The organism is uncultured Roseovarius sp. (assembly GCF_947489715.1).
Taxonomy (GTDB): Bacteria; Pseudomonadota; Alphaproteobacteria; order Rhodobacterales; family Rhodobacteraceae; genus Roseovarius.
Window position 1 is genome coordinate 114,824 of the sequence record NZ_CANLER010000006.1, and the last position, 190,597, is coordinate 305,420.

Annotated in this window: 175 protein-coding genes, 1 tRNA gene and 1 riboswitch (1 of these 177 only partly in view); of the genes, 83 read left to right on the forward strand and 93 right to left on the reverse strand. The window is 58.2% G+C overall.

What is annotated here, in order from left to right; translation table 11 throughout:
• Together Q1B27_RS15645 and Q1B27_RS15650 are read right to left on the reverse strand one after the other, a co-directional pair.
• Positions 1 to 437, reverse strand: the beginning of a protein-coding gene (locus Q1B27_RS15645) for a dipeptidase (protein ID WP_299848763.1). It extends 622 nt beyond the left edge of the window; only the first 437 of its 1,059 coding nucleotides appear in the window; its start codon is at positions 435 to 437; the stop codon falls past the left edge of the window.
• Positions 438 to 654: 217 nt separating this feature from the next.
• Positions 655 to 1,428, reverse strand: a complete 774-nt coding sequence (locus Q1B27_RS15650) for an SDR family oxidoreductase (protein WP_299848764.1) — start codon at positions 1,426 to 1,428, stop codon at positions 655 to 657.
• A 371-nt stretch (positions 1,429 to 1,799) separates the two neighbouring features.
• Between Q1B27_RS15650 and Q1B27_RS15655 the strand changes: the two genes are divergently transcribed.
• The 10 genes from Q1B27_RS15655 to Q1B27_RS15700 all read left to right on the forward strand — a co-directional run bounded on the left by Q1B27_RS15655 (position 1,800) and on the right by Q1B27_RS15700 (position 14,697).
• Positions 1,800 to 3,767 (forward strand): DEAD/DEAH box helicase, encoded by a 1,968-nt coding sequence (locus Q1B27_RS15655; protein ID WP_299848765.1) that lies wholly within the window; start codon positions 1,800 to 1,802, stop codon positions 3,765 to 3,767.
• Between the two features lie 262 nt (positions 3,768 to 4,029).
• A riboswitch (TPP riboswitch) is annotated at positions 4,030 to 4,150 on the forward strand.
• 107 nt (positions 4,151 to 4,257) lie between these two features.
• On the forward strand, positions 4,258 to 6,057 hold the full coding sequence (gene thiC, locus Q1B27_RS15660; protein ID WP_299848766.1) for a phosphomethylpyrimidine synthase ThiC: 1,800 nt from the start codon (positions 4,258 to 4,260) through the stop codon (positions 6,055 to 6,057).
• Positions 6,054 to 7,022, forward strand: a complete 969-nt coding sequence (locus Q1B27_RS15665; RefSeq protein ID WP_299848767.1) for an FAD-dependent oxidoreductase — start codon at positions 6,054 to 6,056, stop codon at positions 7,020 to 7,022. Before thiC ends, Q1B27_RS15665 begins: the two co-directional genes overlap by 4 nt.
• Positions 7,003 to 7,188 carry a sulfur carrier protein ThiS gene (gene thiS, locus Q1B27_RS15670; protein WP_367181355.1) on the forward strand — a complete coding sequence of 62 codons (186 nt, stop codon included), beginning with the start codon at positions 7,003 to 7,005 and terminating at the stop codon, positions 7,186 to 7,188. Before Q1B27_RS15665 ends, thiS begins: the two co-directional genes overlap by 20 nt.
• A 1-nt stretch (position 7,189) precedes the next feature.
• Positions 7,190 to 7,957: a thiazole synthase gene (locus tag Q1B27_RS15675; protein WP_299848769.1), complete on the forward strand. Its 768-nt coding sequence runs from the start codon at positions 7,190 to 7,192 to the stop codon at positions 7,955 to 7,957.
• Positions 7,957 to 8,550, forward strand: a complete 594-nt coding sequence (locus Q1B27_RS15680; protein ID WP_299848770.1) for a thiamine phosphate synthase — start codon at positions 7,957 to 7,959, stop codon at positions 8,548 to 8,550. The genes Q1B27_RS15675 and Q1B27_RS15680 overlap by 1 nt, the downstream gene beginning before the upstream one ends.
• Positions 8,547 to 9,515: a HesA/MoeB/ThiF family protein gene (locus Q1B27_RS15685; RefSeq protein WP_299848771.1), complete on the forward strand. Its 969-nt coding sequence runs from the start codon at positions 8,547 to 8,549 to the stop codon at positions 9,513 to 9,515. The genes Q1B27_RS15680 and Q1B27_RS15685 overlap by 4 nt, the downstream gene beginning before the upstream one ends.
• Complete coding sequence (locus tag Q1B27_RS15690) at positions 9,512 to 10,231, forward strand: hydroxymethylpyrimidine/phosphomethylpyrimidine kinase (RefSeq protein ID WP_299848772.1); 720 nt, start codon at positions 9,512 to 9,514, stop codon at positions 10,229 to 10,231. Before Q1B27_RS15685 ends, Q1B27_RS15690 begins: the two co-directional genes overlap by 4 nt.
• A gap of 199 nt (positions 10,232 to 10,430) precedes the next feature.
• Positions 10,431 to 11,558 (forward strand): efflux RND transporter periplasmic adaptor subunit, encoded by a 1,128-nt coding sequence (locus Q1B27_RS15695; RefSeq protein WP_299848773.1) that lies wholly within the window; start codon positions 10,431 to 10,433, stop codon positions 11,556 to 11,558.
• A 1-nt stretch (position 11,559) separates the two neighbouring features.
• On the forward strand, positions 11,560 to 14,697 hold the full coding sequence (locus Q1B27_RS15700) for an efflux RND transporter permease subunit (RefSeq protein ID WP_299848774.1): 3,138 nt from the start codon (positions 11,560 to 11,562) through the stop codon (positions 14,695 to 14,697).
• A 58-nt stretch (positions 14,698 to 14,755) separates the two neighbouring features.
• Here Q1B27_RS15700 and Q1B27_RS15705 read toward each other — a convergent pair whose 3' ends face one another.
• Positions 14,756 to 16,402: an amidohydrolase gene (locus Q1B27_RS15705; protein ID WP_299848775.1), complete on the reverse strand. Its 1,647-nt coding sequence runs from the start codon at positions 16,400 to 16,402 to the stop codon at positions 14,756 to 14,758.
• Positions 16,395 to 16,691: a hypothetical protein gene (locus Q1B27_RS15710; protein WP_299848776.1), complete on the reverse strand. Its 297-nt coding sequence runs from the start codon at positions 16,689 to 16,691 to the stop codon at positions 16,395 to 16,397. The genes Q1B27_RS15705 and Q1B27_RS15710 overlap by 8 nt, the downstream gene beginning before the upstream one ends.
• 196 nt (positions 16,692 to 16,887) lie before the next feature.
• Here Q1B27_RS15710 and Q1B27_RS15715 point away from each other — a divergent pair, with 196 nt between their 5' ends.
• From Q1B27_RS15715 to Q1B27_RS15735, 5 genes are all read left to right on the forward strand, one after another.
• Positions 16,888 to 17,259, forward strand: a complete 372-nt coding sequence (locus Q1B27_RS15715) for a group 1 truncated hemoglobin (protein ID WP_299848777.1) — start codon at positions 16,888 to 16,890, stop codon at positions 17,257 to 17,259.
• On the forward strand, positions 17,249 to 18,295 hold the full coding sequence (locus tag Q1B27_RS15720; RefSeq protein WP_299848778.1) for an adenylate/guanylate cyclase domain-containing protein: 1,047 nt from the start codon (positions 17,249 to 17,251) through the stop codon (positions 18,293 to 18,295). The genes Q1B27_RS15715 and Q1B27_RS15720 overlap by 11 nt, the downstream gene beginning before the upstream one ends.
• Before the next feature lie 7 nt (positions 18,296 to 18,302).
• Positions 18,303 to 19,760 (forward strand): PAS domain-containing sensor histidine kinase, encoded by a 1,458-nt coding sequence (locus Q1B27_RS15725; protein WP_299848779.1) that lies wholly within the window; start codon positions 18,303 to 18,305, stop codon positions 19,758 to 19,760.
• 159 nt (positions 19,761 to 19,919) lie between these two features.
• Positions 19,920 to 20,810 carry a glycosyltransferase gene (locus tag Q1B27_RS15730; RefSeq protein WP_299848780.1) on the forward strand — a complete coding sequence of 297 codons (891 nt, stop codon included), beginning with the start codon at positions 19,920 to 19,922 and terminating at the stop codon, positions 20,808 to 20,810.
• A gap of 72 nt (positions 20,811 to 20,882) precedes the next feature.
• A complete protein-coding gene (locus Q1B27_RS15735; RefSeq protein ID WP_299848781.1) occupies positions 20,883 to 21,857 on the forward strand; it encodes a sulfotransferase in 975 nt (324 codons plus the stop codon).
• Here the strand turns inward: Q1B27_RS15735 and Q1B27_RS15740 are convergent.
• Together Q1B27_RS15740 and Q1B27_RS15745 are read right to left on the reverse strand one after the other, a co-directional pair.
• The gene (locus Q1B27_RS15740) at positions 21,847 to 22,881 is read right to left on the reverse strand and encodes a DegT/DnrJ/EryC1/StrS family aminotransferase (protein WP_299848782.1); all 1,035 of its coding nucleotides are present in this window, start codon (positions 22,879 to 22,881) and stop codon (positions 21,847 to 21,849) included. The two genes, Q1B27_RS15735 and Q1B27_RS15740, sit on opposite strands and share 11 nt — an antisense overlap.
• A gap of 90 nt (positions 22,882 to 22,971) precedes the next feature.
• A complete protein-coding gene (locus Q1B27_RS15745; RefSeq protein ID WP_299848783.1) occupies positions 22,972 to 23,655 on the reverse strand; it encodes a WbqC family protein in 684 nt (227 codons plus the stop codon).
• A 129-nt stretch (positions 23,656 to 23,784) separates the two neighbouring features.
• On the opposite strand from Q1B27_RS15745, the gene Q1B27_RS15750 reads away from it, so the two are divergent.
• The 3 genes from Q1B27_RS15750 (at position 23,785) to Q1B27_RS15760 (ending at position 26,681) form a co-directional block, all read left to right on the forward strand.
• Positions 23,785 to 24,804, forward strand: coding sequence for a sulfotransferase (locus Q1B27_RS15750; protein ID WP_299848784.1), 1,020 nt, complete (start codon positions 23,785 to 23,787; stop codon positions 24,802 to 24,804).
• A gap of 99 nt (positions 24,805 to 24,903) precedes the next feature.
• Complete coding sequence (locus Q1B27_RS15755) at positions 24,904 to 25,611, forward strand: sulfotransferase (protein WP_299848785.1); 708 nt, start codon at positions 24,904 to 24,906, stop codon at positions 25,609 to 25,611.
• A gap of 80 nt (positions 25,612 to 25,691) precedes the next feature.
• On the forward strand, positions 25,692 to 26,681 hold the full coding sequence (locus Q1B27_RS15760) for a glycosyltransferase (RefSeq protein ID WP_299848786.1): 990 nt from the start codon (positions 25,692 to 25,694) through the stop codon (positions 26,679 to 26,681).
• A gap of 41 nt (positions 26,682 to 26,722) precedes the next feature.
• Here the strand turns inward: Q1B27_RS15760 and Q1B27_RS15765 are convergent, their stop codons facing one another.
• A complete protein-coding gene (locus Q1B27_RS15765) occupies positions 26,723 to 27,673 on the reverse strand; it encodes a glycosyltransferase (protein WP_299848787.1) in 951 nt (316 codons plus the stop codon).
• A 270-nt stretch (positions 27,674 to 27,943) separates the two neighbouring features.
• On the opposite strand from Q1B27_RS15765, the gene lptE reads away from it, so the two are divergent.
• Entirely contained in the window at positions 27,944 to 28,411 is a 468-nt protein-coding gene (lptE, locus tag Q1B27_RS15770) for an LPS assembly lipoprotein LptE (RefSeq protein WP_299848788.1), read from the forward strand.
• Between the two features lie 129 nt (positions 28,412 to 28,540).
• On the opposite strand, the gene Q1B27_RS15775 is transcribed toward lptE, so the two are convergent.
• Together Q1B27_RS15775 and Q1B27_RS15780 are read right to left on the reverse strand one after the other, a co-directional pair.
• The gene (locus Q1B27_RS15775; RefSeq protein WP_299848789.1) at positions 28,541 to 29,713 is read right to left on the reverse strand and encodes an NAD(P)/FAD-dependent oxidoreductase; all 1,173 of its coding nucleotides are present in this window, start codon (positions 29,711 to 29,713) and stop codon (positions 28,541 to 28,543) included.
• A 72-nt stretch (positions 29,714 to 29,785) separates the two neighbouring features.
• Positions 29,786 to 30,241, reverse strand: coding sequence for an Lrp/AsnC family transcriptional regulator (locus tag Q1B27_RS15780; RefSeq protein ID WP_299848790.1), 456 nt, complete (start codon positions 30,239 to 30,241; stop codon positions 29,786 to 29,788).
• Between the two features lie 119 nt (positions 30,242 to 30,360).
• On the opposite strand from Q1B27_RS15780, the gene Q1B27_RS15785 reads away from it, so the two are divergent.
• Together Q1B27_RS15785 and Q1B27_RS15790 are read left to right on the forward strand one after the other, a co-directional pair.
• Complete coding sequence (locus Q1B27_RS15785) at positions 30,361 to 31,407, forward strand: Glu/Leu/Phe/Val dehydrogenase dimerization domain-containing protein (RefSeq protein ID WP_299848791.1); 1,047 nt, start codon at positions 30,361 to 30,363, stop codon at positions 31,405 to 31,407.
• A gap of 169 nt (positions 31,408 to 31,576) precedes the next feature.
• Positions 31,577 to 31,930, forward strand: a complete 354-nt coding sequence (locus Q1B27_RS15790) for a hypothetical protein (RefSeq protein WP_299848792.1) — start codon at positions 31,577 to 31,579, stop codon at positions 31,928 to 31,930.
• A 255-nt stretch (positions 31,931 to 32,185) separates the two neighbouring features.
• Here Q1B27_RS15790 and Q1B27_RS15795 read toward each other — a convergent pair whose 3' ends face one another.
• Both Q1B27_RS15795 and Q1B27_RS15800 read right to left on the reverse strand, forming a co-directional pair.
• Positions 32,186 to 32,875, reverse strand: a complete 690-nt coding sequence (locus Q1B27_RS15795) for an amino acid racemase (protein ID WP_299848793.1) — start codon at positions 32,873 to 32,875, stop codon at positions 32,186 to 32,188.
• Positions 32,872 to 33,876 (reverse strand): D-cysteine desulfhydrase, encoded by a 1,005-nt coding sequence (locus tag Q1B27_RS15800; RefSeq protein ID WP_299848794.1) that lies wholly within the window; start codon positions 33,874 to 33,876, stop codon positions 32,872 to 32,874. Before Q1B27_RS15800 ends, Q1B27_RS15795 begins: the two co-directional genes overlap by 4 nt.
• Positions 33,877 to 33,984: 108 nt before the next feature.
• Between Q1B27_RS15800 and Q1B27_RS15805 the strand changes: the two genes are divergently transcribed.
• The gene (locus tag Q1B27_RS15805) at positions 33,985 to 34,923 is read left to right on the forward strand and encodes a LysR family transcriptional regulator (protein WP_299848795.1); all 939 of its coding nucleotides are present in this window, start codon (positions 33,985 to 33,987) and stop codon (positions 34,921 to 34,923) included.
• Here the strand turns inward: Q1B27_RS15805 and Q1B27_RS15810 are convergent.
• The gene (locus Q1B27_RS15810) at positions 34,917 to 35,960 is read right to left on the reverse strand and encodes an aldo/keto reductase (RefSeq protein WP_299848796.1); all 1,044 of its coding nucleotides are present in this window, start codon (positions 35,958 to 35,960) and stop codon (positions 34,917 to 34,919) included. The genes Q1B27_RS15805 and Q1B27_RS15810 overlap by 7 nt on opposite strands.
• 239 nt (positions 35,961 to 36,199) lie before the next feature.
• On the opposite strand from Q1B27_RS15810, the gene Q1B27_RS15815 reads away from it, so the two are divergent.
• From Q1B27_RS15815 to Q1B27_RS15835, 5 genes are all read left to right on the forward strand, one after another.
• Positions 36,200 to 36,736 carry a DnaJ domain-containing protein gene (locus Q1B27_RS15815; protein ID WP_299848797.1) on the forward strand — a complete coding sequence of 179 codons (537 nt, stop codon included), beginning with the start codon at positions 36,200 to 36,202 and terminating at the stop codon, positions 36,734 to 36,736.
• A gap of 436 nt (positions 36,737 to 37,172) precedes the next feature.
• Positions 37,173 to 37,730, forward strand: coding sequence for a YceI family protein (locus tag Q1B27_RS15820; RefSeq protein ID WP_299848798.1), 558 nt, complete (start codon positions 37,173 to 37,175; stop codon positions 37,728 to 37,730).
• 72 nt (positions 37,731 to 37,802) lie between these two features.
• The gene (locus tag Q1B27_RS15825) at positions 37,803 to 39,026 is read left to right on the forward strand and encodes an MFS transporter (protein WP_299848799.1); all 1,224 of its coding nucleotides are present in this window, start codon (positions 37,803 to 37,805) and stop codon (positions 39,024 to 39,026) included.
• A gap of 57 nt (positions 39,027 to 39,083) precedes the next feature.
• Positions 39,084 to 40,796, forward strand: a complete 1,713-nt coding sequence (metG, locus tag Q1B27_RS15830; RefSeq protein ID WP_299848800.1) for a methionine--tRNA ligase — start codon at positions 39,084 to 39,086, stop codon at positions 40,794 to 40,796.
• A gap of 186 nt (positions 40,797 to 40,982) precedes the next feature.
• Positions 40,983 to 41,960 carry a 2OG-Fe(II) oxygenase family protein gene (locus Q1B27_RS15835; RefSeq protein WP_299848801.1) on the forward strand — a complete coding sequence of 326 codons (978 nt, stop codon included), beginning with the start codon at positions 40,983 to 40,985 and terminating at the stop codon, positions 41,958 to 41,960.
• Between the two features lie 88 nt (positions 41,961 to 42,048).
• Here the strand turns inward: Q1B27_RS15835 and hisD are convergent, their stop codons facing one another.
• Entirely contained in the window at positions 42,049 to 43,353 is a 1,305-nt protein-coding gene (hisD, locus tag Q1B27_RS15840; protein ID WP_299848802.1) for a histidinol dehydrogenase, read from the reverse strand.
• A gap of 122 nt (positions 43,354 to 43,475) precedes the next feature.
• Positions 43,476 to 43,913 (reverse strand): low molecular weight protein-tyrosine-phosphatase, encoded by a 438-nt coding sequence (locus Q1B27_RS15845; RefSeq protein ID WP_299848803.1) that lies wholly within the window; start codon positions 43,911 to 43,913, stop codon positions 43,476 to 43,478.
• A gap of 41 nt (positions 43,914 to 43,954) precedes the next feature.
• Here Q1B27_RS15845 and Q1B27_RS15850 point away from each other — a divergent pair, with 41 nt between their 5' ends.
• Complete coding sequence (locus Q1B27_RS15850) at positions 43,955 to 44,647, forward strand: NAD-dependent deacylase (RefSeq protein ID WP_299848804.1); 693 nt, start codon at positions 43,955 to 43,957, stop codon at positions 44,645 to 44,647.
• 62 nt (positions 44,648 to 44,709) lie between these two features.
• On the opposite strand, the gene rpmB is transcribed toward Q1B27_RS15850, so the two are convergent.
• The 4 genes from rpmB to Q1B27_RS15870 form a co-directional block, all read right to left on the reverse strand.
• On the reverse strand, positions 44,710 to 45,000 hold the full coding sequence (gene rpmB, locus Q1B27_RS15855; RefSeq protein ID WP_299848935.1) for a 50S ribosomal protein L28: 291 nt from the start codon (positions 44,998 to 45,000) through the stop codon (positions 44,710 to 44,712).
• A gap of 284 nt (positions 45,001 to 45,284) precedes the next feature.
• Positions 45,285 to 46,685: an NADP-dependent phosphogluconate dehydrogenase gene (gene gndA / locus Q1B27_RS15860; protein ID WP_299848805.1), complete on the reverse strand. Its 1,401-nt coding sequence runs from the start codon at positions 46,683 to 46,685 to the stop codon at positions 45,285 to 45,287.
• 186 nt (positions 46,686 to 46,871) lie between these two features.
• Positions 46,872 to 47,798 carry an ornithine carbamoyltransferase gene (gene argF / locus Q1B27_RS15865; RefSeq protein ID WP_299848806.1) on the reverse strand — a complete coding sequence of 309 codons (927 nt, stop codon included), beginning with the start codon at positions 47,796 to 47,798 and terminating at the stop codon, positions 46,872 to 46,874.
• An 89-nt stretch (positions 47,799 to 47,887) separates the two neighbouring features.
• A complete protein-coding gene (locus Q1B27_RS15870; RefSeq protein WP_299848807.1) occupies positions 47,888 to 49,081 on the reverse strand; it encodes an aspartate aminotransferase family protein in 1,194 nt (397 codons plus the stop codon).
• A gap of 357 nt (positions 49,082 to 49,438) precedes the next feature.
• On the opposite strand from Q1B27_RS15870, the gene Q1B27_RS15875 reads away from it, so the two are divergent.
• Entirely contained in the window at positions 49,439 to 50,116 is a 678-nt protein-coding gene (locus Q1B27_RS15875) for a hypothetical protein (protein WP_299848808.1), read from the forward strand.
• 67 nt (positions 50,117 to 50,183) lie between these two features.
• A complete protein-coding gene (locus tag Q1B27_RS15880; RefSeq protein ID WP_299848809.1) occupies positions 50,184 to 51,071 on the forward strand; it encodes a DMT family transporter in 888 nt (295 codons plus the stop codon).
• Here the strand turns inward: Q1B27_RS15880 and Q1B27_RS15885 are convergent.
• Positions 51,068 to 51,871 (reverse strand): ABC transporter permease, encoded by an 804-nt coding sequence (locus Q1B27_RS15885; protein ID WP_299848810.1) that lies wholly within the window; start codon positions 51,869 to 51,871, stop codon positions 51,068 to 51,070. The genes Q1B27_RS15880 and Q1B27_RS15885 overlap by 4 nt on opposite strands.
• Positions 51,872 to 52,000: 129 nt before the next feature.
• On the opposite strand from Q1B27_RS15885, the gene Q1B27_RS15890 reads away from it, so the two are divergent.
• Together Q1B27_RS15890 and Q1B27_RS15895 are read left to right on the forward strand one after the other, a co-directional pair.
• Positions 52,001 to 52,573, forward strand: coding sequence for a GcrA family cell cycle regulator (locus Q1B27_RS15890; RefSeq protein ID WP_299848811.1), 573 nt, complete (start codon positions 52,001 to 52,003; stop codon positions 52,571 to 52,573).
• Between the two features lie 24 nt (positions 52,574 to 52,597).
• On the forward strand, positions 52,598 to 53,443 hold the full coding sequence (locus tag Q1B27_RS15895) for a PhzF family phenazine biosynthesis protein (RefSeq protein ID WP_299848812.1): 846 nt from the start codon (positions 52,598 to 52,600) through the stop codon (positions 53,441 to 53,443).
• On the opposite strand, the gene Q1B27_RS15900 is transcribed toward Q1B27_RS15895, so the two are convergent.
• Entirely contained in the window at positions 53,434 to 54,213 is a 780-nt protein-coding gene (locus Q1B27_RS15900; protein WP_299848813.1) for an isocitrate lyase/phosphoenolpyruvate mutase family protein, read from the reverse strand. The genes Q1B27_RS15895 and Q1B27_RS15900 overlap by 10 nt on opposite strands.
• 464 nt (positions 54,214 to 54,677) lie before the next feature.
• Here Q1B27_RS15900 and Q1B27_RS15905 point away from each other — a divergent pair, with 464 nt between their 5' ends.
• Positions 54,678 to 55,199 (forward strand): hypothetical protein, encoded by a 522-nt coding sequence (locus Q1B27_RS15905; RefSeq protein ID WP_299848814.1) that lies wholly within the window; start codon positions 54,678 to 54,680, stop codon positions 55,197 to 55,199.
• 281 nt (positions 55,200 to 55,480) lie between these two features.
• On the opposite strand, the gene Q1B27_RS15910 is transcribed toward Q1B27_RS15905, so the two are convergent.
• Positions 55,481 to 57,466, reverse strand: a complete 1,986-nt coding sequence (locus tag Q1B27_RS15910) for an AsmA family protein (RefSeq protein ID WP_299848815.1) — start codon at positions 57,464 to 57,466, stop codon at positions 55,481 to 55,483.
• 105 nt (positions 57,467 to 57,571) lie between these two features.
• Here Q1B27_RS15910 and rimO point away from each other — a divergent pair, with 105 nt between their 5' ends.
• Together rimO and Q1B27_RS15920 are read left to right on the forward strand one after the other, a co-directional pair.
• Positions 57,572 to 58,945: a 30S ribosomal protein S12 methylthiotransferase RimO gene (rimO, locus tag Q1B27_RS15915; protein ID WP_299848816.1), complete on the forward strand. Its 1,374-nt coding sequence runs from the start codon at positions 57,572 to 57,574 to the stop codon at positions 58,943 to 58,945.
• Positions 58,946 to 59,188: 243 nt separating this feature from the next.
• Positions 59,189 to 59,830: a hemolysin III family protein gene (locus Q1B27_RS15920; RefSeq protein ID WP_299848817.1), complete on the forward strand. Its 642-nt coding sequence runs from the start codon at positions 59,189 to 59,191 to the stop codon at positions 59,828 to 59,830.
• Positions 59,831 to 59,984: 154 nt separating this feature from the next.
• On the opposite strand, the gene Q1B27_RS15925 is transcribed toward Q1B27_RS15920, so the two are convergent.
• From Q1B27_RS15925 to Q1B27_RS15935, 3 genes are all read right to left on the reverse strand, one after another.
• Positions 59,985 to 60,251 (reverse strand): DUF6455 family protein, encoded by a 267-nt coding sequence (locus tag Q1B27_RS15925; RefSeq protein ID WP_299848818.1) that lies wholly within the window; start codon positions 60,249 to 60,251, stop codon positions 59,985 to 59,987.
• Positions 60,252 to 60,342: 91 nt separating this feature from the next.
• Positions 60,343 to 60,699 carry a YigZ family protein gene (locus Q1B27_RS15930; RefSeq protein WP_299848819.1) on the reverse strand — a complete coding sequence of 119 codons (357 nt, stop codon included), beginning with the start codon at positions 60,697 to 60,699 and terminating at the stop codon, positions 60,343 to 60,345.
• Complete coding sequence (locus tag Q1B27_RS15935) at positions 60,699 to 61,409, reverse strand: M48 family metallopeptidase (RefSeq protein WP_299848820.1); 711 nt, start codon at positions 61,407 to 61,409, stop codon at positions 60,699 to 60,701. Before Q1B27_RS15935 ends, Q1B27_RS15930 begins: the two co-directional genes overlap by 1 nt.
• Positions 61,410 to 61,528: 119 nt before the next feature.
• Between Q1B27_RS15935 and Q1B27_RS15940 the strand changes: the two genes are divergently transcribed.
• The 6 genes from Q1B27_RS15940 (at position 61,529) to aguB (ending at position 66,717) form a co-directional block, all read left to right on the forward strand.
• Positions 61,529 to 61,768, forward strand: a complete 240-nt coding sequence (locus Q1B27_RS15940) for a hypothetical protein (protein WP_299848821.1) — start codon at positions 61,529 to 61,531, stop codon at positions 61,766 to 61,768.
• A gap of 209 nt (positions 61,769 to 61,977) precedes the next feature.
• Positions 61,978 to 62,994, forward strand: coding sequence for an ABC transporter ATP-binding protein (locus tag Q1B27_RS15945; RefSeq protein ID WP_299848936.1), 1,017 nt, complete (start codon positions 61,978 to 61,980; stop codon positions 62,992 to 62,994).
• On the forward strand, positions 62,991 to 63,884 hold the full coding sequence (locus Q1B27_RS15950) for an ABC transporter permease (RefSeq protein WP_299848822.1): 894 nt from the start codon (positions 62,991 to 62,993) through the stop codon (positions 63,882 to 63,884). Before Q1B27_RS15945 ends, Q1B27_RS15950 begins: the two co-directional genes overlap by 4 nt.
• Positions 63,884 to 64,687 (forward strand): ABC transporter permease, encoded by an 804-nt coding sequence (locus Q1B27_RS15955; protein ID WP_299848823.1) that lies wholly within the window; start codon positions 63,884 to 63,886, stop codon positions 64,685 to 64,687. The genes Q1B27_RS15950 and Q1B27_RS15955 overlap by 1 nt, the downstream gene beginning before the upstream one ends.
• An 18-nt stretch (positions 64,688 to 64,705) precedes the next feature.
• Positions 64,706 to 65,743 carry an extracellular solute-binding protein gene (locus tag Q1B27_RS15960; protein ID WP_299848824.1) on the forward strand — a complete coding sequence of 346 codons (1,038 nt, stop codon included), beginning with the start codon at positions 64,706 to 64,708 and terminating at the stop codon, positions 65,741 to 65,743.
• A gap of 92 nt (positions 65,744 to 65,835) precedes the next feature.
• Positions 65,836 to 66,717 (forward strand): N-carbamoylputrescine amidase, encoded by an 882-nt coding sequence (gene aguB / locus Q1B27_RS15965; RefSeq protein ID WP_299848825.1) that lies wholly within the window; start codon positions 65,836 to 65,838, stop codon positions 66,715 to 66,717.
• A 64-nt stretch (positions 66,718 to 66,781) separates the two neighbouring features.
• Here the strand turns inward: aguB and Q1B27_RS15970 are convergent, their stop codons facing one another.
• Genes Q1B27_RS15970 through Q1B27_RS15980 form a run of 3 tightly spaced genes read right to left on the reverse strand, consistent with a single transcriptional unit; the run spans position 66,782 to position 69,830 of the window.
• Positions 66,782 to 67,879 carry an agmatine/peptidylarginine deiminase gene (locus Q1B27_RS15970; RefSeq protein WP_299848826.1) on the reverse strand — a complete coding sequence of 366 codons (1,098 nt, stop codon included), beginning with the start codon at positions 67,877 to 67,879 and terminating at the stop codon, positions 66,782 to 66,784.
• A 17-nt stretch (positions 67,880 to 67,896) separates the two neighbouring features.
• The gene (locus Q1B27_RS15975; RefSeq protein ID WP_299848827.1) at positions 67,897 to 68,811 is read right to left on the reverse strand and encodes a helix-turn-helix transcriptional regulator; all 915 of its coding nucleotides are present in this window, start codon (positions 68,809 to 68,811) and stop codon (positions 67,897 to 67,899) included.
• Positions 68,811 to 69,830 carry an agmatine/peptidylarginine deiminase gene (locus tag Q1B27_RS15980; protein WP_299848828.1) on the reverse strand — a complete coding sequence of 340 codons (1,020 nt, stop codon included), beginning with the start codon at positions 69,828 to 69,830 and terminating at the stop codon, positions 68,811 to 68,813. The genes Q1B27_RS15975 and Q1B27_RS15980 overlap by 1 nt, the downstream gene beginning before the upstream one ends.
• A 96-nt stretch (positions 69,831 to 69,926) precedes the next feature.
• Between Q1B27_RS15980 and Q1B27_RS15985 the strand changes: the two genes are divergently transcribed.
• Positions 69,927 to 70,823 (forward strand): LysR family transcriptional regulator, encoded by an 897-nt coding sequence (locus Q1B27_RS15985; protein WP_299848829.1) that lies wholly within the window; start codon positions 69,927 to 69,929, stop codon positions 70,821 to 70,823.
• A 3-nt stretch (positions 70,824 to 70,826) separates the two neighbouring features.
• On the opposite strand, the gene Q1B27_RS15990 is transcribed toward Q1B27_RS15985, so the two are convergent.
• Positions 70,827 to 71,588, reverse strand: a complete 762-nt coding sequence (locus Q1B27_RS15990; RefSeq protein ID WP_299848830.1) for an IclR family transcriptional regulator — start codon at positions 71,586 to 71,588, stop codon at positions 70,827 to 70,829.
• A 267-nt stretch (positions 71,589 to 71,855) separates the two neighbouring features.
• On the opposite strand from Q1B27_RS15990, the gene Q1B27_RS15995 reads away from it, so the two are divergent.
• The 5 genes from Q1B27_RS15995 to Q1B27_RS16015 all read left to right on the forward strand — a co-directional run bounded on the left by Q1B27_RS15995 (position 71,856) and on the right by Q1B27_RS16015 (position 77,711).
• The gene (locus tag Q1B27_RS15995; protein WP_299848831.1) at positions 71,856 to 73,019 is read left to right on the forward strand and encodes an iron-containing alcohol dehydrogenase; all 1,164 of its coding nucleotides are present in this window, start codon (positions 71,856 to 71,858) and stop codon (positions 73,017 to 73,019) included.
• 77 nt (positions 73,020 to 73,096) lie between these two features.
• A complete protein-coding gene (locus Q1B27_RS16000; protein ID WP_299848832.1) occupies positions 73,097 to 74,188 on the forward strand; it encodes a TRAP transporter substrate-binding protein in 1,092 nt (363 codons plus the stop codon).
• Between the two features lie 91 nt (positions 74,189 to 74,279).
• Positions 74,280 to 74,882 carry a TRAP transporter small permease subunit gene (locus Q1B27_RS16005; protein ID WP_299848833.1) on the forward strand — a complete coding sequence of 201 codons (603 nt, stop codon included), beginning with the start codon at positions 74,280 to 74,282 and terminating at the stop codon, positions 74,880 to 74,882.
• A gap of 1 nt (position 74,883) precedes the next feature.
• Positions 74,884 to 76,245 (forward strand): TRAP transporter large permease subunit, encoded by a 1,362-nt coding sequence (locus Q1B27_RS16010; RefSeq protein ID WP_299848834.1) that lies wholly within the window; start codon positions 74,884 to 74,886, stop codon positions 76,243 to 76,245.
• A 233-nt stretch (positions 76,246 to 76,478) separates the two neighbouring features.
• Positions 76,479 to 77,711, forward strand: a complete 1,233-nt coding sequence (locus Q1B27_RS16015; protein ID WP_299848835.1) for a mandelate racemase/muconate lactonizing enzyme family protein — start codon at positions 76,479 to 76,481, stop codon at positions 77,709 to 77,711.
• Here Q1B27_RS16015 and Q1B27_RS16020 read toward each other — a convergent pair.
• The 7 genes from Q1B27_RS16020 to Q1B27_RS16050 are packed head-to-tail and all read right to left on the reverse strand — an operon-like array spanning position 77,708 to position 84,095.
• Positions 77,708 to 78,637, reverse strand: a complete 930-nt coding sequence (locus Q1B27_RS16020) for an AEC family transporter (protein ID WP_299848836.1) — start codon at positions 78,635 to 78,637, stop codon at positions 77,708 to 77,710. The genes Q1B27_RS16015 and Q1B27_RS16020 overlap by 4 nt on opposite strands.
• Before the next feature lie 6 nt (positions 78,638 to 78,643).
• On the reverse strand, positions 78,644 to 79,441 hold the full coding sequence (locus tag Q1B27_RS16025; protein ID WP_299848837.1) for an MBL fold metallo-hydrolase: 798 nt from the start codon (positions 79,439 to 79,441) through the stop codon (positions 78,644 to 78,646).
• Positions 79,441 to 80,247: a TatD family hydrolase gene (locus tag Q1B27_RS16030; protein WP_299848838.1), complete on the reverse strand. Its 807-nt coding sequence runs from the start codon at positions 80,245 to 80,247 to the stop codon at positions 79,441 to 79,443. The genes Q1B27_RS16025 and Q1B27_RS16030 overlap by 1 nt, the downstream gene beginning before the upstream one ends.
• Before the next feature lie 19 nt (positions 80,248 to 80,266).
• Positions 80,267 to 81,391, reverse strand: coding sequence for a DNA polymerase III subunit delta' (locus Q1B27_RS16035; protein WP_299848839.1), 1,125 nt, complete (start codon positions 81,389 to 81,391; stop codon positions 80,267 to 80,269).
• A complete protein-coding gene (gene tmk / locus Q1B27_RS16040; RefSeq protein ID WP_299848840.1) occupies positions 81,391 to 82,014 on the reverse strand; it encodes a dTMP kinase in 624 nt (207 codons plus the stop codon). The genes Q1B27_RS16035 and tmk overlap by 1 nt, the downstream gene beginning before the upstream one ends.
• A complete protein-coding gene (locus Q1B27_RS16045) occupies positions 82,011 to 83,135 on the reverse strand; it encodes a D-alanyl-D-alanine carboxypeptidase family protein (protein WP_299848937.1) in 1,125 nt (374 codons plus the stop codon). Before Q1B27_RS16045 ends, tmk begins: the two co-directional genes overlap by 4 nt.
• Before the next feature lie 54 nt (positions 83,136 to 83,189).
• Positions 83,190 to 84,095 (reverse strand): SPOR domain-containing protein, encoded by a 906-nt coding sequence (locus Q1B27_RS16050; protein ID WP_299848841.1) that lies wholly within the window; start codon positions 84,093 to 84,095, stop codon positions 83,190 to 83,192.
• A gap of 208 nt (positions 84,096 to 84,303) precedes the next feature.
• Between Q1B27_RS16050 and Q1B27_RS16055 the strand changes: the two genes are divergently transcribed.
• Positions 84,304 to 84,393: transfer RNA gene (locus Q1B27_RS16055), tRNA-Ser, on the forward strand.
• A 243-nt stretch (positions 84,394 to 84,636) separates the two neighbouring features.
• Here Q1B27_RS16055 and Q1B27_RS16060 read toward each other — a convergent pair.
• From Q1B27_RS16060 to Q1B27_RS16075, 4 genes are all read right to left on the reverse strand, one after another.
• Positions 84,637 to 88,251, reverse strand: a complete 3,615-nt coding sequence (locus tag Q1B27_RS16060; protein ID WP_299848842.1) for a hypothetical protein — start codon at positions 88,249 to 88,251, stop codon at positions 84,637 to 84,639.
• A 435-nt stretch (positions 88,252 to 88,686) separates the two neighbouring features.
• A complete protein-coding gene (locus tag Q1B27_RS16065) occupies positions 88,687 to 89,250 on the reverse strand; it encodes a hypothetical protein (RefSeq protein ID WP_299848843.1) in 564 nt (187 codons plus the stop codon).
• Entirely contained in the window at positions 89,247 to 91,805 is a 2,559-nt protein-coding gene (locus tag Q1B27_RS16070; RefSeq protein ID WP_299848844.1) for an HWE histidine kinase domain-containing protein, read from the reverse strand. The genes Q1B27_RS16065 and Q1B27_RS16070 overlap by 4 nt, the downstream gene beginning before the upstream one ends.
• A gap of 417 nt (positions 91,806 to 92,222) precedes the next feature.
• Entirely contained in the window at positions 92,223 to 94,718 is a 2,496-nt protein-coding gene (locus Q1B27_RS16075; RefSeq protein ID WP_299848845.1) for a chemotaxis protein CheB, read from the reverse strand.
• Between the two features lie 246 nt (positions 94,719 to 94,964).
• On the opposite strand from Q1B27_RS16075, the gene Q1B27_RS16080 reads away from it, so the two are divergent.
• Positions 94,965 to 95,645, forward strand: a complete 681-nt coding sequence (locus tag Q1B27_RS16080; protein WP_299848846.1) for a hypothetical protein — start codon at positions 94,965 to 94,967, stop codon at positions 95,643 to 95,645.
• A gap of 51 nt (positions 95,646 to 95,696) precedes the next feature.
• Here Q1B27_RS16080 and Q1B27_RS16085 read toward each other — a convergent pair whose 3' ends face one another.
• From Q1B27_RS16085 to fabD, 10 genes are all read right to left on the reverse strand, one after another.
• Positions 95,697 to 96,137 (reverse strand): response regulator, encoded by a 441-nt coding sequence (locus Q1B27_RS16085; protein WP_299848847.1) that lies wholly within the window; start codon positions 96,135 to 96,137, stop codon positions 95,697 to 95,699.
• 105 nt (positions 96,138 to 96,242) lie between these two features.
• Positions 96,243 to 98,546 (reverse strand): ATP-binding protein, encoded by a 2,304-nt coding sequence (locus Q1B27_RS16090; RefSeq protein WP_299848848.1) that lies wholly within the window; start codon positions 98,544 to 98,546, stop codon positions 96,243 to 96,245.
• Positions 98,547 to 98,555: 9 nt separating this feature from the next.
• Complete coding sequence (locus Q1B27_RS16095; RefSeq protein ID WP_299848849.1) at positions 98,556 to 99,305, reverse strand: ABC transporter substrate-binding protein; 750 nt, start codon at positions 99,303 to 99,305, stop codon at positions 98,556 to 98,558.
• 658 nt (positions 99,306 to 99,963) lie between these two features.
• On the reverse strand, positions 99,964 to 100,896 hold the full coding sequence (locus Q1B27_RS16100) for an EamA family transporter (protein WP_299848850.1): 933 nt from the start codon (positions 100,894 to 100,896) through the stop codon (positions 99,964 to 99,966).
• A 513-nt stretch (positions 100,897 to 101,409) separates the two neighbouring features.
• Entirely contained in the window at positions 101,410 to 102,564 is a 1,155-nt protein-coding gene (gene mltG, locus Q1B27_RS16105) for an endolytic transglycosylase MltG (RefSeq protein WP_299848851.1), read from the reverse strand.
• On the reverse strand, positions 102,564 to 103,823 hold the full coding sequence (gene fabF, locus Q1B27_RS16110; RefSeq protein WP_299848852.1) for a beta-ketoacyl-ACP synthase II: 1,260 nt from the start codon (positions 103,821 to 103,823) through the stop codon (positions 102,564 to 102,566). Before fabF ends, mltG begins: the two co-directional genes overlap by 1 nt.
• 124 nt (positions 103,824 to 103,947) lie before the next feature.
• Positions 103,948 to 104,691 carry a 1-(5-phosphoribosyl)-5-[(5-phosphoribosylamino)methylideneamino] imidazole-4-carboxamide isomerase gene (locus tag Q1B27_RS16115; RefSeq protein WP_299848853.1) on the reverse strand — a complete coding sequence of 248 codons (744 nt, stop codon included), beginning with the start codon at positions 104,689 to 104,691 and terminating at the stop codon, positions 103,948 to 103,950.
• 564 nt (positions 104,692 to 105,255) lie between these two features.
• Positions 105,256 to 105,489 (reverse strand): acyl carrier protein, encoded by a 234-nt coding sequence (locus tag Q1B27_RS16120; RefSeq protein ID WP_085800856.1) that lies wholly within the window; start codon positions 105,487 to 105,489, stop codon positions 105,256 to 105,258.
• Between the two features lie 423 nt (positions 105,490 to 105,912).
• Positions 105,913 to 106,650, reverse strand: a complete 738-nt coding sequence (gene fabG / locus Q1B27_RS16125; RefSeq protein ID WP_299848854.1) for a 3-oxoacyl-[acyl-carrier-protein] reductase — start codon at positions 106,648 to 106,650, stop codon at positions 105,913 to 105,915.
• A 67-nt stretch (positions 106,651 to 106,717) separates the two neighbouring features.
• Positions 106,718 to 107,662: an ACP S-malonyltransferase gene (gene fabD / locus Q1B27_RS16130; protein ID WP_299848855.1), complete on the reverse strand. Its 945-nt coding sequence runs from the start codon at positions 107,660 to 107,662 to the stop codon at positions 106,718 to 106,720.
• Between the two features lie 183 nt (positions 107,663 to 107,845).
• Here fabD and Q1B27_RS16135 point away from each other — a divergent pair, with 183 nt between their 5' ends.
• The 5 genes from Q1B27_RS16135 to Q1B27_RS16155 all read left to right on the forward strand — a co-directional run bounded on the left by Q1B27_RS16135 (position 107,846) and on the right by Q1B27_RS16155 (position 112,200).
• Complete coding sequence (locus Q1B27_RS16135; RefSeq protein WP_299848856.1) at positions 107,846 to 109,081, forward strand: cytochrome b/b6 domain-containing protein; 1,236 nt, start codon at positions 107,846 to 107,848, stop codon at positions 109,079 to 109,081.
• A 322-nt stretch (positions 109,082 to 109,403) separates the two neighbouring features.
• Positions 109,404 to 109,799, forward strand: coding sequence for a 30S ribosome-binding factor RbfA (gene rbfA, locus Q1B27_RS16140; RefSeq protein ID WP_299848857.1), 396 nt, complete (start codon positions 109,404 to 109,406; stop codon positions 109,797 to 109,799).
• Positions 109,799 to 110,536 carry a phosphodiester glycosidase family protein gene (locus Q1B27_RS16145; protein WP_299848858.1) on the forward strand — a complete coding sequence of 246 codons (738 nt, stop codon included), beginning with the start codon at positions 109,799 to 109,801 and terminating at the stop codon, positions 110,534 to 110,536. Before rbfA ends, Q1B27_RS16145 begins: the two co-directional genes overlap by 1 nt.
• A 58-nt stretch (positions 110,537 to 110,594) precedes the next feature.
• Entirely contained in the window at positions 110,595 to 111,500 is a 906-nt protein-coding gene (gene truB, locus Q1B27_RS16150; protein WP_299848938.1) for a tRNA pseudouridine(55) synthase TruB, read from the forward strand.
• Between the two features lie 118 nt (positions 111,501 to 111,618).
• A complete protein-coding gene (locus tag Q1B27_RS16155; RefSeq protein WP_299848859.1) occupies positions 111,619 to 112,200 on the forward strand; it encodes a DUF1643 domain-containing protein in 582 nt (193 codons plus the stop codon).
• Between the two features lie 94 nt (positions 112,201 to 112,294).
• Here Q1B27_RS16155 and Q1B27_RS16160 read toward each other — a convergent pair whose 3' ends face one another.
• Positions 112,295 to 112,618 carry a helix-turn-helix domain-containing protein gene (locus Q1B27_RS16160; RefSeq protein ID WP_299848860.1) on the reverse strand — a complete coding sequence of 108 codons (324 nt, stop codon included), beginning with the start codon at positions 112,616 to 112,618 and terminating at the stop codon, positions 112,295 to 112,297.
• 86 nt (positions 112,619 to 112,704) lie between these two features.
• Here Q1B27_RS16160 and Q1B27_RS16165 point away from each other — a divergent pair, with 86 nt between their 5' ends.
• Complete coding sequence (locus Q1B27_RS16165; protein WP_299848861.1) at positions 112,705 to 113,439, forward strand: hypothetical protein; 735 nt, start codon at positions 112,705 to 112,707, stop codon at positions 113,437 to 113,439.
• 120 nt (positions 113,440 to 113,559) lie between these two features.
• Here the strand turns inward: Q1B27_RS16165 and Q1B27_RS16170 are convergent, their stop codons facing one another.
• The 3 genes from Q1B27_RS16170 to Q1B27_RS16180 all read right to left on the reverse strand — a co-directional run bounded on the left by Q1B27_RS16170 (position 113,560) and on the right by Q1B27_RS16180 (position 118,384).
• Positions 113,560 to 114,783, reverse strand: coding sequence for a matrixin family metalloprotease (locus Q1B27_RS16170; RefSeq protein WP_299848862.1), 1,224 nt, complete (start codon positions 114,781 to 114,783; stop codon positions 113,560 to 113,562).
• Positions 114,784 to 115,144: 361 nt separating this feature from the next.
• Complete coding sequence (locus tag Q1B27_RS16175) at positions 115,145 to 116,746, reverse strand: matrixin family metalloprotease (RefSeq protein ID WP_299848863.1); 1,602 nt, start codon at positions 116,744 to 116,746, stop codon at positions 115,145 to 115,147.
• 129 nt (positions 116,747 to 116,875) lie between these two features.
• Positions 116,876 to 118,384: a matrixin family metalloprotease gene (locus Q1B27_RS16180; RefSeq protein WP_299848864.1), complete on the reverse strand. Its 1,509-nt coding sequence runs from the start codon at positions 118,382 to 118,384 to the stop codon at positions 116,876 to 116,878.
• A 159-nt stretch (positions 118,385 to 118,543) separates the two neighbouring features.
• On the opposite strand from Q1B27_RS16180, the gene gatB reads away from it, so the two are divergent.
• Positions 118,544 to 120,055: an Asp-tRNA(Asn)/Glu-tRNA(Gln) amidotransferase subunit GatB gene (gatB, locus tag Q1B27_RS16185; protein ID WP_299848865.1), complete on the forward strand. Its 1,512-nt coding sequence runs from the start codon at positions 118,544 to 118,546 to the stop codon at positions 120,053 to 120,055.
• A gap of 57 nt (positions 120,056 to 120,112) precedes the next feature.
• Here gatB and Q1B27_RS16190 read toward each other — a convergent pair whose 3' ends face one another.
• Both Q1B27_RS16190 and ppk2 read right to left on the reverse strand, forming a co-directional pair.
• On the reverse strand, positions 120,113 to 121,465 hold the full coding sequence (locus Q1B27_RS16190; protein WP_299848866.1) for an MATE family efflux transporter: 1,353 nt from the start codon (positions 121,463 to 121,465) through the stop codon (positions 120,113 to 120,115).
• 98 nt (positions 121,466 to 121,563) lie between these two features.
• Positions 121,564 to 122,502, reverse strand: coding sequence for a polyphosphate kinase 2 (gene ppk2, locus Q1B27_RS16195; RefSeq protein WP_299848867.1), 939 nt, complete (start codon positions 122,500 to 122,502; stop codon positions 121,564 to 121,566).
• Between the two features lie 196 nt (positions 122,503 to 122,698).
• On the opposite strand from ppk2, the gene Q1B27_RS16200 reads away from it, so the two are divergent.
• Positions 122,699 to 123,466 carry a VOC family protein gene (locus Q1B27_RS16200; RefSeq protein ID WP_299848868.1) on the forward strand — a complete coding sequence of 256 codons (768 nt, stop codon included), beginning with the start codon at positions 122,699 to 122,701 and terminating at the stop codon, positions 123,464 to 123,466.
• Positions 123,467 to 123,496: 30 nt separating this feature from the next.
• Here Q1B27_RS16200 and Q1B27_RS16205 read toward each other — a convergent pair whose 3' ends face one another.
• Together Q1B27_RS16205 and Q1B27_RS16210 are read right to left on the reverse strand one after the other, a co-directional pair.
• Positions 123,497 to 123,808 carry an ETC complex I subunit gene (locus tag Q1B27_RS16205; RefSeq protein WP_299848869.1) on the reverse strand — a complete coding sequence of 104 codons (312 nt, stop codon included), beginning with the start codon at positions 123,806 to 123,808 and terminating at the stop codon, positions 123,497 to 123,499.
• A 90-nt stretch (positions 123,809 to 123,898) separates the two neighbouring features.
• A complete protein-coding gene (locus tag Q1B27_RS16210; protein WP_299848870.1) occupies positions 123,899 to 125,047 on the reverse strand; it encodes a hypothetical protein in 1,149 nt (382 codons plus the stop codon).
• Positions 125,048 to 125,288: 241 nt separating this feature from the next.
• Here Q1B27_RS16210 and uvrB point away from each other — a divergent pair, with 241 nt between their 5' ends.
• The 6 genes from uvrB (at position 125,289) to Q1B27_RS16240 (ending at position 133,169) form a co-directional block, all read left to right on the forward strand.
• Complete coding sequence (gene uvrB, locus Q1B27_RS16215; protein WP_299848871.1) at positions 125,289 to 127,490, forward strand: excinuclease ABC subunit UvrB; 2,202 nt, start codon at positions 125,289 to 125,291, stop codon at positions 127,488 to 127,490.
• A gap of 318 nt (positions 127,491 to 127,808) precedes the next feature.
• Positions 127,809 to 128,492 (forward strand): VPLPA-CTERM sorting domain-containing protein, encoded by a 684-nt coding sequence (locus tag Q1B27_RS16220; protein ID WP_299848872.1) that lies wholly within the window; start codon positions 127,809 to 127,811, stop codon positions 128,490 to 128,492.
• A gap of 384 nt (positions 128,493 to 128,876) precedes the next feature.
• The gene (locus Q1B27_RS16225) at positions 128,877 to 130,358 is read left to right on the forward strand and encodes an aldehyde dehydrogenase (protein ID WP_299848873.1); all 1,482 of its coding nucleotides are present in this window, start codon (positions 128,877 to 128,879) and stop codon (positions 130,356 to 130,358) included.
• 12 nt (positions 130,359 to 130,370) lie between these two features.
• Complete coding sequence (locus Q1B27_RS16230; protein WP_299848874.1) at positions 130,371 to 131,402, forward strand: LLM class flavin-dependent oxidoreductase; 1,032 nt, start codon at positions 130,371 to 130,373, stop codon at positions 131,400 to 131,402.
• Between the two features lie 15 nt (positions 131,403 to 131,417).
• Entirely contained in the window at positions 131,418 to 132,224 is an 807-nt protein-coding gene (locus Q1B27_RS16235) for a carnitinyl-CoA dehydratase (protein WP_299848875.1), read from the forward strand.
• A 3-nt stretch (positions 132,225 to 132,227) separates the two neighbouring features.
• Positions 132,228 to 133,169, forward strand: coding sequence for a 3-hydroxyacyl-CoA dehydrogenase NAD-binding domain-containing protein (locus Q1B27_RS16240; protein WP_299848876.1), 942 nt, complete (start codon positions 132,228 to 132,230; stop codon positions 133,167 to 133,169).
• A 191-nt stretch (positions 133,170 to 133,360) separates the two neighbouring features.
• Here Q1B27_RS16240 and Q1B27_RS16245 read toward each other — a convergent pair whose 3' ends face one another.
• Positions 133,361 to 134,419, reverse strand: coding sequence for a GlxA family transcriptional regulator (locus Q1B27_RS16245; protein ID WP_299848877.1), 1,059 nt, complete (start codon positions 134,417 to 134,419; stop codon positions 133,361 to 133,363).
• 129 nt (positions 134,420 to 134,548) lie between these two features.
• Here Q1B27_RS16245 and Q1B27_RS16250 point away from each other — a divergent pair, with 129 nt between their 5' ends.
• Genes Q1B27_RS16250 through Q1B27_RS16260 form a run of 3 tightly spaced genes read left to right on the forward strand, consistent with a single transcriptional unit; the run spans position 134,549 to position 138,697 of the window.
• On the forward strand, positions 134,549 to 135,439 hold the full coding sequence (locus tag Q1B27_RS16250) for a 3-keto-5-aminohexanoate cleavage protein (protein WP_299848878.1): 891 nt from the start codon (positions 134,549 to 134,551) through the stop codon (positions 135,437 to 135,439).
• Positions 135,440 to 135,451: 12 nt separating this feature from the next.
• On the forward strand, positions 135,452 to 136,612 hold the full coding sequence (locus Q1B27_RS16255; RefSeq protein WP_299848879.1) for an acyl-CoA dehydrogenase family protein: 1,161 nt from the start codon (positions 135,452 to 135,454) through the stop codon (positions 136,610 to 136,612).
• 3 nt (positions 136,613 to 136,615) lie between these two features.
• Positions 136,616 to 138,697: an acetate--CoA ligase family protein gene (locus Q1B27_RS16260; RefSeq protein ID WP_299848880.1), complete on the forward strand. Its 2,082-nt coding sequence runs from the start codon at positions 136,616 to 136,618 to the stop codon at positions 138,695 to 138,697.
• Positions 138,698 to 139,011: 314 nt separating this feature from the next.
• Here Q1B27_RS16260 and phnE read toward each other — a convergent pair whose 3' ends face one another.
• Genes phnE through Q1B27_RS16280 form a run of 4 tightly spaced genes read right to left on the reverse strand, consistent with a single transcriptional unit; the run spans position 139,012 to position 143,322 of the window.
• Positions 139,012 to 139,770, reverse strand: a complete 759-nt coding sequence (phnE, locus tag Q1B27_RS16265; protein WP_299848881.1) for a phosphonate ABC transporter, permease protein PhnE — start codon at positions 139,768 to 139,770, stop codon at positions 139,012 to 139,014.
• The gene (locus tag Q1B27_RS16270) at positions 139,770 to 140,573 is read right to left on the reverse strand and encodes a phosphonate ABC transporter ATP-binding protein (RefSeq protein ID WP_299848882.1); all 804 of its coding nucleotides are present in this window, start codon (positions 140,571 to 140,573) and stop codon (positions 139,770 to 139,772) included. The genes phnE and Q1B27_RS16270 overlap by 1 nt, the downstream gene beginning before the upstream one ends.
• On the reverse strand, positions 140,570 to 141,436 hold the full coding sequence (locus tag Q1B27_RS16275) for a phosphate/phosphite/phosphonate ABC transporter substrate-binding protein (protein WP_299848883.1): 867 nt from the start codon (positions 141,434 to 141,436) through the stop codon (positions 140,570 to 140,572). The genes Q1B27_RS16270 and Q1B27_RS16275 overlap by 4 nt, the downstream gene beginning before the upstream one ends.
• Entirely contained in the window at positions 141,436 to 143,322 is a 1,887-nt protein-coding gene (locus tag Q1B27_RS16280) for a cytochrome c peroxidase (RefSeq protein WP_299848884.1), read from the reverse strand. Before Q1B27_RS16280 ends, Q1B27_RS16275 begins: the two co-directional genes overlap by 1 nt.
• Before the next feature lie 93 nt (positions 143,323 to 143,415).
• Between Q1B27_RS16280 and mntR the strand changes: the two genes are divergently transcribed.
• Together mntR and Q1B27_RS16290 are read left to right on the forward strand one after the other, a co-directional pair.
• The gene (gene mntR, locus Q1B27_RS16285) at positions 143,416 to 143,886 is read left to right on the forward strand and encodes a manganese-binding transcriptional regulator MntR (protein WP_299848885.1); all 471 of its coding nucleotides are present in this window, start codon (positions 143,416 to 143,418) and stop codon (positions 143,884 to 143,886) included.
• A gap of 270 nt (positions 143,887 to 144,156) precedes the next feature.
• A complete protein-coding gene (locus Q1B27_RS16290) occupies positions 144,157 to 145,044 on the forward strand; it encodes a hypothetical protein (RefSeq protein WP_299848886.1) in 888 nt (295 codons plus the stop codon).
• Between the two features lie 120 nt (positions 145,045 to 145,164).
• On the opposite strand, the gene Q1B27_RS16295 is transcribed toward Q1B27_RS16290, so the two are convergent.
• Entirely contained in the window at positions 145,165 to 146,385 is a 1,221-nt protein-coding gene (locus Q1B27_RS16295; RefSeq protein WP_299848887.1) for an FAD-binding oxidoreductase, read from the reverse strand.
• Between the two features lie 504 nt (positions 146,386 to 146,889).
• Between Q1B27_RS16295 and Q1B27_RS16300 the strand changes: the two genes are divergently transcribed.
• Entirely contained in the window at positions 146,890 to 147,927 is a 1,038-nt protein-coding gene (locus Q1B27_RS16300) for a matrixin family metalloprotease (RefSeq protein ID WP_299848888.1), read from the forward strand.
• Positions 147,928 to 148,040: 113 nt separating this feature from the next.
• On the opposite strand, the gene Q1B27_RS16305 is transcribed toward Q1B27_RS16300, so the two are convergent.
• From Q1B27_RS16305 to Q1B27_RS16320, 4 genes are all read right to left on the reverse strand, one after another.
• On the reverse strand, positions 148,041 to 148,526 hold the full coding sequence (locus Q1B27_RS16305; RefSeq protein ID WP_299848889.1) for a universal stress protein: 486 nt from the start codon (positions 148,524 to 148,526) through the stop codon (positions 148,041 to 148,043).
• Between the two features lie 25 nt (positions 148,527 to 148,551).
• Positions 148,552 to 149,892 (reverse strand): TRAP transporter large permease, encoded by a 1,341-nt coding sequence (locus Q1B27_RS16310; RefSeq protein ID WP_299848890.1) that lies wholly within the window; start codon positions 149,890 to 149,892, stop codon positions 148,552 to 148,554.
• The gene (locus tag Q1B27_RS16315) at positions 149,892 to 150,494 is read right to left on the reverse strand and encodes a TRAP transporter small permease (RefSeq protein WP_299848891.1); all 603 of its coding nucleotides are present in this window, start codon (positions 150,492 to 150,494) and stop codon (positions 149,892 to 149,894) included. Before Q1B27_RS16315 ends, Q1B27_RS16310 begins: the two co-directional genes overlap by 1 nt.
• A gap of 62 nt (positions 150,495 to 150,556) precedes the next feature.
• Positions 150,557 to 151,573: a TRAP transporter substrate-binding protein gene (locus tag Q1B27_RS16320; RefSeq protein ID WP_299848892.1), complete on the reverse strand. Its 1,017-nt coding sequence runs from the start codon at positions 151,571 to 151,573 to the stop codon at positions 150,557 to 150,559.
• A 156-nt stretch (positions 151,574 to 151,729) separates the two neighbouring features.
• On the opposite strand from Q1B27_RS16320, the gene Q1B27_RS16325 reads away from it, so the two are divergent.
• The 3 genes from Q1B27_RS16325 to Q1B27_RS16335 all read left to right on the forward strand — a co-directional run bounded on the left by Q1B27_RS16325 (position 151,730) and on the right by Q1B27_RS16335 (position 154,053).
• Positions 151,730 to 152,647 carry a LysR family transcriptional regulator gene (locus Q1B27_RS16325; protein WP_299848893.1) on the forward strand — a complete coding sequence of 306 codons (918 nt, stop codon included), beginning with the start codon at positions 151,730 to 151,732 and terminating at the stop codon, positions 152,645 to 152,647.
• An 89-nt stretch (positions 152,648 to 152,736) separates the two neighbouring features.
• Positions 152,737 to 153,627, forward strand: a complete 891-nt coding sequence (locus Q1B27_RS16330; protein ID WP_299848894.1) for an FAD:protein FMN transferase — start codon at positions 152,737 to 152,739, stop codon at positions 153,625 to 153,627.
• Between the two features lie 45 nt (positions 153,628 to 153,672).
• Complete coding sequence (locus Q1B27_RS16335) at positions 153,673 to 154,053, forward strand: cytochrome c family protein (protein WP_299848895.1); 381 nt, start codon at positions 153,673 to 153,675, stop codon at positions 154,051 to 154,053.
• A 55-nt stretch (positions 154,054 to 154,108) separates the two neighbouring features.
• Here Q1B27_RS16335 and Q1B27_RS16340 read toward each other — a convergent pair whose 3' ends face one another.
• From Q1B27_RS16340 to Q1B27_RS16390, 11 genes are all read right to left on the reverse strand, one after another.
• Positions 154,109 to 154,363: a hypothetical protein gene (locus Q1B27_RS16340; RefSeq protein WP_299848896.1), complete on the reverse strand. Its 255-nt coding sequence runs from the start codon at positions 154,361 to 154,363 to the stop codon at positions 154,109 to 154,111.
• A complete protein-coding gene (locus Q1B27_RS16345) occupies positions 154,360 to 155,109 on the reverse strand; it encodes a CbiX/SirB N-terminal domain-containing protein (RefSeq protein ID WP_299848897.1) in 750 nt (249 codons plus the stop codon). The genes Q1B27_RS16340 and Q1B27_RS16345 overlap by 4 nt, the downstream gene beginning before the upstream one ends.
• Positions 155,066 to 156,610, reverse strand: a complete 1,545-nt coding sequence (locus tag Q1B27_RS16350; protein ID WP_299848898.1) for a nitrite reductase — start codon at positions 156,608 to 156,610, stop codon at positions 155,066 to 155,068. Before Q1B27_RS16350 ends, Q1B27_RS16345 begins: the two co-directional genes overlap by 44 nt.
• On the reverse strand, positions 156,585 to 157,805 hold the full coding sequence (nirJ, locus tag Q1B27_RS16355) for a heme d1 biosynthesis radical SAM protein NirJ (protein ID WP_299848899.1): 1,221 nt from the start codon (positions 157,803 to 157,805) through the stop codon (positions 156,585 to 156,587). The genes Q1B27_RS16350 and nirJ overlap by 26 nt, the downstream gene beginning before the upstream one ends.
• Positions 157,806 to 157,809: 4 nt before the next feature.
• Positions 157,810 to 158,298, reverse strand: coding sequence for an Lrp/AsnC family transcriptional regulator (locus Q1B27_RS16360; RefSeq protein WP_299848900.1), 489 nt, complete (start codon positions 158,296 to 158,298; stop codon positions 157,810 to 157,812).
• Entirely contained in the window at positions 158,295 to 158,744 is a 450-nt protein-coding gene (locus Q1B27_RS16365; RefSeq protein ID WP_299848901.1) for an Lrp/AsnC family transcriptional regulator, read from the reverse strand. Before Q1B27_RS16365 ends, Q1B27_RS16360 begins: the two co-directional genes overlap by 4 nt.
• A complete protein-coding gene (locus Q1B27_RS16370) occupies positions 158,741 to 159,733 on the reverse strand; it encodes an Lrp/AsnC family transcriptional regulator (protein ID WP_299848902.1) in 993 nt (330 codons plus the stop codon). Before Q1B27_RS16370 ends, Q1B27_RS16365 begins: the two co-directional genes overlap by 4 nt.
• 4 nt (positions 159,734 to 159,737) lie before the next feature.
• The gene (locus tag Q1B27_RS16375; RefSeq protein WP_299848903.1) at positions 159,738 to 160,880 is read right to left on the reverse strand and encodes a cytochrome D1 domain-containing protein; all 1,143 of its coding nucleotides are present in this window, start codon (positions 160,878 to 160,880) and stop codon (positions 159,738 to 159,740) included.
• Positions 160,877 to 161,185, reverse strand: coding sequence for a cytochrome c (locus Q1B27_RS16380; protein ID WP_299848904.1), 309 nt, complete (start codon positions 161,183 to 161,185; stop codon positions 160,877 to 160,879). The genes Q1B27_RS16375 and Q1B27_RS16380 overlap by 4 nt, the downstream gene beginning before the upstream one ends.
• Positions 161,178 to 161,972 (reverse strand): uroporphyrinogen-III C-methyltransferase, encoded by a 795-nt coding sequence (cobA, locus tag Q1B27_RS16385; protein WP_299848905.1) that lies wholly within the window; start codon positions 161,970 to 161,972, stop codon positions 161,178 to 161,180. The genes Q1B27_RS16380 and cobA overlap by 8 nt, the downstream gene beginning before the upstream one ends.
• A gap of 75 nt (positions 161,973 to 162,047) precedes the next feature.
• Positions 162,048 to 163,802 (reverse strand): nitrite reductase, encoded by a 1,755-nt coding sequence (locus tag Q1B27_RS16390; protein WP_299848906.1) that lies wholly within the window; start codon positions 163,800 to 163,802, stop codon positions 162,048 to 162,050.
• 154 nt (positions 163,803 to 163,956) lie between these two features.
• Between Q1B27_RS16390 and Q1B27_RS16395 the strand changes: the two genes are divergently transcribed.
• From Q1B27_RS16395 to Q1B27_RS16425, 7 genes are all read left to right on the forward strand, one after another.
• Entirely contained in the window at positions 163,957 to 165,987 is a 2,031-nt protein-coding gene (locus Q1B27_RS16395; RefSeq protein ID WP_367181357.1) for a 4Fe-4S binding protein, read from the forward strand.
• 144 nt (positions 165,988 to 166,131) lie between these two features.
• Entirely contained in the window at positions 166,132 to 166,584 is a 453-nt protein-coding gene (locus Q1B27_RS16400; protein ID WP_299848908.1) for a cytochrome c, read from the forward strand.
• A 15-nt stretch (positions 166,585 to 166,599) separates the two neighbouring features.
• Entirely contained in the window at positions 166,600 to 167,964 is a 1,365-nt protein-coding gene (locus Q1B27_RS16405; protein ID WP_299848909.1) for a cbb3-type cytochrome c oxidase subunit I, read from the forward strand.
• Positions 167,965 to 167,969: 5 nt separating this feature from the next.
• Positions 167,970 to 168,779 carry a CbbQ/NirQ/NorQ/GpvN family protein gene (locus Q1B27_RS16410; protein ID WP_299848910.1) on the forward strand — a complete coding sequence of 270 codons (810 nt, stop codon included), beginning with the start codon at positions 167,970 to 167,972 and terminating at the stop codon, positions 168,777 to 168,779.
• Positions 168,780 to 168,788: 9 nt separating this feature from the next.
• Positions 168,789 to 170,711, forward strand: coding sequence for a nitric oxide reductase D protein (locus Q1B27_RS16415; protein WP_299848911.1), 1,923 nt, complete (start codon positions 168,789 to 168,791; stop codon positions 170,709 to 170,711).
• A complete protein-coding gene (locus Q1B27_RS16420) occupies positions 170,708 to 171,256 on the forward strand; it encodes a cytochrome c oxidase subunit 3 (RefSeq protein WP_299848912.1) in 549 nt (182 codons plus the stop codon). The genes Q1B27_RS16415 and Q1B27_RS16420 overlap by 4 nt, the downstream gene beginning before the upstream one ends.
• Positions 171,257 to 171,297: 41 nt before the next feature.
• Positions 171,298 to 171,522 carry a nitric oxide reductase F protein gene (locus Q1B27_RS16425; RefSeq protein WP_299848913.1) on the forward strand — a complete coding sequence of 75 codons (225 nt, stop codon included), beginning with the start codon at positions 171,298 to 171,300 and terminating at the stop codon, positions 171,520 to 171,522.
• On the opposite strand, the gene Q1B27_RS16430 is transcribed toward Q1B27_RS16425, so the two are convergent.
• The 12 genes from Q1B27_RS16430 to Q1B27_RS16485 all read right to left on the reverse strand — a co-directional run bounded on the left by Q1B27_RS16430 (position 171,512) and on the right by Q1B27_RS16485 (position 182,768).
• Entirely contained in the window at positions 171,512 to 172,072 is a 561-nt protein-coding gene (locus tag Q1B27_RS16430) for a DUF4202 domain-containing protein (RefSeq protein ID WP_299848914.1), read from the reverse strand. The two genes, Q1B27_RS16425 and Q1B27_RS16430, sit on opposite strands and share 11 nt — an antisense overlap.
• A complete protein-coding gene (locus Q1B27_RS16435) occupies positions 172,069 to 172,776 on the reverse strand; it encodes a Crp/Fnr family transcriptional regulator (RefSeq protein WP_299848915.1) in 708 nt (235 codons plus the stop codon). The genes Q1B27_RS16430 and Q1B27_RS16435 overlap by 4 nt, the downstream gene beginning before the upstream one ends.
• A gap of 205 nt (positions 172,777 to 172,981) precedes the next feature.
• Positions 172,982 to 173,629 carry a DUF1523 family protein gene (locus Q1B27_RS16440; RefSeq protein ID WP_299848916.1) on the reverse strand — a complete coding sequence of 216 codons (648 nt, stop codon included), beginning with the start codon at positions 173,627 to 173,629 and terminating at the stop codon, positions 172,982 to 172,984.
• Positions 173,630 to 173,641: 12 nt separating this feature from the next.
• Positions 173,642 to 173,908, reverse strand: coding sequence for a hypothetical protein (locus tag Q1B27_RS16445; RefSeq protein WP_299848917.1), 267 nt, complete (start codon positions 173,906 to 173,908; stop codon positions 173,642 to 173,644).
• A gap of 3 nt (positions 173,909 to 173,911) precedes the next feature.
• Positions 173,912 to 175,237: a DUF6638 family protein gene (locus Q1B27_RS16450; RefSeq protein ID WP_299848918.1), complete on the reverse strand. Its 1,326-nt coding sequence runs from the start codon at positions 175,235 to 175,237 to the stop codon at positions 173,912 to 173,914.
• 97 nt (positions 175,238 to 175,334) lie between these two features.
• Positions 175,335 to 176,294 carry a DUF255 domain-containing protein gene (locus Q1B27_RS16455; protein ID WP_299848919.1) on the reverse strand — a complete coding sequence of 320 codons (960 nt, stop codon included), beginning with the start codon at positions 176,292 to 176,294 and terminating at the stop codon, positions 175,335 to 175,337.
• A gap of 1 nt (position 176,295) precedes the next feature.
• Entirely contained in the window at positions 176,296 to 177,225 is a 930-nt protein-coding gene (locus Q1B27_RS16460; protein ID WP_299848920.1) for a restriction endonuclease, read from the reverse strand.
• Positions 177,222 to 179,156 carry an ATP-binding protein gene (locus Q1B27_RS16465; RefSeq protein WP_299848921.1) on the reverse strand — a complete coding sequence of 645 codons (1,935 nt, stop codon included), beginning with the start codon at positions 179,154 to 179,156 and terminating at the stop codon, positions 177,222 to 177,224. Before Q1B27_RS16465 ends, Q1B27_RS16460 begins: the two co-directional genes overlap by 4 nt.
• A 75-nt stretch (positions 179,157 to 179,231) precedes the next feature.
• Positions 179,232 to 180,362: a hypothetical protein gene (locus Q1B27_RS16470; RefSeq protein WP_299848922.1), complete on the reverse strand. Its 1,131-nt coding sequence runs from the start codon at positions 180,360 to 180,362 to the stop codon at positions 179,232 to 179,234.
• A complete protein-coding gene (locus tag Q1B27_RS16475) occupies positions 180,352 to 180,612 on the reverse strand; it encodes a hypothetical protein (protein ID WP_299848923.1) in 261 nt (86 codons plus the stop codon). Before Q1B27_RS16475 ends, Q1B27_RS16470 begins: the two co-directional genes overlap by 11 nt.
• Positions 180,612 to 181,688: a hypothetical protein gene (locus Q1B27_RS16480; protein WP_299848924.1), complete on the reverse strand. Its 1,077-nt coding sequence runs from the start codon at positions 181,686 to 181,688 to the stop codon at positions 180,612 to 180,614. The genes Q1B27_RS16475 and Q1B27_RS16480 overlap by 1 nt, the downstream gene beginning before the upstream one ends.
• Before the next feature lie 159 nt (positions 181,689 to 181,847).
• Positions 181,848 to 182,768: a LysR family transcriptional regulator gene (locus Q1B27_RS16485; protein ID WP_299848925.1), complete on the reverse strand. Its 921-nt coding sequence runs from the start codon at positions 182,766 to 182,768 to the stop codon at positions 181,848 to 181,850.
• A 127-nt stretch (positions 182,769 to 182,895) separates the two neighbouring features.
• Here Q1B27_RS16485 and Q1B27_RS16490 point away from each other — a divergent pair, with 127 nt between their 5' ends.
• From Q1B27_RS16490 to Q1B27_RS16505, 4 genes are all read left to right on the forward strand, one after another.
• Entirely contained in the window at positions 182,896 to 183,738 is an 843-nt protein-coding gene (locus Q1B27_RS16490) for an alpha/beta hydrolase (RefSeq protein WP_299848926.1), read from the forward strand.
• A gap of 46 nt (positions 183,739 to 183,784) precedes the next feature.
• A complete protein-coding gene (locus Q1B27_RS16495; protein WP_299848941.1) occupies positions 183,785 to 184,729 on the forward strand; it encodes a glycine betaine ABC transporter substrate-binding protein in 945 nt (314 codons plus the stop codon).
• 64 nt (positions 184,730 to 184,793) lie between these two features.
• Positions 184,794 to 185,852 (forward strand): glycine betaine/L-proline ABC transporter ATP-binding protein, encoded by a 1,059-nt coding sequence (locus tag Q1B27_RS16500; protein ID WP_299848927.1) that lies wholly within the window; start codon positions 184,794 to 184,796, stop codon positions 185,850 to 185,852.
• A 3-nt stretch (positions 185,853 to 185,855) separates the two neighbouring features.
• Entirely contained in the window at positions 185,856 to 187,340 is a 1,485-nt protein-coding gene (locus Q1B27_RS16505) for a proline/glycine betaine ABC transporter permease (protein WP_299848928.1), read from the forward strand.
• A 2-nt stretch (positions 187,341 to 187,342) separates the two neighbouring features.
• Here Q1B27_RS16505 and Q1B27_RS16510 read toward each other — a convergent pair whose 3' ends face one another.
• The 3 genes from Q1B27_RS16510 to Q1B27_RS16520 all read right to left on the reverse strand — a co-directional run.
• Entirely contained in the window at positions 187,343 to 188,179 is an 837-nt protein-coding gene (locus Q1B27_RS16510; RefSeq protein WP_299848929.1) for a DMT family transporter, read from the reverse strand.
• Positions 188,180 to 188,209: 30 nt separating this feature from the next.
• Complete coding sequence (locus tag Q1B27_RS16515; RefSeq protein ID WP_299848930.1) at positions 188,210 to 189,220, reverse strand: 2-hydroxyacid dehydrogenase; 1,011 nt, start codon at positions 189,218 to 189,220, stop codon at positions 188,210 to 188,212.
• 3 nt (positions 189,221 to 189,223) lie between these two features.
• A partial coding sequence (locus tag Q1B27_RS16520) for an aspartate aminotransferase family protein (protein WP_299848931.1) occupies positions 189,224 to 190,597 on the reverse strand: 1,374 nt, incomplete at its 5' end.

The window sequence follows — 190,597 nt, forward strand, 5'->3', positions numbered from 1 at the left end:
AGCGCATGCAGATCGGGGTCAATCGCCTCGCCCCCCTCGATGTGAAAAATCGCGGCGATCTTGCCCATGTCGATTGCCTTGCGGATATCAGCCACGGTGCGACAGATGGTCAAAGCGCCAAGCCGCTCAAGCTCATACAGAATCGCGGATTGGGCAAGCGCGACTAGCAGAGCCTCTTTAAGTTCGATGGGCGCGGGCAAAGGCAGGTCATAGGATGCCTTTGTCATCTCTTCATATTTGTCGTCCAGATCAGTCGGCGACGGGACATAAACGGCAAAGAAACCGCCTGCAAAACCACCCTTTTGCGCCTTGGGCAGATCGATGGCACCATCGCGGCCCTCGATGAAACTGCGCGCCTGGCCTACGCCACCCGCACGAAAAAGCTTGGACAAAACATCGTTGTGACCGTCAAAGATGACAGGCTCGACGCACGCCATATAGCGGCCCCTCGACAATTCAAGAACAGGTGTGACGATAGCACTATGCCCGCGCAAGCCAAGTCGAAAAGTAAACGGGAAGATGTTGGAGTTGCCGGACTTTCAACTCCAGGCATCACAGGCACCCAGAAATCCCTGCTACTTACCAGCCAACATAACGTCTGAACAAAGCTGCGCGACCGATGAAATTGCCTGATCGACATCATTGCAACGGGTTTCAGTAATGAGAGACATATCCGCCATCGACAGCCAGTACCTGGCCCGTGACATAGGATGCCGCAGGAGAGGCAAGGAAGAGCACGGCCGGCGCCAACTCTGCCGGTTCACCCCAACGCCCCAGCGACGTACTCAGCGCCAGCCGGTCTGCAATCGCGGGATCTGACGCGGCCTTCCGGTTCGGTTCTGTCTTGAAAAAACCAGGCGCCACGGCATTCACGTTGATGCCCATTGGTCCAAGCTCGGCCGCCAAGGCGCGCGTAAGCCCGACAAGACCGGCCTTGGCTGTCGTGTAAGCCGCGTCGCCCGATTGCGCGATCAGGCCAGCGATGGATGCGATATTGACGATACGACCCTTAGAATTTTTAGAAATCATTGTCCCTGAAGCGCGCTGCGCCAAAAGAAATGGCGCGACAAGATCTACGTCCAGAAGGTTCCGCACATCCTCACGGTTGAAATCAACAAATGCGCGACGGTCGCGCTGGCCCACGTTATTGACCAATATATCTAACCCGCCACCGGTCGCCTCGATCTTATTGAATGCTGCCTCAATCTCATTTTCATTGGCGACGTCAAAGGCTAATGCCCTCGCCTCGCCCCCCTCTTCTGCAATGCGTTCAACCGTGGCCTGCACAGTGTCGAAAGTTCTCCCATTCACCCAAACCGTTGCCCCTGCCTCGGCAAAAAGGCGTGCAATCTCAAACCCCAGACCGCTGGTGCTGCCCGTCACCAACGCATGCTGTCCTGCTAGGGAAAATGGTCCGAAATTCTGCATGATGTAACTCCCGAGAGGAACGGTGTGTTCGATTGTCAACTCGCATCGTATGACATCGCAATCTGCGCCGATTTCGTAAAGCAGGAGCGGTTTTCCCGACAACCCAAGCGCTGCCTTACCACACGATCGCCTAGGTCGATGCTTGTACGGTTCGTTATATCTGCACAACCGAAAGTACAAAGCAAACAAGGGAAACCGCAATTCCAAAACTGAAAACAATCGTCTTACCCGCATTCAGAAACTATACATTCACAATAGCATGATCTATGGAGCGCGCTTGTGCTTGCCAGATGCCTTTGCGCCACCGCATGCGGACGCAGGGTTTGGTGTTAGATCAACAAGCCGCACCTGAATAGAAAAGAACCATCATCGTGAAAAAAGCTCTCCAAGACGCTCTAGAAGAGCGCGGCTACGCAGCCCTTACGCCTGTGCAGCAAGCTGTATTGGATCCCGATATGGAAGGGCTCGACTTGCTGGTTTCTGCCCAGACGGGCTCGGGCAAAACACTTGGATTCGGATTAGCGATTGCGCCGACCTTGCTGGGTGACGATGAAATGTTCCAATCGGCAGACGCACCCCTTGCACTGGTGATCGCACCAACCAGAGAATTGGCATTGCAGGTAAAGCGCGAGCTAAGCTGGCTTTATGCTAAGGCCGGTTCTATTGTGACATCCTGCGTCGGAGGCATGGATATGCGTGACGAGCGTCGCGCCCTAGGGCGCGGTGCGCATATCGTCGTTGCCACACCTGGGCGATTGCGCGACCACATCATGCGCGGGTCGATCAACCTAAGCAACCTGCGCGCCGTGGTTCTGGATGAAGCGGACGAGATGCTTGATCTCGGGTTTCGCGAAGATCTTGAATTTATCCTTGGCGAAGCACCGCAAGATCGTCAGACACTACTATTTTCGGCGACGGTTCCTAAAGCGATTACAGGGCTTGCGAAAAACTACCAAAAGGATGCCATCCGCATTGTCGCCAAATCCGAGCAGATGCAACATGCGGATATCACCTATCAGGCAATGATGGTGTCGGAACGTGATACCGAAAACGCTGTGATCAACACTTTGCGGTTTTTTGAGGCACCAAATGCCATTGTGTTCGGAAATACGCGCGCGATGGTCAATCGACTAACAACCCGACTTTCCAATCGCGGATTTCAGGTTGTTGCGCTATCCGGAGAGTTGTCACAATCCGAACGCACGAATGCATTGCAGTCGATGCGTGATGGGCGAGCACGGGTTTGCGTCGCTACAGATGTCGCCGCCCGCGGCATTGATCTGCCAAACTTGGATCTGGTGATCCATGCAGAACTGCCATCGAACCACGAAACGCTGCTGCATCGATCTGGGCGCACGGGGCGCGCCGGGCGCAAAGGTGTCAGCGCCTTGGTCGTAACAAAGAAGTCGCGCAAAAAAGCAGAACGTATTCTGAATATGGCCAAGCTGAAGGCGGATTGGACCAACGCGCCCTCTGCCGAAGCGGTAAAGGCTCGCGACGAAGATCGTATGTTGGCGGATTCGAACTGGCAGGCCATGACAACCGAGACCGAAATCGAAACCGTCGATAAGCTGGTGTCGAATTTCACGCCGCAACAGCTCGCTACCGCCTATTTACGTCTCTATCGTGCGGGCCATTCATCGCCAGAGGAATTGTCGGATGTTGACGCACAACCAACTCCGCGTGCCGAATTTGGCCCCAGCACATGGTTCTCTATATCTGGTGGGCGAGACGCTGGCGCTGAGCCTCGACGCCTATTACCCTTGCTGTGCAAGGCCGGCGATCTGACCAAAGACGATATCGGCGCAATTCGAATTCAGCAGGAACAGTCGTTCGTCCAAATATTGAAAACACGCCTTCCATCCTTCTTGGCTGCGGTCGGCCCGGAAATGACGCTTGAGGCTGGTACGACACTGAAACAGCTGTCCGAACCACCCGTTTTGGAACGTTCAAATCGTGGCGCCAAGACGCTACATCGCAAGGCTAATTCGAAGAAAACTTATCCGGCCAATGCGGCATCAACTCAGCCTATTGATTGGAATGACGAACCGGCCCCTCGCACTAAAAAACCCAAACCGCTGACAAAATCAGAAAAGTCGAAAACCCGGAAAAACCCATCGGCCATTGAAAAACACAAGCAGGGTGGGAAAAAACCTGTCCAACCATTGAACGACGACGAAAGGCCCGTGCGCGCCGGAAAACCTCGTCATAAAGGCCCACCACCACCGGTTGGAAAACAATCAAGCAAAAAGAACAAAGCAAGGGCACTTGCGGCTTCGAAGAACACCGGGTCGGGAAAGCGAACCAAAAATACACGCCGCAAGCCTACAGAAAACTGACCACAATCACAGGTTGCAGTTCGAGTTGGCGCTATCAATGATTTCCACCGGAATGGGCGCTGATCGAACTCCCTGACGAAGCTTTTTGTAGAAAATTCAAAAAATCTGTACGGATCAAGATCAAAATTTATAGACACTTTTTATATAATATATCAAATACTTAAAATTGATCACATTCCAGACTACGTTCATTCAACAGCCTCACTCCACCAAGTATGTCGGAATTTCCCGCTTGACCACCTGTCGCGACTTGATCTACCCGAAGTTTACGCAGGGGGGTCCCGCTTAGGGGACTGAGAGGCTGACAGGGCAATTGCCCGGTGACGCGACCCTTTGAACCTGACCCAGTTGATACTGGCGTAGGAAGCTAGGGCGCGAATGCGGGTTAATGACATCCGTTTTTGGTCCGCTGAAGGGGTTGTCCTTCGATGTTTCCCAAGCCGAGACTCATCTGGTGTCTTTTTGAGTAATTCGCTTGAGGAGCACCATCATGAACGTCCCAAATCTCAAGATAACCACAGGTAATTTGCCCGGATCGCGGAAAATCTATGTAAACGGCACTCGACACCCGGATATTCGCGTCCCGATGCGCGAAATCTCTGTGCATCCCACGGCTGGAGAACTGCCATTGCCCGTCTATGACAGCTCTGGTCCCTATACCGATCCCGAAATTGCTACAGATATTCGCCAAGGTCTCCCCCCGATGCGGCGCAACTGGATCGAAGCCCGTGACGATGTCGAAGAATATCAGGGACGTGACATAAAGCCCGAAGACAATGGATTTGTCAGCGAGCAACGACTGACGCCGGAATTCCCGATGAAACGCCTCCCATTGCGCGCCAAGGGGCCTGAGGCAGTGACCCAACTGGCCTATGCCCGTTCAGGCATCATTACACCCGAAATGGAGTTCATTGCGATCCGCGAAAACCAGATGCGAGAGGCCATCACGGAAACACGCAGTGGCAATGATTGGGGGGCAAATATTCCGGATTACGTGACACCAGAATTCGTGCGCGACGAAGTTGCCGCAGGCCGTGCCATTATCCCGGCAAACATCAATCATCCCGAAATTGAACCGATGATCATTGGTCGCAATTTCCTCGTCAAGATCAACGCGAACATGGGGACGTCGGCGGTAACCTCGTCGATGGAGGAAGAAGTCGACAAATTGATCTGGGCGACCCGTTGGGGCGCGGATACCGTGATGGATCTTTCCACGGGACGCAATATCCACAACACCCGCGAATGGATCATTCGCAACGCGTCGGTGCCTATCGGAACGGTGCCAATCTACCAGGCGTTGGAAAAAGTAAATGGCATCGCCGAAGACCTGAATTGGGAGGTTTTCCGGGATACGTTGATCGAACAGGCGGAACAGGGCGTCGATTATTTCACGATTCATGCGGGCGTGCGCCTGCACATGGTGCCGATGACCGTTAACCGGGTGACCGGGATCGTTTCGCGAGGCGGCTCGATCATGGCGAAATGGTGCTTGCATCACCATAAGGAAAGCTTCCTCTACGAGCATTTCAGTGAAATCTGCGACATCTGCCGGGCCTATGATGTCAGCTTTTCGCTGGGCGATGGATTGCGGCCAGGCTCTATCGCCGATGCCAATGACGAAGCGCAGTTCGCTGAACTGGAAACCTTGGGTGAACTAACAAAAATTGCATGGTCCAGGGATTGCCAGGTGATGATCGAAGGACCCGGGCACGTTGCCATGCACAAGATCAAGGAAAACATGGATAAACAGCTGGAGTGCTGTCACGAGGCGCCTTTCTATACGCTGGGGCCGCTTACGACGGACATCGCACCGGGGTACGACCACATCACCTCGGGCATCGGGGCGGCGATGATCGGTTGGTTTGGCTGCGCAATGCTTTGTTATGTGACGCCCAAAGAACATCTTGGCCTGCCTGATCGTGACGACGTAAAAACCGGCGTGATCACCTACAAGATTGCCGCGCATGCGGCTGACCTTGCCAAGGGTCTGCCAGGGGCACAGCGGCGGGACGATGCCCTTTCGCGCGCCCGGTTCGAGTTCCGCTGGGAAGATCAGTTCAACCTTTCGCTTGATCCCGATACGGCACGAGACTTCCACGACCAGACGTTGCCGAAAGAGGCTCATAAAGTCGCGCATTTCTGTTCGATGTGCGGGCCAAAATTCTGCTCCATGCGGATCAGCCACGACATCCGCGCCGAAGCCCAGAAAGAAGGGATGGAAGCAATGGCTGAGAAATTCCGCGAAGGGGGTGAACTCTATCTGCCCGTGGAGGAGCCAGGCGAATGATCGCCATTGCCGGGGCTGGCTTGGCTGGCCTCGCCTGCGCCCTTGAGCTGTTGCAGCGCGGGGCAAAGGTAACCTTGTTCGAGCGCAGTGAAAAAATAGGCGCGAATAGCGTCGCGCGCTTCGCTGGTGGGATGCTAGCACCTTGGTGCGAACGCGAAAGCGCAGAGGAAACCGTTATCACATTGGGGGCCAATGCAGCCGATTGGTGGGCGCGTGTTACTAAGGTCAACCGCACCGGCACGCTTGTACTTGCCCCACCGCGCGACCGAAGTGAATTAGCCCGTTTCGCGCGACGCACACGCGGCTACACACAAGTTTTGGATGCAGGAATCACAGAGCTTGAATCTGATTTGTCCGGAAGATTTCCCAAGGGGCTTTTCTTTGCCGAAGAATCCCACCTGAATCCGCGTCAGGCGCTGGCCAATCTTGCGGATGCGATAGGTGAACTCGGCGGGGAAATTCGCCTTGGCACCCCCGCCCCGGCTCAGGTTGATCTGGACTGCACCGGGATGGCCGCCCCTCTGACAGGGCTGCGCGCCGTTCGTGGTGAAATGGCGATTTTGCACTGTCCCGCAGTTTCGTTGACCAGAACAGTACGCCTGTTGCACCCCCGCATACCGCTTTACCTCGTGCCGCGCGGCGACAGTATTTATATGCTTGGCGCGACGATGGTCGAAAGTGATTCCACTCGCCCACCAACAGCGCGTGCACTCATGGAATTGCTTGGGGCAGCATATGCCCTGCACCCCGCATTTGCCGAAGCATCCGTGGTCGAAACGGGCGCTGGACTACGCCCCGCTTTCGATAACAACCTGCCACGCCTTATCCAGCAAAATGGAACGCTTCACCTCAATGGCCTCTATCGCCACGGCTTTCTGCTTGCGCCTGCTTTGGCGCGCGAGGCTGCCAATCAACTCCTTCCGGAGACGCCAAATGAAAATCCTCATGAATGCCAAACCGTTTGAAGTCGCGCACGAAAAACTTGACGAAGTTCTAAGGGAGCTCGGGGTCACCAGCCCGTCGATTGCAACCGCGATCAACGGCACCTTCGTCGCCCGCAGCCAGCGCAATGCAGTCGTTCTGAAAGAAGGTGATCGGCTTGAAGTGCTGTCACCGATGCAAGGAGGCTGAGATGCAGATTTACGGACAAGACATTGGCTCTGCGTTATTGCTCGGAACAGCACAGTATCCTTCACCCGCGATCCTCAAAGCGGCGATCAAAGCCAGCGGCAGTGAGATTATCACCGTCAGCCTGCGCCGGGAAACCGCTGACGGATCCGGTGCTGGATTTTGGGATACTTTGCGCGACACGCCCTGTCACATTCTGCCCAATACCGCGGGTTGCCATTCAGTTCAGGAAGCCGTGACAACGGCCATGATGGCACGTGACCTCTTCGATACAAACTGGATAAAACTCGAAGTCATCGGTCATGCCGACACGTTGCAACCCGACGTTTTCGGGTTGGTCGAAGCCGCGCGCATACTAAGCGCAAATGGCTTCAGCGTATTCCCTTATACAACGGATGACCTGATCGTTGGTGAAAGGCTTCTTGAAGCGGGATGCGAAGTGTTGATGCCCTGGGGCGCACCAATTGGCTCAGGTCAAGGCCTGCGCAACCCGGACGCCTTGCGTTCGATGCGGGCGCATTTCCCGGATGTGCCGCTCATTGTCGACGCTGGCATCGGCTGCCCCTCTGATGCGACACGGGCAATGGAGCTGGGCATAGATGCCGTATTGACGAACACCGCCGTGGCCAAGGCCGGTGATCCGGTCAGCATGGCGCGAGCCATGTCACTTGCCATCAAGGCCGGCAAGCTCGCGCATGACGCCGATCCGATGGAGAGGCGAGATATGGCCGTTCCTTCAACACCAATGCTAGGCATGGCGGAGTTGATCTGATGGAGAGGTTCTATCTGATCGTTAGCCATGTCGGGCAACTGGAACTGCTCGTGCCGCAAGGGGTGCGGTTGGTTCAACTCAGGATCAAGGGTCAGCCTACAGCAGAGGTCCGCCGTCAGATCGCTCGTGCCCGTGATTTCTGTGCGGTCCACGGTGCACAATTGGTGGTCAATGACTTCTGGCAAACGGCGCTGGATTTAAAATGCAATTTTGTCCACCTCGGGCAAGAGGATATGGATAGCGCGGATTTTGCTGCGCTGCGCCGTGCCGATATTCGCCTTGGATTTTCCACCCATGACGAAGCAGAGCTTGAACGCGCATTGTCCCACGATCCCGATTATGTGGCCTTGGGTTCGATCTATCCGACGCGCCTTAAAGAAATGAAATGGAAGCCACAGGGACTTGAAAAACTGACGAACTGGAAAAGAAAGATCGGCAAAATACCTCTGGTTGCCATTGGCGGTCTGACGGTCGAGCGATTGCCCAGAATCTTCGCCGCAGGCGCTGACAGCGCGGCTGTCGTAACCGACATACAAGCCGCCGCTAACCCCGAGGCGCGTACACGTGAATGGATCAAGGCTTGCAAGACATGAAACGTTATGCACGCCAGATGATCCTGCCGGGGATTGGGATTAAAGGACAATCCAGGCTGAATGAAGCGCATATTTTGGTGGTGGGCGCAGGCGGGCTTGGGTGCGCGGTTCTCAGTTATCTCGCTTCCGCCGGTGTCGGTCAGATTACGCTCTTCGATCCGGATATTGTTGAGGAAACCAATCTGCACCGTCAGGTGCTATATCGTATGGCAGATTTGGGCCGACCCAAGGCGATTGCCGCCCGCACACACTTGTTGGCCACAAATCCGGATTTGGTTCTGCATGCCCATGTTCAATCTATTGACCCGGCAAACGCACCCGACGTGATCAGAAGCGCCGATCTGGTGATCGATGCGGCAGATAGTTTCGCAGCGTCTTACACGCTTTCTGATATTTGTCTGAGAGAGGCCAAGCCGTTGATTTCCGCCAGCGTCGTGGGTCAAGCAGGATATGTTGGCGGATATTGTGGCTCTGCACCTTCCCTCCGCGCGGTCTTCCCAGATCTTCCTCCAAGCGAAATCAGTTGTGCAAGCAATGGTGTTATGGGTCCGGTTGTCGGCTTAATTGGCACGGTCCAGGCACAGATGGCGCTACAGGTTTTGATCGGGCATGATCCATCCCCACTGGGCCGTGTCGTGACGGTCGACGCCGCAACCTGGCAATCAAGCAGCTTTACATTCCACAGCGCGCCAGAACCAGAAAGTTACTTTCCTTTTCTCGCCCATAAGGACCTGACGCCACAGGATCAGATCTTCGATCTCAGAAGCACTGCTGAAACGCCTGTCTTGATCACCCCCAACGCCATCCGTAAATCACAGCAGGATCTCATCAGTTTTGATCCTGAAAGCGATGGTCGAGTGGTTCTTTGCTGTTCAAGTGGTCTTCGCGCCTGGCGCGCAGCATTGCAGCTACATTCCCGCGGCTTTCGGGATATGGCACTTCTTGCGGACCGCAACCACAGATGACCTGTCTTCTTGTCATCGCGGGAACCGATAGCAGTGGTGGCGCAGGTTTGACGCGCGATACTGCTGTAGCGCAGGATTTGGGTCTGTGGATCAAACCGATCATCACGTCTGTTACCGCACAATCTGACTGCGCTTTACATGAAATTTACCCCATACCGCCTGCGACAATCACGGCTCAGATCGCTGCGGCATTTCAAACCAACAGCCCCAATGCCGTGAAAATCGGCATGCTTGGCTCGTCTGTCGCCGCCGAAGCAGTGACCAAGGTGCTTGCCCAGTACGATATCCCGATTGTTGTTGATCCGGTTCTGAAAACCAGCTCTGGCAGTGCTCTCTTTTCGGGTCCATTTCCCAACAAACTGTTCAGAAAGACAGATGTGTTGACACCGAACTTGCACGAAGCTTCCATATTGACCAATACGCCTGTCGCCCAGTGCCTCAATAGCGTTGTCGAACAAGCAAAGCTCTGTCGTCAGATAACCGGTGCGCAGTCGGTGTTGATAAAAGGTGGCCACTCTGACCATTCCCAATGCACAGACATACTATGCGACAGCGACGGCATCCACCAATTCTCATCCCTACGCATCCAGATCGAGAAGCGCGGCACGGGATGCACTCTTGCCACGGCAATCGCGTGTTTTCGTGCAAAGGGATTTACCGCGCACGACGCGTGTCACGAGGCAAAAAAATATGTGACCAACTGGATCAATTCCTAGGCTTCCAGAGGGCCCAATTCGCTTTGCAATAATAGTAATTGCCCAAAAAACAACCACACCCTTGAGCATGCTTCGCGGCGTGTCAGAGTGGTGTTGCCATTCGCAGTCTAACGCGCATAGAGTTTGTTAAGCGTCACCGCGTCCGCCTCACTTTGCGCACGGACAGCGGTCGGAACCAAACAACTTACAGGATAGCCGCATGAAAAACCTCCAACTCTTAGGCTTTGTCCTGATTCTATCCGTCTTCAGCGTGCCAGCACAGGCGCAGCAAGGCCCACCTCCGGTCACCGTCGCAAAGCCGGTAGTGAAAGAAATCATCGAAAATGACGAATTCGTCGGACGATTCGAAGCCAAATCAGAAATCGAATTGCGCGCGCGGGTCTCTGGCTATCTGAGTGAGGTGCATTTCGTCGATGGTCGGCTTGTTGAGCGCGGTGATCTGCTTTTCACGATTGAACAGCGCACATTCGAAACCGCCATGCGTCAGGCTTTGGCGCAAATTAATGTGGCGCAATCCACCTTTGACTTCGCCAAGGAACAGTTGGAACGTGCCGAAGCTTTGGTGACCAACGGCAACATCTCGCAAAGTGCCGTCGATCAGCGGCGCGATGCTTTTTTGGCGGCCAGCGGCGCGCTTGAACAGGCTCGCGCCACCGAAGAATTGGCGAAGATCGAACTGGAATTCACTGAAATCCGTGCCCCGATTTCTGGCCGCATCGACCGAAGGCTTGTCAATCCAGGCAATCTGGTAACAGCCAATGAAACCGTGTTGACGTCGATTGTGTCCAGTGACCCAGTCTACTTCTATTTCGACATTGATGAACGTTATTTTCTTTCCTACGCGCGCGATGCCCGGGCCCGTGGTGTGCCCTTGCAGGAGGGTGGCGGCGGACTGGAAGTGACCGTCAAGCTCTCTGATGAAAGCATTCCACCACAGGTTGGCATACTCGACTTCTCCGAAAACAGAATTGATCGGGAAACCGGTACAATGCGAGTGCGGGCTGTGCTTGAGAACCCGGATGACATTCTGACACCAGGCCTTTTTGGTCGGATCAACGTGCCTGGATCACTCCCCTACGAAGGCATTCTGGTGCCCGATCAGGCAATCTTGGCTGACCAGAACCGCCGTCTGGTGATGACGGTGGATGGCGAAGGTAACGTGATCCCGCGCGAGGTCGATATCGGACCCAAGGTTGATGGCTACCGGGTCATCCGCTCAGGGCTGGACGGCTCGGAAACCATCGTTGTCGAAGGCATGGTACGCGCCCGACCCGGCGGCATGGTGACACCAGAGCTGACAGAGCTTCCGCCGGTCGCGGAGAACTAGGATGGGGCGCTTTTTCGTCAACCGCCCGATTTTCGCGGCGATCGTGTCGATTGTCATGACCATCATCGGGTTGGTCGCCTACACCTTACTTCCGATCGAGCAATATCCCCAAATCGCCCCACCTTCGATCGTGGTTAGTGCCGCATATCCCGGCGCTGACGCCGAAACCATTGCCGCAACGGTGGCAACCCCGCTGGAGCAGGAAGTCAACGGCGTCGAAGGCATGCTGTACCTGTCATCCTATGCCACCGCCGATGGCTCCATGAGCCTGACTGTGACGTTCAAGTTGGGCACTGATCTGGATGTGGCGCAGGTCCTGGTGCAAAACCGTGTCGCCGCCGCTGAACCGCGCTTGCCTCAAGAAGTTCGAAACCTTGGGGTGACGACGACCAAATCATCGCCCGACCTGATGATGGTCGTGCATATGTTGTCGCCGGACGAAACTTTCGACCAGCTTTATGTGTCCAACTATGCCCGCGCCAGGGTGCGCGATCGTTTGGTTCGGCTGGATGGTGTTGGCAACCTGTTGCTGTTCGGAGAACGCGAGTTTTCTGCACGGGTCTGGCTCGATCCGGACAGATTGTCTTCGCTTAGCTTGACCGCAGGCGATGTTGTCTCTGCCTTGCGAGAACAGAACGTGCAGGTGTCAGGCGGTTCTCTTGGGGCACCGCCCAACCGCACTGGCAGTGCCTTCCAGATTTCGGTCACAACCGCCGGCCGGCTTCAAACACCGGAAGAATTTGGCCAGGTCATCGTCAATTCAACCGAAGACGGTCGGATTGTCCGCGTGCGAGACGTCGCACGGGTTGAAATCGGCGCAAGATCCTATGGCACCAATTCGTATCTCAACAATAAACCAGCGGTCGCAATGGGTATTTTCCAGCGGCCCGGGTCAAACGCGCTGGCGACCGCAGACGAAATCATCGCGGTGATGGATGAACTGGCCGAGGATTTTCCACCCGGTCTTGAATATCAGGTGGTCTATAACCCAACCTCCTTCATCGCTGCGTCGATCGAGGCCGTGTACACGACCATCCTCGAAGCCGTGGTTCTGGTGGTCATCGTGATCCTGGTCTTCCTTCAAAGCTGGCGCATGGCTGTCATTCCGCTGGTTGCCATTCCAATTTCATTGATCGGTACATTCGCGGTCATGCTGGCACTTGGTTTCACCCTGAACCTGCTGACACTCTTCGGGCTGATCCTGGCGATCGGTATTGTTGTGGATGACGCCATCGTCGTTGTCGAAAATGTCGAGCGAAATATCAAGGATGGCCAATCTCCGCGAGAAGCATCGCTGCGCACGATGGATGAAGTTTCCAGCGCCATTGTCGGCATGACGCTTGTGCTGATCGTGGTCTTTATCCCCTCAGCCTTCGTGCCGGGCATCACCGGGCAATTCTACATGCAGTTCGCGGTTACGATCTCGGTCGCGACGATCATTTCGGCACTGATTTCGCTCAGCCTGTCACCCGCACTCGCGGCGGCGCTGCTCAAACCTGAAAATGGCGAGCCCTCCGGCAATCCAATCACACGGATTTTTGATGCGCTTAGCCACGGGTTCAACAAGGGTTTTGACCTCATGGCTGCTGGATATGCCCGGCTCGTGGCCTTTCTCGTGCGATCTTGGGCGACACTTGGTCTTTCGCTGATCGTCTATTTCGGCCTGCTTGGCACCACGGTCTGGACCATTCAGACGGTGCCCACCGGCTTTATCCCCGACACCGATCAGGGATATGCCATCGTCGTGGTGCAGCTTCCTGATGGCGCATCACTGGAACGGACAGACGAAGTGATGAAACGTGCCACCGAAATCGCGCTGGAAACACCCGGCGTCAAAGATGCTGTGGCCTTTGCTGGTTTCTCCGGTGCAACCTTTACCAACGCCTCGAACCAGGGTGTGATTTTCACCACTTTTGAGAGTTTTGAGGATCGCGGCAAGAGCGGGCTGAACGCGGATGCGATCGTAGGATCGCTCTATGGTCGGATGCAGGTGATACGCGAGGCGTTCATCATCGCCATCGCGCCCCCATCGGTGCGCGGCGTCGGAACTGGCGGCGGGTTCAAGCTGCAACTGCAGGAAAAGGAAAGCGCGGATATGAACCGTGTCCTTGGTGCGGCCTATGCGATCATGGGGGCAGCGCAACAGTCGGACAAAGTTACCGGCGTCTTCACCACATTCTCGGCCAGCAGCCCACAGGTGTTTCTGGATATCGACCGGGTGCGCGCCCAGATCCTGAATGTGCCAATCGGCGCGATATTCGAGACGCTGGCGATCAATCTCGGCTCGGCCTATGTGAACGATTTTAACGCTTTTGGCCGCCTGTTTCAGGTCCGGGCACAAGCGGATGAACGTTTCCGGCTTGAAAACGCAGATATCGCCAATCTCAAAGTTCGCTCCGCAACCGGCGCGCTTATTCCGCTTGGCACGCTTGTCGCGATCCGTGACACCGCTGGCCCGGTACTTGTGCAACGCTACAATCAGCTTGTATCGGTGCCGGTTCAGGGCTCGGCAGCCGCAGGCATTTCCACTGGCGAGGCACTGATCGCGATGGAACAACTGGCGGATGCCGTCCTGCCACCTGGCATAGACTATGAATGGACCGAACTTGCCTTGCAAGAACGTTCCCAAGGCAATACCGCCGCCTATATCTTTGGCCTGTCGGTGCTGCTGGCCTTCCTGTTCCTGGCCGCGCTTTACGAAAGCCTGACCTTGCCCTTCGCGATTATACTGATTGTGCCCCTGTCGATCCTGGCGGCGCTGTCCGGCGTCACCTTCCGGGGCATGGACAACAACATCCTGACCCAAGTGGGGTTGATCGTTCTGGTCGGTCTGGCGGCGAAAAACGCGATCCTGATCGTTGAGTTTGCCAAACAGGCGCGCGAAGACCGTGGCATGGGCATCGTCGAGGCCGCGATCGAGGCCAGCCGGTTGCGCCTGCGCCCCATTCTCATGACCGCCTTTGCCTTCATCCTCGGCGTGGTTCCTCTGATGATCGCAACGGGGCCTGGCGCCGAGATGCGTCAGGCATTGGGCACAGCAGTGTTCTTCGGGATGCTGGGTGTCACAATTCTCGGGCTGTTCTTCACGCCAGTCTTTTATGTCGCGATCATGCGGTTGTTCTCTCGCAAGAAAGGCTGACAAACGGTCCCACTGAACAAGGCCCCTCAGTCACACAGATGCGCCTGATGGCGCATCTTCAAGCCTGATAGGTGATCCGCCCGCCGCAAATCGTTACCGCTGCGCGGGTTTTCGCAAGCTCGGTTGCTGGAACGCTTTCAAGATCGTTGTCCATAACCACGATATCCGCCATCATTCCGGCCGCCAATTTGCCCTTGCGGTTTTCGTTGAACTCAACCCAGGCATTGTCGCAGGTGTAGGATTTCAGCGTTTCCTGAAGTCCCTGACGCTGATCGGGCCAGATATCAGGCAGTTCCACCCCGGCAACAGCGCCCTGAACCGTCAACATCACATCCACGGGCACCACCGGCCAATCTGTCGAAAAGATAACCGGTGCACCGGTCTGCCGGATGGTCTGCCAAGCAAAGGTATGTTCGATCTGCCAGGCATGAATCACATCATCCGCCTCATAGGGTGTAAAATATCCACCGCGCGGCGAATGAAGCGGCTGGATCGACGCAACCGCCCCAAGCGATGCAATCCGATCTATGTCGTCGGGGTGAATGGTTTCGATATGCTCGATACGGTGACGGCTGTCGCGGACACCATTGGCATTGCGCGCTGCCTCAAACCCATCCAGGGTTTGGCGCACCGCGGCATCGCCAATGGCATGTACCGCGATCTGCAACCCCATCGCGTCCGCGCGTATGCTGGCTTCCTTGAAATGGGCATCTGAAAAAAGCGGCGCACTGCAACTATCGGTGCCCGGATAGGGCTGCAACATGTAGGCGGTTTTGCTGTCAATGACTCCATCCATGAACATCTTGACCCGCCCACACCAGACGTTGTCGCCTGAATAAGCCCGGCGCATCTCTGCCGCTTCTGTCAGGCGGTCAACGCTATCAGTGTGCTTGAGGTGCATGGGAACCTCGGTTCGGCACAATAGCCTGCCATCGGCCTCCAGTTCCGACAGCAGTTCAAGCTGATAGAAGTTTCCATCCATATTGTGCAGGCTGGTGATCCCGTGCGAGGCACAATGCTCAAGCCCTTTTGCGATCACCGATTTGTCGATGGCGCGTTCCTGGGCCGAAGGTGTCGGCACCGGGTTCGCTCCCGTCACCATGCCCAGTAATTCGCGTCCCCCCAGCTTGGTGCAAGCCATTACCGGTCCAAATGCAGCCGCTTCTAGCAACTCACCGGTTGCGGTGCCATCCGTGCCCATCACCACTTCCGAGCCTTCGTCGACTTCTTTACCATAAAGAAGGTCCGCCATCTCAAGCGCCTTGGTATTGGCATAGACTGAATGATGATCTGACGTCATTGCGGCAAAGGCTCGGTCCGGGCAGGCCGCGTCCAGATCATGCCGCGTGATCGAACGGTCGCCCAATGCCTGATAGTCGATCGCGCAACCAAACAGCAGCTTGTCATCCGGATGCGCCGCCGCATAGGCACGCACGGCATCTGCGATGCCCTCAACCCCCGAAACCCCGTAAAGATCAAGGTAATCCAGTTCGGCAGATCCCTGAAAAAGATGTACATGACTGTCAATAAAGCCGGGCAAGACTGTTGCGCCCTGTGCGTCGATGACCCTTGCGTTGCCTGCAATTTCGCGAATTTCAGCGGTTGTCCCGACCGCAGTGATCACCCCATCCTTAATTGCCAGCGCCTCGGCATCCGAACCATTGAAAGTAATCAGCTTACCGTTGAGGATCACCAAATCAGCCATAGAATTCCCCTGAATAGAATGCGGTGCACGCCCATGATGCCCCGACGATTTTGATTACTTCTGAAACGCGGTCAAGCACGCAGCAGTCGGTGAACGCGCGCCAAAACACGGCCCCCCTGTTTTTGGCACTGCTTCCAACAGTCAAATGATAAAAACCCAACCCCAAACGCCAAGGCGCCGGATTGAAACAATTGATACCTGATCCGGCGGTTTCGGAAAAAGACATGAAACATCCAAACCATACACGTTTGCCAGATAACACGCTCAAAATCGCATCAGGATATTTCATGATCAGCCAGTCAGGGCCGCCACATCCAATTAATCTTGCGGATCGTCACCGCGTCGCTAACCCATCCGGCCAAACCAACAGCCGGTGGTTTTCGCAGCAAAGTTGACCAGATGCAGCGGCCTTGCAACAATCGCGATGCAGAGGCTGCATAGACCCAAACAACTGTTTCGAGTAGCTTTTGCATACCGAGGGACACATGGAAAAATCACTTTTTGATAAATATGGCGGCTTTTCAGCCGTAAGCAAAATCGTTCTGTCGCTCTATGACAGACTTCTGGATGATGACGATGTCGGGCCGTTTTTCGATGATGTCGACATGCCAAAGCTGATCGACCACCAAACCAAATTCGTTTCGTCATTGATGGGTGGCCCGGCCTCTTTCACAGATGACCATATCGCGCGCGCACATCGCGGCATGACCATCGAAGACCACCACTTTGACCGCCTCAAAGTGATGGTAGCAGAAACCCTATCCGACTTTGATCTGACCCAGGATGATATCACAACCATCCTGGACGGGTTTGAAAAACGGCGCCCTCTGCTGACCGAGAACCCCGATGTCAATTGAAGCCATCAACGAACAACTGCTGCGCGCGATTGGCGTCGGGGTCGCCCTGATCTCACTCGACAAACTCACGGTCGACTATCGCAATGACACATTCAACGAATGGTTTGGCGATAATGAAAGCGCCTCGAAGCTGACCGACTTTTTCCCCTCGCTCGACCTGGACCAACTAAGCACGGCGATGAAGGAGGGTGGGCAACTGACCACAGAGACCTCGTTCAAACTGCGTCGTCGCAAAATGACCGTGGCGATGGAGTTCAACCGAACGACCGATGTCAATGAAAACATCGCTGTGCTGGTCTGTCAGAACATCACCCGCATCAAGGAACTGGAATCGATGATCGATTCCTATTCAATGATGGTCGAACGCAACACGCACGAGATTAAGCGCGAGAAAGAGCAGGTCGAAAAGCTGCTGCTGAACATGATGCCCCGCGCCGCTTACGAGGAATACAAAACATTCGGCGTCGTCTCGCCGCGTGTTTTTGATCCGGTGTCCGTGCTGTCACTGGATTTCGTTGGGTTCGACACGCTTCTGGCGCGCAATGAACCGGGTGTCGTGGTCAGCGAATTGAACGACATCTACAGTGCCTTCGACCGGATTGGCGCGCAGTTCGGCTGCCAACGTATCCGCACCAACGGCGACAGCTATGTTGCGGTATCAGGTGTACCGGACCCGAACGATGATCACGCCCTGGCTGTCGCCAATTCAGCGCTGCGGTTCCTGCGCTATCTTGAACGTCGCAATGCCACGCACCCGATCCAGTGGCACGCCCGGATCGGTCTCGCCGCGGGGTCGGTCATTGGTTCTGTGGTAGGCGCGCAAAACTACATCTATGACGTCTTCGGCTCAACCGTTTCCGAGGCGCTGCATTATCGCTCGGTTGCTCAGCCGATGACTGTTGCCGCGAGCGAGACATTCACTCAGAGATTTGAAGGTAAATTCCAGGCCTCTGCGGTCTCCGAAGACGTCAGTGGTCAATCTGCCCGCCAATATATGCTGGTTCAGGAAGCATCCGACCAAGAGCGCAAGGGCTGACGCAACCATGCAATCAGTGCCAGAGACTCAGAACCCCGTTGATATGTCGCTCGCTGAAATTTGTGAGTATATGAGCGAAGGCATCGCGATATTCGACGCCGAGGCCACGTTACGCCTGGCAAATAGCAGCTTTCATCAGAAGCACCCCAACTTATCGGATGTGCTGAAGCCCGGTATTCCCTGGTCGATCTTCCTGCGCGAAGCCGTCAATCGCGGCACCATGCCTCTGCCCGTCAGTCAGCGGCTTGACGCGCTGGAGGCTGAATTGGCCACCGCTGGCACCCGGTCTGACGCCGTTCAGATGCCCGGCGTCCAAGGACGCACTGCTACCTTGCGGTTGGGCCAGACATCCGATGGTGGTTTTGTCCTGACGCATACTGAAAACCCGCCCCCCGCTGACGACGCAGATGCCGTGCGCGACGCCGAAATCCTATTACGCAAGGTGCTTGAAGCGTGCCCGCGCAGCCTGATCATGTCGCGGGTGACCGATGGGCGGATCATCTATCGCTCACCGGCGGCAACGGACCTTCTGGGTAGTGCCAAAAGCAGTTTCTCACATTTCACCCATCGCGAAGAACGTGCTGATTTCATCACCCTGTTGCTGCCCGATGCCATTGTGGACAACATGCGCGTCACCTTTCGGCGCGCAGACCAGACCGAATTTCCTGCTGAAATCTCGGCCCGGCTGATCGATTACCGCGGCGAAGACGTGATCGTGGCCACGGTCGAGGATCTCACGCAGGAACTGGCCATCAAGGCTGAAATGGATAGGCAGAAAGAACAGCTGTTCCAGTCCGAAAAACTGTCGGCTTTGGGCGAATTGCTGGCGGCCGTCGCGCATGAGCTCAACAACCCGCTTTCGATTATCGTCGGCAACGCTGAAATCCTGCACGAAGAGATTGCCGATGATGGCCTCAAGCGGCGCGTCGGCAAGCTGAGCCAGGCCGCGCACCGATGCGTCCGTATCATCCGGTCATTCCTGTCACTTGCCCGACAGGAACCGTTGGACCTCCGACCAACCGAGTTGTCAAAACTGATCGAAAACGCACTCGAGGCGGCCTCAAACGATACCGAGGCTGCCAAGATCAAGATGCACACGGCCCCATATACCAACGAACCACTGGTCATCGCGGATGAAGTGCAACTGACCCAGGTGATCATCAACCTGCTCAGCAACGCCATTCAGGCAATGCGCGACGCCGGTATCGGTGACCAGATCACCATCGAGCGGAGCTGGAATGATCGCTCCCTCACGATCCGGGTGACTGATAACGGACCAGGCATCAGCGACGACATCAAAACCCGCATCTTTGATCCACTATTCACGACCAAGGACGCGGGCAAAGGCACCGGTGTCGGCCTGGCCTATTGCCACCGGATCATTGCGGCCCACAAGGGCCAGATCAGGCTGGAACATACCGCCCGGCGCGGCGCGACTTTTTCTGTTGAACTGCCGCTGGCCTGATCAAACTGATTGGCACGCAAATGCAACCTTGCGGGTGGAACCAGGACAGAAATGCCTAAATATATTGCCATCGGGGGTGTTCCCAATTCGCCTGGCAGCGTTTAGGCAGTATCGCAGTCGATCGCTGAATTGTTGAAGAAGTCATAAACGAGAGCTGAAATGCTGAAAGTACAGGTGGTTGTTCCCACTTTTAATCATGCTGAATTCATTGCGAAGACGCTTGATAGCATCCTGATGCAGCGGACGACGCATCGTTTCGAGATACTTGTGCACGACGACGCATCGACCGATGGTACGCAAGATATCATCAAGGAATACGCCGCCCGGCATCGCAATAAATTCAAATGTATTTTTCAGAAAGAGAACCAGTTTCAGCAGGGAAAGCGGATCGCAAGCCTGGTCTGGCCGCATTACAAGGCCAAATATATCGCCTATCTGGATGGCGACGACCTCTGGACTAACCCGGACAAGCTACAAACCCAGGTCGATTTCATGGACGCGCATCCCCGCTGCATGATCAGCCAGACCTATTCGGAATTCTTTGACAGCAAGACCGGCGAAACAATCGAGAAATTTCCACCGCCCAACCGTCGCGATGAATGCACTTTCTTCGAAGACCTCGCCCCCGGTAATTATCTGCTGTCATCGGCGGTGATGCACCGGCGCTCGGCCCTGCCCAAGCTGCCACCCGATTTCAATGAGAACGGGTTCGGTGACTATGCCAAATTCGCGCTGATTGCCCGCACGGGATGGATCGGCCTGATTCCGATTGAAGCGACTAGGTACCGCGTGCATGAAAATAACATGTGGTTTCGAAAACCGTTTGAGGAACGGCTTAAAAAGACCCAGATGGTTCAGAAATATGTGGCGAAAAACGCGCCCAGACCGTTTGATGAACTTTGGAACCTGGCCAGCACAAACTCTCACATTCCTCATGCCTTGCGGCTTGCCTGCGGCGCCGAACGCATGCGCCGCATCGAAATTGACGAGGCACTGGACAACGTGCAAATCCCCCTCTCTCAACTTGGTCAGAAATTTGGCATTCTGTAACGCGCCACCCTGCCGGATACCGAACCGGTTTTCGGCACGACACAGCCCTTCGCAACGCGGGAGATCGCTTTGATGACCTCGGACAGGACGTCGACCTTTCAAAGGAACCTCAAGCTTGAGGCACTGCTGAAGACACTGAACGCGTCGATCGCCGAAACGCGGATGACCGAAACGGCCGCCGTCCCCCTGCCGCCGCTTTTCATTCTGGGAACCCCGCGCAGTGGCACCACCTATTGCATGCAGTGGCTTGCGGCAACGGGTGCTTTTTCCTACCCGTCCAACCTGATTTCACGCTTCTGGAAAGCGCCTTATATCGGCGCAATCTGTCAGGAAATGTTCACAAACCCCGAGTTCGACTTCCGCGGTGAATTCGCCGATCTCAGCTTTCATGACCCGGAACAACGCTCGGAACTGGGCAAGACACAGGGCCTGCTGTCCCCGAATGAATTCTGGTATTTCTGGCGCGCGATTTTCCCCGGCGACGACGATATCGGGATTGATCTGTCAAGCGCGACCGACAGCCAGTTCACCGAGTTCACGCAGAAACTGCATGACTTCGCCAGCGTGCGGGAAAAGCCGGTCGCCACAAAGGGCATGATCGTCAATCACCAGTTGGGCCCCTTTGCAAAGGGCGTGCCGGGCGCACTTTTCCTGCATCTCGATCGCGATCCCCATGCCTCGGCCTGGTCACTTCTGCGCGCCCGTGAACGCATGCACGGCGATCAAAACACCTGGTATTCTTTCAAGACGCCGAACCGGCATGACCTGACATCCCTGCCCGCACCACAACAGGTCATGGGACAGATCGAAACCATCCGCAATGACCTGCGCCAGCAACTCAACGACCTGCCACAAGACAGATGGCTGTCGCTGGATTACGCCGAGCTTTGCGGCGACCCGGAAGGAAGTTTTGAGAAGCTTCGCGCCCTCTATGCAGCGCGGGGCACGTCGCTTGACGGGGCAAACGCACTGGCACCGGCCAAGGTGTCACGGCCCGACATTCCGGATGACATCACCCGGGCGTTCAACGGCTATCTCAGCCGCTAACGCCCGTCATCAACACTTTCAGATCCGCGATAATCTGATCACGGGTCGCCTGCGCCATATCGGGATGGGTGGGGATATTAAGGATATGGGCATAGACCTCTTGCGTCATGGATAACTGCGCCAAGGGTTTGTAATATTTCGCAAAATTTATGTTCTGAGTTTGCCTTAACCGTTCCAGCGGGATCGGTGTATCACACAGAAAGGCACAGCTTGTCTTGGGCGTGGGCCCACAGACGGGTAGCAGCGGGCGCAGCCCCATTTCCTGTGCAATCCCGGCGATGCGTGCCTCTTGTTCATAATATTGCGGCGTCCAGTCATCCACCAATTCAAGACGGCTGATATGAAACGCACAGGCAATGTCGGAAATCTTGCCGTTATTCATCCAAAGACCGGCAGGTTCAGGCGGCGCGTCATAATTCAACAGCGTGTAGAATTCTTCGGCCCGGTCGGCGGGCGTGATCGCCAGTCCACCCTCACCCACACCATAGGGTTTCGTCTGATGCAGGCTGAAGCTCTGCCAGGGCCAGTCGGGAATGCCAGCGCGCACGCCAGCGGCATTGTCAAACAACATCGCCTTGCCGCTTTCTCGCGCAAAACTGATATAGGCCGAAAAATCCTGCACCATGCCCAATGTATTGACCACGACGAACCCATCGTAGCTTTCAGGGTCAAGGGCACGCAGCGCCGCGATGTCCAGCATACCGCTTGCGTCGCAATCGACAAAGGTCACATCGGCGAAATAGCCCCGCCCCATGTTCTGAAAGGTAAAGCTTGAGGAAACCCACCGTAGCGGTCTACCAGCATCCTGCTCATGCAGCCGCGCCATCGCCTCAAGGGCCACGCCGCCATTGGCGCAAGGCGTCACCGTAGCCCCCGATGGTACCTGAAGATGGTCGCCAAAAACATCCGCCATCGTGTGATAAAGCGGCCCGCGATTGGCCCAGGTGTTTTCCTGTGCGCATGCTTCCAGCAGGGTCGCGACACGGTCCATCGCGGGGGTCTTGTTTTCGACGAATTTAATCACAAGCTGATCCTCTGAAATTGATGAAACGGCACGCGCCATACATTAAATTCTGGCTATCAGCCCCCATCTGAAGGCGCAAGCGCGTGCTCGTCAGTCCAGCGTGTAGCGCCCCAGCAGGTCGCGGATCTCTTCGGGGTCGTTGAACATCATGACGTCCAGTATCGACAGCGACGGCACGAACGTGTTTTCGAACTGCGGATAGGTGATGTCCCCGGTCTGAATGAATTTCAGCTCGATCCCCCGCGACTTGAAGTCATCTATGTCATAAAGCTCACGCCCACCTGGCGCGTTCACATAAATGTCGGCACCGCGCGCACGCGCGATCGCCTGAATGCGCTGCGCAGCGCGCAGCCCCTCTTGATGCTCAATCTGGCTGGAGCGCGAAAGCCGCGTCTCAATGCCCAGGTAATCACGCGTCTTCTCCAGTGAAAAGCACAGAAAATCAGCCAGGTTGGTGTGACCTGATCCAAATATGTCATCAACCAGCGCCATGACACGCGAAAAATGTGGTGCCCGGGAATAGGCGTGGCTAAACCTTTCCGTCAGACTGCGGTTGGCATTTTCCCAGGCGTCGGTCAGGTAACGCTCGTCTATGTTTGCCCGGTTACTACCCTTCCGAAGCGGAAGCGTGAACATGTCGGCGTCACCGTTCCAAAGCATCCGGTTGCGGTTGATCCATCCGCGCGTGAACTGCACATCGTCATAGATCACAAACTCATCCACAGCCTGCATCATCTGCCAGTATCCGATATAGGGCAGAAAATAGGGCTGCATGATGGCCACGGACTTTGCGTCAACGGCCGGTGTTATGTCGGGGTTTCGTGCCAGCGTATCGCTCTTCAATCAGGTTGTGGGGGATGTGCGTAATCGGCTAATACACCGCGCAGGCTAGGGGGTTTTGACATGCACTACAAGCGACTCGTGGATCCGGTGTTTTTGATGTGTTCCGAACGCTCTGGCAGCAATCTGATCGCGCGCTTTTTCGGTGCCCATCCGGATTTTTTTGCACCCAGCCCGGCGCATCTGTTTCGCATCTTCTCGCAGCTTGATCACACCAAGGACCTCCGCCAGGACCTGCTGCGCATGTTCGCCGCCAAGCTTGGCATCTGGAAGGTTGATGCCTTGCCGCAGGCCGAACAGATGGCGCTGTTTGACGGTTGCGACACAACCGCCCAGATGATCGCAGCCCTGCTCAACAAGGAAGGCGCGCTGCGCAATCGCCCGCGACTGTTTCTCAAGGAAAATTCTGCCCATGCTTTCCTGCCCTTTATGGAGGAGGTATCGGACAATCCGAAATACGTTTTTATGGTCCGCGATCCCCGCGACATGGCAGCATCCTGGGTCACGGCGCCAACCTTGCGGGGCGGCGTTCTACGCTCGGCCCGGCGCTGGAAATCGGATGTGGAAGGTGCACTAAAGGTAAGAGCCGAAGGGCGGAACGTCGTGCAACTGACCTATGAAGCGCTGGTCAGCAAGCCCGAAGAAACGCTGCGCCGCGTCTGCGAAGCCCTTGATCTTGAATTCTCCGAAAGCATGCTTGAGCACGCCAAACACGATGACAGCATCAAGCAGGATGCCACGCGCTCCGCACTTTGGCAAAACGTCTCACGCGACATCATGAAAGATAATTTCAACAAGTTCTCAACCAAGCTTGATGACGATCAGATAGCCTATATCGAGGCCCTGTGCGGCCCGCTCATGGCTCAGTTCGGCTATCAAAAATCCCGCCCGGACACCGCCGCGCCTTTCGGTCAGCATGAAAGTTTCGCCGCGTTGGAGGCCGCGTTGGACATGCGTGAACCCTGGGAAAAACCGGCCTATAAGGATCTGCCGCAGGACGAACAGGACCGGCTGCAAACCTGGTCTTCGTTGAAACAGGAACTTGACGGGCGATACGGTGCGCAGAATCCCACATTGCCCTGACGATCATCTTGGCGGGCGCTGATTTTCGATAGAAAGATGCGGCATTAGGCGATACCAACGCGGCGACGCCCCGAAACCGCGCAAGACAAGATTTACCACATGAAGATTCCCCAGCTCTTCCGATCGGACAAAAAGACCGAAACCCCCGACCCGGTTCAGGTTGAAAAGCTGTTCTGCATCTCTTTCCAGCGCACCGGCACGACCAGCGTCGGGCAGTTTCTGAAAGGGCTGGGCTATCCCGTTGCAGACTGGGCCGTATCACGCCGCAACAGCTGGGGTCGCAAATGGGTCGAAGGCCAGTTCGATGAAATTGTCGAAAGCGATGATTTCCGCGCCCATCAGGGGTTCGAGGACGGCCCCTGGTTCGCGCCGGAATTCTATCGCTTCCTCTATCACCGGTTCCCACGCTCACGGTTCATCCTGTTTGAACGCGATGCGGATGCCTGGTTTGCCTCAATGCTCTCGCATTCGGGCGGGCGATCGCTGGGTGTCACCGCCGTGCACGCCAAGATTTATCGCCGCGAAAAAGAATATCTCGATCTGTGTGAAAAAACCGGCGATCCCGCCCTGGTCGATGAAAACGGCCTTGGGCTTGAGGGCCACAAAGACCACTATATCGACACCTACCGCGTCCGGAACCGCGAAACCCGCCAGTTCTTTCACGAACGCGACCCCGCCCGTCTCTATTTCAGCCGACTGGAAGACCCTGACAAATGGAAAGGTCTGGCATCCTTCCTCGGCCACGACCCCGACAAGGTGCAGGAGGTTCACATGAATAAATCCCCCCAGCCCACGGGGAAAAACTGACCTCTGGCGGGCTTCTCAATCTTCACCGCACGGATTAGATTTCCCTGACATAAGAGATGTTTTTCGCTACTGGAAGGGTCATGGCCGCAGATCTCCCCGATACCTCAACGCCACCTGACACCAGCGCCCCTTCCGACACGGGGCTGCGCTACAGCCTCATCGTGCTGAGCTACAATCAGGAAGCCTTTGTTGCCGATGCCGTGCGTGCCGTACTGGCGCAGGACTGTTTCCCGATCGAGATCGTGATTTCGGATGACTGCTCCTCCGATGGCACATTCGCAGCGATCCAGGCAGCAACCCGTGGCTACAAAGGACCGCACCGCCTGCATATCCGCCGGAACGAGCGGAATTTGGGGCTGGTGGCCCATATCAATCAGATCATCGACATGACGACCGGCGATGTGATCATCCCGGCCTATGGCGATGATATCTCCGCACCCTCGCGGGTCACGGAAATCTCCCGGCGGTTTGAAACCGGTAAACCCTTGCTGGTGCATTCTGATGCCGTTGCGATTGACGAAAACGGCAACGAAACCCGCTCAAACTATCGCAAGGCGGATTTCTACCGCACGACCGACGCCCTTGAGACGGCGACGTCTATGGCGCTCTATCTCGGTGCCGCGGGGGCCTGGCACCGCACGCTCTTCGGCAAATACGGGCCGCTGAATTACCCCAATGTCTATGATGATCACATTCTGGGGTTCCGCGCCGCCCTGGAAAACCGCGTGGCCTTCATTGAAAAGCCATTGCTGAAATACCGCGAAGGTATCGGCCTGTCGCATCAACTGAACCGCGACCGAAACCAGACCGATACCGCTGCCACGCGGCGCAAGAAAATCCTCGACATGATGATCGCCACCTTCAGCCAACGCCTTGAAGATGCGGCGACATTCGGCCTGCCCAAGGATCATGCGATCATTAAAAAACTGCACCGCGCCCGGCAAAAGGCCGAAATGCGGCGCGCCTGCTATGACGGGATGGGCCAGATGCTGACCCGCAATCTGGCGCACCCGTTTGCAGCGCTCGCCGCCGCGGGCGCCGAAGGGCTCAGGATCATCCGGCGACGTTAAAAACCAACCGCCGGTAACGCGCGGTTGCGCCTGCACGGGCGTTACTTGCGTTTAACGATATAGTTCAGTTCGGACAGGGTAATCCGAAGCGCCGGTCGGCCATATTTCATGAAATACCGCCACCAGGGCATCGCATAGAAATCCCCGCGCAAATGAACTTTCCGCACCTGGGATTCCAGCGCTCTGATGATCTCATGATCTTCGGGCAACCCATAGGTCCGGGCATCTTTCAGCCGCTGATTAAACAGCGCCGCACGCGGTCCGAACAGCTTCTGACGGCGTTCCCGCGATTCGGCCATCGTTGCCAACTTGTAGCGCGTGCTGGAACTGTTGACATTCGAGATGCCCACATCCTGCCGGTAACAGACAAGTTTCTCATCAATATAGCTGATGCGCCCCTCAAGCGCGGCCCGAAATCCGGTGATCAGATCCTCGAACGCCTTGCTATAGCTCGGCAAGGGTCCGTATTTTTGCCAAAGCTCGCGCCGATAGGCAGATGTCGCGCCCAAAAACAGCGAATCTGACAGGGCGGCTTCAACCGGGTCCGTGGTCCTGTAGAAAAGCGCCAGCTTGTGCCAGCCTTTGGCCGGGTTGCCCTCTCCATCAATGGTCGAGGCATCCGAATGCACCAGCATCGCATCATCGCGTTCCATCACCTCAAGCAGACGCGACACCCGGTTCGGCATTGACGTGTCATCCGCGGGAAACGGCACACAGATATCCGAGCCCGCAGTTTCGACCAAGTAGTTGATATGATTGTTAACTCCAAGATTCTTGCGATTCTTGTTCAGCTTGATCGTGTGAGGCCCATCATAGGCTTCGGCCATTTCGCACATGATTTCAAAGGTCGAATCCTTCGAACAATCATCCGACATGATGATCTCAAGGCCTTCGGCATCCTGCGCGAAAGCACATTCCACCGCCTCGCGGATGAAATTTTCCTGATTGTAAGCAAGTAGCAGAACACTTGCGCGAAATTTGGATGCGGCCATGACAGTCTTGAGGTACGGTTTTTCGACTCCACCCGCTACAAGGGCTTGAAACGAAGATCAACCGGTATTGAAAAGAAGCGCCGTTTCTTTGATCTTTGAGCATCATCTGCGCTTATTGCGGCACTTACTCGGCAAAAAAGGGCGCGAAACAACAAATCAATGAACGAATTCTGCGGGGATGGATTTCTGGCGTTCACCCGACAGGCGTCTTCCACTATGACTGGTGAGACAAGATACCACAGAGCGATGAACAGGCGAAAGACGATGCCCATGAACCGGACTTTTTTGCGCCTTGCAGCGTTGTTGGTGACACTGGTCGTTGCCGCCTGTGGTTTCACGCCGGTCTACGCCCCGGGCAGCGACACTGCCCAGGTCCTGTCGCAGATCGAAATCGCCGAACCCAGGAACCAGAACAGCTATCTTTTCGTACGCGCGATGGAAGAACGTCTTGGTCGCCCCACGGATGCCGACAAGATTCTGAAACACAAGGTCTCCGTCGTGGGCGAAGGTGTCGAAAGTGATACCGACCGCCGTCGCGTCGTCGGTGCTGTGTCCTACCAATTGACCGATAAAAAGACCAAAAAGCTTCTGGCCTCGGGCAATGTCGATACCTTTGCGGGTTATTCGGTCTCGGACGGCCTGTTCGCCGGCGCTCAGCAGGACGCGATCGAGCGCCTAATCATCATCATGGCCGATCAACTGACGCGCGAGCTGATGATCAAGCTGGCTAAACCCTGAACCAGCGCACCTGCGAAATGGGCCATTCTTGCCCTGCCCGCCCGCGTTCTGCATCATTTTTCCCAACGCTTACCACGCGCGGCCCGAGGAGGACGCGGGACGCGGACGACGAGAGATCAAGCGTGCGCGTCAGCGCACTCCTTTTGACTGAACCGCCAGACGAATAATCCGCGGGCTGCGGCACAGGCAGGCCATCAGGATTCTGCCATATTCAACCTCTCCCGCCAGCAAATCCATATATTGCCGCCTGACAGTATCCGAATGGCGGAACGCTTGTTCAAACGCTCCTTGAAGACCGGGCCGGAAAATCAAATTCCGCAGGACATTCGCTGTCCTGAGGGACCGGTGAATGGGCTTCAGCAATCGCCGGTAGGTGTCAGAAGTCGTGTCCGGGCGATCTGCGCCAAGCGCGGTCATCGCGGCCTGCGCGGCCAGCTGCCCGCTTTTGATCGCATAGGCGATGCCTTCGCCGGTGATCGGATCAACCAGCCCTGCCGCATCACCAACCAAAACGACGGCGTCGCGTCCCGGCCGTTTCCGAAAATCGCCAAAAGGCAGGAACTGGCCCTTGTAGGCCCGCAGGTCACCCTCGATCCCGAGCGACGAAAGATAGCGCGCCATCGCCGCTTTCATATCGCCGTTTTCAGACAGTAACCCGCCCACGCCGATGGTGGTGCTGCACCCTTTTGGAAAACACCAGCCATAGCCCCACCGGGCCGCAGCAATATCCACACCAATGGGGGCAGCGGGCTGCACATGCGTCCCCGTGGCCTCGATCTCCAACCCAAATCCGATCCGGGCGCGATCAAAGCTCCGACCAAAAAGTCGGCGTGCCACGGCGCTGTTGACACCGTCGGCCCCGACCAGCACACCATACCCGATCCGCCGCCCATCTTTCATCACGACTTGCCGGGCCGTGGTGTCGATCGCATCTACACTCTGCCCCGTCATGTCCTTCGCACCCGCCTTCAGCGCTTTCCTGCAAAGATGGTGATCAAGATCCCACCGCATCGACAGGTAAAGCGGCGGCGCATCGTCAATCACCCCAAGCGGACGCCCCTGAAACCGAAACTCGATCGCGTCTTTCCGCTCCAGCGGCTGAACCGACAGTTCTTCGCCAAAAACCTCACGGAAATACCGCAGTGACCGGCCCGTGATCAGCCCGCCACAAAGCTTGTTGCGGGGAAATGTCTTGTGATCGATCAGGGCCGCGCAAAGTCCGGCCCGCGCCGCCGTATAGGCCGCGGCACCCCCCGCGGGTCCCGCCCCGATCACAACGACATCATAACTCTCGGTCTGCATGCTGCCCTTTGGTCCGTTCGCGCCCATAGCGATAGCAGCAATCCCGCCGCAACGGAACGGCAGCGTCAAACATCACTGGGCGGGTAAGGAGTTTCGCCGGATCATCGTGCGCAGCGCAAAGCTTGACCGCATCGAACGGATGCCGCCGATCTGCATCAACCCGTCTTCCAGGAAGCTGTCAAATGCCGACAGATCCGCAGCCACGACCCGGATCAAGACATCCCGCGTCCCGGTCATCAGATAGCACTCCATCACTTCATCAAACCGCAAAAGCGCTGTCTCGAACGATGTGATGGCATCGCGCGATTGCGTGTCAAGCTCGACAAAGATGAACACGTTCAGCGGCAGGCCCAACCGTTCCTGATCGACCCGCGCGGAATAGCCCGTGATGATGCCCTCAGCCTCCAGCCGGGCAATCCGTCGGGCACAGGGGGTCGGCGACAACCCCACACCCTCGGACAGGTCTGCCATCTTCTGGCGACCGTCACGTTGCAGAGCGGCTATTATCTGCCGGTCAATTTGGTCCATTTCCCTAAAATTCCCGTCATTATTAGTGAAAAACCGCGCCACTAGCCCCAGCTTTATAAAAATACGCTGTTTTTTCGCGCGATGCACCCTTTATTCCTGCGCATAGGAGGAACTTTGCCATGCTCAACAAAATCGCATCCACAACCCATGAAGCCGTCTATCAGGTCTCTGACGCTGAATCCGGGTTGGAGGGGTTCATCGCCCTGCACTCGACCCGGCTTGGCCCGGCAGCGGGCGGCCTCAGGATGCGGGAATACGCAAGCGCCCAGGCGGCGCTGGAAGACGTGTTGAACCTGTCGCGCGGCATGACCTACAAGAACGCCGCCGCGGGCCTGCCCCTGGGGGGCGGCAAGGCGGTGATCATCGGCAATCCGCACAGCGACAAGACGCCCCGGTTGCTGCGCGCCATGGGTCGCGCCGTCGAGGCGCTTGAAGGGCGCTACTGGACCGCCGAGGATATGGGCATGAGCCCCGAGGATATGGCGGAACTGGCTCATGAAACCAGATTTGTGGCCGGTCTGGACAGCGGCAGCCACGCCAGCGGCGATCCCTCGCCGGTCACCGCCGAGGGCGTGTTCAACGCGATGAAGGTCGGTGCCGAACACCGCTTCGGCAGTGCCGATCTGGCCGGTAAACGCGTGGCCGTCCAGGGGCTGGGCCATGTGGGCTGGCACCTGTGCCGAATGCTGCACGGGGCGGGCGCCAGTCTGATCGTGGCCGATATGGATGCCGCGCGCGTCGCCGGAACGGTCAAGGAATTCGGTGCTTCACTGGCAGAACCAGGCGATATTCACCGGGTCGAGGCCGATATTTTCGCGCCCTGCGCCATTGGCGGCATTCTGAACGCGCAATCCATCCCCGAATTGCGGGCAAAGCTTATCTGCGGCGCGGCCAATAACCAACTGTCCTCTGCCTCGGATGCGGATGCGATCGCCGCACGCGAGATCCTCTATCTGCCCGACTACGTTGCCAATGGCGGCGGGATCATCAACGTCGCGGCAGAAATCCTGAAGATCGAAGACCGCGACCCCTGGGTGGCTGAAAAACTTGAGACGCTGCGCCAGACAATGGCACGCATCTTGTCCAAAGCGCGCGCTGAACGCGCCATTCCTGCCCATCTGGCAGATCGCACCGTGGATGAGCTGATCCTGCGGGAAGCCGTCTGAAACCAGGCCTCCGGCATCACACCCCACGCCCGCCGCGCCCATTTCACGGAGGCGGCGGGCGTTTTTCGTGATGCAACATTCCAATCTTGGGAATTGAAAATCCGGTAAAGATGCGGCATTGATCCTGACAGGCAGCAAAAAGCGCAAAAATGCGGGCGGAACACGGGCAATGAAAAACTATCTGATCCTCGGATTGGTGGCGACGCTACTGGCGGGCTGCGGCAGTAGCAACAGTTCCAAACCCCGGCGCACGACCCATCAGGCCCCGATGCCCTTTGCCTCCGGCCCGCTTGGTGATGCCTGCATCGCATCCGATCGCACCGCACGGTCGCACAGGCTTTGCGGTTGCATTCAAGCCGTTGCCAATCAAACCCTCACCGGCAGCGAACAGCGCCGTGCGGTTCTGTTCTACAACAATCCGCAACAGGCCCAGGACATCCGTCAATCCGAACGCTACAGCGACGAACAGTTCTGGAAGGCTTACAGGGCTTACGGTGAACGCGCTGAACGGACTTGCCGCTGATCCACCCTGACGCACTGTTATCAGATTGATTGCGCTGTCGCGCACGCTGGGTCTCTCGTCGTCCGCCTCCGGCCTCCTCCTCGGGCCGCCCGTGGCCGATGTGTCACCCTGCAAATTCCGGCAGCATGGCTTTGCAACGGTGCGGATCCGGATCAGGCTTCACCTTGGCAGAAATACTCCGGGGTCTGGGGTGGAACCCCGGGGCCTGCATGACCTGAATGCAATACTCAAATGGGTGAGCGGTAGCGAACGCCGCTAGGGAACAGCCGTCTTCGCGAAATCTACAATCGCCGTTGTCAGGCAATCAAGGCTGTCAAACCAAGGAGCGCTCTTCGGAAGATATGCCGTCAGTAAAGACAGTTCCGTACACGCGATCAGCAGATGATCTGCTCCACATTCCAACAGATGCTGCGCCTGCGCCGCCATTTCAGGACCGGTGTCATCCTGCCCTTTCCCGGCCTTGACCGCCCGGATCATCGCCAGCATGGCATCTTCGTCCTGCGTCCAGACCGGTTGCAGCCCGTGTTCTGCAAAGCTCTCGTCGAACACGCCGACCAGGCGCGTTGCGGGTGACGCCAGCATGCCAATTCGCCGGGCGCCTGACGCGACAAGCGCCGTTGCCGTCAGGTCGATCATATTGAGAAACGGCAGCCCGGTAGCCCCTTTGACAGCGGGCGCATAGTGATGGGCCGTGTTGCACGGCATCGCCAGTGCTTGCGCGCCAGCCGCGTTCAGGTCACGCGCCATACCAGCCAGGACCGGACCCGGATCGGTTCCACCACCGTCGATCAGCGCGGCAATGCGCGAGGGCACCTGCGGGTTCTGATGCACGATCAACGGCACGTGTTCTGAATCGTCACGCGCCGGGACCGCCTTCAGCACCTTCTGCATCAGCAGGATGGTGGCCTCTGGCCCCATCCCGCCCAGGATGCCGACTGGCTTCATTTCGGGACGTCGAAGCAATGCGTATACCCGGTCAGGCCGATCGCGCCACCGGTGTGCAGGAACACGATCCGCTCGCCCTTCTTGAAATGACCCTTGCGGATCAGGTCAATAAGGCCGGCACCCCCCTTGGCCGAATAGACCGGATCCAGCAGGATCGCCTCGGTCCGGGCGAAGATATCAATCGCCTCAAGCGTGTCGTCGCCGGGCATGCCGTAGCCGGGCCCGACATAATCGGTATTGGCCATCACATCCTCGCGCGCGACCACGCCGGGGCAGCCCAGCTTCTCGGCGGTTTTCACGGCCAGGTTATAGACATTCTCTTCCTGTTTGGGTTTCGGCGCACGTACCCCGATCCCCAGAAGCGGAATGCCAGCATTCATCGCCTTGAGGCCGGTGATCAGACCCGCCTGCGTGCCAGCAGACCCGGTGGCATGCACGATGTGATCGACGTTCAGACCCATGGTCACGAACTGGTTCATCATCTCGAAGGCACAGTTGACATAGCCCAACGCGCCGGTCGCGTTCGACCCGCCCCCGGGGATGGTATAGACATTACGACCCTCGGCGCGGAACTTGTCGGCCACCGCTTCCATTTCCGCGTTCATGTCCAGATCGGGACCGCGATGCTCCATCGTCGCGCCATGCAGGTGATCCAGCAAAACGTTGCCGCTGTATTTGTAATTCTCGTGGTTATAGCCGGTGCGATCCTCCAGCAGGATATGGCAATCCATGCCCAGCTTGGCGGCGGCGGCAGCAGTCTGACGCGCGTGGTTCGATTGCGTCGCGCCTTGGGTCATCACCATATCCGCGCCTTGCGCCTGTGCCTCGGCCATCAGGAATTCCAGCTTGCGGGTCTTGTTGCCGCCGGTGGAAAGCCCGGTGCAATCGTCACGCTTGATCCAGATTTCCGGCCCGCCCAGATGCTCGGTCAGGCGCGGCATCAGTTCAAGCGGGGTGGCCAGATGGGCCAGACGGACCCGGGGGAATTTGGCGAGGTTCATGGGGTTTCTCCATATTTGACGTTTATCGACATTAACCACATCTCCAACCCCCATACAATTTCGAAATCCGGACTTCTTTTTGCAATTCTTGCAACTTATACTGCCCAGATGAGGCTTGAATGGATCGAAGATATTCTGGCGGTGCTCGACACCGGCTCGTTCAGCGCGGCGGCGGAACGGCGCTTCCTGACGCCCTCGGCCTTCACCCGCCGCATCCGCGGGATCGAGGATGCGCTTGGCTGCGCCCTCTTTGACCGCGACCGCAAACCGGTAACATTGCTGCCACATGTCCGCGCGATGGAGGCAGAACTGCGCGAATCTGCCCGCCGGTTCCGTGAATTAAAGGCCGGGCTGTCGGATCGCGACGGGCTCAACCGGAAACGACTTTCGCTGGGCTGTCAGCACGCGCTGACCACGATGGTCTCGCCGTTGCTGACCCGCAGCCTGACCGAAGAGCGCGACATCGAACTGCGCATCCGTTCGGGCACCCGCAGCGAATGCCAGCTGATGCTGCTCCGCCGGGAAATCGACTTTGCGCTGATCTACCAGACCGATGGCGAAGCGACCGCCTTTGACCGGCAGCTCTTTGAACAGATCGCGGTCGGGGCCGACCACCTGATCCCCGTTGCTAACCTGCGCGACATGCCGATGATGCGCCAGGCGCTGGACCGGATGGAGCTGCCGCTGATCACCTACCCGGCCGATATCTACCTGGGCGAAATCCAGCGCCTGCACCTGCTGCCCGCCCTGCCGCGCGACGCGATCACGCGCAATGTCGCCGAAACCGGCCTGACACCTGCCGTGCTGCAATTCATCCGTCAGGGGCTGGGCATCGGCTGGCTGCCACGCTCCGTCGCGCATGAGGCGCTGGCGCGGGGCGAACTGACCGACCTGTCAGACCGCCTGCCCGCAAGGCGGCTCAACATCCGGCTCTTGCGCACCTTGTCCGGCGGCAACACGCTGACCGATGCGGCCTGGATGCGGCTCAAAACGCAGGCCGCCGACATCCAACTGGATGGCATCGACACCGAAAGCCAGGGTCAATAGGGCATCGCGTGCGCCCTGTGCGCAAGATCAATATCGCGCAGCACATCATCCGACAGCGTCACCTCGGCAGCCCCCAACGCTAGATCAAGCTGATCCATGCTGGTCGATCCGAAGATGGCCGAACACATGAAAGGCCGTGTCAGACACCAGGCCAGCGCCATCTGCACCGGGTCCAGCCCGTGCTTGCGCGCCACACCCAGATAGGCATCCACCGCGGCAAAGGCCCGGTCAGTCTTGCGCCCGCCCAGATTGGCAACATAGGACATGCGCGACCCTTCGGGCACCGCCCCACCCTGATACTTGCCCGTCAGCATCCCCGCCGCCAAAGGCGAAAATGCCAGCAGGCCCACGTCTTCGTTGACGCTCAGCTCGGCCAGATCGGTATCGTAAAGCCGGCACATCAGCGAATATTCGTTCTGGATCGACGCGACCCGGGGCAGCCCGCGATCCTCGGCGATCCGCAACCACTGCGCCGTGCCCCAGGCGCTTTCATTGGACAGGCCAAAGGCGCGGATCGTGCCCTTGTCGACCTCGCGCTGCAACGCGTCCAGCGTCTCTTCCATATGGGCGATGGTTTCGGCGCGGTCCTGACCGGACGGATCATAACGCCAGTTCTGCCGGAACATATAGCTGCCGCGATTGGGCCAATGAAACTGGTAAAGGTCGATGTAATCGGTCTGTAACCGCTTTAGCGAACCCTCGATGGCACCGGGGATCGACTTGGCCGAAATCTCGGCCCCGTCGCGGATATAGCGCATCCCCGCGCCGGAATGCTTGGTTGCCAGGATCACCTGATCCCGCTTGCCCGAACGGACATTCCACTGGCCGATGATGTCCTCGGTGCGCCCGGCGGTCTCGGCGCTGATCGGGTTCACCGGATACATCTCGGCGGTATCGATGAAATTCACCCCCCGCTCCAGCGCGCGATCAATCTGCGCGTGGCCTTCGGCGGTGGTATTCTGCGTCCCCCATGTCATCGACCCCAGGCACAGCTCGCTCACCTTCAGACCGGTACGGCCCAGCTCATTCATCTTCATCGCACGTCCCTTCCTTGTCTCGCCCCGCGCAACCTAGCGCGGTCACCGCCAGTCGCAATGCGATAACGCCCGCTGACAGCACCATAGGCCTGCCCCGTCAGGACGCGCCGGGGCCGCCAATCACCCATCCGTCAGGGCCGCTGCGGTTAACCAAGAACAAATGTCAGCGTATTCGTTTCAAATTTTCTGGAATATAAAGAGAAAACTTTAATCTTACTCTTTCGATTCCCGGAGTGAACATGGCCGCAACACCAGAACATGCCGCCCGCGTCTTGGGCCTTGATGACGAAGCGACGCTTGCGGACGTCAAGCGCGTGCGTCGCGAGATGGCATTGAAATATCATCCGGATTGCTCTGCCGACCGGGAACGCGCGACGCGGCACATGGCCCGCATCAACGCTGCGGCGGACAGGTTGATTGCGCATCTGAAAGATCAGGCCAGCGCAAAACCAACGCGCGCGCAAACGGCCTATGATGATTTTGCCGCCCGGAAAAAGCGAGAGCAGGCCTCTGCCCGTGCCGAAGCATCGCAGCAGAAATCTGAACCAAAGAAACACAGAACGGCCTCGCCCAAGCGCGCGGCCCGCCCGCGCCCGCAAACCCGTGCAGCGCAATCGGTCAATCGCCCGGATCGCGCCAAGACGGCGTCCAAGGCCGACCTCGCGCTTGCCCGTTTTGCCGCGGCATCCTATCGCAAGGTGCTGGACCGGATCAGCAACATCGAAACCGGCCCGAAAATAGATGTCACTGTGCTAAGCTTGCAAGGCGCGCACTGATCTACAAAGCATGACATCGCGCTAATAACAGGCATCCTCCGAAACACGGCGGATGCCCTTTTTTCGGACAGCACATGTCACGATTTGGCCAACCGGACGGCCAAAGACTGAAAGCCGAACAAGGCCAGCAGCACAAGAGCTCCGACAATCTCATTTGCCCGGGTGAGCACCGGCCGCCAACGACCCCGGCACATCGCCCGCCCTGTTAATCCAGCAAAACACCGCTTTTCGCACCGACGTTATACCGACAAAATACCGACGTTATACCGACATGGGATTTTCAATGATTTCAGCGTGTTAACCCGATTCTCTCTGGTTTGGCGCAGCGTGGAGTATTTAACCGCCCCGTCGCCCCCATTCGAAAGCCGCGTCAGCGTTGACGTAATCGTGACCACCCAAAGGCGGCGGCGATGGGGATCCGGCCTATCTCAGCTTCATGCTACGCATTTTGATCACCGTACTCGCCCTCATTCCGTCGCTGGCCCTGGCGGGCCCCGAAAGCTATCGCCTGGACGCGGGCGGCTCCTCGGTCAACTTCAGCTATGTCTTTGACGGGGCACAGAAATCCGGGAAGATGCCGGTCAAGTCCGCCGACCTTCTGATTGATCTGGATAATGTTCCGGCCAGCCGGGTGCTGGTCACGTTGAACGCCGGTGCTGCCCGCGCCGGTTTCATCTTCGCAACCGAAGCGATGAAAAGCCGCTCGGTCCTCGACACTGACCGCTTCCCCGAAATCCACTTCCGCTCCACCCGCATTCGCGGCGATCTGCGCGAGGCCGCAGTGACGGGCGACCTGACCATTCGTGGCGTCACACGCCCCGTCACCCTCACCGCCCGCCTCTTCCGCCAGCGCGGCACCGACCTGAGAGATCGCAATAATCTGCTGATCGAACTGAACGGCACGGTTCGCCGTTCGGAGTTCGGCGCCAACGGATTTCCAAAGCTCGTCGGTGATGAGATCGGCCTCAGGATCATCGCTCAGATTTCAAAGTAACATCCTAAAACGACACGCTTTTGTCGAAAAACTGTTCGCATCCGCCAGCAGCGATGACATGGTGGGCTTACCATGCGCATGCTGATCTCTTTCGCCGCTCTGTTTCTGTCCGTAATCCTGTTGCAGCTCTCCACAGGCGGCGTCGGACCACTGGACGCAATCTCGGGCCTGGCGCTCAGTTTCAGCACCGCCGAAATCGGCCTTCTGGGGTCGGCGCATTTCTTCGGGTTTTTCATCGGCTGTTGGTGGGCACCCCGCTTGATGGGCAGCGTTGGACATGCCCGCGCCTTTGCTGCCTTCACCTCGGCCGGGGCCATCGGGCTTCTGGCACATATGCTGTGGATCGACGCCTATGCCTGGGCGGTGATGCGGATCGCGTCGGGCATGTGCGTGGCAGGCTGTTATACGGTGATCGAGGCTTGGCTTCACGCCAAGGTCACCAACAAGACCCGAGGCCGCGCAATGGGCGCCTACAGGGTCGCGGATATGGGTGCCTCGTTGATGGCGCAACTGCTGATTTCTGTATTGGAACCAGCCTCTTACGTCTCTTACAACTTGCTTGCCATCGTCTGTTGTGCGTCACTTCTGCCACTGACCTTGACCAAGGCCACACAACCTCAAACACCCGCAGCACCTCGCCTGCGCCCGCGCCTGCTGATCGATTGCTCTCCGCTTGCGGCGGCGGGTGTTTTGGTCGCAGCCCTGTCCAGCGCCTCGTTCCGCATGGTCGGACCGATTTATGGCCAACAGGTCGGGCTTGAGGTTGAACAGATCGCCTGGTTCCTGGCCGCCTTCGTGCTGGGTGGTGCCCTGGCACAATATCCGGTGGGTTGGCTGGCCGATCGGTTTGATCGTCGCCACGTATTGATTGGCCTTTCCATCGCTGCCGTCTTTAGCTGCGCACTCACCGCGTTTTCCCATATATTCGGCCCCGATGGCGTGATGATCACAGCGTTCTTTTTCGGCCTGACAACCTTTCCGATATTCTCGATATCGGCAGCCCATGCCAATGATTTCGCGGACAATTCCCAGCGCGTCGAGCTTTCGGCCGCGCTGATGTTCTTCTACGCTCTGGGGGCCATTGCAGCGCCTTTACTGGCCTCAAAACTGATCGACGTGTTTGGCCCCCCGGCGATGTTCATGATGATCGCTGCCGGACATATCTTGCTGGTGATATTCGGCGCGGCCCGAATGCGCGTACGAAAAACCCGGAGCGAGCGGACCCCCTATATCTGGAGCCCGCGCACCAGCTTCACCCTGGGCCGCCTCACAAGCCGTTTGCGCGACAAGCGCTAGTACTGCCTGACAACCTGCGCTAAACGGGGCCAAACGCGACTTGAAGGCAGGCATTAAATGGCACGGCATCTCATTACCTCGGCCATCCCTTATATCAACGGGATCAAACATCTGGGCAATCTGGTAGGCTCGCAACTGCCCGCAGATCTCTATGCGCGCTACCTGCGTGGGCGCGGCCACGAGGTGCTGTTTCTCTGCGCCACCGATGAACATGGAACGCCCGCCGAACTGGCCGCCGCCAAGGCCGGCAAACCCGTCGCCGACTACTGCGCCGAGATGTGGGAGGTGCAGGATCGTCTGGGCAAGGGTTTTCGGCTCAGCTTCGATCACTTCGGACGGTCTTCCAGTGCGCAGAACCGCACCCTGACTCAGCATTTCGCGGGTCGTCTGCACGATGCGGGCCTGATCCGCGAAGTCAGTGAAAAACAGATCTATTCCCACGCCGACAAACGGTTTCTGCCGGATCGCTATATCGAGGGCACCTGCCCCAATTGCGGCTATGACAAGGCCCGAGGCGACCAATGCGAAAACTGCACCAAACAGCTTGACCCGACCGACCTGATCAAGCCGCGCAGCGCAGTCTCGGGGTCGACCGATCTTGAAGTGCGCGAGACCAAGCATCTCTACCTCTGCCAGAGCAATCTGCGCGACGATCTGAACGCCTGGATCGACAGCAAGAAGGACTGGCCGATCCTGACCACCTCTATCGCCAGGAAATGGCTGAATGACGGCGATGGGCTCAAGGATCGCGGCATCACCCGCGATCTGGACTGGGGCGTGCCGGTCAAACGCGGCGATCAGGATTGGCCGGGGATGGAAGGTAAGGTGTTCTACGTGTGGTTCGACGCACCAATCGAATACATCGCCTGCGCGCAGGAATGGCAGGACGCGGGCAAGGGCGCAGATTGGGAACGCTGGTGGCGCACCGACAAGGGTGCCGATGACGTGACCTATACCCAGTTCATGGGCAAGGATAACGTGCCCTTCCACACGCTCAGCTTCCCGGCGACCATTCTGGGCTCAGACGAGCCGTGGAAGCTGGTCGATTACATCAAGTCTTTCAACTATTTGAACTACGATGGCGGGCAGTTCAGCACCAGCCAGGGCCGCGGCGTCTTCATGGATCAGGCGCTGGAGCTTCTGCCGGCGGATTACTGGCGCTGGTGGCTGTTGTCCCACGCGCCCGAAAGCAGCGACAGCGAGTTCACATGGGAGAATTTCCAGGCATCGGTAAACAAGGATCTCGCCGACGTTCTGGGAAATTTCGTCAGCCGGGTGACCAAGTTCTGCCGCTCTAAATTTGGCGAAGAAGTGCCCTCGGGCGGCGCATATGGCACCCAGGAAGAGGCGTTGATTGCCGAACTGACCACCCGCATCCGTGCCTATGAAGGCCATATGGAGGCGATGGAAGTACGCAAATCCGCGACCGAGCTGCGCGCAATCTGGGTCGCGGGCAACGAATACCTGCAATCCGCCGCCCCCTGGGCCGCCTTCAAGGAAGATCCCGAACGGGCAGCGATGCAGATCCGCCTGGCGCTGAACCTGATCCGGCTTTACGCGGTGCTGTCGGCCCCATTTATCCCCGATGCCGCTGCGTCGATGCTGGCGGCGATGCAGACCAAAGACGACGGCTGGCCCGATGACGTTACTACCGCATTGGAAAGCCTGAAACCCGGCCACACCTTCACAGTCCCCGACGTGCTTTTTGCCAAGATCAGCGATGAGCAAAGAGAGGATTGGCAGGCCCGGTTCTCAGGCGTGCGGAACTGACTTGGCAAAACCGCGTGTGGCGAAGGATAGGGTGTTGAGCTGCGCTTCTGGCTCCCCTAACCTGCAATTATGAAGCAGTTTTCCGTCATCATGGAGCGTCACGCGCACCACCGTCGCAAAGCTTTTGAAGGATAGCGAGCGCAGATTTTCGCGCTCTTTCCTTAACGACTGCAAGGCTTTCGAAATATGACTGAATTCACGGAAATCCCCGTCATTGACGTTAACGCGATCCATGGCGATGACGAGCAGGCCAAGCGTTGTCTGGCGACAAGGTTCGCCGACACCTATGGCACAACCGGCTTTGGCTACATCAAGAACCACGGCGTTCCCAAAGACTTGATAGATAGGGTCTTTCAGGCCTCTGCCCGTTTTCACGCTTTACCCGCCCGGGCCAAGATGGCGGTTGAGCTGAATGGCCAACACCGCGGTTTCATTCCCATCAACACATCAACGGATATTAATTCCAAACTGGCCGATGTGAGAAAGCCCAACCAGTCCGAAAGCTTTATGATCATGCGCGAGGACGGGCCAGATTCTCCGGACGTTCAGGCGGGTGCCTATCTTGCGGGACCAAATCAATGGCCGGACCTTGAGGGTTTCAAGGCCGACGTCATGGCCTATCACGATGCGATGGCTGGCCTGGGGCGACGGTTGATGGATATTGCGGCGCGCGCTATCGGGGTAGACCCTGACGAAGTTGCCCCCGCATTTGAAAGGCCGACAACCTGGTTGCGCCTGCTGTATTACCCGCCCGCCAACCCGATGGACGACGATGATGTCTTTGGATCGGCCCCGCATACGGATTTCGGATGCCTCACGATCCTGGCGCAGGACGATATCGGAGGCCTTCAGGTGCAAACACCAGCAGGAAAATGGATCGACGCCCCGCGCATCCCAGGCACATTTGTCGTCAATGTCGGCGACATGTTGCACCGCTGGTCAAACGGCCGATTGCTGTCGACACCGCACCGTGTCATCAACCTTTCGGGCAAATCGCGATATTCATGCCCCTTCTTTTTTGACCCGAATGTCGCAACAACCATCGTCCCCTTCGCGTCTTGCGTAAGCGAAGAGAACCCAAGCCGGTTCGAACCGACCGTGTTTGGCGAATTTCTGAAACAAGAGCTTGAAGCAGGCTATGACAAGCATAAAAAAGCGCCCTGAACGGACGCTTTCTAAAATCCCTGCAATGCGCCAATTGAATTGGTCACCACAACTGCAATCCGGTCTCAAGCAGACATTCGACGCCTTTTTATTGGCCGTTCGCCGCGCGTTTGGGTTGCGCTGCAAATCGTGCCAACCGGATGTCGGCGGAACGGGCATGTCCCTCCATCCGTTCAGCGCGGCTGAGGCTGGCCGTCACCCGCGCCAGGTCGGGCAAGGTACGTTCATCCACCTTTTGCCATGTCACGGTCTTGAGAAACTTATGCACCGAAAGTCCACCGGTATAGCGCGCCGCACCCGAGGTCGGCAGTACATGGTTCGGCCCCGCCGCCTTGTCGCCAAAAGCTACGGTGGTTTCTTCACCCAGAAAGAGCGAACCATAGGCGTTCAGACGGTCACGCCACCACGACAAATCCGCCGCTTGAACATGCAGATGCTCTGGCGCTTTTTCGTCTGCATACTGGGCCATTTCCTCGGCCGTGCCGCATAGTACGACTTCGCCCAGATCGGCCCAGGCGGTGGTCGCTGCACTCCGGTTTGGCTCAGGCAGTTCGGCGATCATCGACGGAATACGCGCCATCACCTGTTCCGCCAGAGGTTTGTGAGTGGTGGCGAGCCAAACCGGAGAGTTCGCGCCGTGTTCCGCCTGCCCAACCAGGTCAATAGCGACGGTTTCGACATCCGCCGTGTGATCTGCCAGCACAAGACTGTCAGTGGGCCCGGCAAACATATCAATCCCGATAGGCCCGAATAATTGCCGTTTCGCTTCAGCCACATAGGCATTGCCTGGGCCAACCAGAATATCCGCCGCGGGTGCGCCGAACATGCCAAAGGCCATTGCTGCGACACCCTGCACACCACCGATGGTCAGGATGCGTGTCGCCCCAGCTAGATCCATCGCATAAAGCATCGCGCGCGGGATACCTTCTGCCCCGTTGGGGGGTGAACAGGCGGTGATGTCTGCCACTCCGGCCTCGCGCGCCGTACCAATGGACATCAGCGCCGATGCGATATGGGTATAGCGCCCGCCCGGCACGTAACAGCCCGCCGCATTCAGCGGTATCTGACGCTGCCCGGCAATCAGGCCAGGGCGCAGCTCGATCTCCATATCCTGCGCTGTGGCACGCTGGGCAGCGGCGAATTTGGAAATATTGTCATGCGCCCAGCGGATGTCATCCTTGAGCGATTGCGGCACCAACGCGACGGCCGCGTCGATCTGATCACGGCTCACCGTGACCTCACCCTGCCATCCATCCAACTGACGCGCATATTCCAACGCAACCTGAGCACCGCCGGTACGAAGACGGGCCAGCATCATTTGCACGGTATCAGCAATATCTGCCGCGGTTTGCGGGGGTTGACCGGGCGCGATTTTGAGGTCGGTGATGGGCATGGCAAATCTCCTTCATCCATGAGATGCGCGCAATCCGAGCGTCGGGCAAGAAATTCCCGCAAGAGTGGCATGTGTTTTTTCCGGCGCTTAAACGCGGCTTCGGGAAATGCGAAAAGATACCGCTAGAGCGTCGCAACCAGACCTTTTGCCGCCACTTCTATCAAATCAAGCGCACCATCGAAATCACGCGTATAATAGGGATCTGGCACATGCGTCATGTCCGTCTCAGACGCATAATCGGTAAAGAGCCTGACCGGAATTGCCGAACCTTCCGGACGTAGCTGTTCAATATCGCGTATATTGGCGTCATCCATCGCGATGATCAGATCAAACTGGTCGAAATCAGCGCCAACAAACTGCCGCGCCCGCATATCTGAAAGGTCATAGCCCCGCGCCGTTGCCGCCCTTTGCATAGGCTCATAAGGTGGCTTTCCAACATGCCAGCCTGCCGTCCCGGCACTGTCGGTCGCAATCATAGGCGCCAGAGATCGAAACACCCCTTCGGCGGCAGGTGACCGGCAGATATTGCCAAGACAGACAAATAGAATACGACTGGCCATAGGTGTCTCCTTTCGGCAAAACACTACGGCAAGGAGAGTATATGGAAAAGATCGTCATATTGACTGGCGCTGGAATTTCTGCGGAAAGCGGGCTTGGCACGTTTCGCGACGCAGGCGGCATCTGGGCGCAGCACGCGGTCGAAGATGTGGCCACCCCCGAGGGTTTCACGCGCGACCCACATCTGGTGCATCGGTTCTACAACGCCCGGCGTGAAAAAGCAGCAGGCGTCGCGCCCAATTCAGCCCACCTGGCGTTGGCGCGGCTGGAACACGAGTATTCGGGCGAGGTGGTGATCGTGACCCAGAATGTCGATGCCCTGCACGAGGGCGCAGGCTCTACCCACATCATCCATATGCATGGCGCCCTTGCCGGCGCTCTCTGTGCGGCATGCGGTCATCGCTGGCCTGCGCCGCTAAAGATGGACACAAACGACCCCTGCCCGGCCTGTAGCGTTCCTGCAACCCGGCCCGACGTGGTCTGGTTCGGAGAAACCCCCTATGAGATGGAGGCAATCTGGGCCCATTTGGAAGAGGCCGATCTATTTGCAGCGATCGGAACCTCAGGCAATGTCTATCCCGCGGCTGCTTTCGCCCAACATGCCGGACGCGCCGGGGCTCATACGGTCGAGCTGAATTTGGAGCCATCTACCAATGTCCGTGATTTTGCCGAACTGCACCACGGCCCCGCTGGCACAATCGTCCCATTGTGGGTCGATGAGCTTCTAAGACACTAATTACAAAATAAAAACGACCCCACCAATTCAGGCAGGGCCGTTCAAACTCGAAAGCAGAAAGGTCAGGCGTTGGCAGCCTGCGCCTTTGCAATCTCTTTTTTGACTTTCAGTGCGTTGGCCGACAATTCGGTATCCTTGGCCTTCGCAAGATATGAGTCCAGCCCACCACGGTGATCGACACTGCGCAGCGCGGCGGCGGTGATGCGCAGCTTGATACCGCGTTTCAGAGTTTCCGATTGCAGGGTAACGTCGTTCAGGTTCGGCAGGTACCGACGACGGGTTTTGTTGTTGGCGTGGCTGGAGTTGTTGCCAACCATCGGGCCTTTTCCGGTCAGTTCGCAGCGGCGCGACATGGGGTCATCCTCTTCCAGTGCTCTGGGCATCCGCGCCCTTTTCAATACAAACGGGCGCGTGCCGACGGCAGCGCCCCGAATTCCGTTTGCGGTCTTTAGGCCCAAACCCCCGGGGCGTCAAGGGATTCGTCCCGATTTATAACCTCGCGCGACCCCACTTTCTTCAAAACCATCTCTTCTCTCGTAACGGCATGTCACGCCCGACATAGGCGCCCCGAGGAGGAGGCCGGAGGCGGACGACGAGAGATCAGGCGTGCGCGCCAGTGCACTCGATAAAACAAGGGTTAATCCCACCAGGGACCGTGGTGCTTTCCCTCTTCGCCCAATCGTTCGAACCCATGATGACCAAAGAAGTCACGTTGTACCTGGATGATGTTGGCTGTGCCATATCCCTGACGGATCGTGTCATACCAACTGAGCGCCGCAGCCATCGCAGGCACGGCGTGACCTCCGTTTACGGCGGCGGCAACGACATGCCGCAAAGCAGGGACACATTTTTCCAGAAGCGTCGCCATTTGAGGCGCCAGGATCAATTGCCCTGCTGGCAAATCTCCCCGGAACGCGTCGGAAATATCATCCAGAAGCGCAGAGCGGATGATGCAGCCGGCGCGCCAGATTTCGGCAATCCGGGCGTAGTCCAGGGCCCACTCATATTCCTCGGAGGCCGCTGCCAGAAGGCGAAAACCCTGTGCATAGCCCAGAATGCGCACTGCCAGAAACGCATCTGCCAATGTGACCTCATCCAGGTTCAGCTCGGATCGTCGGCCGCTCAGGATTTTCTGGGCGGTCACTCTGGTTTCTTTCTCGGATGACCAACTGCGCGCCCCGACCGCTGCTTCGATCATATTGGCCGATTGACCCAGCCTGACCGCTTCGACCACTGTCCAGCGTCCGGTGCCTTTTTGACCGGCGGCGTCTTTGATCACATCCACCATCGGATGACCCGTCTTGGGGTCATCAAATTGCAAAGTTTTTCCTGTTATTTCAACAAGGTAGGATTTCAAACGCCCCTGATCCCACCGCTCAAACATCTGCCCGATCTCAGCCGGTGCCCAAGCAGCCCCATTGCGCAGCAGCCCGTAAATTTCGGCAATGACCTGCATTTCCGCATATTCGATCCCGTTATGAACGGTCTTTACGAAATGCCCGGCCCCATCCGGGCCCAGATGATCAACGCAAGGGTCGCCTTCGAACTTTGCTGCAATAGAAACAAGGACTTCGCGGAGTTGTTGCCAGCTATGTTCAGTTCCGCCAACCATCATCGAGGGACCGTGGCGGGCGCCCTTTTCACCGCCGGATACACCCATGCCCACGAAATGGATGTCCTGCCCGGCCAGCGCGGCCGAGCGTCTGCGGGTTTGGTGAAAATCGGCGTTGCCGCCGTCGATGATCGTGTCGCCGGACGACAAGAGCGGCGCGATGGCCTCGATCATCAAATCCATCGGCCTGCCCGAGGGGATCATGAACAAGATGACGCGGGGCGCATCCAATCCTGCCACAAATTCCTCAATCTTTTCATAAGGATGCAGCTTCTCCGCCAAATCACCCGACTCGGCCACGAAATCCGAAATCCAGTCAGTCTCGCGGTTGGTCACCGCCACGTGAAAGCCCTTTTCGGCCATGTTCAGCGCCAATGCGCTGCCCATTGTACCAAGCCCATACACCCCGATCTGTGCCTTTGACATGCGAAACCCTGTACCCTGCTCTGCTCATCTTAAGGCTAGGGGTTGAGGCGGGATTTGCAAGGGTGTCTGTCCGCCGGATATATCGGCGCGCAAGGCAAGGTGGCGGTGTAAACTATTTACACAACGTACGCGGATTGTGTACACAATCGCCCCGCGCCATGATGCCCGGCGCAGGGCATTGGCGGATCAGACCCCCAGACACCAGCGCATGACCGCTTTTTGCGCGTGCAGCCGATTTTCAGCCTCGTCGAAGACGACTGAGTTGGGACCGTCCATAACCGAAGAGGTCGCCTCTTCCTCGCGGTGGGCAGGCAGACAATGCATGAAAAGCGCGTCGGGTTTGGCAGCGGCCATCAATTCGTCATTCACCTGATAAGGGCGCAGCATGTTGTGACGGCGTTCCTTGGCAGACTGGCTGTCATGCATCGAGACCCAGGTATCGGTCACCACCAGATCGGCACCTTCGACGGCCTTGAACGGATCACGTTCGACGATGACAGTGCTGCCGGCCTTGCGAGCGAGGCCCATGAACACATCCTCGGGGTCAAGCTGGGCCGGGCCGGTAAAGGTGAGGTCAAAGCCGAACTGCGCGGCCGCGTGCAGGAAAGAGGCGCAAACATTGTTGCCATCCCCGGACCAGACGACCTTTTTGCCTTTGATTGGGCCGCGATGTTCCTCGTAGGTCATCACGTCGGCCATGATCTGGCAGGGATGGGTGCGGTCGGTCAGCCCGTTGATCACCGGCACGTCGGCATACTCGGCCATTTCCATCAGCACGGTTTCGTCAAAGGTCCGGATCATGATCAGATCCACGTAACGAGACAACACGCGGGCCGTGTCGGCGATGGTTTCACCATGCCCAAGCTGCATGTCGGTGCCCGAAAGCACCATCGTGGTCCCCCCCATCTGGCGCACGCCCACATCAAAGCTGACGCGGGTCCGGGTCGAGGGTTTTTCGAAGATCAGCGCCACCACGTGCCCCGCCAGCGGTTGGACATCGTCAGGCGTGCCGCGCGGACGGCCCAGGCGCGCAGTTTTCATGTCCTGGGCCTGATCGATGATCGACCGCAGGGATGCCGGGTCGGTTTTGTGGATGTCTAGAAAATGGTTCATGTCGTATCGCTTTGTATTGAGCCGGGTGGGGCGTCGCCCCTGATCGCCTATTGGTGATCCGCCCGGCGTATTTTGAGAAAGATGGAGGGTCAGGCGGTGGCCTTTTGCGCGGCGGCTTCGACCGCGTTGGCAGCGGCGGACAGGCGCGCGATGGCGTCGCTGATCTCATCCTCGGAAATATTGAGCGGCGGCAGCAGGCGGATCACGTTATCGGCGGCCGGTACGGTGATCAATTCAGCCGCATAGGCCGCGTTGACCAGATCAACATTGGCCGCCTTGCATTTGAGGCCCAGCATCAGGCCCTGACCGCGCACGCTGTCAAATATTTCGGGATGATCGGCAACCAACCCTTCAAGCTTTTGCCGCAGAAGGCCCGCCTTGCGGTTGACCCGTGCCAGAAAGGCGGGATCGGCGACGATATCAACGACCGCACAGCCCACGGCGCAGGCCAGCGGGTTACCGCCATAGGTGGACCCGTGCGTGCCGGCGACCATGCCACTGGCGGCGTGCTCATTGGCCAGCACCGCGCCCAGCGGAAACCCTCCGCCGATACCCTTGGCGACCATCATGATGTCGGGATCAACCCCGGCCCATTCATGGGCAAAAAGCCGCCCGGTGCGACCCATGCCGCATTGCACCTCGTCAAAGATCAGCAGAAGCCCGTGTTCGTCACAAAGATCGCGCAGACCCTTGAGGCATTGATCAGGCAGCGGGCGAATCCCACCTTCGCCCTGCACCGGTTCGATCAGGATGGCGGCGGTCTTATCGGTGATGGCGGCGGCCACCGCATCGTGATCGTTCCAGGGCAGGTTTTTGAAACCCGGCAGGGTCGGGCCAAACCCCTTGGTCATCTTTTCCGACCCCGCAGCGGCGATCCCGGCGGCAGAGCGGCCGTGGAATGCCCCTTCGAACGTGAGGATCTCGACCCGCTCGGGCTGGCCCGCATCGTGGAAGTGCTTGCGTGCCATCTTGACGGCTAGTTCGCATGCCTCGGTGCCGGAATTGGTAAAGAAAACCGTATCGGCAAAGCTATTATCCACCAGCTTGTCGGCCAATGCCTGTTGCTGCGGGATATGATAGAGGTTCGACGTATGCCAGAGCGCGTTGCCCTGATCGGTCAGCGCCTTGACCAGCGCCGGATGGGCATGGCCCAGGGCATTGACCGCAATTCCCGCGCCCAGATCCAGAAATCGGCGCCCATCCTTTTCGATCAGCCAGCTGCCCTCGCCTTTGACAAAGGTGAGCGCGGCGCGGTTATAGGTCGGCAGAACGGTCGGGATCATGGTCAAAATCCTTTTGGTCGAGAAGCCCAAAGAGTTGCCTTACGGCTGGGGCCAAGTCAATGATTTCCGGGGGTGATGCGCCGGGTGGGCGCGGGATCAAACAGGCAGCGGGACGTCAGGCGCGAATGCGTCGGCGTCGGGACTGGATATATGTGTAGCCTGTGATCATGGGGCCGCTTTAGCCGGTTCTTTACGCAACGTGAAGCATTAATTCGACCGGGCCGGGTTTTGCCATGATCACCGCACGGTCACGCGGATGTGTTCCACGGCCATAAATCCCCCACATTTCAGTCACTACCCTTCCTTCCCACGCACGTATCCAGACCGGAATTCCAGGACGTCATACAGGATCAAAAGATGCGTAAATTATTGATATTACTGTTAGTCACTGCGGCAACCATTTATGTGATGCCCGGCATTTTTACAGCGCGCCAATTGGCCAACGAACATTATGAGAAGGCCGCGCAACTTATTACGACGGCAAAAGAAGACCGTAAATCCTCGATTGATTTCAGCGAATTGACGCATCTGCGGCAATTGCCGCCAACGATCCTGGAAATCGAAGATCTTTACTCGCTTAATCTGGACGGAACAGAAATCGCATCGCTTGAGATCGTCGCACAACTGCCAGCGCTGGCACGGCTGTCGATCCGCGAAACACCGGTAACCGATCTGACCCCGCTTGCCCGGCTGAAAAACCTGCATTCTCTCGATATCGGGAAAAGCCGGGTTCGAAACCTGGAGCCTCTGGCCCAGATCGAATATCTGGCGACGCTGGACATCGGGACAACCGAAATCCTGTCACTTGAACCGCTGACACGCGCGAAATTTCTGCTCTGGGTCAACCTGCATCGCAGCTATGCGATGGATGGCTCAAAGCAGCATTACGACAGGCTGCACCAGCTTGTTCCCGAGGTTTATAATGGCTCGGCCTTCAAGCAGAATTATGTGCCGGGGCAACTCTACCTGATCACGACCCGGTTAAACCGGTTGGCGACGGATCTTTATCTGCCGGAACCGTTCCCCCGCTCCTGACATAAATCGTCAGGGCCGGGGCATTTCCCGCTTGCGGCCTGTCCTGTATCGGATCAAGCGTTGACGCATGTTTGAACCCCGCGCCCAGAACCCGGCCATGGCGGCATCGCTGACGCTGTTGGCGGCGTCCTTTGCAGCCGGAACAACGCTGATGGCCAAGGCGTTGGGAACGGGCGTGCTGGGCCCTGAGATGCCGGCGCTACAGATCAGTTTCGGGCGGTTCCTGTTTGCGCTGATGACCATCGGGACTTTCGTGGTACTGACGCGGCCCCGGTTCACGCGGGTGCATCTGCCGCTGCATGTGGGCCGCTCAGCGCTCGGTTGGGGTGGGGTCACGTTGATGTTCGCCGCCGCCGCCTTCATCCCCCTGTCGGATGCCACGGCGATCAGTTTCCTCAACCCGGTCTTCGCGATGATGCTGGCCATCCCGCTTCTGGGTGAGAAGGTCGGACCGGTCCGCTGGTCCGCCGCGATCATCGCCCTGCTGGGGGCGGCGATCCTGACCCGGCCCGGCGATGGCGCGCTGGAATTCGGCGCGTTTCTGGCGCTTGGCTCGGCGCTGCTCTTGGGGACCGAGGTGATCCTGATCAAACGTCTGTCGGGCCGCGAGGCACCGGTTCAGATATTGTTGATCAACAACGCCATTGGCCTGTGCATCGCCAGTGTCGCCGCCAGTTTCGTCTGGATCTGGCCCACGCCCGCGCAATGGGCGGCGATGGCGGGGATTGGCATCTTGATGGCAGGCGCGCAGGCCTGTTTCGTCAATGCGATGGCACGGGCGGATGCCAGTTTCGTTGCCCCGTTTTTCTATGCCGCGCTGGTCTTTGCCGCGCTTTACGACTGGGCCGTTTTCGGGGTGGTGCCCGATGCGGTCTCAGCCTCCGGGGCGGGGATCATTCTGGGTGGCGCGGCCCTGCTGGCCTGGCGCGAGGCCGCGCTGCGGCGCAAGACCTAGGCCTTGAGCCGGTAGCCGCGCGCGAACATCAACAGGGCAATCAGCGAGATGGCGAGGGTTGCGGCCACGACCACCACAAGACCCAGTAAGGGCGCGCTGTCCGAGACGCCGATCATGCCATAGCGCATGCCGTCGATCAGGTAGAAGATCGGGTTGAAATGGGTGATCTGGCGCAGAACCGGCGGCAATGCCTCGACCGAGTAGAACGTGCCCGACAGGAAGGCCAGCGGCGTCACGATAAAATTGGTGATCGCCGCCATCTGGTCGAACTTGTTGGCAAAGATGCCCGCGACCATACCCAAAGCGCCCAGCAACGCAGACCCCAGGATAACGTAGCAGAGTGCCCAGATCGGATGCTGCACGCCGATGCCAAGGAACACCCACAGACCCAGCGAGATCGCGACGGCCACCATCAACCCGCGACCAATCCCACCGGCCAGATAGCCCAGCACCATTTCGGCAGGTGACAGCGGCGGCATCAGCGTATCGACGATATTGCCCTGCACCTTGGCGATCACGATCGACGACGAGGTATTGGCGAAAGCGTTCTGGATGACCGTCATCATCAGGATGCCCGGCGCGAGGAAAGTCATGAAATCGACGCCCATCACATCGCCCCGGCGCGGACCAATCGCGATGGTGAAGATCATCAAGAATAGCCCCGCCGTCACCAGCGGGGCCATCAATGTCTGCGTCCAGACGGCCATGAAACGCTGCACCTCGCGGCTGGCCAATGTCGCCAGACCCAGCCAATTGATCCGCCCAAAGCGGCGCGATCCCATTTCAAAGTCTTCTGCCATTCGATTTGCCCGTTTATTCGCCGATTCGATGCCTTGTAACTCAGCCGTGAGTGACTAGAATAGGGCGCTGATGGATTTTTACAGGGCGGCAGGTCAAACCGGGCCGCCTTTTGAGATAAGGAACGGGGCATGTCCTGGAGCGATGAGCGCGTAGAACTGCTGAAAAAAATGTGGGGCGAGGGCCAGTCGGCCAGCCAGATCGCCAAGGAACTGGGTGGCGTCACGCGCAATGCCGTGATCGGTAAAGTGCACCGGCTTGGGCTGTCGAACCGCAATGGATCGGGCGGCAGCGCCGACAAATCCGAGGCCAAGGCGAAAACGACTACCAAACCATCCAAACCCAAGGCCGCCCCGAAGGCCGCGCCCAAGCCGCAGCCCAAGACCGAATCCGCGGCCCCGCCGCCGATCCCGGCAAGCCGGATCAAACCGATCATCCCGGCCGGTCAGCCGCTGCCGCCGCAACCCTCGACCAACGAGATCGACCCGGCGGCGCTCGCCAAGGTCAACGAGGTCGAGAAGAAAGCCAAGAAGCTGACCCTGATGGAGCTGACCGAACGTACCTGCAAATGGCCCGTGGGTGATCCGGCGACGCCGGATTTCTGGTTCTGCGGGTTGCCGGTACAAGCAGGCAAACCCTATTGCGAGGCGCATGTGGGCGTGGCGTTCCAGCCGATGAGTTCACGCCGCGACCGTCGTCGGTAAGACGGGCCATGCCGTGAGGCGGATATGACCACACGGCGTTTCGTTCAGTGCGATGTATTCTCTTCCGTGCCGATCAAGGGCAACGGGCTGGCTGTTGTCGTCGATGGTGACGGGCTGAGCGATCGCCAGATGCAGGAGTTTGCCGCCTGGACCAACTTGGCGGAAACTACCTTTTTGCAAGCGCCCACTGACCCGCAAGCGGATTACAAGCTGCGCATATTCTCTCCCGCGCGCGAGATGCTGTTTGCCGGTCACCCGACGCTGGGCAGCTGTGCCGCGTGGCTGCATGCGGGCGGCGTGCCCAAGGATGCGGGGATCATCCAGCAGGAATGCGCGATCGGGCTGGTTCCGATTGACATGCGCGGCCCCGTGCCCGCCTTCGTCGCCCCGCCGACCCCGATTGCCCCCCTGCCTGACGCCAACCGCGCGCGGCTGATCGCAGCACTTGGGTTGGATGACAGCGACGTGATACGCAGCGCGCATCTGACGAACGGTCCGGAATGGCAGGTGCTGGAACTGAAGAACGCGCAGGCGGTACTGGATGTCGATGCGTCGAACGTGCGCTGGCCCGAATATCAGGGGGTCAGCCTGATCGGTGCCCACGCGTCCGGTAGCGACTGCGATTACGAGGTGCGCAATGTGTCACCCTCCAGCGGGATGAATGAGGACCCGATCACCGGATCGCTCAATTCTGCACTGGCGATGTGGATGCATCACGAGGGCCGTCTGACGCGGGATATCGTTGTGGCGCAGGGTACATGCCTGGGCCGGTTGGGCCGGGTCTATATCTCGGTTGATGCGCAACATCCGGGCCGCGTGCTGATTGGTGGTGAAACCCGGATCGTGATCGAAGGAACGGTTCAGCTCTGATCGCGGTAGCCGATGGCGGCGCGGGCCTGATCCTCCAGCCAGTTGACCATTTGTTTGTAGGGCACCGGGCCATAGCTGATCCGTGCGGCGCCGAGTTCGGCCAGCCGAGCCGGGCCGGGCACATGCGGCAGCGCAATGATATTCACCGGTAGTGGGCAGTCGGCGCAAAGCCGCGCGATCTGCGTCTCATCCGCCAGACCGGGAGCGAAAAACCCACTGGCCCCGGCAGCGGCATAGGCATGGGCGCGGGCAAGGGCGTCGTCCAGCATCGCATCGGTATGAGCGTCGGGTTTGGCCTTGAGAAAGATATCGGTGCGAGCGTTGATGAACACATCCGAGGCGATAGCATCGACCGCCTCGCGCGCTGCGGTAATCCGCGCAGCCTGGGTATCGGCGTCATAAAGGCCGTCACCGCCGACGATCTGATCTTCGAAATTGAAACCCACCGCCCCGGCGCGGATGGTCATGGCGGCGGTTTCAGCCACCTCGGCCGGGGTGATGCCATATCCGCCCTCGATATCCGCCGTGACCGGCAGATCGACCGTATCCACGATGCGCGACAGGTTATCCAGCATCATCGCAAGCGGGATTTTCTGCCCGTCGGCAAACCCGTGCGCCATTGCCACCGGGGCACTGCCTGTGGCTAACGCTTTGGCCCCCGCCGCCGCAACGGCCTTGGCGCTGCCTGGATCCCAGATGTTATAGAGAATGACCGGATCGGCCTTGACATGAAGTGCGGCGAAGGCCTGGGTTTTGCTGGAATTGTTCATGGGGTCCTCCATCTTTTTGCGGCAATCTAGGGCGGGCGCCTGCCGGGCAAAAGCTGAAAGCACCTGGATCAAGTGAACGTGACAAGGCCGGGGCATCCTGGGTTGCCGGGCCGTGGTTGGCAACGGTTTATGGAATTGTTGGTGCAGAAGCAGTTGCGCTATCAATTTTTTCAACCTAGGGTAGTCACAAACATCTTAAAGACGCCCATGATTTCAAAGCTTTCCGACATCCCTTGTGCTGAATGCCCCAATCTGACCGCGCCCGTTATAACGGGTCTGGCCGGAGTAGTCCGACGCCCGTCTGCGGCGGTTCCGGCCCGTCCACGGCACCAGCGACAGGCACGGAAAATACATCAAAGCCACGCTTTCCCGCCATTTTGCCACGATGCAAAATCCTGCGCTGCCCCATTCACATAATCGGCAGCGTCCAAATCCTGTTGAAACCAGAAACCGGAGTACTGAAAATGACCATTGGAAAACTCACCACCGTTCTATGTGCCGCGTTGATTGCAGCCCCCGCCTTTGCTGGCGAAGAAAGCGTTCTGCCCGCCAGCGGTGACGAGATCGAAAAATACCGCAATGCCGGCGACTGGACGATTTACAAGAACATGACCCAGCAAAGCTGCTTTACCGTGAAAGCCGGGGAAACCACGGCGGTGCAGCTGGGACTGACCAAGGACAAGCAGTTTGGCTATATCGGGGTCTTCATGAAAGGCGCCGATGTGGCCGAGGAAAATCAGGCCGTGGCTGTGGCCGTCAATGACAATATCTATGTCGGCGAGGCCGGATCGGCGACGCATCTGACCGATGACTACAAGGGCGGCTATGTGCTGGCCAATGACAAGCAATTGCGTCTGGACCTGGAAAAAGCGGCCGAGTTGATCGCCTTCCCGGAATCGGCGAATGTGGTCACGGTTGACCTGAAAGGGTCAGGCAACGCGATCTACGAGGCCCGCAAGTGCAATGACGAGATGCAGGGCGGATAAGCACGCTCAGCCGGGGACGCGGGGCCATTTCGGCCCGTCTTGACCGGCCTGAGCTGGCAACAACCTTCCAAAAGAGGCCCCTTCGCAGATACGTGAGGGGGCCTTTTTTCTTGCGGCGCATGGATGGTTCCCTGATCGGTTTCAATCCTTGCGTCCGGCCAGACCGATCAGAACGGTAGCACCCTGCACCCCTCGCAATGTTGGATTATAAGTCGTTTTCACCACTTTCCGCCCCCGAGCACCACTGGCGCAGGGCAAGATGAGGCGCGGCTTTTTCGGGATCAGTCGAAGAGTTTGAAAATCTCTTTCGCCGCATCCTTTTCAAGCTTTTTACGCACCGCGTCTTCGACCGATTGCCCCTCTTCCGTCTTCACGCCCAGTTCTTTTTCAAGCCGTTTGTTGACCTCTTTTCGGGCCTTCTTCTCAAGCTTTTTCTTTTCTTCCTTGAGGTTCAGGTCGATGGCCTTTTCCAGATCGGGGGTGAAACGGGGGTTGGACCAGGGGCCGTGGATACGCACCGGGATGGCAAGGCCCCGGTCTTTCTTGCCGGTCAGGATCGTCGGCGTAAACGTATAGTCGATGTCCTGATTGCCCAGCCCGATCCGGCCCGCGCCCGTGGCTTTGGCCAGTGGCATCGACATGGTCAGATCATTGTTCTGCATCTGCCCGCCCGAAATGATGAAACTGGCGCTCATCCGGTCGAACACGGTGGTGCCGCCGGTGCCGTTGCCCGAGCGCATCAGCTTATCCAGGTCAAAGCCGCTGATATGGCCCTTGCCGGTGCGGACAGACGCGCTGCCCTTGAGGCTTTTCATGATCGCATCGACAGAGGCGCCCACGCCCAAGAATTTCAACGAAGCCGCACCGCTGGTCGAGAACCGGCCAATCCCGGCGGCATCGGTCAGCAAGGTTTTCATGTTGATGCCCTTGGCATTCATGTCGCCCCCGACCGACAGGCCACTGCGGTTATTGACGACGAACTCGCCCGAAACCAACCCGCCATAGCCGTTGAGCTCGCTCAGGTCGAACACCGCGCGGGATTTGTGGATGGTGGTCAGGATGCGGGTCTTGCCGAAATTGAAGGTGCCGAAATCAAGCGCACTGGCAACCAGCGCAATCTTGCCATCCAAGAGGCCCAGGGCGCTGGCATCAATGCGGTCCTTGGACCAGCCGGTGCTGACCGCGGTGCCTGTCGTGGTCGCCCCCCCACCCGATCCCCCTGATCCGCCGGCACCCGTGCTGTTACCGCTGGCAAGCGCCGACAGGTCGAGCGCACCCGCACGAAGCTGCGCATTCACCTTTGGCCGCGCACCTGCCAGATTGACGTCGGCAGCGATGTTCAGGCTGTTATGGTCCAGTTTCAATGAACCGTCCCGCAGCGTGATGCGCATGTCATCGGTGATTGTCAGATCGCCTTTGGCGGTGATCGCGCGGCCCAGCCCTTTGGGGATATCGACGCCGCTGATCCCGACCGCGCCCAGGAATTTCGCGGTGTCCTTCAGGTCGGCGTTGAACGCGCCTGCCAGTTGCGGCAGGGTCGCGCCCCGGCCATCAAAACTGAGACTGCCGCCCGGCGCCGTAAGCGTGGCCTGCATTTCAGAGATACCGCCTTCGATGAATTTGGCGACGGTGCCCAACGCACCGCTGATCTTGACATCCTGGCCGGTGGGGCGCAGCACGGCGTCAAACGTGGCCTCCCCCTGATAGGCGGGCCAGCGCAGGTCCAGATCGGAATTGGCCAATGTGTTCTGCTGGCCGGTGCCGTGGTCGATATATCTGAGCGTGGCGCCGGTGATCAGCGCCCGGTCCAGCGTCAGGGCCAGCGTCCGCGACTGCGCAGGTTTTCCCGGTTCGGCCGCCTTGCCCGAGGGCGCGACACCTTCGACCCCAAGCTCCCAATTGACACGACCATCCGCAGCGCGTTCCAGCAAGATCGTGGGGTTCACGGCCTCAAGCCCAGTGATACGGATATCGCCACCCCACAACACCGATGGGTCAACGCCCACCTTGAAACTGTCGGCGCTGATCATCGGGCCGGCCTCGGACCAGCCGGCATTGGCCACCGCGACCTTGCCTGTGCTGATGCCCAGAACCGGATAGAAGCTGAGCCTTGTCTCGCCCGCCATCGTTACCTGCCGGCCGGTCATGGCGCTGATCTGGTCGGCGGCGATCTTGGCGATCCGGTCGCCCGGCAGGAAGAACAGCGCGCCCAACACGATCGCCGCCATCACCAGCACCAGCCCCAAAAGGCGAATGATCCATTTCATGACACGCTCCCACACCTCGTTTTACAAGAAATGTAGGGCGCTGCGGGTCTGCCAACAACCGCTTTCCCCTTCCCGCCGGGAATTGAGCGATGTATAGGCGACCGCATGAGCACCAACCCTCCTGATCTGCGCCCCGATCTGGCGCGCGCGCGCATCGCTGACGCGCCCCGCAAGGGCCAGCCGACCATCGGCATGGTCTCATTGGGGTGTCCCAAGGCACTGGTGGACAGCGAGCGTATCCTGACCCGTCTGCGCGCCGAAGGGTACGGGATTTCGCCAGATTATTCCGGCGCCGAAGCGGTGATCGTGAACACTTGCGGGTTTCTCGACAGTGCCAAGGCTGAAAGTCTTGAGGCGATCGGTGAGGCGCTTTCGGAAAATGGCCGTGTCATCGTGACGGGCTGCCTTGGGGCCGAGCCTGAGTATATCACCGGGGTGCATCCGCGCGTGCTGGCAGTGACCGGCCCGCAGCAATACGAGCAGGTGCTTGATGCCGTGCATCAGGCCGTCCCGCCCAGCCCCGATCCGTTTGTCGATCTGCTGCCAGGTTCAGGCGTGAAACTGACGCCGCGGCATTACAGCTACCTCAAGATTTCTGAAGGCTGCAATCACAAGTGCAAGTTCTGCATCATCCCGGATATGCGCGGCCGTCTGGCCAGTCGTCCGGCCCATGCGGTCCTGCGCGAGGCCGAGAAACTGGTTGAAAACGGCGTCAGGGAACTGCTGGTGATTTCGCAGGACACCTCGGCCTATGGTGTTGATATCAAACATGCCGAGGATCACGGCCATCGCGCCCATATCACCGACCTGGCCCGTGACCTGGGTTCTCTGGGGGCCTGGGTTCGGTTGCATTACGTCTACCCCTACCCGCATGTGCGCCAACTGATCCCGCTGATGGCCGACGGTCTGGTGCTGCCCTATCTGGATATTCCGTTTCAGCATGCCCACCCGGATGTCCTGCGCCGCATGGCCCGCCCTGCCGCTGCCGCGAAAACCCTGGATGAGATTGCCGCCTGGCGCGGGGTCTGCCCGGATATCACCCTGCGCAGCACCTTCATCGTCGGTTATCCCGGCGAAACCGAGGCCGAATTCCAGACCCTGCTTGATTGGATGGATGAGGCGCAACTGGATCGCGTCGGCTGTTTCAAATACGAGAATGTCGATGGCGCGCGCTCGAACGCGCTGCCGGACCATGTACCCGAAGAGGTCAAGCAGGATCGCTGGGACCGCTTCATGGAAAAGGCCCAGGCGATTTCAGTGCAAAAGCTTGCGGCCAAGGTCGGGTCTCTGCAATCCGTGATTGTCGATGATATCGACGAAGACGGCATCGCCACCTGTCGCACCAAGGCCGACGCGCCAGAGATTGATGGCAACCTTTTCATTGATGAAGGCACAGAGGATCTGTCGGTGGGTGATATCGTCACGGTCGAGGTCGACGAGGCCGGGGAATATGATTTGTGGGGCGCTTTGAAAGCCTGAAAAAGTTAATTTTCCGGGCTTCAATCGCCAGGATTTTCCAAAACGACTCAGTCAGATTGGCACCGTACGGGCGGTTAACCGCCTTTGGACCAATTCGGAAAACTGTGTCTTCCGTGCACTAAATATGCCTGTTTTCATTGACCCACCCCCAAGTTGCCGCAACGGAAACAAAGAATTGACACATTTCCGGTAGGCTGAAGCCATGATCTTGAGGTAAAATATTAACAGGAGTTGTTACCAGTAATGTCGTATCCAGTGTACACCAAAGCCGAACGTGTTGCCGATGTTGCAATTCATGTGCTGGGTGTTGTGGCGGCATTGATCGGGGTCTGCCTGATTTTCCAGAACATGTCCGAAGATCTGTCAGGGACCACATACGCGGCCACCTGTGTCTATGCAGCGGCGCTGGTGACGATGCTGACGGCCTCGGCCACCTACCACATCGCAGCCTATACGCCGGCCCGGCCGATCCTGCGCCGGATTGATCATGCGGCAATCTATTTCAAAATCGCAGGCACTTTCACGCCGCTCAGCGTCGTGCTGAACACCACCTTTGGCTATGTCGTCCTGGCCTTTGTCTGGGCACTGGCGCTGATGGGCGCAGTGACCAAGCTGATGGCCGCGCGGGGCAAGATGACAACCGGCTGGCTGCCCTATGTGGCGCTTGGCTGGATCGGGGTGGCGCTGTTTGTGCCGCTGTCGACGGTACTGCCAGTCTATAGCATGGGCCTGGTTCTGGCCGGGGGGCTTCTTTATACCGCTGGCGTGATTTTCTACAGCTGGGAAGGGCTGCGCTATGCCAACGCGATCTGGCACGGGTTCGTGCTCGTCGCTTCGGGCTGTGTGTTCTTTGCGGTTTCAACGGCCCTGGCTGTCGCGGGCTAAGCGCGCCGCAAACCGGACCCATTCCAATTTTGATGATTTGATAGCCACGCCGCAGGGCGAGGGGATATCATGTGTCCAGATATTTTTGGCAGCGAACTGCCTGGTTTTCCAACACTGCTAATTGTCGAAAGCAGGAAATCGCGGGCGGTATCGCTCAGGCGAACCTGCCAGCCTTCAGTCGTTCAAACAAATCGGAATTGCGGCACATGCCCGGTGCGGCCGGCGCCGTTTTGGTCTGCATTTCAAGCCAGCGTTCGCAGCCATCTGCATTGGTGCAACCTGTGCAGGCCATCACGGCTTCGCCCAGCGTGTCGATCTGTAACTGGCCCGCAATGGTGATCTCTTCCAGATCAAGGCCCAGCGTGGTTGCCATGCGATCCACCAGATCGGCGTGACGGCGAAGATTTGTTGGGTTGGTCACGGGACGACCCTTTCCTGTTGGACTGGCCCGGCATTCCGGGCCAACTCCTCACAAGGATAGGGCGCCGCGGGGTACGGCTCTTTGACCTATATCAACTGGCGCGGTCCGCCAGATAGGCATGCACACAGTCCTGAACATGGCGAAACCGGTCGCCCCCAAGGTGTTTGCCGCCATACCAGCGGGTGACGACGATGACATGATCCTTGAGGCCCTCGCGCTCCAGCATCCGAAGGATCACCATGCCGGCACCGGATTCCCCGTCATCACCCTTGAGCGGCGTGCCATCCGACAGAAGCACCGCCCAGCTGTTATGGGTCGCCCGGGCAAACTTCTTGTCTTTCTTCAGCACCTTCAGAAACAGCTCGACCGCTTCGCGGCTGGCCGCGGGCCCGCCAGAAACGGCGTATTTCGACCCGCGATCACTGATCACCCCGGTAAGTTGACGCATCAGAGGCTGTTATTCACCCGAATGACCGTCTCCATCCGCTTGGCGTTGGGCGGGTGCGTGCCAAGGAAACGATCGCCCGGATCGGGGATCTGGGTAAAGAACTGCGCACCGCGCACCGGGTTGAAGCCCGCGCGCTTGGTGATGATGGTGCCCAGCGCGTCGGCCTCAAGCTCGAAATCCTTGGAATAGGTGCGCGCGCCCACGGCGGCCCCCAGATCACGTGCGGTACTGATCGCGCCATCCCCGGCACCGGAAATAGCGGCGATCCCACCCAGCAGGATCGCGCCCGCTGTGGCGTTCTGGCGTTGCCGGGCGATATGACCCGAAATGTGGTGCGCACTTTCATGCCCCATGACAAACGCAAGCTCATCCGGGTTGCGCGCCTGCGCGATGAAGGCAAGGTTGAAGGCCAGGATCGGTCGGCCCGTGCGATCCAGCGTCTGGAATGCATTGGCGGGCTGACCGGGGCGGTCGTCCACGACAATCTTGAAATCGCAATTCAGACCGCGGGCGCGGCGGCGGCATTCGTTTTCGGCCACCGGCTCCATCGTGCGAACCACGCGGGCAAAGGACTGCATCTGCGCCTTGGTCGGAACCGTGCGCTTTTTCTGGACGGCTTTGGTGGGGGTGGGTTTGCTGGGCTGTGGCGCCTGGGTGGTTGTGACGCAACCGGTCAGGGCAAGGGCGCAAACTAGGGCTATCCAACGCATATCTGATCCTCACTACATACTGATAAGGGTATGTTTATCAGGGATTGCCCCCTATGCCACCCCGATTGCACCCGTCGCTCTGCGCTTGCAAAGACCCGCCTGTCGGGTCAGGATGGGGCATGTTTTCAATCGAGCATGAATTTGATGCAACGGTGGTGACGCTTGTCGATGACGGCGAGGCCCCGCTGCAAGAGGATGTGATCGTCAACGCGTTCGAGGAATGCGTCACGATCGAGCAATATGACCCCCGCAATGACAGCACCGTCAGGATTACCCTGTCGATGGCGCAGCTGCGCGATCTGGGGGCGGCATTGAACCTGCCTGAAGGGGTGTATTCACTGGCGCAGTCCAAGGGTTAGCGATGCAGGCCCGATACCCACTCTGGGTGATATTCAGGCGTTGAAGATGATGCCACCCTCTGCCTCGGGAACAAATCCCCGGGGGAGAGTGAAACGTGGAAATCGCCTCAACATCAGACGTTGCAAGTTCCGGCACGACACCCTGTGAAGGGACGTCATGCGCGGCGCATCTGGGCAATATCTGCAAGATCTATACCGACGGTTCGGGGATGGCGCATACGGCGCTGGATAGCGTCGATCTTGATATTTACGAGAATGAGTTTTTTACCCTGTTAGGCCCTTCCGGCTGTGGCAAAACAACTCTTTTGCGGCTGATGGGCGGGTTCGAGCAGCCCACCGGCGGCAGCATTTCAATCTTTGATCGCGAGATGGCAGGGCAACCGCCCGAAGACCGCCCGGTCAACACCGTGTTCCAGCATTACGCTTTGTTTCCGCATCTCAGCGTACGGCGCAATATCGGCTTCAGCCTTGAAATGCTGGGGCGCGACCGGCAGGAAATTTCCCAGGTTACCGCGCGGATGCTGACGCTGGTCGGGCTGGAAGCTTTGGCAGATCGGATGCCGGACCAACTATCCGGAGGTCAAAAACAACGCGTTGCCCTGGCGCGCGCACTGGCCCCGCAGCCCAAGATCCTGCTGCTCGATGAACCGCTATCAGCGCTGGATCTGAAGCTGCGCCAGAAGATGCGGCTGGAGCTAAAGGCGCTGCAGCGCGAGACCGGCATCACCTTTGTCTTTGTCACTCACGATCAGGAAGAGGCGCTGGCGATGAGTGACCGGGTGGCGGTACTGGCCGAGGGACGCATTCAACAGGTTGGCACACCCGAGGAAATCTACGAGGCGCCGGTCAATCGGTTCGTGGCCGATTTCATTGGCGGATCGAACATGCTGGAGGCGCAGGTCAGCGCGGCGGGCACGGTTCGGCTGGAAACACTTGGTGATTTGGCGGTCGAAACCGGCGCTGCGCGCGTGGGCGACAGGATCACCCTGTGCATCCGGCCCGAACGGCTGACGCTGAGCCAGTCGAACGCGACCGGTATCGGCCCTTTCCGGGTCATGGATCGCACCTATCTGGGCAACGCCGTGGCCTTTCATCTTTCGACGGGCGATCACGCGATCACCGCCCATCTGCCGCGTGGCGGGCAACGCGGACAACAGGATTTCAACCCCGGCGACGCGGTGTTTGCAAAGCTGGAGCCCGACGCCCTGCGGGTGCTGACCACATGAAGGCCCCACCAGATACCGGGTTGGCGGCACTGCTACTGTCGCCCGCACTTCTGATCATCGCGGTGTTCATGGTGGTGCCCATCGGGATCACCACGCTTTATTCGTTTCTGGAACCCGCCCGCTTTGGCGGCGTGATCTGGGAATATTCGCCCGAGGCCTATATCCGCTTGCTGTTCGAACGCGACATCTTTGATGATACGCTCAGCTTTTCCACCGACTACCTCCGCATTTTCCTGCGCTCACTGATGCAGGCCGGGGTTGCGACCCTGTTATGCCTGATCATCGGCATCCCGACCGCATGGTTTATCGCCACCCGGCCTGACCGGCAAAAGACCCTGTGGTTGATGCTGGTCACTGTGCCCTATTGGGTCAACCTGCTGGTGCGCACCATCGCGATGCTGCTGATCCTGCGGGACGAAGGACCGGTCAACGAGACATTGCAGTTGATCGGGCTGACCGCTGGGCCGCTGCCGCTGTCCTACAACAACTTTGCCGTCGGTCTGGGGCTGGTCTACAGCTTTCTGCCCTTCATGATCCTGCCGCTATATGCCGCCATCGAAAGGTTCGATTTCAGCCTGCTTGAGGCGGCGTATGATCTGCATGCCAATCGCTGGAAAGCGTTTGTGGGCGTGGTGCTCCCGATCCTGCGGCCTGGTGTCGTTGCCGGCAGCCTGCTGGTCTTCATCCCCGGCATCGGCGCCTTTCTCGCCCCCGATATCCTGGGCGGTGGTAAAACCATGATGATCGGCAATCTGATCGGTCAGCAATTTCAGGGCTCGCGCAACTGGCCCTTTGGCGCGGCGCTGTCGACAGTGCTGCTATCGCTGACGTTGATCGCGCTCTTCTGGTCAGCGCGGCGGGCGGCAAAATCCGGCGCGCAGGTGCTGTGATGGCGTTCCTGGATCGACGCAACAAGGATATTCGCAACCTGCCGGGGTTTGGTACCACCGCCGGGCTGGCCGTGCTGTTTCTATACGCCCCGATTGCGTTCCTGGCGCTTTATTCCTTCAACGCGGGCTGGTCGATCAGCCAGTTGGAGGGGTTTTCGCTGCGCTGGTACAAAGCGGTCTTTGCAAATGAAGGCATCCAGAACGCCGCGCTGAATTCGCTGACCGTTGCGATCATCGCCTCCTCCATCGCGACCGTACTGGCGACGGCGGCGGCGATGGCGACGGTGCGCCTGCGGTTTCGCGGCAAAGAGGTCGCCTATGGCCTGATCAACTTCCCCCTGATGGTGCCCGAGATTGTCACCGCCATCGCCACGCTGATCTTCTTTGCCGCCATCGGGTTCCGGCTGGGGCTGATGACGGTGATCGTGGCCCATATCGTGTTTTGCATCCCCTTTGCCTATCTGCCGATTCGGGCGCGGCTGGCGTCGATGGATGCGGGGTTAGAGCAAGCCGCCCGTGATCTTTTTGCCAGGCCATTTGTCGCGTTTCGGCGGATCACGCTGCCGATCCTGATGCCGGGGATCGTGTCGGGCTGGCTGCTGGCCTTCATCATCTCGCTCGACGATTTCATCATCTCGGCAATGGTCGCCGGACCCGGTGCCACCACCCTGCCCGTTCACATCTATTCGATGCTACGCCTTGGCATCACGCCCGAGGTCAACGCCGTGTCCAGCCTGATGATCCTGGCCTCGACGCTGCTTGTCCTGATTTCGGCGGTACTGAGCCGCAAAACCAAAACCTGACCAAATAGGAGACACTTGATGACTGTTAAAACCCTGTCCCGCACGGCCATTCTGGCCCTCGGCACCGCCATACTGGCTCCGACGGCCCATGCCGAAGGCGATCTTTATATCTATAGCTGGGGCGAATACACACCGCCCGATCTGGTCGACAAGTTCGAAGCTGAATTCGATGTCGACATCCATATCGACACCTATGACAGCATGGAGACCATGGTTGCCAAGCTGCGCGCCGGTGCCGGAGGGTACGACATCATCGTACCCGGTGACGGCACCATGCAAATCCTGATCGCCGAGGATATGGTCGAAAAAATCAACGTGTTCGCGATGCCCAATTTCGCCCATGTCGATGAGCGCTGGCGCGAGGTATATTGGGACCCCAAGCGTGAATATTCCGCGCCGTGGGCCTGGGGGTCGACCGCATTTGTCGTCGATACCGATGTCGTGCAGGGGGAGTATGACACGCTGGCCGTACTGTTTGACCCGGCAGACGCGGTCAAGGGCAAGATCAACATGCTTCGCGACCTCAACGACGTCATCAACATGGCGCTGCGTTATCTTGATCTGCCGCGCTGCAATGACAATCCCGAAGACATGAAAAAGGTTCTGGCGCTGCTTCAGACCCAGAAAGAATGGGTCAAAAGCTTTGACTCCGAGACCAAGGAACCGCTGGTCTCGGGCGAGGCGGCCGTGTCGATGAGCTGGAACGGCTATGCCATGCGTGCCCGCGATGAAAAACCGTCGCTTACCTATGTCTATCCAAAAGAAGGATTTACCGGCTGGATGGATAATCTTGCGGTGCCCAAAGGGGCGCAGAATATCGAAAACGCCAAGGCTTTCATCAACTTCGTCATGGCCCCTGAAAACGCGGCAATGATCACCAACTATGCGCGCTATTCCAATGGCATCAAGGGATCTGACGCGTTTGTCGATCCGGACCTGGCGGCCGCGCCCGAGATGACACCGCCTGCGGACGTACCCGCGCCGGAATTCATCCCTGTCTGCAGCCCTGAATCGATCGAGCTTTATGACCGGATCTGGACTAAGCTGATGAACTAAGACTGTCGCGCGGCGGGACACACGCCGCGCGGACTGCAATGATCTGTAACCCTGACATACCGGTCGGAACCCCTGGCCGCACGGAGAGCCCCATGTCAAAAGTCACTGTCGCGGCCACCCAGATGGCCTGTTCCTGGGATCAGGACGAAAACATCCAGAAAGCAGAAGAGATCGTGAATGCCGCTGCCGAAGACGGGGCGCAGATCATCCTGCTGCAAGAGCTGTTCCAGACCCCCTATTTTTGCCTGGAAATTTCGTTCCGCCACATGGCGCTGGCGCGCAGCATGTCGGATAGTCGCGTGGTTCAGCACTTTCGCAGCCTGGCCAAAAGGCTGGGGGTGGTATTGCCGATCTCATATTTCGAAAATGCCGGCCAGACGCATTACAATTCGCTGGCGATCATTGATGCGGATGGCGAGATTCTAGCCAATTACCGCAAGACCCATATCCCACAGGCGGCCGGTTACGAGGAAAAGTATTATTTCTCGCCCGGTGATACCGGATTTCAGGTGGTCGAAACCCGGTTTGCCCGGCTGGGATGTGGCGTATGCTGGGATCAGTGGTTTCCCGAAACGGCGCGTTCGCTGGCGTTGATGGGCGCCGAGGTGCTGATGTTCCCGACCGCCATCGGGTCTGAGCCGCAATATCCCGATCTGGATAGCGCCGGTCACTGGCAACGCACGATGCAGGGGCATGCGGCTGCCAATATCATGCCATTGGTAGCCTCGAACCGTATCGGCACGGAAAAGGATGGTGAGACGGAGATGACATTTTATGGTTCATCCTTCATCGCCGACCACACTGGCGCAAAACTGGCCGAGGCGAACCGAACCGACGAAACCTACCTGACGGCAGAATTCGACCTCGCCGCGATCCGCGATTATCGCCTGTCATGGGGGGTGTTCCGCGATCGCCGACCCGATATGTATCGCGCGCTTGGCACCATTGATGGAGTGCATCGCGTGGTCGGCTAAGCACTGGAAAAAAGGGGCACCACGATCACGCGGCGCCCCTTCAAGTCATTCCGAATTTATGTTTTCAGACCTTCGGTTGCTCATGGGTGGCGCAATGAATACCACCGCCGACCTCACCCACCGGATCGGTGTTCAGCATCACGATCTCGCGGCCCGGATAAAGATCGCGCAGAACGGCGAAAGCCTCTTCATCAGCGGCTTTGTCACCGAAATGCGACGCGACGACAGCACCGTTGCAGACATAGTAGTTCACATAAGAGGCCACGAAATCATAGCTTTTGATGCGTATGTCCCAGGGTTCGGGCAGCTTCACAAGCTCCAGCTTGCGGTTCCGGGCGTCGGTTGCTGATTGCAGAATGTCATGGGTTTCAAACGCAGCACGGCTCCATTGATCATTAGGATCAAGCTGATCTCCGATCTGGATCAACACCGTGCCCGGTTCGGTAAACCGGGCCAGGCCATCGATGTGGTAATCGGTGATGTCGCCACCTTTGATCCCCGGAGCCCAGATCACCTTTTCCGCGCCATAGGTCTCAAACAGCATCGCTTCGACCTCTTGCCTTGAGCCCTTGTTGCGATTGCGATTGACCCAGGAACTGGCATGCGCAATCAGCGTACCCTCGCCGTCAAATTCCGCGCCGCCGGCTTCGCCAACCAGACCGGCGTCAAAAAGTGGCAGACCCATGTGCCGCGCCACACGCTCGGCAACCTTGCCATCCTTGCGGTGGATCTGCTTGCCGCCCCAACCATTGAAGTTGAAATGGGTCATCGCCAACCCGCCCTTGCCGTCGATGACAAAAGACGGTCCACTGTCACGCGCCCATAGATCTTCGGTCGGGATATCCCAGATGTCGATCTGCGCACTCAGCAGGCGGCGGGCGGCTTTTTCATGTTTGGCAGCCATCAGCATCACCACGGGCTCGAACTCGACGATGGTGTTGGCGATATCGGCGATGGTCTGTTGCAGGTCTTTCAGGAATTGCCCGTCTGAATAAACGAAACGGCTGACCGGCCACTGCATGAAAGTCCGCTCGTGGGGCATTGCCTCTTCCGGGTAGAAAAACCCGTTACTGCGGGCGCCACCAACGGCGGCATGGGCAGGCAGTGCCCCGGATGCAGCAAGCGCCGCCGCGCCCTTGATGATGTTGCGACGCGTCATCATTCGTCTCTCCTTTGTCGTTAATAGGCCGGTCGGAAGGTTGATGGCAGAAATTCCAGCGGATCGGTTTCCGCCCCCGGCGGCGTGGCCGAAAGCGCTGCCATGAAAACCGAGAACAACCCGCCCTGCGAACTGACACCCAGTTTGGTGTAAATCCGTTTGCGATGCACCTTGACCGTCTCGGGGCTGTTGCCCAGCAGACGCGCAATCGACTTGTTGGAATGCCCGCGGACAATCAAATGGGCCACATCGGTCTCTCGTTCGCTCAGCACAGAGGTGCCAAACAACGCAAAGGCACGTTCGACATGGCCACCGATACGACCGATCCCCGACGTTGTTTCAGGGGACAGCCCCGGCCAGTGACGCCGTGCCAGCGCGCCAAAGACCGGCAGCAGGAAACATAATTGCGCGCGCGCGTCATGCCGGGCAACCGTGCCATGACGGATACCCAGCGACAGCACAATTGCCGCGCCATCCGGAAAGCGCAGGATCACACCGCATTCATCATGCAGGTCGGTGGCCGCATAAAACCGCTTGAAATAATCGCTTTGCCGAAAATCATCCGGCGCGAATTCAGACAGCATCGCAACGCAATCCCCGCTGCCGCGACGAAAGAGATCATGCAGCGGATCCAACAGATAGGCCCAGTTCAGATAAGGGGCCAGAACGGCGCTATCCTCGGTGTTTTTCAGATCGTTATAAAGAACGACCGGCGCGTGCTCCCGGAAAAACGCGCAGGCAAAGACGGATTCGAACCCCGACAGAGCCTTGCAAATCTCTGCCAGCTTCGCGGGAAATCCGGACGTGCCAACCAGGCCGACAGCCTCGGCCAACAGGCCCATCGTCGGCTGGGCTTCGGCCGCGCGTGACATTTCCACCCCGCCGACCAGCCGAAGCTGCCCGCCACGCGCAACCCGTTTTGCGGCGCCCGACATCACGCAGGCTCTTGCTGAGTGATGCAGTGAATACCACCGCCGCCGACCGCGATATCGTTGATATCAACCATCACCACGCGGACATCGGGGAAAAGATCCTGATAAATCTCGCGCGCCTCTTGGTCCGTCGCGGTGCCATAGCGGGGCATGATCACGCCACCATTGCAGAGATAGGCGTTCACATAGGATCGGCAAAACCGATCCCCGATGGCGCAGCTTTCATCGGCCTCGGGCATCTTCACCAGACGGATCGGGCGACCGCGTGCGTCGGTTGCCCCGGCCAGGGCGTCGATATTGGCCTGCTTTATGGCGCGCCACGGATCAGACGGGTCATCCGCCCCTTCGATCAGCACAACGCCCGGCGCCACGAACACCGCGATGCCGTCCACATGGCCGTCGGTTTCGGTCTCATCCACGTTACCCGGCAGCCAGATAACCGTGTCACCACCCAGCATCGACTTCAATTCAGCTTCGATTTCTTGCCGGGTCCAATCCGGGTTACGGTTGGCGTTGGGAAAACAGCTTTGCGTCGTCAGGATCGTGCCCTCACCATCGACGCTGAAGCCGCCACCCTCGGCGGTCAACCGGCTGGAAAACACGCGCGCACCCGCAGCATCGGCAATGAAACGTCCCGCGGCGGCATCGCCGTCATAGGGGTGGTATTTCTGGCCCCAGGCGTTGAACCGGAAAACGGCTGCGGCTTTGGCCCCGTCTGCGTCCAGCAAGAAGTTCGGCCCCGCATCACGGGCCCATGAATCGTCAATCGGCAGGTCGATCAGGTCGATATCCGATCCCAGCAGATCCTGTGCCCCGGCGCGGTCGCGCGGATGCACCAGCATGCTCAGCGGTTCGAAATCACGGATCGCATGGGCAACGGCAGCATAGGCCGTGCGCGTGGCCTCCATATCCGGCCAGACAGTTTTGCGGCAGGGCCACATCATCCAGCTTCGCGCATGCGGGGTGAATTCTGCCGGCATACGATAGCCCAGGTCATGCGGTGTCGGTGGCGTGTGCAGCATGGGATCATCCATCAAGAAAAGCGTTGCAAGCTAATATGACATGAGTGTTTAATATGGCAAAACGCGGAATTATCATAGTTTTGGCAAATTTTACTCATGAATAGCCCTTATCGAACCCTCCCTCCCCTGACCGCGCTGGTCGGGTTCGAGGCGGCGGCGCGGCACGGTAGTTTCTCGCGCGCCGCAGAAGAGCTGAACGTGACCCAATCGGCGATCAGCCATCAGGTCCGCGCGTTGGAGGATCATCTGGGCCAGCCCCTCTTCCGGCGTGTGGGGCGGCGGATCGAGCTGACGGATGCCGGATTCGATCTTCAGCAAACCGCCCATGACGCGCTTGAAACCGTTCGGCACGGGGTGCGCCGGCTGAACGCCTATACCAAACCCGGTTCGGTCATCCTGATGATGCCGCCCGCCTTGGCGCAGGGTTGGTTTCTGCCCCGGCTGGCGCAATTGAGGGCCGACCTGCCGCAGGTGGAACCCTGGTTGCACACAACCGATGAAACCTGGATACCGGAAGAGGCGGAAATCGACATCGTGATTTCCCGCGACCCCTGGCAGGATGAGGGTACGATCACCCGAACCCTGATGCCAGATCGCCTTTGGCCTTTGGCCGCGCCCGAGGTTGCCGCAGCACTCCCCGACTTTCCGGAAAATGAACGTCTGGACGGCGCGACGTTGCTGCATGACGAAGGCCTGGACGACTGGCAGAAATGGTTCGCTGCGGTAAATTCCGCCCGGCACGAAGTCTCAAGCGGTCTGAATTTCTCGGACCCGGGAATGATGTTGCAGGCCGCCACGCTTGGGCACGGGGTCTGTCTGGGGTCAGAAGTTCTGGCAGGCGCCCTGTTAGAACGGGGTGATCTGGTGCGTGCGGCAGCGACGCCATTGGTCAGCTCATCCGCCTTTCATATGTCGGCGTGGAAACGCACCTTCTCGCGCCTCGCGGTGCGCCAGACCTGGCAATGGCTTTGCGATCAATGCCCACAAGGTTAGCCTCTATCCGATCAGGCAATGCCTTAATTTACCGGCGATTTCACGCATCAGCGGGATTTCCGCCTTGAGGTCGTCAATAGATTTTCGGGTGGTCAGCGCATGGGTCGACAGGCAGGCCACAAGCGCGCCGCTGTCGGCAAACACAGGCACCGCCGCGCCGACCATGTCGTCGAACCATTCTTCCTTGTCGAGCGCGAAACCGAATTCGCGTATCCGCGCCAGTTCCGCACCAAAAGCGGCCGCATCCACAATCGTGTTACGCGCCGATGTCTTGTCTGCGATCCGCTCATAGACACCCAATGCGGCATCCGGCTCAAGCGTCGAAAGATAGAGCTTGCCGGACGCACAACAATGCAGCGGCAGCGGCGCGCCGACCTTCAGATTGACCTGAAAAGGCCAGTGCGATTCCAGCCGGTCGAAATAGATCAGCTTGGTACCATGCGGGATCGACAGGCTGACGGTTTCGTTCAGCTGTTCCGACAGCGCCCGCAGCAAGGACCGGCGCTCGGTCACCTTGGGCTCGTATTGCAGGCTGTTCAGGATCAGATCGCGAAACCGCTCACCCGGAACGTAATGGCCCGAGGCGGTCGGTGCGATGAAACGTTCCTCGCTCAGCGCGTCAAGCCAGCGATAGATCGTCGGGGTTGGAATTTCCAGCGTCTGAGACAGGCGCGATGCCGTCGCCGCCTCGGGGTTGAGGCAGATGGCTTCGATGATCTCAAGAATTCTGCGCGGTGAATTCCGGGTGTTTTTCTTCTCGGTCACGCGGTGGCTCTCTGTTTTTTGTCGGTATGGCATGTCCTGAAACAGCCAAAACGGAAAATTTCGGGAATCACAAGTTTCCTTGGTTCTGCGGGGCTTTTTCCGCAACGCATGCGACCCTGCGGTTGCGGCTGAGGGTGCCGGAAAGCAATTGATCTGTCAACTAAATGAGAATTATTTTATCACTTTATTGACAGAGCGAGCGCGCTCGACATAGGCTTGGCCCCAACGACGCCCCCGTGGGCCGTCGCCTTTGGGGAGGAAATGCCAATGTCAGTTCGTGTCTGCACACCGCGATTCATGTCGATCGGGCGCGGCGCGTTGAATGGCATCGCCGATATCCTGTCCCGCATGGGGCATATCCGGAACCCGCTGATCGTGACCGACAGGTTCATGTCCGACTCGGGCGTTGCCGCCCGGGTGCAGGGCCTGCTGCACGAGGCCGGGCTGAAATCCGGGGTGTTCGACGCGGTGCTGCCCGACCCCACCGATACGGTGGTGCTGGCCGGAATCAGCGCGCTGGAACAGGGCGGGCATGATGCGGTCGTGGGCCTGGGCGGTGGCAGCCCGATTGACGCGGGCAAGGCCATTGCCACCATGGCCACGGGCAGCCGCGACATCCAGGATTACCGCCCGCCCACGCAATCCGACGCGCCGGGCCTGCCAATGCTGGCGGTGCCGACAACAGCGGGCACCGGATCGGAAGTCACCCATCACACCGTCATCATCCACAGCGACAGCCGCGAGAAAATCTCGTGTCGGGGCGAGGGGTTCGTGCCCCTCGGCGCCATCGTCGATTTTGAACTGACCCTGTCGAAACCCAAACGTCTGATCGCCGACAATGGCCTCGATACGCTGACCCATGCGATTGAGGCCTATGTCAGCCGCAAGGCCACGCTTTATTCGGATCGCATGGCGCTGGATTGCATGCGGCTGGTGGCGGGCAATCTCGATGCCGCCTATACCGATCCTGAAAACATCCCCGCGCGCGAGGCGCTGATGCTGGCCGCGACCTTCGGCGGGCTGGCCTTTTCCAACGCCTCGATTGCGCTGGTCCATGCCATGAGTCGCCCTTTGGGCAGCCTCTTTCACGTCCCGCACGGGATGAGCAACGCGATGCTCTTGCCGACAGTGACCGAGTTTTCCAAGACATCGGCCCTGGCCCGCTATGCCGACTGCGCCCGGGTGATCGGCCTGGCAAGCGACAGTGCCGATGATGCCAACGCCGCCGACGCGCTGGTTGACGGGCTCTATCAGTATAATGCGCGTCTGGATGTGCCCAGCCTGTCGGAATTCGGCATCGACAATAGCGCCTACACCGCCGCCGCCGGGCACATGGCTGAGGACGCGGTGCGCTCCGGCGCGCCTGCCAACAATCCGCGTGTGGGCAGCACGCAAGAAATAACAGACCTCTATCACGAGGCATGGGCCTGAGCGCCCGACAATCGGCACCGCCACGGGTGGTGATCGACACCTGACAACACTGAATTCAACTGTGGAGGAAGATAGAAATGACATCCCTGACCAAGTCCCTGACGACCTTTGGGCGCCGCACGGTCGGCATCGCAGCACTTTCGGCGCTGTGCCTGGGCGCCGGAACGGCAACGCCTGCCGATGCGCAGGACAAGATACGCTGGAAGGTCCAGGCGACCTTCAACACCGGCTGGCCCGCCCTTGGCGACCCGATTGCCCGGGTGGCTGAAACCCTGGACGCGGCCACCGATGGCCGGATCAAGCTGAAGATTTTCGAGCCGGGCAAAATCGTCCCGCCGCTTGAAATCTCGCCCTCGATCAGCAATGGCAACCTACCCGCCGCCTATAACTACCTGGCCTACGATCAGGGCCGCATCCCCTCGGCGGTGCTGTTCTCGGCGGTGCCCTTCGGCATGGAGCCCTGGGAATACGCCGCCTGGTGGTTCGAAGGCGAAGGCCACGGCCTGGCCGAAGAGATCTACGCCGCGCAGAACATCCACCCGCTGCTCTGCAGCACGATCGGGCCGGAAACCGCGGGCTGGTTCCGCACACCGATCACGCAGCTCAGCGATCTCGAAGGGTTGAAAATCCGCTTCTCGGGCCTGGGCGGTCAGGTTCTCAACCGGATCGGCGCCTCGGCGACCCTCATGGCCGGGGGCGAGATTTTCGCCGCCCTTGAAAAAGGCACCCTGGACGCCACCGAATATTCGATGCCCGCAATTGACGAGATTCTGGGCTTCCACAAGATCGCTAAATACAACCTCTTCCCGGGCTGGCATCAGCCGTCCACCTCGACCCATCTGCTGATCAATCTGGATGAGTGGAACAAGCTGAGCCCGGCCGATCAGGCGTTGTTTGAGATGGCTTGTACCGCCGCCACCATGCGCGCGATCACCACGGGCGAGGCCCTGCAGGGCGCCCAGATCAAAAGCTTCCCCGACAAGGGCGTCACCGCCGCCAAGCTGCCCGATGATGTCATTCAGGAACTCAAGCGCGTGACATTGGAAGTGATGACCGAAGAGGCCGCCAAGGATGCCGATTTCGCCCGCGTCTGGGAATCGCAGAAAGCGTTTCATGCCGATTACCAGATCTGGAAGGAACTTGGCTACTTACCGCGCGACTTTGACTGAGATTTCGGCGTAAGATGAGACTGCGGCAGGCCTGTCCAACCCAAGGGACGGGGCTGCCGCTGAAATGTCAGGCAGGACCTGCGAGGGGCACATGCAACGAGACGACGAAGACAAGCTGAGTGCTGCAATTGAGGCCGGGGATCTTCCCCATCACGACACGGACGCCCTGCGCGACAATGCCTTCAGCCGCGCGATTGATCGCATCGTCGGGCTGGTAGGCGAGGCATTCAGCTGGCTCTGGCTGGTGCTGTTGGCGGTGATCATCGGCAATGTCATCCTGCGCTACGTGTTCAGCCAGGGCATGATCGAGCTGGAAGAACTGCAATGGTATCTCTACGCCGCGGCCTGGCTTGTCGGCCTGTCCTACACGTTCATCTCGGACGGGCATGTCCGGGTCGACGTGGTGCATGACCGCCTGTCGCTGCGCAGCCGTATGGTGCTGGAATTTCTCGGGCTGACGCTGCTGTTTCTGCCCTTCGTCTGTTTCGTGCTCTACTACACCTTCCCCTTCGTCGAACTTTCCTGGCAAACCAACGAGACCTCGACCTCAGCCAACGGGCTGCCCGCGCGCTGGCTGATCAAAGGCTGTCTGCTGTTCAGCTTCGTGCTGCTGGCACTGGTCGGTCTGGCGCGTCTGCTCCGGGTCGTCGCCACACTCAGATACGGGCCGATGCCCCCGGCGAAAGAGGCCTGACATGATCAGCGACCCAAGCCAGTACATGGCCATCGCCCTTTTCGTCAGCTTCGTGCTGCTGATCTTCACCGGCTATCCCGTCGCCTGGCTGATGGGCGGGCTCGCCGTTGCCTTCACCGCGATCTCGGTGCTGTCGGATACCTATCTGGATACGTTTTTCGGCGTCGACTGGGGCTATAGCTCGATCGTCGTGGACCGCATCTATGCGGTGATGAACAACTGGGTGCTGGTGGCGCTGCCGATGTTCGTCTTCATGGGGATCATGATGGACAAATCCGGCATCGCCGAAGACCTGATGACCGATCTGGCCAAGCTTTTCGGCCGGGTGCGCGGCGGGCTGGCGATCACCGTCGTGGTCATCGGCGTGCTGCTGGCGGCCTCGACCGGCATCATCGGCGCGGCGGTCGTGCTGCTGGCGATCCTCGGCATTCCCCTGATGCTGAAACATGGCTACGATCAATCGCTGGCCTGCGGCGTGGTCTGCGCCACCGGCACGCTGGGCATCCTCATTCCGCCTTCGATCATGCTGGTCCTGATGGCTGATCAGATCCGGGTATCCGTCGGCGATCTCTTCATGGGGGCGATGATCCCCGGGCTGACGCTGGGCGGGCTCTACGGGGTCTATATCCTGGTCTATGCCTGGCTGCGCCCTTCCGCTGCCCCTGCTCCCAAGGATGCCGAGCCGGTCAATTTCGGCCTGGTGTTCAACGTGCTGAAATCGACGATACCGCCGGCGCTGCTGATCGTCGCCGTGCTGGGCAGCATCTTCTTCGGCATCGCCACCCCGACCGAGGCATCGGGCGTCGGCGCGCTCGGCGCGATGCTGCTGGCGCTGCTGCGCGGGCGGCTGTCCTTTTCAGGGCTGCGCGAGGTGATGCAGGGCACGATGAAGACCACTTCCTACATCTTCGCGCTCTTTGTCGGCGCCACCGCCTTTGCGCTGGTGCTGCGCGGCTTTGGCGGCGACGAGCTGATCGAGGACGCCCTGACCAGCCTACCCTTCGGGCCAAGCGGCGTGGTGATCGTGATCCTGTTCATCGCCTTCCTGCTGGGGTTTGTCCTCGACTGGATCGAGATCACGCTGATCCTGCTGCCGCTGATCGCGCCGGTGCTGGTGGATATGGATGTCAACCTGGTCTGGTTCGCGGTCCTCTTCGCCGTGACGCTGCAAACCTCGTTCATCACCCCGCCGGTGGGCTTTGCCCTCTTCTACATGAAGGGCGTGGCCCCCAAAGGCGTCACCACGGGCACGATCTACAAGGGCATCATCCCATTCATGATGATCCAGCTGATCGCCGTCGGCCTGATCTTCGCCTTCCCGGCTTTCGCCACCTGGCTGCCTCTGATCGCCTATGGACCGTGACAAGATGTGAACGTCGGTCGAACACCGCATAGCGGTTCTGCCTATCCGACCATTAACCCATCTTGCCCGGAATTCTTCAGCCCGGCTGACGCAGCATGGTTCAGCGGTCAAACGTACAGAATCCGCGTACATTGTGTACGTAGTGTACTCAATCCGACACGGCCCGACGTTTCAGGCTTGCCCCGAATTTCAGGCCGGGGCACCGTGGGCAAAACCGTTTCGGAGCGATCGCCATGCGCCTGCAAGACCTCGATATCATCGTCACCGCGCCCCCTGCACCCGGATGGGGCGGGCGCTATTGGATTCTGGTCAAGCTGACCACCGATAATGGCATCACCGGCTGGGGGGAGTGCTATGCCACCTCGATCGGCCCCGAGGCGATGCGCCATGTCATCAGGGATGTGTTTGAACGGCATATGATGGGTGAAAGCCCTGAAAACATTGAGTTAATGTTCCGCCGCGCCTATTCGTCCGGCTTCACGCAGCGCCCAGATCTGACGGTCATGGGCGCGTTTTCAGGGCTTGAGATTGCCTGTTGGGACATCCTCGGCAAGGCGCGCGACCGACCGGTCTGGGCGCTTCTGGGTGGCAGGATGAACGACCGCATCCGCGCCTATACCTACCTTTATCCCCTGCCCCATCACGACATCACCGCTTTTTGGAATTCCGCCGACATGGCCGCCGAAACCGCCGTGGCAATGGTCGAAAAGGGTTACACCGCCCTCAAGTTCGATCCCGCAGGCCCCTACACCCTCCGCGGCGGCCACATGCCCGCGATGAGTGACATCGAACAGTCCGTCGCCTTTTGCAAAACGATCCGCCAAGCCGTTGGAATGAAAGCGGATTTACTGTTCGGAACGCATGGTCAATTCACCACTGCCGGTGCGATCCGGCTGGGCAAAGCGCTTGAACCATATGGTCCGCTCTGGTTCGAAGAACCCATCCCACCCGACAATCTGAACGAGATGGCCAAGGTGGCGCAGGCGGTTTCCATCCCCATCGCCACCGGTGAGCGCCTGACAACCAAGGCCGAGTTCGCACCGGTCCTGCGCGCGGGCGCCGCCACGATCCTGCAACCGGCCCTTGGCCGCGCAGGTGGCATCTGGGAGATGAAGAAGGTCGCCGCCATGGCCGAGGTCTATAACGCACAGATGGCCCCGCATCTATACGCGGGCCCCGTGGAATGGGTCGCGAACATCCATCTGGGTGCGTCAATTCCCAATCTTCTGATGGCCGAAACCATCGACACGCCGTTCCATAACGCACTGATAAGGAACACTATTAAGGTTGAAAACGGCTACATTACGCCGCCTGAAACACCGGGCCTGGGCATCGAAGTTGACGAGGATCTGGCCCGCGCGAACCCCTATACCGGCTCCGGCCTGCATCTGGAAATGCAGGAAGCGCCCTGCGATTATGCCAATGGCAATGCCTTTACCGGCGGCGCGCCGCCGCAGGAAGATTAGGGCAGCAATCCCAGCCAGATCCAGACCGTGAAAACCGACAAGGCGGTCCCGATCAACACGCTGGAGGCCGCCACACGACGCGCGGCCCCGTACATGTTGGCGAAAATATAAGTGTTGATCCCTGGCGCCATGGCGGCGGTCAGCACCGCCGAGCGCACCGCCTCGGTCGGCAGGGAAAACCCGGCGACCAGCCCGCGCGTGATCAGCGGATGCACCACCAGGGCCAGCACGCAAACATATAGAATTACACGCAAATCTCCCTCGGGCTTGTAGCGTACCAGCACACCGCCCAGCCCGAAAAGCGCGGCCGGCAGGGCCGCCCGGACCAGCAAGTCCAGCCCGTCATTCAGCACGCCCGGTAGCGGCAGGCCCGTCAGGTTGACGAGAAACCCAAGCCCGATCCCCATGATCAGCGCGTTGGAAAACATCGCCTTCAACACCTTGCCCGTCAACGCCATGCCGGATGACCCCCGGGCGCGGGTAATCTCCATCGCGGTGATGCCAATGCCGTAGCAAAACGGCGAATGCAGCGCGATGATGGCATAGTTCGCACTTAGCGCGTCAGCGCCATAAGCGCGTTCCGTAAGCGGCAGGCCCAGCAAAACGGTGTTGGAAAAAAGGCTGCAAAATCCGATGGCTACGGCGTCTTCCCAGGATCGGTTGAACAGATATCGCGCACCGAAAAGGCCCAGCAGAAAGCCAGTCAGTGCACCCGCGTAAAAGCTGGCAAGCAAGCGCCAGTCAAAGCTCTGGCCCAGATCAAGCCGGGCAATGGCGGTGAAAAGCAGGCAGGGAATGGCGAATTTCTGGGTGAAATTCATCAATCCATCGACCCCGGCATCGGAAAACCAGCCGCGCCAGACTGCCAGATATCCGAAACCAGTGACCACGAAGACCGGCAGAATTACATCAAGAAGTGCCTGCATGCGCCGCTAAACCGGCAGCGTGATCACCATCCCGTCATAGGCGGCGGTGATCCATTCAGGGGTTTCGTCAATCACCGCCTGATAGTCCAGGTCGATATGCATATTGGTCAGCACGCCCTGTTTCGGGGCCGCGCGTTTCATCCATTCGACCGATTGTTCGAAATGCGAATGGGTCGGGTGCGGGCTGCGGCGCAGAGCATCCAGAATCCAGACATCAAGGCCGTCAAGGACAGGCCAGACATGATCGGGAATCTGTGCAACATCAGGTAGATAGGCCAGCCCGGCCACCTTGAAGCCAAGTGCGTCGATCGAGCCGTGATTGACCTTGAAAGGATGCAGGGTAATCTGCCCACCCGCGCCGTCAATCACCACATCACCGTCAATCGTGTGCATCTCCAGAATCGGTGGGTAAGGGGAGCCTTCGGGCTGTACAAAGGCATAACCGAAGCGTGAAAAAAGCGCATCCTGCGTGGCTCCATCGGCCCAGACCGGCAAGCGGCATTTCATGTTAAAAACGATCATCCGCAGGTCGTCCAGCCCGTGCACATGGTCGGCATGGGCGTGGGTGTAGACAACGGCGTCAAGCTCTCCGATCCCGGCATCCAGAAGCTGGGCACGCAGATCGGGCGAGCTGTCGATTAGCACGCGGGTGGTGCCCTCATCCGTCACGCGTTCAACGAGCATCGAACAGCGGCGGCGGGAATTTCTCGGATTGGCCGGATCACACGCGCCCCAGTGCCCGCCCAGCCGGGGCACCCCACCGGACGAGCCGCTGCCCAATATCGTGAAGCGCAATTCAGCCATCAGGCGGCGGCCTCATAAGCGGCAGCCTTCCAGAACAGCCGATCGAAATTGGCCTGTGTTTGTGCCGCGAATTCAGGCCAGCTCATGCGAAAAACCTCGGCCCCTTTCTGCGCAGTGTGAAGCGTATAGGCAGGTTCGTTCCGTTTGCCGCGATAGGGCGGCGGCGCCAGATAAGGTGCGTCGGTTTCGACAAGGATACGGTCCACCGGAGCCGCGGCGAAAATATCGCGCAATTCCTGGCTTTTGGGAAATGCGGCGATGCCCGACATCGACAGGTAGAACCCCAGTTCAAGCGCCGCGCGAGCCAGCTCGGCACCGGACGAAAAGCAATGCATGACACAGCTATAGGCGCCGTTCTGGTGTTCTTCGGTCAGGATGCGGGCCATATCGTTATCTGCGGCGCGAGCATGGATGATGAGCGGTAGGCCGGTCTGGCGCGCGGCCTCGATATGGATGCGCAGTGATTTCTGTTGGATTTCAGCGCTTTCCGAGGTGTAGTGATAATCCAGGCCGGTCTCACCAATGCCCACGAACTTGGGATGCTTCGCCAGAGCCATCAGGTCTTCGACAGATACCAGCGGCTCGTCTGCGGCACTCATCGGGTGGGTTCCGGCGGCATAAAAAACCGGGGCATATTTTTCGGCGATGACACGCACTTGCGGCTCCAGCCGCAGCTTGGTGCAGATCGTGACCATACGCGTCACACCCGTAGTCACGGCGCGGTCGATCACGGCATCGCGTTCGGCGTCAAAATCCGGGAAATCGAGGTGGCAGTGGCTGTCTGTGATCTGGATCTGGTCGGTCATCTTCGGGCCCTTGGCGGGCCTAGCCCGCGGCGGTTTGCTGTATCCTGAACACCGTATCTAGGACCAGCGCGGCAGGGTCAAGGTTGACCGCCCGGCCATGACGTGCCCGCGCCCCGATCTCTTGCGCGCATTCTGCCCAAGCGCGGCCTTTCAAAGGTGTTCCAGAAAGCTTGGCAAGCATGGTGGCCTCGCCTGGTGCGGCCTCCTGCGCAGGTGTTGCCCCCACGGCGCCACTGCGTGCCAGCCGTGCCAGCAGCAGGTCGGTCAGACCCAATAGAAGGTCAAGCTTGTCTTCGGCCCCGCGCGTCGCAGCAGCGTCGGCCAATTTCAGGGCACGGGCACGGTCAAGTTGCGGTAAGGTGCTGATGATAGCTACGAGTTCGGCATAGATTTTCAGCCCGCCTAGGTTAATCAGCCGCACTGCCTCGCCCACCGATCCGCCAGAAAGCTCTGCCAATGCAGCGGCATCATCGGGGGCATTCACGCCCGCCTGCTCCAAAGCAAGCGCCATATCGGTCACATTCAATGGCGCTAGGCGCAGTTCGCGGCAACGCGATCGGATCGTGGACAAAAGGCGCGAAGGTTGGTGGCTGATCAAAAGCAGAATAGTGCGCGCGGGTGGCTCTTCAAGCATTTTCAGCAGCGCATTGGCTGCCTGAACGTTCATCTCATCTGCACAATCCAAGATAACGACCCGCCGTCCACCATCCGTAGCGCTCAGTTGCAGGAATTGGTTTAACCGCCGCACATCGTCAGCCACGATCATGTCGCGCATTCGACCGGTCTTTTCGTTTGCGGTGCGCGTGATGCGGAACAGACCTGGATCAGAACCCGCCAACAAGCGACGGGCGACCGGATGATCGACCGGGATATCCAGCGTCTCAGGCGTCGGCGGGGCATCACCAAAGAGGCCGCCATCGTCGCCCTCGGGCGTGGCCAGCAAAAACCGCGCGATGCGCCAGGCCAGCGTTGCCTTGCCCACGCCGCGAGGCCCCGTGATTAACCAACCGTGGTGCATACGGCCTGCGTTAAAGGCTTCCAAGAATGCGGCTTCGGCGCTGGTCTGACCTATTAAACGTTCCGTTTCACGCGGATGAGGGGCACCATCGACGCGATCTGGCTCTGGATGGAGTTCTTCCGCCATCAGAGACGCCCTTTGACAGCGCGCTGAACGTCGGCAGCCACGTCGTCAATCTCGCGCCCGCCGTCGATGACTACAAACCGATCAGAGAACTCGGATGCCAGCGCCAGAAAGCCATCGCGCATCCGGCGCTGCATGTCACCGCCGAAAGATTCGAAGCGTTCTTCACCATCCCCGCGAGACAAGGCGCGTTCAAGGCCGGTTTCAGAATCCATATCAATCAGGATGGTCAGATCAGGCTCCCGTCCGATCATCAGTTTGTGTAATTGATCCACTGCACCCCTCAGATCAGCGCGGCCCAAACCCTGATACATGCGGGTGCTATCGGCAAACCGGTCGCAAATCACCACTTTACCATTAGCGACCGACGGGGCGATCAGACGTTCCAGATGATCGCGGCGCGCAGCGGTGAAAAGGAGCAATTCGGTTTCCGCAGACCACCTGTCCCGCTCTCCTTCCAAAACCAATTTGCGGATATCTTCGGCACCGGGGCTACCGCCGGGTTCGCGAGTCAGCACGACCTCGTGGCCCTCAGCGCGAAGGTGATCGGCCAGCAAACGTGCTTGTGTGGATTTGCCCGACCCGTCTATCCCCTCAAAGGTGATAAACCGGCCCTGCGCGGTCAAAACCCGCCCTCAGACCCCTGTTGCAAACGTGTCAGCAACACACCCGAGACCGTGCGAAGACGTGCCAGAAAACCACCTTTTGCGACATCCTCTGCGGCGACTAGCTTGATCCGCGTTTCAGGCAAACCTTCGGCGGCAAAGACGAGTTCCGCCAATTCATCACCCAGCGCGATGGGTGCACGCAGCGGACCGGTATAGACGATTTCCGCCTTCAGATCATCGCCGCCCAACACCGGCATAAGCGTGACCACATCTTCAGCCACAGTCAGTCCGACACTGTTAGCGCTGCCCATCCAAACATCCGCTCGCGCTACCTGCTCGCCCGCCTTGACGACCGATTTCTCGACAAATTGGCGAAACGCCCAGTTTACGATGGCCGAGCTTTCTTCGGCGCGTTGTTTGACGCTATCCAGACCCGAGACGACAAACACGATCCGGCGCTCCGCCTGTTTGGCAGAACCGACGAGCCCGTAGCCAGCCTTGACGGTGTGGCCGGTTTTCAACCCGTCTGCCCCGATCCCCAGCTTCAGAAGCGGGTTGCGGTTTTGAGTGTTCTTGGGCGCCCGCCCGTCGAATTCAAATTCGGTCTCGGCGAACATCGGATAAAATTCCGGAAAGTCCTCGATCAGATGGCGGGCCAACAGAGCCAGATCTCGCATGCTCATGGCGTGTCCCGGCGCGGGCCAGCCGTTGGAGTTCATGAAAGTGGAATTGGTCATGCCCATTTGTTGTGCACGCTGTGTCATGAAGCGGGCAAACCCGGCCTCGGTTCCGTCGGGGCTAAGGGCCTCCGCGATCACGGCGCAGGCATCATTGCCAGATAGCACGATGATCCCGCGCAACAGGTCATCGACCCGCACCTTATCCGTCGTATCCAGAAACATGGTCGAGCCGCCATAGCTCATAGCATGAGTAGAAACAGGCAGGCGTTCATCCATCGCCAAGCGTCCATCGCGGATCGCCTCGAACGCAACATAAAGCGTCATGAGTTTGGACATTGAGGCCGGGGGTAACGGCGTGTCCGCATTCTTGTCCATCAGAATTGTGCCCGTCGTGATGTCCATCACAAAGGCGGCTCTGGCTTTGGTGTCAAAGGCGCTGGCCGGCGGGGCCAGTGCCATGGAAAAAAGAACCAGTGCGAAAGTGCTTAGAATGCGGTTCATGGTCATAAGCTTTTAGTTAGTTACAGGATAGGCGTCGTCAAATCCGACGCGCTTGATCTTTTTCATCAACACGTCACGCTCGGACTTGTTGGCTGCGGGTCCGACAATCACCCGCCAGAACGCCTTGCCCTGCGAACTTTGCTCTTTCACCGTGGGCACCATACCTGCTTGGCGCATTGCAGTGGCGGTATTGTTGGCGTTTTGCTCAACGCTGAAAATACCGATCTGGATAAAGGGTTTCGTCAGAGACGACGTTTTTGCTACGGTCGGTGCCGGAGCCGCAGCAGGCTGCGGTGACGCTTCGGGCTTGGCCGCGGCAGCGCTTTCGATCTCAGATTCGTCCAAAGCTGCTGCAGCTCCCGCTACCGGATCAAGTGAACTTACTTCCACTTCTGCAGGGGCGTCGGCTTCTTCAACTTGCGCAGGTTCAGCATCGGGATCGGGGGTTTTTTCGCGGCGCAGGGCCGTCACGTTCAGATCTGCAGGGGCACCGGCCAACATTCCAAGTGCGGCCGCCGCATCGGACGATACCTGTAGGACCGGCCCTGGATTTGCGCGTTCACGCCGGAAAAGTGCACCAATCACGAATTTCGAATTATCGTTGTTGCGGATGATGACGCGCTCCGGATCTTTCACATCGGGATGGGCCACCCAAACCCCGCCCAAAGACGGACGTCCATCCCAGAGCCCCTTATCCGTTACCTGGAAAACATCCGGCGCCTCTACATCGCGCTCAATAAGTTTTACTGACGATTGTGAAGAATCCTTGGCTGTCTCGGTGGTCTTGTCTTTCTGCTTGAGGTTCTTGAACGGATTGAATTTCGCGCCCTCTTCGCACCCTGCCAGTAACACTATGCCAATTCCAACCAGCACGGCATTTCGCCAGCTGGTCTTTTGGCCTTTGCGCTGAAAACTCATGCCTTGCCCCTTGCCTGTAATCACGCCTTTTTAGGCGCTGTTCCCCGGTTCTGGCCAGGTCTTGTGCTCTAACGGCAGTATTGACCCCGCGCGCGCAGTCTAGCGAGTTGTCGTGTTTAAGAAAAGTCCGCAGGTGACTACTCGGCGAATTTATGTAGAAAACAACGTCTTTTAGAATCAAACTGGCTTCTTTAGGTAGAGGCTCGTCGGAGGAGTGGCAGAGTGGTCGAATGCACCGGTCTTGAAAACCGACGTAGGTGAAAGTCTACCGTGGGTTCGAATCCCACCTCCTCCGCCAACACTTCTTCCGTTATCTTTAAAAAATCAATGCCTTAAGGTCTACGTAGCCAAGTAAAACCCCCACGGTATCCCTAACCTCGCTGACGCTCTCGCACGGATATTTTCATTGTTGTGTATAGATACAATTAGTATGAAAACGCCAAACTGAACGAGAAATGGGGGGAGTTCCAATCCTTGCTGCACTAGGCGTTCAAATCGGACAACTTTCTGTGAGCAGGTCACAGAGGAACTGGCGGGTTCATTATTTGAAAGTGTCGAAGAACGCGGCAAGATCGTTATTCTTGTCCAGATCCTTCTCAACCTGGCTGATCTTGTTGTCCAGTTCCGTGGGGTCGCTGACATCTTTCAGGGCTTCTCCCAGCAGCGCGCGCGCGTCCGACAGGGCGCCGGGCCCCTTGGTCATCTCTTGCGTGGTAGCCTTCCACAGGGCAAATTCCATTTTCCAGACGCTTTCATCGGTCTTGTCACGAAGGTTAGACCTGATCCTGACCAGCGCATCCTTGAGTGCCGAATTCGCCAGATCCTGTTTGCCCTCCTCGGACATATCCTCTGTGCGTTTTGCAAGTTCGCGGGCCAGGGTCGCATAGGCCGAAATATCCGTGCGCTGTTTGCCGCGCGGCGCGTGTGTGGGCGAGAAACGCAAGCCCTTGTCGGTGAATTTCTCAAGCGCCGGAATGACCCCCAGTTCGGCGTTGATTTCGCGTTTCACAAGGTTTTTCGACTTATCCTCGCGATTGCTGCGGCTGGTGGCGATCCCTTCCAGATCTTCGGCGAGATATTCCGCTGATCCTTCCGAGCGCCGCGAGGTCGAGAATGCGACGTCCTCGTCGCCGGCCGCCGCACTCATCCATGCCTTGCCATAGATGCCGGTGGATATCAGCAGGTCCATCATGTCGTCATCGGACAGTCCGAGCAGTTCGGGGTTATCCGAGTCGATCAGGTTCACAAGCAATTGGTCTGCCGGGCCCGGATCGCCCTTGAGCAGGCCGGTTTCACGCATTTTGTCGAGCACCCGCTTGCTGCGTGTTTCGCGCAGCCGGCTGTCGTATTTCTCGAGGTGATATGTGCTGGCCATTTCCCACCGCAACGACCGGAACGGTATCATCGGCTTGAAATGCTGGGCGCGGTGGCCTTCAAAATCCTGCGACATGTCAAAACTGCTATAGCTGTAAACCTCCGGCCCTTCTGTGCAGTCCGGTTTTTTCTCTTTGTTCACGGCCTTGGTCCAGCTTCCGTATTGCCGCAGGATTTCAAGCTGAGTCAGGGCCGAACCAACGATGTCGTTCATGTAGAACCTCACGATCTCGCTGTGCAGGATCGTCTCGCGGTCCCCGTCGGTCATATCTGGTGATGGATCAAGCGCGATGCCCGGTGGCGCTTCATTCGCCCGCACATTTTTCAGATGGCTGTATTCACGCTGCACGGCCCCAAGATACCGTGAGTTTTCACCAACATGTTTGATCAGGAAAAGCTTCAGCTTCGCAGCGGCTTCGATTTCCTCGTTTCCCTCGATCTCTTCGGCTTCCGGGGCTTCGTCTTTTCGACTCAAGGTCAATTCGTCAAGCCGACTCATGATGTCGGACAGGCTGCGTAGCTTCCTGCGTTTGCCGCTGCCACTGCTCTGGTCCACATGTTTGTCATGCGTTACCCAAGGGTGGTATTCGTCCGACATCGTATCGGCGAAAACCGGCACACCCAGCCTGTCATAAAGCGCCCGCATGGGCTTGGTGTTGCCGTGGCTGATACGGTCCGTCGATTTGAACTCCTGCGGTGCGCTCATCACATAGGTATCAAGCGAGCCTGCAAGGGCACTTTTCTTGAGCTCAGCAAGGTGGCTGGCGCGCATTTCAAGTTGATCCGGTGCGGAATGGCTGTCGATATTTTGTATAAAATCCTCTGCCGGCTCCTTTTTACTGCCATGCTGGATCGTCTTGTCTAGCAATTTCAGATAGGTCTCATACGGTACCAGAAAACTGCGGACGACGGGCTGTGCATCTGCGTTGACACCATGTTGTGTCAGGTATTGCTCGGCCCATTTCAACGCTCTGAGAGGGCGGCCCACACCAAAGCAGGTCGAGGCGACTTCGCCCGATTTCTTCTGGTTGGTCGAGACCTGAATCTGGTTGGTCAGCGGATCCTGATAGACATCCTTGAACTTGGAATCGACGGTCTTGTCGTTCAGCGGGGCAAAAGCTGTCTGGTAGACCCTCACACATATCTTTCCATATTTCCTCTCGGTTTCGACAAGCCCTGTATGCAGCAGCCCACCGCCTTCAACCCTTTCCCTTGGCACCGTGGCAACCAGCGGTTCTGTTGTTTTATCCTCCTGCAGCCTTGCACGCCGCGCCTTTGGATCGGCACTCAGACCTGGGAATTTCTCGGCTAGGGACGTATCCGGATTCCAAGCTATATATTGTCCCGAAGGCATTTCGTTGCTGGCCAGCAATTGCATCGTCTTTGCCCGGACTTTCAACACCTTTACAACCGCCTCTACGTCTTCGGGATGCACACCTTTCTTGCCAAGCTCGGTCTCGACGAAACCAATGATCGTTTCCCACCTGTCTTTCACGAACATGGCGCTGTTCTTCAGTATATCTTCCGAGACATTCGCATAGACGCTTTTCTTTCGTCGTTGATCAGCCTCTTTTTGCGACGCACCTTTCCCTTCGGCGAAATTCAACATGCTCAGTGTCGCTTCGTTCAGCCATTTGCCAAGAACATTCGAATTTTCGGCGATTGCCCAGCCTTCTTTGTCCTGCCTGCCTTCCTTGTCGACCTGCAGGCTGGTGGCGCGCACATCGAAGGGACCGCCAAAATCGAAAGGCTTTACATCCCCTTCTTCTTCGGTACCGACGAATTTCCAGTTATCGGCGTTGAGCATGTCATGCATGCCGAACACCAAATCCATGGCGAGGCCGTTCTTAAACGCTTCTGAACCTTGAATGAACAGCTTCGCCCTGTCCCAGCGGTCGAACTGGCTTTCCTTTTTCTTGCCGCTTCCTTTCCGGCGCTCATTGGGGAGTACCGAACCGACATTGTTGGTCCAGTCATTGGCGACGAACACGCGCCCCTTTTCGTCCTGGTAGAGTCGTGAGCGAAAGGGCGGTTCCAGACCGGCCTTCGCATAGGCTTCGATCGCCATATATTCGTAGATTGATTTCTTGTTCTTCATCGCCTGCTTGAGACGTTCCTTAAAGCGCTCCTCTGCCTGAAGTGACACCGGGTCTTTTTCTTCTTCGGCAGGCTTTTCAGCGGGCTCCTTCGCCGTGGGGTCTTGCTTTTTCGCTGGCTTCTTCTCGCCTGTTCGCGCAGGTTTGTCTTTTTTTGCGGCGGATGGCTCGCCACTCTTCTGTGGCACTTTGACGGGACTGTCTTCATCGAGCCCCTCCTTTGGCTCGATCAATGGCGCCTCATCCTGCGACTTCATATCCTTGGGGTAGGGCTCGCTCTCAGGTTTTGGCATATTTTCGCGCGCATAACCCTTGATGAAATATTCCTGGTTGTCGGTCTTATCCCTGACCCACATACCGTTGTTACCACCGCCGAAGGTCTTGCCATGTTTTTCACCAAGATCTTCGTAGCTGCCGATTTCCTTCACTTCGATGTTTGCCGGAGTGAACTTCTCCCAACGTTCGATGATCTGTGCCTGCCCTGGATAAGTCTCTGCATATTCCTGATATTTTGCGTCGAATTCGCTTTCATACGGCCCGGTGCCGTTATCCGTGAACCATCCTTCCTTATCTTGCCTGACCCGCTGCATGACGGCACTCTTGACAGGAGAGATGGAACGACGTTCTGCGACATGCGCCGAAATCCCCGCGCGCATCTGTGCTACCGCCTGCGTCTTTGGGCTCATTTCAACGACCGAGCGTAGACGGGACTGACCTTGAATCCGCTGACTTTTGTCCACCTCGCCAGGGCGGCAAACCTGGACGGATTCGGCAGCATCCTTGGAAGCTAGGTTGTGCCGGTCTGATTTTTTTTTATGAACATGACCACGGTTCTGGGGTTTTTGCGCAGAAATCCTCATGGTTGCATCCTTCGCTTCGCGACCTCCCCGAGCACCAGATAACGAAAGGTTTTGCAGCGGACCCTATAAATAGCGGCTTACCAGATCGACTCCAATCGCCCGATCAGCGTATCGCATGACCCTTGGCACAGTGATTTATCCACCATAGGTTGCAAGCGCGGATCAGGTCAATCGTACCGATTACGGCTCCGGCTTGGCGAACGTTTGATTGGGACACTTCCTTCAAATCAAATAAAATCCAACGTGACGAGGGACAATCACCTATCCGTTCTGTCTTGATCTGATACACGCGGCTTGCATGTAAGAAAACGATCGCTCTGCACCGGCGGTCATCTGTTCTAGCGCACCCTCTGGTTTGCAATGGGATTCCAATTTGTCAACGAGCTCCCTCCAGAGGTTCGGAACAATCTGAAGTGATATAAATTGGTGCTGTCGACCCGGCATAGCTTTCAAAACGTTGGCGCGGAATGTGTTCCTACCGAAGGTGGCCCCATGCGCAACGTAAAGAGCGCCAAGCAGTTCTGATTCATTGGCCAAGTAAATCATAGGCTGCGACGGAAAAGGGGGATTCAGATCGCGGGTCAGCGCCTCGCATTCGCGATACAGGGAAAACTGCTCAAAGACACCAATTCGCTTTCGCTCTGATTCAATTGCAAAATAGAAAGCACCGAACGCTGCCAAGGCGGCATAGTATTCTTTCGCGGTCAGATTTGGCGAAGTCAGTTTCGATAACAACGGATCCTTGTGCAAGGCATCGTGAACCTTTCGGGTGGATGAAGCAAGATGCGCTCGCGCCGTCAGTTCAAGGTTGATGTTAACCGTCATAAACACATTTCCTGTAAGACACTTTCCAACGCTGCTTTGAGCACTGGTTTCTTAAGAACGGGGGTATAAGGGAACTTCTCACGTGGCACTCCATCGTCGCCGTATCCGGTCGCAAAAACGAATGGCAGGCCAAGCTTTTTCAACTCTTCCGCAATGCCAAAAGAGGTGTCGCCACCAGATAGAGAGATGTCCAAAACGGCAAAATCCGGCTTAGTTCTCCTTAGGGATTGCAATCCATCCTGCTTTGTCAAAGCGGTATCTACTGTCCTAAATCCAACCTCGTTCAAAATGCGTGTGGTATCCATCGAGACCACAAAATTGTCCTCAACCAAAAGGCACTGCATCTCGTCACGAGGTTTCTTCGACGATGCCGTTACCGACGGCGGGCCATCGAATACCGCTTTGCTGGTGTCGAAGCTTGTAACATAGCGTTTTTGACTGAGAATTTCTTCGGGCAGAGCGATTGTTGCCTCAAACCCTGTATCTAGAAACTGCGCCTTGTATTTTCCGCGCAGCTCGTTCGGAATGGCATTGCTAAGTAAGACTGAACCAAACCCCTTGTGAACTGGTCTTGCAGCCTTCGGGCCACCTTTCTCTTTCCAATGCAAATCGAGTCCGCGATTTGATGGCTTTAGAACAATGTCCACCCGCCCGGAAGCTTTCGACAAAGCGCCAAATTTTGCAGCATTCGTCATCAGCTCATGGATAACCAGCGCGAAAATGGGCGCGACATCTGGTCTGACGCCAATATCGTCGCCGCTGACATGTATGCTGGTACTACCGTTGTTGTGGGGGGCCGCTTCAAGCTCCAGTATGTTATAAACGCTGACAGACGAACCTGCCTTTTCGACCGCAAGGCTGTGGGCCGAAGCGACGGCCTCGATTCTGGCATCAAGCGTCTGGATATAGTCATCTATATTCACGGCCGTTGATTGGGATTGGCGCGACAATGACCGTATCATAGACAACATATTGCGAACCCGGTGGTTTAATTCGGCAATCAATAATTGTTGTTGACGCGTTGTCTTTTCGATAAGCGCGTTTCGCTCGGAACTGATGAGAATTGCCCAGATGTCGCTGGCAATCTGATGTTCTTCGATCGTCCAGGGTATGGCTGTCCCGCGCACCGTTGTTTTATAAGCTTCAAACGACGCGCGCGGGTTTAGCTTGAATGTTTCGCCATCGCCCTCGATTTCCTTTTTCGGAACTCCGGCCCACGTAGTAGCATATTCTCGGTCACGTCGAAAAAAAGCAACAAAGCCATTTTCAGGAATTTGCGTGACATGCAGCCCAGCAATTTCGGAACCACATATGGCAGTATAGTTCTCAAGATCCTCACACACCGACGAAGAATGGAAACCTTCTTCGCAATTTCGGCCAAAATGTAAAAAGTTGTCCAAACATTCGGGGGGCGCGCATAATCCGATATTTTGGATATCCCCGTCAGACGCCAGCATCATGCCATCGGCGTTCATTGCAGCGCACAATAGCTTGAGCAGCTCTGCATCAAACATTGATCCTGAGCGACTACTGGCTGCAGTATCTACAAGTTTTTTGCGCAGAAGTTCGGCTTGGTTAAGTCTCTCGAGTCGCTCGTGCTGAAGGATCGTTTCTAATTTGAGCGCAAAAAAGCGAGCGAAATTGCGACAGACCTCACGGATAGATTGGTCTGGATATCGCGCAGCAGAATTATGCAACGAGATCATGCCCCAAAGTTGCCCGGACACCATTATGTTCAGTGTAAAGGTTGCACTCCTGCCCATATTCTTCAGATATTCTAGATGTACACGAGACACGCCTCTGAGATGCGCGAAGGTCATGTTAAGCGGTGTATCATCGTTGCCCGACGCAAGCACACATATGGGTTGCGCATTAACGTCCGCGATGTAGCGAAATAGTGTGCAGCTCATTATATCCCGGGCCTGCTGGGGGATATCCCAAGCCGGGAAATTTAACCCCAGAAAGGATTGTCCTGGTCCTGAAAGGGCTTCAGCTTGAACCTTCCCGTTTCCCTCAGCATCAAATTCGTAAACCATTACTTGTTGATAACCTGTCAAGATTTTTAGAAGCATAACGCTCTTGTCAAACAGGGTTTTCTTGTCTTGGACATTTTGTAGCTGCGAGGTCAGAAGCTCAAGGTGATCCACAGCCTTTCGGTCCAAATTTGATGATTTCCCGACAGCTTCAAACTCGAATATGGTCGCATTTTTTGCAGCTGCTGATGCGATACCAAACCTTTTGCCAACAAGCTTGTAGTTACCCAACGTGCGATTTTCTTGCATCGAACTCTCAGTCAGCAAACCGTTGACCAGATCATGCCTTAGCTCAGCAGGAAACACATCATTGATGTTTTTACCCAACACGGCCGCAATATCCAAACCAACGATACTTGCAAGATTGGAACTAGCATGTGTGACTTGAAGGGTTCTGTTGTCGACGGCGATGATTGCGCCATGCCCTTGGATACACTCAGGAATATGTACCTGTTCGGAAGCACAACGTTTCAAGGCAGCTTCCAAAGCCAAATCAGAAGAAGTCGAGACTATCATGTTCATCCTTTGGCCCAGGTTCCTAAAAATTGACTCCTAAATTCACTTTGGTTGACCTTTGGCTAACCCTCCGGACGCACGTATCGATGCCAAATGCAAATACTCGGATGCGCAGTTTGGGCACTGGGAGAGGCGTATTTGGTAGCTAGGCTATTGCAGCTTTAGTCGTGCAAACGGCAATGGCCCTATGAGCGCCGTTAATTTTTGTCGCACGACCACCGGCTATCTATTTCATACTGCGGCAATGAAATTCTTGTTTCGCACTATTTAGAGCGACCTCTAAATACGAACTCAGCCAAATCAGCTACAACAGCTTTTGGCGCAAGTGCAAAATGCTCCATTAGCGCGATAGAGACGCCAACAAACAGCACTTGGCAGCCACCTATTTGATAATAGCTAGATACTCATCGTTTCGTAGAGATTTCAGACTGGATCTGGAAACTCTGTGACGACGATCGTTGCACCCTGAATCTGACCGTTTTCCACAAAATATGGCGAACAGCTAAGTTTGATGCGGCTATCCTTGGCGCTGAACTCCCGCTCTACGGTCTCACCCATTTGCAAGGCTTCGCCGCAAATAGGCGCGAGGCTGGGATACCCTTCGGGCAGTGCGCACTGGCTGATGTGGGGTGATCCAAGAGGGCGTCTGATGTCAAAAATTTCTATCGCGGGTTTTGTCGCCTGTATGATTTGAAATGCGCTGTCAACCACGATGATTGCGAGCGGTGTGCTTTCTAACACCGAAGTCAGCTCGCCGGTACGGCCAATCAGCTCTGATGCGGTAACCTGGAGTTCTTCGTTGACGGTAATCAGTTCTTCGTTGGTGGATTGCAGTTCTTCGTTCGAGGTTTCCAACTCCTCGTTGGAGGCCTGTAATTCCTCGTTGGTCGATTGCAGTTCTTCGTTAAGCGATTGCAACTCTTCGTTGGAGGTTTCCAACTCCTCAATGGTCTGCTGCAAAGCCTCGCGCGTTGACGCAACCTCGGCTTCCAGATAGCGAATGCGTTCGGCCACTACGCCATCATCAAGATCCTTGATGTCTGCGGCAACAAGCGTGGACTTATCAACCTTTACAGGCGTGAAGACAACCAAGGCCGCGCGTTCATTGATGTCTTTCGCAACGATCGGGTACACGTCCAGCCGGATTTCCTCTTCGTCCTTTTCGGCCAGAAGGTGCCTTACGCCCGCCCGGTATTCGGCGTTTTTCAAGGCGATTGTAATCAGGCTGCGGGCCTCTTCGCGCAAGGGGCTTCGCAAGAGATCCAGATGCATCTTGAGATTAGACTTGAAATCAACCTCAACAAATTGGGAAACATTGCCGTAGACACGCACGATGGAATAGTCGTCCGTCACAAGGACCGAGTTCTTTCCCAGTGATTGCGCGAGGGCCTCGAAAAGCTGCCGTTCGGTCGTTTGTGTCCGGACCGGCTTGTCGGGGGTCTTTGGCCCCCGTTTGGTGTATTGCGGGTTCGGCATGCTGTAGGGAACGCGTGGTGGACTGGCAAGCTTGCGTTTGTGAAATATATGCGAACTTGATCGATCCTGCACAAACAGTTCATCCGAGCCTGCAACGCTTTCTGCAGTTCCAAGAAACAACAATGCCTGCTGGGTCATGGCATAGTGGAAACGCGACATGACCTTTTGCTGCAGGTTATTGCCAAAATAGATCAGAAGATTGCGACAACAGATCAGGTCCACATTCTGGAATGGCGGATCCTGACAGACATTGTGGTCCGAGAAGAGAATTGCATTGCGCAAGCTGTCGATGACGCGAATCCCATCCTTTTGGCGGATGATGTAGTTCTCAGCTAACTCCTTGGGAATGTCGTCAAGAGCGGCAGCGCCATAAACGCCGCCTCGTGCTATTTTCAATGCATTCTTGTCGATGTCTGTTGCAAAAATCTGCACCCGCGATCTGAGATCAACGGTCGGGCCGCCAAAAGCCTCCGACAAGAGCATCGCAATCGAATACACTTCTTCCCCGGTCGCACAGCCAGCGATCCAAACCCGCAGCGGAGCGGTGCCTCTCTCTTCAAGCAGTTTCGGCAGCAATTTTTCAAGCTGCTTGAATTCAGCAGGGTCCCTGAAGAACCGGGTGACCGAAATCAACAGGTCCTTGAATAATTCATCGACCGCCTCGGGGTTGTTACGGCAAAATTGGGTGTATTCCTCCTGGGAGTGGATCCCCAGGGCAAGCATCCGGCGCTCAATACGGCGATTGATCGTGGTTTGTTTGTATTCGCGAAAATCGACCCGTGTCTTGGCCAGCAAAATCTGCAGCAGGCCCGAGATCGGCGTATCTTGGTCGGATTTCGAACGAAAGCTATCGAAATTGCGAAGCGATGTCAGGATTTTGCCTAGGTGAGTTCCTATTTCCACCGGTCTCAGGATCAGATCGACGCAGCCAGTCTGAACGGCAGCGTGGGGCATACCATCATATTTGGCGCTGTCGGTATCCTGTGCGATGGTAATTCCACCAACCTCGCGGATGGCCTGCACACCGTAAGCACCATCGCTGCCCGTCCCAGAAAGGATAATTGCCATGGATTTTTCGCCATGATTATCGGCAAGACTCATGAGAAAGCGGTTCACTGACGGTTTGGGTGATGCGGGTTCAGGGCTTGGATCCTTCAGGCGTAGACACCCATCTTCATAAACGACATCCGTATTGGGGGGCGTTACATAGATCACATTCGGCTCGGGCACGGTCTGATCTTCCACATCTTTTACAATCAAGTCGGCTTGCCGGGCGACAAGCTCCGTCATCAGGCTTTTGTGGTGCGGAGACATGTGTTGTACAACGACGTAAGATACCGGCAAATCCGAAGGCAGAGTGACCACAAGTTCGCGAATTGCCTCAAGCCCACCCGCCGATGAACCAATACCGATGATAGTCAATTCTGGTACTTTATCTTTCATGGAAGTCGATCCCCCTTAGGTTTAGGCGTTAATATAAAAATCAACCCAAGGGAACTCCATTCCAATATTCTGAAATAAAGTTCTCAAAAAATCCTGCTTAGCAAAACGCTCACATACCTGAATCCCAGTGTATTTATGAAAGTGAAAAAATCCTTCTTCGTTCGCCGCCGCGTTTACTTTCTGTAAATAGTTGCTTTCTAATTCTGAACAGAACGTTGCGAATTTTAAATGGGGAAACGTATGCAGTTGGCTGATTGCGCCTATGCCAAAGAACCAGATGTGTCGTCGCGAAAGTTTGTTGTGACACTAAACCTGCCGGATGGTAGCGATGCTCAGGTCCGTTCAAGTGAACTTATCGGCCAGGGCTATCGGAACAGAACATCCTTTGGCGGCGATGCAAGGCTATATGACGTCTTCGTGGAGTCCATTGCAGACGCGATGATGGCTTGCCTAAGTAACATCGGCCATGAAACCGAGGTTATCGCTTTTCAGGATTTGTTGATTGAAACTCCGGGACTGACACTTTCCGGTGCACATATGATGGTCTCCCAAAACGATAATGGCTCACTGCATGTCATTTTTCGGTTTAGCTTTTTTCTGGGTAACCTCAATCGCGCTTTCAAAAAGGATATTGGATTTGCGGATGGTCTGCTTGATGAAAGCAGCAGACTTGCATCACTTGTCATGTCTGATCTTGCTCTGCCCATCATCAATCTTTGTGAAGCAGCAAAGGCAGGGCTGTTGGACGCCGATGCGGCGCTGTCCACTTTTGGGGCACGATTGTCCGAACGCGCGGATGAGATTTCCTTTCAGATCGAGTTGGTCAAACGGTTTGTCAATGAACCCGACGCGGCGTTGATCGCAGCCAGATCACGGACAATGAAATTGGAAACCACCGAAAAACTTCCTCTTTCCAAACAGTATTGAGACAGCGAAAAACCTTCAAGGATACGGTCTGCGATGGCGCATCAGCGCTTGTCAGGCCTGATCTGCCGGAGATTTGCGTGCATGTTTCGTCAACGTGTTGATCGCGTGAAGAAGATCCTCGGTATCTGTCGGCTTGCCTAGGGCAATATCCGCTCCAAGAGACTGCGCGACCTTCAATATGTTTGTCATGCCGAAATTGTGGATCGCCCCGGAAATCGCGATGATCGGCATCGTTCGCGCCCACGGTTCTAAATTTCTGTTTGTCGGACCTCTAAGCCGTGAGATCAGAGAAATCCCCCCATCAGGGACGGATTTTTTATCTTTAAAAACAATCAGGTCTGCGATCAGCAGGTCGAATCTCTCAAGCCGGATCAACTCAAGCGCTTCTGATGCCGATCGGGCAATCGTCGTTTTGTGACCTGCATTTTTCAATGCTTCATCAAGTACCGACGTAAAATCTTCGTCGTCATCCATCAAAAGAATATCAACCACGATTCGGTCCACCCAAGTAATGTGTTTTTGTTTCGGCCTTAGGTTGTGCTCTAACACAGAACAAAAGGTCCGTCAGTTTCGAAAAATCCCGTCGCATCAACAAATTTAATCCTGTTCTTCTTTCTTCACGCGCCGAAGCTCTTCAGCCAGAATCTTGGCCAGTTCTGCGGGCGGGCACGGCTTTTGCACCAAAGGTGCCACGATGCTGCCCATTTCGGTCGTTGTGAAGCCAGTATATCCGGACATGTAGACAATCGGCAGATCCGGACGGTGCACGCGCGCAAGCTTTGCCAGCTCAAAGCCTCCGACACCTCCGGGCATCACAATATCGGTCAGCAGAAGATCAAACTCCAGACCGTCCTCGATGAGTTTGAGCGCTTCTGTCCCGGACCGGGCCGACCGGAACTCGAACCCTAGTTCTATCAGCAGTTCTTCCATCATGATAAGCAAACTCGCCTCGTCTTCGGCGATAAGAATACGCTCGCCATTGCCGTGCTGGATCGGCAGGCGCGCCATAGGTTTTTCGCGCTCATTCTCGATCGTGCCCCGCGGCAGGATCATCCGGATCGTCGTGCCAAACCCAAGTTCGGAATAGATTCGTAATTCGCCATCCGAATGCTGGATGAAGGCGTAAACCATCGACAATCCCAGACCGGTCCCCGAGTTGGTATCCTTGGTCGTGAAGAACGGATCGATCGCGCGTTTTTTGACTTCATCCGACATGCCCGGCCCGTCATCGGTTACGGAAATCTCAACGTAACGGTAGGCGTGCATATCGCTTCTGGCGACGTCTTCGGCATGTTCTTCCTGCATTCCCTGCGCGATATAAGTGTGCAGATCCTTGCGGCGCAAAAGCAGGTCGGCATCCACTTCGTTGACCGGACGCGCCTTGATCACGATCTGACTGCCCTTGCCGCTACGCATGATCGCGTCCCGACTGTTCAAAGTCAGGTTCAGCAATGCGTTTTCAAGCTGTCCGTGGTCGCAATGTACAAGCAGGTTTGGATCGGTATCGACGAATTTCAGTTCAACGGTCTCTTCGATTGCCGTCCGTGCAAGCCCGGAAAAATCGGTGAAAACCTTATCCACGGTGCGCGACTGCATCAGCCCGGGTTGACGCTTTGCAAACGCCAGAAGGCGTCCGGTCAGCTCACGGCCGCGTTCCACGGCGCCGATTGCCGTCGTAAGCACCCGGTCGGAACGGTCCGAAATATTATCAGTGCGCGTCAACTGCATCGCATAGAGGATCGTCGCAAGAAGGTTGTTGAAATCATGCGCAATCCCTCCGGTAAGCTGTCCAAGCGCGTCCAGCCTGCTTTTGCGCTCCGCCTGCTGCCGGTTCTTTTCCAGCTGTGAAACATCATCCAGCGCGACAACGCATCTCAGATCGGTTGACGGATCATCGACCTTGGCGCTGGAGACACGCACATACCGGTTTTGATCATCGCCTTCGCGCGTCATCAGCTGCGTTTCGTTGATCAATGTCTGACCCGCAAGCGACCGGTTGATCGGATCGGATGAGGCATCAAGCGGATGCAAATCGATAATATCGAGGAACTTGATTGCGTGCGGCCATTCAAAAGGCGGCTCATCTGATTTCCCACCCAACATGTGGCGCGCCGCCGGGTTAATGACAGCAACACGCCCATCGCGATCAAGGCCAATAATTCCGTTTGCCGTGGTGTCCAAGACCGCCCTTAGCTGCTCACTCGTTGACCTGAGGTCTTGATTGACATCCAGAAGCTCGCGACGGGTCGAATTCAACGCGGTAGTAATCGAATCCAACTCGTCCTGCGCGTGGCTCGGACGACGTTCCAACGAAAGCTCCGATGCGCGGTCCAACCAATTCGGTTCGGACACGAAGGATGAAATTTTCCGCAAATGACGGCTGACCAAGTGATGGAAGAGCGCCAGGATAGCGATTGATGCCAGGCCGGTCTTCACGATGTTGGACAGGAACACCACCAGTACCTGCGCGTAGAGATCCGACCAGATATGTGCACGGCTTAACCCAAGTTCTAGGGTGCCGACCGTAATGCTTCCTTTCAAGGGGTCGGTATGCATCAGGCTGAGCGTGTCGATTTGCAGGTTCTCGTCAGGATCGTCCGGGCCGCGTTCCCAAACACGCGCCCTATCGTTGGACAATTTCAAATAGGCGATATCCGCTTGCGCATGAATGCCATCAAGGATTTTGTCGACCTGCGCATCGTCAAAAGACCAAAGCGCTATGCTGAGGCTCTGGCCGAAGCCGCGTTCGATTTCATCTGTGATTTCATGTAGCAACCCGTCCTGTCTCTGAAAGGCAACATAGAGCTGTACTGTCGTGGCAACGGCAGACAGGACCGTGCTGCACACAAGCACACCGATCAGCAACTTATAGGCGAGCCCACCATTTAATTTCTTTGCCATCAACATCGCCTAATTCGCGTTGTGTTTTTTCAGCAATTCGGCGAAAGACCCATCCGCCTGCATCTCTTCGAGGGCCCGGTTGAATTCTGCGACGATTGTCGCGTGGTCAGATCGAAACGTGGACACCGCCATGTGGATGCTCTGCGTGGCAAGCGCTGGCTCCAGCAATTCTATCTGATCACCAAGGCTTGGATCATCACGCAGAATCGAATGCCTCAGAACATCCGTGCTGTCCAAAGTCAGATCAACATGGCTGGCGGCGACCATCCGGATACCTTGCAATGTTGTTGTAACCTCGACTTTTTCGAGAAAATCGGCTTCGTCGAACTCAGGCGAGTAAAGAAACCCGGCCCCAACTGCAATGCTGTAAGGTCGCAAGGAATTCAGATCGCCAAAAACGATATCTCTTCCTTTTCTCTGAATAAATTTAATTTCTGTCGTGTAGAAAGGTTCCGAGTATTGCAAGATATTCTGCATCTCAATGCTTGGAAACAAGCTTGTTATGACATCGTATTCCCCGGTTTGCGCACCACTGACAATGCGCGGCCAGGGCAATATTGCCGATTTCACATCATATCCCGCACGTTCCAGAACTGCGCGCGAGATATCCATGGATATTCCATTCCCTGGCAGTTCGCTCCCGGAAAATGGCGGCCATTCATCTGCGACCAGAGTAATCGGTTCCGAAGCGACTGAAGCATTGCCAAGGAATACGAAACAAGCAGCGAATTTGAGAAACCAGTTGGTATTGAATGACACCAGAACATCACTTGTTTTCTAAGCAAATCCAATCCGAAGATCAGCGAGATTTAGCGGACAAGAAATTCAATCTCGAGTGTAATTTTCTGTTCCGCGGTTTCCACTATAGCGAGAAATGTACTGATAGCCAACGAGCTGCAGCAGTCGCCAAATTTTCGAATGCGATACGGACCAAGAGACTGCTCGACGATGAACGATTGACCGCGCTAGAACTGTTTGTACATCATCAATTCGGGCGGTTTTCCCAATCCGTTAGCAATCAGAAAACGCAAGCATCTAGCCGCCGCTGGAGCGTCCCATGGGCACCATCTTCGATTTCGTAATCCATCGCACCCATCCGACAAGAACAAAATTTGTCTGTCCGTTTGAGCCATTAACGAATACCCACGTCCAGCATAGCCATTAGATCATGGTGCCGCGGCTCTTGTTTCACTATTTGCAGCTGATGACGTTGCGAGTCCCTCGCTTTGGAAGAGCTGTGTCACGGCAATTCGCTTCTTCTTCAAATTCTGATCTCGATCGGTGGTGAAAGACCGGTCTGAACTAAGCTGGGCTTTGGATATGTCCAATTTAGACGACATTGGAGCCTGAAAAATCCACGCACCATTCTGAGGCACGATTTCAATCAAGCCGGAGTTTCCCAATAAGGCCTGGATTTTCAGATGGCCGAATATAGGAAAATACTGCCGAAAACGATGATTGTTATTCCGGAAAATTTCTGGATTAGCGCCGACGTAGAAATGTCTTCCTGAAAATAAGATGGCCAAAGATGCATCAGCAGCAAGGATAGCAGAAAAATAAACATTGGCTCGTAGGCGTTTAGAGACTGGACCAAGGCAACAGGCCCTATGACCACGGCCGCAAGAATGATCAGATCACCGGCCGTATCAAATACCTCGTTTAGGGCGTTCACGCCGATGATCTGAAGCCGCCGCTTGCTGAACAAGGTCAGGAACTGTCGCCTGTAGGTTGGAACAAACCTATAAAGTGACGCGCCGAAGCTCATGTATCCAACACCCAGCCAGAAGGCTGCTGTCCAGTAATTTGCGTCCACAGCGGCGGATTTGAAAACAACCTGAGAGAGTGCAACGCAAGAGGAAGATCCCAGCATCAGAACCATGGATGTTACATCCAAGCCCAGACGCCCGCTGTCTATTTTGCACATCAGGACGATCGCTCCTGACATGATAACCAAGGCTGCCAGAACCTGAGGGCCGGTCAGATACTCTCCCAGAATGGCTGCGCCAAAGACAAGACCAAAGATCGGCACGGTCTGGAAAAGCGGTACGACGTTAGAAACATCCGCCCGGATCATGGCGTGCAGGTACATTAATATCCACAACCCATTGATAACGCCTGCCGAAATCCCCACCGCTCCAACAGTCAGACTGAAATCAATAGCGGAATATCTCAGCGCAACGACGAGCAGAACAACGGTGACTGCGAATAGAGCAGAGAAAATGATAAGGGCCCCAGGTCCGCCTTGGTCTTTGCTGTTGAAGTATCTTTCCAAAAGATACTTATCAAACATCGTCCCAAAGACCGAAAACAATACGCCCCCTAAGCCCAAGATAACCCATAGCGGCAACATACCAAATCTCGTGATTGCAAATTAAAATAATACGAAACTGCTTCAAACAATAATGCCGGATCATACCGTAAAATCGCATCAGAGCCAAACCGACAGTGTCGCTTTAAAAAAGCCAAAGGATTTATTGGTGGTTTTTATGTTGCTCGACGAGCGCTTCACCATGACGTGCTTGACTCAGTAATTTGCATCATAGAATGGACTTCTATGCGCCCAACTACGTTATGCCGCATCAACATGCAAAGTCTGCCTTGAGGGAACCGGTTGGCTAAAATCCGTTGGCAGCCACTGTGTGCCAACCGCGTTCGAAATTGCTTTCGTAAGTGATGACAATTTCGATTACTGCACGCATCCCAGTTTTTGGCTCATGATGCCAGTGCATTCGTAAGCGTCTGTAGCCGGTCAGCACATATGCAAGAGATCACCCGGAAATCTGGCAAGTAGAAAGCTGCGGCCGAGAAGGTCTGTCAGGCCGGTATTTTTCAGTTGTCAGGAAGTTGCAATCGTTCAGTGTACCTATTCGGTCGCGCGTTCAGCCTCGATCTTGCGCCATTTGGCAACATTCTGGTTATGCTCTTCCAACGTCTTGGCAAAGGCGTGCCCGCCAGTGCCGTCTGCCACAAAGAAGATAAAATCCGTCTCTTCAGGATTTACGGCTGCCTCAAGGCTGGCGCGACCCGGGTTCGCAATAGGCGTGGGTGGCAAACCGTCGATCACATAGGTGTTCCAGTCGGTCCTCTTGCGCAACTCGCTCTGGCGCAGACCCCGGCCCAGCACGCGCTTCCCTTCGGTGATCCCATAGATCACTGTCGGGTCAGTCTGCAGTTTCATGCCCTGTTCCAATCGGTTGGTAAAGACGCTGGCCACCTGCCCTCGCTCTTCCGACACACCGGTTTCCTTTTCGATGATCGACGCCAGGATCAGCGCCTCATACGGGTCTTTCAGCGGGATGCCTTCGGCGCGATTTTCCCAGGCCGCTGCAAGAAGCAGGTCTTGTGCCGTACGCATCCGCTCGACAACACTGGCTACTGTATCTCCAGCACTGATCTCGTAACTGTCTGGGGCCAGGCTGCCCTCGGGCGGCATCTCGGCCACCTCACCCTCCAACACGTCGATCTGGCCCAATGCGTTGATGATCTGCCAACTGGTCACACCTTCGGCGATGGCGATGCGGTAGCGGGTGTCGTTCTCACCGCGAACCTTTGAATAAATCTCGGGCCGCTCGCCTTCAACCAGATCAAATTCCGCCTGCTCAACATATTCATCCGTGCTTGGATCAAGTTCGCGCACGCGCGCGTCAGACCGGGTTACACCAATACGGTATACGACTTCGGTGCCACAGGAACTGGCACCACCGCGGGTCACAATTTCGACAATCTCCTGCATACTGGCAGCTTCAGGTACCAGCCAACTTCCTGCTTTCAACTGGCTATTTTTACCAGAATACTCCGCCCCTACGCGATAGATTGAACCGTTGGTGATCGCGCCGAGTTCTTCAAGCTGCTTAGACACGCCGCGCATGTTCGAGCCGGGCTTGACCCGCAGGCAAATACGATCCTCAAGCGGACCCTGGGAGGTATATTCATTCTGCCCCCACAGAATGACCCCGCCCAGAAGAAAGGCCAGAACGACAAGAAAGGTTAGCGCATTCGAGGCGATATGCCGCCACATCAGCGCACTTTCCCAAAACAGACCGACGCGTTGGTCCCACCAAAGCCAAAGCTGTTCGACAGCGCAACATTGATCTCACGCTCGCGCTTGGCTTTGGGGGCCAGGTCAAGCGGCGTTTCGACAGCCGGATTGTCGAGGTTGATGGTCGGCGGCGCCACCTGGTCGCGGATCGCTAGGATCGAGAAGATCGCCTCAATCGCGCCCGCCGCGCCCAGCAGGTGCCCGGTGGCGGATTTGGTGGAACTCATCGTGGCATTGCCCGCCGCATCGCCCAGCAGACGTTCAACAGCTTTGAGCTCGATTGTGTCGGCCATGGTGCTGGTACCGTGAGCGTTGATGTAATCCACCTCCGCCGGTGTGACACCGGCATGGTTCAGCGCCGAGACCATGGCACGGTAGCCGCCATCGCCATCTTCGGACGGCGCCGTGATGTGATAGGCGTCACCGGAAAGGCCATAGCCCAGAACTTCGGCATAGATCTTGGCGCCCCGCGCCTTGGCGTGCTCATAATCTTCCAGCACGACGATGCCCGCGCCTTCGCCCATGACAAATCCGTCGCGGTCTTCATCGTAGGGGCGGCTGGCGGCCTTGGGGTCGTCGGCGCGCTTGGTGCTGAGCGCCTTGCAGGCATTGAACCCGGCAATCCCGATTTCGCAGATAGCGGCCTCGGCACCGCCGGCAATCATCACATCGGCGTCGCCGAACATGATCAACCGCGCGGCATCGCCAATCGCGTGCGCACCGGTTGAACAAGCGGTCACCACAGAATGGTTCGGCCCTTTGAATCCATAACGAATGCCGACCTGGCCACTGATCAAGTTGATCAGCGCGCCGGGGATAAAGAACGGCGACACACGACGCACACCCTTGTCGCGGATGATCAGCGTGGTTTCCTCGATCGAGCGCAATCCGCCAATGCCGGATCCGATCATCACGCCAGTGCGCTGGCGGCTCTCTTCATCCTCTGGTGTCCAGCCCGCATCCTCGACCGCCTGCTGTGCCGCGGCGATACCGTAGCAGATAAAATCATCAACCTTGCGGCGCTCTTTCGGCTCCATGTAGGTGTCGGTGTTAAAGGTGCCGCCGCTACCATCGCCCAAGGGTACTTCGCAGGCGTAACTTGTCGCCACATTCGAGGCGTCAAACCGGGTGATCGGGCCCGCGCCGGATTGACCGTCCAACAGACGTTTCCAGCTCTCCTCAACCCCATCTGCCAGGGGAGTAACCAGCCCAAGACCGGTGACAACGACACGCCGCATGATGCTGCCCTTTCTCGTATTTCAATGGCTGCTCATACCCTGCCTTGCCCCCGGGGGGCAAGACCATGGCGCAGGAACGACCGGAATGGAATTGCCGATCCGGTCGCCCCGAGGCTTTTTAGACTTATTGGAATTCTGCAGTCGGTTCAGGCTGCGGTTGCGCCACGGACAACGCCTGAGCCAGATCGACATCTTTCGCCAACAGCGCCCGGCCAATCAACGTGCCCGAGATGTTGGCAACATATCTCAAGCGCGACACATCATCGGCACTGCGTACCGTACCGCGCGCAATTACCGGATGGCGGGTTTTTGCCGCCAGGCCCGAAATTACACCCAGATGCGCTTCCTGGTCGTCGATATCCGAGTCGATATCTGTCACGATGACACCCGCAAGCGGTGTGGTTTCGAAAGCATCAAGGAAAGTTTCGGGGCTGAACGCACTTGGTGAACGCCAGCCATCGGTCATCATCTCGCCCTGGAAAATATCTATCGCCAGGACAATCTGGTCCGGGTGGCGCTTTGCCAGTTCCTTGACCAGGTCAGGATCATGCGTCGCCATTGTGCCGATCACGATGCGCCCGGCGCCCCGGTCGATCCAATGTTCGACCCGCTCGCGCGACCGGAATCCCCCACCAAGCTGCACCGGGATACGCGCAGCGCGAATAATCTCTTCCAGCAACGCATCGTTACTACCATCACCTCGCAGGGCATTCATGTCGGTGACATGCATCCATTCCGCTCCTGCGGCCGCGAATTGCTGCGCGGTTTCTATGGGATCGACATGCCAGATAACGGGCTCTTCCAACCGTCCCCGTGTCAGGGACACACATTTACCGTTCAGAATTTCCAAAGTCGGATAGATGATCATTGTGCTGATCCTCAGAATCAATCTCCCTGACGTTGTGTCAGGTCGAAACAGCTATGCATTCTAAACCCGAATCCCGATATCACCAAATCGGCATGATGGAGTCTATTCGCGGCCTTATCGCCTTTGTGCGACGGTCAGGTAAACGGTCGAATAACGCACGTGATGTTTGAAGCGCCCCCGAAAACCTACCCTCAGATAGGGTAGAGTTCCTCTTATTCTAGCACCTAAAAGCTAAGATTTGCGCGGTTGTACCGACACCTTGTCAGTCCGAAAAGCTCAGCCTTATCTTTACCAAGATTTGATTGGGGGTGCTAAGTCGTGTGCCAAAATTACGGCAACCCCGGCGAACTCCGTTGTTAGTTTGGTATTGCCGTCGGGCAAGAGCTCCGGGGGTTTGGGCGCAAACCTCCAACGGTTCGATGCATGCCGAAAAAAATTCATTGCCTGACAAATTTCCCGATTACCTGAGGGTAGGTAAAGCGTCACCAGACAAACACTATCATTCCAAAGCAAAAGGCCCCGCCAATTGGCAGGGCCTTCATAAGGCGGAATAAGCTGCTTAGCTTATGATGCGTCCGAGATGAATTTGACCGCGTCGCCGAAGGTCTGAATATTTTCGGCCGCGTCATCGGGAATCTCGATGCCGAATTCTTCTTCAAAGGCCATGACCAGTTCGACCGTGTCCAGGCTGTCTGCGCCCAGATCGTCGATGAAGGAGGCGTTCTCGGTCACCTTGTCTTCTTCAACACCAAGGTGTTCAACAACGATCTTTTTTACGCGGTCTGCGGTATCGCTCATGTCATAATCCTCATAGTCTGTTGGGCATTGTGGCCCGTTATAGCTCCCGCTCAGGTCGGGTAGCGGCTTTCTCATATGCCCCCTCGGGCGGCTCTTGTCACCCTCTAACGGGCTGCCAGTGGACATGTCGCATCATGCCTTTGGCCAATCTGCGCCGCCTATAGCACATGGCGCGCCTTTGGCAAACGTTTTCCCAAATTGGTCAATCATGCAGAAATTGCAAGGGGGGCACAGATTGCGACACTACCAAAGGCCTTACTTAAGTTTTTGTAATCTGGCACAAAACTCCGCTTATATTTGGTGGAAAACAACTGTCTTACGCCCACATTCACGGCTGTTTTGCCACAAAATCACGTCATCGATGCGGCTTAACGCTCACACAAGCGCAACGTTGATTCCCATGCCCGACCAAGCCCGCCTGTCTCAGAGCATCGCCATCCCGCCATTCACATGCAATGTCGTTCCTGTCACATAGCCTGCTTCCGGACTGGCAAGGTAGAGAACTGCCGCGGCAATCTCTTCGGCGGAACCCATACGCGCCGCCGGAATCTGGGCGTTGATCTTGCCTTTCTGTTCGTCATTCAACTTGTCGGTCATGGCCGTGGCAATGAAGCCCGGGGCGACCGCATTGGCAGTGATCCCCCGGCTGGCCACCTCGGCGGCGATGGATTTGGTCATTCCAACCATACCCGCCTTTGAGGCTGCATAATTCACCTGACCGGGATTGCCAGTGGCACCTACGATTGAGCTGATATTGATGATCCGGCCCCAACGAGCCTTCATCATTGGACGCATCACGCCCCGACACAGCCGCATTGTCGCGGTCAGGTTCACGTCAATCACACTTTGCCATTCATCATCCGACATGCGCATGAAAATCTGATCGCGCGTAATACCGGCATTGTTGACCAAAATATCAACGGCGCCCATGGCCTCGGCGGCCTGTTTCGGCAGCGCATCGACAGCATCGGCGTCACCCAGGTTGCAGGGCAGCACATGCGTACGTGCACCCAATTCCCCGGCCAGCGCCTCCAGCGGCTCGATACGCGTTCCGCTCAATCCAACAGTTGCACCCGCGCCATGCAGCGCGCGGGCAATAGCCCCCCCGATTCCCCCCGAGGCACCGGTGACCAGTGCGCATTTTCCCGTCAGATCAAACATTGACGTCCTCCTTCTTCAAATTCCTGTCCCTATCGCATTTTTTGTCTGCATGCCGCGCTGTGGCGGCCTAACCGTTTTGCATCGCTTCTGCGGCAGCCTTTACGTCATCAGTCGTGCCAATGGCGCGGCAGGCAATCTCCCGGTCGATGCGGCGCACCATACCCGACAGGGCTTTCCCCGCACCGATTTCCCAGATCTCGTTGACACCCTGCGCCGCCATGAACATCACAGATTCCCGCCAACGGACCGATCCCGTCACCTGTTGGACCAGCAAGGACCGGATCATCTCCGGATCGGTGACATTCTCGGCCACGACATTGGCCACAACCGGTACGGCAGGCCCTTCTATCTCAATTTGGCTTAACGCCTCGGCCATCACCTCGGCGGCCGGCTCCATCAGAGCACAGTGAAATGGTGCACTGACTGGCAACAGCATCGCCCGCTTGGCACCGCGCTCCTTGGCCAGATCAACCGCGCGTTCCACCGCGCCCTTGTGGCCCGAGACGACAACCTGCCCCGGATCATTGTCATTCGCAGCCTGACATACCTCATCCAGCGCAGCATCCTTAGCCACCTCTCGCGCGGCTTCGAAATCAAGACCGAGCAAGGCCGCCATTGCACCCACGCCCACCGGTACCGCCTTTTGCATCGCCTCACCCCGCGTCCGCAGCAAACGGGCCGTATCGGCAATGCTCAGCGCACCCGCTGCCGCCAGCGCCGAATATTCGCCCAGCGAATGACCCGCCACACATGCAGCCGCGCCGATGCTGACACCTTCCGCCTCCAGTGCGCGCATCGCCGCCAAAGAGGTTGCCATCAGGGCCGGTTGCGCGTTTTGGGTCAGGGTAAGCGTGTCCTGATCCCCTTCCCAAATGAGTGTCGACAGCTTTTCGCCCAATGCCTCATCGACCTCGTCGAAAACGGCCTTGGCGGCCGGGTAGCCCTCTGCCAAATCCTTGCCCATTCCGATGGTCTGTGCACCCTGCCCCGGAAATACGAATGCTCGGCTCATCTGTCTCTTGCCTCCTATTAACCTTTTCTTCCGATACCGCGCCTGCCCGTCAGTGGCAACGCCCAAGCCTAGGCTCGCTCTCCTGTCTGGCGCATCTTTGCACGGCACATGTGCGTGACTTGCGATTGCTCCCGCCCGCGGATCAGCTAAAACTCTAGCACATCGCAAACAGGAAACGCCCGCATGTCACTCAGCAACTCGCACACCACCTATGGCGCCGTGACCAAGACTTTTCACTGGTTGACCGCGTTGCTGATCCTTTCCGCAATCCCTCTTGGGATCATCGCCAGCAATCTTGCCCATACGCTACAAGACCCCAATGCCATTCCAGACGAGGCAACGCTAAAACTGACCACCACGCTGTTTTCGCTACATAAAACAATTGGTGTAGGCGTCTTCGTCATTGCCATTGCCCGCATTCTCTGGGCGCTCAACCAGCCCAAACCTGGGCTGCTGAACGGTGACAATGCAACCGAGGCATGGCTGGCCGAAACGGTTCACTGGCTGCTATACGGTTCGTTGGTGGCGGTGCCTTTGACCGGTTGGATTCACCACGCGGCCACGACCGGATTTGCACCAATCTGGTGGCCCTTTGGCCAGTCGCTGCCCTTTGTCCCCAAAGACACACATTTGGCGGATTTCACCGGCACGTTGCATTACATCCTGCAATGGGTACTGGTTGCGGCGATCAGTCTGCACATCGTGGGCGCGTTGAAACATCATGTCATGGACGGCGACGCCACCCTGCGCCGCATGCTGCCGGGACAGACACCGGCGGAGCCGACCGCGCAGCAACCAAACCACGCATTGCCCTTTGTCACCGCGCTGGCAATCTGGGCCTGCGCCCTTGGCGGGGCCGCAACACTGGGTTGGTTCTCCCATTCCCACAGCGCTGTCGAAGATAGCGCCACAGCGCCCGCGCTGACACAGGTGGAAAGCGATTGGCAGGTGCAGCAGGGGGTGCTGAGCATCAGCGTGCGCCAGCTTGGGTCGGATGTGACCGGCAGCTTTGCCGATTGGACAGCCGATATCAGCTATGACGAGACGCCAGATGACCTTGGCCAACATGGTCAGGTCGAGGTCACGATTGCAACAACGTCGCTGACCCTCGGTTCGGTCACCGATCAGGCAAAAGGCGCGGGATATCTCGATACCGGCAGTCATGCCACGGCTGTGTTTGCTGCCGATCTGATGGTGCGTGATGATGGCCATGTTGCAGTCGGCACACTCACAATCCGAGATCAGGCTGTACCCGTAGAGATGCCATTTGACCTGAATATAGATGGCGACACTGCGACCGCCACCGGCAGCCTCAGTGTAGACAGACGGGAATTCGGGATCGGCACCGACGTAAAGGATGAAGGCTCGCTTGGCTTTACGGTTGAGATCAGTTTTGAGCTGACGGCAACCCGGCAATAGGCCGGGTCGGACTGGCACGAAAAGGCGCATCGCTCGCGCCAAGCTCATCAATGATGTTCAATCCCCCGGAACACCATCACTTGATTAGCGGCCCCTGCCCGGACCCTAATACCATGTCCTGATGTTGTGAAACCCGGGATCGGCCCGGAGGGTTCACAAACAGCCGCAATATTTTAGGCAGCGCGATTTTCATCAAATGGGGGTTTCGCCCTCCTTGCAGCTTTGTTCTCTGGACCACCGAACCGCACCACATACGCCAAATAATGCCACATTACCCGATCATCGCTTGGCAAAACCCGCCCAAGACCTTAGATGCTCGCTCATGGCAAAGAACAAGTTTCATGATGGCCCAGGACCGTCGCAGCGTCAGTTGCGGGTGGGTGAGTTGATCCGCCGGACGTTGTCCGAGGTGCTGATGCGTGGCGATATCCACGATCCTGATCTGAATCGGCTTTCGGTGACGGTGGGCGAGGTTCGTACCTCGCCCGATCTGAAGGTTGCCACCGCCTATGTTCTTCCACTGGGCGGCAAAGGCCAAGACGAGTTAATCAGCTTGCTGGCCCGCAACAAGCACGAGTTACGGCGGATCATCGGCAAAAAACTGGAGCTGAAATACGCGCCTGACCTGCGGTTTCGGCTGGACCAGACTTTTGACCAGATGGATGAAACACGGCGGCTGTTCTCTCAGGACGACGTGCGCCGGGATCTGGATGAGTGATGCGACCTTATTGGTTCATCGCACTGATCGCATGGGCCGCACCGGGCTGGGCGGTTGAATGCCGCGACCTGAGCTTCAAGGATAACACCTATACGGTTTGCGAAGTGGACGCCGCGGCAGAAGATCTGCGTCTCTTTCTGAACCACCCCGAAACCGGCAAGCCGTTGGGAAACTTTACCAGCATAGAAAAACTGGTTGAGGATGAGGGTAAACTGGCCTTTGCGATGAATGCGGGCATGTACCACACTGATCGACGTCCCGTGGGACATTATGCCGAAGGGGGTGAAGCGCTTGCACCAGTGATCACGCGCGAGGGGCCTGGCAATTTCGGATTGTTGCCAAACGGGGTTTTCTGCATTCGCGACGGACGCGCCGATGTCTATGAAACCAATCGCTTTGTTGAGGAAGAACCTGCCTGCACATATGCCAGCCAGTCTGGACCGATGCTGGTGATCGACGGTGCCCTGCACCCGCGTTTTCTGCCCGACAGCGACAGCAGATATATCCGCAACGGTGTCGGCACCAGCGCCGATGGCGCGCGCGCCGTGTTTGTCATCTCGGCCCGACCCGTTACATTTCACCAGTTTGGCAGCTTTTTCCGGGACGGGCTGAAACTGCCACAAGCGCTTTATTTCGATGGCAATATTTCGCGCCTTTATGCACCGGGGCTGAACCGGTTCGATGGCGGCTTCCCGATGGGACCTATGGTGGGCGTCGTGGCAGACGCGCCCGAATGATTGACGCCCGAGCCCCGGCAAGGTAACGCGCACTCCTATCGGAAATGACGGGTGAATGATGGCACGCAAACGCAAGGGTCGCGACGTTTCAGGCTGGCTGGTGGTGGACAAGCCTGCGGGTATGACCTCAACCTCGGTGGTGAACAAGGTGCGTTGGGCATTGCAGGCCAAGAAGGCCGGGCATGCGGGCACACTGGATCCCGAGGCGACAGGCGTGCTGGCTGTGGCCCTGGGCGAGGCCACCAAGACCGTCCCCTATATCACCGATGCGTTGAAGGCCTACTCCTTCTGCGTGCGGCTGGGCCAGGCAACCAATACCGACGATGCCGAGGGCGAGGTGATCGCTGAAAGCGACGCGCGACCCGACGATGCCGCAATCAAGGCGGCGTTGGGTGCTTTCGTAGGTGACATCCAGCAGGTACCGCCCAAGTTTTCGGCCGTAAAAATCGACGGGCAGCGCGCGTATAAACTGGCCCGCGAAGGTGAGGATGTTGAAATTGCAGCCCGGCCACTATGGGTCGAAGAGTTGGTGCTGACCGATCGGCCTGATGCGGACCATGTGACGTTTGAAATGACATGCGGCAAGGGCGGTTATGTGCGCGCCATTGCCCGTGATCTGGGGGCCGCTTTGGGCTGTTACGGCCACGTGGTTTGGCTCAGGCGACTTTGGTCGGGGCCTTTCGACGCCGACGACGGGATCAGCATCGACGAGATTGACAGGTTGGCACAATGCCCCGAACTGGACGCACATCTGCGCCCGCTGGAAGAGGGGCTTGCCGATCTGCCCATGCTACCCTGCACACCTGAAAGCGCCGCGAAACTGCGCAATGGCAACCCCGGAATGGTGATCGCCCGTGACGTGGAATATGGCGATGAGTGCTGGGCCGCACTGGACGGGCACGCCGTGGCCGTGGGCCGCTACAAGGCAGGCGAACTACACCCCAGCCGGGTGTTCAACCTGTAAGACCGTCAATTAAATCCCCACCGGAGTTTTTGATAGGCCCGCGCATCATACTTGGATTGATCGTGCGGATGATTACTGTCATTGCGTGGGAAAACGCGAACGGGTGAAGGGGAAAGAAGTGGCACATCAACCGAACGTTTCAGCCCAGGAGCATGATCCCGGCGGGAAGGTCCGGTTGCGGCTTCCCGATGGCGTGATCGGCGGGGCGACATTTTCACCCTGTGGCCGCTACCGGCAGGCCCTGACACGGGACTGGACACCGCAAGGCACCGCGCCCCGTGCCATCGTGTTCATCGGCATGAATCCGTCGGTCGCGGCTGCGGATATCTCTGACCCGACCTGCCACCGCGAGCTGATGTTCGCCCGCGACTGGGGCTATACCCGCTACCTGAAGGGCAACATGCTGGATTGGCGCGCAACCTCGCCCAAGGACATTCCGGTTGATCCTGCGATGGCGTGCAGCCCCGATAACATCCCCGCGTTGATCGACATGGCAAATGAGGCCGAGACCCTGGTGATGGCCTATGGAAGGCTGCACAAACGGTTCAATGGCATCGTTGCCGAAGTGCTGGCCGCAATGCAGGCAACGGGAAAGCCGCTGATGTGCCTCGGCCTCAATCAGGATGGTTCGGCAAAGCACCCACTTTACCTACGCAAGGACAGCAAGCTCCGCGAGTTTCCAATGCCGCTGTTGTCATGACGCCTCAAATTGTTGTGGCGGGCAAATCTGATGCGCTCCCGATACCAGCAAACCCTAGTTAGTAAATCGCACCAATCCCTGACCACTATTCCTGCTAGGCCAGATCGGGCATATGCGCCGTGCCCCAGTCATGAAGCGCATTCATCACCGGTGCCAATGCCTTCCCCTTTTCGCTCAAACGATATTCCCACCGCGGTGGATTGTTTGAATATTGATGCCGAACCAGAATATCCGCGCCCTCCAGCCGTTTCAGTCGGCTCGACAGGGTATTAGGAGAAACATCCAGCAGATCCTGTAAATCCTGGAACCGCCGCGGTCCTTCCAGAAAGAACTCGCGCAGGATCAGAAGCGACCATTGATCCCCCATCACATTCGTCGCCCGCATGATCGGACAGTTCTCGCGGTTCGGTTTTTCCATAAGCGCAATATAGGCGCCAAATTCAAAATGTGAATTGACTATAATATCTATAGTAACTACTTAAAACGTATTCATAGGAGATTCCCATGCTTGATGCTTTTTTTCTTGGCTACATCCACTTCTTCGCCGTGCTGCTGCCGGTGCTGGCTCTCAGCCTCGTTGCCATCGGCGCCACCAAGGCCGGACTGACCACCCCGCAATTGCGCCTTGCGATCCTGATCCCTGCCGCCCTGCTGGGTGCCTGGTATGCTGTTGCCATGCGGCTCTCGCAAATCGGCGCCTTCAATGTCCCGGCAACGCTGGGCGACCCGCCGGTGGTGCTGATGTTCCTTTTTGGCGGCGCTTTCGGCCTATGGGCGCTGGCACGGCTCACCAAAATCGGTCGCGCGATCAGCGATCAGATCGACATCGGCCTGCTGGCCGCCTACCAGATTCCGCGTGTGATGGGCGGGCTATTCCTGATCGGCTGGGCCGCGGGTGTGATCCCGTGGCAATTCGCCCTGCCCGCCGGGCTGGGGGACATCTGGGCTGGTATCGCGGGCTATCAGGCCTGGTCTGCGGTAAGACGGGGAGCACCGGACGCCAGGCGCAAACTTGTACAAGCCAATGTCATCGGCATGATCGATTTCCTGGTGGCCGTACTGACTGGCATCATGACCTCAGAAGGTTTTCTGCACATCTGGGCCCATGACACACCCAACATCATCAACCTGCACCCGCTGGCCATGTTCCCCGGTTTCTTCGTCCCTATCTTTCTGGCCTTTCACCTGGTCTCGATCAGCAGACTGCACCGATCCTCCAAAAACTTCGTGACAGCCTGATGAGGTACAGGCCAGAGCGGACCCTCTGGCCTGTCACCACCCTGCAACAAAAAAACGCGCGCATCACCAGAATGATACGCGCGTTTCATTTGTCTTTTTGCGCGCTGTGCGCGGCTCAGATCAGAGCCAGAAGTCGCCGGCGTCCAGATGATTGAGCTGAACATTATGCAAGGTGATCGAACTGTCATCGTCCGTCGTGATCACCACGTGTTTGTTCACCTGTTTGGCCGCTTTGGAAACGTCACCAAAGCTATCGAAACCATCAACATTGCGCAGGTCGATTTTCTCAAATGCTGTGTTGGCATTGAAATCCATCACCTTGTCGTGGCCGTGGTTGTTGGCAAAGACAAAACGGTCTGAGTGCTTTTCACCTCTCAGGATGTCATTACCGGCCCCGCCAATCAGGATATCCTCTTGACTGCCACCCCTGAGCAGATCGTTTTGGTTGCCGCCTTCAAGCTTGTCACGACCGTGACCGCCTTTCAGCACGTCTTTACCGTCCTTACCCAGCAGCCTGTCATTACCATAATTGCCGACAAGCTTGTCGTTGCCGGAACCACCATCCACAAGGTCGTCATCATCGCCGCCATATAGCCGATCCCAGCCACCGCGACCAATCAACGTATCATTGCCTTCGTTGCCCAAGATCGTGTCAGATCCGCCGCTTCCGACAAGCCGTTGATCCTCGCTCGTATCCGGTGGCGGCGGCGGGGGGGGTGTCGGGTCTACATCTGGATCCGGCGTGGGATCGGGTGTCGGATCAGGATCGGGTGTCGGACCCGGGTTCGTCGGCGCGTCGTCCTGAACACCGTAAATTTCCTGAATGCCCTCAATATCGTCAGCCTGCAGGCCTATCTTACGCACCGTTGATGTCATGATCGAATCGCTGTCGACATGACCCAGACCCAGCGAATGGCCCAGTTCGTGCAGCACCACGCTTGCAAAAAGCAGCGGGTCGGTGTTGAAGCGATCCAGCGTGTCCAGCATTACATCACCGGCAATCGCCGATCCCCACGAAGATGGGTAGAATGCGTATCCAGCCGTGCCGCCCGGAATTTCGCCAAAGAAGATGCGAATATCCGCGTCGTTTCCGACCCCTGCGGCACCGCCACCATCAGCAACTTGTTTGAATTCGATATCGCCGTATTTCGACCATTCGGCGAAGGCATCGGCGATCACTTTGGTGTAATTATAGTCCAGAAAAGAATTTCCAGAGACTGATGTCTTGGTACTGGTACCGAACCGCGAGATATCAAGCCCCGCGCCAGCGATACTCCAGGTTACGGTTCCCCCAGGGGTACCAAGTGTGCTCGATCCCCACTTCGATCCTACTACATTTGCCAATTCAGACACCTCAATGCTTGTTGTCGTTCATCCCGGGATCAGTGCTAAACACGTCACGGGACTTCACTCAACAACGTTCCCATCGCCCCCCTCGTTGCCCGCGGGAATCCGCCAGCAAGGAACCATTTAATGGTTAATAAAGGCGGAATTATGCTCGAAATGTCATATCGCTGCCGCAAATCTGCCGAAAACGCAGTCGCAAAATCAATCTAAAGTTGCGTGAAGTCGTAGGCGCGGCAAAGACCTGCCCAAAGCAGCCGCAAAATTTACGTTGAACCGCCGACGCATACATTAAGCACTGGCGCGCCGAGCTTAACTTCTGCGGATTGGGGCAGCTTTCTGATCTCGGATCGACATCACCTCAGAACAGAAAATCGTCTGCTCCCAACTGGCCGCGCCAGACGCCGGAAAGCAAGATGGAGTCACCCCCGCCCGTGTCAATCAACACGCCGCCGGCGGTGTTCGTCGCCGCCGCCGTGACATCGGCAAAATCGTTCAGCGCGCTGACCCCGCGCAGGTCAATGAATTCAAGCGCACTGCCGGTGAAAAAATCCGCGATCCGATCATTGCCGTGACCATCGGCAAAGACAAACGTATCGGCAAACTCATTGCCTGCCAGTACATCGTTACCGGCCCCGCCCTCCAGCGTGTCGCGGCGATTGCCACCTCGCAGCAGGTCGTTGCCGCTGCCACCCTCCAGCGTGTCCTCGCCATCATGACCGCTCAACGTGTCGTTGCCGGACATGCCCCGCAGCAGATCATTGCCCACATCGCCGGCCAGACGGTCATTCCCGGTACCGCCGTTCAGCGTATCATTGCCGGATTTGCCATTCAGCCGATCATGCCCGCCCTCGCCCGACAACATGTCATTTCCACCCTGGCCGATAAAGCGCTCACTGACATTGCTGCCCTCGAACCGGTCGTTGCCGCTGCCGCCGATCACCCGTTCAACGCTGATCAGACGGTCGCCTTCCCCCTGCCCACCCGAAACCCTAGAAGAATCCGACAGATCAAACACGATCGCCGCCTTCGAACGGCTGTAATCGGCGGTATCAAGCCCGCTGCCGCCGTTCATGACATCCGCACCAGAGCCGCCGATCAAAACGTCATTCCCGGTGCCGCCATTCAGGCGGTCCGCCTGAGCGCCGCCAAACAAACTGTCCGCACCGCTGACACCGCTCAACACATCGGCACCGTCGTCGCCAACCAACCGGTCACTCCCGCTGCCACCAACCAGAGTATCCGCACCAGCATTGCCTTTCAGAACGTCAGCCCCTCCATTTCCGTTCAGCTTCTCGTCACTATTGGATCCGAAAATAACGTTTCTGCGCACCGTGCCGTTCACGATAAGACCATCCACACCGGTGAGAATTCTAAACGTCCCACTACCTTCTAGATTATAAACCGGGTCGATATTATCCTGGGCGCCATAAATCCGCTTGATGCCGTTGATGTCATCTCTGCCCAACCGGGATGCCGAGATGTTTGCTGTCATCACGGTGTCGGAAGAACTGTGCCCCAGACCCAAGGCATGACCCAGTTCATGCAACACAAGGCCCCGAAACTGTTCGCGATCGGTATTGAAAGATTTGGATGTGTCCAACAGCACATCTCCGGCAATGCCTGAATTGCCATTGGTTGGAAAAAAGGCATAGCCGATTATGCGTCCGGGAATCTCGCCAAAGAAAATACGGATGTCAGGCGCTGATGACGCTCCGGCTGCCCCGCCTTTATCCTCTAGCTGAATGAACTCGATATTGCCGTGGCGCGACCATTCGTCAAAGGCGTCCCGGATCACCTTGCGATAATCAAACTTAAGAAAACTCTCGCCCCGCACCGAGGATCCGCCAACGCCGGGAAAACGTGCGACGCTCTCGCCCGCGCCCGCAAGGCTCCACGTGACAACACCGCCGCTGGTCCCAAGCGCGCCTTGCCCCCATTTGGTTCCGATAATGTTTGGCATTCCATCCACTCCAAACCCGGTGAGTGGATGGTATAGCATTTACGATATGCGCGCTAGAATTAGCCTTGGGCCTGGACAGGTTTCAGTGCTTTGGCCGGTCTCGCGCCCCGCATAGGGATCGGGGACAGCTTAGAAAAGAAAGTCGTCGGCCGCCAACTGGCCGCGCCAGACACCTGACAGCAGAATGGAATCGCCCCCGCCCGTATCAATCAGCACGCCGCCTGCGGTGTTCGTCGCCGCGGCCGTGACATCGGCAAAATCGTTCAGCGCGCTGACCCCGCGCAGGTCGATCACCTCGAACGTGCCGGCGGTGTTAAAATCCACGATCCGGTCGTCACCATGACCATCGGCAAAGATGAAAGTATCGGCGAATTCGTTGCCTTCCAGCACGTCGTCGCCGGTCCCGCCTTCCAGCGTATCGCGCCGGTTTCCGCCGCGCAGCAGATCGTCGCCATCGCCGCCTTCCAGCGTATCCTCACCGCCCTGACCGCTCAGCGTGTCGTTGCCGGTCTCACCCTGCAACAGGTCATTGCCAAAATCTCCGGCCAGACGGTCATTCCCGCTGCCGCCGTTCAGCGTATCACTGCCGGTCTGGCCGTTCAGCCGGTCATGACCACCACCGCCCGACAGGATATCGCCACCAGCCCCACCGATGAACCGCTCGTTGGCGCCACTGCCCTCGAGCGTGTCGTTGCCACTACCACTGATGACGCGCTCGATGCTGATCAGACGATCACCTTCCGCCTGTCCGCCCGAGGCCCGGGAGGAGCTTGCCAGATCGAACGAGATCGCCGCCTTCGACCGGCTGTAATCCACCGTATCAAGCCCCCCGCCGCCGTTCAGAATATCCGCACCGGTTCCCCCGATCAGAACGTCATTCCCACTGCCGCCACGCAGATCATCGGCACCTGTGCCGCCTATCAAGCGGTCGGAATGGCCACCGCCATCCATCGTGTCAGGCCCTACGGTTCCAATGATGGTGTTTTTGAATCCGTTGCCCTTTGCAACCAGATCGTTGTCTACAGCGCGCATCCTGTGAACGCCGCCACCTTTGATCGCCAGGATCGGCTCAACATCGGGATCGCCATAGATCTGGCGAATTCCATTACGGTCATCCCGTTGCAACGTGGTAAGATCCAGAAACGATGTCATTATCGAGTTTCTTTCCACATGCCCCAGACCTAGGGCGTGGCCGATCTCATGCAGGACAAGCCCCTTGAACATCGTACGGTCGTAATTGTACTCGGAACGCACATCCAGCAGGATGTCCCCGGCAATGGGGTGGCTGCCGAACGGGTAGAAACCCTGGCCAAGCGTATTTCCCGGAATATGCCCAAAAAAGAAACTGATATCGCCGCCACCGCTGAATCCCGCGCCTGCGCCCTGATCGGGAACCTGGCGGAACTTGATATCTGCGTATTTCGACCACTCGGCCAGCGCATCGGCGATAACGGCCTTGAAATTGAAATTCAGAAAGCTTCTGCCCTCAACCGAGCGCCAGAGGTTACCGTTGCCGTCGACCGGTGACTTATAGAAATCATAAATATATCTGTTTGCGCCCGCGACGCTCCAGGTGACCGTTCCGCCCGAGGTCCCAAGCGCGGAACTTCCCCATTTGTATCCTGATATATTAGGCAACTCGTACACTCCGTTTTGTCGTACAGAGGGAATATTTAAATGTGTATCGGAACGCCAGTCCAATTCGCGCAAAACGGGTGGAAACAGCGTGTTTCGCCCCCTTGCCCGCACCCTGCCACTGGCTTAAAAGCTGCAGGCGATCAATCAAAAGGCTGCCCCATGCTTGACCTGACCTATGAAAGCCCGAAACCCCGTGTCATCGCCGGTGCCAAGCATGATTGGGAACTGGTAATCGGCATGGAAGTGCATGCTCAGGTCTCCTCGAATGCCAAGCTGTTTTCCGGCGCCTCCACGCGCTTCGGGGCCGAGCCGAACTCAAATGTCGCATTCGTCGACGCCGCCATGCCCGGCATGTTGCCGGTGATCAATGAATATTGTGTTGAACAGGCTGTGCGCACCGGTCTTGGCCTGAAGGCCGAAATCAACCTGAAATCCGCCTTTGACCGCAAGAATTACTTCTATCCCGACCTGCCGCAGGGCTATCAGATTTCCCAGCTTTATGAACCGCTGGTGGGCGAAGGCGAAATTCTGGTGGATATGGAATCGGGCATCGCTCGTCTGGTCCGGGTCGAGCGTATTCACATGGAACAGGACGCCGGCAAATCCATCCACGACATGGACCCGAACATGTCATTCGTCGATCTCAACCGCACCGGCGTGGCGCTGATGGAAATCGTCAGCCGCCCCGACATCCGCGGCCCGGAAGAGGCCGCCGCCTATGTCACCAAGCTGCGCCAGATCCTGCGCTACCTAGGCACCTGTGACGGCAACATGCAAAACGGCAACCTGCGCGCTGACGTGAACGTCTCGATCTGTCAGGCCGGCCAGTACGAGAAATACCGCGAGAGCGGTGATTTCTCGCATCTGGGCACCCGCTGCGAAATCAAGAACATGAACTCCATGCGGTTCATTCAGGCCGCCATCGAATACGAGGCGCGTCGCCAGATCGGCATTGTCGAAGGCGGCGGAAAAGTGGTGCAGGAAACCCGGCTTTACGATCCGGACAAGAATGAAACCCGTTCGATGCGGTCAAAGGAAGAGGCGCATGACTACCGCTATTTCCCCGACCCCGATCTGCTGCCGCTGGAGATCGAACAGGCATGGGTCGATGACATCGCTGCCTCCCTGCCCGAGCTTCCGGATGAGAAAAAAGCGCGTTTCGTCACCGAATTCGGCCTCAGCGAATATGACGCCTCCGTTCTGACCGCCGACGTGGCCAATGCCGCCTATTTCGAGGCGGCCGCACAGGGCCGCGACGGCAAACTGACCGCCAACTGGGTCATCAACGAGCTTTTTGGCCGTTTGAAAAAAGACGATACCGATATCACCGCCAGCCCGGTCAGCCCGGCGCATCTGGGTGGGATCATTGATCTGATCGCCTCGGATGCCATCTCCGGCAAGATCGCCAAGGATGTCTTTGAAATCTGCTACACCACCGGGCGCGACCCGTCCGAGATTGTCGAAACCGAAGGCATGAAACAGGTCACCGATACCGGCGCGATCGAAGCTGCCGTCGACCAGATCATCGCCGACAACCCTGCCCAGGTGGAAAAGGCGCAGGCCAATCCCAAACTCGCGGGCTGGTTCGTGGGTCAGGTGATGAAAGCCACCGGCGGCAAGGCCAACCCCAAGGCCGTCAACCAGATCGTCAGCGCCAAGCTGGGTCTCTGACAACTCGGGGATTGTGCGCGACGCCGGACACCCGGCAGCCACCAACAACGCGCGGCATCAATGGGCCGCGCGCACCGACCAGCCCCAGAACCGCGTCATCATCAGCACACCGGCCACTGCAAGCCCGATGGCCAGCCCCAGCCAGATGCCGACGCCGCCCATCCCCCAGATGAAGCCCAGGAAATAGCTGGTCGGTATCCCGATTAGCCAGTATCCGACAAACGCGATCATCATCGGCACTTTGGTATCCTGCAATCCGCGCAACAAGCCCAGCGCCATGATCTGCGCCGCATCCACCAGTTGGAACAGCGCCGCCGCCGCCAGCAGACCGACCCCGATGGCGATGACGCCCGCGCGGTCCGGTTCATCCGGATGCATGAAAAGACCGATCAGGAATTCCGGTACCGTCAGGAATACGACGACCGTCACGAGCGCCGTCAGAATGGACATCGCGATCACCACCTTGGCCCCATCGCGCAGCCCGCGATTGTCTTTGCGCTCGAACGCCTGTGCCGCCCGCACCGTGGCCGCATTGGACAGCCCGATATGGATCATGAACACCGCCGAGGTTACCTGCAACGCCGCACCATGTGCCGCCAGCGGCAGCGTCCCTAGCCAGCCCATCATCACCGATGACGCCGCGAACAAAGCCACCTCGGACAGATTGGTCAACCCGATCGGCCAGCCCAGGCGAAAGACCTGCGGCAATGCCTCCCAATCCGGGCGCCACAGCCGCTGGAAGAGGGCGAATTGCGGCGTGACCCACACCACATAGAGCACCAGCACGATCAACGACGCGGTACTGACCGTCAATGACGCGATTGCCGCCCCGCGAATGCCAAGCTCAGGAAAGCCCCAATTGCCGAAAATCAGCAGGTAATTGACACCGATATTCAGAAAAACCGCCGCGACCGTAACCCAAAGCACGATCTGTGTCCGCTCCAGCGCCGCCAGAAAGGATTTCAGCACCATCACCAGCAGCGCGGGCAGGATCGACCAGCCCACGATGGTCAGGTAATCGGCTGCCAAAGCGGAGGTTTCCGGATCCTGCCGCAGGCCCAGAAACAGCGCTTCGGACCAGATCGTGAGCGGCAGGATTGCGACGCCGAAGATCACCGACGCCCACATGCCCATGCGCGTGACCCGGCGCACCTGCGTGTCGTCACCCGCTGAATTTGCCGCCGCCACCATCGGCATCACCGCAAAGGCAAAGCCCGATCCGACGATGAACAAAACGAACCACAGGGTGCCGCCCAGAACCTCGGCCGCCAGCGCCTCGACCGAGTACCAGCCCAGCATCACCGCATCGCTCAACGTCACGGCAAACTGCGCCAGATGGCTGCCGATCAGGGGCAGGCCAAGGCTAAGGACACGCTTTGCGTGATGGAGATATCCCGAGGGCTGTTGCATGGCCCCGCACTACGCCGGGGCCACAGCATTGGCAAGGCACAACAAGCCGCCTTTCGGCAAAGAGCGGCTTAGAAACACCGGTCAGTAAGGTAACGGAATCACCGCTGTTTTCGCTGATCCGGATGTAGCGCCGTGCCAAGGATATGTTCAGACTGGTGCACCACGTGCTGCGCGGTGCTGACGATCTGCGGATCAGCCGGTTGCGCGATTTCAAAATCCTTGCCCGGATAGTCCAGTGAACTCAGGAAATGCAGCATACAGTTCAAGCGCGCGCGCTTCTTGTCGTTGGATTTGATCACCGTCCAGGGGGCATCGGCGGTGTCAGTGTAAAAGAACATCGCCTCTTTTGCTTCGGTGTAATCATCCCATTTCCCAAGGCTCTGCTTGTCAATTGGGCTCAGCTTCCATTGCTTCAGCGGGTCGGTGGCGCGGCTGTCAAAGCGGCGTTTCTGCTCGTCCTGGGTGACCGAAAACCAGTATTTGTAAAGCCTGATCCCCGACCGCACCAGCATCCGCTCCAACTCGGGCGTCTGACGCATAAATTCCAGATATTCAGTCGGCTCGCAAAATCCCATCACCCGCTCGACGCCGGCCCGGTTATACCAGGACCGGTCATAGAAAACCATTTCGCCCTTGGTGGGTAAGTGATTGACATATCGTTGGAAAAACCACTGCCCACGCTCTTCGTCGGTGGGTTTGTTCAGCGCCACCACACGGGCCTGTCGCGGGTTGAGATGCTCGGTAAAGCGCTTGATCGTCCCCCCCTTGCCCGCCGCATCGCGCCCTTCAAACAGCAACACGAATTTCTGACCGGTCTCCTGCGCCCAGTGCTGAACCTTCAGCAGTTCGGCCTGAATCTTGGCCTTCTGTTCCTCATAAGGGCGACGACCCAGCTTGGTGTCATAAGGGTATTTGCCGTTCTCAAATGCCTCGCGCAAACTTGCCACGGCTTCCGGTTCTGGCTGCGGTTCTGGCTGGGCCTCCGGCACCTTTGCTGCGGGGCTTGCTGAATTGGATTTCACGGTGGTTTCTGTCATTTGGCGCCTCCTTCACTTGTCCACGCCCAAGGATAAGGCACCGGCAGGAATTTACCTTGATCAGGGTCAAACAATGACCGCCTTCCACCTCCAGGATGCGCGGAACCTGCCGCCGTGCTGACTTCTTTGACCTCGATCAACGCAAGGTCAGGCCAAGATTGTCCAGATACGACTCCACAGCTCGGAGGAATGACTCATGCCCGCGGATATGGTGACCGGTGCGGTCGTCTGGCACGATCTGCACACCCCAGACCCAGATGGCGCGCGCCGCTTTTTCAGTGCCCTTTTTGGCTGGTCATACTCCGTTGAACACAGCACCAATCTGGTCTGGACAGGCCGCGAAGCAGATTACGCGCTGATCGTTGCCGACGGCACTGCGCATGGCGGGATTGTCGAAACCGGTCCTCAAAATCCAGCCCGATGGCTGGGCTTCGTTTCCGTCGATGATGTCGACCGCGCGACCGACCGGGCGATCACATCTGGCGGCCATATCGAAAAGTCGCCCTTTGATGTTCCGGGCGTAGGCCGAAGCTCGGTCCTGAAAGACCCTGAAGGCGGCACGATTTGTCCCTTCAAGGCAAGCCACGCCTACGCACCCGCCACCAGTGTTTTTGCCAGCAACCTGTTGCACGGCGAAAATGCGGCAAACACCAAGGAGTTCTACAAGGTCGTGTGCCACTGGCAGGTCGCGACACCAAGCACCAAGACGCAAACAGGCGTCTTGAAATTTCAAACGGCTCAGGGGGCGTTGGCCGCCCTGGTCCTGCCCCGCCGGATCACGGCAATTGCCGAAGCCGGGTGGGTACCGCTTATTGCCTCGTCCGATGTCGAGGCATCAATAGCGAAGGCCATGACCCTGGGCGCACGCCCCGTCCTGCCTTGCACAAGGGTCAAAAATATCGGGGATGTCGCGGCGATGCTGGACCCATGCGGGGCCGCCTTTGGCATATTGTGTGCACTCTAGGCACCGCGCTTGCCGATCAGCTTGTAGAAATCAATGCGTCCAGGCACCACGACGATTGGTGGCGAAATTTTCACCATACCCGCCGGGACGGATATTGGGTTTGCGCAACTTGGGATCCTGCACCACGGCATCGATGCCATTTTCTTCGGCATATTCCAGCGCCGCCTCTTTCGAAGAGAAACGCAACCGAACCTGCGCCTGCATGTCCGATGACGATGTCCATCCCATCAGCGGATCAACACTGCGCGCCTCATCCGCTGCATATTCCAGCACCCAGTGCTTGGACTTGGCTGTTCCGGACTGCATGGCATTTCGGGCTGGCTTGTAGATGCGGGCGGGCATGGGCAATTCTCCTGAATTCCCTTGTGTTATCCCAAAATCAACTCAGCGCGGCAAGTGGACAAATGATACCAATTGATCGCAATCCCCGGATTATCGCTTCAAACCCAGGGCCTGGCCCAAATACTTCCAGGGAAAGCGCCGCGCATGATCGCGTTCAAATTCCAGTTGATCCCGTTTGGCGATCAGTTGATCAACTTTGGTGTTGGGCACTGTCCCCATCTCGATAAAGGATTGCGCCGCGCAAAACTGGAAAAGCGTAGAGATTGCCATATCCGGGTCGGACGCATAGTCGTAATCGAACCCGTGCGACGCAAGAAACGACCCTATTTTTGCAATGGCCGCAGGGTCGATATCATCCAGATAGGCGACCACATCCTTGTCTGTCGGGAAAGACAGATCATAGTTGACGCCAAGCTCGTCTTTGAGAAATATGTAATCGTCCTTGTCGACCACCACCCCAAACATCGCATGATCAAGCTTCCCGTCCTTGTCGAAAATTTCCGACAGGTGGAAAAAGAAATTGAGATGTGCCTGAAATACTGCCCCACCACCGGCGCGATACGGGTAAAGACAATTGTGCCGGTAGAGGATCTTGGTCGCCTGTTCCGATAGCGACTTGTTGACATGAGTTCCGTCAACACAAAGCTGGCCCCTGTCGACACCGATCAGATCACAGAAAAACGAAATGATATCACCGCCATGCTGGCGCTTATCCTCGTATTTCACGACACGGACATTATCCGTTCCGAAGACATTCGCCAGCCTTACATACCGGCCGCGAATGTCCCGGTTGCCCGTATGGAACGGATCTGTCTCCCCGTATTTCAGCACTTCCTGATACACACTGGCTTGCCAGTTCAGTGGCTCGCGCACAAACATCAGCACGTTGATTTCATCCGCCGCACGCAGCAAATGTTCGCGCAATGCGGCCAACGAATGCTCCGGAAAGGCTGAAACCTCCTCGCCCGACAGGATCAACTGCTGCAGGTCGCCCTCAAGGGCCTGATCAAGCCTTTGGACCAGTCGCAGGGCCTCCGCCTGCATCTCAGCTTCGGACAGGCCCATACGCTTCTGATGATCCGCCGCAAGATCGCGATCAAAGATGATCTGAAGCGGGATACTGTGATTGCAATCGCCCAGATCCGCATAACGCGTCATCCCATCGTCATAGCCGTCGAACGCTTCCTGTATCGCCGACGACCCCGTCTTGTGGATGCCAACATGTAAGACACATTTCATCTGTCAGTCTTTCATCTTTGCCGCCATGGACGAAAGCAGCCCGAGTTCAAACGCGTTATCCGGGAATCAGCGCTGCACGGCAAGATGCCAGTTGGCGGCGATAATCCCATGACGCGACCCGACCTGCGCGATCCTATCCTGACAGTTAATGTCATCAGGCACCTAGAATTTGCCCCGGACAACCCGGGGGGCTTGAAGTCAGCGCGCAAGCGATCAAATGTGGCACAAAGGATCGCACCCCATGCCCTACGCCCATTCCGACAAGACCGATACCCTGATGCATGCCGCGGCACCAGACGTGCGCGAACGGCTGAAGCTGGAAGGCGGCAAGAGCTTCGTCATTGAGACCGAGTTTCAGCCCGCTGGGGATCAGCCGACCGCGATTGCCGAACTGTCTCAGGGCGTCAACGAGGGCGAACAGGATCAGGTTCTGCTGGGTGCCACCGGTACGGGCAAGACCTACACGATGGCCAAGGTGATCGCGGAAACCCAGCGGCCCGCCATCATCCTCGCCCCCAATAAAACCCTGGCCGCGCAACTATACGGGGAATTCAAAGGATTTTTTCCCCATAACGCGGTCGAGTATTTCGTCAGCTATTACGACTACTACCAGCCCGAGGCCTACGTGGCGCGGTCCGACACCTACATCGAAAAAGAAAGCCAGATCAACGAACAGATCGACCGCATGCGCCACTCGGCCACACGCGCGCTGCTGGAACGCGATGACGTGATCATCGTCGCCTCGGTCAGCTGCATCTATGGTATCGGCTCGGTCGAAACCTACGGGGCGATGACCCAGGACCTGAAAGTCGGCAGCGATTATGACCAGCGCAAGGTCATGGCCGATCTGGTGGCGCAACAATATCGACGCAACGATCAGGCGTTTCAGCGCGGCAGCTTTCGCGTCAGGGGTGATAGTCTCGAAATTTTCCCTGCGCACCTCGAGGATCGCGCGTGGAAGTTGAGTTTCTTCGGAGAAGAACTTGAATCTATTACAGAATTTGATCCATTGACCGGAGAAAAGACTGACAGTTTCGAACATATCCGCGTTTACGCCAATAGCCACTACGTGACCCCCAAACCAACGATGCAGCAGGCCATTATCGGCATAAAGCAAGAGTTGAGGATCAGGCTGGATCAGCTTGTTTCTGAAGGAAAATTACTCGAAGCGCAACGGCTGGAACAGCGCACAAATTTCGACCTGGAAATGCTCGAAGCCACCGGCGTCTGCAACGGGATCGAAAATTACTCGCGCTACCTGACCGGTCGCGCCCCCGGAGAGCCGCCACCGACGCTTTTTGAGTTCATACCAGACAATGCGATCGTTTTTGCTGACGAATCTCATGTCTCGGTACCGCAAATCGGCGGAATGTATAAGGGCGACTACCGGCGCAAATTCACCCTGGCTGAACACGGGTTTCGCCTGCCCAGTTGCATGGATAACCGCCCCCTCAAGTTCGAGGAATGGGATGCGATGCGCCCGCAATCGGTCTTCGTCTCGGCTACCCCCGCCAAGTGGGAAATTGAGCAGACCGGCGGCGTATTCGTCGAACAGGTGATCCGCCCCACCGGCCTGCTGGACCCGATGGTCGAAATCCGCCCGGTTGAAATGCAGGTGGATGATCTGCTGGACGAAGTGCGCAAGGTGGCCGCCGATGGTTACCGCACGCTGGTCACGACCCTGACCAAGCGCATGGCCGAAGATCTGACCGAATACATGCACGAACAGGGCATCCGCGTGCGCTACATGCATTCCGACATCGACACGCTGGAACGTATCGAAATCCTGCGCGACCTGCGCCTTGGCGCCTTTGACGTTCTGATCGGCATCAACCTGCTGCGTGAGGGGCTGGATATCCCCGAATGCGGTTTGGTGGCGATCCTCGATGCCGACAAGGAAGGCTTCTTGCGGTCTGAGACTTCGCTCATCCAGACCATCGGCCGCGCGGCGCGAAATGCCGAAGGCCGGGTGATCATGTATGCTGACCGGATCACCGGCTCGATGGAACGCGCCCTGGGTGAAACCGACCGCCGTCGCGCCAAGCAGATCGCCTATAACGAAGAACACGGGATTACCCCCGCGACCGTGAAGAAGAATGTCGAGGATATTCTGGCGGGGCTCTACAAGGGCGACGTGGACATGAACCGCGTGACCGCCAAGGTCGACAAGCCGTTGCATGGCGGCAACCTACAGGCCCATCTGGACGGGCTGCGCACCGACATGCGCAAAGCCGCCGAAAACCTTGAATTCGAAGAGGCCGCCCGCCTGCGCGATGAAATCAAACGCCTCGAGGCTGTCGATCTTGCCATTGCCGACGACCCCCTCGCCCGGCAATCCGCCATCGAAGCCGCGGGCGCGGCGGCCCAGAAATCCAAGGGCCGTTCAACCGCGGGCAGACCGGGGCAACGCGGCGGGAATGTGAAGCGGCGTAAGAAAAACTAGCGCCGCCTTGGGGCATCGGCGGGGCAACGGGCGGAAATGGGCTGTAAATACGCGGTCTGATGTCCGATCTTGCAGATCATTACAACGACGACAGTGGCGCTCGCGCATCCCTTCCTGACCAGGACCGTTTCGCCAATCGCGACAATGCATTGCGATGGCTTTGATTGTTGTAAAATCGTTTAAAATCAAACGCTAATTTAGGTTAATTTGCACAAAATCCTTGCGAAAACTGGGCGAGTTGACAGATAATATCAACAACTCAACGTCGAACTGAACACGCAAGAGATCGGGGTAGCCGAACCAATGATCTGTAAATCCATGAAATTCGCCGCAGCGCTCGCTCTGGGCCTTGGCATCGGGTCGGTCCAGGCGGCCACCTACACCTATGACTTGTCGGACCATTCCAATTCTTCCGCCTCGGCCAAATACGATTACGGGCTTCGGCTGGATAATTACGGCGGCAAATTCTTCTCATTCGAGAATGGCGCGTCGGCGCAGCTGATCTATGACAGTGTCGCCAGGACGGTCAATATTGTCGGCACGATGATCCGCAGCCATGGCAACGGTGTGCTTGGACGCAGCCTGTGGAATATCAACTACACCATCAGCGGTGTCGAAGATCGCGGCAATGGCACATTTGTTGATACCTCGGGCACGGGCACGGGTTTGATTTCGTCCACCGCAAGCGCCGCCGCATATGCGCTCGGCTCGAATACGAACAAATGGGGTAAATATTTCGCATTGCTGGATGATGGCGCGCGCATGGCGGACGCCCCGGGTACCGGTATGGTCGGGCGCGGCTGGGTCAAAAGAACCAATTGCTGCAATGAATTCCTGTTCGTCGCAACCAAGGCGGCACCATCGGGCGGCGCCTCGCTTACCCGGTTGTCGAACGCGGGTGCAGATGGCGCAGCCGCAGTTCCTCTGCCCGCTGCGGCCTGGATGTTGCTCTCGGGAGTTTTGGGACTTGGCGTGGTATCCCGTCGCTGCCGTCGCGGCTGAAACACTTAAGAACTGAAATTTCGAGGCGTGGCGTAGCGATGTGCCGCACCTCTTTCTTTTTGTGCACAAACAGTGCCGAGCGCCCGTCCGCGCACCGCCCGCCCTGTTAACCCGGCGATTTCCCGAGATCCGCACCGACGTAATACCGACAAAATACCGACGTTATACCGACATCGGTTTTTCAGCAATTTCAGCGAATTAACCACGATTCGAAGGCTTATGCAGATTTGGGGCGCGAACCGGCATCCCCAGCACCCCAAACCCCTGCCTTTAGCCACAGAGCATTCAGTCGTAATTTTCGCCACCAAGTGACGATAAATCGCATATCCTCTTTCAATATCAGTCAAGAATGGGCTGAAACAGCCAGCAACCGGGGAGGTGGCGATGGGAGACGTTCAGACATACCAAATGCTGATTGGAGGAGAGTGGGTCGCGGCCTCGGATGGTGGCATGTTTGACAGCCAGAACCCGACCACGGGCGAGGTTTGGTCCCGCGTACCCGAGGCGACCGAGGAAGATGTCGACCGTGCCGTACGCGCCGCCCATGACGCCTTCACCACCGGCCCCTGGGCAAGGATGACCCCCAGCGAACGCGGCAAGCATCTGAGAAGATTGGCAGAATTACTGGCGGACAAATCCGAAGACCTGGGCCGGATCGAAACCATCGACACCGGCAAGATGCTGAAAGAAACCCGCTGGCAGGCAAAATACATCGCCGAGTTCTTTCAGTTCTACGCGGGATGCGCCGACAAGATCAGCGGCGAGACACTGCCCATCGACAAGCCTGACCTGTTTGTATTCACCAAGCGCGAACCGCTGGGCGTTGTGGCCGCAGTGGTGCCGTGGAACTCGCAACTGTTCCTGGTCGCCGTCAAGATCGGCCCGGCCTTGGCAGCGGGCAATACCGTTGTGTTGAAGGCATCGGAACATGCCAGCGCCGCAATGCTCGAATTCGGACGCCTGATCGAAGAAGCAGGCTTTCCCCCCGGTGTCGTCAACATCGTCACCGGTCACGGCGATCCCTGCGGCCGGGCCCTGACCGGGCATAAATTGGTGGCGCGGATTTCCTTTACAGGTGGCCCCGGCGCCGCACGTCATGTCCTTGAAAACTCAAAAAATAACTTCGCCGAAGTGTCTTTGGAACTGGGTGGAAAATCTCCCTTTATCGTCTTTGACGACGCCAATATCGAAAGCGCGGTCAATGCCTCGATCGCGGGTATCTTCGGGGCGACCGGGCAAAGCTGCGTCGCCGGATCACGGCTTTATCTGCACGAGGATATCGCCGATGAATTCCTCGACCGCATGGTGGCGCAGGCACGCAAAATCATGATTGGTGATCCGCTGTTAGAGGAAACCCAGATGGGACCTTTGTGCACGGTCGGTCAGCGCGACCATATCGAGGCCGAGATTGCCCATGCGGTCAGCGAAGGCGCCAACGTGCTGACCGGCGGCAAACGGCCCGAGGGCGCAGAAGGGCTCTTCTTTGAACCGACCATTCTGGCCTGCCCGCGGCAGGATCTACGCATCGTCGACACCGAACTTTTCGGCCCGGTTCTCTGCGCGCAACGGTTCAAGACCGAGGAAGAGGTGATTGAGCTGGCCAATGATACCGAACACGGGCTCGCCGCAGGTATTTTCACCCGTGACAGCGCGCGCAGCCTGCGCATGGCCGATGCGGTACGCGCCGGGATCGTCTGGGTGAATACCTATCGCGTTGTGTCTCCGATCGCCGAATTTGGCGGCGTCAAAGGGTCTGGTTACGGCCGTGAAAGCGGGTTTCAGGCGATGTATGACTACACCCGCCCCAAGACAGTGTGGATGAACACATCGGACGCGCCAATGGCCAATCCGTTCGTGATGCGCTGAGAGGGTCGCAAGATGAAATTTCAACTGGCAATTAACCTTGAGCGTATGGACGACCACGCCGATATGAATGCCATCGCACGGCACACTCTTGATATGGTGCAGATGGCGGAACAGGGCGGTTTCAACATCGTCTGGGCGGCAGAACATCACGCGCTGGAAATGACCATCGCACCCAACCCTTTCCAGATATTAACCTGGTGGGCACAACATACCGACCAGATCCGGTTGGGCACGGCGGTGGCGACGGCAGCTTACTGGCACCCGATCAACCTGGCGGGTGAGGCTGCCATGCTGGACCTGATCAGCGGCGGGAGGTTGGAATTCGGTATCGGATCAGGGGCATACCAGCGAGAGTTCGACCGGATGCGCCCCGGATTGAAGCAATCGGACGCATGGCGATACATGCAGGAAATGCTGCCCGTGGTGCGCGCGCTTTGGCAGGGTGATGTGGCCCATGACGGTGAATTCTGGCAGTTCCCGAGCGCGACTTCCTGCCCCAAGCCGCTGCAGCCGGAAGTACCTGTCTGGGTCGCGGCGCGCTCGCCCATCACCTATGACTACGCCCTGCGGGAGAAATGCCATGTAATGAGCTGGCCCCTCACCCGACCGTTTTCCGAGGCAGAATTATACAAAAAACACCTGGATGAGGCAGTTATCAAGGCAGATAACGGGTTTAGCCCCATTTTTGCGATGATGCGCCATGCGGCGGTTTACGATAACGAAGCCGACAGGCAAAAAGCGCTGGATGCGATCCGGCTGGTCCTGGGGCAGTTCGAAAATCTCTTCCGAAATGCCGGAGATGTCGACAATGGATTTCCGAAACAGATCCCGTTGGAAGAGCTTGCCGGACGGGAACAGTATGATCCGGCGATGCTAGAGGAAAACCTGCTGTTTGGATCGCCCGACCAAGTGATCGCAAAACTGAAACGGTATGAGGCGCTTGGGGTAGATGAATTCATCTACTACGCCTCGATGGGTTTGGATATGGATACGCAAAAGCGGTCAATGAAACTGTTCTGCGAAGAAGTAATTCCGGCATTTTAACAAAGGGTTATGAACATGTCTGAAAGTGGCGTGAAGGTCGTCCGCAACGGCCACGTGATGGAAGTGACACTGGACCGGCCAAAGGTTAACGCGATTGACGTGCCCACAAGCCAGGCGCTAGCCGCGGCATTCCAGGAATTGCACGAAGACAAGGAATTGCGTTGCGCCATTCTGACCGGCGGGGGTGACAAAATTTTCTCGGCCGGGTGGGACCTGAAGGCGCTGAACGCCGGTGAGATGAGCCTGGATAACTGGTGGGAAGCGGATGAATATGGCTTTGGAGGCTTCACCGGCCTGACGGAAAACTGGGCGTTGAACAAGCCGGTGATCGCCGCAATCAACGGGCTCGCAATCGGCGGCGGCTTTGAGATGGCGATGGGCTGCGACCTGTTGATCGCCGCTGAACATGTAGAGTTTGGCCTGCCTGAAATGCCATTGGGGATCGTGCCCGATGCGGGGGCCTTGCAACGCCTGCCGCGACGTATTCCGCATAACATCGCGATGGAGATGTTCCTTTTAGGTCGCCGGATGACAGCACAGGAAGCGGCGCATTATGGCCTTGTAAACAAGGTGGTTCCCGCCGATCAGCTGATGGATGCGGCGCGCGAATGGGCGGCCTCGATCGCATGGTCGGCACCATTGGCGATGCAGTCCGTGAAGGAGGTGCAGCGCGAGATTGAATGCGTGCCATTGGAGCAGGCGTTCCACAAGATGCGCTCCGATCCGATGCCAACCTATCGCAAGATGCTGAAATCAGATGATGCCGCCGAAGGGGTCGCCGCGTTTGTGGAGAAACGCGAACCCAACTTCAAGGGAGAGTAGGCCATGTATCCGGATCCAAATTCCGTCACCCGTGTCACCACCATAGGTGCCGGGCCGATTGGTGCTGGTTGGGCGGCGCATTTTCTGGCGCGGGGGTATGATGTGACGGCCTACATTCACGACCCGTCGGAACGGGTTGGTTTTGACGCGATCGTGCATACGGCATGGATCAGCCTGACGGGCTTGGGATTGGCCGACGGCGCATCCCGGGATCGGTTAACGGTTGTTTCAGACTTGAATAAAGCCGTTCAAGATGCTGAATTTATACAAGAAAGCTCTCCTGAGAGGCTGGAGTTGAAACAAGCGCTCTACGCCCAACTGGGCGAGATCGTGCCGCGCGAGGTGGTGATCGCCTCGTCAACCTCGGGTCTGATGATGACGGACATCCAGGCGATCTGCCCAACGCCCGAACGAACGGTGATCGGGCATCCGTTCAACCCGCCCTACCTGTTGCCATTGGTTGAAATCATCGGGGGAAAACAAACACTTCCCGAGGCCGTGACATGGGTGCGGGATTTCTATGAGGTGGCCGGAAAAGCGCCGCTGGTGATGAAAAAAGAGATCCCCGGATTTGTCGCCACGCGGTTGCAGGAGGCGTTGTGGCGCGAGGCGCTGCACATGGTAGCAAATGGCGAGGCCACACCGGAAGATATTGATATTGCTTTGAAAAATGGCCCCGCGCCACGAATGGTCGTGCAAGGGCAGTGCATGGCGTTTCATGTTGCCTGCGGTGAAGGCGGCATGGCAACCAATCTGGACCAGTTCGGACCGGCACTGAAATGGCCCTGGACCCGACTGCAAGCCCCTGAATTAACACAAGAATTACGTGACCGGATGGTGGATGGCTGCAATGAGATCGCCGGCGACAGGCATTTCGAAGAGATGGCCGCAGAAAGGGATCGGAAGATCGTTGCGGTTCTTAACGCATTAAAAAATGATGCGTGAGCATTGACCTGGAAGTTATTTATTTTAAAATATTATTTTTAATACCCTACAACCTTAGCAGAGTGAAGTTGGCAGCGCGTCGTTAATTTCAAGCCGGGCGCAGGTGGCCGTGTTTACTCACCCTATGAGCGGGTTCGAAGTTGCAACTGTGTAAACTGTGTACGCGGATTGTGTACACTTTGGCCTGGCAGCTAGGTGACTGATTTATCGTCGCGCATGCGCTGATTGATCCGGAGCGTTTCGAGATATTTTGACAGCGTGCCCGGCCAGCTGGGCGTTTCGTTCTGCTCGGGCCAGGCCTGACGGTATTCGCTGGGGCGGCGGCCAAAACAGTTCCGGAAAGCGTAGGCAAAATGCGAGAGCGAGTTGAACCCCGACGCGGCGGCGATTTCGCGGACGCCCAGATCGGTTGAGATCAACAGGACGCGGGCATGTTGTAGCCGCAGGATCAAACCGAACTGAACCACGCTACACCCCATCGCGCGGTGGAACTGGCGTTCCAGCTGTCGCTGCGAAATGCCGACCTGTGAAGCGATCTGCGGCACGGGAAGTGGTTCGGAAATATTGGCATCCATCAGTTTGACCGCCGCACTGACAGCGTTGGGCAGCTTGTCCAAACCCAGCCCGTGTGTCTGGCGCTGCGGCGCAGCCTCGGGACGGACAGGATGGTGAATGATATTATCTGCAATCTCGGCCACCAGCGCGTCGCCGTGATCCTGCTGAATGAGGTGCAGCATCAGATCCAGCCCAGCGGTGGACCCGGCGCAGGTGAGGATGCGACCGTCAATCGTGTAAAGCTGCTCGGCGGCCAGCACATCCGGGAAAAGTTCCTGAAATCCCGGCAGATAGGCCCAATGCGTGGTGGCACGACGTCCGCCCAGCAGTCCCGCGCGGGCAAAGACATAGCTGGCCATCTCGACCGCGCAAAGGCGCTGACCCGCCCTTTCCTGCCGCCGCAACCAGCCGATCAGCCGGGCATCGGCGTAATGCTCGGCCCCCCAACTTCCCAGCACCAGCACAAGGTCATCGCGGCTGAGCTTGTCGGGTAACGCCGCACTTTCGACGCTCATCCCGTTGCTGGCGGTGACACTGCCCCCTTCGGCGGAGACATAACTGTGTTCATAAAGCGGATCGGTTGAAAGGTAGTTGGCGATGCGCAGCGGTTCGAGCAGGCTGAGCAGGCTCATCATGTTGAAGCGCGGCAGCAGCACAAAGACGATTTGAGCAGGTGGATCGGGCGTGTCGGTCATGGCGTGAGCATGGTTTCTGCCATTGGGCATCTGATACGATTATTCGCCATCTCTATCATCTTAGCGGCGAATATTCGACACTTTTACATGCGCCGCACCGCAAACTATCCCCAAAAGGGAGGAGTGCACATGAATTTCGATGTGGTGGTGACCTGCGCCGTAACCGGGGCCGGCGATACGACGGGACGCAGCAAACATGTGCCCGTGACGCCCAAGGAAGTGGCCGATGCGGCGATCGAAGCAGCCAAGGCGGGGGCCGCGATTGCGCACCTGCATGTGCGTGATCCCGAGACCGGGCAAGGCTCCCGCGATCCGGCGCTGTTCAAGGAGGCTGTGGGCCGGGTGCGCGACAGCGGCGTGGACGTGGTGATCAACCTGACGGCGGGGATGGGCGGCGACTGGGTGCCGTCGGTCGAGGACCCTGCCCTGCCCGGCCCCGGCACCGATATGATCGGCCCCGAGGAACGGCTGGTGCATATCAGGGAATGCCTGCCCGAAATCTGTTCGCTGGATTGCGGGACGCTGAATTTTGGCGATGGAGACAACATCTATATCTCGACCCCACCGACGCTTCGGCGCATGGCCGAACTGGTCAAGGAATGGGGGGTGAAGCCGGAACTGGAAGTGTTCGAGCTGGGCCACATCCGCTTCGCCAAGGCGATGGTCGAAGAAGGGCTGATCGCAGCACCTCCGATGTTCCAGATTTGCCTGGGCATCCCGTGGGGGGCCGATCAGACGGTCGAAACCATGGCGGCGATGAAGGCGCAACTGCCGGCGGGCGCAAGCTGGGCCAGCTTCGGGATCAGCCGGATGCAGATGCCGATAGCGGCGGCAGCAGTGGCGATGGGTGGCAATGTGCGGGTCGGGCTGGAGGACAACATTTTCCTTGATCGCGGCGTGCTGGCGACCAACGGGCAGCTGGTGACCCGGGTGATCGAGATCATCGAGCGCATGGGCGGTCGGGCCGTGACCCCGCAGGAGGCCCGCAACAAGCTGAAACTGCGCGGCGCCGATGCGTAAAGGAGATGAGCGGTGAGTTTTGATCTGTCCCACGAGGACGCACTGCTGCGCGACACGGTACGCAGTTTCTTTGACGCGGAGGTCATTCCGCATGAGGAAATGGTCGACACCCTGGGCGAGGTGCCCGAGGAGATTGGCCGCGCAATCGAAGCCAAGGGCAAGGAGCTGGGGCTTTATGCGGCGAACCTGCCGGAAAGTGTTGGCGGCGGCGGCCTGACCCATACCCAGATGGCGGTGATCGAGCGCGAATTCGGCCGCACCAGCCATGCGCTGCATTCCTGGATCGCACGCCCGACCGAGCTGCTGCTGGCCTGCGAGGGCGACCAGATCGAGACCTACCTTAAGCCCTGCGTCAGCGGCGAAAAACGCGAGCTGTTCGCGTTGACCGAGCCTGAGGCCGGATCGGATGCGATGGGGATGAAATCGACCGCGAAGTGCGATGGCGAGGACTGGATACTGAACGGGTCCAAGCATTTCATCTCAGCACCGACGATGGCGGATTTCGCGATTGTCTTTGCCGCCACCGGCCTGGACGAGACCCGGCGCGGGCCGCGCAAGCGCGTGACGGCGTTCCTGGTGGATCGCGACATGCAGGGCGTCACCTTTCGCGAGGGCAATAAATGCGTCAGCAACCGCGGCTACAAGACCTACGAGCTGATTTTCGAGGATGTGCGACTGGGCCCGGGTCAGGTGCTGGGCGACGAGGGCAAGGGGTTCGATCTGGCCGGGCAATGGCTGGGCATGGGGCGGATCTGGGTGGGCGCGACATGCTGTGGCAAGGCCGACCGCATGCTGGAGCTGGCGACCGACTGGGCCGCAAGCCGCAAACAGTTCGGCAAACCGATCGGTGCCTTTCAGGCGACCGGTTTCCGGCTGGCGGATATGACCATAGGGCTGCGCACCGCCGATCTGCTGGTGGCAGATGCGGTGCGGCGCGCTGATGCCGGGCATCTGCAGGACGAGGATGCGGCGATGGTCAAGGTCTATTGCTCGGAAATGCTGGGCCGCGTGGCCGATGACACGGTGCAGATTTTCGGCGGCATGGGCCTGATGGAGGAACTGCCGATCCAGCGGCTCTGGCGCGACAGCCGGATCGAGCGGATCTGGGACGGCACCAGCGAAATCCAGCGCCATATCATCACCCGGTCGATCCTGCGGCCCCTTGGGGCCTGACCAATGACCCCCGCCAGGCGTCAGAATTTCGAGCGGTTGCTGACCCCGCGCCATATCGCCTTTGTCGGCGGGGCCGATGCCGCCGTGGCCATCGGCGAGGCGCGTCGCGCGGGTTTTGCCGGTGCAATGTGGGCGGTGAACCCCAAGCGCACAGAGCTGGCGGGCATTCCCTGCGTGGCCTGTATCGCCGACCTTCCGGAGCCCCCCGATGCGGTCTTTCTGGCAATCCCGGCGGTCGCGGTACCGGACGCCGTGGCCGCGCTGTCGGCGATGGGGGCCGGTGGGATCGTGTGCTATTCGGCCGGGTTCGGCGAGGCCCATGAGGACGGGCGCGGGCTGGAACACAGGTTGCGCGCCGCCCTGGGCGACATGGTGCTGGTCGGCCCCAATTGCTACGGCGTGATCAATTACCTCGACCGTGCGGCCCTCTGGCCCTTTGCCCATGGCGGCTCATGCCCGGGCTATGGCGCGGCGATCCTGACCCAGTCGGGGATGTTTTCGTCGGACATCACCATGAGCCAGCGGTCGCTGCCGCTGACGCATATGATCTCGGTCGGCAATCAGGCCGACCTGGGCCTGCCGGAATTCATCGACCTGCTGTGCGAAAAGCCCGAGGTGCGCGCCATCGGCCTGCATATCGAGGGGTTGGCGGATATCCCCGCCTTTGAGCGCGCGGCCCTGAAGGCGCTGACGGCGGGCAAACCGGTGGTGGCGCTGAAAACCGGCAGCTCGGCCATCGGCGGCGCGCTGACGCTGAGCCATACCGGGTCGCTGTCGGGCGCGAACGAGCTTTACCAGGCGCTGTTCGACCGGATCGGCGTGATCAGCGTGACCAACCCGGCGCAGCTGTTGGAAACGCTGAAATTCATCTGCGTCGCGGGGGTGCCCCGGGGTCGCGCGGTGATGGGCTTTACCTGCTCGGGCGGAGGGGCGACGATGCTGGCCGATCATGCCGAGCGTATCGGGCTGGATTTCCCGGCGCCCGATGCGGCCACGCGCGACGTGCTGACCGGCCTGCTGCCGCCCATTGCCACGGTGTCGAACCCGCTGGATTACACCACGCCGATCTGGGGCCAGGCCGAACGCACCGCACCGGTTTTCGAGGCCGCATTGGCGGGCGTGCCGGCGCAGGCGGCGGTACTGGTCCAGGATTATCCGGCACCGGGGCTGGACGAGACCGAAGGGCTCTATCGCAACGACGGTATGGCCTTTGCCCGCGCGGCGCGCAAGGCGGGCATTCCGGCGGCGATCTGCGCCACCCTGCCCGAGAATATCGGCGCCGAGATCCGCGCGGCCTTTGTCGCCGAAGGTATCACCCCGATGCAGGGCATCCACGAGGCATTGAACGCGGTGGAGCAGGCCGCATGGTGGCAGGGCGCTCGCGACCGGATCATGGCCAGCCCCCCCGCCCCGCTCTTAACCGTGACGACCCGCGACGCCGGTTTCATGACCGAGGCCGAGGGCAAGGCCCGGCTGGCGAATGTGGTGCCAATGCCCGACGGCCGCGTGGTGCCCGGCGACGGGCTGACCGCGGCGGCGCAGGCGGTGGGCTATCCGGTTGCCCTGAAAATGATGAGCGACCAGTTAGCCCACAAGACCGAAGCCGGGGCGGTGGCAATCGGCATCAAGACGCCCGAGGCGCTGGTGCGCGCGTCCGAGAAGATGTGCGCCGATGTCACGGCCTATGACCTGCGGGCCGTGCGCGACGCGTTCCTGATCGAGGCGATGGCCCCGCTGCCCATCGCCGAACTGGTGGTGGGCATCCGGCAGGATGCGCAATTCGGCCTGGCCATGACGCTGGGCAGCGGCGGGGTGCTGGTGGAACTGGTGGGGGATGCGGAAACCTTGCTGTTGCCCGCGGGCGCCCCCGAGATCGAAGCCGCACTGAGGCGGTTGCGTGTCGCCCGCCTGATGCAGGGCTTTCGCGGCGGGCGCGTCGTGGACATGACCGCGCTGGCGGGCCGCCTTGCGGCGCTGGCTGAATTTGCCGTGACGCAGGCGGCGGAGATCGCCGAGATCGAAATCAACCCGCTTTTCGTCTACGAGGACGATGTGCTGGCGGTGGATGCGTTGATGCGCATTTAGAGTGGTTCGGTTTAGGATTTAACACATGCGTCTGTTTTAGGCCCTGAGCGGACATTGACGACGGACTCCCGGCGCGGAATCAAGGCCGCCGCGCGATCGCCAGACCGCCCCCCGGGCTGGCGATTGGCTGGTGTCGGCACAAGGCTTTGAGGTCTTTCTGATTTTGCCGAGATAAAGTGCACGCCATTGACGTTGGCCGCCATCCTGCGGTCTGGCAATAGCGCAGCTTGTCGCTGTCAGCGTCAATGTCCGTTCACGGCCAAATCGGTTTGTACATTCGATTCCTGACTGACCTGCCCCGTATCGGTTCAGTGTCAGGAGAACCGGCGCCTCAATGCGACGTTGAACCCCTCGATCACCACAACCATCAGGATGACGGCAAGGGTGACGCTGGCGGCTTTGTCGTATTGGAAACTGCGCACGTAGGTCTGGATGTAAAAGCCAATGCCGCCCGCACCGACGACGCCCAGAACGAGGGATTCGCGCAGGTTCAGTTCGAACCGGAAGATCGTGTCGCGCGCGACCACCGGTGCCATTTGCGGCCAAATCGCGTAGCGCAGGCGCAAAAGCGGGCTGGCCCCGGCGCTTTCAAGTGCGTCGATGGGCGCGCGGGCGACACCGTCGATCGCCTCGGCGTAGAATTTCGCCAGCATTCCGGTGGCGTGAAACGCCACGGCGATGATGCCCGGCAGCGGACCCAGCCCCACGGCACCCACCATCAGCATCGCCACCAGAATAAGCGGGATCGCCCGGATGAGCGCCAGCAGGGTGCGGACGGGTCGGTGTATGAGGCCCGGTGTCATTGTCTCGGACGCGAGGACGCCCAACGGCACCGACGCAATCACCGCGCCCAGTGACCCGAGGATAGCGATGCGCAGGGTTTCGGCCGATCCCTTGAGGATTTCGCTCATGATTTCAGGCGATGGCGGCCACATGCGGCCCAGAAACTCGGCAATGCGCGGGCCGGAACCGAAGAGGCGCGCCAGATCAACATCAGATGAGGCGAAAGCCCAAAGCACCGCTCCCGCGATCAGCAGGGTCAGGGTGAAACCGCCGGAATCGCGCCCGCGCATCAGGTGACCACCCTGAGGCCGGGTTTCTGTGGCGGCGACGGTGTGCCCGGACCCGCGTCGTGGTAGATCTGGGCAATGTCCTGCGGTGACACGTCCGCGGCGGGGCGGTCGAATTGCAGCTTGCCGTCGCGCAGACCGATCACGCGTTCAGCGAAGCGCATCGCCAGTTCGGGCTGATGCGAGCTGAAGACCGAGGTGACGCCGCGGGCACGGGCGGCCCCGGTGATCAGGCCAAGGATATCGTCGGCACGGGCCGGATCAAGATTGCTGACCGGTTCGTCGGCGAGAATGATTTGTGGTTCCTGCGCGAGGCATCGGGCGATGGCGACGCGCTGACGCTGCCCGCCGCTGAGGCTGTCGACCCGGCGATGCGCCAGATCGGCGATCCCGGCTTCGGTCATAGCCTTGTAGGTGGCAGTGCGGTCAAGTGCCGAGTGGCGTCCGAAGAATGCTGCCAGCACCGGTATCCGGCCCAGGCGGCCATTGAGCACGTTGCGCTCGACACTGCTGCGTTCGACCAGGGCGAATTCCTGAAAGATAAAGCCGGTGTCGATGCGCGTGGCCTTTGGTGGTGCCCGGTCAGGCGAAAGCGCGTTGCCCAGAACGTCGGCCCGGCCCCGCCAGCCCCGCAAGCGACCGTCACAAAGTGCCAGAAGCGTGGTCTTGCCCGCACCGGATGCGCCCAAAAGCGCGACGGATTCGCCAGGTTTTATACTGAGCGTGATAGCCGACAGTGCCGGTCTACCCCCTTCGGCACCGGGATGGTGCAGGGTCAGATCAGCGATGTCGATGGCGGCGGTCAATTGGTCAGTCCAAAACTCTGAGCCATGTCGCGCACGCCGTCATAGGCGGCGCTGTCGGCGCGGACATAGCCATCGGGGCCGTAGAGATAGGCCAGCTTGGCCTTGTGTTCGGGCTGGTTCAGTTTCAGCATCGCGGCGGTAAAGCGTTCGGACAGGTCGGCATCAAGGCCGGGCCGCGCGATCACCACGTGGCTGGGAATGGCCGGGCTTTCAGCGATCCAAGTGATCTCGGCCTGCTGTTCGGGGGTGAGCAGCAGATCGGCATACTGGCTGGCACCCGCCGCATCGACCAGACCGGCGGCCATGGCCTGCATCGCCTGCTGGTAACCGCCGGCAAAGAAGACCCGGCCAAAGAAATCCTCGGCCGTGTCCGGCCCGGTGATCAGCCCGGCCTTTTCAAATTCGGCCAGCGGGAACATGTAACCGGATTCCGAGATCGGATCGGCGAAGGCAATGTCGCGGTCCTTGAGATCGGCCAGTGTTTCGATGCCGCTATCCTTGCGCACGAAGACGCGGCCCGTGTAGGTGGGCGCGCCGCGATAAACCTCGGACAAAAGCGGCACGGCGCCGATTTCCTTTTCGGCCAAGACGAAGGGCAACCCGCCCATGAACGAGATATCGGCATCGCCATTGCGCAGCGCCTCGACGGCGGCGGCGTGATCGAAGGTCACGAAACCTTCGACCGGGACACCGATTTCATCGGCGAGCCAGGCGGTGATGACCTCGATATCGCCCAGCAGCTTTTCGGGGTTTTCCTGCGGGATGAAGGCCAGTTTCAGGGACTGGTCCTGCGCGAGGGCGGGCGTGCTGGCCAGCGCACAGGCGGCGGCAAGGCTCAGGAAATCGCGGCGGCGGAGGTTCATCAGTAGACCCTTTCGTCGAGTTCGTTGGCAGTGGCCTTGAAATCGGCCCAATGGGTATTTGCGGCCTGCCAATCCTCGGCGCGCACCGCCTCACCCACCTGATCCAGAAGCTCGGCCATGCGGTAGATGCCGGGGCGCTCGGCGAGGTTCGACATGGTGCTGGCATCCGCCGACAGATCGGCGGCCACCGTATCTGTCAGGATCAGGATGTGATGGCTGTCGCGCGCGGGCAGCAGCGTGTCGAGGGTGGAGGCAAAGGTGGTCAGTTCGTCAAAGGCCAGGCGGAACGGGGTGTTACGCTCGTCAAACGCCTCGAACGGATCATCGCCCGCGCCCACGGTTTCCAGATAGGCGGTCAAATCGGCGCGTTCCGCATCGGTCAGGCCAAGGCCCTTGGTGCTGTCGAACCAGTCGACGACCGAGGCCAGTGTCGGCAAGGAGCCGTCGTGGAAATAGGGCGCGTTATAGGCGATGCTGAGCAGCGTCGGCGTGTCGAAGGCACCGGTGCGGGCACCGTCATAGGCAGGCGCGGCCGAGCCGATATCATGCGCCTTGCGATCCAGGAAATTGGCCGAGGGGATGTGGCACGAGGCGCAGGAATTGCCATCCATCTGGGCGAAGGGACGGTTGAATATCTCTTCGCCGCGGAAGGCGGCCTCGGGGGCCTTGTCGGTCAGTTCGCCCTGTGCGTTCAGCATCGAATTGGGCAGGAAATCGAACTCCTGCATATAGGCCACCAGTGCGTCGAGCATGAACGGCGTGGGTTCGGCCCCGCCGAATTCGTTTACGATCACGTTGCGGGTGAAATCATGCAGGCTGCCGAAGCGGCCATCGCGCCCGTAAGGCCCGGTGAAACGCAACCCCCGCAGCGAGGGCGTATCAATCGGGTCATCGCGGCGGTCGTTGAAGATCGGGTTGAAAAACGCCCCGTCCACGTCGATGGCGCCGGGCTGGTGGCTGGCACCGGGGATAAACAGGCGGTTGTTGATGTCCGAACGGTTGTGACAGGTCGAACAGGCGATGCCGAGGTCGCTGGCCGGGCTGCCGAAGATCTGCGCACTGTCAAACAGCATGTCGCCATAGGCAATCAGCGGCAGGTCTTTTTCGTCGATGCCCTGTTCCTCGAATTTCAGCACAAGGCGCGGCAGCGGATCCTGATCAAAGATGTCGCTGCCGGGCGGCAGCAAGGGCCGCAGGGCGACATCCGCGCCACTCAGGTGGACGGTTTCGGGGATGGCGGTTAGCGTTGCGCGCGGGGCAAAGCTGTCGGGCAGGTAATTGGCGGTCAGGTAGTCGGAAATCACCGCGCGGGCGGCTGTCATCGCGTCGCGGTCAGCGTCCTGCGTTCCGGCCCCCAGCACACCGGCGGAGCCCGTGGCGCTGGTTAGTTCCAGCCAGGCGCGCCCGATATCACGCGCAGCCCCGGGATCGGCGGCCTTGAGGTGATCGCCAAAGGCGCGGTAAAGCTCCTGCGCCTCGGCCACGGCGGCCTGCGCGGTGGCAGGCGCTTCGGCGGCAAGGGCGCGGTCCAGCTCTTCGTTGATGCGCGCGGCAATCAGGCGGGTGGCGGCGGCATAGGTGCCGGCACGATCCTGGGCGGCGATGGCACTTTCCAGATCGGAGGTATCAACGTTGCTCTTGCTTGTCAGGCGCGCCAGCGCGCCCTGGCTGAACTGCGATCCGCGGTAAGGGTCTTGCCACGCGTCCTGCATCGCGTCCCACGGGACCGGGGCCAGATTGCCCAGAAAGAGCGTCAGGCGATAGGCCGCAGCCTCGGGCAGCCAAGGCGCTTCTTTTGCCGCCGTGGCATGTACCGCCTGCGCGGTCATGAGCATTATCGCAAGCCCGAAAGACAGGGTGATTTGCAACCGCCGCAGCATGGTCATGTGAGTCGCCTCTTGTAAAGTTAGCCTTGGCTAATATATCTAGCATCAGGTAATGAGTTGTCAATCGGTTATGAAAATTACTAGGATGGTGGAATGAGCGAAACATCCCCGGATATCGACGACCTTTCCCCGTCCGAAGATCGCACCGTCGATGCGCAGGCAGACGGGTTCGCCCGTGTCCGGCAGGCGCATGAAAGCGAGATGGCCGAAGATTATGTCGAGCTGATTGCCGAGTTGATCGAGGCCACCGGCGAAGCGCGCCCGGTGGACATGGCCGAACGGCTGGGGGTAAAGCCACCTACCGTGACCAAGAACCTAGCCCGGCTGACCCGTGACGGGTTGGTGCGCCGGGAGCGCTATCGCTCGATCTTTCTGACCGAAGCCGGTGAGGAATTGGCAGAAGCCTGCCGCGCACGGCACCAGACGGTCTTGTCGTTCCTGATGGCACTTGGCATCGACGAGGAGATTGCGGCGCGCGACGCGGAAGGCATCGAACACCATGTCAGCGGCGCCACCTTGCGGGCGTTTGAAGCTTTCCTGAGATCACGGCGCAAATACCGCTAGACGGTAGCGCCTTTTCCGATTGAATGACGCTGTTTGACCGTGCCTGAAGGATTTCAGGCATATGATTAGCCCTGCTCTCACACGAAATCGTGAATGACTTATAGCGGAGTTTCCCGCTTTCCTTGCAACTTTAGCGGATGTCCCGCCGTGGTTAACACTGCAAGCCTGGACAGACAGCAGTCACCGGTTTGCGGGAAACCATCGCCAGTATGTGGAGGGTAATTTTTACCTCGTCAACGCGGCTGGCCTTAACAATTATGGAGACGTTAAATGACTGTAATTTTTGAGTTCAAGACCTTCAAAAACGATACAATGGGTCAGCTTGATCGCTTTGCCCATCTGGCCCCGCTTGCGGCCAATGATGACATGCAATTCGGCGCGATCAGCAATCGGGTGCAGAAGGTGTGTTACGTGTTGACCGCGGCCCTGAACGCAGTACCCGATGACGCAGTAAGCAATGATCACATGGCCGTTCTGAGCGATCTGGGGCGCAAGCTGAACGCGATGTTCGATCTTTCCGAGGCGGTGCTGAACACCCGGTCCGAGATGATCCTGCCCTATGATGAGCGCAGTTTTGTCAACGATATCGCCGAATATGACATCGAACAGATCGGTGCGCTTGGGGATATCATCTGCGGTGGCGAGACGGATCTGACAAAGGCCGATATTGCGCATGTCGGACAGCCCCTCATCGACACCGATTTTTTCGATGGGCCGGCCATGTTCATACGCATCAAGACGATACTGCTGCTTATTCTGCGCATCCTTGTTCTGCTGAAGCTGGTGCCCGAAAAAACCGAGGCAAAGGTGGCCGAATTATTCAGGGTGATTGATGACCTGATCGAGCTTTTCGGCGGGGGTGTCGTCACGGGTGCGGTTGCGGATAATTGCCTTGATCCCATCACCGTGACCGGCATTTCCAAAAAAGCGTTTCAGTTCGTCCCCGACAAAGCGCTCTATCGCTTTCGTCTGACAGAGCGGTCCGGCGCAAAGCTGGGCAAGGTCGAGGTCAGGGTCAACGGCGTGCTAAAGACGACGCTGGATCAGGTTGGTGAAACTGCGGATGTCAGCGGCAGGGCAATTGTGGAACTGCGCCTGATCACCGACGATCCGAACGCGAGGGTTGTCATCTCGGTCTGCGTCAAGCGACCGGGCTGAAAATTCGGCTAGAAACACCCCTTGAAGGAAGAAGGCGAGCCCCCGGGGCTCGTCTTTTGTTTAGTAGGCCGGATGGGAGCATTAGCCAGGCAGGACATGAATGCGCGGCAATGTGGACGTTCAGATCACCGCCCGCTCAACCATTGGGAGGCCTTTCGGGATGCGTGTGAAGTTGAAATCCGTCAGGTCCAGCGTGCGGTAGGCGCCATAGGTCAACCATTCGGCGGTGCCGCGCCCCATCGCCGGGGCCTGCTGTATCCCATGGCCGGAAAACCCGTTGAGAAAGATGAAATTCTCAACCTCGTCATGTGGCCCCATGATCGCGTTATGATCAAAGGTGTTCATCGCGTAATGACCCGCCCAAGTGCTTTGCAGGCGGACCGCCTCGAATTGCGGAATGCGGGTGGCGATGATGGGCCAGACCTCGGCCTCCCACAGGTTGTGATCCAGGGTGAAATCATCATATTCGACCCGCGGATCAGCGCCGAAATGCGCGCCCACCTGATAGGTGCCGCCGCCGTTTTCGCGCACATGCAGGCCCGACGGGTCGATGGTCAGCGGCAGATCAACTTCCAGCGGCTGCTCGGCCTTGAAAATCCAGGAATAACGTTTGCGTGGCTCGACCGGCAAGTCGATCCCGGCCATGCGCGCGGTCCGGTCGGCGCGCGGACCCGACGCGTTCACAATCTGGCCACAGGCAACCACTTCACCGGTCTTCAGTGTCACGCTTTCTACCCGCGTACCCGCGGCGTTACGGGTCATGGCAACGACCTCGTTCGCGATGTATTCGACGCCGCCTTCACGCGAGGCGCGGCGCAGCGCATCGAACACGGCGGTGGCATCGAAATAGCCTTCATCCACGGTATTGATCGACCCCAGCACGATATCCTCCAGCGCGTAGAACGGATAGGCCTTGGCGATCTCGTCCCGGGTCATCAGGCGCGTCGCGGCACCCGCCTGCTGTTGCACCGCGTGGTTGGCGCGCAGGATATCAGCAAACGCGTCACTATCGGCCAGGTACATGTAACCGAAGGAGTGGATCGAAAGGTCGGGCACGTAGGCCGCACCGCGCAGGTGCTGGCGCAGATTCTTGACGAAATCGGCGGCGAATTGCGAAATGCGCACATTCAGCGCGGTCGAGAATTGCTGACGCATGCAGGACGTTGTTGTCATGGTCGAGGTGTTCTCGTAGCTCGGGTCGCGCTCGACCACCAGCACACGGCCCTGGAAATCGGGATTGTCCGACAAGAACCAGGCGGTTGCCGCCCCCATGATTGCGCCTCCGACGATCACCACGTCATAGCTGGTATTGGCGGGTGTGCTGGCCAGTCCCGGTTTCATTACCGCTGTCCTTTGTCATGAATTGATCGGGTCAGAATGCTGCCCCTGACGCGAGGTGAAACAAATGGACAGGGGTCTGTCAATCTTTGTTCCACGATGCGAATCCACTGCGCGACCCGAAATCGCAGGCAGGCTAGAGGAAAATTCACCCCGTTCACTCTGAGAGCCGCTGGGGCGACCAACCCTGAGTGGATATGACCGGTTAGGTCGTTGAAAATTCGTCAGATAATTCTGGGTACACCGCATCGCATACTGGTCCTCCGGCATCTGAATGCCACCCCAGCCGAGTCCCCAAAACCCCGGGGCTGAAACATGCTTAATTTTTGATTTACCCTAATATGTTTCGGTCTCGGCACGCAGTTTCGGGCAACAGGCACCCGGCGTTCGCTGAGAACTTCGACACCTGTTGCAGATCGCATCACAACAGAAATCGAGGTGTCTGAATTGGCAAATGTAATTGGAACGAAGTGGGGATCGAGCACGCTTGGGACCGCCGGGGGAACCGTGACATGGAGCCTGGCCGCTGCCGGGACCGATATTTCCCGATTTGGGACCAGCACGTTGATATCGACCACAGGCGAAACGTTTCTCGATTACGATTTCGTGCAGGTGATCGATGACGCCTTTGCCGAATGGTCAATGCATGGCGATATCGAGTTTCAGCAGATCCAGGATCAGGGCGGCGCGGCGGGCACCGGCCACATGGCGGATATCCGCATCTTCTTTGGTGAAATTCCCGGCAGCACGGCGGGCTATGCGTTTTATCCCTCAGCCTGGGGATCGGCAATTGGCGGTGACATCCTGTTGGATACACTAGCCCGTTTCAACTCGGATCCGCTGCTGTTCGCCAGCGTGGTTCTGCACGAGATCGGCCATGCGTTGGGCCTTGGTCATGTCGGCGAGGATTCGATCATGACGCCAACGGTCAAGAAAATCGGCCTGCAGGCGGACGATATCGACGGCATCATCCAGATTTATGGTCCGCAGGACGATCACGATCAACCCGACCCGCCGATGCCGGATCCGCCGATCACCCCAACCATCACCGGTGACGATCTGAAAAACAAGCTTGCCGGGACTGTCGGTGCGGATGTGATCGACGGTGCGGGCGGGAACGATACCCTGATCGGGAACGCTGGCGAAGACATTCTGATGGGACGTGACGGCAAGGATTTGCTGAAGGGCGGTAGTGGCAATGACACGCTTGAAGGCGGTGCGCAGAACGACAAGTTGCGGGCCGGGTCGGGCGACGATGTCCTGGATGGCGGTAGTGGCAATGATTTCCTGAAAGGTGGCAACGGCGCTGATACGTTCATCTTCGACGACGGTCATGGCCAGGACACGATTGCCGATTTCAACACCGGAAATGCAGCAGAAAAGATCGACCTGAGCGCAGTGAGCGGGATCAGCACCTTTGGCGATGTTGCGGGGGCGGCCACGCAACTAAACGGCAATGTTCGCATTGATACCGGGGCAGATAGCTGGATCCTGTTGCAGAATGTCGATCTGCATGCACTGGATGCCAGCGACTTCCTGTTCTGATTTGCCTGCTACCTCAAGAGGTGGCAATACGACATCTGCTAAAGTAAAAACCCCGCCTGTATCGGCGGGGTTTTCGGTGTTTATCCAGTACCGCGTTCAGCAACGCAATTGCGTCAGGTGTTCGGCACAACCAGTGTTGGTATGGTCGAGCGCCTCAGAACACGTTTCACCACAGTGCCGATATAAGTGTGACCGGTGCCCTGTTCATGGGTGCCCATCACGATCAGCCCGCAATTCAGCTCTGCCGCGCGTTTGAGGATGGTTTCAGCATCGTGCCCGTCGATCAACTCGACAGACGCGACCATCTCGTAGGCCGATTTATCCTCATCATCGAGAGCCGCGACAAAGGACTGCTGATTTTCCTTCAGCATTTCCTTGACCGAATTGTGGCGGTCCTTGATCGCGGCCTGTCGGGATGCTTCATCCTGAAGGAACATCTTCAGGGTGATAATCGCATCCTGCGACAGGGGCTCGGTTACATGCAGCACATGCACCTTGGCCCCTTGCGACTTGGCCAGCCCGAGGGCATGGCGCAGCGCATTGTCGGCATTCCCCGAAAGGTCGGTCGCAAACAGGATATCTTTTATCTCAGGTAACATTTTTCAGATCCTTTCTGTTCACGACCTAATATCCAAAGAACCGTGGCAGCCACAGCGCAATTTCGGGGACAAAGGCAATGATGAAGATCGCGATCGTATTGATGAAGGCGAACGGCAGGGCCGCCACCGATATCTGTTCGATCGAGATGTTCGATATGCCCGAGGCGATAAAGAGGTTCTCGCCCAGAGGTGGCGTCTGGAAGCCGATACCGAGGCAGCAGACCATGACCACGCCGAAGTGGATCGGGTCGATCCCCACGCTGTAGGCCACCGGCAGCATCACCGGCACCAGGATCAGGATGGTGGCCAGCGTCTCCATGAACATGCCCACAAAGAGCAGGAAGAATATGACCAGCGTCCAGATGATGTAGATGTTGTCGGTGATCGACAGCATCCCGTCCGCGATGATCGCCGGGATCTGGTTTTCGACCAGAAGACGACCGAACACCGTAGCGGTGAACATGATCAGAAGCACCCGCCCTGTGAGCCAGGTCGTGGTTTCAAGTGCGGTGAACAGTTTCTCCCAGCTAAGCTCCCGGTAGATGAACGCGCCGACGATCAGGGTGTAGAAGATCGCAACGATCGCGGCCTCGGTCGGGGTAAAGAAGCCCGAGTAGATGCCACCCAGGATCACGACCGGTGCCATCAGCGCCCAGAAGCCACGATACATTTCGCACCAGATATGGCGGGCAGACCAGCCATCCGAGTTGCCTTTGTATCCGTGTTTCTTGGACAGGATGTAGTTCATGATCAGCAGGCTGCCCGCAATCAGGAAGGCGGGAAGGAAACCGGCGATGAACAGTTTCGGGATCGAAACCGTCTGGAACACACCGTGCTGTTCCACCGCTTCCGGGGGGGGCGGCATGCCAAGCGCCGCGATGCCGAAGATGATCAGCGGGATCGAGGGCGGGATGACGATACCAAGACCACCCGACGAGGCGGTAATGGCGGACGAGTAGCTTCGGCTGTAGTTCCGGTCGATCATGGCCGGGATCATCAGCATGCCCACGGCGGCGGTGGTGGCCGGACCCGACCCCGAGATCGCGCCGAAGAACAGGCAGGCAAAGACCGTCGCCGCCGACATGCCGCCGGTGAAGGGCCCGGCAAAGCTTTCGGCGACGTTGATAAGCCTTCGGGATAACCCCGCAGCTTCCATCAGGGCCCCGGCCAGAATGAACGCCGGCAACGCCATCAGCGGGAAGGAGCCCACCGAGGTGAAGGCGATCTGCACAAACTTGATCGGGTTTTCGTCCAGGTAGATGAACGAGATCAGCGTCGAGACGCCCAGAGCCACCGTGATCGGCGCACCGATAAACAGCAGCAGCAGGAAGCCACCGAACAGTATGAGTACGATTTGCGATTCCATTATTTGTCCCCCTGCTCGTCTTTATGGGCCGATTCAATTTCGGCTCTGATGTCTTCCTTGTGGGCGGCTTCGGCCATTTCGGTCTCGGCGCGCACTTCGTCAAGGTCGATCGCGTCAGGATCGCGCATGTCTTCGTCCAGGATGATTTTTCTGTAATTCACCTGAATGACGCGAATGGTCATCAGTGTGAAAGCAATTGGCAGGACGATATAGACCCAGCTGAGGTGAAATCCCAACGTCTGCGACGACTGGAACTTGTTCATCTTGTTGAAGATGAAATCAATTGCCAGATAGACGAAATAGACGTTGAAGAAGATCCAGAACAGGTCTGCAAATGCCTCGATGAACTTGATCGCGCGAGGCGGCAAGAACTTGAACTGGAATGTCACCCGGTTATGCGCACCCATCTTGGCGGCGTAGCTGGCGCCAAAGAAGACGAACCAGACGAACATGTAGACGGACAGTTCCTCGATCCACGAAAACGAGAAGTCGAAAAGTGTCCGCACGACGACCTGCAGGAAAAGCAGGCACACAAATATCGCAAGCAACGTGCGACATATGTAGCTCTCGATGTTGTTGAGTATTCCCCAGAATTTTGTCATTTGCCCCTCTCTGTCTTATGCAGAAGGCGCCCGAGGGCGCCTTCTTTTTTGTTGGGTTCTGATTATTCCGAGACTGGATCGCGGCCGATGGCGGCCAGCACCTCGTTCATTTTTTCGATGCCGCCGATGCTGTCGTAGAATTTCGGCCAGACAGCTGCGGTTGCCAGATCAATGAACTCCTGTTCGTTGTTCTCGGGGTCCATGATCTCCATGCCTTTATCCAGCAGGATCTGCTTGATCTCGGCTTCCTTGTCGCGCAGGAACTGGGCCGATGCGGCGGTTGCCTGTTTGCCGGCTTCCAGAACGATGTTCTGATCTTCTTCCGAAAGCTCCTGGAACAGCTGCTCAGAGATGATCAGCGGTTCGATCGAGAAGATGTAACGGATGTTGGTCACGTATTTCTGAACTTCGTAGAACTTCATCGCGTTGATGGTGGTGTAGGGGTTGTCCTGACCATCGACAACTTTGGTCTGCAGGCCGGCAAAGGTTTCCGACCAGGCCATCGGTGTCGGGCTGATGCCCCAGGATTTGTAGGTGTCGATCATGATTTCGTTCTTGGGAACGCGGATGACCAGACCTTCGAGATCAGCAACCGAGGTGACCGGCTTTTTCGAGTTGGTCAGGCGACGGAACCCGGTATAGGTCCAGGCGATGATCCGCACACCGGCGTCGTTGATGGTGTTTTCGGTCAGCTCTGCGCCGATTTCACCTTGTGTCAGCGTTTCGGCGTCTTCCAGGCTGAGGATCACGTATGGCAGGGTGAAAACACCAACCGAAGGCGAAAACGGCGTGATGTTGTTGACCGCCAGAAGCGACATGTCGAGCGTGCCAATGGCCGCGTCGTTGACGGTGTCCTGTTCCGAGCCGAGCTGGCCGTTGAGGAAAAGTGTGGCTGTATGCTTGCCGCCCGAAAGCTCTTCGAGGGCCGAAACAAAGGCCAGACCGGTGGCTTCCTGGCTGGATCCGCCGCTGTCGCCGACGGCAATCTTGAAGTTCTTGGCAAATGCCGGTGCAGCAAATGTCAGCGCCGCGACGGACGCTGCTGCCGCAAAGGTTGTAAATGTCTTTACGAATGTCATGTGGTTCTCTCCCGCTGTTAGACACGTTCGGTCGATCATAAGGCAAACTGTCCCTTGTCCAAGCCTTATGATCCCCTGCGCGGTTTATAGTTTGCAAATTGCGTGCAGGTAATACAAAGTTAGTGACGTAAAGTTTGCCAAATTGGAAACCTTTTAATGGCCAAAAAATCGGTGATCAGCCGGGTTTCGGATGTCGATATCAAGCTGTTGGATATTTTTCGAACCGTGGTGGATTGTGGTGGGTTCACGGCGGCTGAATTCGAGCTGAACATAGGTCGATCAACGATCAGCAAACATATTTCGGACCTTGAAACACGGGTCGGGATGAAACTGTGCCATCGCGGACCGGCAGGGTTTTCGCTGACTTCGGATGGTGAGCAGGTCTTGATCGCCGCCGAGGACCTGTTCATCGCCATCGACCGGTTTCAGGATCAGATCGACGAGGCCCATAGCCGCCTGACCGGCAAGCTGAAAATCGCCTGTCTCGATCATTCCTCATCGAATCCATCAGCCAAAGTGTTCGAGGCCATCGGCAAGTTCCGCGATGTGGCGCCAGGGGTCACGCTGGATATTTCGCTGGAACCGCCTAACGTGATTGAACAGGGTGTGATCAACGGCCAATTCAATGTCGGGATCGTGCCGCTGCACCGACAATCGGCGATGTTGAAATATCACGAGCTTTATACCGAGGATATGCGGCTTTATTGCGGTCAGGGGCATCCGCTGTTCGACAACGACGAAGATCACCATGATTTACATAAGCTGCGGCGATACTCATACGCCGGGCTCAGTTTCAATTCGCCCAACATGGCGGTGCATCAAAAGCTGAAGTTGCGAAAATCCGCCTTTGTCCAGAACGAAGAGGCACTGACTCTGCTCGTACTTTCCGGTCGCTACTTAGGATTTTTGCCGACTCATATGGCGAAACCCTACGAAGCCTCGGGTCTGGTGCGAGAAGTCCAAAACAACACGGCCACCTATACCTCGCGCATCTCGGCAATTGTGCGCAGAAGTTCTTCGACTGGCAGACGGGTGAGCACCTTTGTGAATTTCCTCAACAGCGCGCATGCTTGACCAAGATCAAGTCCGTTAACCAGACCGGGCGCTAGACTTGCCAGATGGGAAACTCGTTTCTGAATAGGATTCCGGCAAGTGCGGGCCCGATGACACGCAGGCGCTTTGTGTCAATCGCGGCGGCAACGGTTGCCATGGCGGGACATGCGGCCGAGGCCGCTCCGATGATCCATTGGCAGGGGCGAGCGTTGGGCGCTGCGGCCAGCATGCAACTTACCGGGTTGGAGGCCGACAAAGCGCAGGGTATTTTCCGCACCGTTGAAAGGGAAATCGCGCGTCTGGAACGGATTTTCAGCCTGCACCATCCTCAATCACAGATCGTTCGATTGAACCGTGCTGGCATGCTGCGCAGCCCTGCCCCTGAATTGCTGGAAGTTCTGAGCCTGAGTGGTGGGCTGCACCGCGCAAGTGAGGGCGCGTTTGATCCGACCATTCAGCCGGTCTGGCAGGGGTTTGCAACCGCGACCGGTCAGGATATTGCGCCTGACCTTCTGGCACAGCCCGGCTGGCATCGTCTGCGCTTTGACGCCGAAGAGATCCGGATCGAACAGGGTGGCGCGCTGACCCTGAACGGCATCGCCCAAGGCTATATCACCGATCGGATTGCCGCCCTGCTGCGATCCAAGGGGTTGAGCGATGTCCTGATCGACATGGGTGAGATCGCTGCAATCGGATCGAAGCCTTGGCAGGTGGGCATTGCCCTGCCCGATCAAAGCCTTGTGAACCGCATCACGCTGAGTGATCGCGCATTGGCGACCTCGGCGCCGATGGGCACGGTGCTGTCGCCCGCCGCCGGACTGGGGCATATCATTGATCCGCGTGATCCGATGGCCCCGCCCCGCTATCAGTTGGTCTCGGTCTCCGCCAACACTGCTGCCGTGGCCGACGGGCTTTCGACAGCGCTTTGCCTGCTACCACGCGACAAAATGGTTGGTTGCCTTACATCCTACCCGGATGCCACGATTGAAACACTGATCTGACGCTACAAATCTGACCCCACGTATCTAGACCGAAGGAGAAATAGGATGATCAAACAGCTTGTTGGCGCGGCCCTGATGGCAGGCGTTTTTGCGGCTCCGGCGTTCGCCGAAGGTGACGCGGAGAAAGGCGAGAAAGTCTTTAAGAAATGCAAGGCCTGCCATGCGGTAGGTGACGGAGCCAAAAACAAGGTTGGCCCGATCCTGAACGGCATCGTTGGTGCGCCTGCCGGCGCGAATGCGGATTTCAAATATTCCGATGCGCTGAAAACAATGGCTGAGGGTGGCCTGGTCTGGGATGCGGAATCACTGTCGGCCTTCCTGACCAAACCCAAGGATTTCATGGATGGCACCAAGATGTCCTTTGCGGGTCTGCGCAAGGAAGCGGACGTGGCCAACGTGATCGCCTATCTCGAGACCTTCCAGTAAGGGTCTTAAACTGACTTCAAAGAAGGTGCTGCGGCATGTGTCGCGGCGCCTTTTTCTATCGCCCGTCAGCCTCATCCATCAGGCGGCGCACCCAGCGGGTTACCAGCCAGTTTGCCGGAAAGCTAAGCGGGACGCACCAGATCAGCGATTGCACCGGCGTAAGCGCAAGCAGGCCGATCGCCTGGCCCATCAGCCCGAGCATGAAAAGATTGATCGCGACTGCACCGGCCGTGAACACCCAGAGTATCGCATAGAGCTTGCCAAAGGAAATGGGGGCGGGTGGCGTTTCCATCGCATTCACCTGCTTCATGCCGTCACCTGAGACCGGGCCGCTTTGCGCAGGCTCTTGGCGACAAAGGCCGGAATGGTCTGAAACGTGCCGATCGGGTCCAACAGGGCGCCTTTGAAGTCCGCCACGCTGAGCGCGTCGGTGATGTCGTCTTTGACATGCCCGCCATAGGCCGCGAAGAACGGTAGGCACAGCGTCTGACCGCGGCAACCCATCGCCACATCGCCGAAAAACGGCGCTTCTTCGACATAGCCAGTGCGGATGCCGGCAAAACGCATCGCCGCGCCAAGCTTTGCGACAAAAGCTTCTGTCGCCTGTTTGGATTTTGGGCTGCGGCCCGATCCGTGCGAGGCCACCAGAAGGGTCGTTGCCTGCGGTGCCCACTCCCTGCCCGCCAGTGCGTCACACAGGTGAGTTGCCACCAGATCAGGCAGGTCTGGTTCCACCCCCAGGGGCGGCAGGATATGCGCCGGGGCGTCACCCAGCCGTTTGGGCAGGGCCGACCGGACAAACCAGCCATCGGTCATGAAGAGGGGATAGATCAGGGGCGTGCCGTCTGTCGCCGCCAGGGCTGCATCCAGCGCGCCGGGATTGGCCAATGTCGCGCTGGTCACCAGCCAGTCGGGCAGATGACCGGCCACCTTTGCGCTCAGCGCCTTCAGATCGGCCTCTGCCGGCAGCGGGTCGGACGGTTGGCCATGACTGACGATGATGGCGGAACGTTTAATGGCTTGTGCCCTCCGAGAAGGTGATCTTGTTGAAGACATTATATTTGCCCGAAGGTTTGCGCATCGGCAAGCGCCGGAGCTCCTTGAGCGTGTTGGCGTCATAGACGATCACCGCGCCGTCATCTTCCCAGACCGAGACCAGCGCGCGGCTGCCATCGCGGGTGAATTCCACATGCGCCACCGTCGCACCCGGTTCGGGGCGCAGGGTTTTCACCACCTCAAGGCTTTGCTTGTCGATCACATGCATCACGTCACGGTTCGGACCAAAGAACACGTCCGCCCATATGTAGGGCGAATTTTCGTGACTTCTGAGGAAAAACCCGGGGCCGTCGGTGTCGATGGATTTCAGAACCCGCCAGTTACCGGTGTCGATGACCGAAAGCCTGCCTTCCTTCAGGTGCGGCGTGGCCATGACGCGGCGACCATCCCGTTCCCAGGAAATGCCCGAACCCAGATGCGGCATGCCCGGCAGCGGAAGTTCGGCAATCTCGCGGCCGACGTTGAGGTTGACGACGACGCCGCGCTTTCCGTCGCGGGCAGCACCCACCAGATGGCGGTAATCATCGGTGAAAAAGAAATCATCCAGCGGCTCGGCGATCTCAATCCGGCGGCGAGCAAAGAGGCCTTCGGACGAGGGGATCGCCTCGATCATGTCCTTTTCCTGGCTGTGGACGAACCCTTCGTAAACCGGGTCCGCGTCGGGGTCGGTGGCGACTTCCCAGATCTCGGGGGCGTCCTTGAGGGCAAGGATGAAACTGTCGCGCTGCGGGGCCTGGTAGACGGCGGAGACACGGCTGTGCACCCCGGATTTCGAGATCACCGGCATGACCCGTTCAACACTGAGATCGGCGGTCGACAGCAGCGTCAGCGTCATCGGCAGATAATTGGCGACAGCCAGGTGTTTGCCATCGCGGCTGATCGCGATGTTGCGGCTGTTGAGACCCGCGCGGACACGGCCCACCTGCTGCAGCGACCAGATATCGTATTTCTGCACCCAGCCATCACGCGACATGATGAAGACATAGCGCCCGTCGGGGGTGAATTTCGGGCCGCCATGCACGGCGAAAGGCGTTTCGAACCGGTCCAGCACGTCGAACGTGTCACCATCCAGCACACTGACATGATGATCGCCGGTTTCGACGACCAGCGTGATGTTCATCGGATCCGCGTCGAACACAGGCGCGTCGGCGGGGCGATAACCTGGGTCGCGCCAGAGAGTTTCGGTAATGTGCGCCGACGTCCAGTCGGGCACGGTGTCCAGCGGGGTTTTCAGATAAGTGGCAAGGTCGGTGATCGCTTGCGCATCCAGTTCCGCATTGAAGGCGGGCATCTGGGTCGCGGCGCGGCCATTGGCGATCACGCCCTCCAGATTTGGCCCGCGCATGCGTTTGAGGGTTTGCGGGATCAGCGCGGGCCCTGCCCCGCCCAGCCGGTCCGCGCCGTGGCAATCGGCGCAGTAGCTGGCGTAATGCTGCGCCGGATCGGCCTGCACGATGCCGGCCAGCAGCAGAATGCTAGAAAAAACGATGGGCCGGATCATGTTTCTTTCCCCGGAAAGGTGTGACGGCAAGGCGGTCGGCCTCGGCGATGCCGATCTCGGCATTGCTGAGGTAGCAGGCCGGGTCTTCGGCCCACGGGTCACCGGTCAGTTGCAGGGCGCGGATGCGGGTGTTGCCGCCGCAAACCGATTGGAACGTGCAGGCACCGCAACGGCCCTTGAGCGGGCGGGGGCGCAGGCGCAGCTGCGCCAGCATCGGATCATCGCCTGTCCAAAGCTCGGAAAACGGCGTATCCTTGACACTGCCGACGGTGTAATCCGACCAGTAGGTATCTGGGTGAACCTTGCCCTGGGTGTCGATATTGGCCACGCCCAGCCCCGAGGAATTGCCGCCCCATGCCTCGAGATGGTCGCACAGGTGGTCGATCTGGTCGTCGTTGAACCGCTGCTTCGCCCAGTTCAGCATATAGACAGCATCTGCGTCGTTATTGCCGGTGACGATATCCAGCGGGCGGTTTTCGCACACGCCTTTCCAGGCGCGGTCGATCAGCATGTCCAGCGCGGCGCGGGTATGATCATGCACCGCATCCTCGCCCCGGTTCTTGTCGCCGCGCCCGGCATAGACCAGGTGCGAGAGGTAGAACTTGTCAACGCCCTCGTCATCGCATAGCTGCAGGAGGTCGCCCAGCTGGCCGGCGTTGTCACGGGTCAGCGTAAAGCGCAGACCCACCTTGATGCCGCGTTTCTTGCAGGCGCGCACGCCGCGCACGGCCTCGTCAAAGGCGCCATCGACGCCGCGGAACCAGTCGTTTGTCTTGCCGATCCCGTCGATCGAGATGCCGACATACTGAAAGCCGATATCGGCGATCCGGTCGGCATTGTCGCCATGGATTTTTGTGCCATTGGTGCTGAGCGCGAGATAGCGGATTTTCTCCATCCCGCGCGCGGCCCGGGCGATCTTGAAGAAATCGAACCGGTCCAGCGGCTCGCCCCCCGACAGGATCAGCGCGGGCACCCCGAAATTGCCGATATCCGCAAGCGTGGTCATGGCCTGTTCATGGGTCAGCTCACCCGGAAACTGCACATCGGCGGAGACCGTGTAGCAATGGCGGCACCGCAGGTTGCAGCGGCGGGTCAGGTTCCAGATCACCACCGGTTTGACCGGTCCGGTGCCACGCCGGGCGCGCACGGGCGTGGGGTGAAGAAGCTGGTGCATATATTCGCTCATGCGGAACATGTGCCTAACCTTTCTTTGACCTGAGCCGCAGCCCGGTCTTTTTGAGGATACGTGTGGAATAAAGGATATCGTGGCCTTGGCAGGCGGACCCGAGGATGTCGGCAATGGTCTGGCGCAGCGCCTCAACCTCATCGCGGGACGATCCGTGGATCATGGCGAAAAGGTTATAGGGCCAGTCGGGCAGTGCGCGGGGGCGTTCGTAGCAATGGCTGACAAATTCAAGATTGCCGACACGTTGGCCCAGCGTGGCCACCTGCGCGCCGTCGACATCCCAGACCGACATGCCATTGGCGGTCATCCCCAGGGCATAGTGGTTCGGGGCAACCGCAATGCGGCGGATGATGCCGCCCGCCTGCATGGCGCGCAGACGGGTACAAAGCTCATCCTCGGAAAGACCCAGATCAGTGGCGATGGCCGCATAGGGGTGCGGCACCAGCGGCAGGCCAGACTGGGTGGCGGCAATGATTGCACGATCTGTGGTGTCCGGGGTCATGCGGCCACCCGGAAGCGGATGAAGAATTCCTGCAATTTGGGGAAAAGCCAGACGCGGTGGCCGGTCTGCGCCTCGATCCGTTCGGCAACCTCTTCGATCTCGTCCCTGGTTTCGGTCGCCAGAACGAACCACATGTTCAGGCGATGAGTACGCTCGTAGTTATGGGCGACCTCGGGATGGGTGTTGACCTGCCGGGCCACGGCGTCGAACTCCCCGTCCGGGATCGCCATGGCGCAGAGGCAGAAGGCCCCGCCCATCGCAGCCGCATCATAGAACGGACCGAAACGGGTGATCACGCGGGCAGCCTTCATGACCTCAAGTCGTTCGATCAATTCGGCCTCGGGGATTTCCAATTCTTTAGCCACCACCTGAAACGGGTTCGGGTCTATTGGAAAGCCTTCCTGCAAGTGATTGAGGATCAGGCGATCTGTATCATCAAGCGTCATGCGACATGCCTTTCGGGGGCGGAAACCAGCGCGCCCATTTGTTTGAAGCATCGGACCGAGAAAAGAGGCACATGCGCGATGCCCTTGAACTCAGGTAGATCACAGACGCGATCAAGAACGCCCAAAGCCTCGGGGCGCGAGCGCGCGTGGATCATCGAGTAAAGCCGGTAGGGCCAGAGGTCCGGCACGGGCGTCCGTTCATAGCAGAGCGTGATGCCGGGCTGGGCGGCCAGAAGCGGGCCAGCATGGGTAATCGCATCGTGATCCATATCCCAGACCACCATCGCATTTGCCCGCCACCCCAGGGCGCGGTGGCGGACGATCACCCCCAGGCGCGAGATGATACGGGCATCCGACAATGCCTTGATACGGTCGATCAGATGATCTTCGGTCAGGGCCAGCTTGTGGGCAAGATCGGCAAACGGGCGTTCGGTCAGCGGCAGGCCATTCGTCAGCGCCTGAAGGATCGGGCGGTCGTTATCCTGAAACACGCTGGCGTCAACCGGACCGGGGCGCAGCGGCAGCGGTTTTTCACCGCGCAGGGCAAAACCCAGATCGACATTGAAGGGCCGCACCAGCTTCAGGTCGAGCACGCGCAGGCCACTGGCGGCCTCGATCCCCCTGAGCGTGGCATCGACATGGGCGCGGTCCGGGCCGGTGACCACGAACCAGAGGTTCCAGTCATTTTCCCGCAGGTAGGAGTGATTCACCCCGGGGAACTGGCCGATGATCCGCGCCACCTCCTCGATCCGGTCGTCGGGTGCGGCGATGGCGGCCAGGGTGCTGGCCGAGACGGTATTAGGCGCGCAGGTTGCCCCCACGCGGGTGACCCGTCCCGTGGCGCAAAATTTATCCAGCCTGGCGATCACCGCACTGGACGGAATGCCCAGCATGTCGCCGATGTGGTCGAATGGGCGCGAGATGATCGGGAAATCGCGTTGCCAGTCGTCCAACAGGGCCTGATCTATGGGGTCGTCAATTCCGTACATTCCGTCAAAGCCCCGTCTTGTGCGCCCGCGCCGTAAAGAAGATGCCCGAAGGGCTTTCGGCGTCGATTTCGCGCAGTTTTTCAAAGGTTTCGGTGTCGTAGATCATGATTTTTCCGGCGTCGCGGACGGACAGCCACACCTCGTGACCGCGCGGGGTGAATTCCATATGCAGCACGCCGGGGCCGGGCTTAAATTCGTGAATGACCTCTTTGGTCAGCGTGTCGAGCACCTGGATCGTGTCGTTGAGCGGATGGGCGAAATTGACCCAGACATGGCGGCCATCGGGGCGGGCCATGGCAAAGACCGGCTGGCCATGGGTTGGCGTGCGTCCAGTTTCGGTCAGGCTTCGGGCATCGACCCAAAGCACCTCGTGCTGGCCGACGGCGGGCAGCACGAAATCAGTGCCGGCCAGCGCCCAGCCTTCCAGATGCGGCATCTTGTAGACCGGCAGGCCGTCGCGACCCGCGGCGTAGCCCTGAAGAATGGCGCGCGGCTGCGGAATGTCCTGCCAGAGATCCAGCGCGGTCAGATGGTCATCGCCAAAGAGCCCGGCGATATAGGTGCGCCCGTCGCCGGTGATCAGCGCGTCATAGGGATTTTCACCCATGCCGGTGATCCTGATGATCTGGGGCGAGCCGCCGGACATATCGGCAATCCATGTCTCGCCCTTGTCCCAGAGGGTAAAGACAAAGCGGTTGCCGGGGGCGTCGACCAGGCCGATGGTCTTCGAGCTGGTGGGGATGTCGGCGACCATCGCAAGCGTGCCCGCATTAAAGATGCGCACCCCGCCCGGTTCGTAATTCGACACCGCGACCAGTTTGCCGTCATCGGAAATGGCGCCGCCGATGGAATTGCCCGCCTGCATCACCCGGGCGATGATTTCGCCCGACAGGATGTCAACCTTGGTCAGCCCGCCATCGCGGCCGAAGACATAGGCGAATTGCTGATCCGGCGAATAGACCAACGAGGCATGTGACAGATCGCCCAGCCCGGTGATCCGCCCGATCCGCGCGCGTTCGGACTGATCGACGATCAGCAGCGATCCGCTGGCCCGTTCGACCACAAGGCCCAGATCGCCGGTGGGCTGCGCCTTGACCGAAACCGGTATCAGAAGCGTAAGTGTGAGGAAGAGTACCGCGCGTTTCACTCAGCGCCTCCGGTCAGCAAATAGGTGGCAATCCACTGCGCCTCGTCCTCGCTGAGCAGCGGGCGCCAGGGTGGCATGGCGGTGCCGGGCACACCGTCAAGGATCACGGTTTCAAGCGTTTCATGGTCGTAATGCTGCAAGGCGTCGGGGCGCAGATCGGGGCCAAGACCGCCCTTCAGGCTAAGCCCGTGGCACGAGCCGCAATCCTGCCGCACCAGCCGTTCAAGGGCTATGGCGTCGACCGCTGCGACCTCGCCCGCCAGGGCCGGAGCGGCGCAGAACAGGAGCGCTAGCAACCTACTCACCGACCCTCACAGCCTGATCGGGCCGTGCCTCGGACAAGATGGCGATATCATCGGGCTGTGCAGCATAGAGCGTGACGACACGGCCAATGACAAAAAGCGTGGGGGCCTGCAGTTCGGCGGCCTGGACATCAACACCGATCTGATCGAGGCGCGATACCAGCCGTTTTTCACGTGGGGTCGTGGCATCGGACACAGCCAGCACCGGCAGGGTCGCCGGCATCCCCGCCGCGATCAGACGCAGGGCGATCTCGGGCATGTTGGCGACGCCCATATAGACCACCAGCGTGGTGTCGATACTGGCCAGGCTGGCCCAATCCAGATCAAGCGGTTGCCCGGCGGCGCGGTGACCAGTCACATAGCGCACGCCCGTGGCCAGCCCACGATGGGTCAGCGGCACACCGGTGACGGTGGCCATGCCCTGCGCGGCAGTAATACCGGGAGCGTATTCGATCGCGATGCCCCGGTCGGTCAGATACGCGGCCTCTTCCGAACCACGCCCGAAAATCAGCGGATCACCACCTTTGAGGCGCGCCACCGTCAGGCCCTGATCCGCGAATTCAACCAGCATCTCGTTTATCTCCGGCTGGGGAACCGTATGGCATTTGGGAGCCTTGCCCACCGGCACCATCCGGGCCTGCGCGGGCGCAAATTCCAGCACTTCAGGAGAGACCAGCCGGTCGTAGACGACCACATCGGCAACACTGAGCATGCGCAGGGCACGCATCGTCATCATTTCGGCGTCACCCGGGCCCGCACCGATGAGATAGACCTTGCCTGTCGCTGTCATGTGCCGGGATCCTTCAAAACGGGTACGCTGGTCAAAAGAAACCGGGGGCCGGCGCGCGGCCCCCGGAGGCCTGCGTCAGTAGACGTCAGCGCGTGTGTTGTAGACGTTGAACTTGCCTGTCGGCGTGATCAGGCGTTCGTCCTTGATCACATGTTTCAGCTCAAGCGTCTTGTCGTCGACCACAACGATGGCGGATTCCAGGTCAGCCGCGTTCCAGACCGAGAACCAGATCTCGTTGCCTTCCTTGTTGAACTCGCCCTGCACGACCCGGGGCTGCCCTTCGGCGATCCCGGCCCATTCGACGATGGGAAGCACGGTGAATTCAGGCTCTTCCTGGTCCATCTCGGCCACTTTGAATACCGCGACCGAGCCCGAAACCTCGGCATCGGGATTGAGCGGTGCGTCAACATAGAGGTGCGCGGAGGTGGGATGGGTTTTCACGAATAGAGATCCGCCGCCCATCGCATAGAGCTGCTGCACCATTTTCCAGGCGTGATCGGGGTTGCCTTCGGGATCGGTGCCGATCAGCGCCACGGTTTCGTCGCCAAGATGCGATGTCGCCCAGACCGGCCCATAGGTCGGGTGGTTGATATTCGCCCCGCGACCGGGGTGCGGCGTGGCGCCATCGGTGTCGATCAGCGCTTCCAGATCACCCTCTTTGGTGTCGATCACGGCCACCTTGTTACGGGCGTTTGCCGCCGTCAGGAAGTACCGCTGGGTGCTGTCCAGACCACCATCGTGGAGGAAACGTTCGGCCTCTATCTCGGTCACTTTCAGACTTTTGATGTCGGAATAATCGACCAGAAGGATCTTGCCGGTTTCCTTGACGTTGACAATGAATTCCGGCCGGTAGTGCGAGGCCAGGATCGCGGCAACGCGCGGCTCTGGATGGAAAGTCTGTTCATCATAGATCATGCCACGCGTGGACTTGATCTTGAGCGGCTCAAGTGTGTCGCCGTCCATGATGACGTATTGCGGCGGCCAATAAGCGCCCGCAATGGCGTATTTATCCTCAAAACCCTCCATTTTCGACGTCTCAATTGATCGTGCTTCAGCGCCGACCTTGATCTCGGCCACAGTGGCTGGTGTTTCCATCCAAAGATCGATCATGTTGACCTTGGCGTCGCGGCCGATCACGAAGAGATAGCGACCAGATGCGGAAATCCGGCTGATATGCACCGCATAACCGGTGTCGATCACTGCCTTGATCTCATAGCTGGCACCATCAATCAGGGCGATCTGCCCCGCGTCACGAAGCGTGACCGAAAAGAGATTATCGATATCCCAATCGTTCATCTTCTCGGTCGGACGGTCCTCGGGCGCGATAACCACTTTCCAGCTTTCGCGCATTTCAGGCATGCCGAATTCAGGCGGCGCGGGCGGTTCAAGCAGGACGTAGCGGGCCATAAGATCAACGTCTTCTTCAGTCAGATCGCCCGAAGTGCCCCAGTTGGGCATCCCCGCGGGTGAGCCGAAATTGATGAAGTCGCGGACATATTCATAGCCGTTTTCGCGGGTGATGTCGGGGGTCAGCGCCTTGCCGGTTGCGCCCTTGCGCAACACGCCGTGGCACCCGGCGCAACGTTCGAAATAGATAGTTGTGCCGCGCTGAAACTCCTCTTGAGTCATCACCGGATCATCCGGTTTGAGGCCTGGAATTTCGACTTGTATCTGACCAAGCGTGGTCATGCTGGGTTCGTAGGCGGCAGCCGGTCCGTCGGCGTGGTCTTTTGGCTTTTCCTGGGCGGAGGCGCCGCTGACGGCAAGGCCCAGTACAACCGCCGCGCTCGTCAGGAGCGATGCGCGCCGTCTGGCTAGTGTGGATTTCATTACGAATACTCCGGATCGCTGGTGAGGCCTGCCCAATCTGATCCAGTTCCGCCCCTGTTGCCTTGACCAAGATCAAGGCATCACTCGCCCCTAGCACCGACAAGAGGGGATGCTGAACCACGCGCGCAATCTACTGGTCTCAATTATTGTTGTGGTGGCTCTCTTGACCACCTTACCCGACGCTCTGGCAGAAACGGCGGGCACCGGTTTTGCGCGGGTGACTGATCCGATTGCACCCTCTCGCGAAGATGCAAAAAGACTGTTTGGTCTTGAAACTCTGCCGGTGTTGACCCGACAGGAAGGTGCCGCCCCCGGATGGGTTGTGGCCGACAGTGAGGCGGTACTTGGCCATATCGCGTCAACCTGGGAAATCGCCCGATCGGTTGGATATTCGGGTCGACCGCTTGATGTGCTGGTGGCTGTCGACCCTCAAGGTCAGATTGCCGGAGCCAAGCTGACACGTCATAGCGAACCGATTCTAACCTTGGGATTGTCCGACGAGGATATCGAGAGATTCGTAGGCGGATTCGCAGGTGTTGATCTGATGAACCTGTCGCCAGACAGCACCGGGCCCGACATGCCCGACATTATCTCGCGCGCAACTGTATCCACCGGTGTCATCCGCGATTCTATTTTGCGCACCGCCCGAACCTTGGCGATAGGGCATGGGTTGGTGCCAGGCGGTGGGATCGATCGGCTGTCTTTTTCACCGCAAAGCTGGCAGGCGCTTGAGGCAAAAGGAGCGATTGCGACAACACGAGTCAGTCTGAATGACGCGAGCAAAGCACTGGCGGCATCCAAGATTCCTGTACCCGATGGCGACGCGCCTTTCATCGAGATGTGGGCCGCGCTGATTGACCCACCGACGATCGGGCGCAACATTCTGGGCCAGCAGCAGTTTTCACGCGCAGTTGGCGCTCTTGGACCCGATCAGGTCGTACTTTTCGTGACCTCGCGCGGGCTTTATTCACATCGCGGCACACGGTGGCGACGGTCAGGAATTTTTGATCGGTTGGTTTTGTTACAGGAGGACAGGCGTATCACGCTGACCGCCGACGGCTATACGCGTATCGACAAGCTGCCGGCCAAGGATGCGCCCGATTTCAAGGAACGCAGCCTTTTCAGGGTGGACACAACTGAATTTGATCCCACCCTGCCCTTTACGCTGGAACTTACCGCTTCACGCCCGGCGGCAAATGGTGGGGACGTGTCATTCACAGTGCCGCTTCAATATCGCCTGCCAGAAGCGTTCATTCAGGCCCCGCCCCCCGAAGCGGCACCATTGTGGCAGCAAACCTGGCAGAAGAAACGCTTTGCCGTTGCCAGCGTGCTGGTGATGTTGGGCGTTCTTACCCTGATCCTTCTGTTTCAGGAAGCGTTGGTGCGGCGCCCGGTCTTGTGGCGATCTGTCAGGATGGGATTCCTGACGGTCACCCTGTTCTGGCTGGGCTGGGGCCTGAACGGTCAGCTATCCGTCGTGCAAGTCATCGCCTTTGTCCAATCTCTGCTTACCGGATTCCGGTGGGAGGTATTCCTGATCGAGCCGGTGATCTTCACTCTCTGGGGTTTCGTGGCACTTGGGCTGCTGTTCTGGGGTCGCGGGGTTTTCTGTGGATGGCTCTGCCCGTTCGGAGCGTTGCAGGAACTGTCCTTTGCCGTGGCACGCAAGCTGAACCTGCCCCAGGTCTCGGTGCCGCATGCGCTGCATGAACGGCTGTGGATCATCAAATACACGCTTTTCATGGCGATCCTGGCGCTGTCTTTCTATTCGATGAAAGACGCGCTGATCCTGGCAGAAGCTGAACCATTCAAAACGGCCATCTCTCTCAGAATGATTAGGGCGTGGCCCTTCGTGTTGTTTGTATTGGTCTTATTGGCGGCGGGCCTCTTCATCGAACGTTTCTATTGCCGTTACCTTTGCCCCCTTGGCGCAGCATTGGCCATCCCGGCAAAGCTAAAGATCTTCGACTGGTTGCACCGGCGTCCGCAATGTGGCCGCGAATGCCGACTGTGCGAGACCAAATGCACCGTGGGTGCAATCGATCCTTTGGGCCGTATCAACGCGAACGAATGCGTGCTTTGCCTGCGTTGCCAAGTGGTAATGAACGATTCTGATACCTGCCCAATTCTGAAACGTCGCGCCCGAAAAACACCCGCTGCAGCGCCGAAATCGCAACCCGGCTAGTTGGTGGGTCCATGTCGTTTTTCCAGCCCGGCCATTCTGTCGCAGGGGGCTGAATTTCCGTGCCAGCTTGACTTTCGACAAGGATGAAGCGGGCGAAGATTTGCATGGTTAACCAATCATCAACGCAGCGCAAAGGAGAGCGCAATGCGCGAAGTCATGACCAAGAGCATGGCCCGCAACATTTTCTATGGCGGGTCATTGTTCTTTATCATCATTTTCGTGGGTCTGACGATCCACTCCCACATCTACATCGTGAACACATCATCCAATAGCGACAAACTGACCGAAAGCGTGGCCCTCGGCAAACACGTCTGGGAAAAGCATGCCTGCATCAACTGCCATTCGATCATGGGCGAAGGTGCTTATTTCGCGCCGGAACTGGCCAATGTCATGACCCGTTGGGGCGTCGATGGCGACGCCGAAGGTGCCTACGAAACGCTGGACGGCTGGATGAAGGCCCAACCTTCCGGCATCGAAGGCCGCCGCCAGATGCCGCTGTTCGAGTTGACCGAGGAAGAAACCCGGGGGCTTTCGGATTTCCTGCTGTGGGTTGACGAAATCGACGCACAGGGCTGGCCGCCCAATGATGCGGGCTGAGAAAGGACCAAACCGATGAAATATCAAACTCAGAAAATCGCATTGGCGTACTTTGCCGTCGCGATGGCACTTTTCGCGGTTCAGATCCTGGGAGGCGTGTTGGCGGGATACATATATGTCATGCCCAACACTCTGTCGGAACTGCTGCCTTTCAACATCGTCCGCATGCTGCACACCAACAGTCTGATCGTCTGGCTTCTGCTGGGCTTTTTCGGCGCGGCCTATTTCCTGATCCCAGAAGAGGCCGAGCGTGAAATCCACTCTCCGATGCTGGCGTATCTGCAACTGATCATCCTGGTGGTCGGTACTTTGGGCGTGGTCGTGACCTATGTCTTCAACCTCTTCGAGGGCAACTGGTTTCTGGGCAAGGAGGGGCGCGAGTTTCTGGAACAGCCCAAATGGGTCAAGGTCGGCATCGTCGTGGCCGCGTTGATGTTCCTCTATAACGTCTCGATGACGGTGCTAAAGGGTAAGAAAACCGCCATCACCAACATCCTCTTGCTGGGTCTCTGGGGTCTGGCGCTGCTGTTCCTCTTCGCTTTCTACAACCCTGACAATCTGGCGCTGGACAAGCAATACTGGTGGTATGTCGTACACCTCTGGGTCGAGGGCGTGTGGGAGCTGATCATGGCGTCCATCCTGGCCTATCTAATGCTCAAGCTTACCGGGGTTGATCGCGAAATCGTGGAAAAATGGCTTTATGTCATCGTCGCCGCCGCGCTCTTCTCGGGCATTCTGGGCACCGGTCACCACTATTACTGGATCGGTGGACCAAGCTACTGGCAGTGGATTGGTTCGATCTTCTCAAGCCTCGAAATCGTCCCGTTCTTTGCGATGATGGCCTTTGCCTTCGTGATGGTCTGGAAGGGGCGCAGGGATCATCCGAACAAGGCGGCACTGCTGTGGTCGCTTGGCTGTGCCACGCTGGCCTTCTTTGGTGCCGGTGTCTGGGGCTTCCTGCACACGCTGCACGGGGTCAATTACTATTCCCACGGCACTCAGATCACTGCTGCTCACGGGCATTTGGCCTTCTACGGTGCCTATGTCTGCCTGAACCTGGCAATCTTCACCTATGCCATGCCGATCCTGCGCAATCGCGATCCCTATAATCAGGTGTTGAACATGGCATCGTTCTGGCTGATGTCGAGCGGGATGGTCTTTATGACCTTCACCCTGACATTCGCGGGCACGGTACAAACCCATATGCAGCGTGTGGTCGGTGATTACTACATGGATGTGCAGGATTCGATCGCCATATTCTACTGGATGCGACTTGGCGCGGGTGTGGTGGTCTTGCTGGGTGTTCTGCTGTTCCTTTACGCCATCCTGGTACCGCGGCGCGAGATCATCTCGCATGATGCCTCGGTCGCGGCGGAGTGACACGCATGGATGGCACACTTGCCCAAAGGAAGGGGGCGGCTGACGCCCCCTTTTACCTGCCCCAACGCGACGAATGCGAGCTTTTCGAAGCCGCCAGCCGCATGAATTTACCTGTCCTGCTGAAAGGGCCAACCGGCTGTGGCAAGACCCGGTTTGTAACCCATATGGCCGCCCGTCTGGACCGTTCGCTATACACCGTCGCCTGCCACGATGACCTGTCGGCCGCCGATCTGATCGGGCGGTACCTTTTGAAAGGGGGCGAAACCGTTTGGGTCGATGGGCCACTGACCCGTGCGGTGCGCGAGGGCGCAATCTGTTATCTGGATGAGGTGGTTGAGGCGCGCAAGGACGTTACCGTCGTCCTGCACCCGCTGACTGATGACCGGCGCATCCTGCCCATCGACCGCACCGGAGAAGAGCTTGAGGCGGCACCCGGCTTCATGCTGGTCGCGTCATATAACCCCGGTTATCAGAACATCCTGAAAACGCTCAAACCTTCGACACGACAACGGTTTGTCGCCGCTGAATTCGATTTTCCCGCTCCCGCGCAGGAAGTCGAAATCGTGGTACGTGAAAGTGGGCTGGACAAAGAACGTGTCGAACGGCTGGTGCGTTTGGGCGGCAAGCTGCGCGCACTCAAAGGTCAGGATCTGGAAGAAGGGGTTTCAACCCGACTGATCGTTTACGCGGCCACGCTGATTGCCAATGGCATGCCGATTGAACGCGCAATCGAGGCGGCGATGATCGAACCGCTGACCGACGACATGGACATCAAACGCGGGCTCCAGGATCTTGTAACGGCCATCTTTGGGTGAGGTATGGCCGTGACCAAGATCGACATCGAGCCATGGGAACCCGAAGAAACCATCGGGAAACTATGGCATGCCTTTGCCAGCCGTCTGGATGCACCCGAGGTGCATCATGGGGCCGCTGTTGACCTTTCTGAGGTCAGCGGGCGGCTGGCCGTTTTTTTTCGGGGTCTGGGTGGCGCGCAATCGGTCGAAATCCGCTCTGTCAGTGCCGAGGTCAGCCGCCATCGGCTGAGTTTTCGCCGCCGTCTGGGGGCCGAGGCCGAAATGCTGCTCCGCGCCAGTTTTGACGGCGAAGCGCTGCGTCTGCCCGAGCGTCTGTCTGTCTTCCCGGCGCGTGAGGCCAATGGTGCGCTTTACCTATGGCTGGCGGCTTGCGTGGCCCATGCAGGCAGTCATGTGACGCAAGAAGATCCGTTGCAGGCCGACTTGCAGACCATCGCAGAGGCTCAGAAAATGGTCGACGCCACGCTGCAAAATGCACCGGGCCTTCGGAACCTCTATGAAACACTTTGCGCAGCAACACTGACGCAACGCACATCCCTTTCCCTGCCGCGCCACGAGGCCGCAGTCGAATCGTTGGTGCTTCGTGCCCTCGGTGATCCCACTCCGTTGAGTAAATCAGCGACTGAAATGGCTGCAAACCCGGAAGCGCAGTTCGCACCGCGTGGATATAAGCCGTTCAACCCTGTACCGCTCTGGCCTGACCTGCGCGAATTGCAGTTCAGCGCAACGGATACGGTTGAAAACCGCGACACTGATGGCCCGCCGAAGGAAGGCGCTGAAGGCACCCATCGGGCGCGGCGCCGACAGGCCGATCAGGCCGAACGCAATGACAGCCTGATCCTGCATAAATTCGAGGCCATTCTGAGTTGGGCCGAGTTTCTGAACCTCAACCGTCGGGTCGACGATGACGACCCAGACAATGCCAAGAAAGCCGCCGATGATCAGGACGAGATCGGGCTGGGGCAAATCTCCAAAGCCCCCGCCACGCGGTTGAAACTGCACCTCGATCTGGCACCAGAAGACGTGGATCGCGAGCGGCTTTCGGGCGTAACGACCTATCCGGAATGGGATGCGCGCGCTGGCTGTTACCTGCCCGATCATGTGCGCGTGCTCAGCAGTGTCGCGGAAGAAAGCTTGTCCATTCCTTCCTTTCGCGAAGACCCGCGTGCCGCGCGCCGCATCACTCAGGTCAAACGCCAGTTCGAAGCCCTGCGCCCTGGCAGGGTGAGCGTGCCGGGCTGTCTTGATGGCGATGATCTGGACATGGAAGCTGCGGTACGCGCGCGGGTCGACATTCTGGCCAATGGCGCGGGCAGCAACCGGATCTGGCGGCAGACCCTGCCCCAGGCGCGAGATCTGGCGGTTTCGATCCTGTTGGATGTCTCACGTTCGACCGAGAGTGCCGTAGGGGATCGCGCTGTCATTGACATCGAGCGTGAGGCGCTGACAGCGCTCAGCTGGGGCTTGGATGCCTGTGGCGATGATTTTGCGATCCACGCGTTTTCATCGCTCAAACGCAACCGCGTCTATATCCAGCAATGCAAAGGCTTTGACGAAGCGATGTCTGGTCTCATTGAAAGTCGGATTGCCGGACTGCGCCCCGGTTTCTATACCCGCCTTGGAGCTGCGATCCGCCATGCGTCAGCTGATCTGTCGGGACAGACGAAAAAACGACGCCTCTTGCTGGTCATTACCGACGGCAAACCCAACGATCTTGACCATTACGAGGGTCGGCATGGGATTGAGGACACGGCGATGGCAGTCCGCGAGGCACGCCGTGCCGGACACGCTGTATTTGGAGTGACAATTGACCGACAGGCCAAAAGCTGGTTCCCAAGGCTCTTCGGACGTGGCGGATTTCACGTCATTCCACAAGCCGAGAAGCTGACGCAGGCCTTGCCAGAAATTTACCGCGAATTGGTTGGCGCATGAGCGACGCCAACGTGCTGGACGAGCTGCCCGGCGATCTGATGATGTGGGTTCTGATCGTGAGCGAATTGCTGGTGTTTGGTGCCGGTCTGGCAGCATTTCTGGCAGTGCGTGCCGCCGATCCATCGGGTTTCGCCGCCGCACAAGACACGCTGCTGCGCACCGGGGCGGGTATCAACACGATTGTGCTTGTCACCAGCGGTTTCCTGGCGGCACTAGCCTTGCGGCTTCGAGACGCAGATCAGCGGCTGAAAGCGCGGATGGCGCTGCTGACAGCTGCAAGCCTGGGCGTTGTGTTTTTGGTGATCAAAGGGGGCGAATTTGCTCATAAGACCACGCTTGGCATCACTTGGGACACGCATCCGTTCTACACGTTCTACTATTTGCTGACGGGGTTTCACGCGGCACATGTGGTGGCCGGCGTGATGATTTTGGTTTTGGTCACCTGGCGCGATGCCTCCCGTAATATCGAAGTTGGCGCGGCGTTCTGGCATATGGTGGATCTGGTTTGGATTCTTCTTTTTCCCGTGATTTACCTGTTGCGATGACGGGGAGAAGGTTATTCTGCGCCTGGTTCAGTCTGATCGGATTGAGCATTGCATCGACCCTTTTGGCCCTGCCCGTGATCGAACCAGGGCTGCAATGGGGACTGGGAATAGCCGTATTCGTGTTGGCTTGGCTCAAGGCACGGATCATTCTGGCACAATATCTGGGACTGGCTGCCGCGCCCTTCTGGCGGCGCGGTTTCGAGATATCACTGGCGTGCTTTTGCACACTGCTACTGGCGCTTTACTTGGTGCCGCTTATTTTTTGAACGCGTCCGCGTAATCGTCTGGTAGGTCAAATTCGTCGAGAACACGCGCGCGTCCCTCAGCCGACATTTTGCGTGCCGTCTTCTGCACGATCCGCAGGATCTTTTCCGCGGAGTGTTTTTCCGAAAACGGCGCGAAATACCATTTCAGAAAGGTAAAGCAAATGACGTCCTCAAGCGCCTGCACCTCTGGATCGCGTTTGATCCCCTCTTTGCGCAGCATCCGCCCCACAGCATCAATCTGCCCAGCATCATAACCCGCGCCCTGCATAATCGCACCAACACGATCAGCATGGTATTTGGCCAAATCGCGCCGCCAGGTCAGATACCCCTCTCGCCCCTCGGGATAATCCTCACGTTTCAAAATCCAGCGTTCGATATGCTGGCCTCGCGCAGCGATTTTCAACTGATCGCTGGCATCCGGGAAAAGCCTGTCCAACTCGGCACTCATCCGCTGGCCATAGAGCAATGCGTCAGGCGCATCCTCAGTCGTGTTCGGATCTTTGGCATTGGCTGCATCAATTGCAGCAAGGGCATTATCCAGCTGGCTCATAGCGCCTTCGTCCATGTTTCAGCACGATCCTTTTCAGCATAGTCCCGCAACCGCTCGACATCCTCGATCGAAGCATGGTTTTTCTTGATCCGAACCCCGGCGTTCCGCAGTTTGGAAAAAGCACGGGACAAGCTTTCAGGTTTCATGCCCAAACGCCCCGCAATCAGTACTTTGTCATAAGGCAATGTCACAACGCAGGCCCCGTTGTCACAACTGCACAAATCCAACAGAAACTCCGCCGCACGCTGCGCGCCGGTCTGCGCCTTGAGGTGTTCGACCTGTCCCACCAACTCGTGCAAATGTTTAAAGATCGACGCTAGCAGCGACAGGCAAAGCTCGGGCTCCTGCTTCATCAGTTTGACAAATTCATGCGCAGATAGCTGCGCCAAGCGGCAATCGGTCACCGCTTCGGCCGAAACCGGGTAGTTTTCCTGCCGAAAAGCCACTGCCTCGCCAAAGCTCTGGCTGCGGGAAAATACGCTGACAACGGCTTCGTTGCCGTTGGGGGCGATCCGATAAAGCTTGATCCAACCATCAAGCACCACATGCACGAGCGATGCTTTTTCACCCTGCAGGAACACGGTCTCACCGCGACTGTATTCACGCACCATAGCCCCATCCAGAAGAAGTCCTGCAGCTTTCTCGGGCAGGTTCTTTAACAACAGTGAAGCGAGCGCGATTTTCCTGTCCTGCGCGTGGATCATATGAATATTCCTGTCCGTTAAGACGATCGACGATCTGCACGTCCGACGGATTGGCCCGGCGGAGCCTCAACCATAACCCACAGACGTCGAAAGGTGCAACTTCGCAAGATCAGCGATACGTGAAACGACTGACTTCTAACTGAAATCTGCCAAACTTGCCACCATTAACCACTGTGACAAAACGTCAGGCACGAACATCTTCTTTCTACTTTCGACGCCATGTTCCCAGCCATTTTCGCACGCGGGACTGGCGTTCGGCAATGGTATCACCCGCGGTTTCCATGCCTTGTTGAAAATCATCCACAACAGGGTCAATTCGAGCCGCGCGAAATCTGTGCCAGCGTCGCCAAATCGCGAAACTGAGTGCGAAAAAGATCACAAGGATCACAATGTTCAACCAAGGTAATCCGGTGCTTGCATCCGGCCCCGACACCTCTCTCACGCCCACTGCATTGGGGAAAATCGACAAGAATTCGTTGCGCCAGCCATAGTGTTTGATTGCCACCCATTTTGGCGCCTCAGAGGTCGATCTCAGATCTGCCGCCTCGGCCTGAAGATTGGATGTGTCGAACTTGAAATAGGGTGGCCAACTCCAACCTGTATCTTCGTTGCGATAGACCATGATCCGGCCATTGGTCCGTCTGGTCTGAATGAAAAATACGTCGCGATTTATTGCCTGCTGATCGGCACCCACATCCGGACTGGCCCAGAAAATAGAGTTCTCGCCGAAATCTATGCGTTTTTCATAGGTATCGGTCACCCGCGCGATATCGGTTTGCGGCAGCGTGTAGTGAAATATTGCCGCGATGAGAAGCCAGAAGAGCGTCCAGAATGTCCATTTGAGGAATCTCATGGGTGCCTCTTCCTAGTAAAAATTGGTCAGGTAGATGATGACGGCGACCAGACAGAAAGGAATGACGTAAACGCCCAGGATCAGCTTGCGCCGCAGTGAGCCGTCATATTCTTTCAAACCCTTCTCGACATAATCATCCAGATCGCCCTGCCGGCCCTCTTCCTCCCACCAAAGCTTCAGTTTGCCGCGCCGGACCGAGCGGGAATAAAGCGACAGTGAAACATAGATCACAGTCAGAACGACGAAACCGATCACCAACAGACGGGCCAGTGCGATCATGGTCTACCTCCTCACCGCGCCCCAAGGCCCGACCCGTGCGATCAGATCATCCTCGGCCGGTACCGCCTCAAACCCGAACAGGGCTTTGCGGGTGCCTACCTTATCCATCTGGTATTCATTCACCAGAAAGTCGACCACAAACCCCTTCTTTTCTTCACTCCATGTGGCGTAGCGGTCATAGAATTGCGGTTTGTGGCAGATGAAAAGCTGGCGGATGTCTTTGGGGCTGAGTTCGCTGAGGAGCATGTTCACGAGATCCGCGTCGGGGTGATTGGCGGCGCGAAGGGTGTAGAAATAGGCCGGGCTGTCGGAGGTGATTCGCGGCCAAGGGCCACCGTTTTCGGCCCAGTTCACCAATGCGGCCAGCACATGAAACTCCTCGGGAAGGTCCTGTGCGTACTGCCGTGACAGACGCCGCATGTCGGTGCGCGACCGATCGCTGAGCGGGACGCCTTGCGCGGCCAGCGCGTCGACCAGAATGAAATCCATTTTCTGACGCAGGATCGCGCCCGCATTGATACCCCGTGCCTTGGCGATAGGCTCCACTAAGTTATTGATTTCAAGAAACTTCGCGATCTGATTTCGCTGCCGCAGATGGAACGCGTATTTGATCGGCAGCCGGGTGAAATCCTCGGGCCGCCCACCGGTGATCAGGGCCGGATGTTCGACCGCCTGAAAGAGGTAGGTGCCGCCGAAATGGGCGGTCCAGAAATTGCGCTGATCAAAGCTCATTTCCTTGAGGTTGATGGGGTTGCGCACGACGTCGCCGGTCTCGTTCGCCAGGCCGATCATCTCGGCGATCAGAACGTCATCGAACCAGGCGTCCTCTTCGTTGAGGAAACGGTTAACTTTGTCGTCCAGCGCATCGGCCTGTTTCAGCGCCCCACCGACCGTATCGGCTTCGATCCGCACACGGCGGATATCGAACAAGCGCTGCGGATCGTCCATGGTATAAACGGAATTCAGCAACTCCCCGGCCATGGCGTCGCGCGCGGTGAGGGCGAAAAGAGCGGATTCGTTTTCGTCGATAAACTGCAGCAGGATGCCGCGCGAGGTTGAGAACTGACTGTTAAGCAAAGGTGCGTGTTTCTGATCGGTGGTGAGCAGGATGAACTGCCGGTTGACGCCCGCATGGTTGAGGTAGAGCGGATCGCCCAGCTCGTGCCCGATTTCGGGCGAGAATCCCGAAATATCTATATAAAAATCAGTAAGTTGCGTGGTTTTACCGGTCAGGTGTTTCAGCGCACGATTATAGCGTTCGACCAGCGCGGGAGAGGCCACATGCACGAGGTTTCCGAACATCAGACCGGAGCGGATCAGCCGTTCCATGGGGCACCTTCGGGGCAAAAACCAATGTCGGTATAACGTCGGTATAACGTCGGTATTACGTCGGTATTTCTGTCGGTATGGCGGCGTGGGACAGGACTCATTGCGCGGCCTCCTTGATCCGGGAAAGCTCTGACGTGAGGCGAACACGGTCGTAGCCGCGGAACCAGTCATCGGTATCGCGGCGGGTCTCGACCCGTTCAGACACCAGTGCTGCGGCGAATTGGCCAGCGGCATCGACAGTGAAGATATAGGGCAGCCAGTTGCCGTAGCCTTCGGTGGCCCCGGCGGCGTCGAGCACGTCCCAGCCATCTGTCGCATAGCGGCTGTCGATATGCACCAACACGAAGTTCTCCGACACGAACGCGGCCAGACCAGCGGCGGGGCCGGAGGGGTCAGTTTCGGCACGCTCATGGATGGTGGCGCTGTAACGCTCGATATCGTCCTCGTTCGAATAGGGGTGGGTGAAACTGCCATGCTCGCCCGTCACATAGGCGTGGAACACATGGCACCAGATGCACCATTCGGCCCCGTAAGAGACCAGAAGGGTTTTCCCCTGCCCCCGCGCTTTGCGCAGCGCCTTGTCAAAGATCGGCACCTGCGCGTGGCACTCGTCATAGAGCTTCGCCTTCCCGCCTCGACAGCCGTGGATGGGGGTTTGGGGGAGGGTTGTGAGGGTATCTTGCCCGGCACTGGCCTGTGGTGGTGCCAACAGAAGCACAGCGGCGATCAGCAGACATGCGCCCACGTAGCGGGCGGCGCGCAGACCACGCTGCACCCTCGCATTGGGGAACCAGTTCGGCCTTGTCCCCGGCACGGAATCAAGGCCGAAGGACGCCGTGCCAGCGCCTGCCCGTCCCAGCGGGCTGGCGCTTGGGTGAGGTTGGCGATGAAATCGTAGGGGCGGATGATTTGGCTGACATAAAGTGCCATGACGCAGCGTGGGATGCGCCACCCCACGGACAGGCGCTGGCACGGCTTGTGCATCTGACCTGAAAAGAGACCAGCCGAGGCGCAGAAAATCACCAAGTATCATGCCGGATTTGATAAGGTGCTTCATGTTACACTGTACTAAACCAATCAGGGTCTATTTTAACACTTTCAACCATTTCCGTTGAAACGCCGAGTCCATTCACTTTCAAAAGTTCACAAAGTCGTCTTCCATCAATAAGATCGATGGCTGTCGCCCCGTCCCGCGTTGCCTCTTCATTTGCCTGCGCGGTGTAGTGTCCGGTTGTAATGAATAGACCTTTGTCTGCGCGGCCCTGCATAGCGCCACGAAAGTCACGAATTTCACCGGCCGAAACTCCTCCCGTGTAACGCTTGCATTGGAAATAGACTTGGAAGGACACAAGATTAACTCTCAATACGCCAACCCCATCAATTCCACCGTCTCCAGACTTGCCTCTTACTTCGACCTTCGTGAAACCTGACTCTCGCAAAAGTCGCTGCGCTAGTCTTTCAAATGCCGATGGATCCATCTTTCGAAGTACTGAAAGCAATTTGTCTTCCCAATCTACTTCAGCTTCGTTGACTGAGTCAGCTGTTGTGTCGCCCGATACGTCAATCGCTTGCACACCGGCATTTGGCTCGGACTTGTTAGATTTTGCCAACCGTTTCAGCCGCGCTCTTTCCTTCTCCTCTTCAACGACTTGTTCATAAATTTTTTGCGTTTGACTATAAGATTCAATTGAAGAGCCGATAAGCGTAAGCGCCCAAACTCCACGACTTGAGTTTTCCAAAGCACCGCCGCGTTTAAGGTAGGTACGCGCCCACGCGAGATAATAATTCAACCGTGGCGTGCCTGGGTTGTTGACCATCTCGAATGATTGTTCGTGTTCTGAAACCTCTTCAATTTCGACGACCTTTTCATCTAGCTCAGCTATTGACGCCGAGCCTCCTAGCTCCTTCAACGCCATAATTGTTGCTAGCATCATGCCGGGCGCATCAGGAAACCCGGACTCTTCGATAGTAAAGTTTCTAGCCATCATCTCTTCCCCTCCAGATATCGCCGTTTCGCCTCTTCCATACGACCCATATCGCGGACGGCGTTCTCGATTGCCACCTCGTCGGATTTGTCGGCGTAGCGGAATTCTGAATCGGCGTAGCGGTTGATTTCCTGGATCACCATTTCCACCGTGATCGGCTGGCGCAGGTCTTCGATCATCGCCTTTTTCGTATCGTAATCCTTGAAGAGGAAGAGGTCAGGGTTTTCCATCCATTCATCGGGCAGTTCGAAATCCATCGCGCGGACCTTGACCGCGTCGGTGATGTTCTTGATGGCGCGGCCGGTGAAGCGCGGGTCGGCTTCTTGGATGCCTTTCAGATAGGTGCCCAGCTTGGCAATGGTGTCGAGCTTGCCGATTTTCCTGTCGACTTCCTCGTAGACCCGCAAAAGGCCATCTTCATGGGGTTTCGAGTGCGACGCAAAGGACGCGGCGACGGCTTTCTTGATCTCCTGTGCGGCGAAAACCTCGTGCTCGCCCAGCGGGATGTCGTGGTTCTTGCCCATCAGCAGGTAGAGGATGTCGATATAGTCGTCGCGGGTGATCGGGCCGTCGACAAGGAAGCGCGCGCCGGCGCGTTGGCGCAGGGCATCGTCGACATTCTCGGGGTAGTTCGAGAACATGCCAAAGGTGCAGTTGCCGCGCACGACGGTGTTGGCGCCCGCAAAGCTTTCCATCAGCACGGCGGTGATTTCGAGTTGGCCCGCGGAGGATTGACGGTCGCCGCGCTTGCCCGCCAGCTGGTCGATATCGTCGATGGTACCGAAGCCGATGACGGTCGGGTCAATCACATTATTGATGAAGGCCTTGGCGTTCTGGGCGGATTTGCCCTGGTAGCTGTCGATGCTTTCGGTACTCAGGTTCTGGTAGCGGAACGGGAAGCCCGCGTTCTGACAATAGCCCTGAATGAGCCCCGCCATCATCTGGATCAGCGTGGTCTTGCCGGTGCCGGGCTTGCCGTCACCCATGAAGGTGAAGATGAAGCCGCCAAGTTCGGCGAAGGGGTTGAGGCGGCGATCGAAATCATAGGCCATCAGCATCTTGGCCAGCTTCATCGCCTGGTATTTGGCGATGTGGTTGCCGACGACCTCGTGCGGCTGCTTGAAGGTCATGGTGAGGGTCGAGGATTTGCCCTTGGTGCTGGCCTCGAAGCCGTGGATCGTCAGGTCATCAGCCTCGATCCGCCAGCTGGCCTGGGTGAAGGGGGCAACGCGGCCGGCATTCTGGGCGCGCAGGGTGATCTTTTCCATCAACTGTTCGGCGAAACCAGTGGTGGTGGCGATCAGGCGGGCGTCGTCGCTGGCATGTGTGGTCAGGTTCTGGTCCAGCTCCCAAAGCGCGCCGTGCAGGGCAAGCTGGGCGTTGTCGGTCAGAATCTCTTCAACCTCGCCGACCTCAACCGTGATTTCGCTGCCATGCGGGCCCAGCAGATACGCGGTGGCGTTGGCAAAGACATGGACCACGGCCAGCGCCTCGGTCGCCATGAGTTCGGTGAATTCGGTCTTGCGGTCGGCGGGCAGCGACCCGGCAAGATTGGCGCGGCGCAGGTCGGCAAGACCGGTCGCCTCGGCATAGGTTTCGCCCACCGCCAGCGCAATGGCGAGCGCCCTCCGCAGGGCATGCATCAGCGTCGCCTGCAGGGGCGAGGTCAGCGGGTCATCGCCGTCGGCGCTGCTGATCCGGTCAATCAGGTGCACGCCTTCGGGCCGCGCGGTGGAGCGGGTGACAAGGCCGGGCGTTGTGGTACGGAAACGGCGGCGGGTGCCGATGCCGGTTGAGCGTTCTTCCCGCGGGGCCTCGGCGGGTTTGGCGATGCGCGGCGTGTGGTCGAACCCGTCCAGCATGGCCACGGCGGCGGGGTAATGCTTGGCGATGTCGTCCTCGCGCAGTTCCATCGTGTCGGCGGTCAGGCTCATGTTCTTCTCCGTATCGGCAGGTCAGAAGCCCACCTAGAAATTTCTCCGTAGGCCGGGGTTCAGCCCGGCACCCGTTCAATATCGCAGCACGCGCCCGCCCGGGCTGACCACGTATTTCACTACGCTGGCAAAGCCCGGCGGGTTGCGTTCGGCCAGCACCTGGTAGGGGCGTTCGGGCAGGATGATGGCGCGTTCGGTGCGGGTGGCGCCGGTATCGACCCCGCGACCCGAGAAGGGATCGAGCGCAAAGACCTCGCGTTCGACGGTGCCGAACCAGCCGGAACGCTCCTCTTGCACACGCTCGCTTTCCAGCACCTCGTCGGTCCAGGCCAGCGCCCAGTCCTGCCCTTCGGGTGCGCGCGCCTCGGCAAGAACATCGCGCAGCGGACCGGACTGGCGAGTGTAGGTGTGGGAATACATCGGACCCAGATGCAGGCGGCGCAGGCGTTTGGGGTGCAGATCGTCGAACGCCTCGTCAAATCCTTTGGCGATCGTCAGGAGTTTCAGCCCGCCAAGTGACTGCGCCATCAGGTGCGCCTGCACCTCGGGCCAACGGTGCTGATCGCGGGCAAGGGGGGTGCCGCCGTCATCCTCGACCTCCATCAGGTAGATCGTCGGCAGGTTGACCTGACTGTCATAGGTGGCCCAGTGAACCAGGTAGCGACGGCGGTCATCGAGCCCTTCGAGCCAGACGATCTGCGGATCATTCTGCGCCCAGAAGAGATGGCCGCGCTGCAACTCTTCGTAGTATAACCGTTGCGACAAGGCGAATTGCAGGCGCGTCGGAATTTGCCGCTCGCCGATAATCTGATTGACCATCTGTTTCTTCAGCGTCTCAGGCCCCGGCATGTTCGACAGATGCTTGCCGGCCTGCTGCGCATCGTTGGCCATGACCAGCAGTTCGTTGAAAACCGGAAACCCGCTTTCCAGCGTGTCCATCGTCAACGCGCCAGTGCCATGCACCTTGTCGCGCCCCGCTAAAAGATATTTCATAGAAAGCGCGCGGAACGTATAGCTGAGGCCCTGCACGTAACCGGTGAGGATTTCGACCTCGTTCTTGGTCAGATCACCCGCCCCTTGCATCACCGCCGCCACGCGGGTCAGATATCCGGTGATCCGGTCGAACTTGCGGAAGTACCGACGGCTGGCGAAAAGGTCGGTCAGACCGGCGTGATCCTTTTGCAGATCAACATGTTCAGCCGCCACTGCTGTCTCCTCCGCCACCACCACCATAATGACTGCCTTCGTAAAGACCCGGCTGTGCTGCCCTTGCGGTTTCGTCACGCGTCGCGGGCATCGCCTTGTCCCATGTGGCCCATATCAGGCCCGCAAGGCCCGATACCCAAAACGCAGCCTGCACCGACCAGTCCCAATCCAGTTTCGCGGACAGCAGGGCGCAGATCAGGCACAAAGCAGTGAGCACCCCCAAAAGTTTTTTGAAAAGGCGCCGCTGCATCAGGCCCCGTAAAGGTTCTTGTCGTGTTTCTCGATGATCTGGGCGAAGCGGCGGGCGAAGCGTTCGTCGGCCTTGGCCTTGGCTTCCAGCACATCGCGGGCAAAGACCATGTGATCCTCGTGCGCTTCCAGCATGTCGGCCATCTTCTGATTGGTGGCAGCACCTATGCCGGCCATGGCGCTCTGCGCCTCCTGATCGGTTTCGACGCCGATTTCGTTGATCCGGTGCGCCACGTCCTGCTGCTGGGCGGTTTTCAGCGATTTGGTCAGGGCATCATACAGAACAACCCGCTGCTTGGTGTCGGTCTGAAGCTTGTTGATCAGCACCATCTGCGTCGCTGCCTGATTTTGCAGGCTATCAATCCAGGTCTTGCCCTTTTCGATATAGCGTTCGAGCGTTTGCGACTTGGCAAGCTTGACCTGCTCATCCTGAACCATTGCATTATACTTGGTGTTCAGGTCGGCAAGCTCGGTCTCCAGCTTGGTCCGCGCGGCGGCGTCCGTTTCGTTGGCGATCTTGTTTTCCAGCGTGATGATCTCGGGGTCCATCGCCTGTATGTCTTTGCGCAGGGTTTCCAGATCGCCCACGGTGAGTTCGCGTTCATCCAGCGTTTCGGTCAGATTATCCTCGACCTTGGTCTTTTGCTCTTCGAGCATGGTCAACTGGCCCTGAAGCAACTGCACGATCACGTCGGATTTCGAGATCAGATCCTGCAACTTGTCGTCAATCGTGGCCTCGCGCACCCGGTCCTGCCGCATGCTGTCGGATTTGGCGCTGCTGAAGATGCCGACAAAGCTTTCCCAGCCGGTCTTGTTGCGCATCTCGTCGAAATCCTTGGAGAACGCGGCGGTGATGTCATCAAGGCCCATGATCAACTCGGCGATGTTGGCATTCATCACCTCGGTATGGGCGTGCACGTCTTCGAGAGTGGCATTCTCGATGTCCAGCAGGGCATCCTCGCCGCCCTTGATCTTGGCGCGCGCGGAATCGATTTTACTGGTCAGTTCGGCGATTTTCGCCTGCGCTTCGCTTACCTGAGCCTGCGATTCACGTACCTGCGCATCAAGATCGGCCATGCCTGTTCCCCCTGTTCACGAATGTTGTTTGTTGAGCTTTATATATGGGTATTTGCCCGGAGTTTAAGCATATTTCGCGAAAAGAATACGACGAAAACGTGTTTTTTGCAGCGTTTTAAACAGCTTGGGATGGTTCCGATGCATTGCCGCAGATCACCGTTAGAACTGCGCCCAGACCTGTTGAGCAACCGGATCGAGCCGGTTGGGTGCTGCATAGACGGAAAGCGTCATCGGTGTTTCCCAGTCGGCGGTACCCACGGGCACGACGAGGCCTTGATCAAGCTCTTGCCGGACCGAGGTTTCGGGCAGCCAGGCGATGCCGCTACCGGTCAGAAGGCGGCGTTTGATCGCCTCGACCAGACCGTCCACATAGATCATGTCCAGATGAACCTGCCGGTTGCCGATCAGGTGTTCGGTGACGACGCCCAGAAAGGAACTGCGTTCATAGGCCAGATAAGGGATGTCCTGGCCTGCCTGTCCCGGCAGCGCCCAGCCCGCGCGTGTCGCCGCAGCGGTTTCGGCCACCGGGATCATCCGGTCGGTCAGGATGTCCTTGCGGGTGAATTCGGCCTCATCAATGCTGGGCGAGACATCGGCGTGGCGATAGCACAGCAGAAATTCGACCGCGCCGTCATAGAGAAGCTGGCAGCAGGCGCTGAGCGAATCCGAGATCACCCGGGTGCGCAACTGCGGGATTTCATGCTCGAACACGTCGATGCGGGATGCCAGGTAATGCACTGAAATCGTGTGCAGAACCGAGAACCTGACCTGTTGCCGGTCACCCCTGTCCTGATCGCGGATCAATTGCCTGCTTTCAGACAGATCGGCGATGGCGGATTTCGCGACCGGCAGAAATTGCGCGCCGGCTTCTGACAGGCGCACCGGATAGGTGGCACGGTCGACCAGCGGCAGGCCGACCCAGCTTTCCAGCGCCTTGATGCGGCGGCTGAAGGCAGATTGGGTGATGTTTCGTTCTTCGGCTGCACGAGTGAAATTGAGTGTGCGCCCAAGGCATTCGAAGTCGCGCAGCCAGTTCAGGTCCATTTTCACCCCCGCATGAAGCAGGGAAAACAGTACCATAAGATTATGCAAAATCGGAATAGTTTTATGAAATCTTTGAATTGGCAGTTTTAAATCAAACTGTTCTACACTTCCCCGGTGCGGCAGGGGATGTGCCGCGTGCCAGAGGACAGATCAGAAAACCGATATGCCGGAAACCGCCCAGACTGTCGAAGTTTCACCGCTGACCCACCTGCGTGCAGGCCAAGGGCATCCGCTGGTTCTGGTGCATGGGTATCTTGGCGGTTCTGCGATGTGGCGGCAGCAACTGGCGGCGCTGAGCGCTGATTTCGATGTCATCGCACCCGAACTTCCCGGCTATGGCGGCAGCCACTCGGCGCTGGCGGATGCGTCGATCGACGGGTATGCGCGGCAGGTTTTGGGGCTTCTGGATGATATTGGTGTGCGTCAGTTTCACCTCCTGGGTCATTCGATGGGTGGGATGATTGCGCAGCAGATCACCACGATGGAACCCGAGCGCGTCACCCGGCTAATCTGTTATGGAACCGGGCCGCAGGGCGTGTTGCCCGACCGGTTTGAAACAATCGATCAGTCGCGCACGCGACTGACGACCGAAGGTGTTGCACCGACGGCCCGGCGCATCGCCGCCACCTGGTTTGCCAGAGGCGAAGCAGCGGCCGAATTTGCCGACTGCGCGGCGCTTGGCGAACATGTCTCGACCGCCTCGGCATTGGCCGGGTTGACCGCGATGGAGAACTGGGACGGGCGCGCCGCATTGGCGGGCATGACCCAGCCGACGCTGATCGTCTGGGGCGACAAGGACCGCTCTTACGGCTGGCAGCAGCCCGAAGCCCTTTGGAAGGGCATCCCGGGCAGCAACCTGGCAGTGATGCCGGGCTACGGCCACAATGCGCATCTGGAGAATCCCGAGCTTTTCAATTCGATAATTCGGCACTTTCTGACGGATGATCCCCAAGACCCCGAAACGAATGCAGATATCATCACCCACAATCAGAACCCAGATCCCTGAAAACAGGGACTGACCAACGGAGGAGAAAAAAATGAAACTGAAACTCATGGGAACGGCCCTTGCGGGCTTTATGGCGACGGCTTCGCTGACCCAGGCGGCGGAAAGCGTGAATATCGGCGCACCGGCCTGGACCGGCGCGCAGGCGATCGCGCATCTGATTGCCGAGATCGTTGAGACCCGCATCGGCGGCGAGGCCAACCTGGTACCCGGCAACAATGCCTCGATCTTTCAGGCGATGGATCAGGGCAAGGGCGATATCGATGTCCACCCCGATGTATGGCTGCCCAACCAGGAGAGCTTTACCAAGAAATACGTCGATGAGGCGGGCACCGTCATCCTGTCGGACAAGCCTTACGAGGGCAAACAGAGCTTTTGCGTGAGCAAGGCCTTTTCGGAAGCCAACAACGTGACCTCGATCTTCGATCTGGCCCGACCGGAAGTGGCCGAGAAGATGGACAGTGACGGCAACGGCAAGGGAGAGATCTGGATCGGAGCACCCGGGTGGGCCTCGGCCAATGTCAATGAGATCAAGGTGCGTGATTACGGCCTGATGCCCTTCATGGAACCCGTCCGCGCCGATCAGGCGGTGATGACGGCGACCGTGGGCGATTCAATCAAGAAAGACATGGGGTATGCATTCTATTGCTACAGTCCGCATGCGATCTGGTTCCAGTATGACATCGTGCGTCTGGAAGAGCCCGAGTTCGACCCCGAAAAATACGTGGCGATCCAGCCTTCGGACGATCCGGACTGGTTTGAAAAATCCAAGGTCATGACCGAGGACGCGTTGAAAAACGTTCAGATCGCTTATTCCAAAACGCTGATCGACCGGTCGCCCGCGATTGCCGATCTGCTGGCCAATATCCAATTGGATGGCGACACGGTGTCAAACTTTGCCTTCCAGATCGAAGGTGGCAAGGACCCCGCTGACGTGGCCAAGGAATGGGTTGCGGCCAATTCCGACCGCGTCGACGGCTGGCTCGGCCTCTGATCCGATAAAACCGCTGGGCCGCGCATTCCGTGCGGCCCACCAACAACTGAACCGGGGGCCGACCGTGTCACAGGACGTTGCAATCGAACTATCAGGTGTCTGGAAAATCTTCGGTGCCCGCGCGGAAGAAGCGCTGGCTGAAATCCGCGCCAATGACATCTCGAAAAAGGAAGTTCTGGACCGGTTCAATTGTGTTGTCGGCGTGGCCGATGCCACGATGGATATCCAACCCGGCGAGATTTTCTGCATCATGGGCCTGTCCGGGTCCGGCAAATCCACGCTGGTGCGCCATATCAACCGTCTTCTGGAACCGACGGCAGGGCAAATCGTCGTCAACGGCGAAGATATCATGGCAATGGCGCCCGACACGCTGCGCCAATACCGCAACGAACATATCGCGATGGTGTTTCAGAATTTCGCGTTGATGCCACACCGGTCGGTGCTGGACAACGTGGCGATGCCGCTGGAAATTCGGGGCATCAACAAGAACCAGCGCTTGGATGCCGCCGAGCGTGCCATCGAAATGGTCGATCTGAGCGCTTGGGGAAACAAGTTTGCGCATGAACTTTCGGGCGGGATGCAGCAGCGTGTCGGCCTTGCACGGGCGCTGGCGGCGGACCCCGAAATCCTGCTGATGGATGAACCGTTCAGCGCGCTTGACCCGCTGATCCGGCGGCAGTTGCAGAATGAATTCATGAAGCTTGCCGACACCATGAACAAGACCACCGTTTTCATCACCCATGATCTGGACGAGGCCGTGCGCATCGGTGACCGGATCGCCATCATGCGCGACGGGCGCGTGGTTCAGATCGGTACGCCCGAAGATATCGTGATGCACCCGGCCGATGATTACGTGGCGGATTTCGTCGCCGGTATCTCGCGGCTCAAGGTCGTGCGCGCCCATGCGGTGATGCAACCATTGGCCGAGTTCGAATCCACCAATGGCGGGCTGGCCGCAGAGGCCCAGGAATTCGCCGAAGACGCCCATCTGGGCGAGTTGATCACCGCCGCCATCGGCACCGATCAACCCGCAGCAATCATCGACGCCGACGGCAATCGCATCGGCGCCATCACCCGCGCCGACCTGTTGCGCACGGTGATCGAAGGAACGGAGACCTCATAAGCCATGGTTGACGAGACCAAAGAAGAACTAATCGCGAAATTCGTTGCCACCAATCCGGATTTCTATGCTGCTCAGTTCCAGAAAATCGGTGCCAAGGCGGGCTTTGCCTGGACCTTCAACTGGGCCGCTGCCCTGCTGGGGCCGATCTGGTACGGGATGCGCGGCCTGTGGAATTGGGGGCTGCCCTTCGTTATTCTGGAAACCTTTGCCTTTATTCAGCTTGGCCGGGGATTGTTCGGGGATCTGGGTGCCGAGGTGCGCGAACGGATCAAGCAGATCGAAGGCACGCTGGCGCTACGCTACGAACAGCTTGAATCCGCGATCGCGAAAGGCTCGGACGGTGCTGCTTTTCAACGTAATATAGATTCGCTTGAGGGCGCTATCGACGGCATCCGTGCCGAAGCAGCACAGGCCGACGCCACGGCTATCTGGGTGGCCTTATTCGGCATCGCCTTCCTGATCGCCGTCAAGTTGGCCGAAGGGATCATGGCGAACCCGGTGCTGGAGCGGCGCTATTCCGACTGGCTGTCGGATCGCAGCATCAAATCCGGGTTGGAAACACCGCGTACATTGCTCAGCGTGGTGTTTGTTCTGGTCATATTCGCCGTCAGTATGGTGCATTTTGCATTTCCCGGCGCTGTAAGCTGGTTGAGTGACTTTCCCACCGATCCGAATATCCGGTTATCCGCAATCGCGGGGGTCGAGGGTTTCTTCAACTTTCTCACATCAACCGCACAATGGCTTTTTGATATCATCACCTATGGCATCCGAACCGTTCTGGATGCGCTTGAGGTCATTTTTGTCGACACACCATGGCCGGTGATCGCCGCGATGATCATCCTGCTGACATACCTGTCTGCGGGCGCGGGTGCTGCCTTCGCCGCCGCTGGCTTTTTGGCTTACATGGGCTTTCTCGGATTTTGGGAAAAGGCGATGACCACGCTGGCGCTGCTGGGAACGGCGGCGTTTATCTCGATCATCCTGGGCATTCCTATGGGGATGTTCTGTGCCCGTAGACCACGGTTTTATTCGGTGATCCGCCCGATCATGGATTTCATGCAAACCATGCCGGCCTTTGTCTTCATGATCCCGGTGATTGCCCTATTCGGCGTTGGCAAACCGGCGGCGGTTATCGTCACCATGATTTTCGGCGGCACGCCCGTCGTGCGGCTGACAGTGCTGGGCCTGCGCGGCGTCCCCGAAAGCATCCGCGAGGCCGCCATCGCCTATGGTGCCTCGAAATGGTACCTGCTGACCAAGGTCGATCTGCCGCTGGCGGCTCCGTCGATCCTTGCAGGCGTCAACCAGACGATCATGTTGTCGCTGGCGATGGTCGTGGTCGCCTCGCTGATCGGTGCCAAGGGGTTGGGCGAGGACGTGCTGGAAGCCTTGCAATACGCCTCGGTCGGGCAAGGTATTCTGGCCGGGTTTGCCATCCTCTTCTGTGCGATGATCCTTGACCGGGTGGTGCAGGGAAAACGCGAATAGGGCTAGGCCATGCCGATCAGAATGATGCCCATTGCCACGATCAGGGCAGCCAGCAAGCGGTTGCCCCTCGGCCCTTCGCCGAACCACAAGACGCCGATCATTGCGGCGAAGATGACGGATGTTTCGCGGATCGCCGAGACCACACCAAGCGGTGCAAGCGTCTTGGCATAAAGCACCAAGCCATAAGCCGTGCCCGAGATCACGCCGCCCCAGAAACCCAGCCACAATGTTCTGGCGGGTATGGCGCGCAGCCTGTCCATACGGCCCGCAAAGATAAATGCCGCGACCAGAATTTCCGCGGTAAAAAGCCACCCGATATAGCCAATCGTGCTGTGTGACAGGCGAATGCCAACCCCGTCCACCAGCGAATAGGCAGCAATCATCAGGGCCGTGCCCAAGGCCGCCAGAAGGCCCGGCATGGGCAGCGCGCCGCTGAAGACGCCCTTGGTCAGGACCATGATTCCAGCCGAGACACTCAGCACGCCCACCCAGGCGAGCGCGGGCAGGCTTTCACCCACCCAGAACTGCGCACCAAGAGCCACCAGTACCGGCGCAAGGCCCCGCGCGATGGGGTACATCACGCTCAGATCACCAAAGCGATAGGCAACGTTAAGCAGGTAGTAGTACGCCCAGTGGATCACGGTCGACGCCACCACATAGGGCCAGATTTCCCATCCCGGCGACGGAACCAGCCCGACGATGATCACCCCCGGCACCACATGGCCAAACGCGATCATCCCCAACATGATGGTCTTGTCCGCCGATCCTTTTACAATGGCGTTCCAGAAAGCGTGCAGGAATGCCGCGAAGAGTACGATGAGGTAGATGGCGGCGTTCATCGCCGCGTTTCCTGGCGGACGGTTGTTGCGTCAGTCAAAGACTACGCCTTTGAACTGCGCGCGCAGTCTGGGGTCGCGAGATTTAATGCGTACCTGTTCTCCCGCGAGCACCTCGTGACACCGCGCAAGCGTTTCCGCTTCAAGCCGTTCCATCGCGTCGTGGGTATAAAAAGTCAGGTGCGGCGACAGGATCACCTGCTCATGCTCGAACAACCGGCTGAGCTTGTGCCCGGAACGTTTCAGCGGTTCATTGGCGAACACATCCAACCCGGCACCGGCGATCCAACCTTCATCAAGCGCCCGCAGCAACGCATCATCATCCACAAGCGCACCACGCGAGCTGTTGATCAGGTAGGCACCCGGCCTCATGGCCTTCAATTCTGCCTCGCCGATGATACCCCGAGTGTCGTCGTTGAGCACACAATGCAGTGAAACGAAGTCGCTTTCCGCCAGAAGCGCGTGCAGATCATCTCGCTTCTCCACCCCGGCGGCGGCCATATCATCCTCGGACATGCCCGGACTGTAGCCAATCACCTTGGCGCGAAATCCGGCCCCCGCCATGCGCGCCATGCTTTTACCGATCTTGCCCAGACCCACAATACCAACGGTCTTGCCAGCGATATCCGACCCCAGCCAGTTTTGTTCGGGCCAAGCCCAGCCATCGCGCTGCATTGCACGGCCCAGCGGTTGCAGTTTCTTGGCCAGGGCGATCATCAGGGCAAAGGCGCCTTCTGCCACGGTTTCTTCGGCATATTCGGGGATGTTGACCACCGGGATGCTACGGTCAATGGCGGCGGGTATGTCGATGGCGTCGATGCCGACACCGTATTTCACGATGCCTTTCAACCGTGGTGCGGCGTCGATGACGTGTTGTGTGATCGGCGTGTAGCACATCAGGATCAGATCAGCATCGGCCACGACGCGGATCAACTCTGCCTCGCTCACACCATCCGGCAGCAGGATCAGCTCATGGCCCTCTTTGCGCAGCGCATCATCGACCAGCGGTACCTGCAATTCGCTGTCGGTGCGGACAATCTTCATGGTTCAGCCAGCTTCTGACATGATCGCGGCGACAACAATCTTCAGCGCATGTTCCAAATCATCCTTGGCAATGGTCAGCGGCGGCGACAGGGTCAGCACGCAACCCTGGCTGATCTTGAAGCTTACACCGGCCTCCAGACAGCGATAGTAAATCCTTTCAGCTCGCGCGATGCCCTGGGTCTTGTCGGCGCGGTCCTCGACAATCTCGACCCCGAACATCAGCCCCCTGCCCCGGATGTCGCCCACCACAGGTACATCGGCCAGCTCTGACCGCAGATATTCCATGGCGAACTGGCCCAACGTGGCCGAGCGTTCGACCAACCCTTCATCCTCAATGATCTCAAGCGTGGTCAGCGCCGCGCGGGACGTAACTGGGTTTTTCTCATGCGTGTAGTGCCCGATGGCAAAATCGCCGCACACATCCAGATCGCGGCGGGCGATGCAGGCGGCGATCGGCAGGATGCCCCCGCCAAGCGCTTTCCCAAGCGTCACGATATCGGGAATGATTTCATCATGTTCAAAGGCGAACATGCGGCCGGTCTTGCCCAAGCCCGTGGGGATTTCATCAAGGATCAGGAGGGCACCCCGACGGTTGCACGCCTCGCGTACCGCTTTCCAAAACCCCGGCGGCGGGACGTAGGGCACGGCGCGCATCGGTTCGGCGATGACGGCGGCCACATCACCTTCGCGTTCCAGCACATAGTCGACCATCTTGGCACAGGCCAGACCGCAGACATCCGGCCCTGCATGATTGTAGGGGCAACGGTAGCAGGCAAAGGGCGCCACATGTTCGGTCCCCGGCATCAGCGGCCCGGCGATATGGCTGCGGAACGTCGCCTCGCCGCCCACGCTGGCAGCCCCCAGACCGGCGCCATGAAACGCATCCCAAAAGCTGACCGTCTTGAACCGGCCTGTCGCCGCGCGGGCGATTTTCAGCGCCACCTCGTTGGCATCCGACCCGCCGGTGGTAAAAAGTGTCTTGCCCAGATCACCGGGCGCTATCTGGGCCAATTTCTCGGCCAGGTCGACCGCAGGATCATTAGTGAAACGGCGCGGCGCAAAGGGCAGATCGTCAAGCTGCTGTTTGATCGCCGCCACCAGCCGGGGATGCCCATAGCCGATGTGATGAACGGAATTGCCGTGAAAATCCATGTAGCGGCGGCCGTCCATATCCTCGATCCAGATACCTTCGGCCCTGGCGATGGTGCAGACGCAGGGGCTGGACAGGCTTTGATGCAGGAACGCATCGGCATCGCGTTTCAGAAGTGGTGCGGAACGTGGGCCGATGGATTTCTGCAGCCATATTTTCCGAGCGTTTGAGGTGTTGGATTCGCCTTCGGTATGGATGATTTTGTCTTCCATCATTTGCCTTTTGGT

Coding starts and splice junctions, on each gene's coding strand:
- Q1B27_RS16060 (WP_299848842.1), bottom strand. CDS start 88,251: ATGAGCCCAAAGACGCAGGCGGTAGCACAGATGCGCGCGGGGATTTCG.
- Q1B27_RS16145 (WP_299848858.1), top strand. CDS start 109,799: ATGCGACCTTATTGGTTCATCGCACTGATCGCATGGGCCGCACCGGGC.
- Q1B27_RS16295 (WP_299848887.1), bottom strand. CDS start 146,385: ATGAAACCGGGACTGGCCAGCACACCCGCCAATACCAGCTATGACGTG.
- Q1B27_RS15845 (WP_299848803.1), bottom strand. CDS start 43,913: ATGGCCAGTCGTATTCTATTTGTCTGTCTTGGCAATATCTGCCGGTCA.
- Q1B27_RS15980 (WP_299848828.1), bottom strand. CDS start 69,830: ATGCTGCACACGCCACCGACACCGCATGACCTGGGCTATCGTATGCCG.
- Q1B27_RS15795 (WP_299848793.1), bottom strand. CDS start 32,875: ATGAAGCCAGTCGGCATCCTGGGCGGGATGGGGCCAGAGGCCACCATC.
- Q1B27_RS15870 (WP_299848807.1), bottom strand. CDS start 49,081: ATGATCCCGACCGTTCTGCCGACCTATAACCGCGCCGCGCTCACCTTT.
- Q1B27_RS16390 (WP_299848906.1), bottom strand. CDS start 163,802: ATGAAATCCACACTAGCCAGACGGCGCGCATCGCTCCTGACGAGCGCG.
- thiC (WP_299848766.1), top strand. CDS start 4,258: ATGAACGTCCCAAATCTCAAGATAACCACAGGTAATTTGCCCGGATCG.
- thiS (WP_367181355.1), top strand. CDS start 7,003: ATGAATGCCAAACCGTTTGAAGTCGCGCACGAAAAACTTGACGAAGTT.
- Q1B27_RS16045 (WP_299848937.1), bottom strand. CDS start 83,135: ATGGCACTGGCCCCGCCGGCCAGCGCCTTTGACACCAAAGCCAGAGCC.
- Q1B27_RS16435 (WP_299848915.1), bottom strand. CDS start 172,776: ATGATCCACGCGCAGGACAGGAAAATCGCGCTCGCTTCACTGTTGTTA.
- Q1B27_RS15900 (WP_299848813.1), bottom strand. CDS start 54,213: ATGAACAATTCCAGCAAAACCCAGGCCTTCGCCGCACTTCATGTCAAG.
- Q1B27_RS15690 (WP_299848772.1), top strand. CDS start 9,512: ATGACCTGTCTTCTTGTCATCGCGGGAACCGATAGCAGTGGTGGCGCA.
- nirJ (WP_299848899.1), bottom strand. CDS start 157,805: ATGTTCCGCATGAGCGAATATATGCACCAGCTTCTTCACCCCACGCCC.
- Q1B27_RS16510 (WP_299848929.1), bottom strand. CDS start 188,179: ATGAACGCCGCCATCTACCTCATCGTACTCTTCGCGGCATTCCTGCAC.
- Q1B27_RS15850 (WP_299848804.1), top strand. CDS start 43,955: ATGGAAAAGATCGTCATATTGACTGGCGCTGGAATTTCTGCGGAAAGC.
- Q1B27_RS16210 (WP_299848870.1), bottom strand. CDS start 125,047: ATGAAATGTGTCTTACATGTTGGCATCCACAAGACGGGGTCGTCGGCG.
- Q1B27_RS15735 (WP_299848781.1), top strand. CDS start 20,883: ATGACCTCGGACAGGACGTCGACCTTTCAAAGGAACCTCAAGCTTGAG.
- Q1B27_RS16320 (WP_299848892.1), bottom strand. CDS start 151,573: ATGACATTCGTAAAGACATTTACAACCTTTGCGGCAGCAGCGTCCGTC.
- Q1B27_RS16360 (WP_299848900.1), bottom strand. CDS start 158,298: ATGACCCCGGACACCACAGATCGTGCAATCATTGCCGCCACCCAGTCT.
- Q1B27_RS16115 (WP_299848853.1), bottom strand. CDS start 104,691: ATGATCATCTATCCGACTTTGGAAATTCTGAACGGTAAATGTGTGTCC.
- Q1B27_RS15835 (WP_299848801.1), top strand. CDS start 40,983: ATGACTGAATTCACGGAAATCCCCGTCATTGACGTTAACGCGATCCAT.
- Q1B27_RS15695 (WP_299848773.1), top strand. CDS start 10,431: ATGAAAAACCTCCAACTCTTAGGCTTTGTCCTGATTCTATCCGTCTTC.
- Q1B27_RS15815 (WP_299848797.1), top strand. CDS start 36,200: ATGGCCGCAACACCAGAACATGCCGCCCGCGTCTTGGGCCTTGATGAC.
- Q1B27_RS15785 (WP_299848791.1), top strand. CDS start 30,361: ATGCTCAACAAAATCGCATCCACAACCCATGAAGCCGTCTATCAGGTC.
- Q1B27_RS15970 (WP_299848826.1), bottom strand. CDS start 67,879: ATGATGACGCGTCGCAACATCATCAAGGGCGCGGCGGCGCTTGCTGCA.
- Q1B27_RS16005 (WP_299848833.1), top strand. CDS start 74,280: ATGCAACGAGACGACGAAGACAAGCTGAGTGCTGCAATTGAGGCCGGG.
- Q1B27_RS15905 (WP_299848814.1), top strand. CDS start 54,678: ATGACCATTGGAAAACTCACCACCGTTCTATGTGCCGCGTTGATTGCA.
- argF (WP_299848806.1), bottom strand. CDS start 47,798: ATGAACCATTTTCTAGACATCCACAAAACCGACCCGGCATCCCTGCGG.
- Q1B27_RS16020 (WP_299848836.1), bottom strand. CDS start 78,637: ATGCAGGCACTTCTTGATGTAATTCTGCCGGTCTTCGTGGTCACTGGT.
- Q1B27_RS16275 (WP_299848883.1), bottom strand. CDS start 141,436: ATGAACCTCCGCCGCCGCGATTTCCTGAGCCTTGCCGCCGCCTGTGCG.
- Q1B27_RS16250 (WP_299848878.1), top strand. CDS start 134,549: ATGAATTTCGATGTGGTGGTGACCTGCGCCGTAACCGGGGCCGGCGAT.
- Q1B27_RS16090 (WP_299848848.1), bottom strand. CDS start 98,546: ATGGCAAAGAAATTAAATGGTGGGCTCGCCTATAAGTTGCTGATCGGT.
- Q1B27_RS16135 (WP_299848856.1), top strand. CDS start 107,846: ATGTCACTCAGCAACTCGCACACCACCTATGGCGCCGTGACCAAGACT.
- Q1B27_RS16235 (WP_299848875.1), top strand. CDS start 131,418: ATGTCTGAAAGTGGCGTGAAGGTCGTCCGCAACGGCCACGTGATGGAA.
- lptE (WP_299848788.1), top strand. CDS start 27,944: ATGAACCGGACTTTTTTGCGCCTTGCAGCGTTGTTGGTGACACTGGTC.
- Q1B27_RS16350 (WP_299848898.1), bottom strand. CDS start 156,610: ATGATCCGGCCCATCGTTTTTTCTAGCATTCTGCTGCTGGCCGGCATC.
- Q1B27_RS16485 (WP_299848925.1), bottom strand. CDS start 182,768: ATGGTACTGTTTTCCCTGCTTCATGCGGGGGTGAAAATGGACCTGAAC.
- fabG (WP_299848854.1), bottom strand. CDS start 106,650: ATGTTTGATCTGACGGGAAAATGCGCACTGGTCACCGGTGCCTCGGGG.
- gndA (WP_299848805.1), bottom strand. CDS start 46,685: ATGTCAAAGGCACAGATCGGGGTGTATGGGCTTGGTACAATGGGCAGC.
- Q1B27_RS16335 (WP_299848895.1), top strand. CDS start 153,673: ATGATCAAACAGCTTGTTGGCGCGGCCCTGATGGCAGGCGTTTTTGCG.
- hisD (WP_299848802.1), bottom strand. CDS start 43,353: ATGCCCATCACCGACCTCAAAATCGCGCCCGGTCAACCCCCGCAAACC.
- Q1B27_RS16515 (WP_299848930.1), bottom strand. CDS start 189,220: ATGAAGATTGTCCGCACCGACAGCGAATTGCAGGTACCGCTGGTCGAT.
- Q1B27_RS16165 (WP_299848861.1), top strand. CDS start 112,705: ATGCTTGATGCTTTTTTTCTTGGCTACATCCACTTCTTCGCCGTGCTG.
- Q1B27_RS15730 (WP_299848780.1), top strand. CDS start 19,920: ATGCTGAAAGTACAGGTGGTTGTTCCCACTTTTAATCATGCTGAATTC.
- Q1B27_RS16010 (WP_299848834.1), top strand. CDS start 74,884: ATGATCAGCGACCCAAGCCAGTACATGGCCATCGCCCTTTTCGTCAGC.
- rimO (WP_299848816.1), top strand. CDS start 57,572: ATGAGCACCAACCCTCCTGATCTGCGCCCCGATCTGGCGCGCGCGCGC.
- Q1B27_RS15895 (WP_299848812.1), top strand. CDS start 52,598: ATGACCACACGGCGTTTCGTTCAGTGCGATGTATTCTCTTCCGTGCCG.
- Q1B27_RS16120 (WP_085800856.1), bottom strand. CDS start 105,489: ATGAGCGATACCGCAGACCGCGTAAAAAAGATCGTTGTTGAACACCTT.
- Q1B27_RS16065 (WP_299848843.1), bottom strand. CDS start 89,250: ATGACGGTTAACATCAACCTTGAACTGACGGCGCGAGCGCATCTTGCT.
- Q1B27_RS16305 (WP_299848889.1), bottom strand. CDS start 148,526: ATGTTACCTGAGATAAAAGATATCCTGTTTGCGACCGACCTTTCGGGG.
- Q1B27_RS15725 (WP_299848779.1), top strand. CDS start 18,303: ATGCAATCAGTGCCAGAGACTCAGAACCCCGTTGATATGTCGCTCGCT.
- cobA (WP_299848905.1), bottom strand. CDS start 161,972: ATGACAGCGACAGGCAAGGTCTATCTCATCGGTGCGGGCCCGGGTGAC.
- Q1B27_RS16070 (WP_299848844.1), bottom strand. CDS start 91,805: ATGAACATGATAGTCTCGACTTCTTCTGATTTGGCTTTGGAAGCTGCC.
- Q1B27_RS16365 (WP_299848901.1), bottom strand. CDS start 158,744: ATGACGCTTGATGATACAGATCGCCTGATCCTCAATCACTTGCAGGAA.
- Q1B27_RS15820 (WP_299848798.1), top strand. CDS start 37,173: ATGCTACGCATTTTGATCACCGTACTCGCCCTCATTCCGTCGCTGGCC.
- Q1B27_RS16220 (WP_299848872.1), top strand. CDS start 127,809: ATGAAATTCGCCGCAGCGCTCGCTCTGGGCCTTGGCATCGGGTCGGTC.
- Q1B27_RS16030 (WP_299848838.1), bottom strand. CDS start 80,247: ATGACCGACCAGATCCAGATCACAGACAGCCACTGCCACCTCGATTTC.
- Q1B27_RS16490 (WP_299848926.1), top strand. CDS start 182,896: ATGCCGGAAACCGCCCAGACTGTCGAAGTTTCACCGCTGACCCACCTG.
- Q1B27_RS16345 (WP_299848897.1), bottom strand. CDS start 155,109: ATGTCTTCAACAAGATCACCTTCTCGGAGGGCACAAGCCATTAAACGT.
- Q1B27_RS16405 (WP_299848909.1), top strand. CDS start 166,600: ATGAAATATCAAACTCAGAAAATCGCATTGGCGTACTTTGCCGTCGCG.
- Q1B27_RS16440 (WP_299848916.1), bottom strand. CDS start 173,629: ATGAGATTCCTCAAATGGACATTCTGGACGCTCTTCTGGCTTCTCATC.
- Q1B27_RS16050 (WP_299848841.1), bottom strand. CDS start 84,095: ATGAGTTTTCAGCGCAAAGGCCAAAAGACCAGCTGGCGAAATGCCGTG.
- Q1B27_RS16240 (WP_299848876.1), top strand. CDS start 132,228: ATGTATCCGGATCCAAATTCCGTCACCCGTGTCACCACCATAGGTGCC.
- Q1B27_RS15875 (WP_299848808.1), top strand. CDS start 49,439: ATGCGTAAATTATTGATATTACTGTTAGTCACTGCGGCAACCATTTAT.
- Q1B27_RS15765 (WP_299848787.1), bottom strand. CDS start 27,673: ATGGCCGCATCCAAATTTCGCGCAAGTGTTCTGCTACTTGCTTACAAT.
- Q1B27_RS15750 (WP_299848784.1), top strand. CDS start 23,785: ATGCACTACAAGCGACTCGTGGATCCGGTGTTTTTGATGTGTTCCGAA.
- Q1B27_RS16430 (WP_299848914.1), bottom strand. CDS start 172,072: ATGAGCCAGCTGGATAATGCCCTTGCTGCAATTGATGCAGCCAATGCC.
- mltG (WP_299848851.1), bottom strand. CDS start 102,564: ATGTGGCGGCATATCGCCTCGAATGCGCTAACCTTTCTTGTCGTTCTG.
- Q1B27_RS16455 (WP_299848919.1), bottom strand. CDS start 176,294: ATGAAGCACCTTATCAAATCCGGCATGATACTTGGTGATTTTCTGCGC.
- Q1B27_RS16310 (WP_299848890.1), bottom strand. CDS start 149,892: ATGGAATCGCAAATCGTACTCATACTGTTCGGTGGCTTCCTGCTGCTG.
- Q1B27_RS15985 (WP_299848829.1), top strand. CDS start 69,927: ATGAATAGCCCTTATCGAACCCTCCCTCCCCTGACCGCGCTGGTCGGG.
- Q1B27_RS16225 (WP_299848873.1), top strand. CDS start 128,877: ATGGGAGACGTTCAGACATACCAAATGCTGATTGGAGGAGAGTGGGTC.
- Q1B27_RS15775 (WP_299848789.1), bottom strand. CDS start 29,713: ATGCAGACCGAGAGTTATGATGTCGTTGTGATCGGGGCGGGACCCGCG.
- Q1B27_RS16025 (WP_299848837.1), bottom strand. CDS start 79,441: ATGGCTGAATTGCGCTTCACGATATTGGGCAGCGGCTCGTCCGGTGGG.
- Q1B27_RS16475 (WP_299848923.1), bottom strand. CDS start 180,612: ATGCAGCGGCGCCTTTTCAAAAAACTTTTGGGGGTGCTCACTGCTTTG.
- metG (WP_299848800.1), top strand. CDS start 39,084: ATGGCACGGCATCTCATTACCTCGGCCATCCCTTATATCAACGGGATC.
- Q1B27_RS15935 (WP_299848820.1), bottom strand. CDS start 61,409: ATGCGTTGGATAGCCCTAGTTTGCGCCCTTGCCCTGACCGGTTGCGTC.
- truB (WP_299848938.1), top strand. CDS start 110,595: ATGGCACGCAAACGCAAGGGTCGCGACGTTTCAGGCTGGCTGGTGGTG.
- Q1B27_RS16325 (WP_299848893.1), top strand. CDS start 151,730: ATGGCCAAAAAATCGGTGATCAGCCGGGTTTCGGATGTCGATATCAAG.
- Q1B27_RS15960 (WP_299848824.1), top strand. CDS start 64,706: ATGACTGTTAAAACCCTGTCCCGCACGGCCATTCTGGCCCTCGGCACC.
- Q1B27_RS15805 (WP_299848795.1), top strand. CDS start 33,985: ATGAGGCTTGAATGGATCGAAGATATTCTGGCGGTGCTCGACACCGGC.
- mntR (WP_299848885.1), top strand. CDS start 143,416: ATGAGCGAAACATCCCCGGATATCGACGACCTTTCCCCGTCCGAAGAT.
- Q1B27_RS15995 (WP_299848831.1), top strand. CDS start 71,856: ATGTCAGTTCGTGTCTGCACACCGCGATTCATGTCGATCGGGCGCGGC.
- Q1B27_RS15705 (WP_299848775.1), bottom strand. CDS start 16,402: ATGGCTGATTTGGTGATCCTCAACGGTAAGCTGATTACTTTCAATGGT.
- Q1B27_RS15885 (WP_299848810.1), bottom strand. CDS start 51,871: ATGGCAGAAGACTTTGAAATGGGATCGCGCCGCTTTGGGCGGATCAAT.
- Q1B27_RS16280 (WP_299848884.1), bottom strand. CDS start 143,322: ATGACCATGCTGCGGCGGTTGCAAATCACCCTGTCTTTCGGGCTTGCG.
- phnE (WP_299848881.1), bottom strand. CDS start 139,770: ATGCGCGGGCGCGATTCCGGCGGTTTCACCCTGACCCTGCTGATCGCG.
- Q1B27_RS15755 (WP_299848785.1), top strand. CDS start 24,904: ATGAAGATTCCCCAGCTCTTCCGATCGGACAAAAAGACCGAAACCCCC.
- Q1B27_RS16075 (WP_299848845.1), bottom strand. CDS start 94,718: ATGAAAGATAAAGTACCAGAATTGACTATCATCGGTATTGGTTCATCG.
- Q1B27_RS15665 (WP_299848767.1), top strand. CDS start 6,054: ATGATCGCCATTGCCGGGGCTGGCTTGGCTGGCCTCGCCTGCGCCCTT.
- Q1B27_RS15910 (WP_299848815.1), bottom strand. CDS start 57,466: ATGAAATGGATCATTCGCCTTTTGGGGCTGGTGCTGGTGATGGCGGCG.
- Q1B27_RS16100 (WP_299848850.1), bottom strand. CDS start 100,896: ATGTTGCCGCTATGGGTTATCTTGGGCTTAGGGGGCGTATTGTTTTCG.
- Q1B27_RS15780 (WP_299848790.1), bottom strand. CDS start 30,241: ATGGACCAAATTGACCGGCAGATAATAGCCGCTCTGCAACGTGACGGT.
- Q1B27_RS16445 (WP_299848917.1), bottom strand. CDS start 173,908: ATGATCGCACTGGCCCGTCTGTTGGTGATCGGTTTCGTCGTTCTGACT.
- Q1B27_RS15890 (WP_299848811.1), top strand. CDS start 52,001: ATGTCCTGGAGCGATGAGCGCGTAGAACTGCTGAAAAAAATGTGGGGC.
- Q1B27_RS16200 (WP_299848868.1), top strand. CDS start 122,699: ATGCCCGCGGATATGGTGACCGGTGCGGTCGTCTGGCACGATCTGCAC.
- Q1B27_RS16035 (WP_299848839.1), bottom strand. CDS start 81,391: ATGGCGGAAGAACTCCATCCAGAGCCAGATCGCGTCGATGGTGCCCCT.
- Q1B27_RS16495 (WP_299848941.1), top strand. CDS start 183,785: ATGGGAACGGCCCTTGCGGGCTTTATGGCGACGGCTTCGCTGACCCAG.
- Q1B27_RS16175 (WP_299848863.1), bottom strand. CDS start 116,746: ATGCCAAACATTATCGGAACCAAATGGGGGCAAGGCGCGCTTGGGACC.
- Q1B27_RS16260 (WP_299848880.1), top strand. CDS start 136,616: ATGACCCCCGCCAGGCGTCAGAATTTCGAGCGGTTGCTGACCCCGCGC.
- gatB (WP_299848865.1), top strand. CDS start 118,544: ATGCTTGACCTGACCTATGAAAGCCCGAAACCCCGTGTCATCGCCGGT.
- Q1B27_RS15810 (WP_299848796.1), bottom strand. CDS start 35,960: ATGAAGATGAATGAGCTGGGCCGTACCGGTCTGAAGGTGAGCGAGCTG.
- Q1B27_RS16015 (WP_299848835.1), top strand. CDS start 76,479: ATGCGCCTGCAAGACCTCGATATCATCGTCACCGCGCCCCCTGCACCC.
- uvrB (WP_299848871.1), top strand. CDS start 125,289: ATGCCCTACGCCCATTCCGACAAGACCGATACCCTGATGCATGCCGCG.
- Q1B27_RS16505 (WP_299848928.1), top strand. CDS start 185,856: ATGGTTGACGAGACCAAAGAAGAACTAATCGCGAAATTCGTTGCCACC.
- Q1B27_RS15720 (WP_299848778.1), top strand. CDS start 17,249: ATGTCAATTGAAGCCATCAACGAACAACTGCTGCGCGCGATTGGCGTC.
- Q1B27_RS16420 (WP_299848912.1), top strand. CDS start 170,708: ATGAGCGACGCCAACGTGCTGGACGAGCTGCCCGGCGATCTGATGATG.
- rpmB (WP_299848935.1), bottom strand. CDS start 45,000: ATGTCGCGCCGCTGCGAACTGACCGGAAAAGGCCCGATGGTTGGCAAC.
- Q1B27_RS16190 (WP_299848866.1), bottom strand. CDS start 121,465: ATGCAACAGCCCTCGGGATATCTCCATCACGCAAAGCGTGTCCTTAGC.
- Q1B27_RS16480 (WP_299848924.1), bottom strand. CDS start 181,688: ATGGCCGATCTTGATGCGCAGGTACGTGAATCGCAGGCTCAGGTAAGC.
- Q1B27_RS15680 (WP_299848770.1), top strand. CDS start 7,957: ATGGAGAGGTTCTATCTGATCGTTAGCCATGTCGGGCAACTGGAACTG.
- Q1B27_RS15950 (WP_299848822.1), top strand. CDS start 62,991: ATGAAGGCCCCACCAGATACCGGGTTGGCGGCACTGCTACTGTCGCCC.
- Q1B27_RS15745 (WP_299848783.1), bottom strand. CDS start 23,655: ATGCAGCCCTATTTTCTGCCCTATATCGGATACTGGCAGATGATGCAG.
- Q1B27_RS15700 (WP_299848774.1), top strand. CDS start 11,560: ATGGGGCGCTTTTTCGTCAACCGCCCGATTTTCGCGGCGATCGTGTCG.
- Q1B27_RS16330 (WP_299848894.1), top strand. CDS start 152,737: ATGACACGCAGGCGCTTTGTGTCAATCGCGGCGGCAACGGTTGCCATG.
- rbfA (WP_299848857.1), top strand. CDS start 109,404: ATGGCAAAGAACAAGTTTCATGATGGCCCAGGACCGTCGCAGCGTCAG.
- Q1B27_RS15940 (WP_299848821.1), top strand. CDS start 61,529: ATGTTTTCAATCGAGCATGAATTTGATGCAACGGTGGTGACGCTTGTC.
- Q1B27_RS15715 (WP_299848777.1), top strand. CDS start 16,888: ATGGAAAAATCACTTTTTGATAAATATGGCGGCTTTTCAGCCGTAAGC.
- Q1B27_RS16290 (WP_299848886.1), top strand. CDS start 144,157: ATGACTGTAATTTTTGAGTTCAAGACCTTCAAAAACGATACAATGGGT.
- Q1B27_RS15955 (WP_299848823.1), top strand. CDS start 63,884: ATGGCGTTCCTGGATCGACGCAACAAGGATATTCGCAACCTGCCGGGG.
- Q1B27_RS16460 (WP_299848920.1), bottom strand. CDS start 177,225: ATGATGGCTAGAAACTTTACTATCGAAGAGTCCGGGTTTCCTGATGCG.
- Q1B27_RS16205 (WP_299848869.1), bottom strand. CDS start 123,808: ATGCCCGCCCGCATCTACAAGCCAGCCCGAAATGCCATGCAGTCCGGA.
- Q1B27_RS15675 (WP_299848769.1), top strand. CDS start 7,190: ATGCAGATTTACGGACAAGACATTGGCTCTGCGTTATTGCTCGGAACA.
- Q1B27_RS15880 (WP_299848809.1), top strand. CDS start 50,184: ATGTTTGAACCCCGCGCCCAGAACCCGGCCATGGCGGCATCGCTGACG.
- ppk2 (WP_299848867.1), bottom strand. CDS start 122,502: ATGACAGAAACCACCGTGAAATCCAATTCAGCAAGCCCCGCAGCAAAG.
- Q1B27_RS16340 (WP_299848896.1), bottom strand. CDS start 154,363: ATGAAGCAGGTGAATGCGATGGAAACGCCACCCGCCCCCATTTCCTTT.
- fabF (WP_299848852.1), bottom strand. CDS start 103,823: ATGCGGCGTGTCGTTGTCACCGGTCTTGGGCTGGTTACTCCCCTGGCA.
- Q1B27_RS16370 (WP_299848902.1), bottom strand. CDS start 159,733: ATGTACGGAATTGACGACCCCATAGATCAGGCCCTGTTGGACGACTGG.
- Q1B27_RS16465 (WP_299848921.1), bottom strand. CDS start 179,156: ATGAGCCTGACCGCCGACACGATGGAACTGCGCGAGGACGACATCGCC.
- aguB (WP_299848825.1), top strand. CDS start 65,836: ATGTCAAAAGTCACTGTCGCGGCCACCCAGATGGCCTGTTCCTGGGAT.
- Q1B27_RS16230 (WP_299848874.1), top strand. CDS start 130,371: ATGAAATTTCAACTGGCAATTAACCTTGAGCGTATGGACGACCACGCC.
- Q1B27_RS16450 (WP_299848918.1), bottom strand. CDS start 175,237: ATGGAACGGCTGATCCGCTCCGGTCTGATGTTCGGAAACCTCGTGCAT.
- Q1B27_RS15760 (WP_299848786.1), top strand. CDS start 25,692: ATGGCCGCAGATCTCCCCGATACCTCAACGCCACCTGACACCAGCGCC.
- Q1B27_RS16410 (WP_299848910.1), top strand. CDS start 167,970: ATGGATGGCACACTTGCCCAAAGGAAGGGGGCGGCTGACGCCCCCTTT.
- Q1B27_RS16315 (WP_299848891.1), bottom strand. CDS start 150,494: ATGACAAAATTCTGGGGAATACTCAACAACATCGAGAGCTACATATGT.
- Q1B27_RS15685 (WP_299848771.1), top strand. CDS start 8,547: ATGAAACGTTATGCACGCCAGATGATCCTGCCGGGGATTGGGATTAAA.
- Q1B27_RS15800 (WP_299848794.1), bottom strand. CDS start 33,876: ATGAACCTCGCCAAATTCCCCCGGGTCCGTCTGGCCCATCTGGCCACC.
- Q1B27_RS15975 (WP_299848827.1), bottom strand. CDS start 68,811: ATGTCGGGCGCCGCAAAACGGGTTGCGCGTGGCGGGCAGCTTCGGCTG.
- Q1B27_RS15790 (WP_299848792.1), top strand. CDS start 31,577: ATGAAAAACTATCTGATCCTCGGATTGGTGGCGACGCTACTGGCGGGC.
- Q1B27_RS15710 (WP_299848776.1), bottom strand. CDS start 16,691: ATGAAATATCCTGATGCGATTTTGAGCGTGTTATCTGGCAAACGTGTA.
- Q1B27_RS15920 (WP_299848817.1), top strand. CDS start 59,189: ATGTCGTATCCAGTGTACACCAAAGCCGAACGTGTTGCCGATGTTGCA.
- Q1B27_RS16000 (WP_299848832.1), top strand. CDS start 73,097: ATGACATCCCTGACCAAGTCCCTGACGACCTTTGGGCGCCGCACGGTC.
- Q1B27_RS16400 (WP_299848908.1), top strand. CDS start 166,132: ATGCGCGAAGTCATGACCAAGAGCATGGCCCGCAACATTTTCTATGGC.
- Q1B27_RS16245 (WP_299848877.1), bottom strand. CDS start 134,419: ATGACCGACACGCCCGATCCACCTGCTCAAATCGTCTTTGTGCTGCTG.
- Q1B27_RS15930 (WP_299848819.1), bottom strand. CDS start 60,699: ATGCGTCAACTTACCGGGGTGATCAGTGATCGCGGGTCGAAATACGCC.
- Q1B27_RS15825 (WP_299848799.1), top strand. CDS start 37,803: ATGCGCATGCTGATCTCTTTCGCCGCTCTGTTTCTGTCCGTAATCCTG.
- Q1B27_RS15650 (WP_299848764.1), bottom strand. CDS start 1,428: ATGCAGAATTTCGGACCATTTTCCCTAGCAGGACAGCATGCGTTGGTG.
- Q1B27_RS16160 (WP_299848860.1), bottom strand. CDS start 112,618: ATGGAAAAACCGAACCGCGAGAACTGTCCGATCATGCGGGCGACGAAT.
- fabD (WP_299848855.1), bottom strand. CDS start 107,662: ATGAGCCGAGCATTCGTATTTCCGGGGCAGGGTGCACAGACCATCGGA.
- Q1B27_RS15945 (WP_299848936.1), top strand. CDS start 61,978: ATGGCGCATACGGCGCTGGATAGCGTCGATCTTGATATTTACGAGAAT.